This is a genomic window from Chryseobacterium sp. TB1-D10, from assembly GCF_059803555.1.
Map to the genome: position 1 here is coordinate 1 of NZ_JAPFHB010000003.1, position 230,686 is coordinate 230,686.

Here is a 230,686-nt window from a genome sequence, read left to right on the forward strand (position 1 = left end):
TGCGGTCATCAATTCGGGCAGACATTATGAAAAAAACTACCAAAATAATTTGGTTTGTCCATAGAAATCAAGTCGGGTTGCGGGTTCGGCAATGAATTTATGATTTTATCAATCAGGAAACTTTCCATAATTTTAGAATTTAAATTTTTCACAAATGGCAAAAAACAAAACCACCGAAAACAACCTTTCAGTAGAAGATTACATCAACAATATCACAGATGAAAAACGTCAGAAAGATGTTATAGAATTGGTGAAAATTTTCGAAGAAACAGCCGGATTTCCACCGAAAATGTGGGGCGAAGCCATCATCGGTTTTGGAAGTTATCATTACAAATACGAAAGCGGACACGAAGGCGATGCACCTTTAGCTGGACTTTCCAATCGTGTTGCTCAGATTTCGCTCTATGTTTATCAGGATATTGAAGACAAAGAAAATTTGTTTTTGCAATTGGGAAAAGTCAAAACGGCGAAAGCCTGTATTTACATCAAAAAACTGGAAGGTATTAATGTTGAAGTTTTGAAAAAAATCATCACAAATTCCATCAAAACCATTCAAAAAATCTACGGATAAATGGATTTTTCGAACCTGCTTTCTCCTGAAGTTCAAAGCTTCATCAATCAAAATATTGACAGTGACATCAATAAAATATTATTGAAAAAATCGCCGTTTCCAAATGTGACAATTCAGGAAATCGTTCAGCAGATCAAGGGCAAAAAAGTCGCGCAGAGAAAGTTTCCATTCTTATTGAATGAGAACATTATTTTTCCACCAAATCTCAATCTGGAACAAGCTTCTTCACAATCTACAGCAGAATATAAAGCAAAAGATTTGAAAGGAAAATCATTTCTCGATTTGACCTCAGGTTTTGGAATAGATGCTTATTTTTTATCTCAAAATTTCGAAGAAGTGACTTTGGTCGAACAGAATCTAGATTTGATAAAAATTGTTGAACACAATTGGAATACGCTTGGTAGAAAAGCAAATTTCATCAACCAAAACCTTGAAGATTTTCTTGAGAGTCTTCGAGAACCTCAGACTGACAGTTTTAGGAAGTTTAATGTCATTTATCTGGATCCGGCAAGACGAGATCAGAATAATAAAAAGAAATTTTTGCTCGAAGATCTTTCGCCAAATCTTTTGGAAATCGAAGAAAAACTCAATTTAATTTCTGATAAAATTATTGTAAAACTTTCTCCGTTGATCGATATTTCCTATCTGGTTTCGGAACTTAGAAATATTACTGAAATTAAAATCATCGCCGTAAGAAATGAAGTGAAGGAATTGGTTTTAATAATAAAGAATCAAGATACAAGAACTGCGATTCAAGAGGTGGCAATCACTTGCGTGAATCTGGAATCTGATGAACCAGAGTTTTCTTTTGATATTGATGAAGAAAAATCGGCAACTTCAGAATTCTCAGAAAGCCTGAATTTCATTTACATTCCGAATAATTCAATTCTGAAAGCTGGAGCTTTTAATATTATTTCAGAAAAATTCGGATTGAAGAAACTGCATCCAAATACACATTTTTATACATCAGAAAACAAAATAGAAAACTTTCCCGGAAGAGTTTTGCAAGTGGAAAAGATTGAAGGAAAAGAATTGAAAAAGAATGATCAGTTCAATATCATTTCTAAAAATTATCCTTTAAAACCAGACGAAATCAAGAAGAAATACAAGCTGAAAGATGGTGGAAACTCTTATTTGATTTTCACTCAAAGTATTAAAGGAAAAGAAATTCTGCGAAGTATTTAATTTCTGATTATCTCAGTTCTCAGAGATTTAGAATGAATAGAACTTTGCGGAAATGTTAATTAATGTGCCGATTTATAAAAGATTTCAAAATTCGTTCAAAAACCTGGTTAAAATTGTGAAAAAATCACTACATTTGCACGCGTAAAAATTTGGAATGCAAAATATTAGAAACATAGCGATTATCGCACACGTTGACCACGGAAAAACGACTTTGGTTGACAAAATTATCCACGCCACAAACATCTTCCGTGAAAATCAGGAGAGTGGTGATTTGATTATGGATAACAACGATCTTGAAAGAGAAAGAGGGATTACCATTTTGTCAAAAAATATCTCTGTAACTTATAAAGACGTGAAAATCAACGTTATCGATACGCCTGGTCACGCCGATTTTGGTGGTGAGGTAGAAAGAGTATTGAAAATGGCTGATGGTGTTGTTTTGTTGGTGGATGCCTTCGAAGGACCAATGCCACAAACAAGATTCGTACTTCAGAAAGCTTTGGAACTTGGATTGAGACCTTTGGTGGTTATCAATAAAGTGGATAAACCAAACTGTCGTCCGGACGAAGTTCACGATAAAGTATTTGATTTATTCTTTGCACTTGATGCTACGGAGGAGCAGTTGGATTTCCCAACTTTCTACGGTTCATCTAAACAAGGATGGTTCAACACTTCATTAGAACAAACTGAAAATATTTTCCCATTATTAGACGGGATTTTACAATACGTTCCTGCTCCTAAAGTTTCTGAAGGACCTTTGCAAATGCAAATCGTTTCTCTGGATTTCTCTTCTTTCTTAGGAAGAATTGCAATCGGAAAAGTAATCAGAGGGGAAATCAAAGAATCTCAATGGATCGGTTTGGCGCAAGCAGACGGAAAAATTGTGAAAGGAAAAGTAAAAGAACTTTATGTTTTCGAAGGTCTTGGAAAGAAAAAAGTAACCGAAGTAAAAGCCGGAGATATCTGTGCTGTAGTTGGTTTCGACGCTTTCCAGATTGGAGATTCTTTTGTAGATCTTGAAAATCCTGAACCATTGCCAAGAACTGCGATTGATGAACCAACGTTGAATATGACGTTCTCTATCAACAACTCGCCTTTCTTTGGAAAAGATGGTAAATATGTGACTTCCAATCACCTGAAAGAAAGATTGACCAAAGAATTAGAGAAAAACTTAGCGCTTAGAGTTGAACAGACTGAAGATGCAAATACATTCCTGGTTTTCGGTAGAGGTATTCTTCACTTGTCAGTTTTAATTGAAACAATGAGAAGAGAAGGTTACGAAATGACAATCGGACAGCCACAAGTAATCCTAAGAGAAATTGACGGAGAAAAATGTGAGCCTTACGAATCTTTGGTTGTTGACGTTCCGGAAGAATTTGCTTCAAGAGTTATCGATTTGGCAACTCAGAGAAAAGGGGATCTTCACATTATGGAAACCAAAGGTGAAATGCAGCATATGGAATTCGAGATTCCTTCAAGAGGTTTGATCGGATTGCGTTCTCAGATGTTGACTGCAACTGCTGGTGAAGCTATTATGGCACACCGTTTCACAGAATACAAGCCTTTCAAAGGTGCGATTCCTGGAAGAAGTAATGGTGTTTTGGTAAGCAAAACTCAAGGTCCAGCTACTGAATATTCTATTGCGAAACTACAAGATAGAGGTAAGTTCTATGTTGATCCGGGCGAAGAAATCTACGCAGGGATGATCATTGGTGAGCAAAACAAACCAGGTGATCTAGTTGTAAACATCGTTGAGGCAAAACAGTTGAACAATATGCGTGCTTCCGGAAAAGATAAAGATACAGGTGTTGCACCAAAAATCTTGTTCTCCCTGGAAGAATGTATGGAATATATCCAGTCAGATGAAGCCATTGAGGTGACTCCTAATTTCATCCGTATGAGAAAGAAAATTCTTGCAGAAGAAGAAAGAAAAAGAATGGAGAGAAACGCAAAAGCGTAATTTGATTCCAAATAAATATTTAAAGTCCTCAGAAATGAGGACTTTTTTATTATATTCGATTTTCAATTTGAAAAAGTCACTTTTAGATCTTTTTATGAATCACAAACGCCTGTTCCAATTTTTTTGGTTGATATTAATTTCGGTTTTAATATACAATTGTTCTCCTCAAAAGAAACAAATTACCAAAATCAAAACACCGCCATCGAAACCAGTTATAAAATCAGTTCCACAGGGAAAAGTTGAAGAAAATTTTCGAGTAGATTTACCGGCGATCAACAGAGAATTTCGTGGTGTTTGGATTGCATCGGTTGCAAATATTAATTGGCCTTCCAGAACTAATCTCACATCGGAACAACAGAAATCGGAAGCCATTGAAATGCTGGATATGCTTCAAAGTAACAACTTCAATGCGGTAATTTTACAAGTACGACCTTCCGGGGATGCTTTGTACAAAAGCTCTCACGAACCTTGGTCTTATTTCCTGACTGGCGAGATTGGAAAAGAACCATCTCCATATTATGATCCACTTGAATTCTGGATAGAAGAAGCACATAAACGAGGAATCGAATTGCACGTTTGGCTGAATCCTTACAGAGCGCATCATTCCAACGGTGGAAAAGTGACGTCGCAATCTTTGGCGAGTAAATTCACTGACGTGACCTACAGACTAAGAAACGGAATGTACTGGTTTGACCCTGCAAGTTCTGTTATCCAAGATCACGTTTCAAAGGTTGTGAATGAATTGGTAAAAAAGTACGATATAGATGCTGTTCACTTCGATGATTATTTTTATCCTTATGCTACTTACAACGGCGGTGCAGACTTCCCGGATTCTAAAACCTGGAATGCTTACAGGAATTCTGGAGGGAATCTTACAAGAGCCGATTGGAGAAGAGATAATGTAAACCGTTTCGTGGAAAGAATTTATAAAGAAATCAAAGCTGAAAAGAATTATGTGAAATTCGGAATCAGTCCGTTTGGAATCTGGAAACCGGATTATCCTGTTGGTATCAAAGGTTCTTCTCAGTATGACGAACTTTACGCTGATGCAAAACTCTGGTTGAACAAAGGTTGGGTGGATTATTTCGCGCCTCAGTTGTATTGGCCGATCAATTCCAGTGGACAGAGTTTCCCGAAACTTTTGGAATGGTGGAAAACGGAAAACAATTTCAACCGACACCTTTGGCCTGGACTCAATACAGTCGAGATCAAGTCGCCGGACAAATCACTGGAAATAGTAAATCAAGTGGAGTTGAGCAGACAAATCCTGAAAGAAAATATCGGCGAAATCCATTGGAGTATTGCAGGTTTGACCAAAAGTTTGAATATGCAAAATGCTTTGAAAACGAGAGTTTACCAAGACAAAGCTCTGATCCCGAGAAGTCCTTGGCTGAAAAATGATAATGAACTTTCTCAACCAAAATTGCATCTGAAAAATAATGGTAATAACATTTCTGCAAACTGGAATTTAACTAATCAGGAAAAATCTTTCCAATGGGTTTTGTACACAAAATATGGAGAGGAATGGAAAACTCACATTTTGAATGCTGACATTCAGAATATGGAAATTATAAAATTTTATAATGGCAAAACACTCAATACAGTTGCAATAAAGGCAATTGACAGATTAGGAAATGAAAGCGATTATAAAGCAGAGAAAGTGAAGTAATATTTTCATAACTTTAAGTCTTACAACAAAAACTAAATGATACATTTCACTTTCAAAATTACCTGTACAGACGAGAAAGGTCTGGTTTACAGAATCTCCGAAGTTCTACTGGAAAACGGTCTCAACATCATCAAAAATGATGAATTTGTGGACAGCGAAAAGTCCCTATTCTTTATGAGAACCGAAGTTGCTGGCATTGCTGATCCCCAAAAAGTAATTGTCCAGCTAAAAGATCAAATAGGGGATTGCGAAATAGAATTGAGTAGCAACAAACCAAAAGACGCTGTTGTTTTTGTGACCAAAGAACACCATTGTTTGTCAGATTTACTTATCAGAAATCAATTCAAGGATCTTAATTTTAATATTCTAGCTGTTGTTGGGAATTATGAAAATCTTAGAGATCTGACAGAGAAATTCGATATTCCCTTTCATTATATTTCCACAGAAAATATGACAAGAGACGAGCACGAAAATCTGATCAAAGAAACACTGAAAAACTACCAGTTCGATTATTTGGTTTTGGCCAAATTTATGAGAATTCTGTCTTCGGATTTTGTGGCAGATTTCAAAGGAAAGATTATCAATATTCACCATTCATTTTTGCCGGCTTTTATTGGCGCCAATCCTTACAAAAAGGCTTTTGAAAGAGGTGTGAAAATCATTGGTGCAACAGCGCATTTCGTAACCAATGATCTGGATGAAGGTCCTATTATTTATCAGGACATTATCAAAGTGACGCATTCCAAAACTGCAAAAGACCTTGCAAAATTAGGTAGAGATGTTGAGAAAAATGTTCTGGCGAATGCTTTGAAACTAGTGTTTGAAGACAAGGTTTTTATTGATGGGAATAAGACGATTATTTTTGAATGATGAGATGAACGTCAATTTTTAGAAGTTTAAATAATCAATTGTGTTAGTCAATTCTGACCATCTTGCAGATAAAAATTTAGCATAATTTTGTGACGATATTCCATAGCTTCCTAATGAATGTCCATCATTTACTTCAACTAAAACAGTTTTATTATTCTCATTGATTCCGAAATCTAGTGCATAAGATTTTGGCTGAGATTTAAAATCTGAAATTGCATTTTTTACGATTTCCAAATCTATTGTTTTGTCCCAATCGCCTTTGTATCTTCTTACATCCAATATTTCTTTGTAACGGATAAAGCATCTGAATTCTGTTTTGAAATTAACAATTTCAGCGCATAGAACTTGTGTTGGTTTGCTTTCATCAATCAATCCTATGAAATCCATTTCATTTTTGAAAACTTTGCCTGCAAATTTTTTAGTGTCGACGTCAGGTTTTATAAAAATATTGAATTGTTTCTGTTTTAAAACTTCTTCTAAAGTAGATTTCCAGATTTTTCGGTTTAAGTATTTTTCCAATTCAACAGGATAATCTATTTCAGGTTGCTTCCTTTCAATACCAAGTTCTTCAATTCTTTTTCTGATATTTCCGATTCCACCAACAACTATATCTTCAAGATTTTTATCCTTTATGTTTTTGACATCAAAATATTTTTCAATTTCAAATCCAAAATGCTTAAATCCTTCATAGGCAATAAAGGCGTTTACATTGTAGAATTCTTCATTTTTATCGGTTTGAATATATGCTTTCAATTTTGTAAAACTTCTAGTAAACATAACGAAAAATCTTCTAATTCCAACAGTTGAAGCAATTTCTCTTTTCTAATATATTATTTCCTGACGGATTCTAAGAAAATCATTATTTTTATGGAAAATAAATCAATATGTCTATCAACAGAAGAGACTGGCTGAAAACCGCTTTGTTGGGAAGCGCCGGACTCACGCTTTCTCCGCTTGAATTTTTAGCAAAAACGACCCCGAACTTTTCCGAACTGAAAAATGATGACAAAACCATCCGACTTTGTTTCAACGAGAATCCGTTCGGTGTTTCCCCGAAAGCTTTGGAAGCGATGCAGAAAAGCCTCAGTTTGTCTTCGATGTATAATTTCAAATTTGCGGATGTTTTGTCTGGAAAGTTGGCAGAAAGAAATCAGTTGAAGCAAGAAAATATCTTGGTTTCCGCAGGTTCGTCTTTTTTACTGGAATTGATTATCACATATGTTTCGCTGCACAAAGGTCATTTTATCATTCCGGATCCTTCTTTCACCATTTTTGAACCGATTGGCGAATTTCTTGGAATGTCAAAATCAGTAATTCCTCTGAATGCGCAAAAGCGAATTGATCTTGATAAAATGAAAAGCGCAATCAAAAAAGATACAAGCCTTATTTACATCTGCAATCCGAATAATCCAACCGGAGATTTGCTTTCGAGAACGGAAATTGAAAGTTTCATCAAGTCTGTTCCGGACAATATCACGATTTTGGTTGACGAAGCGTACATCGAATTTACCAATCAAAAATCATTGAGCGATTTGGTGAATACTTATAAAAATCTTATTGTAACAAGAACATTCTCCAAACTTTACGGATTTGCCGGCGCAAGATTAGGTTACGCAATCGGCCATCCGAAAATGATTGCAGAATTGAAAAAACTACAAAGCTGGAGTGGTGCCGAAATTAGCGTAACTACGATGGCTGGCGGAATTTCAGCGATGGAAGATCAGGAATTCATTTCCAAAGTCTTGGATAGCAATCAAAAAGTTAAAGATTTCGCAATGTCTGAGTTTGAAAAAAGAGGCATCAAAACGATTCCTTCCTCAGCGAATTTCATTTATTTTTCTTTAGAAAATTATAAGGACAATTATTTCAAAAAATTGAAAGATGCAAAGATTCTTGGTGGAAAAACTTATGAACAGAGCGGAAAATGGACGAGGATTAGTCTGGGGACAATGGAGGAGATGAAGGTTTATTTTGGGGCGATTTCTTAAGAATAATATTTATAAAGGATTTATTTATGAAGTTATTTTCATTTTTAATCAAGAAGATAAAAAAAAGGAATACAAATGTCCACGTTGCATAAAGGTTTATGACGATTTGCCACTTTGTTTTGGATCGGATATTCCTGATTATTATTTTTCTATTCCAATAGATGAAAGGGAAAATCGAATTGAACTTACAGAAAGTTTATGTGTTATAGATGAAAAACACTTTTTTCATCGAGGTAAATTGACAATTCCTATTCTTGATTATAGCGAAAATTTGATATTTAATGTTTGGACCTCCATTAGTGAGTAGAATTTCAGTAAGCGAATGGATTTGTGGGAAAGTCCTGAAAGAATTAAAGAAGAATCTTATTTTGGATGGTTACAAACTAATGTTCCAACTTATGGTGAAACATTAAACATTAAAGCGATCGCCATTGAACAAGGGATTGGATTAATTCCAGAAATCAAATCAATTGAAAAAGAACATTTGTTAACTAAAGACCAGGCTAATGGGATTACGTACAAAAGAGCAAGAGAAATTGTTGATGAAATAATGAAACATCAGCAAAATAAAAAGTGATCAAGCCATTATATTACTAAACTCCTTACGATACTGCGACGGACTTTTCTGCGTATGTTCTTTAAAAGTCTTGTTGAAATAACTGAAGTTGTTAAAACCGCTTTCAAAGCAAATATCTGTAATGCTCATCGGTTGTTCTGCCAGCAGTTTCAGTGAGTGTGTGATTCTATATTCATTCACAAATTGCGTGAAAGTTTTGTTAGTAATTTTCTTAAAATATCGGCAAAATGAAGGAACGGTCATTGTTGCCAAACCTGCAACTTCTTCCAGGCTGATTTGGTTTTTAAAATTATCTTTCACGTGATTAAAGATCAGATTGATCCTGTCATTATCCTCTTTCTGCGTCTGCAGATAGTATTCTCCGGCATTTAAGATTTTGAAATCACTGGTGTGAGAGAGTTCGTCCAAGATTTCAATCAATTTTAATAATTTCTCCAGATAAGAAGATTCAGACAAAGCCTTTATTTTACTTTGCATTTTCTTTTTCACCTTTTCACCAAACACAATTCCGCTTTTCGCAGTTTCCAACATGGTGATAATTTTGTGCATTTCCGGAGCGTTCCAGAATTCTGATCCCAGAAAATCCCGGGAAAATTGGATGACAACTTCATAATCGTTGTTGGTGTTTTCATTCGTCATTCCACAATGGGGTAAGTTGCTGCCAATCAGAATCAAATCGCCTTCTGTAAAATAAGAAATATTACTCCCGATCTGCCTTTTCCCCGAACCACCACAAACGAAAATCAATTCGATTTCCGGATGATAATGCCAGACGTGCGATTTCAGATTTTCATTTTTTAAAAAATGAAGACACGTGAAACTGCTGTCGATATTAGGTTTTATAGCTTCAAAGGCTGGATTATGATGTTTCATATTTGGATTCTTTTGTGAATGTGTAATCGTATTTTAATCAAAGACTTAACTTAAAATTTGATTGTCATCGATTTTACTTAAACAAAAATACAAAAACTAAATTATATGTTCAATATTATCTATCATTGTTGTGTTAATATTTAATTAATGTTAATATAGAACATATTTTTGAAAATAGTCTTGTATTATTTCATTTTTACCCGTGATACATTTGCATAGTAAAACAATTAAAAAGAATTATTATGAAAAGTTTGATAAAATTAAGTTTTGTGGTTGGATTATTATTAATCTCAATGAGCGCAGCAGCTAGAGAAATCGATTTTTCTCTTTCTTTCAACAATGTAAACAGCAAGAGTTTAAATTTTAATATTTCGAATTCGAAAAATGTATCGTTATATTTTTACGATGATACTAATAGTGAGCTTTTTTCTGAAGAGATTGCAAAAAGCACTTCTAAAGAGAAATCTTACAACCTGAATAATTTGGCAAACGGAAATTATTACCTGGTTGCTGAGTCCGATAGCAGAATCGAAAAATATAAGATCACTGTAAAAGACAATCAGGTAGACGTGGACAAATCTCCTGTCTCTGCCATTACAAAACCAGAATATACCATCAACAAAAATGTGGTAAAACTGAAAATGACAGACGTAGTTGGCGATGTGAAAGTTTCGATCTTCGATACTGCTAACAATACTTATTACAGCAAAAATAACGTTGCAAAAGGCGGAATAATCGATCTTACTTTTGATCTGAATCCTGCAAACCCTGAAACGTACATCATCAATGTTGAAAAAGACGGCGACAGTTTCAGCAGAATGATTTCTCTAAAATAGTTTCTTGAAACTAAGGTTATATATATTATTTTCTAAAAGCTTCACACCATGTGAAGCTTTTTTTATGACATAATGAAAAACAGAAAGCCCAATTCTGAATTGGGCTTTGTTATTTATTTTATAAAACTTCTTTGATATGTTTGTAATTGCTGGCAATCGTATCAGCCACTTCTTTGAAATTCCCATCCAGCATCATTCTTGTCATTGCCACGCCCATTCCTTTCATCTGGCCCCAGCCAACTTTTGGCGGCATTGCAAGTGCATTCGGATCTGTAAAGATATTTACCAAAACCGGACCTTTGGTTTGCAAGGCATCGTCAATCGCTTCTTCTACCTTTTCCGGATCTGTGACATTAATTCCTTTGATCCCGAATGCCTGAGCCAGCAATCCGAAGTCGGGATTGATCATATCGGTTTCATTATCCGGGATTCCGTTCACTTCCATTTCCAGTTTTACCATTCCCAAAGATCGATTGTTGAAAACAATAATTTTGATCGGAAGTTCATACTGTTTAATGGTTGCAATATCGCCCAATAGCATAGAAATGCCACCGTCTCCGCAAAGTGCAATGACTTGTCTTTCAGGACTGGATAATTGAGCGCCGATGGCCATCGGCATTGCATTCGCCATTGTTCCGTGGTTGAAGGACCCGAATAATTTTCTCTCGCCGGTCGCTTCCAGATATCTGGCGCCCCAGACACAGCACATTCCTGTATCCACAGTAAAAATAGTGTCTTTATTGGCTTTGGTGTTTAGAGTGTCGGCAACAAATTCCGGAGAGATGTGGTTTTCTTTTCCCTTGTCATCTACATACGTTTTAAGATTGTTTTTAACTTTCTGATAAAACTCTAATTGTCCGTGCAGGAATTTGCTGTCATTATTAATTTTAATCAAAGGCAAAAGATGAATCAGTGAATCTTTGATCTTCCCGGCAAAACCTCTGGTAAGCTGAGCACGTCTTCCCAAACGTTCCGGCTTGTCATCAATCTGGATAATTATTTTATCAACAGGCATAAATTTCACATAAGGAAAATCGGTTCCGAGTAATAAAATAATATCAGCCTCGTGCATCGCCTGGAAAGCGGAAGGCAATCCCAAAAGTCCTGTCATCCCGACTTCATATGGATTGTTGTACTGGATTCCCATTTTTCCGCGGAAAGAATATCCAATTGGTGCTTTCAGTTTTTCTGCCAAAGCAATTACTTCAAAATGCGCTTCGGAAGCACCGATTCCACAATAGATGGCAGTTTTTTTTCCTGAATTGAGGTGATTGGCAATCCAGTTCAGTTCTTCATCATCAGGAATAATTCTGGGGTTGGTTTTGAAAACAAGATCAGAACTGATATTCTTTACCGCTTTCTCTTCGAAAAGATCGCCAGGCATCCCAAGCACTGCTACGCCTTTTTGAGAAATTGCGTGTTGCAAAGCGGCCTGCAGCATTCGGGGAGCCTGTTCCGGTGTGTTGGCAATTTGATTGTAAACAGAACAGTCGTCAAATAACTTGATCGTATTGGTTTCCTGAAAATATGAAGTCCCGAATTCTGTACTTTCACAAGTTGATGCAATCGCTAAAACTGGTACATTGCCTCTATTGGCTTCATAAAGTCCGTTGATCAGATGCACGTGACCCGGCCCAGAACTTCCTGCGCAGACAGCCAGACCTTCCAGCTCAGCTTCGGCAGCAGCGGCAAATGCACCAACTTCCTCGTGTCTCACGTGGATCCATTTGATAGAACCTTCGCGTTTGATGGCATCATTTAAAAAATTCAGGCTGTCTCCGGTGACAGCATAGATCCGTTTTACACCTGTCTTTACAAGAATTTCAACAAATTGATCAGCGATATTTTTTGACATATTAATTACGATTTTAATGAATATTAAATTTCGCAATTAAAATTTATAGTGCAGAATAAAACTTTATAATTATTTGTTAATTAATGAAAATGTTTTGGGAAAGCTTCGTGTGGTGATTGATTCAGAACATTGAGGAGAAACCAGGATTTTAGAAATCCATAACCATAAGAAAACATCTGGATGTATGTGGAGATAACCGCCATAGATGCAATGCTGATATTCCTTGTGACGATCAAAGCGTGGAACAATACAAGAAACGTATAAAGTCCGTAAAGCGCGAGAATTAATCCATTTGTCCAAACGAAATAATGGATGATTCCAACTAAATATCCCAATAAAAATACACTTGGAAACCAGAAGGTGAGCTTGTTATATTTTGGATGTCTTTGATTCAGAATTGGTCTTGCACAACCGAATTGATAAACCTGTTTTGAGAATTTCCCAAAGTCGGTTCTACGTTTGTGATAAACACCAATATTATCATAAAACATCGTCGTGTAGCCATTTTCCCAAAGCGTCATCGATAGATCCGGATCTTCACCAATTCTCATTTTCGAGAAGCCACCAACTTTCAGGAAAATCTCTTTGTTCACGCCCATATTGAAACTTCTGGGCTGAAACTTCGTCACCGCGCTTTTCTTTCCACGAATTCCGCCAGTTGTGAAAACAGATGTCATAGAGTAGGAGATGGCTTTCTGCATCAGGTTGAAACCTTTGTGCGCTTTGTCTGCGCCACCAAATGCGTCACTAGGATTTTCGGTAAGATTTCTCTTAATATTTTTGATGTAATCAGTCTCGACAATCACGTCAGAATCTGCAAAAACCAGCCAATCGTTTTTCGCCCGTTTTGCACCATAGTTTCTGGAAAGTCCAGGACCGGAATTATCTTTTCGGAAGAATTTGATGTCTAATTGTTCTTCAAATAATTCTACGGTTGGAAGAAGTGCAATCTTAGAACCATCATCCACAATGATGACTTCAAAATCTTTGTCAGTTTGATGTGACAGAGAATTGAGAAGCTCGAACAATTCGTCTTTTCTGTTGAAGATGGCGATGATAATGGATATGGTTGGGTTCAAGTTGAAAGATTGATTAATGTTGTAAAACGAATCTCAAAAATATGGAAAAAGGTTTTAACTTCAAGAAAAACTGAGAGTGGATTTGAACATTAAACCTTCATTCCATTTATTACTTTAATTTAAGTTTGTATCTTCGTAAGGAAAATTTATTTAAAATGAATGCAATCCGACAGTTTGTAGATGTGAAAGATAACTCTTTCCAAATCACGCTTCCAGAAGATTTTACAGCAAAAAGAGTAGAAGTTATCATTCTGCCTTCTGAAAATGATTTTCAAATATCCTCAGAAACTAAAAATCTTATCAACGAAAGAAAATCAGATTATCATAAAAATCCAGATAATGCGACTGATTTTGATGAATTTTTAGATGAATTGGAAAGTGATTTATGAAGACATACAAAGTCGTAATTACAGACCTTGCAAAAGTAGACATCAAAAAAGCAAAAGAATATTATAGAAACATCAATGCAAATCTTGCAAAACAGTTTTTGCTTCGCATCAGAGAATCAAAATCGTTCATTTCTGAAAGTCCAAAAGCCAATAATGTAATTTATCAAGACGTTAGGATGCATTTAATAAAACAATTTCCTTATCATTTGCATTATTTTTATGATGAGATCGAGATGTAATTGCTATGATTGCAGTTGAATTTGCGAAAAGAGAAAATCTTGATTTTTCTGACAGAACTTAATAATATAAAAATCTAAATTTTATTCAAAAGAAAAATTGTAGTAAGAAGAGTCGAGCTAGAAATTATACTAAATACAAAACTCGACATCATCAAAGAATGAATTATTTTAAAATGATTAAGAAGTATTAGAAAAATCAATGATACTAAAATTGAACCTGTGAAACTCAACAAAATTGTTCTCAGTAAATTTTCAATTTCAAAAATTTCTGTTTTGAAAAGATAAATTAACAAAACAGAAATTAATATTAGTAATAAAGAAATTAAACTCAATTTTTTGTTGATTGGATCAATTTCAGCTTTATTCTCTTCCCCGTTTCCAGATAAACCAAGAGTCGACAAAGCATCAAATAAAAAATCAAGAAAACTCATCATTTATTCCTCCTCCTTATTCATATATTTCCCTTTCTTCGAGCCATCATACATTTCATATTGCAGAAATCTCGTTTCCAATTTTCCATTGAAAAGTTTGATTCTTCTGGAAGGTCTCAATCCAATTTTCTTCGGAGCATCAAGATCTGCAGAGATCAGCCAAGCCAAAGTGTTTGGATAATGTTGTTTGAAAGTGTCACCGATTTTTTTGTAGAAATCATCATCATTAATAGAGATTCTCTCATCATAAGGCGGATTGAAAACCATCAACAATGGGAACAAATCTTTTTCAGATTCGAAGAAATCTTTGTTTCTAAGCGTAATGATGTCTTCCATTTCGGCAGATTCTATGTTGATGTGCGCAATGTCTAAAGCCTCAGAATCAATATCATAGCCTACGATTTTTCCGGTGAATTCTTTCACACGGTTCAATCTCACATCTTTGATAGTTTTGAATAATTCAGAATCGTAGTTTTTCCAGTTCTGGAAACCGAAATATCTTCTGAAAGTTTGAGCCGGAAGATCCATTGCAATCATCGCCGCTTCTATCAATAATGTTCCGGAACCACACATCGGATCCAGGAAATTTCCTTTTCCGTCCCAACCTGCCAACTGCAACATTCCCGAAGCCAAAACTTCGTTGATTGGTGCAATAGTCTGCTCCTTTCTGTAACCACGTTTGAAAAGCGGATCACCGGAACTATCGATGGAAATTGTCACCAATTCTCTGTCAATGTGAAGATGGAATTTGATGTCAGGATTGTCCTTGTTCACGCTTGGTCTCATCTTGTGTTTGTCCTGAAAATAATCGACGATCGCGTCTTTCATCTTCAAAGTCATAAATTGAGAATGGTGGAATCTCTCAGAATTTACAGTCGCGTCTATCGCAAAAGTCTGGTTTTTGTCCAGGAACTCATCCCATTCAAACTTAAACAACTTATCGTAATATTTACTTTCATTGTAAGCCTTGAATTCCATAATCGGAATGATGATTTTAACGGCTGTTCTGCAAGAATAGTTGAGTTTGTAAAGAAATCCCAAATCGCCTTCGCAAGTGACTGCGCGGTTTTTGATTTCCACATTTTTACCTCCTAATTTCTTGATTTCTTCTGCCAAAATCTGTTCTAATCCGAAAAAAGTTTTGACCTGTATCTGTAGATTTTCTATATCCATTCTGCAAAAATAGAGTTTTTTGCTGGATGTTTGAGGTTGGAAGCAGGATGTTTTACAATCTTAAAATGAACTTCCATCATCAATCTTCTAACATCCATCCAAAAATTCCTTATTTTTGCAGAATGCAATGGTTTGAGGAATGGTTTGATACACCATATTATCATATTTTATACAACAACAGAGATTACAACGAAGCAGAAAATTTTCTGAATCTTTTAACCGATTTTCTGAATCTTGAGAAAAATTCAAAAATAATAGATTTGGCTTGCGGAAAAGGAAGACATTCTGTTTATCTGAATAAGTTGGGTTATGATGTTTTAGGTCTGGACTTGTCTGAGCAAAGTATCAGTTTTGATAAGCAATTCGAAACCAGAACTTTGAAGTTTCAGGTTCACGATATGAGAAATCCGATCAAAAGTGAACCTGTAGATGCTGTTTTTAATCTTTTTACGAGTTTTGGCTATTTCGAAACGGAAGAAGAAGACAAAAGTGTTTTCCGCTCTGTTTCTAACGTTTTGAAGGATGAAGGTTATTTTGTTCTTGATTTTCTGAATTCTGAATATGTGAAAAAAGTGATCGTTCCTCAAAGTTCCGTGGAGAAAGAGAATATCGTTTTCAATGTCAAAAAACATATTGAAAATGGATTTATTATTAAGGAAATTGATTTTACAGATCAAGGAAGAAAGTTTCATTTTTTTGAAAAAGTAAAACTGACTTCAGCTGAAAAAATTCAGGAATATGCAAAAGGATTCGGTTTTGAATTGGTAAAAAGATGGGGCGATTATCAACTGAATGATTTTGATGAAGGAAGTTCTCAGCGTTGTATCAATTTATTCAGAAAGAAATAGTTTTGAAATGAAGATTTCCAAATGCTAACCAATATTATATTTTTCATTCTTACATTATTCTCTATTATTTTGGGAATTCGGTTTGGATATTTGGACAGTCACACACCGCCACCACAATTTTTAATTTCAAGCTTGTTACTAATATTAGGTTTAATTTTAATAGCATTAAGAAAACTACTTTTTAAGAATAAATTATTTTTTAGAATCCATTTAGTTTTAATAGTAATTAATCTCATCATAATTCTATCTTGTTTCATATTACCAATTATTTAAAATGATTATAATATTACTACTCATATTAAGTGTCCTGATCGGTGTTTTTCTCGGAAAGTATTTTGGGAGCAAACAACAATTTGCCAAAAATCTTTTGATTCTGAGCGCAGGTTTCCTGATTACGATTTGCTTGAATGAAGTTTTTCCGGAGGTTTATGAAACTGGCGGACATGAAATTGGAATTTTCGTGATCCTTGGTGTTTTGATCCAAATGTTGTTGGAAAATCTAACCAAAGGTTTCGAACATGGCCACGTTCATCACGAATCAGATGATCATTCAATCATTCCGGTTGCGCTGATTGCGGGTTTATTTGTTCACGCTTTTATAGAAGGAATTCCTTTGTCTCACGAGAAAGAAACGCTTTCGCCTTATCTTTTGGGAATTCTATTTCATAATATTCCGATCTCTTTTGTTTTGGGAAGTTTCCTTGCACACAGTAAGAATTTCTCTACCAAATTTTGGGTCATTGTTTCTGTTTTCGCATTAGCTTCACCTCTGGGAATGTTGCTTGGAAGATATTTTGATGAGAACCTGAAAGTGTACTTCTTAGCCGTTGTTGGCGGGATTTTCCTGCATATCTCAAGTGTAATTATTTTTGAAAGCAATAAGAATCACAAGATGGACTGGCAAAAAATAGTTCTGGTAATCGTTGGGATTGCATTGGCTTTGACTGGTCATCTTTTTCATGATCATTAAATAAAAAATTTATCGTTTTTTGATGGAAAAATCTTATTTTTACTCAAATTAATTTGATGGGATTTTTAGACCAAATATTCGGAAAGAAAGAAGAGCAGGATCAAACCAAAAGTCTTTGGAAAAAGATTGAAACTATAAAAGATCTGGACCTTGCTGTTGAGAAATCATTTCAGCACAAGGTATTGATTTTCAAACATTCTACGCGTTGTTTCATCAGCAAAACTGTTTTGAAATCTTTCGAAAAACAAATGGAGAATTCCGGCAAAGATCAATCGTATTATTTTCTGGATTTGATTGCACATCGTGATATTTCAAATGAAATTGAAAGCCGTCTCGATGTCACGCATCAAAGTCCGCAATTGATTGCTTTGGAAAACGGAAAAGCTTTTTACAATGCTTCACACCAAAGTATTGATTTGGATAAAATTTAGTCACACTTATTTCTCATTAAACACAATTAACACAGATGGAATATCAAAATTTCCGCAATCACCTTTCCAAAATATTAGGCGTTCCGATTGATAGTCTTGAGGTTTGCTCTGCTTTTTATGAAATTAAGGAAGTGAAAAAAAATGAGATCATCCTGCGAGAAGGAGAGATCTCAGATTCTACTTTTTTTGTTGAAAAAGGATTATTGAGAATGTATTCTATAGACAAAGCTGGTAAAGAACACGTGATACAATTTGCGCCGGAAAACTGGATTATTTCTGATACCACAAGCCAGTTGCTGAATGAGAAATCCAGATTTTACATAGAAGCTATCGAAGAAAGTACAATTGTGATTACAAAGGAAGGATTCTTTGAAAATCTCTCAAAAATATATCCTGATGTTGCCGAGAAAAACCAAAGATTGATGTTCAATCATATCAAAAATCTGCAAAACAGAGTGAACGCTTTGATCAGCACAACTGCTGAAGAACGTTATATGGATTTTCTTAAAAAGTATCCTAATCTGATGCTTCGAGCGCCACAATGGATGGTCGCATCATACTTGGGAATCACACCAGAAAGTTTGAGCAGAGTAAGAAAAGAATTGGCTAAGAAGAAGTTTGAGATTTAATTTTCTCAATGAAGTATTTTCTTTTTCTGATATTATCTTCTGTTCAATTATTTGCTCAAACTCAAATTTATGAGAAGCTATCCAACAAAACGTTTTCTGCAAAAGTCATCAGAATAATGGATGGTGACACGATGGAAATTCTGTACAAAAATGTTCCGACAAAAATCCGTTTAGCGCACATAGATTGCCCGGAAAAGCGTGGGAAACAACCTTTTGGAAATAATGCTAAAGTGGCGTTGTCAAACCTTTGTTTTGGAAAAATGGTTACTGTCAAAGGAGAGAAATATGATCGATATAAAAGATTGATTGCAGTTGTCATTAATGATAAAAACCAAAACGTCAATCAGGAAATGGTAAAGCTTGGAATGGCCTGGCATTTTACAAAATACTCTACAGACCAGATTTACGCCAAATTGGAAAAGCAAGCCCGGAAAAGTAGAGTAGGACTTTGGCAAGAAAAGAATCCGATCGAACCTTGGCTTTGGCGAGAAAAAAAGAAAAAATGAACTACGAAATTTTAAAAGCAAATCTTTCCGATATTCCTGAATTGTCTCGAATGATGAAGGATTTCTATGCCATCGATTTTTATCCTTTTGATGAAAAAGTTACGACCGATAATCTTCAGAAATTCATTACTGAAGATAAATATGGTAGTTGTTTCAAAATTATTTTTGAAGGCAAAATCGCTGGCTATATTATTCTCGTAAAATATTTTAGCTTTGAGTTTGGTGGTGAGATTTTGTTTTTGGATGAGTTGTTCATCAAACCAGAATTTCAAGGGAAATCGCTTGGCAAAAAGGCTTTGGAATTTGTGAAGGATTATTCTACAGAAAATCAATTCAAAGTTGTTTTATTAGAAATCGAAAACCATAATGACAAAGCGAAAAAACTTTATGAACATTATGGTTTCCAAAATCATAAAAGAAGTTTAATGATTCTTAAGAATTGATACCAGTTGAAAATTAATCCTTGCTAATAAAAAATCCTGCAAATTAATTTACAGGATTTTTACTTTTATCAGATTGTTTTTAAAATTTCCAACCTAAAGTGACAAAGAAATTACTTCTATTGTTTTTGACTTTTGAAACAGCGTATGCATCGCTTAATAATTCTGTCCCGGAGGGATTATAATAACCAGAAGTTGTATAATAATTAGGATCAGTTACGACACCATACAACGAAGGACTAGTGTATTCTGATGAGATATTTTGGTAAGACGCATCGATATAAAATGCTCGGAAGTCATATCCAATACCAGCACCAATTGTATTTCTTTTTCCTACCAAAAGATTTGAAAATGATTGATCTGATTTTGATCCATTGTCATTAAAACCAGTCAAAGTTAAATTATCAAAACTGTTTCCCTGATAAGCATAACCGCCTCTTAATCTGAATGCTGCAATTCTATACTCTGCACCAACTCTTACTTCCGAAGAATTTTTATAAGAATCATTGAAAAAATCATTTATTTCCTGCTCTGCAATACCATATTCTTTATACTTTGGTTTTGTGATTCCTTGTATGAAATCAACATTCAAGGCAAAATTCTTACTTGGAACAAACGCGGCACTAAGAGTAGCTTTCATAGGTGTAGTCAACTGTCTGTCTTCTCGGTAAACATCGTAATAACTATCATCTTTATAATATTGATTATAAACTCTGTCGATATTCCACCAAGTAGGTGTTTCTAAAGCTGCTCCAATTCTGAATTGATTGCTCAACTTTGCAATGACACCAACATTAGCCGAGAAACCATCGGAGTTTTCCTGATGATTGGTATATTGCTTATCAAATGTTGTAATTGCATTAGTTGTATTATTCTGAAAATTAGCAATGTCATCCTGGCTTAAGAAGGAGTTATGGAAATTAAGTCCCGCTCCGAAATAAAGTCGATTATCATAATTGGCTCCTACAGTAAAATTCGTCTTAGAGATATCTCCAGTTCTACTATATGCGTGACCTTGAAATGAATAGTTCTCCGGTGTAGCTAAAATTGGATTGCTTGCGAGCTGAATATTAGAATTACCGGCAGACTCAACATAATTATCAAGAGACTGAGTATTGTAATTTACTCCAATATTTACAAATTTCCATTTAGAAGATGTGTTATCTCCCAAATTAATTGTCAGTACACCTCCAGAGTTATTAAGATCTGTGTTGTTTATCTTATAGCCTAATGATTTTCCTGCTAACGTACTCGTATTCTTATTGCTATTAACACCAAGCGTCAAGTTAAGATCATTTGTAATGAAAACCCCTATACCAGCAGGATTGACATTTGCTGATGAAATATCACCGCCTAATGCTCCAATGGATCCTGCCATCGAATTAAACTTTGCAGTTCCATTGATAGGATTTGTTGAGTAAACATTAAGTGTATTTGTAATTACCGATATGTCCTGTGCTTTCAAATAAACGAATGAAACAGGAATACTTAGCAGTAATAAAGTCTTTTTTAGCATTTTTTTATTAAATGTTTTTAAATTAAAAATTATCTTCTTCCACCGCCACCGCCGGATCTCATTCCGCCGCCGCCAGAAGAACCGCCGGATCTCATTCCACCTCCGGAATTGAATCCGCCAGAATTACCACCGGATCTTGTAGGTGCAGAATAGGTATCATTTCTGTATCCTCCATTGTTCTGAGTTCTTATTCCTCCATTGTTTGGATAGGTTTGAGTTCTTGTACCACCATTGTTTGGATATGTATTTCTGATACCACCATTATTAGGATATGGTCTAGTGCCGCCATTGTTTGGTCTTATTCCATTAGAATTTCGGATTCCGTTATCAGTAGTTCGGATTCCGCTATTCATAGTTCCAACCTCATTTCTGATATTTCTGTTAGGGCGAATTCCTGTAGAATTAATACCATTAAAACGACCAGAATTTCTATTACCAGCTCTATTTTGAGAAATCATTCCATTAAGTCTTCCGCCATTTACACCTGATCTGTTGTAATGAATAGGGTAGTATCCACCGCCATAGTAACCTCCCCAGCCACCATAACCGGCTCCCCAGAATGGATCGTAAAATCCACCTCCCCAGCCCCAAGGCGAGTAGAAGTAATTACCCCAGCCAAATCCCAGTCCCCAACCCCAAGAGTTGAAAGGGCTATTCCAGCCATACATTCCGTAGCCAGGATATCCCCAGCCGCCAAAACCTCCGTAGCCGAATCCCATTCCCCAGCCACCATAGCCCCAGTTATTAAAGCTTGTGTAGTTGGTTTCGGTTCCGGTGTAAGTTCCCCAATCAGAAGAACTGCTTGCTAAAGTATAACGGTTGTCCTGATCCTGAATGTTCTGTTGATTATTATCATAAATGCTCGGATAAGTATCTTGGTAGTTATAATAATTGTCAACCTGATTATTTCCATTGGTATATGAGCCTGCAGGCAAAGAATCCTTGTTCGGATCATAATAAACACCATCAGTTTCTGAATAACCGCCTGTGTAGATCACACAAGAAGTCAGAAGAGAACTGCTGGCAATCAAGATCACAGCTTTTGATTTGATCAGATTAAATAAGTGAGTATTGTTTATATTTTTCATTTTATGAGAAGTATTAAGTTTGCTATATTTGTATTCTTAAAATAAACCAAATTTTGTACCAGTAATTATTTACAAAGTAGTGTAAAATTAGGCTTTTTATTTAGATTACGAAAAGTTAAAAAAGTTAAAAAATAGTTTAAAAAAATATGGCAAAGTTAACATCAAGAGCAGAAGATTACAGCAAATGGTATAATGAATTGGTTGTTAAAGCAGATCTGGCAGAGAATTCCAGTGTTAGAGGATGTATGGTGATCAAACCTTATGGTTATGCAATCTGGGAAAAAATGCGTGACGAAATGGACAAAAAATTCAAAGAAACCGGACATCAAAATGCTTATTTCCCGCTCTTCGTTCCCAAAAGCTTATTCGAAGCTGAAGAAAAAAATGCAGAAGGTTTTGCCAAAGAATGTGCTGTGGTTACTCACTACAGATTAAAAACTGATCCAAATAATCCAGCAAAATTAATTGTTGATCCTGATGCTAAACTGGAAGAAGAATTAATTGTACGACCTACTTCCGAAGCAATTATCTGGAGTACTTATAAAAACTGGATCCAATCGTATAGAGATTTGCCGATTTTGATTAATCAATGGGCGAATGTTGTACGTTGGGAAATGAGAACCAGATTGTTCCTTAGAACTGCAGAATTTCTTTGGCAGGAAGGACATACAGCTCACGCTACAAAAGATGAAGCTGTAGAAGAAACTGAAAAAATGCTTGAGGTTTATGCGAAATTTGCTGAAGACTTTATGGCAATCCCGGTTTTCAGAGGTATTAAGACACCTTCTGAAAGATTTGCAGGAGCAGACGAAACTTATTGTATCGAAGCTTTGATGCAGGATGGAAAAGCGCTGCAAGCCGGAACTTCCCATTTCCTTGGACAAAGTTTTCCAAAAGCTTTTGATGTGAAATTTACCAACAAAGAAGGGAAACAGGAATATCCTTGGGCATCATCTTGGGGAACTTCTACAAGATTAATGGGAGCCTTAATTATGACACACTCAGATGATCTTGGTTTGGTTTTACCTCCATCTTTGGCGCCTATTCAGGTTGTAATCGTTCCGATTTTTAAAGGTGAAGAGCAATTGGCAGAAATCAGTGAAATAGCTTTGGAAATTCAAAATAAATTGAGAGCGAAAGGAATCTCAGTTAAATTTGATAATGACACGCAGAACAAACCGGGCTGGAAATTCGCTGAATATGAGTTGAAAGGTGTTCCGTTGAGAATCGCGCTTGGGCAGAGAGATCTTGAAAACAAAACCGTTGAATTGGCAAGAAGAGATAACCTGACGAAAGAAACTGTCTCTATAGAAGGTCTTGATGTTTATATTGAGGAATTATTGAAAACGATTCAAAGCGATATTTATAACAAAGCCTTGAAATTCAAAGAAGAAAATATCACGAAAGTTGATTCTTACGAAGAATTCAAAACTGTTCTTAACGATAAAGGTGGTTTCATCTTAGCACATTGGGACGGCACGGCTGAGGAAGAAGAGCAGATTAAACAGGAGACGAAAGCCACTATCAGATGTATTCCTCTGAATAACGAATTGGAAGATGGTGTTTCATTAATTTCCGGGAAACCTTCCAAGCAAAGAGTGGTGTTTGCGAAAGCTTATTAATAAATAATTCTCGAGAAAAATCCAAAACCGTCTGGTCATAAACTGGACGGTATTTTTATTTTAATGGAATATTGTAAAATATAAAGGTTAAATCATAAATAGTTAAAGTTTTACTAAAATTATTCACAATGAAAATTTGTGGATTAATATTTGGTAACATTACAAAACATCAAACATTAAAAAATAAACTATTATGTCAACTAATCTAATCGACCTGATCAAAGGTCAACTGGGACCAGCAACCGTTTCCCAAACCGCAACTCAACTTGGAGAAAGTGAGTCAGGAATTTCAAAAGCAATTTCTGCTCTGTTACCAGCCATAGTTGGTGGTTTTGCCAACAGCAACGCGCAATCTGAACTTTTCAACACCGTGAAAGAAGCAGCTTCTTCAGGTGTTTTATCAAATCTGTTAGGAAATCTTAATGGATCTGATTCTGTGATTTCAAAGATTTTAAGTTTAATTTTTGGAGATGGTGATAAGCTTGCGGCGATTACAAACTCAGTTTCATCTTATGCAGGCATCAAAACCGAATCTACCAATTCATTATTAAATATTGTAACCGGCGCAACGGCGGGAACTTTAGGAAAATATGCAGTTGATAATAATCTTGATGAATCGTCCTTCAAAAACTTATTAAGTGATCAAAAAGGAATCTTGTCTACATTATTACCTGCCGGATTTAGTTTTGCAGCATTAGGTTTAGGAAATTGGTTTGGATCAGTAGATGCAGAACCTGTGAATGTAGTTCCGGAACCTTTACAAGCGCCTATTGCAGATGTAAATCCTGTAACACCACTTACAGAAAATCCAATCGTAACAGAATCACCAAAACCTGTTGTAACAGAAACTCCTAAAGTTGACGTTACGAGAAGTGGAACTACACACGAAATTGTTTCTGATAATTCTGGTGGTGGAAGTATTTGGAAGTGGTTGTTGCCATTGCTTTTATTGTTACTTTTAGGTTGGTTCTTCTGGAAACAATGTGATAAAAAAGTGGAAGCGGTACCAGTTGCAACTGTAGATTCTACGGCTGTGGTTTCAGATTCTACCACTCCGGCTGGGGATTCGGTTGTTACAACAAGAGAAACAATGGTTGTGACCTTGCCAAGTGGTAAAACTTTACAAGCTTACAAAGGTGGAATCGAAGATCAAATGGTTACTTTCCTTAAATCTGATGAATATAAAAATTCAACAGAAGCGCAACTTAAAGACAAATGGTTCAATTTTGATAATCTGAATTTCGAATTCGGAACTACAAAATTAACTCCTGAATCTCAAGTTCAGTTGGATAATCTAAAAGCGATCCTGACAGAATTTCCGGATGCTAAAATTAAAATTGGTGCTTACACAGATAATAAAGGTGATGCAGCTACAAACTTAAAATTATCAGGAGACAGAGCATCAGCAATTAAATCTGCACTTCAAACTGCACAGGTTGTAGAAGCTGAAGGCTACGGATCTAAATTTGCAAAAGTTCCGGCTGAAGCGACTGACAAAGAAAGAGAGTCTGACAGAAAAACTTCCGTTAGGTTTACAAAATAAGATTACATCAAATAAGTAAAAACTGCCAAGCGATTGGCGGTTTTTTTGTTGTTAACTTGCGAGTTAAGAATAGTATAACTATTTTTGTTAGTCTAATCTAACAATGAGAATCATTGAATCAATCAAATCATAATACAGGCTGGAGAAAAGAAAAAACTTCCAATTCTCTTCACGAGGTTTTCGCCAGCGTCAATATTCCCAAAGATGGGAGTTTCAAAAAGAAATTGCTGGCCTATATGGGTCCGGGTCTTCTTGTAGCCGTAGGTTATATGGATCCCGGAAACTGGGCGACAGATATTGCTGGTGGAGCGCAGTTCGGATATACTTTACTTTCGGTCATTTTAATTTCAAATCTGTTCGCGATTCTTTTGCAGCATCTTTCTGTAAAATTAGGCGTTGTGGCAGAACGGGATTTGGCGCAGGCGTGCAAAGATCACTTTCATCCGGCCATAAATTTTGTGCTTTGGATTTTTTGCGAAATAGCCATTGCAGCCTGTGATCTGGCGGAAGTCATCGGATCAGCCATTGCACTTAATTTATTATTCGGAATTCCACTCAGTTGGGGCGTTGTCATTACAATTATAGATGTTTTTCTCATATTATTCCTTCAGGCAAAAGGATTCCGATATATAGAAAGTATTGTTGGGGGGTTAATTTTAATCATTTTCATTGCTTTCTTTTATGAAATTTTCCTTAGCAAACCGGATATTTTTCCGCTGCTGGAAGGCTTGATTCCGAAGAAAGAAATCATTACAAATCCATCAATGCTCTATATTGCAATTGGAATTTTGGGAGCAACAGTCATGCCTCACAATCTCTATCTGCACAGCAGTATCGTCCAGACCAGAAATTACCCAAGAACAACAGAAGGTAAAAAAGAAGCTTTGAAGTTTGCGAGTATAGACAGCAGTCTTTCTCTGATGTTAGCTTTCGTCATCAATGCAGCGATTTTAATTATTGCAGCAGCTACTTTTCACACCTCCGAGAATAAGGATGTGGCTGATATCAATGATGCCTATATGTTGTTGACACCGCTTCTGGGAACGACTTTGGCAAGTATCTTCTTTGGAATTGCTCTGTTGGCTTCAGGACAAAATTCTACTTTGACAGGAACTTTGGCCGGACAGATTGTAATGGAAGGTTTCCTTAATATAAGATTAAAACCGTGGGTGAGAAGATTAATCACAAGAACCATCGCAATTATCCCAGCCTTAATTATTTCTATTTTATATGGCGAAAAAGGAACGGCGGAATTGTTGGTTTTCAGTCAGGTGGTTTTATCGATGCAATTAAGTTTTGCTGTGGTTCCATTGGTAATGTTTACCAATAGTAAAGCGAAAATGGGAGAGTTTGCGAATAAAATGTGGCTCAAAGTTTTAGCATTTATCATCAGTGCAATTATTATAATTCTGAATCTTTACCTTCTCAAGGAAACATTTTTTCCCTTAACTAGTATAAACATTGGTATAAAATTAGAAACCGTCTCATAATAAAATGAAACGGTTTTTTTATGTTTGATATTAAACTCAAATTTCTTATCCTAATTTCTTAGAATCTGCAACAAACTGAGCCAATCCGGAATCTGTCAAAGGATGATTCAATAGATTAAGGATCGATGGAAGAGGTGAAGTGATGACATCTGCTCCAATCTTCGCACAATTGATGATATGCATTGGACTTCTGATAGACGCAGCAAGAATCTCTGTTTCGTAGTGATAATTATCAAAAATCAATCTGATTTCTTCAATCAAATTAAGACCATCAACAGAAATGTCATCCAATCTTCCTAAGAAAGGAGAAACATAATTTGCACCAGCTTTTGCTGCCAAAAGTGCTTGTCCTGCAGAGAAAATTAATGTACAATTGGTTTTGATGCCTTTGTCAGAAAAATATTTTAAAGCCTTGATACCGTCTTTGATCATTGGGATTTTTACCACAATTCTCTCGTGAAGTGCCGCTAATTCATCACCTTCTTTGATCATTTCTTCGTAGGTTGTAGAAAGAACTTCCGCAGAAACATCACCGTCAGAGATGTTGCAGATGTCAACATAATGTTTGTTGATCGCTTCTTTTCCGGAGATTCCTTCTTTTGCCATAAGCGAAGGATTGGTTGTAACGCCATCCAAAATTCCAAGATCTTGTGCTTCTTTGATCTGAGCTAAATTAGCTGTGTCAATAAAAAATTTCATATGTAGATTTTTATAAGTTTTTTGAAAAATGATTCACAAATATACATTTTTAGTTTGCTCCAAAAAAATGCAAAAAAAAGAAGCCCGAAGGCTTCCTGATATTATTTCAAGGCAGTTTCTTTTGCTTTGAATTCATTATACTTCGCAGTATTTTGTGTTGTTTGATACATTCCTTTCAGGAGACTTACGATCTCTTTATTGGTAGGATTTGCCTGATACATTTGCTCTGCATAAGGTAAAGCTTTTTGGAATCTTGCTCTTCTTTGTTCAAGAACTTTGTTGGCGGCATCTATTTTGCCAGCTTTTTTCAGGTCTCTGTATTCATTGATTGCAGCTTCATCTTCTCCAATAATTGCAAAAACAAGATTGTTAAGCGCATCAGGATATTTAGGATCAATTTCGATCAATTTTTTGAAGGTTGCTTCAGCCTCAGCATTTTTAGTTGGGTCTTTACCTAGCATTACACCAAGATTGTAAAGACTTTCTTTATCTGCAGGATTTTTAGCAATTTTAGCTTTCAGATTATTGACGAACTCGTCTGTTTTACCAGATTTGAAGTAAGAATTACTCTGAGTCTGAGCAAGAGATTTATTGTTAGGGAACTTTTTCAAACCTTCTTCTGCAAGTTTTCCTGCCTCATCATATCTCTTTTGATCAAATAATAATGATGCAGTTATATCATATAATTCTTCCTGTTTGCTTGCTGTAGTTTCAGTTTTGAAATCTGTATAGCCAGCACCGTCTGGTGTTTTCTTGTAAAGATCAAAAGCTGCTTTATCAAGCGTTTCTTTTTCTCCGGCTTTATTTTTTGCAGTGTAAATAGTTTCCACACCTGTATAACCATCTTTGATCAACGATTGTAAAATCTCAATGGCTTTAGGTTTATTCTCAGTAGTTTGAGCGTAAGCAACACCGGCATAATAAAGATAATTTTTATCATCTTGTCCTGCTGCTTTGAAAAGATAATAAGTTTCTGCAAATTTCTCTCCAGCTGCATCAAATTTCTTTTCGCTGTAATTTGTAGTTGCAGTTTTGCTTGCTTTTTGTAAAAGAGGATTAATAGATTCTCTTAATTTATCTCCCAAAGAAGGTGAGAATTTATCTTCTTTCAAAGATAATCCGGCACCTAATTTATCAGCAGCATCTTTCCCTACAAAATAAACTTTGTTTTTTTCTGCATCTTTTCCTGTGTAGATTTTTTCTTTACCAAGATTTGCAATTTTAGCAAGATATTCTGCGCCTTCTGTATTCTTTCCGGCTTTAAGTAATGAAAAGCCTTTTGCATAATAATACTGCTCAAGAACAGAAGGTTCCAATAAATAAGTTTTATCTCCAAAAATACCTTCTGCTTTTGATATTTCTGAATTGGCAGTTGCAAGATCACCTGAATCAACTGCTTTTACAGCGTTAGCGATTTCTTTTTTCTGCGCACTAACCAATGCTACAGACAAAACTGCTAAACTTAAAATTAATCTTTTCATATCAAACTTTTTAATTTTTTTTATTCGTTATCCTCGATTTCGTCGGCGCTATCCGCATTATCAGACGCTTCTTCATCTTCTATTTTCTTCAATTCTTCCTCATCGCCAATGTTGATCTGATTGTTCCCGGTTTGTGGTTTCAATTTGAATTCTGGATTGTTGCTGTCATTTTCTGCAGCTTCTCCGTCCTCTTCTTCAACAACTTCACTATCCATTTCTACTTTTGCAATAGCTGCAATTTCATCCTTGGTTTTCAGATTAATGACTTTCACGCCTTGTGTATTTCTACCCATCACGCGCATTTCGTTCATATTCATTCTAATCGCAACCCCGGACTTGTTGATGATCATCAATCCATCTTCGTCTGTCACACTTTGAATAGCGATAAGGTTTCCAGTTTTCTCGGTGATATTAAGAGTGATAACACCTTTTCCTCCTCTGTTTGTGATTCTGTAATCTTCAACGGCCGTTCTTTTTCCATAACCTCTCTCTGAGACAACCAAAACTGTATCATTTTCCAAATCATTAACAACAATCATTCCGATAACTTCATCCTTCTCTTCAAGCGAAATTCCTCTTACACCGATTGATCCTCTTCCGACAGCTCTCGCTTTTTCTTCAGGGAAACGGATACATTTTCCATTTTTGGTAGCGATCATAATTTGAGAATTTCCGTCCGTCAATCTTGCACCTAATAGAGCATCATTATCACGGATCTCGATGGCATTTACACCATTTGTTCTTGGTCTGGAGTAAGCTTCCAGAGATGTTTTCTTGATGGTCCCGTTCTTGGTGATCATCACAACATTCATTTGGTTGATATATTCCTGATTCTTAAGGTCTTTGGTTCTGATGTAAGCCTTGATCTTATCGTCCTGTTCAATATTAATTAAATTCTGAACCGCTCTTCCTTTCGCTGTTTTAGAACCTTCCGGAACTTCGAAGACCCTTAGCCAGAAACATTTTCCTTTTTCTGTGAAGAATAATAGATATTCGTGGTTGGTGGCTGTAACGATATATTCCAAGAAATCCTCATCTCTAGTCGTCGCCGCTCTGTTTCCAACACCACCTCTGGATTGTACCTTGTATTCTGAAAGAAGTGTTCTTTTGATGTAACCAGCGTGAGAGATGGTCAAAACAACTTTCTCATCCGGGATCATATCTTCGATAGAGAATTCTCCACCAGTATAATCGATCTCTGAACGTCTTTCGTCGCCGTATTTTTCTTTGATCTCCTGAAGTTCTTCTTTGATGATCTCATAACGTCTTGGCTCATTGGTTAAAATGTCTTCCAAGTCTTTTATTAAGGCCATGATCTCTTCGTACTCAGCACGGATCTTGTCCAATTCCATTCCCGTCAGACGAGCCAAACGAAGATCCAGAATGGCCTGAGCCTGAAGGTCAGAAAGTTCAAATTCTTCAATCAAGCCTTCTTTCGCTGCTGCAGGATTTGCACTGTGACGGATGATGGCAATCGCTCGGTCAAGAGAATCCTGAGTGCCGATCACTTTCATAAAGCCTTCAAGAATGTGCGCTCTTTCCTGTGCTTTTCTCAGTTCGTATTTTGTTCTTCTTACAATCACTTCGTGACGGTGATCTACAAAATGCAGGATCATATCTTTCACGTTCAGTTGTACTGGTCGTCCTTTTACCAAGGCGATATTGTTAACTGAAAAAGAAGTTTGTAGAGAAGTATATTTATATAATAGATTTAAGACAACATTTGGAATCGCGTCGTTCTTAAGTTCGTAAACGATACGCATACCATTTCTGTCGGACTCATCACGGATCTCATAGATTCCTGGAAGTTTGTCGTCTTTTACCAATTCAGCAGTTCTGGCGATCATCTCTGCTTTATTGACCTGATAAGGAATTTCCGTTACAATGATCGCATTTCTGTTCCCGATTTCTTCGAAGTTGATTTTCGCTCTCAAAACAATACGGCCTCTTCCTGTGTGGAAAGCATCACGAACGCCATCATAACCATAGATGATTCCACCTGTCGGGAAATCTGGCGCAATAATGTGCTTCATCAGCTCATCGATGGTAATTTCTTTATCATCAATGTAAGCGCAGATCGCATCAATACTTTCGGATAGGTTGTGAGGCGCCATATTTGTCGCCATACCAACTGCAATTCCGGAAGCTCCGTTCACCAAAAGACTTGGGATCCTTGTAGGAAGAACAGTAGGTTCTGTTAAGCTGTCATCAAAGTTATTTTGGAAATCAACAGTTTCTTTATCAAGATCGGCAAGGATCTCATCAGATATTTTTTTAAGTCTTGCTTCCGTATAACGCATTGCTGCAGGTGGATCTCCGTCCATAGAACCGAAGTTACCCTGACCGTCAACCATCTGATAACGCAAACTCCAAGGTTGCGCCATTCTTACCATTGCATCATAAACCGAGCTGTCTCCGTGCGGGTGATATTTACCTAAAACGTCTCCAACAATTCTCGCAGATTTCAAATGTTTTCTGTTAGAAAAGACATTAAGACCGTACATACCGTAAAGAACTCTTCTGTGAACGGGTTTCAGTCCGTCTCTCACATCTGGCAAAGCTCTTGATACGATTACTGACATCGAATAATCGATGTAAGAGGTTCTCATCTCGTCAACAATGTTGATCGGTATTAACCTTTCTCCTTCCTTATGCATAAATATTTTTTAATTTATTGTAAATCAGAACATTAAAATACATTCTGACCCTTTAAGTTTTTCTGTTTTTTATAACGGGCTAATTTACAAAAAAAATACGATTTTTGCATTCTGAATTTATCAACATTAATCATAAAAAAATATTAAAAATGAGCATCCTAAGTATTACATTTCATACAATCGAAAATAAAATTGAAGAATGGGACATCTATGTGGAAAGTGATCTGCATCAGATGGTAGAAAATCTTCTGGATGTGGAAAAATATATTCTTTCTGAAGTTCGGTCTGATATGTTGGGTGAAGGGAAAAACACCAATTTGCTTTTGGTTTTTGATAATGACGATATGAGAGATCAGTTTATGGAAAGTGAATTGGTGAATTTGGAAGAAAGAATCAATATGAAATTTGGAGAATATGTGATGGTCTTTCCAACTTTTCTTGATCCTAAGAAAAAGAGATTTTAATTAAATTTTAAAATCTTAAAATAAGCTCGCAGATTGTGATGATTTTACAGATTCTAATTTTAGATCTGCTTGATTTGCAAAATCTGCAAGATTTTTACTTTAAAGTTCTATCTTAATGTCAGTCGAAGCGGAATGATATACTTTCAAATGTCAGTCTGAGGTTCTCGAAGACTTTTTTTTATTAGTAGGAATAATTTTTGGAGTTAATTTGTAGCTCCTTTATTTTATAAATTATGTTCGATAAACAACAACGAAAACTTAAACGTTCTGCAAGATTGATCTCCGTTCTCAGCAAGTATGGCTTCAAAGATATGATTGCCAGAATAGGGAAAAAACCAGAAGAAAATTCTGTGAATTCTGATGAGATCATTTCCAAAGGAACTGTTTACGAGAGGATTCGATTGGTTTTGGAAGAATTGGGTCCGACCTTCGTGAAGCTTGGGCAGACGTTCAGCAATCGGGAAGATCTGCTTCCGCCAGAGTTGATTCAGGAATTGCAAAAACTTCAGGATAGGGTAGAGGTTGTCGATATGAATGTTGAGGAAATCTTGGAAAATGAATTCAATATTTCGGTCAAAGAACATTTCTCTGAAATTGTTTCCAAACCTTTGGCAACGGCTTCCATTGCGCAAGTTTACAGAGCAACTTTGATCACTGGAGAAGAAGTGATTTTAAAGATCAAAAAACCGGATGTTCTGAGGGTGATTGAGGATGACTTGCTATTAATAAAAGATTTAGTAAAATTAATTTCAACATATTCTGAAATTGCTTCAAAATTAAATTTAAAACAAGCCATTGCTACTTTTGAAAAGTCTTTGTTGGAAGAGGTTTCTTTGGTAAATGAACGGAATAACATCAAACAGTTTGCTTTAAATTTCAAAAATAATAAGGAAACCTACGTTCCAATTGTCTACGACGAATTTTCCAATAATAATGTCCTCTGTATGGAGTTTATTGATGGAATCAAGGTTACTGATAAAGCTGAACTTCTTAATAATAATATCAATCCAGTTGTCATTTCGGAAGTTGGTTTGAGGCTATTCGTTTCACAGATTTTAGATTACGGATTTTTTCACGCGGATCCACACGCTGGGAATATCTTGGTGAAGAAAGATGGGAGAGTAGTTTTTATTGATTTTGGTGCAGTCGGGAAAATTCAGCCAAATGATAAGGAGATTCTTGAAAGTTTGATTGTGGCTTTTGTCGCGAAAAATTCTAATAAGATTGTAAGGTCATTAAAGAAGATGGCGGTGAGTTACGAGATCCCAGATGACAGGAGATTTGAAAATGACGTGGAAGAAGTTCTGAATTTCGTTCACAGCACGTCATTGAAAAATATCGATCCGCACATTATCATTAATAAAATGAAAGATGTTCTGAAGGACAATCAGCTTTACATGCCGGATTATTTTTACCTTTTATTTAAAGGGATTGGTTTGATAGAAGGCGTTGGGAGAACCATCAATCCTGATTTGGATATTGTAAAAAGTCTGCATCCTTACACGAAGAAAATCTTGACGAGAAAAATCAGTCCAAAAAAACTTTTCAAAAGTGGAATGGACAAAATGATGAATTTCACAGATAATGTGGATGAAATTCCGAAAGAGTTGCGTTCTGTTCTGCAGAAATTGGATGATAATAAATTCACCATTTCCAGTGAAATCAAAAATATTGAGAAGACCAATCAACTTATCAAATCGAGTATTATTAATCTGATTTTGGCGATGGTTTTAGGTGCGAATATCATTGCAACGGCAATTGTTTTTGTTTTAGAATCCGGACCGAGAATTGGCGAGATGTCTTTGGTTGCGGTTTTAGGATTTTTGTTTTCGGTTATTCTTGTAATCATTCTTTTACTGAGAATTACAAGAAAATAGAATATTTATCTCGCTGATTTGGCAGATTAAGCAGATTTAATATTAAAAATATCTGCAAAATTAGTTTGATCTGCGAGTTTTCTTTTAAATATTCACTTTGGTCTTCTTGTTTCCAATACCTATTAATTATATTCAAATAAATAGCTTAAATTTGCACCACATTTTTAGACGAAATATAATTAATTAAAGCACTCAATACGGAGTGCAACACAAAACATTTTATGAGTATACCTCAAGCAATTACAGAAACGGTCATTCTTGCAGACGGCAGAGAGATCACAATTGAAACAGGGAAATTGGCAAAACAGGCTGATGGATCTGTAGTAGTAAAAATGGGTGGAACAATGCTTTTAGCAACTGTTGTAGCCAGCAAAGAAGCAAAAGATGGCGTAGATTTCTTGCCATTGACAGTAGATTACAGAGAAAAATTCTACGCAGGTGGAAAAATTCCCGGTAACTTTTTCAGAAGAGAGGCGAGACCATCCGATCAGGAGATCTTGACAATGCGTTTGGTGGACAGAGTTCTAAGACCATTATTCCCAGAGGATTTCCACGCGGAAGTACAGGTGATGATTTCATTGATCTCTTACGATGGACAATCGATTCCAGATGATCTTGCAGGTTTTGCAGCATCTGCAGCAATTGCGATCACAGATATTCCTTTCAACGGACCAATGTCTGAGGTGAGAGTTGTAAGAATTGACGGGAAACTTTCTGTTAATCCAAAATTAGAAGACCTTAAGATCGCTGACCTTGATATTATGGTTGGTGCAACGAAAGATTCTATCGTCATGGTAGAAGGAGAGATGAAGGAAATCTCTGAAGCAGAAATGCTTGAGGCTATCCAATTCGCTCACGTTGAGATCAAAAAACAAGTTGAAGCTCAGGAAAGATTGGCTGAAAAAGTTGGTAAATCATTCCCGAAAAGAGAATACAGCCACGAGAATCACGACGAAGCAATCCGTGAAAAAGTTTGGAAAGAAACTTACGATAAAGTCTATGAAGTAGCGAAATCTCCTTCCAGCAAAGAAGAAAGAAGCGATAAATTCAAAGCGGTGCGTGAAGAGTTCTTGGCTCAATATGTTGATAATGCTGAAGAATTGGAAAGAGTAACACCTTTCGTAAAAGTATATTACCACGATGTTGAGAAAGAAGCGATGCGTCAGATGATCTTGAATGATAAGATTCGTCTTGATGGTCGTGATCCTCAAACCATCCGTCCGATCTGGAGTGAGATCGATTATTTGCCAGGAGCACACGGTTCTGCTATCTTTACAAGAGGGGAAACTCAATCTTTGACAGCAGTAACTCTTGGTTCAGTGAAAGATGCGAATATGGTTGACAGCGTGATGATCAACTATGACGAGAGATTCTTCCTACACTATAACTTCCCGCCATTCTCAACTGGTGAAGCTCGTCCTTTGAGAGGAACTTCAAGAAGAGAAGTTGGTCACGGAAACCTGGCTCAGAGAGCTTTGGCGAATATGATCCCGGAAGAAAATCCTTACACCATCCGTATCGTTTCTGATATCTTGGAATCCAACGGTTCATCTTCTATGGCAACTGTTTGTGCAGGAACTTTAGCATTGATGGATGCAGGTGTTCAGATCAAGAAACCAGTTTCCGGAATCGCAATGGGATTGGTAACTGATGTAAAATCAGGGAAATTCACAGTGCTTTCTGATATCTTGGGTGATGAAGATCACCTGGGAGATATGGACTTCAAAGTAACCGGAACAGCAGACGGAATTACGGCTTGCCAGATGGATATCAAAATCCAGGGATTGTCTATGGATATTATGGAAAAAGCCCTTCTACAGGCTAGAGACGGAAGATTGCATATTCTTGATAAATTAAACGAAACCATCTCTGCACCAAGAGAAGACGTGAAACCTCACGCTCCGAAAATGGTAATGCTAGAGATCTCTAAAGATTTCATTGGTGCTGTAATCGGACCTGGTGGAAAAATTATTCAGCAGATGCAGAAAGATACGGATACGGTTATCGCTATCGAAGAAGTTGGAGAGATCGGAAGAATCGAGATTTCCGGTGTTAGCAGAGAGAAAATCAACGAGGCTATCGCGAAGATCAACGAAATTACTTTTGTACCGACTGTAGGTGAAATCTACCAAGGTAGAGTGGTGAAAGTAATGGACTTCGGAGCGTTTGTAGCGATTGCTAAGGGAACTGAAGGTCTTCTTCACATCTCTGAAATCGAGTGGGCGCGTCTTGATAAAGTGCCTTACAACGAAGGTGATCAGGTTGAGGTGAAATTTATGGGTTATGATGACCGTAAAAAAATGAAACTTTCCAGAAAAGTATTGTTGCCAAGACCAGAAAGACCGGCTCCTAAACCGAGACCGGAAAGTCAAGTGAACCCTGAAGGTAAAGACCAGCCAGGAGAACACAAACCTTTGAACGAAGCATAAGATCAGTTCTTATACATATTGAATCCCCCGAGTTTTCGGGGGATTTTTTTGTGGGGAATATTGGAGTGGTCCTTCGAGAGCCTCAGGATGACAGTTTGTGGCGTACCTACGGCACGCTAATTTATTCAGCTGTGGTTTCTACAAACATATTACTCCTACGGAGTATTGTTAATGGAAGAATATAGTTTCCGGATGCAAGAATATCATTTCAGGATGTAAGAATATCATTTCCGGATGTAAGAATATCATTTCCGGATGTAAGAATATAACTTCCGGATGCAAAAATATAATTTCCGGATACGAGAATATAACTTCCGCATGCAAGAATATAGATTCCGGAAGCAAGAATATTGTTTGTGGATGATAGAATATCTTTTTGGGAGGATATAATATAAAAACATCCCATCAGAATATTCTGACAGGATGTGGCATTAGAAAAATTAAACAGTGCAATATACTACTGATCTGTCTGTATATTATTTGGGTTCGGTAAACTTGATTGATGATACATTGGCATATTCTGTCGAGCTTGCTCCATAGATTGTTTTGACATATTTTTTGACGTTTTGAGCGATAGTGTAGAGTCCACTGCCTTCTGTGTATAGAATCTGATTTCTTTCTATTAGTCTGACGTTAAGCTCTGCCTCGGTCTGGTCTACGGGTTGGGTGGTGCTGACCAACGACTCGTGGTAGGTGTTGAGATTGTTTAACTTCAGATCTTCTTCGTTGGGTTTGTAGCCAGGAACGGTGGCGAGCAACTGCAATAGAATCCCGAAATTTTCTGCCTGCTGGGTGTAGGATTGGCGGGAAGTGGAAATCTGGTTGCTGGCTGATGGTTGTCCGTTGTCGGGATTTTCTGCAGGTGTTGTAGGTTTCTTTTTTGCGCCCTGGATGGATCTGTTTAGGGATTTTGCCTGATCTATTGTCCCCTCGGGTAATCCCATGATATCTAACAGATTGATGATTCTGGTGCAGGTTGGTTTCAGGTTTTCGAATGCGACCTGGCGCAGGGCAATAGCGTTTTTGTTGGCGGTTCGTGCGTCTTCCACTTCTGCCAATTTTGCTTTTGCGGTGTTGTGGAGTGTTTGAAGACTTGCGACCGAGATATTGGGAACAGGCGGATTGTAAAGAGTGTAAGCGGTTACCTGTTCTGTGAGTTTTTGTAGGTTGGCTACGTTTTTAGCGTGCCCTACTTCTGAGGTGCTTGACATAATATTTGTGTTTTTGAATTATTGATTCAAATATAAAAATTATTTTGAATTTGAGGAATTATGGGATAAATTATTTTGTGGATGGTGCTTTGTGTTGAATACGGGAATGGGAAAACCCCGGCTTGGGAGCTGGGGTTTTTTGGTTGTTTTGAAGTGCGAGCGGGATGTTTGCGCTAGCGGGGGTTATAGGCAAATGTTTTTTACTTATGTTCTCAGTCTTGGCTGGTTTCTTTGGTATTGGCCAAATATTTTGATTATTTTTAATCTTTTAAAAATGACAAAAAAATTATCCATCTTTTTAAGACGGATAATGGTTTTACTTTATAAGTTTATCTAATAGAAATTTCCAGCGGGGATTTTCTGGTTCCAATTGCTGAGCTTTTCTGAAACATTCGATTGCTTTTTTCTTGTTGTTATTTCTTTTATAAATTTCTCCAAGATTTTCGTAAGGTAATGTGGAATCTGGATATTCGGAAACATTTAGTTCGAAAATTTTAATTGCGTCATTTAGCTTGTTGGCTTTTCTTAATTCGTGACCGAGATAATTGAGTTGATTTTCATTGAAATATAAATCCGGTTCTTTCGAAATTTTCAACTTTTTATAAAGGTTAATTCCTTCATCTACGCCAGATTGATTAATAGTTGTTCGTAATGTGTCCAGTAATTTCCAAGGATACTTGTAAGGTGTTATCCTGGAACTCGAATCAATAATGTGATTGCCGATATCCGTAACACCATTATTGGAATTGGACAAAACAACAACTGCGAATCCATTCTTCTTATCAATCCCTAAAAACGTTCTGTAGCCAGGCATTCCGCCATCTTTGAAAATAATATTTTTCCCATCGTCGTTATATAAACTCCAGCCAAGTGTGACATAAACTCTGTTGCCATCCTTTTTGGCTTGCTGCAAATGCGTCAATTCCATTGCAGGATAAATATCAGACTTGAAAAATCCCAAATTAGCCGCCGCAAAAGTCAGCATATCATTGGCTGTGGAACGGAAACCGCCGCCGGCTTCAATCGCTCCCAAATCGATAAAATCTACAGGTTCTCCATATTCCGAGTGTCCAATTGCTGCTCTTTTTTTGATTTCAGGTGTGAAGGTAATCACTGTACTTTTCATCTGTAACGGTTTGCAAATGACATCTTCTACAAAGGTTTCGTAATTCTTTTGATGAGAAACCGAAGTCAGAATTTCGCCTAACACACCGTAAGCCACATTAGAATATTGCCATTTTGAATCGATGTCAAAACTTGGTTTGAAATCAGAAACGTATTCATATAATTGCTTCACACTGTAATCTGCATAAGGCTGGTCCAGATTTTTCGGGTCAACATTATAAGGAAAACGTGGGAAAGCTGACCGATGCGTAGATAGATTGGATAAGGTAATTTCTTTTCCGTTTCTTGTCGGGGTCTTTACATTTTTAGGAAGATATTTTGAGATTGGGTCATTTAGATTGACTTTGTGCTTCAAACTCATATCCGCCAATAGGAGAGAGGTGAAAACCTTTGTGATGGAACCGATTTCGTAAACTGTATTTCCATCTGGCAAAACGGGATTTTTATCACTCAAAACTCCTTCCGAATAGATTTGTCTTCCGTTTTTATCAATAATTCCAACAACAATGCTTTTGCTTCTTTTGTTGGCAACTTCCTGTTTGATAATCGCTTTTATACTATCCGTAGATAATTGTGCAAAAGTGACTTGTGATGCAAAAGTTAATAAAACTATCGGGATTGATTTCTTCATTTTTATATAATTGATATTCCAAATTAAAGACAACTCAAAGCTATGGATAATTACATTGGTAACTATGATTTGTTATTTTTACTTTTTCATTGAATACAAATAACACTATCGATTTTGATAGTGTTATTTGTAAAGTTGGTTTCTGATTTCGATTAGTGTTTTTTCGACTTTTCTTTTATTTGGAAAATCTGGTAAAGTAGAACTTTTCGCTAATAAATTCAATTCTTCAATTAATTGGTCAGCTAATAAAAGTAAGTCATCATAATTCCAATTTCCTGCTTTGATGCTCAAAAGTTCATCCCGATTTTTAACACGGATTTCAATCTTATTATTCTTGAAAATATTAACAGCTGACTGCAAAAGTCTAATTGTATGCATCATATTTTTGCTGTCGTAATTTTTGCCGTGCTTTTGATTGGTATTGTATCGGTCCTCATTTCTTTTTTCTACCCAATCCCAATATTCCTTATAACTTTTACAGTAAGTAGAATAGGCATCTTGATTGAAAAACAGATATGCTTCCGGCTTTTCATTTTTAGGAACAGAAGATAAACTGACTTCATTAGAATCTTCATTTTTGAAAATGCCGCTGTATTTTTTACCACCATTTTTATCATAAAACAATGCGAAAATTCCTTTTGAATTTGGCATTTTTACTAATCCACATTTATCTTGTGAGAAGTTCTTTTTTTTTAACCAATCTTTTACAGGAATGGAAGCCGAATCTTCCAGAATAACACAGAAATCAAGAATACCTTTTCGCTGTTTTTCGACTGGATTTACAATTTTTTTGTTGAGTCCTCTCGCTTTCTGGATTTGCGTTGAAGCATATCCACCAAAAGTTTCTTTGCATGATTTTGATAAAAAATCTTCCTGACGAAAACTTTCCATCAAAGGATTTTTATGCAAAATACAATCTTCCAGAGTTGCCAGAATTTCTAAAATATTGGGATTGTTTTTCAGCAAAAGTTCGGTAAATCTTCCGATTTCGTAATAAACAATATCATTGCTCTCATTGGAAACCTGCGGAATATAATCTAAACCAAAAAATAGATCTTTGGGCAGATAAAAAACACCTTTTATGTCCGTATCCGAGTTTTCCGTCGCCAATCCTAAAGAACGACTTCCGGAAATGGCTTCGAAAAGAATGAGGTTGTTTTGTTTTAAGAATTCTATGGTTAACATTGTTACGATTTTAATAATTCTACAAATACTTTTTCAGCTTCTGATTTTTCAAAATTTCCTGCTCTCAAAGTTTTTGCTTTTTCTGAAAGATTTTCTATTTCTGATTTAAGATAGTCGAAAAGTTCCCAATCTTGAGAATGGTAGTATTTCTCACCGTTTTCAGATTTTACATTTAATAAAAATTGAACTTTAGTTAAGATATTTTCTGGTAACAAATCCAACATTTCGTGGAAGATAAGTGGCGGAAAAGTTCCCTTTTCAACCACCCATTTTGAGGCTAAAGTCGTTCGCAGACAATAGAAGTAATCTTTCAGTTTCACTTCAGCTTTGTTGCAGGCTTCCAAATATTTTTTGCTCATACTCAAATAATGAAAAACCACTGCAACGGGCGAAAATGCTTGTTCAGCCAAAGGTTTCATCAATTCTAAAAACTTTTCGTTTTTCACATAAAATATATGAGAATACAAATGTTCCAAATTTGGAACATTCGATTTATTAAGTAAATGAAAAGCTTTCTTTAAATCCCAACCGGAACCGTCCAAATCATCTTCCGTCATAAATTCTATCGTGTCTTTCTTTTCCCAAGGCGAAAGATACCAATCTATGGGATGTTTGTAAATGAATCGTATGTCGTAATCGCTGTCCGGAGACGCAAATCCCCAGGAGCGACTTCCGGATTCTATCGCCAGAAGTATTTCTATGTTTTTCTCTTTTTCGAGAGCTTTTAATTTTTCTATTATTTTAGTTTTCATAGTTTTTAAATTTAATCATTTAAAATGAGTTTAAGATAATGACCGTCTGCTTAGAAGGCAGACGGTCAAAGAATATTACCTCTTCACAAACCCTTTCTTCTTCCTCTTCCAAGGCGCATTCCTCCCCACATCGCCTGCCATAATACAACCGTAAGGCATCACTTCGTCCAGCACTTCGCAAAGACCGTATTCCTCAATTTGCGCTCTTACGTTTTTCGCGCTTTTGTAGGCGCTTGGGAGTTCGGAGATGTCGATGTCGTTGGAGAAGAAACGGATGTCGAGACCTTGCGTTTCTTCGGCAAACACTTCGTCGATGGTTTTGTGGGCCAGGGATTTTTTGTGTTGCGTTCTGCTGAAATTTCTACCCGCACCGTGTGGCGCAAAACCCAGATTTCTGCCGTTGGTGGTTCCGGAGACAATCAACACAGGTTCTGCCATATTCAGAGGAATCAACCTCGGGCCTGTGATGTCGGGCAAAAATTTGTCGTCCAGTGGCGTTGCGCCCTTTGCGTGGTAGAATAGATCACCGTCTCTGAATACAAAATTATGTTCGTTCCAATATCGATCTTGCTTTTCGATGTTGAGTTTTTCTAAAACGGCATTGTGAATGGATTCGTGGTTTTCCTTCGTCCAATCTCTGATGAGTTGCAAAGCTTCCCAATAGGATTTTCCTTCCTCGGTTTCGTAGGGAATCCACGCATTTTCCTTCAAGGTTTCCGGCGAAATTTCCATTCGGAAACGGTTGGCGACCTTCATCCCTTTGTCGTACAACATTGCGCCTGGCGCTCTGGAACCGTGGTGCGTGACCAACATTGTGTTTCCCGTATTTTTGGAAATCCCGACGAACAAAAAGTGATTACCGTCGCCCTGCGTTCCCATATGCGAACGGGCGATGCTTATTAAGCGCTCATCATTCAAAAAGAAATTTTCACGGAAGGCATCCATCAATTCCTGCGAAATTGGCATTTGCGAACCTCGGTCTCTACCGCCGTAACCGAAGTGCGTGATGGAATGGGCGGTGTCCAAAACCGTTTTCGGATCTGCCTTTCCAAAATCGGTCAACATCACGGAACAGCAGATGTCTGCGGAATGAAATCCCGGATGGATGGCGTTTTTCGCTACCACCACACCGCCTACCGGGATGTGACCTTCGGGCCCTGTAGGGCAAGCGTCCGGCATAATGGCACCGCTGATCAGGGTTGGGGTTTTCATTAAGACCTTCATCGTGTTGATGACTTTTTCCACGTTGTCTGTTTCGCTGTCATTTTCCGCTTTGATATTGATGATGAAATCTGTTGGGTTTTCTTTCAAAGGAATTGGATCTGGTAAACGGAATTGTTCGAGATAATCCAACATTTCTGTTTCGTTCAATTGATTTTCATTGATGTGTTCCAAGGCTTCTGCAAACCATTTCTTTGGTGCGAATCCTAGCGCGATCAATTCGTTTCCTGTAATTGTAGTCATTGTTTTGTTCATTTGATGATGCAAAGTAATTGCGTAAGTGCGCAATGTTTTTGCGCAGGTCAAATTATTTTGGTTATTTTTGAGAAAATTTAAAATTATGTTATTCGAACAATTAGAAAAATCAGCGGGAGAAATTCAATTTAATGATGTTATTGCTTTTATAGATACGCATTATGATTTTACACCGGCAAAATTTACGAACGGAAATACAGTCAATGAAGCCGGTCAGAATAATGGTTCCTGCAAGGTTTTCAGTTTTGCAAAATTGAATGCGCTTTCAAAAGAGGAGACTTTGGCTTTGTTTGGTGACTTTTACAGAACTGATGTTTTGAAGAATCCTGAGGGTGATGATCATCAGAATATCAGGAATTTTATTGAGTTTGGTTGGGATGGGATTTTGTTTGAAGGGGAGGCTTTGAAGAGGAAATAGAATAGAGTGTTTTACCACCCCGTCAAAAATTCTGCGAATTTTAGTCGCCCCTCCGAGGGAGGGGAATTTTTCCTTAATTCAAGCTTATTTAGTTATGTCATCCAACAAAAACGCTCTTATCCGTTACAAAACTTTGGACAAATGTCTGAAGAACAAATACAAAAAATATACTTTGGAAGATCTGATGGAAGAGTGTTCCGAGGCGTTGTTTGAATTTGAAGGGAAAGAATCTTTTGTCAGCAAGCGAACTGTTCAGCTTGATCTTCAGAATATGCGAAGTGAAAAATTTGGTTATGAAGCGCCAATTGAAGTTTATGAAAGAAGATTTTACCGATACAGCGACCCGGATTACAGCATTCATCAGATTTCAGTGAATGAAAATGATCTGAAAGCGATGAATAATGCGGTGCAGATTCTGAAGCAATTCAAGGATTTTTCTATGTTCAAGGATATGAATGGTGTGATCCAGAAATTAGAAGATTCGATACAATCGACGAATCAGAAATCCATTATTCATCTTGATAAGAATGAACGTTTGAAAGGTCTGGAACATATCGATACGCTTTACGAAAGTATTCTAAATAAAAAGGTTTTGAATATCAAATATAAAAGTTTCAAAGCGAGAGAATCCAATCAATATACTGTTCATCCGCAATTGCTGAAGGAATATAACAACCGATGGTTTCTGATTTGTTTTCATAAAGCTAGTATTATGACGCTTGCTCTGGATAGAATAGAAGAAATTTCGGTGGAGGAGAAGATTGAATTTATTGATAAGGATTTCAATTCTGATCGTTATTTCGGAGAAGTGATTGGTGTTACTGTTTCTGAATCACAGCGTCCGCAGAATGTAATTTTCAAAGTGATTTCAAAACATGCGCCTTACGTGAAAACCAAACCTTTTCATCATTCTCAGGAGATTATGGAGGAAGATGAAACGGGAACGACTTTCAAGATCTGTGTTCAGCTTAATTTTGAACTGGAACGAATGATTCTTGGAATGGGGGAGTTTATCACCGTTCTGGTACCAAGAAAACTGAAACAAAGAATCTATAAAAGTCTGAAAGACGCTTGTCAAAATTATGTGACTGATCATTAAACTTGGCGCACTTCTTGCAATTTTGTTGAAAATTTAAAATTATGAACCCACGATTAATTAGAACCGTTTTGACTTACGCTGCACCTTTTATCATTGGATATGTCGTTAAGAAATTTGAAAAAAGACAAGCCAGAAAATCTCAGGAAAAAGCTGTTTCTAAAGCATAAGAAAGCCACCAGATAAGGTGGCTTTTTTGTGAAGGAAACCTCTTTATGAAATTTATAAAAATACGCCTTTATAAATGTATTTTACGTTTTGGCGCAGCATTTGAACTTCAATAACAAATTTTATTACTATGAAAAAATATATGAATTTCATTCCATTGTTTTTTTTAGCAGGAATGTTGACAAGCTGTGAGGCTGTCGAAACAATTTTCAAAGCCGGTATGTGGTGGGGAATCATCGTCGTAGTTGGTATAGTCGCTTTGGTATTATGGCTCTTATCAAGAGGTAAAAACTAAAAAACGTCCTGAAGAAATTTTCTTCGGGACGTTTTTATTTTATTGCTAGTTTGTGTTTACAGATTATCCAAAACTTCTTTCAGATCTACATATCCGCCACCGTTATAAACATCTGTCATTCCTTCTGACTTAAAATATTCTGTCGCTTTCCCTGATCTGTTCCCTGATCTGCAAAAGAAAATTTTTGTTCCATTCAGATTCGTAATTTCCTGTTTTCTGTCTTCTATTTCTCCCAATGGGATATTTTGAGCTTCTTCTATATGTCCGTCCATCTCAAGTTCTAGTGGTTCACGCACATCAATCAAGTGGTAATTTCCTGCTCTTAATACATCTTCTATTGCCATAATATTTTATTTTTTACATTTTAATGCTAACAAAATTACAATTTAAATCTTTAAAATATTGAATACTTTCAGATAAAAATATCAAAATTTAAAACATTAATTTTGTACCGTAAAAATGAATGTTAAAGAGAAATACAGTCAATTAATCAAATCCAAAGCTTTGGCTTGCGGGTTTCAATCCTGCGGTATTTCGAAAGCCGGTTTTTTGGAGGAAGAAGCGCCCCGACTGGAGCAATGGCTCAATAAAAATTTCCACGGTGAAATGCGTTATATGGAAAATCATTTTGATAAAAGATTGGATCCAAGACTGTTGGTAGAAGGTTCAAAATCTGTGATTTCACTTAGTTATAATTATTTCCCGGAAGAGATTCAAAATAATTCCGATTTCAAATTGGCAAAATACGCTTACGGCGAAGATTACCACGATGTGATCAAAAATAAACTGAGAACTTTGGTTGCTGAACTTCAGGAGGAAATAGGGGAGTTTGCTTTTCGGGTTTTTGTAGATTCAGCACCGGTATTGGAAAAAGCCTGGGCAAAGAAATCCGGAATAGGTTGGGTTGGGAAGAATTCTAATTTAATCACTAAGAAAAACGGTTCATTTTATTTCCTCGCAGAGATTATTTGCGATCTGGATTTGATTGAGGATTTTGAAGTAACCGATCATTGCGGAAGCTGCACCAAATGTATTGATGCCTGTCCGACTCAGGCCATTGTTTCTGATAAAATAATCGACGGCAGTAAATGCATTTCCTACGCCACTATAGAGTTGAAGGATCAGATCCCCGATTTTTTCAAGGATAAGATGGAAGACTGGATGTTTGGCTGCGATATTTGCCAGGATGTCTGTCCGTGGAACAGATTTTCTGCACCAACTTTGGAAGAGAAATTCCGAGCGAATTCTGAGATCAAAAATTTTACAAAACAAGATTGGAAGGACATCACCCAGGAAATATTTTCCTCGGTTTTCAAAAAGTCAGCGGTTAAGAGAACTAAGTTTTCAGGACTAAGAAGGAATCTTGATTTCTTGTCCGAATAAAACTCCTTCCAAAATCATTTTCTTTTCTGAACTCTTTTTGGGGCAACTTTTACTCTGATGGTTTTTCTTTTGTTTGATTGGCGATTTTTCGGCATATTTTGATGATTTTTCGCTATTAAATTTCAAAATAAAATCCGGAAAAACCAAGATTCATTAAATAAAATTAACATTTTGATTTTGCTTTGTAATTTTTATTATCTTTATAGTTCGCACGATTCGGGAAACAGACAAGATGAAAAAAACATTAATCTTAACTTTGAAAATAATCGGCTTCATATTAGGAGCCGTTTTTTTGTATATTATATTGGGGATTTTATTGCCATTAATTCCTGTCCACGCAGAAAAAACCGACGATCCAAAAGTCATTGAAGCCTATATTTTGACCAATGGCGTTCATACAGATCTGGTAGTTCCTGTCAAAACAGAATTCATAGACTGGAGTACAAAATTACCTTACAGCAATACGAAATCTAAACAGGAAAATTTCAAATTCATCTCATTTGGTTGGGGCGACAAGGGATTTTATCTCAATACCCCAACCTGGGCTGACCTCAAATTTACTACCGCCTTCAAAGCTGCATTCTGGCTCAGTGAATCTGCTATGCATTGTACTTATTACAATGAAATGAAAGAAGGAGAAGATTGCAAAAAAATAATGCTGACCGAGAAACAATATCAGGCTTTGATAAAATTCATTGATGATAAATTTGATAAAGATGCAAACGGAAATTACAAATTCGTGAAAACAGACGCCGTTTACGGAACCAGTGATGCTTTCTATGATGCAAAAGGCGCATACAATTTCACTTATACCTGTAACACTTGGGCAAATGACGGACTAAAAGTCGCTGGTCAAAAAGCTGCGTTTTGGACGCCCACGGATTTTGGGATTTTCAGGCATTATAAAGATTAGAAAAATGAAAAAGATTTTCTATGTTCCAGGTTTGATAAGCGCCGTTATCATTCCGATATTATTTTGGTTTTATGGAAATCATAAGTATCAAGAAATAAACGTAGGTATGATTGATATCGGTTTGCCTGCGAAAATTCATTCAACAAGTTCAAAGGAAGAAAAAAATCGCATTTATCAAAACTCTTTTGAACATTTAAGAAATTGGAATTACAAAGAAATTATTGTAAAACCTAATACTGCAAGGCAAAATTCTGATTTTTACATTTTTGAAATTAAAAAATTACAACAAAGAAATCAAAAAAATACAGGACTTGAATTTGTAATAAATGATGAAAATTCTTATGATGATTTTATTTCTATTTTGAATGATTGCCAGATCTCAAAACAAGAAATGTACGGTGTAGATATGGATAGAACAGGACATTTTTTTGTATTGGTAAATTATAAATACCCAAACAAAATTGAAAGAGGTTATGATATGGTTTATGGAAATGATAATATAATTTACACCTATAAAGAAAGTGATTATTTTGAAGGTTTTCAAAAATTCTCCTACCAAACCTCTCAACTTCCAAAAGAAGCTTTCTATTTAATTTTTGGATTTTTAATATTATTAAATATTTCAATGTTAAGTATCAAAGAATCTTTTCAAATTCATTAAATTTGCCAACCGCAAAAACAGAAAATAAAATTGCTAAAAGCTAAAAGCAAATTGCTGGAAGCTATTAGCCAAAAGCCCAAACTATGACTTCACAAGAAATAAGACAGCAATTTTTAGATTTTTTCAAAAGCAAAGAACATTTGATTGTTCCTTCTGCACCAATTGTTCTGAAAGATGACCCGACGCTGATGTTTTCCAACTCTGGAATGACACAGTTCAAGGATTATTTTTTAGGTTACAAAGAACCGAAATCTTTCAGAATTGCCGATACGCAAAAATGTCTTAGAGTTTCAGGAAAGCACAATGATTTGGACGATGTTGGTCGTGATACTTATCATCACACGATGTTTGAGATGTTGGGGAACTGGAGTTTTGGCGATTATTTCAAAAAAGAAGCGATTACCTGGGCTTGGGAATTACTGACAGAAGTTTATAAAATTCCAAAAGAAAATCTTTACGTGACCATCTTTGAAGGTGACGAAAAAGAAAACCTTGAACGTGATACTGAAGCTTACGATTTGTGGAAACAATTCATTTCCGAAGATAGAATTATCAATGGAAACAAGAAAGATAATTTTTGGGAAATGGGAGCGAGCGGACCTTGTGGACCTTGCTCAGAGATCCACGTTGACTTGAGAACTCCAGAAGAAAAAGCGAAAGTTTCAGGATTGGAATTGGTGAACAATGACCATCCTCAAGTTGTGGAGATCTGGAATCTCGTTTTTATGCAATTCAACAGAAAAGCAGACGGAAGTTTAGAAAATCTGCCTGCGAAACACATCGATACAGGAATGGGATTTGAACGTCTTTGTATGGCGCTTCAACAGAAAGAATCCAATTATGATACTGATGTTTTCACACCTTTAATTTCTAAGGTTGAAGAACTTTCCGGTAAAAAATATACAGGAATTTTAACCGACGAAAAAGACATCGCCATCCGCGTGGTTGTAGATCACATTCGTGCAGTTTCATTTGCGATTGCTGACGGACAATTACCTTCCAACGGTGGCGCTGGTTATGTGATCAGAAGAATTTTGAGAAGAGGAATTTCTTACGCTTACAGATTCTTGGATAGAAAAGAACCTTTCCTTTTCGAATTGGTTGCTGTGCTTCAGGATCAAATGGGCGCATTTTTCCCTGAACTTGAGAAGCAAGGAAATCTGGTTATAGAAGTGATAAAAAGTGAAGAAGAATCTTTCCTTAAAACAATTGAAAACGGATTAATTCGAGTTGAAAAATTAATTCAGCAAACCATTTCCGAAGGTAAAAAAGTGTTACCAAGTGAAGAAGTTTTTGAATTGTATGATACTTACGGTTTCCCGGATGATTTGACAAGAATTATTGCGGAAGAAAAAGGATTGACAATTGATGAAGCTGGTTTCGAAGCAGAAATGGCAAAGCAAAAACAACGTTCCAAAAAAGATTCGGCGGCAAAAGTTTACGATTGGGTTGTTTTGGAAGAAAAACCTGAATCCTTCATTGGTTACGATGTTTTGGAATCGGAAACTTACATTACAAGATACAGAAAAATAGAAAATAAAGACGGCGAATTTTATCAAATCGTCTTAAGCAATTCTCCTTTTTATCCGGAAGGCGGCGGACAAGTTGGCGACAAAGGCGTTCTCGAAAATGCAACCGAAAGCTTCGAAGTTCTGGAAACAAAAAAAGAAAACGGGTTGATTATTTCTTTAATCAATGGTCTTCCGAAAGATGCAGGCGCAATTTTCTATGCAAAAGTAAATGTTGCTGACAGAAAAAATTCTCAAGCCAATCACTCTGCGACGCACTTGCTACACGAAGCTTTGAGAGATGTCTTAGGAACACACGTGGAGCAGAAGGGGTCATACGTGGGTCCTGATTATCTACGTTTTGATTTTTCACATTTCAGTAAAATGACTGAAGAAGAATTGGCTTTGGTGGAGGAAAAAGTGAATGCGAAGATCAAAGAGAATTTAGCACTTCAAGAATTCAGAAATATTCCAATTCAGGAAGCTTTGGACAAAGGCGCAATGGCACTTTTTGGAGAGAAATATGGCGACAATGTGAGAATGATCCAGTTTGGAACTTCCAAAGAATTATGTGGCGGAACACACGTTAAAACTACAAGTGAAATTGGACATTTCAAATTGACTTCAGAAAGTTCAACGGCGGCAGGAATCAGAAGGATTGAAGCAATTTCCGGAGAAAAATCTGAAGAATATTTCAAGAATTTGGAAACTCAGGTTTCGGAGATTTCACAATTATTAAAATCAAAGGATCTAATCAAATCGATTGAAAAATTGCTGGAAGAAAATTCAGCTTTGAAATCTGAGATTGATTCATTCAAAAAAGAAAAAGCAAAAGGCGAAATCCAAAACTGGAAAAATGATTTTGAAGACAAAGACGGAAAGAAACTTTTGGTCAAGAAAACTTCACTTGATGCAGGTTCTGTGAAAGATATCGTTTTCCAGCTTAAAAAAGAAACTCCTAGTTCTGTCATCATTATCATTTCTGATGCAGGCGAAAAACCAATGATTACTGTTGGAGTTTCCTCAGATTTAGAAGCCACTTATCACGCAGGAAATATTATAAAAGATTTAGCTAAAGAGATCCAAGGCGGTGGCGGCGGAAATCCTGGTTTTGCTACGGCTGGAGGAAAAAATCTTGCGGGAATTGAGAATGCTTATCAAAAGGCTTTGGAAATTTAATTTTCAGATTTTATATAAAACGAAAAACGTCTCCAAAGTTCGAGACGTTTTTTATTTGTAATTTTTACTTTCTTTAAAAATTATTTAGCAAAATTCTTCGGCGAGTAAAAATATAAAAACTCCTTTTTGGCTGTTACAAAATCGCTCCAGTTATCGCAATCAATATGATAGCCTACAACGCCGGAAGTTGGAAGATTCACAATCTCATCTGTCAAAGAGTTGGCAAAATTGGAGATCCCATTGTTGTGGGAGAAAAGAATTACAGAATTTATTTTGTCATCCAATCCAAGAATCAGATTTTCAAAATTACGTTCTTTGGGATTGTATAATGTCGCATCGACTGAATATTCTTTTTCATAAACCTCCGAAAATAATTTGCAAGTTTCCAATGCACGCTTTGCAGGACTGGAAATGAAAGTGTCAATTTCTATAGATTTCTCCTTCAAAAGCCTAGCCATTTTCGGCGCATTGATGATTCCGACTTCATTCAAAGGACGGTCAAAATCTTCAACATCTACAGGCCAATCGCTCTTGGCATGTCTCACAAGTAAAAGTGTCTTCATTAACAATTGATTAATAATAAATTAAAATTAGTAAAAAAAAACCACGTGGTCATTTTTATAAAATATTTTTTAAATGTTATTTCTCATCATTGCTCATAGAAAAAGGTGCGTCTGAGTCTTCTGTTCCTCTTTTAAGATTGGGTTTATTTTTCATTTCGACATTTAATTTTGCACCTTTTAAAAGTTCAAAATGATCTATCCAGTTTTTTGAATGATCTTTTCCATTGAATTTCAGACGATCAATGTAGATATTTTGATCTGAATTCTCTGGTGCATTAATCAAAATCGATTTGCCATTTTCTAAATTAATTTTGACTGATTTGAAAAGTGGAGCACCCAAAACATATTGAGTACTCGCAGGCGTTACAGGATAAAAACCTAAAGCTGAGAAAACATACCACGCGGAAGTCTGCCCATTGTCCTCATCGCCGCAGTAACCGTCCGGAGTAGGTTTATATAACTTATTCATCGCCTGTCTTACCCAATATTGGGATTTCCAAGGTTGTCCGGCATAATTGTATAAATACAACATATGCTGAATCGGCTGATTTCCGTGGGCGTATTGTCCCATCCCAACGATCTGCATTTCGCGCATTTCGTGGATCACTTCTTTATAATAATTGGTATTGAAAGTGGGTGGCATCACAAAAACAGAATCCAACATTTTCGCAAAATTCTGTTTTCCGCCCATTAGTTCTTTAAGTCCGTTTATATCCTGAAAAACGCTCCAGGTGTAATGCCAGCTGTTGCCTTCTGTAAAAGCATTTCCCCATTCGAAAGGATCAAAATTATCCTGAAATTCGCCGTTTTTCTTCTTTCCGCGCATCAGATTATATTTCGGATCAAAAAGCTTTTTGTAATTCATTGCTCTTTCTTTGTAAGGCTGAAGTTCGGTTTCGGATTTTTTTAAAGCCTTACCGAATTCATAAATGGCATAATCATCGTAAGCGTATTCCAACGTTCTGGCGGCACTTTCATTTATTCCTGTATCTGTAGGAACGTAGCCGATTTTATTGTAATCCTCTACACCTTTTCTTCCGACAGCACTTATCGGACCTTCGTTATTTGCGCCGTGTTTCACAGCTTGCCAAAGCGTTTCCGCATCATAACCTCGCAAACCTTTGAGATAAGCTTCGGATACGACTGATGCAGAATTGTTCCCGATCATAATATCAGCATAGCCCGGGCTGCTCCATTCCGGAAGAAAACCGCCTTCCAGATAAGCAGAGATCAGACCTTTCTGCATTTCTACATTGATTGAAGGATAAACCAAATTCAGAAGCGGGTAGAGCGCCCGGAAAGTGTCCCAAAAGCCAGTTCCTCCGAACAAATAGCCAGGCATTACTTTTCCGTTGTAAGGACTGTAGTGCTGGATGTTTCCGTTTTTATCTTTCTCATAAAGTTTTTGCGGAAACAAAACACTGCGATACAGGCAACTGTAGAATGTTCTCGCCTGATCAATTGTTGCACCTTTGATTTCGATTTTATTCAAAGTCTTGTTCCAGATTTCTTTTCCTTCAGATTTTACCTGATCAAAACTTTTTTCTTTAACTTCATTGAGGTTAATTTCGGCTTGTTCGTGGCTGATGAAAGACGAAGCAACCTTTAATGTAATTTGTTCCCCTTTCTTTAACTGAGGAAATTTGACTAATGCGCCAACGTGATCTGCTTTGATTTCGGTATTTGATTTTAAAATTTCTTTATCATTCCAGACATTTTGGGCAATAAAATCTCTATCGAATTCCAGAACGAAATAATTTTTAAAATTCTCCATTTTTCCTCTCGCATATCTTGTAGAGTAACCGATGATTTTTCTTTCGGAAGGAATGATTTTCACATAAGAGCCTTTATCAAAAGCGTCCAAGAGAACCTGAGCCTGATCCGTTTCGGGAAAAGTAAAACGCATGATCGCTGCACGTTCCGTAGGTACAATTTCTGTCCAGACATCATAATCTGCCAGATAAACTTTGTAAAAATAAGGCGTTGCCTCTTCTGCTTTGTGAGAAAACCAGCTTGCCCTTTTTTCCTGATCTATTTTGGGTTTGCCAACGATCGGCAGAATTGAAAACTGACCATAATCATTCATCCACGGCGACGGTTGATGCGTCTGTTTGAAACCCTGAATTTTTTTTGCGTCATAAGTATATTGCCAGCCGTTTCCATTTTTGCCTGTTTGCGGCGTCCAGTAATTCATTCCCCAAGGTAAACCGATAATCGGGTAGGTGTTTCCGTTGGATAATTCATAAGAAGACTGTGTTCCCATCAATGGATTGACGTAATCTACAGGATTTTCGATCCAGTATTTGATTTCTTGAGATTTTATGCCGACAGAAATAATACAGCAGAATAGAAATAATATTAAGCCTTTCATTCAAGATTTATTTATATCAAAAATAGAGTTTTATGAATAACAATTTAAAAACAACTTGATATTTCTGCCAATTTTAAAGAAATAAAAGAATTCAGTTAGAAAGTGAAACAAATTGGCTCGAACTAATTTTACAGATGAGTTCCTTTTTTTAATTAATATTTAAAATGAATTTCACAAACTAAATATGAATTTTGAAAATTATATCTTTACTGCGTAATACACCCAAATGCAGATATCCTCCTTTAAAATTGCAACTTCCATAGGTGCAATTTGTTTTAGCTCCATCGTTTTTGCACAGCAAAATTACTCTGTGAGCGGTACAATTAAAGATCAAAGCAATGGCGAATTACTCATCGGCGTTGCGGTAAAAGTTGCCGAAGATCCCACGATTTCAATCACTGCTAACGAATATGGATTTTACTCGCTTTCCCTTCCGAAAGGTTCATATACATTGATGATTTCCAATCCGGGCTTTAAGGATTTTCAACAGATTATCAATGTTGAAGAGAATGTCAAACTCAATATTTCATTAAGTCAGGAAGATGAGGAAAAGATTTCCAACATTGATGAAGTCGTAATTTCTGCCGTGAAAAAAGACAAGAATCTTTCGACAGCACAAATGGGAACCGAAACTTTAAGCATCAAACAAATTGAAAAACTGCCTGTCCTTTTTGGGGAAAAAGATGTGATGAAAACGATTCAGCTTCTTCCCGGAATCAAAAGCAATGGGGAAGGAAGCAGTGGTTTCAGTGTAAGAGGTGGCGCGACAGATCAGAATTTGATTTTGCTTGATGAAGCCCCGGTTTATAATGCATCGCACTTACTCGGATTTTTCAGTACGTTTAATAGTGATGCTCTAAAGGATGCCAGTATCATCAAAGGAAACAGTCCGGCTCAATACGGTGGTAGATTGTCTTCTGTTTTGGATGTGAAAATGAAAGATGGAAACAACAAAGATTACAATGTGACAGGCGGAATCGGTTTGATCAGCAGCCGGTTGAGTGTTGAAGGTCCTATTCAGAAAGAAAAATCTTCATTCATCATTTCAGGAAGAAGAACTTATGCAGATGTATTTTTGAAAGCGACTGACGATTTCAAAGACAGCAAACTTTATTTTTATGATTTGAATTTAAAAGCCAATTATCAGATTAATGATAATAACCGATTATATTTATCAGGATATTTCGGGCGAGATGTTCTCGGTTTGGGCGATACTTTTTCAACAGATTGGGGAAACACGACTGCGACCTTGCGCTGGAACAGCATTATCAACAGCAAATTGTTTTCGAATATGTCGTTCATTTACAGCAACTACAATTATAATGTCAGTTTAAGTAGTAATGATAATACTTTCGGGCTTGATTCTCAAATTGAAGACTGGAATCTAAAACAGGATTTCACTTGGTTTGCAGGTAATAAACATTCGGTGCGGTTTGGATTACAGTCAATTTATCATACGATTACGCCAAGCAGTGCAAGCGGAACCAGCGTGAGTAGTTTTCCGAGAAACCCGAGATATTCGTGGGAAAATGCTTTGTATATGAATGATGATTTCAAAGCGACAGACAAGTTGACCATCAATTACGGACTGCGACTTTCGATGTTCAGCGTTTTGGGTGGCGACACTTTCAATACTTATGAAAACGGAAACATCATCAATTCTGAATTTCTGGAAAAAGGGAAATTCGGGAAAACGTATTTGAATCTGGAACCAAGAATTACAGCAAATTATAGAATTAATGAAGTCAGCAGTGTGAAAGGAGGATTTTCCAGAAACACACAAAACTTACATTTACTAAGCAACAGCGGAAGCGGAAATCCAACCGATCAATGGATTGGAAGCAGTTACACCGTGAAACCTGAGATTTCTGATCAGATAAGTGCAGGTTACAGCCGGAATTTCAACAACAATAATTATGAGGTAAATGCGGAGATTTATTACAAATCCATGCAAAATCAAATCGATTATAAAAATGGCGCACAAATTACTTTTGACACCGCAGCAGATGTAGAAAGTGAATTGTTGTTCGGGAAAGGAAGAGCTTACGGATTGGAACTGATTGCCAAAAAGAAAAGCGGAAAACTGACAGGTTGGATTTCTTACACTTTATCAAAAACGGAAAGAAAAATCAATGGAATCAATGATGACGAATGGTATAACGCAAGACAGGACAAAACCCACGATCTCTCTGTTGTAGCCACTTACGAGCTGAATCCGAAATGGTCGCTCTCGGGATTGTTCCTTTACAGCACAGGAAATGCAGTCACTTTCCCAACCGGAAAATATGAACTGAACGGACAAACCGTGTTCCAATACAGCAACAGAAATGCCGACAGAATGCCCGCTTACCATAGAATGGATCTAAGCGCAACTTACGAACCGGTTTCCAACAAACGTTTCAAAGGTTCTTGGTCATTTGGAATCTATAATGTTTACGGACGGGAAAACGCCTACACCATTAATTTTGAAGACAATCCGGACAAACCTGGAACGACGAGAGCAATGCAAACTTCATTGTTCCGCTGGGTTCCTAATATTACTTACAATTTTAAATTTTAATTATGAAAAATATACTATTCATCATACTATCATTCTTTCTGATTGTCTCTTGTGAAAAAGAAATCGATCCTGATTTGGAAGATCAGAGTGGAAAAATCGTAATTGAAGGAAATATCACAGACCAAGCCGGACCATATTTTGTGAGAATTACAAAGTCAGTCGCCTTCACCAATGGAAATGAATATCCAGCAATTAAAGATGCACAAGTTACTTTGAGCGACAATCTTGGTCAGTCGGAAGTTTTACAATATGCCGGAAACGGATACTATAAATCTTCAATTATTCAAGGACAATCTGGACGAACCTACACTTTGAAAATTCTCGCAGAAGGAACAGAATATGTTGCGCAATGCAAAATGCCTGAATCGGTCGACTTTGAAGGATTGGAACAGGATTCTTTTTTAGTAGCAGGCGAAACGAGTTACACACTTTTACCACTTTTTACAGATCCTCCAGCTCTGGGAAACCGTTATCTTTTCAGCTATTTTGTAAATGATCGTTCCAAGAAGAATTTCTTAGAGTTTTCTGATAATGTTAATAACGGATTACCAAACCAAAGACCGCTTTTACTTCCAAATGATGATGAGGATGGAAGTGTAAAAGTAAAAGTGGGCGATACAATTACCGTAGAGATGAACTGTATAGATGACAAAGTTTACACATTTTACTCAGCATTACTTCAGCTTTCCAGTGGCGGTGGACCTGGCGGTGGGATTACACCTGCCAATCCGCCAGGCAACATTAGCAATGGTGCTTTAGGGTATTTTTCTGCACATACGGTCCGTGTAAAAACTGTAGTGATAGAATAAAAACTGAAATTATCTGTAATTTTTTTGTCTATATCAATTTAAGTTCTATATCTTTGTCCCAAGAAAATATCAAAATGACTACAATACTTATGCATCATCATCACCATTTCCTCGCACAGACGGGAAGGTAGTGATATGTCATAACTTCTAAAAATATAAACCGTCTGAGTAATCAGTCGGTTTTTTTTATTCCAAAAATTCTCCTGTCGTTTACTCGGACTTATGTCAAAATCTAAAATGAGTAAACTGAAATTAGCCTTACAAAAAAGCGGTCGACTGAGCGAAAAGTCTCTGAAACTCCTCGAAGAATGCGGAATCAAAATCTCCAACGGCACCAGAAAACTGAAAGCTGTTTCGTCTAATTTTCCTCTGGAAATTCTATTTCTACGAGACGATGATATTCCGCAATACGTGGAACAAGGCGTTGCCGATATTGGAATCCTTGGACTGAATGAAGTTCTGGAGCAGAAAAAACAAATCGAAACAATTCAGAAATTGGGATTTGCACAATGCCGATTGTCTTTGGCAATTCCGAAAGAAGAAAGTTATAATGGAATTCAATATTTCGAAGGCAAAAAAATTGCGACGTCTTATCCTGAGATTCTTTCCAACTATTTCCAAGAAAAAAATATTAATGCACAAATCGAAAAGATTGGTGGAAGCGTAGAAATAGCGCCTGGAATTGGACTTTCCGATGCGATTTTCGACATCATCAGCACAGGTTCTACTCTACTCACAAACGGTCTGAAAGAAGTAGAAACTGTTGTGGAAAGCGAAGCTGTTTTGGTCTCCAACAATGATTTGTCCGAAGATAAAAAAGAAATTCTCCAAAAACTATTATTCCGAATCAACGCCGTCAAAGAAGCTTCCGAAAGCAAATATATTCTTCTGAATGTTCCCAATGAAAACTTGGAAAAAATCATCAATATTTTGCCCGGAATGAAATCTCCAACGATTCTTCCATTGGCGGAAAGCGGTTGGTCATCCATCCACTCGGTCATCAAAGAAGACCAATTTTGGGAAGTCATAGAGAAGTTGAAAAATGAAGGTGCGCAGGGAATTTTAGTTTTAGAAATCGAAAAAATGATATTATGATGAAGCAATATAAATATCCAAATATTTCTGAATGGAAATCACTTTGCGAAAGACCTTTACAAAATCAGGAAAACCTTTCTGAGCAAGTCAATTCTGTTTTTGATGAAGTGAAAATTAATGGCGATAAAGCATTGAAGCTCTTCACAGAAAAATTTGATAGCGTTGTTTTAAATGATTTAAAAGTTTCAGAGATAGAACTTGAAGAAGCTAAAAACTCTGTTTCTGATGAATTAAAATCAGCGATAAAAACAGCTTCAGAAAACATCAGAAAATTTCACGCATCTCAACAAGAAGAGAAGAAAATCATTGAAACGACGGAAGGTGTTTTTTGCTGGCGAGAAAGCCGGACGATTGAAAATATTGGAATCTATATTCCTGGAGGAACCGCACCTTTGTTCTCTACGGTTTTGATGTTGGGAATTCCTGCAAACATCGCAGGTTGCAAAAATATTGCGATTTGTTCGCCTCCAGATAAAGATGGAAAAATCAATCCTGCGATTTTGTTTACGGCTGATTTGGTTGGAATTAAAAAAGTTTTTAAAGTTGGTGGAAGTCAAGCGATTGCAGGTTTGACGTTTGGAACAGAAACCATTCCCAAAGTTGATAAAATCTTCGGACCAGGAAATCAATATGTGACTTTTGCGAAACAATTGGCGCTCAATTATAATGTCGCCATCGATATTCCGGCTGGTCCAAGTGAAGTTTTGGTGATTGCTGATGAAAGTTCGATTCCAGAATTTGTAGCGTCGGATTTATTGTCTCAAGCAGAACACGGAACCGATTCTCAAGTGATTTTGTTGAGTAATTCTGAAACAGTTATCAATGAAATTAATATCGAAATCGAAAAACAACTCAAAGAATTACCACGTAACGAAATCGCTAAAATCGCATTACAAAACAGCAAATCAATTTTGCTCAATTCCATTGACGAAGCTATTGATTTTTCTAATTTTTATGCGCCAGAACATTTGATTTTATCAATCGAAAACGCTGAAAATTTTACTAATAAAATCACAAATGCAGGTTCTGTTTTCTTAGGAAACTACAGTCCGGAAAGTGCAGGCGATTACGCTTCCGGAACCAATCATACTTTGCCAACAAACGGTTTTGCTAAAAATTACAGCGGTGTTTCTCTGGATAGTTTTGTGAAGAAAATCACTTTTCAAAATATCACAAAAAATGGAATTCAAAACATCGGAAAAACCATCGAATTAATGGCTGAAGCCGAAGAATTGATGGCTCACAAAAATGCAGTTTCTATCAGATTAAAATATTTAGAAAATGAAAATTGATATTCAAAAATTAGTCAGAAAAAATATTCTGAATCTCAAACCTTATTCTTCCGCAAGAGACGAATTCGAAGGTGAGAACGGTATTTTTCTGGACGCCAACGAAAATCCATTCGGGGAATTGAACCGTTATCCTGACCCTTATCAACGGAAAATCAAGCAAAAATTGAGTGCAATTAATCAGATTTCTGCAGACAATATTTTCCTTGGAAACGGAAGCGACGAAGTGATTGACTTAGCTTTTAGAATATTTTGTGAGCCTGGAAAAGATAAGGTTTTGACATTTTCTCCAACTTACGGAATGTATGAAGTTTCGGCTAGTATCAATAATGTAGAACTCATCAATCTGGAATTGAATAATGATTTTCAAATCGATTTGAAGACTTTAAAACCATATTTAAACGACGAAAATCTGAAAATTATTTTCATCTGCTCACCAAATAATCCAACAGGGAATTCTATTGAAAACATTAAATACATTCTAGATAATTTCAACGGAATTGTCTTTATTGATGAAGCTTATATCGATTTTAGTCCGGAAGAAAGTTTCAGAAATCAAATTAAAAGATATCCGAATCTTATTGTCAGTCAGACTTTCAGTAAAGCTTGGGGAATGGCTTCAGTTCGGGTTGGAATTGCTTATGCTTCTGACGAAATTATCAAATTTTACAATAAGACGAAACCGCCTTACAACATCAGTCAACTTAATCAAAATGCAGTTCTTGATGTTTTGAATGATGAAAATATTAGACTCGTCCAAGATAATATCAAACTAATTTTAAAGGAGAAAAAACTTTTGATTCAAAGTTTAAAAGAAATGAATTTGGTCAAAAAAATATTTCCTTCTGACGCCAATTTTATTTTAATCGAAGTAGAAAATGCAGACGAAATCTATCAAAAATTAGTAGATAAAAATGTCATTGTCCGAAACCGAAATTCAGTCATCAAAAATTGTTTGAGAATCACAATTGGTTCTCCAGAAGAAAATTTAAAATTGATAGAAACCTTAAAATCAATTAATTAAAATGAAAAAATTACTATTTATAGATAGAGATGGAACATTGATTCTCGAGCCGGAAGATTATCAGGTCGATTCTTTTCAAAAGCTTAAATTCTATCCGCAGGTTTTCACTTATCTTTCAAAAATCGTGAACGAATTGGATTACGAGTTGGTAATGGTGACCAATCAGGACGGTTTGGGAACAGATTCTCATCCCGAAGAAAGTTTTTGGACGATACAGAATTTTATCATTGAAACTTTTGAAAGTCAAGACATTATATTTAAAGATATTTTCATTGATAAAACCTTCGCAAAAGATAATGCGCCCACCAGAAAACCGAACACTGGACTTTTGACCAAATATTTTTATAAAGATAGTTACGATTTAGAAAATTCCTTTGTCATCGGCGACCGGATTACAGATGTGAAACTGGCTAAAAACCTAAATTCAAAAGCAATTTTTATTAACACTGATGAGAATCTTGGCTTAGAAGAGATCCTGGAAAATGATAATCTGGATGACACGATTGCTTTAAAATCTACTTCCTGGAAAGAAATCTACGAATTTCTAAAACTCGAAAACAGAACTGCAGAAATCATCAGAAATACGAACGAAACCAAAATTAAAATCAACCTAAACCTCGACGGAACCGGAAAATCCAACATCGAAACCGGAATTCCGTTTTTCAATCATATGCTAGACCAGATTGCAAAACACGGTCAGATGGATTTGGATATCAAGGTTGAAGGCGATTTGGAAGTGGACGAACACCATACGATTGAAGACACTGGAATTGCCCTCGGAGAAGCATTTTATCAAGCCTTAGGAAATAAATTAGGAATCGAGCGTTACGCTTTTGTTTTGCCGATGGACGATTGTCTGGCTCAGGTTGCGTTGGATTTTGGAGGACGAAATTGGATTGTTTGGGAAGCGGATTTCAAACGCGAAATGATTGGGAAAATGCCCACCGAAATGTTCTTTCATTTCTTCAAATCCTTCTCCGATTCGGCAAGAGCAAATCTCAATATCAAAGCGGATGGCGACAACGAGCACCACAAAATAGAATCGATTTTCAAAGCCTTCGCAAAATGTCTGAAATCTGCTGTAAAACGAGATTCGGACAAAATGATTTTACCATCAACAAAAGGAATGTTGTAGGAGACAATTAGATAATAGACGGATAGATGATAGACTTTGAATCTTGTATCTATAATCTTAAAATTAAAAATAATGAATACAGTTATCATAGATTACAAAGCCGGAAATGTTCAAAGTCTGCTGTTTGCCATAGAAAGACTTGGTTTTTCGGCGAAAATAACGAGCAATCCAGACGAGATTTCCAACGCCGACAAAGTCATTTTTCCAGGCGTTGGCGAAGCGTCTTTTGCGATGAATTCTTTGCGGGAAGCCCAGTTGGATTCGCTGATTCCGGAGCTCAAACAGCCACTTTTGGGAATTTGCCTAGGGATGCAATTGCTTTGCAAAGACTCGGAGGAGAGCAATACGAAAGCTCTCGGAATCTTCGACGTTTCGGTCAGGAAATTTCCGGATTCGGTTTTGGTTCCGCAGATTGGCTGGAACCAGATTTACGATTTGAGATCCGATTTGTTCAAAGAAATTCCGGAGCAGACATACACGTATCTCGTTCACAGTTACTACGTTGCGAAAAACGAAAATATGATTTCGACCACAGATTATTCCGAAGCATATAGCACGGCTTTGCAAAAAGACAACTTTTTCGGCGTTCAGTTTCATCCCGAGAAAAGTGGAATCTTGGGAAGCAAAATATTAGAAAACTTTTTAAAATTATAACTTGAATAAAAATGTTTTGGGCGCCTTCATCCGTCCTCCACTCCCGCTTTTTTGTGCCAAGGCTTTTCCAAGGCTTACAAAAAGAGCTCCGTTCAGGCCGGGGCGCGCTTCGCAAGTATCGAAGTTTTCCCTATCAATCGAACATTAAAGTAAAATAGAAAAATGAGAATCATCCCAGCAATAGACATCATCAACGGCGAATGTGTCCGGCTTTCCAAAGGCGATTACAATCAGAAAACAATTTATAATTCCAATGTTTTGGACGTTGCCAAAAACTTCGAAGACAACGGAATTCAGTTTCTGCATTTGGTAGATTTGGACGGCGCAAAACAAAACCAAATCATCAATTATAAAATCTTAGAACAGATATCAGCAGAAACGAATTTAATCATCGATTTCGGTGGCGGTTTGAAATCCCAAAAAGACATTGAAATCGCCTTTGAAAGTGGCGCCAATCAAGTCACGCTAGGAAGTGTTGCTGTGAAAAATCCAGAATTATTTCAAGTGAGTTTTGAAAAATATGGAGCCGAAAAAATTATTTTGGGCGCAGATGCAAAAAAGGAAAAAATTGCAGTTTCGGGTTGGCTGGAAGAAAGTGAAGCGAATATTTATGATTTCATCAAAGAAAAAACAGAATCTAGAATCAAATACGTCATCTCTACAGATATTGACAAAGACGGAATGTTGGAAGGTCCTTCTTTTGAATTATATCGAAAAATAATTTCGCAAAATCCTGAAATTAAATTGATTGCTTCTGGTGGAATTACCTTTGTAGAAGATTTGGAAAAGCTAATATCCATCGGTTGTGAAGGTGCAATCATCGGGAAAGCTTTGTATGAAAACAGGATTACGTTCAACGATTTAAAACCATTTCTCTAATGTTAGCAAAAAGAATCATTCCGTGTCTCGACATCAAGAACGGAGAAACGGTGAAAGGCGTCAATTTCTTAGATTTAAAAGAAGTTGGAAATCCTATAGAAATGGCCATCAAATATTCTGAACAAGGTGCTGACGAATTGGTTTTTCTGGATATTTCTGCAACTGACGAACGTAGGAAAACCTTAATTCCATTAGTTAAAGAAATCGCGAATAATATCAATATTCCGTTTACTGTTGGCGGTGGAATCAATGCTTTGGAAAATGTCGAGGAACTTTTGAAAAATGGCGCGGATAAAATTACAATCAATTCAGCATCGTTATCGAATCCAAATTTGATAACAGAAGTTGCCAAACGTTTTGGTTCGCAATGTATGGTTTTGGCGATTGATACAAAATTCGTTAGAAATCAAAATAAAGTTTTCAGCAACGGCGGAAAAATCGAGACTGGAAAAGAACTATTTTCCTGGGCAAAAGAAGTTGAAAATCTCGGAGCTGGCGAGATCTTATTAACCTCTATGAATACAGACGGAACGAAAGCTGGATTTGCGATTGACATTACCAAAACACTTTCAGAATTAATCAATATTCCAGTAATTGCTTCCGGAGGCGCAGGAACAATGAAACATTTTGAAGATGTTTTCAAGGAAACGAAAGCAACCGGAGCTTTGGCGGCGAGTATTTTTCACTTCAATGAAATCGGAATTCCGGAACTAAAAAATTATTTAAAATCTAAAAACTTACCCATACGATGACTATAAAATTTGATGAAAACACAGGCTTGATTCCCGTCATTATTCAGGATTATCTTAATCTGAAAGTCCTGATGCTGGGCTATATGAATCAGGAAGCATTTGATAAAACTTTACATGAAAAGAAAGTCACTTTTTTCTCCCGTTCCAAAAACAGACTTTGGACAAAAGGTGAAACTTCTGAAAACTTTCTTGAATTAGTTGATTGGAAAATCGATTGTGACCAAGATACGATTTTGATTAAAGCAAAACCACTTGGACCAACTTGTCACAAAGGCACAACGACTTGTTTTGCAGAAGAAACTGAGAAAGGATTTCTGTACGAATTACAACAAACGATTTCGGATAAAATTGATAGCGATGACGAAAGTTCTTACACGAATGAACTTTACAAAAGAGGCATCAACAAAGTCGCGCAAAAAGTGGGCGAAGAAGCTGTAGAACTCGTCATAGAAGCGAAGGATGACAACAATGATTTATTCCTAAATGAAGCCGCAGATTTGATGTATCACTATCTGATTTTGTTGAAAGCGAAAGGTTTTACTTTGGAAGTTGTTGAGAGAATTTTAAAATTGAGAAAACGCTAAAGCTTGGTCAGGCATTTATTTAATAATTGTATTATGAATGGCGATGGATTTTTGCTAGAAAGTGTTATGATTCAGGTCATATTGTAAGGTTTTTAGACGTGCTAACTTTAAACTTAATATTAATTGAAACAAATCATATCACTAATTATTAAAATTTATGAATTCTAAAACAAAAACAACACCTGCGACTAGCGCAGAAAAGAAAACGCCTGCAAAAAATGATGCAGCCAAAGAACTGAAAGATCTTTTCGAAGATAGCTTAAAAGACATTTATTGGGCAGAGAAAGCCTTGGTAAAAGCTTTGCCGAAATTACATAAAAATGCCACAGATGAATCGTTGAAAAAAGCGATAGAACAACATTTGGCTGAAACCAAAGAGCATGTCAGCAGATTAGAGGCAACGTTTGATTCTATTGGTGTGAAAGCGCAGGCAAAAAAATGTGATGCTATGCAGGGTTTGCTGGACGAAGCAGATAGTATCATAGAGGAAACAGAACCTGGAACTGCGCGCGACGCCGGAATCATTGCTGCTGCTCAAAAGGTGGAGCATTATGAGATTGCTACATATGGTACTTTGTCAGCATTTGCTAAAGTTCTGAAAGAAAAAGATGCTCTCAAAAACCTTCTTACGACGTTGGAAGAAGAAAAAAATTGTGATAGTCTTTTAACTCAGCTTGCAGATACCAATCTGAACAGTAAAGCCGATAAATAATCATCCACAGATCTCAGAAATAATTTTTTTACTTTTTTTTATATCAAGGAACTGCTATTGTATCTTACAATGGCAGTTTTTTTCTGAGACTTGCCGTGATGATTTGTCTTTGGATGAAGTAAGTTATTCCGAATAGCCTTTCAGCACTTGTCTGTAGCTCATAAGAATGGATGACTTAGAAATAAATCCTACAAAAATATTGTCTGATGTTACCACTGGCAGATTCCAAAAACCTGTATCGTCAAAGATCTGAAGGATTTCCAATGGTTTATCCTCCGGTTTTATCAACGCTGGAGGTGCTTTCATGATCTTGGTAATAGGCAGCGTTGCGTTATTATCCTGATTGAAAAGATAAGGTCTGATGTCATCCAGAGTAAGAACTCCCTTTAATTTCTTGAGATCATCAACCACCGCAAACAAGTTTTTGTTTCCATTTTTCACCAATTCAAAAAGATCTGTTATAGACGCTTTTTCGTTGATTGTCTGGGAATACTTATCAATGAAATCTTCTGTATGCAAAGAAAACAACAGATTCTTGTCGTGTTCGTTTGTAAATATTTTACCTTGGTCCGCAAGAGATTTTAATTCCGGAGATATTGGCGAAAACCATTTTGCAATGAGATAAGAAATCACAGAAACAATCATCAAGGGAATGAACAAATCATACCCAAAGCTGGATTCTGCAATCAGAAATATAGCTGTCAGCGGTGCGTAAAGTACGCCGCTCATTGCTCCTGCCATTCCTACCAAAACCAGATTTGTCACTGGTACATCCTTGAACCCAATCTGCTGACAAATCACTGCAAACAAAAAACCGACTGTCCCGCCTGCAAAAAGTGATGGCGCAAAATTACCGCCATTTCCGCCACTGAAAATTGTGAAAGATGTTGCAAAAGCCTTTAATAGGCAAATTAGAACCAAAAAAACAATAATTGTCCATTCTTTGAGTTCAAAATATCTGAAAAAACTGTTTTGAATAATAGCATTGGTATCACCATTTGTAAAAGCCTTTACCGTCTCGTATCCTTCCCCGAATAGAGGTGGAAAAAGAACACAGAGAATTGATAAAATAGTACCTCCCAACATTGCTTTTCGGATTCGGGAAATGTTGAGTTTTTTGAGAAAATGCTCTACTTTCTGAGAAATAATTAAGAAATATCTGGCATATAAACCAGTTACAATTCCCAATATAAAATAGTAGGGGAGATTCTTATAATTGAAAGCTTCTCTCGTGTAGAATCTAAACAGTACATCTTCCTGAAGTAAAATTCTGGACAGCAAGCTACCGCAGACTGCCGCGACTACCAGTGGGATGAAATCTGTAAAAACCACGCCGGTCAGGAGGATTTCAAAAGCAAACATTATCCCGGCAATCGGTGCATTGAAAGCAGATGCAATGCCGGCAGTAGCGCCAGCAGCCAAAAGCAATGTCCGTTCTTTATAATTCAGCCTGTATGTCTGTGCATAGTTTGATCCGATAGCGGCACCTGTGACAGCAATTGGACTTTCCAGTCCTGCAGATCCTCCAAGCCCAACAGTGATTGCGCTTTGGACAATTTGAGAATAAGTTTTGACAAAAGAAACGATGCTCGAGTTTTGGGCAATCTCATATAAAATTGCACCAATTCCCTTTCTGTCCTGCCCTTTGAATACGGTGAGAACAATACTCGTCGTGAGAACAATTCCCAGAAAAGGAAATATGAAATAAAAAAGAATCTGATATTCAAAATGGATCTTATTCGTAATAAAAAAATGAATATTGTGAACAATTGTTTTCAGTAAAACTCCCGCTAATCCAGCGGTACAACCTACGAGAATCCCGGAAAGCAAAAGGAACTGACTGCGGCTGAGTCTGTTGTTTAGCCAGTGAAGAATCAATTCATAACTGCGTGCTTTTTCAAGTCCATATTGCTGAAAGTCTCTTTTGAACTTCAGAAAACTTAGAAATCTTTTTTTATTATGAATTTTCACTTGATATAAATTGCTGGGAGGTCAAAATGGTTTTATAAAAGTCCATTTTTTATTTTGGATTGATGACAAATATACTGAAATGAAATGTTATGACCGGCGCAATTAATCAAGAAATCGTCATATTATCAACACGAACTAATCGGTATTGAAATTTTGAAGTTCTTTATTTTAAGTGAAGGAAATCTGCCTTAAGCTTGTATTTTAAAAGCAAATTAGAAAGAAATTAATTTCGATTTTTCAAAAGTATCCACCCTGTAATTGTTTTGTCTGGTAATATCATAACATACCAATAACTGGCCGTTGGTAAACTTCTTCCTTTGAATTTTCCATCCCATACGAAACTCTCGGTACTTGTTTCTTCATAAACCATAATTCCATTTAGGTCATATATCCTGATGGTTGACGGTACATTATTAAAAATATTCAGATTTCGGAATGTCCATTTATCATTTTTACCATCTTCATTCGGAGTTATCACATTAGTCACTTTCACGGCCAAACCATTTTTTGAGTCGCCTAAACATTCTGAATCTTCGAATCTTACATAGAAAGTGACAGGGCCAGGTGTCAGATTTTCGAAAATATTGGACTCTTGCCAGTTGATATTATCAATAGAATAAAGAATCTTCTTACTGCCAGTCGCTACAATGTGGTAAGAGTTTGCAGATAAGCCTATTAATTGTGTGATAATGGGAACTTCATACGCTTTGATGTCAAAATAATCAGTATGGCTGCAGCCCGTTGCACTGCGAATGGTTAGCGAGTATTTGCCTTCTGTCATTATGTCTTTGATGTATTTTTCTTTTGAAATAATTTCACCGGGAGGATTTTTCCAAATGTATTCTACAGGATCAAGATATAATAGATCCGGTTCTATTGTAATTCCCACGCCAGGGCAAAAATAGTAGGTGTCAAGATCATAAACTGGTGCTTTTTTTAGATTAATATTAATTTTCACTAATGCCGGACAAAATCCATTCTTTGAAACATTGACGAAAACTACAGGCGGATGATTAGTATTGTCATAAGCATAAGCAGAAATGTCTGTAATTCTGTTTGTATCATTATTAAGGTCTTGTAAAGTTGGATAGTAAAGGTAGCTTGCTCCGGTGGTGATTTGATTTTCAAATTGGCTGAGGTTAACAATTTCTTTACCGTCGTTTAAGTCGTCACATTTTTCTATTTCAAAATTATCATTAAGAATAGAAAGTCCGGTGCCGAGAGTAAAATCAATTGGTGCGGGCAAGGTAAAACACCCTGCAATATTTTCTACGAGAACATAAATTCTGCTAGGGAAAGGTTTTTGTGAAAAATTTTCGGGATTAGGAATCGGTTTGTTGGCCGCAACATCTGCGAGTGTGAGATAAAATCTAAAATTATTTTCCGGATCAGTCTCACTTACCATATTCTCTGTGAATTCCGGCAGAAGCAAATTAACTTCTGGATTGCCATCAAGATTTCTATCGCAAACCTGAATGGTGGAAGGAATAGCTTTGGGTGGAAAATAGGTTTTTAAAACAAGTGGAACCACGGAGAAACAATTTGAGTTTCTTGACTGGAATCTTGTCCAAAATGTTATTGTGTTATAATAGGTGGTTTGTAAATTATTAATTTTCGAACTACCAAGGTTTGCGTCTTCTCTTGTTGCATAATGACTTATTTCCATATCAGCCAATGAATCTGTATTCTCGCTCAGATACATTTGTTTTACAGCATCGTTCAAATCATAAGTTTCTCCATAATCGTAGCCTTTATCACATTTTGCAATAAATCCCGATTTTAAGATCACAGTTGGGAGAAAACTAAAAGTGATGCTAATTTTTGCAACAGAAAAACAAGATCCTTTCGACACTTTTGCGAAGACCTCAATGTTTTTATTTATCGGGTAAGCAGCCGGTGATGAGATGGCATTCGTAAATATTCCAGTTTCGGGATTGTAGTTTTCATAATAGGTATAAGTGAAATTTTGCGTTCCTGAATATATGTTTTTCTGATATTGTGTAAGATCAAATAACTCATAGCCGTCATTATTATTATCACACTTAGGACCGAGATCTGCAATGATATAATCTTTAGTAAGCACCGGACTGGATATCAGGGTAAGTGAAACAGGATAGACTCTGTAACAGTTACCATTATCTGCAACCATATCCAGACGGACATAGATGATGTTTGATGTATTAGAAATGTTAAGTTGATAAGTCGTCAACGCACCTGAGTTTGAATTTGCAGATGCAAAATCCGGAAAATAGCTGGCCGTCACCGGTTGGCCAGCGGTCACTAAAGCATTTAATTTGCTCAATGTGATAATCTCTGTTCCATCATTCTGGAAATCACAAATATTTTGATTAGGATCAGTAATGGGATTCCGAAGTTCTATTGTAATTCTCTTAACCGTGTAGCAGCCATCCGCATTTTCGAAACGTACAAAGAAAGTGTAAATGACCACATTCCCATCTTTTGTTAGAAGCTGATTTGGTGGCAGAGCTGTACTTTCATTCGGAGTGGTTGCATCAATTAACGTAGGATAAAAAGTAACTTTAGTAATTTGCGATTTGGGTGTTGTAAGCATTTCAGGATATAGCTTGTCAAGATCTACTGCAAAATCTTCTTTACCATCGAAACAGTACAGCTTTTTGATATCAGATGCTATAATTTTATCAAGGAATGTAATATCCATATTGACAATTCCAATAATATAACAATTGCTTGTGTTCGTAACTCTTGCGTAGACGGTATATTTTCCTCCTTTAATAGTACTTAAACCGGCGCCTCCCTGTTCTGCAGCAGCTCGGCTGCTGTAGTACCGTACATTCAAGGTTGTATCTGTTGTTATCAGAGGTGTGACCAGTGTATTCCAGTCAAAAGCTTCTGAATTATCTGCATTATTGTCACATAATGTGGTCTTATAAGTTACCGGACTGTTTATCACAGGAGCGCTCCCTCCTTGGTTGTATGTTATGTCGATGTCATCACTTATTTTGAAGCTGCTGTTACAAACAGTATAATCAAGCGTAACAGTGTATTTATCGGATTTTGTAGGACATGCGTTAATCGTTGCAGTTGTTCCAACGATTTGGTTGGATGAGTTCGTCCAACTTACTTGCGGTTGTACCTGGCTTCCTGTCGGGCTGTATTTCCAGCTTTCATTACTGGTTTGCCAGATACCTCCGTTTCTTCCTGTTGGCGACAATCCATCATCTCCTGCAGCATTCATTGTTCCAATGAGTGCTTCTTTGAATCGTGCGCTGGAACAGGCCAAAGGTTTATTTTCAACGATGATATCTATTTCGTTACTGAATTCAGAAAGTACAATTTGAGACGTTGAAGTTTCTGTACAGCCAGTAATTCTGGCCCTATAGAAATTGATGATAAATTTTCTGCAAGGTGCGCTTCCTGCCACACTATAATAGATTTCTGAATCTCCTGTTCGGGAAAATATTAAATCTTGCATGACACCAAAGATCGAATTTTGTGGCAACAGATCACTAGGATTACTCGCCAGTATATTAGGGTTACTGGCTAAGCCTGCTTGTTTGGTGTCGAAAGTAATAAAGCCATTCGTGCTTATTACCAATTTATTATATGTTCCTCCATAAAAGCAAAAATTGAAAGGAAGAGGAATAATTTCGGAAAATGTATCATCTGTACTTGCGTTAAGTGGCGTACCTTGATTGAAAGGTATGATTGGGGCATAAATTTGAGGCTCAACCTTATAAGATGTGGTTAGAAATGTGGTAGGAAAGGCTGTGGTTGTCAATTCTACACAGGCACCGGCTCCGCAACTCAATTGTACAGAAGTGTTACCAAAAATATCTGTCGCAGTGATGTTTGAGCAACTCTGGGAATAGAGAAATTGACTGGAAATCAATGCTATAATAAGTAATGTTAGCTTTCTCATATCCTTGATTTTAACAATAAGTAATAGAAATTGTTACGATAACTCAGAAAAAATAAAAATCTAATAATTTTGGATTGAATATGTATTGATATTAATATCCATTTATCATTATTGATATTTTTTTCATAATACATTATTCTACACATATCATACCATATTAGTAGCCAAAGTTTGTTTTCTGCTTATTTTTTTTCATCGTTTTCCTGTATTTTTATGTTTGGAATTAATTATTACATTGAAAAAATTAATAAGATCCTGAAAGTCAAGTGTGAGCAGGATATTTATAATGGAATTGATTCGCATATTTGCTTTTAACCGCTTTAATATTTACTGTTGCAGCGATGAATCCTTTACGTTTAAAAGCAGGAAAAAATAGAAAATAGAATTTCTGTTCATGATAGAATCATTATTAATGTACTTCTGGATAGAAGCCTAAAATGGTTTCTAACTTTAATTTTCTTTAGCGAATTCAGAAAGATATTGTAAGCCTAGAGTGCAGGATGCTGCTGTTAAACTTTCGTATTATTTTAGCCTTATATCAATCACATTAATATTATGAATTCTAAATATTTATCCCTATTACTTTTTGCTTTATGCTTTGGATTGTCTAACGCGCAGCGACTTGCATTTCCCGGAGCTGAGGGCTTTGGCCGCTTCGCGTCCGGAGGACGCGGCGGGACAGTTTATCATGTGACCAATCTTAACGATGCCGGAGCAGGCTCATTCAGAGATGCAGTGAGCCAGACGGGGAGAACAGTTGTTTTTGATGTGGCCGGTGTAATCAGGATTAAAGAAAAGATAGCTGTAGCCTCAGGGATTACCATCGCAGGACAGACTTCACCCGGAACCGGCATCACCGTTTACGGAAACAGTGTCTCTTTTAGCAGCAATACCATTGTGAGATATATGAGGTTCAGAGGAAGCATAAATATGTCTAAGGGCGCTTGTACTGTAGTAGCAGATGATCTGAAGGATATTATCTTCGACCACGTTTCTATAGAATGGGGCAGATGGGATAATCTTCATGTGAAAAACAGCACCAATATTACCTTTCAATACTGCCTGATAGGTGAAGGTATAGATCCGCAGCGTTTTGGAGCCTTGCTGGAAAATCCTGAAGATATTACGGTTCATCACAGCCTGTGGATAGGAAACCAAAGCCGAAGTCCCAAAGCAAAAGCAAAAATTGAATATATTAATAATGTCGTTTACAACTGGGGTAAAAGTGCTTTCATCGGAGGACATTCTGCTCAAAACCATTATCAGGACATTGTTGGTAATTACTTTATTGCAGGACCTAGTTCTACCGATGATTTCTTAAGCATATTTACTGCTACAGATCATGTTTATCATAAAGATAATTATGCAGACCTGAATAAAGATGGCAAAGTAAACGGACGTTTGGTTACTGATGAAGATTTTATCAAGCAAACTGCTACTTTAGTTTCAAATCCATCATCCATATCCAGAAGCAATGTTAAAATAGATGCCGCTGCTGATGCATGGAAAGTAGTAATGGCAGAAGCCGGTTCTTCTTTAAAACGTGATGATGTAGATAATCGGATCATCGGTTATTTTAAAAGTCTTGGTAAAAAAGGTCAGATTTTTAAAACTGAAGCAGATGCCGGCGGACAACCTGAAGTAAAACAAGAAAATTCAAAATTAAAAGATTCGGATTCAGATGGCGTACCTGACAAATGGGAAATTAAAAATATGATGAATGTTGATGATGCTTCGGATATAGCAGTTGTAACACCATCGGGATATACGAATTTGGAAAACTACATTAACAGTTTAGTGAAATAGGATGATTATTAACCAACTTTAATGGTTAGCCTTTTTAAATCTGCCAGGAGAGTTTTAAAATTTTATAATAAATTTTATAGTAATAAGATTTAGTTTGGGGAAATTTACTCACAGCTACGGGTAAAGTCAAAATCAGCATATCATTATAAAATCCAGCTATTCCGCGGGATAGCATTAATGTTTTCACTCGGTTTTGTACATAGTTTCTGGAAGTTTCTATAATGCATGGTAGCGGCAAGATAGTTGTAGTTCTCTAAAAACCCAAATACAAGATTTATGAATTCACAGGTTGAAACTGAGGTTTATACACAAACCGATTCAAAGGAAACTTTTCTTTCGGATGTTTTAGATGGTTTAAAAAGCAGTCCAAAACAATTATATTCAAAATATTTTTACGACAAAGCAGGCGACAGGCTTTTTCAGCAGATTATGACAATGCCCGAATATTATCTTACCGATTGTGAACTTGATATTTTCAAAAATAAAACGAAAAAAATTGCTGATGCTATAAATTTCCTTGATTCACCTTTTGACCTGATAGAACTGGGAGCAGGGGACGCAATGAAATCCAGTTTTCTTCTAAAATATTTGACAAAGGAAAATGTCGATTTTACTTATATGCCAATTGATATTTCAGGAAATATATTGTCTGTCCTTAATGAAAAACTCAATAACGAAATTCCCAAACTCGAAATCGTATCGTTAGAAGGCGAATATTTTGATATGCTGGACAAAGCAACTTCCATTTCCAAAAGACGGAAAGTCGTCCTGTTTTTAGGCGGAAACATCGGAAATATGGATTTGGAGGAATCTTACCATTTCTGCAGAGAAGTCAGAAGAAAGCTAAATCGTGGCGATATTCTCATTGGCGGTTTTGATTTGAAAAAAAATCCACACACAATACTCAATGCTTATAATGATGAAACCGGAATTACTTCATCTTTCAATTTGAATCTGCTTGTGAGAATAAATCGCGAACTGGAAGCCGATTTCGATGTTCTCAATTTCCAGCATTACCAGACTTACGACCCGATTTCCGGAGCTTGCAAAAGTTTTCTTGTAAGTCTCACTCAGCAAAATGTGCATATTGGAAAGGAAGTTTTTAACTTTGAGGAAAATGAACTCATCGATATGGAAATCTCCCAAAAATTTTCTCCGGAAGACATCAGCAAACTCGCCAGAGATTCCAAATTTCATATCATTGATGAGATTCACGACTCCAAAAACTGGTTTGTAGATTCTATTTGGCAGCTTGTATAATTTTTTAAATTAATTCCAATGAAAACAAATTCGACTTTTAATACTGAAGAAATTACTTTTACAAACTGGACAAAGCGCTACTCGGAGATCCGTCAGCATTCCGTAGACATTTGTGAACCTTTGGAAATCGAGGATTACGTAGTTCAGCCAATCGTGGATGTAAGTCCGCCGAAATGGCATTTGGGACATACGACTTGGTTCTTTGAAACGTTTATTCTGATGCCAAATGTTCCGGATTATCAGGTTCTTGATACACAGTATAATTTTGTGTTCAATAGTTATTACGAAACAGTAGGAGCAAGGGTAATCCGTACAGACAGAGGAAATCTGAGCCGTCCGTCGGTTGCTGATATTTATAAATACCGAAAATATGTCGATGAAAAAATGCAGGATTTTCTTCAAGGCAATTTGATGAATGAAAGTATTGAATCTTTATTGGAATTAGGTCTCAATCACGAGCAGCAGCATCAGGAATTATTGATGACTGATATTAAATATATTTTGGGACACAACCCACTTTTCCCTCTTTATAAAAAGGAAGTTACCCAGCAAAATGAGATTGAAAGTCATTCAGAAATGATCCAGTTTAATAAAGGTGTTTATGAAATTGGTTTTGAAGGCGAAGGTTTCTGTTTTGATAATGAATTGGGCAGACATAAAGTGTATCTGAATGATTTTGAAATTTCAAATCAGCTCATTACAAATGGAGAATATTTGGAATTTATGAAAACCGAAGGTTATTCAAATTTCAGACACTGGCACGCCGAAGGTTGGGATTGGGTAAAACAAAATGAAGCAAAATCGCCTTTATATTGGCACTTTGTCGATGAAAAATGGATGCATTACACCTTGAACGGTTTAAAGGAAATTAATCTCAACGAACCACTTTGCCACATCAATTTCTTCGAAGCTTCCGCTTTTGCGTCCTGGAAAGGAATGCGTTTGCCAACCGAAGAAGAATGGGAAGTTGCCTCCAACCATTTCGATTGGGGGAAACGTTGGGAATGGACCAATTCTGCTTATTTGCCATATCCGGGCTTTAAAAAAGAAGCCGGCGCAGTTGGAGAATATAATGGAAAATTTATGGTCAATCAAACTGTCCTTCGTGGTGCATCAGTTGCAACACCAAAAGGTCACAGCAGAAACACATATCGTAATTTTTTCCCGACAAACCTTCAGTGGCAGTTCACAGGAATCCGTTTGGCTAAATAATTTTTGATGATTAAAATAGAATCTGTTTCTAAAAGTTTTGTCGGAAAACCAGCGGTCGACAATATTTCCTTTCAGGCAAATGATAAGGAAATTTTGGTGCTTTTGGGAACCAGCGGTTGCGGAAAAACGACAACTCTGAAAATGATCAACCGCTTGATAGAAGCAGATTCCGGAAATATCTGGATTGATGGAAAAAATATCCGTGATCAAAAAGTTGAAATTCTAAGAATGGGAATTGGATTTGTAATGCAGAATTCCGGATTGTTTCCGCATTATACTATTAAAGAAAACATTGCAACGGTTCCAAAACTTCTGAAATGGGACAAAAAGAAAATAGAAGACCGAACTCACGAACTTTTAATTAAATTAAATCTTTCAACAGATATTCTTTCCCGTTTCCCCAATGAATTGAGTGGTGGTCAACAACAGCGGGTAGGAATTGCCAGAGCATTGATTGCGAATTCTCCAATCTTATTGATGGATGAACCTTTCGGAGCTCTGGATAATATTACGAAGGCCGATATTCATTCGGAATTCAAATCTTTGGAAGAATTGAAAAATAAAACGATCATTCTGGTCACGCACGATGTTCAGGAAGCTTTTGAGTTGGGACATCGGATTTGTCTTATGGACAAAGGAAAAATCATCCAAACCGGAACTCCGAAAGAAATGCTTTATCATCCGGAAAATGATTTTGTTAAAGAATTTTTTGCAACAAATAGACTTTTGCTAGAATATAAAGTTACAGTTTTAAAAGATTTAATTCCTTTCCTTTCTGATTTTCAAAACGACTTTCCAGAAAATTCTAATATCTGGAATATTTTACAAAAATTAAGTTCAGACCGGCAAAATACAGCTCATTACGAAACAATAATGAAGGCGTTCAACGATTACCGAAAATTACAGATTGTATGACACAGCAAAGTCTTTGGCAGTTTGTTTCCGAACAGCACGAAAAATTATTGACCCAAATCACACAACATTTGGGACTGACTTTTTTGTCACTACTTTTGGCAATCATCGTCGGTCTGCCATTGGGAATTCTCATCGCAAGAAAAAGGAAATTATCAGGCTCCGTTTTGGGTGTTGCAGGAATTTTGCAGACGATTCCGAGTATTGCCTTGTTAGGCTTTATGATTCCCGCTTTCGGGATTGGCGCAACTCCGGCAATTGTCGCCTTATTGATTTATGCACTTTTACCAATCATCAGAAATACTTATACGGGAATTACAGGGGTAAACCCGGCAGTTATAGAAGCAGCAAAAGCAATGGGAATGAACCGGAAACAGTTGCTTTTTAAAGTCGAACTTCCGTTGGCGATGCCTGTCATCATTGCAGGAATCAGGACTGCGGCGGTAATTAATGTTGGCGTTGCGACTTTAGCTTCATTCGTTGCAGCAGGAGGTTTGGGCGAATTTATTTTTGGCGGAATCTCTTTGAACAATACCAATATGATTCTCACCGGAGCAATTCCCGCAGCATTATTGGCTATTTTGCTAGATAAGCTGATTGCTATTTTTCAAAAAATTAAATATCAGAGACTCCGTAAATTATGGTATATTTTTCCTGCGATATTGGTAATTATTGGCGCAGGTTATTTATTTAATTCTAAATCTGATACCAAACTCAAAGCAGGTTTCACGCCTGAATTTATGGGGAGACAGGATGGAGATTTAGGTCTGCGCTCAGTTTATGGTTTGAATGTCAATCCGAAAGTTGTGAATGATGCGATTATGTACAAAGCGGCTTATGAAGGCGTGCTGGATCTCATCAGCGGATATTCTACAGACGGAAGGATCAAAGCTTTTGACTTATATGTTTTGGAAGACGATAAGAAAATATTTCCACCATATTTTGCAGCACCTATCATTAAAACAAAGACTTTGCAGAAATTTCCTGAGCTTGAAAAGACGCTGGATTTATTAGAAGGGAAATTTAATGATTCGATAATGACAGATCTTAATTATCAATCTGATTATCTGAATAAGACGCCTGAAAAAATTGCGAAGGATTTTTTAATTAAAAATAAATTATACCAAAATCCAAAAAATGGAAATGCCGTAACAGTTCGGATTGGTTCAAAAATATTCGGCGAGCAATACATTCTCACAGAAATCTATAAAATGCTCATCGAAGGCTACACCAATTATAAAGTGGAAACAAAAACTGGGTTAGGCGGAACAAAAATCTGCTTTGATGCATTAATGAATGATGCCATCGATTTTTACCCCGAATATACCGGAACCGGACTTTTGGTTTTATTAAAGCCTGATGAAAAAACACTTTCTAACGTTACAAAAAGTTCAGAAAGTACTTATAACTATGTCAATTCAGAATTTCAGAAACAATATGGAATTCAATGGCTGAAACCACTTGGATTTAATAATTCCTATGCATTGATGATGCGAAGAAAACAATCCGAAGAACTAAAAATAAAAACAATTTCTGACCTGAAACATTATCTTGACTCCAAGTAAAATGAAATATAATTTTGACGAAATCATACCACGCAAAAACACCAATTCTGTAAAATGGGATTTGGCAAAAGATGCCGAAGTTCTGCCAATGTGGGTTGCAGATATGGATTTTAAAACAGCTCCGGAAATTATAGAAACACTTTCAGAAAAAGTTTCGCACGGCGTTTTCGGTTACGGTTTTATTCCCGAAAATTTTCATCAGTCAATCATCGATTGGTGGCAAGATAATCATCAGTTTACCATCGAAAAAGAATGGCTTTTGCCGGTTCCGGGAATGATTCTTTCGCTTTCGGCGATTGTGAGAACGTTCTTAAAACCTGGTGAAAATATTATTCTGCAAAGTCCGGTTTACAATCATTTTTTCACGATTGTTGAAAGTTGTAGCTGCAATCTCCTTGAAAATAATCTTATTTACGAAAACGGAAATTATCAGATAGATTTTGACGATCTCGAAATCAAAGCTTCCGATTCTAAAACTAAAATGCTCTTAATTAGCAATCCACATAATCCTGTCGGAAGAGTCTGGACAAAATCTGAACTTGAAAAAATCGCTGAAATCTGCTCTAAACATCAAGTGATGGTGGTTTCAGACGAGATTCACGCCGATTTGGTTTTTGAAAATCATAAACACATTCCTTTTGCTTCGATTGCTGCTGATTATGATTTGAGTTCTGTGACCTGCGGTTCGCCCTGCAAGACTTTCAACCTCTCGGGTTTGTCGATTTCTTATCTTATTTCGCAGGATAAAAATATTTTAAAACAAATTCATAAAACATTAGAAATTCAAGAAACCAGTTACCCAAATCCAATGGCCGCGGATGCATTGATCGCTGCTTATAAAAAAGGAAAGGATTGGCTCGATGAACTGAAAATCTATCTCTGGGATAATTATCAGTTTCTATTAAAATTTTGCCAGGAAAATTTACCTGAAATCAAAGTCATTCCGTTACAGGCAACTTATCTTGTTTGGCTGGATGTTAGTTTTTTCAATAAAACATCGGACGAAATTTCAAAAATTTTATTTGATGAAGAAAAACTCTGGATTAATTCCGGAACGATGTACGGCAAAGCAGGAGAGGGATTTTTGAGAATTAATATCGCCTGTACAAGAGAAATTTTGATTGAAGGTCTGAAAAGACTGAAGCGTTTTTACCTTGCGAATATACATTCTTAAGAATTTTAAGAATGTCATCAAGAGTCAAGCTTTTAAGTATATTTTCTTATTTATTCTTTATTAGATTTTATTAAAATTATTGAATCTCTGGTTACTTTAAAATGGTCACAGTTTTGCTGTAAAAACAAAGTCACCTCGAAATTAGAAAATTGAAAAAATCAACATATGTTTCGATCCTTTCCTTTTTACCTATCTACAAAATAATTAAGCAGAAATATAACAATGGAAAATAAAAACTTGATTCAAAAAAGTATCGATACTGTAAGGATTCTCGCAGCTGATGCAGTACAAAAAGCAAATTCAGGACATCCAGGAACACCTATGGCTTTGGCACCACTTGGACATTTGCTCTGGTCAGAAGTTATGCATTACAATCCACAAAATCCACAATGGGCGAATCGTGATAGGTTTGTCCTTTCTTGTGGTCATGCCTGCATGCTGCAATACGGCTATTTATATTTGACAGGTTATAAAATTACATTGGACGACATCAAAAATTTTAGACAATTGCATAACATCACTGCTGGTCATCCTGAATATGGACTCACGCCAGGAATCGAAGTGACGACTGGTCCGCTCGGACAGGGATTTGCAAATGGAGTAGGGATGGCCATTGCTCAGCAGTATATGGCAGAACGTTACAATCGACCGGATTTCAATATTTTCGATTATAAAATTTATGCGATATGCAGTGACGGTGATATTATGGAAGGCGTTTCTGCAGAAGCCGCCTCGCTCGCAGGACATTTGGGACTGGGAAATATGATTTATTTCTATGATAGCAACCATATCACCATTGAAGGCGGTACTGATCTGGCTTTTGATGAAGACGTTGCTAAAAGATTTGAAGCTTATGGATGGCACGTACAGGATCTGCCGGATATCAATGATCTTGATGCATTATCAACTGCGATTAAAAATGCACAAAATGAAACCGCACGTCCTTCTTTAATAAAAGTCCGCAGCCATATCGGTTACGGAAGTCCAAATAAACATGATTCTGCAGGTGCACACGGATCTCCTTTGGGTAAAGATGAGGTTCGTTTGGTCAAAGAAAATTTCGGATTCGATCCGGAAAAAAACTTCGTTGTGCCTCATGATGTTTTAGATTTTTATCACAAAGCTGGAAATGAATCTTCTAAAAATGAAGACGAATGGAACAAATTATTCAAAAATTACAAGAAAAAATATCCAGATCTTGCCGAAGAATATGAGTTGATCTCTTCCGGAAAATTACCTCAAGGATGGGAAGAAAAATTGCCTGTATTTGAACCTGTTGAAGATGTTGCGACACGCAAGGCTTCAGGCAAAACACTGAATGCCATCGCAGAGTATTTACCTCAGTTAATCGGTGGTTCAGCGGATCTTTCTCCCTCTACAAATACAGTTCTTGAAGCTTATCAGTCATTTTCAGCAACACACCGTGACGGTCGTAATTTTCATTTCGGAATCCGTGAACATGCCATGGGTGCTATACTCAACGGAATGGCTCTCAGCAATTATTTGATTCCGTATGGCGCAACATTTTTAATATTTTCAGATTATATGCGCCCGCCGCTTAGGCTGGCTGCTATTATGAAAATACGTCAGATTATGGTTTTTACACACGACAGCATTGGACTTGGGGAAGACGGCACAACGCATCAGCCGGTTGAACAGCTGATTGGATTACGTTCAGTTCCGAATATGACAGTCATTCGTCCCGCGGATGCCAACGAAACAGCACAGGCCTGGCGCGTTGCCATCGAACACAGAGATGGACCAGTAGCCATTGCATTGACTAGACAGGAGATTCCGATCATCGATCAGAAGAAATATACGAACGCGAAAAACCTGGAGAAAGGTGCTTACATTCTTTCAGATTCGGAAGGTGAACCCGATATCATCCTTATTGCAAGTGGATCGGAGGTTCATTTAATTATAAAAGCACAGGAAGAATTGAAGAAAAATAATATCGACGCCCGTGTGGTAAGTATGCCTTCCTGGAATTTATTCGATAAACAAACTTCTGCCTACAAGGAAGAGGTCTTACCTAAAAAAATCCGCAAACGATTGGCCGTCGAAGCTGGCTCATCCATCGGCTGGATGAAATACACTACCGACGATGGTGATGTTATCGGAATCGACAAATTTGGTGAATCTGCTCCGGGAGAAGAAGTCCTGAAAGAATACGGATTCAGCGTTGAAAATGTGGTAAAAAAAGCAACTGCATTATTTTCGAAAAACATATAATTTTTTTCACGAACTTAGTATCTGTTATTTGAGGTTAATATCATTACTGAATTAAATAAAAATTAGAATGTCAGCATTCATAAAAATTGGAATCTGTGCAGATCACGGCGGTTTCGAACTTAAAGAAAAAATAAAATCTTTTTTATCTGAAAATCAGTTCGAAACGGTAGATTATGGTGCAATGGAACTTAATAATTCAGATGATTTTCCGGATTATGTAATTCCACTTGCGAAGGCCGTGGCTTCAAAAGAAGTTTTCCGCGGTATTGCGATTTGTGGAAGTGGTGTAGGAGCATGTGTTGCAGCCAACAAAATTCCCGGTATTCAGGCAGCATTGATTTCGGAATATTTCTCGGCACATCAGGGCGTTGAGGATGATGATATGAATTTAATTTGTCTTGGCGGACGTGTAACAGGTTATGCAATTGCGGAGGAGTTGGTTTTAGCTTTTCTCAACGCCAAATTTATCGGAGCTGAAAGACATTTGCGAAGGCTCGATAAAATTCATAATCTGGAAAACCGTTCTTAATAGCAAACGATTTTAAATATCAATGTTTAGAGCAAAAATTGATTCCATTAATCTCATTAATTAAATAACTTAACTAAGTATTAAAATATTACATTAAAGTAACAAAATGAAACAGGAAAATAACAATGCATTCGGGATGATAGGCTTGGGAACAATGGGTTCCAACCTCTTACAAAATATTGCAGACCACGGTTATAACTGCGCGGGATATGACAACAGTACCGAAAAGGTAAATACACTAAATGCTCTTAATAATGAAAATATTCAGGGATTTTCAAATCTGAAGGAATTTACAGATAGTCTTAAAAGTCCGAAAGTTGTAATGATGCTGGTGCCGGCAGGTGAAATTGTTGACAATGTAATCGATGAATTGCTGGCTGTTTTGGACAAGGGAGATATTATTATCGATGGAGGGAATTCACATTATACAGATACCGAACGACGCTATAAAGAACTGGAAGGTAAAGGTTTCCATTTTGTTGGAATGGGCGTTTCAGGTGGAGAAGAGGGCGCACGCAGAGGTCCAAGTATGATGCCTGGTGGCGATGAAGAAGCTTATGAAGTCTTAAAACCTATTCTTGAGAAAATCGCAGCTCATGTAGATGGTGAACCTACGGTTGCTTTTATGGGAAAAGGCTCTGCAGGTCATTTTGTGAAAATGGTCCATAATGGTATTGAGTACGCAATCATGCAGTTGATTTCTGAATCTTACGAGATCATGAAAAAAGGCCTGCAAATGGATAATAACGAAATCCATAAGGTTTATAAAAAATGGAATGAAGGAAGATTAAAATCTTACTTATTAGAGATCACCACTGATATTTTTGCGTATAAAAATGAAGGAGAAGAAAATCTTTTGCTGGATAATATCAGAGATGAGGCTAAAGCAAAAGGTACTGGTAAATGGACTTCCCAGGCCGCAATGGATCTGCATCTGCCAACACCGGTGATCGACATTGCTGTTTCTATGCGAGACCTGTCTTCATTAAAAAATCTGAGAGTTCAGGCTTCGAAAATATATCCTGATTTGACAGAAATGCATTATTCAAAAAGTGAAGGTGACTATTGTGACCAACTGGAGGAGGCCTTTTATTTTGCAATGGTTTCCGCTTATGCTCAGGGAATGCACTTGCTATATCAGGCGAATGAGGAATTCAAATATGATCTGAACTTAGATCTGATTGCTAAAATTTGGCGCGGCGGCTGTATTATTCGTTCAGAATTTTTAGAAGACATTTATGCAGCTTTTAATAAAAATCCAGATTTGCAGCATTTGCTTTTGGATGAAACTGTTGCGGGAAACCTTACTAAAAGCATTAAAAGTACCCGAACAGTCGTTTCAGATGCGGTATTACATGGTATTTCAACGCCCGCATTTTCTGCAGCATTGACCTATTTCGATGACTTCCGATCTGAAAATATGCCGACAAATCTTATCCAGGCACAGCGGGATTACTTCGGTTCTCATACTTATGAACTGAAAGCTAAAGAAGGTGTATTTCATACCAAATGGGTAATGGAAAATATTAAAAATTAAGCTGTTGTTTTAATCCAAATTTTAAAAAATTAAATAAGTAATGTCAAAAACATCAGATAAAAAAAATCCTACAGTTATAATTATTTTCGGTGGAAACGGAGATTTAACCAAACGGAAAATCATTCCTGCACTATATAACCTTTTTCTTGAAAATCGACTACCTGAAAAATTTTCTATCATAGGAACTTCAAGAACGGAATTCAGTGATGATAAGTATCGGGATTTACTATTGGATGGAATCAATCAATTTTCCAGAACTGGTAAAGCTAAAAAAGAAAAATGGGCAGAATTTTCCTCAAATATTTCTTATCAGGCAGCAAATATCAATGATGTAGCTTCTTATAATGAATTCTATGTGAAGGTAAGTCAATTAAAAGAAGAATGGAATGAGAACCCTTCGATACTTTATTATTGCGCTGTTTCGCCGGATTTGTTCTGCACCATCGCATCAAATATTTCGAAAAGCAAACTTGAGAATAATAAGGAAACTACTCGCATCATTATTGAGAAACCATTTGGACGAGATCTGGAATCTGCAAAAGCTTTAAACACCAACTTACTGACTATTTTTGATGAAAAGCAAATTTACAGAATAGACCATTATTTGGGTAAGGAAGTCGTCCAGAATGTGATGGCTTTCCGATTTGCCAATACGATTATGGAACCATTGTGGAACCGCACGCATATCGAACATGTGCAGATCTCGGTTACCGAACAAATAGGTGTGGAAGACAGGGGAAGTTATTTTGACAATGCAGGAATCTTGCGGGATATGATTCAAAATCATTTGCTGCAATTGCTATGTACTATTGCGATGGAACCGCCTATAAATTTCGATGCTGATCTTGTTCGCGATCGGAAGGTTGATGTTTTGAAGGCGATCCGGAAAATTGTTCCCGGGATGATCGATAATACCGCTATCAGAGGGCAATACGGTTCCGGTTGGGTAGAAGGAAAAGAAGTTGCAGGTTATCGTGAGGAGATTGATGTCGATCCGGATTCTAATACCGAAACATATGCTGCGATGAAATTTAATATAGATAACTGGCGCTGGCAAGGTGTTCCGTTTTATTTACGAACAGGTAAAAGGCTCTCTAAATCGGCTTCATACATTGTTATACAATTCCGGGAATTGCCACATAATATGTTCAATAATGACGAGCATGCGATTCCAAAACAGAACAGGCTAATTATCAGTATTCAGCCTGATATGGCAATCAGATTTCAGCTGGAAAGTAAAACACCGGGTCTTGAGATGATCCTGAATACGGTGGATATGGTATTTGACTATTCAGAAAAAACAAAAACAGATTCTCCTGAGGCATATGAGACACTTTTGCTGGATGTGATTTCGGGCGATCAGACCTTATTTATGCGCGCAGATCAGGTAGAAGCAGCTTGGGAAGTGGTAATGCCGGTTCTCGATCATTGGGAAAATAATAAAATGACGAGTTTTCCAAATTATCCTGCAAACTCATGGGGTCCTGAAAATGCAGATGCGCTCATTGCAAAAGATGGCTTTCACTGGATCAATTTACCTCAAAAAAAATAAGAATAACTGATGAACGATTTAAAGATATTAGATGATGTTAAAGAATTAATAAACGATTTGGCGGAAACCATTTGCGAAGCTTCAGAAAAAGCAATCAGGGATCATGGACAGTTTAATTTTGTGCTTTCCGGCGGAGGTTCACCTAAGAAATTGTATCAGCTTTTAGCATCCGAAAAGTTTAAAAATAAAATCGATTGGGAAAAAACCTATTTTTTCTTTGGTGATGAAAGATTTGTTCCTGCAGATGATCCCCAGAGAAATTCAGTGATGGCAAAAGAGGCTTTATTTGATCCTTTAAAAATTAATAAATCGAATATTTTTGAAGTCGATACTTCAGGAACACCGGAAGAATCAGCGCAAAACTATTGGGATTCTATTTCAAAACATTTTGCCAGAAAACCTGTTAAATTTGATTTTATTCTTTTGGGACTTGGTGATAATTCACATACCGCTTCGCTTTTCCCAAACACTTCGGTCTTATATGATGCTGAAGCTACGATCAGATCGGTATTTGTAGAAGAAGTGAATATGTTTCGCATTACGATGACAGCTCCTTTGATCAATAACTCGGAAAATATTGCATTTTTGGTCTTTGGAGAAGAAAAATCAGAAGCTGTATTTCATATTTTGGAGGATAAGTCGGGATCGATCCATCAATATCCGGCACGTTTAATTGAATCTCATGAAAAAAAAGTTCAATTGTTTCTGGATTCTTCCGCAGCCTCGAAATTGTGACAAAGTATTTCAAATGCAACTGCTTTTCTGCAAAATAAAAATAGCTCTTAAATTATTTAAGGGCTATTTTTAAGCAGTATCCTTTAAAATCGGATTGTATATTTAATTCACTATCAAACCATTGTATCAAAAAAAAGCTGACTTCATCTTCGAAGATTATTGTCCAATAAATAGTTATTATTTATTTTAAGATCATATTTTATGTTAGGTTCAATGGTTCAAATAACTTAGAAACCATCAAGAATATACTGTCGTTTTAGGATGCAAAATCCTATAATAAAAACGGCGCCATTTCTAATGAAGTGGCGCTTTTGGCTTTTGCTTACGAAGACGGGCGTATCTTCAAACACTCTATAGATTATTAGGTTCCTCTGAGCCGAATTAAAAAAAGTATTGGCAATTCCGAATTTAGAATTAATTTCTAATAGCTTTATATGTACAATGATTTATGAAAAATATAGCAGAATTTTGAGAGTTTCTAAGTGCTTTTTCTTCAAGGTTCAAAAAAAACCATTTACTTATATTTGCCTCGAAAAGCAAATTCAAATGTTCAAAAAAGTAATCATTATATTTATCCTTAGCTTCTATACAGTTTTTTGTTCGGCTCAACAGGTTCGACCTTCAAAATCATCTGAAATTTACCGTGAACTCAAAACCCTTAAACATTTACCAAAAGTTTTATACCTTGCTGCTCATCCTGATGATGAAAATACAGGGTTGCTTTCCTGGTTAATCAACGACCAAAATGTGGAAACTGGCTATCTTTCTTTAACCAGAGGTGATGGCGGTCAGAATTTATTGGGAACAGAGCAGGGAGCTGCATTAGGATTGATCAGAACGCACGAACTTTTAGAGGCAAGGAAGTTAGACGGCGCCCAACAGTTTTTTACCCGCGCAATTGATTTCGGGTTTTCTAAAAATACGACCGACACCTTTAAACAGTGGGATGAAAATAATATTACAGCTGATGTAGTCTGGGTGATCCGCAAATTCCGTCCTGATGTAATCATTTGTCGTTTTCCGCCTACTGCAGCGGCAGGTCACGGACAGCACGCAGCTTCGGCTGTGGTTGCGGAAAAAGCTTTTAAGCTGGCAGGTGATAAAAACGCTTTTCCAGATCAACTAAAATATGTCAATGTTTGGCAACCAAAACGCTTATTATGGAATACTTTCCGATTTGGTTCGGTGAATACGACAGCTGAAAATCAACTGAAAGTTACTGTTGGGCAATACGATCCTCAGCTGGGAATGGGCTATGGTGAACTGGCAGGATTAAGCAGAAGTTTACATAAAAGCCAGGGTGCAGGAACACAGTCTGTAGCCGGAATCAAAACTGAATATTTTTCTCACGTTGATGGCGAGCCTGCAAAAGCAACACTTTTTGACGGAATCAATAAAACCTGGACAAAAGAAGGAAATCCTGATATCGACCAATCTCTAGATAAAATTATTTCCTCTTACAATTTTAATCGACCTGATCTGAGTTTGCCTGAATTGCTTGTTTTAAGAAAAAAGGTAATGACATTAAAAGATTCAGACCTGAAAAAGGATAAAATTAAAGCTCTCGACAATATCATTTTAAGCTGTGCCGGATTTATGGGTGAGGTAGTGACCAATCAGGCTGAAGCTGTTGCAGGGAATAATTATAATTTCAGGCTTAATCTGATTTCAAGAACTGAAAATCCTGTCGTTGTAGAAAATGTAAAATGGTTGAATCAGTCTGAAAACTTCAACAGAAAACTCTCAAAAGATTCTTTAATTACCATTCAGCACGAAATTCAGATTCCTGCAGATGCTGCACTTACAGAGCCTTACTGGTTGGCAAAACCAGCCAAAGACGCCGCAACTTTCTCTGTTCCCAATGACACTTTAATCGGTTTGCCCGAGGCAGAATCACCATTAAATGTTTTGCTTAGTTTAAAAATCGGTTCGGAGAATTTTCAGGTTAAACTTCCTTTATCTTTCAAAAAATTAGATCCGGTGCGGGGTGATGTGGTCGAAGGCTTGCGCATTGTTCCTGCACTGGAACTGAAATTTACACAACCACTTTATTTAGTCAAGGAAAATGAAGATTTGAATGTAAGCTTAAACTTTAAGGTAAATTCTGAAAAGCAGTTCAATAATGGAAAAGTCAATCTAATTTTTAACGGAGAACGATTAGGCGGTGGTGATTTAAAATCAATAAATGGAAAAGATCTTACAGTTGATTACATTATTCCAAAAACGAAACTTGCCACCATAAACTCATCCCGTTTGCAATTGGATGCCAATTTTGTTTCAGATGGAATTACTTACAATAAAAAACAGATATTAATTCAGTATCCGCATTTACCTTCTTTACAATATTTTACGCCTGCAACTGCCATCGTAATGAAAGGCGATATTCAGGCGAAGGTGAAAAAAGTGGGTTACATAGAAGGTGCGGGCGATTTTATTCCTGAGTTCCTGCGGACTACTGGTATTCAGGTAGATGTTTTGAAAGACGAAGATTTTTATGGCAATTCGGATGGATCTGGTAGTCAAAACAAGTTGTCGCAATATGACGCAATTATATTGGGTGTTCGTGCCAATAACACAGAGAAAAAGTTAGGTCGCTGGATGCCTTTTTTATGGTCTTACGTAAAAGGCGGAGGTAATTTGGTGATGCAGTATAACACCAATCAGGATACAATCGTTGATAAACTGGGAATATACAATTTCAGTATTGCCAATAAACGTGTTACCGAAGAAAATGCTGAGGTTACATTTTTAAATCCAAATCATAAATTACTGAACTTCCCGAACAAAATTACTGCGGATGATTTCAATGGTTGGATACAGGAACGTGGTGCCTATTTCCCTGAGCAATGGGATGCAGCATATGAACCACTTTTTGAAATGCACGATACAGGTGAAGAACCTTTGCAGGGTTCAACTTTATATGCCAAATACGGAAAGGGTAATTTTATTTATACACCATTGTCATTTTTCAGACAGCTGCCTGCAGGAAATGTTGGCGCCGCACGTTTATTTTTAAACTTTTTATCTGCACAGAAAAACTGATGAAGAATCAACTTAAAAATTGGAACACTTGGTACATACTATTAGCAGTTGCTTTAGTAGTTCAGATCGCATTTTATTATTTCTTTACTAAATTCTGGAGATGAGCACGATAGATTGGGCAGTTCTTATTTGTACATTGGTTGCAGTGGTAGTTTACGGCGTATTCATTGGTCGTGGTCAAAAAAGCAACGAGTCATACCTGAAAGCAGACAATAAAATGCCTTGGTACATCGTGCTGATCGGTATTATGGCGACGCAGGCAAGTGCAATTACTTTTCTTTCAGCACCGGGACAGGCTTATGCAGACGGTATGCGTTTCGTTCAGTATTATTTTGGTTTGCCTTTGGCGATGATTGTGATCTGCATTACTTTCATTTCGATTTTTCAGCGTCTAAATGTTTACACGGCGTACGAATATTTAGAAAACCGTTTTGATAAAAAAACAAGGGTACTCACTTCAATGCTTTTTCTTTTTTCCAGAGGCTTGTCGACAGGGATCAGTATTTACGCTCCGAGTATCATCTTATCAAGCGTTTTAAACTGGGATATTTATTTGACAAATGTTTTGACGGGTGGAATTTTATTGATTTACACCTATATCGGCGGTGCAAAAGCGATCGCTCACACCCAAAAATTACAGTTTCTCATTATTCTGGGAACGATGGCTTTTGCAGGTTATTTACTTATCCAAAATATGCCGAATGGAATTGGTTTTAAGGATGCTCTTTATCTTGCAGGAAAATCAGGAAAGCTCAATGTCATCACCACAGAATTCGACTGGAAAGATAAATACAATATCTGGAGCGGACTGATTGGTGGTTTTTTTCTGGCACTTTCTTACTTTGGTACCGACCAGAGTCAGGTCGGGAGGTACATTACTGCGAAAGACAATACCAATGCAAAAATGGGTTTGCTGCTGAACGGATTGGTTAAAATTCCGATGCAGTTTGCTATTCTTTTGATCGGTGCTTTGCTTTTCGCTTTCTTTTCTTTAAAACCGGCTCCGATTTATTTTAACGAAAGATCTTATCAACATTTAAAGGAAACAAAGCCTGAACAGGCAATGGTATTTGAGAAAGAGCATCAGGATTTACAGACAAAATTCAATGCAGAATCAAAAGAAATTCTACAATTAAAAGAAACTCAATCTCCCCAACTTGAGACAAAAATTCAGGATTTTAAAAACACACAAACTCAGGTCAAAGACTTACACGGAAGGGTAGAGGAGGCTATCAATCAATCAAATTTTAATGCGGAGAAAACCGATACCAATTATATTTTCTTGTATTTCGTAAAAAATACGTTGCCTGTAGGAATGATAGGTTTATTGTTTGCCGTTATTTTTCTGGCCAGCTGGGGTTCCATTTCCGCAGCTCTCAATTCACTTGCCGCCTGTTCATTAAAAGATGTTCATTTGATATTCAAAAAAGAAATTCCCGATGATGCAACCGAATTGAAGTACAGTCGACTCCACACTTTGGCGTGGGGAATATTCTCCATCGGTGTAGCGATGTTTGCGACTCAAATGGGTTCTCTTATTGAAGCGGTTAATGTATTGGGTTCTCTTTTCTACGGCCCGATATTGGGGATTTTTCTTGTAGCTTTTTACTTTAAAAAAATCAATGGGGCGAATGTATTTATTTCTGCAATTTTATCAGAAATTACGGTGATTGCCATTTACAATTTCGATATCATTTCTTTCCTTTGGCTTAACGTCATTGGTGCAGTGGCAGTTATTATATTTTCTGCAATCGGGTTATTGTTTTATAAGACGAAAGCAGTAAATTCGTAAGCGAACAAAATAAACATAAAAACAAAAAATATTATGAAAACAATGATTAAAACTGTTGCGGTTGCTTTGGCTACAATGACAATTTCAGTGAATGCCTTTGCACAGGAAGCTAAAAAACCGGCGAGTCCTGCAATGACTACTACCGGAAAAATCAAAGATGCAAACATCACGATTGCCTACAGCAGTCCGTCTGTAAAAGACCGTAAAATCTGGGGTGATTTGGTTGCTTACGACAAAGTTTGGCGTGCAGGTGCCAATGATGCAACAACATTCGAAACCGATAAAGACATTACCGTTCAGGGTAAAAAACTGCCTGCGGGTAAATACAGCTTTTTCTTAATCCCTAAACAAAGTGGAACTTGGACTGCGATTTTTAATAAAGAATCAAAACAATGGGGCGCTTACAAATACGAAGAGTCTAAAGATGTTTTGCGTGTTGATGTCAAAACAAAAGCTTTACCAGCAACACAAGAAACTTTGGTTTATAAAGTAAACAATAATGGATTTACAGTGGATTGGGATAAAATCTCAGTCCCTGTAGAGATCAAATAAATTTTGATATAAAACATTAAAGTCCCGGTAATCCGGGATTTGTTTTGTTTAAAGTTTTAGGAAGTGTCTTAGATGACTACGGTAAAATTTAGTGATCTTTTTTTTCTGGTTGAACCAACAAGTCTAGATCTAGCGATCAGCAAAAACTGATATCTTAATAAACCAGTCTATATTTATAATACAGACTGGTTTTTTTTGTAAAGAATTACTACCGATTAGTTTAGTTAACAGTTTTTGAAAAATTCTGAACGATCTATTACCTATTATCTATTAATCTGCAATCAATTTTTTTGAACGATCTTTTTTGCCATTGATAATACCTCCAGAAAACATTAGTTCCTGACTTCCAAAATCATTGCTGTTTTAGCAGGAATATCAATCGTATTTTGAAAACTGAGATTTTTTCCGGAGATAATATCTTTCGCTTCGAATTTTAAAGGAATCATTTCCTTATATCGATTGAGATCCAGCGTTACCTTGTCACTGTTTTTGTTGAGTAAAACCATCACTTTCTGACTGTCGGTATATCGAAAGTAAACATAAACGTCATTATTTGTCGGCGCATAATGTTTGAATTTTCCATTGGCAACAGTTTCATTCGTTTTTCTCCAATTGAGCAAGTAGGTAAAATATTTCTTCGCTTCTTTTTCTTCATTGGTTAATCCTGCTTCTGTCACAGCATTTTTAGAATCACCTGTCCAGCCTCCGTAGAAATCGCTTCTTCTTTGTCCGTCGCTTCCGGCTTTGTCATTGGTCATCAGAACTTCAGTGCCATAGAAAAACTGTGGCGTTCCCCGCATCGTCATATACATCGCAATCCCGAGTTTCCAGTTTGCAAAATTTTTGTTGAGACGGGAATAGAATCTGTCCAGATCGTGATTGTCCGGGAAAATCAATTGATTCTCGGGATGAGGGAAAAGAAAATCATTTGCTACACTTTCGTAAACTTTTCTCCAGGAAGAAAACCAGCTACTTTTTTCATTGAGCGCAGAAACGATATTGTCATTAATAGAAAAATCCATCATCATCGGCATATAACTTTTATAACCATCGCTGTTTATCTTGTCGATTTGCCAGTAAGAAGTCTGAGCAATGTTTCTTGACATTTCTTCGGCAACGATGTTCATTTTAGGATATTCTTCAAGAATGGCTTTTGTCCAATTGACCAGAAAATTTTTGTCTGAATAAGAATATGTGTCAACACGCAATCCGGAAAGTCCAGCGTACTCAATCCACCAAATGATATTCTGGGTCAGATATTTTGCAAGCAAAGGATTTTTCTGGTTAAGGTCTGCCATATGACCATCGAACCAACCGTTGAGATATTCTTCCTTGTCAATTTTGGTCGCATAGAGGTCTGTGATTGTGGTTTTAAGATGATTGGTTCTGATTCTGTTCTCCGAATCAGGATAGTTAATCCAGCTTTGCTCAGGCAAGTCTTTGACGAAATAATACTCTGAACCACAATGATTAAGCACAACATCCCAAATCAAACCAATGTTTCTTTTCTTGGCTTCTGTGGATAGTTTTTTCAAATCTTCATTAGTTCCAAATCTTGGGTCAATCTTGTAAAAGTCGGTTGATGCATAGCCGTGATAAGAATAGGTGGGTTCATCATTTTCAATCAAAGGTGTGTTCCAGATTTGAGTGTAACCCAATGACTTTATGTAATCCAAATGATTGATAATCCCTTGGATATCACCGCCGTGTCTTGCATCTTCATTGTTTCTGTCAAGTTTTTGTTCCAAAGTTGTTTTTACGATGTCGTTCTTTTCTTCTCCGTTTGAAAACCTGTCCGGAACAATCAGAAGAATTGCATCTTTTGAACCATAACTTTCCCGATTGGCACTGTTGGATTCCCGAACATAAATTGGAAAATCTTTTGTCAGAACAACTTTTTTATTCTTTGAAAATTTGATTTTTACAGTTCCGGCTTTTGCTTCAGGATTGATTTGCAAGGTCAGGAACAGATAATTCTTGTTTTCAACCGTTTTATTTTCAGTAATTGTGACTCCGGAATAAGAAATTGCAGGCTGTAAATCTGAAATATCTTTGCCATAAATTAAGAGAGTGACCGAATTATTTTTCATTCCAATCCACCAATTGGCAGGTTCTATCCGTTCGATCTTTTGAGAAAGGATGAGATTGAAACTGATGAAAAGTAAAAATATTGCAAGTGATTTTTTCATTTTATAATTGAATTTGAGATTGTTATTTTTTCAGAAGAAATTCCAGTGGGATGGAAAATCGTTTGCTCCAGGCATTTTCGCTATGGTCAGCCGATTCAAATTTTTTGGTTGCCCAGTTATTTTTGTCAAAGCCTTTCTCCTTCATTATTTGGTCAACTTTGTTCTGATGTTTTTCGTAATGGCTGTCCAATCCTACGGTTCCAAAATCGAAATAGATTTTATGGGTTTTCGGGTTCGGAAGGTTTTGTCTGAGATAATTTTCGAAAGCAGTTGGGATTTCGTCATTCAAAAGGTCTGTGATTCCAATCCAATGCGTAGAAAGACAAGCCGAGCCACCGAAAATCTTAGGATATTCGCAAACCGCATACATCGATATCAGTCCGCCCATACTGGAACCGGCGATGTAAGTATTTTCCCTGTCTTTCAGGGTTGGATAATTTTTATCAATAAAAGGTTTCACTTCTTCTACAATGAATTTCAAATAGTTATCCGACTGAATTTTTCCTTGGAAGTATTTTTCAAGCGTTTGATTCTGCAATTCTTTAGATAAACTTTCAAACGGTTTTTGCGGAAAATACTCCGAATGTCGGGTTGCTCCGGTATTCCATAATCCGACAATGATGCAGTCTTTCAGTTTGATTTTTTTGCTCAGCTCTGTGTAATTTCCATCTACTTTCCATTCGGAATTATTCCAGTTGATTGACCCATCAAAAAGCATTTGCCCATCGTGCATATAAAGAACGGCGTATTTTTTATTCGGATTAAAATTCTCAGGCAACCAGATATCTACATTTCTCGGAACTACATATTTCGAAGGAAATTGATTGATTCTGACGATTTTGCCAGAACTCACAGCAGGAATCGAAGTCTGAATTACATCTCGGTAACGGTCTTTGATATTGACAGACTTCTTAATTTCTGTTTTGTATTCTTCCAAATTTTTAGGTTTTCTCCAATCTGGGTCCGGAAAATTATTTTCGATATAAGTCCAGTCTTTTCCTGTGAAAAAATCGTCATCGTAAGTGCAACCAGTCAAATCCTTGAAAGGTTTGAGGAAAATATAACCGTCAAAAAAGTTCTCCATTTTGAAATTAGAATGACAAAAACTGAAGAAACTATTGTCAGAAAGTTTACCAGCTGGCGTATTGATTAAATCGAATCCAATCTGCGGATAATTGAGTTTCTGAAGCGCATTCTCAAGTTCTCCATTCGCAGGAGAAACATAAGACGGATTGTACTGCGTTTTGGAAAACATCGGTGTGTGGAACATAATATTGAAAATCTTACCGGGCATTAATTTGTACAGACGATTTCCCACCATTCCTTCATCATAATCACAAAAATCATCGTTGTTCACTTTCAGTATTGGCATTTTGTATTTTGTGAAAACGTGAACGTGTCCCATATAAATCAAGGCTTTTTCATCTTTGTCAATGATTTCTCTTTTGATAATTTCTGTCCGGAATTGGTCAGGCGTTCCGAGATTGAAAACGGCTTTCATATTTTCGGGCGTTCTTGCGCCACCTTTGAAGTTTTCCCAACGGTATTGATAACTCAGATTGACAATTCGGAATTTTTTCGCATCAGGTTTTAAGGTTTTATTGAATTCCCAAACTGCTTTGTAGATGTCAAAATATTCTTTGTAAGCCCAACCGACATTGTAATAAAAGAACAAATTTTTTGCTTTTCTTTCATCAAATATTTCTGCATTCAGCAATTCATCCAGTTCTTTTTGCTTTTCGAAAGCTCCGAATTCCATACAGAGATTGTAAACACCAGCCCGATATAATTCCGGAATAAGACTTTTAACAAAATCAAGGTTTTCCTTCACAGCGTGGTCTTCTCCCAACAGAACAAGCGGATAACTTTTGAACTTGGAGACGAGATAGTATTTCGGGCTTTTTGGATGTTGCTTCAGATATTCTACAGCTTCAAGCGTCGCTTTATTTTCCTGACCGAATCCTAAAACCGGAAAGAGAAATGCTAAAAATAAAAGTGAAAATTGAATTGGAAGTTTCATTTTTTAGTTTGAATTTTGAACAAAAATATTTTTAGTTTCCTTTTACTACAAGGCTTTTGGATAAACGACAGGTTATTCTGTACAAAAAACAGACATTGAAATTACTGAAGGTTGTTTTAGAATAAATAATTACATTTGGAGAAGATTAAAAAATATGAACCAATCGTTTTTTGAACATTTCAAATCAAAGTTGTGGCTGAAACACGTTTTATATTGGACGGCGTTTGTTCTGTTTTTTGGATTTGTTTGGGGCGTGTCGGATAACAATTATTCACGGAATATTTTGATTCAGATTTTCTGTCTTCCTTCGCGGTTGTTGTTGGTTTATGTTACGCTTTTTTATCTATTCCCTAAGTTCTTCAATCAGAAAAAATATTTCAGTTTCTTTGTTTCGTATTGCGTTTTGGTTGCTTTGATAAGTGTTTTTATCCAGCGCCCGTTGTTTCTTTATTTCATTCAGCCGAATTTTCTCCCGGGATTCAAGAACTCCGGTTTTTTTATCATATCAGAAATAATGAATACGGCTTTGGACATCAATATCGCTGCGATGATTCCAATAGCTTACACTTATCTGACAACGATTGAAAACCTCCAGAAAAATAATTCGGAGTTGAATGAAGAAAATAAATTATTAAAGGAAGACTCTGTAATTCAAGATAATAACGGTGAGTCGTACATCAATCTGAAAATCGATAAAAGTGTTAGGAAAATCAAAATCAATGATATTGTTTTTGTGGAAAGTCTCCGGAATTACTGCAGAATCAAACTCATCGATTCGGAAATCACGGTTCTTAAAACGTTGACATCAATTCAGGAGCTATTACCCGAATCCAAATTTGTCAGAATTCATCGCTCGTTTTTGATTAATAAAGACAATATTACCTCGGTTTCTCCAAGCAAGATCGAGATCAATAATATGAGGATTCCTGTTGGGAGAAAGTATAAAGATGAGGTTAAAAGGATGATGTTGTCGATAGATTAATAGTCATTCTTTGAAAAGATGGGGTCAGAAATTAAAGAGCTTAAGTATCTTATAAAAAGTACCATCAAAGGTGTTTTAGCGGCCGTTGATTAGCAGGCGCTTGAGTTCGACGATCGATTAATCAAAAAAACGAAGCTTCTCAATTAAGATTAGCCTCGTTTCGGTTAAAAACACAATTATGATAAAATTTTATTTCTTGATCACTTTTGTCATTTCAATTTTACTTTCCACAACTGTTTTTACAAAATAAACACCTGATGCAAGTTTAGTAAGATTGATGACATTAGCATTATTAACTTCCTGGATAAGTTGTCCGCCAATATTGTAAACTGAGATGTTACTTACCTTTCTGTCAGAAGAAACCGTTAAAACATCATTTACCGGATTAGGATAAACCTGAATTTTTGGTTTATTGGCAATATCTCCAACTGCCATCGTAGCCACGGTAAATTCGTCTGCTCCAATATCAGGCGTTGTGGCACTTCTTGTTTCATTATCAATATCTATGGAAACATCAGCCAGAGAAACACCTTTGTTGTCAATGTCGGAATTATCAGATGTCTGAGAAATGTGAAGATCTGAATTGGATGCGAAAACAGGAAGTACTTGTAGAGAATTTGTATTACCGCCCAAGATGCTTTTCATACCTGTAAGATCTGTAAATGCTGGCGGACCGCCGGGCGTTTGTCCTAAAGCTGGACCAGAACTGTAATAGATATTGTTATCTATATTGGAATAAGTTGCAGACACTGGTGGAACTGAGATTGCATATGTCGGTATCGTCGCATCGGCGAGGTTTACCACAAAAATATTATTTCTGAGATCTATAGCGCCTGCTGTAGAAACACTGGAGCTAAATGCTATTGGAAGACCTTTGTTGGTTCCATTATTTTGAGTTTCTGTCAGATACACAGAATTGTTATAAACTTTGTAACCTGTTCCGGCATTAATCAAAATTCCGCCGGTATAATTTGCAGATGAAGTATTTGTAGCAAAACTTGATACTTTTGAGATGAAGTTATTGCTCACTAAAGTATTAGAAGCTGTGCCTGCAGACAATATGATAGCTTCAGCTCCATATCCGATAGTAGTAATTGTTCTGAGTCCTACAAGGTTGTTGATATCATTCTGGCTGATTACGGTTCCGACGGTAGAACCGCCTAAACTAATTCCTGTAACTGCACTATTAAATCCATTGGTTGATAAATTAGAAATTTTGTTTCTAAGAATTTTATTCGCTGAAGGAACATTTCCAGCTCCTGCGTTAGTAAAAATCTGAATTCCCGTTGCGCTTCCGCCACCGGCATTGTTTACAGTTATATTATCAATCGTATTATCCGAAACTGTAGTATTCATTGTGGAGACAGCAAGCCAGATTCCTCTCTTGCCTTCGTTTGTTGTATTTTCGAAATTCCCGATTTTGTTCTCAGAAACTGTAACACCATCCGTTCCTCCTAAATAAATTCCCAAAAATCTGTTGCAATTTTCGCCACTGGTAGAAAGATCATTTTTTGTAATTACAGATCCGGATCCATTCCCTACAGCAGAAACGGCAATCATATAAATCCCTTGATAAGATTTCTGAATGGAGTTGTTTTCCAATCTGATATTGTTAAAATATCCTGCTGTCTGTGCACCTGCAGTATTGCTTATGATGATGCCGCTTCCGGAAGTTTTCACGCCGTTGATAAGCGTAGTGTTTTTTACAGTCACATTTGTCAATGGATTGGCAACATCAGAAGAACCCATTGCAATCACCTGGCTACCTGCGACATTACCGTTTACAAAGCTTAAGTTTCTGCTATCTGTTCCGTTGTTACTACCATCAATCGTGACATTGCTTCCCAGGATTCTCAAAACAGGGCCAGCTGCAACACCTGTGATGGTTGCAGTTACATTTGCTGCCGGTTTCATGAATACGGATGTAAAGTTTGAAGTACCGGTGCTTCTGCTAAGAGCTGCCGTTGCAATCTCTGATGTGTTTGCAGTAATTGTAATATTGATTACACCTTGATGTGTTCCTGCGTTGATGGCATCGAAAGCGCCTTTTACCGTTGTATAAGTTGCTGTTTCTGTTCCGGAAGTTGCCGTTACATCAACTTGTGCAAAGACTGCAGTACCCAATAAAATGGATAGAATTGATAAAGATTTTTTCATATAAGCTAGTAGAATTAATAGTTAAAATTGGGCAATAAAAAACCGGCTACCGATAGGATAGATCTTGAACAATAGCCGGGAAATAATTATGATTTTTTTTTAGATTCTTACTTCTTGATTACTTTAGAAGTTTCTGTTTTTCCTTCTACATCAGTTTTCACAATATAAACACCAGCAGAAAGACTGCTCATATTAACAGTGTTTGCATTCTGAGAAGTTTTTACCAATTGTCCTGGTGTATTGTAAACAGAGATTGAATTGACTTTCTTGGTAGAAGAAACGGTTAAGATATCTTTCACAGGATTTGGATAGAACTGAACTTTGCTGAAAGAAGTTTCGCCAGTTGCCAAAGCTTCTTTTACATTCAATGTATAATCTTCTATTTGTCCATTACTATATGTTCCACAAGCTCCTGTTGGCCAAAACATTGCGAAAGTAGATGGGGAATTTACTTTAAGAATTCTCATTCTTGTGTTGCCTACGGCTGCATTTTCCGGAACTTTGATAGTAAGTTCGGCCGACATATCATCCATCCCAGTACTTCCTTTTACAAAACCAATTCTGTAGATCTCGTTTTCATTATCTAAAGTTCCGTTTTGATTCCAATCAATAAAAGCTGTGAATGTGCTCACTTTGTAAGACGCCATTGCATTTCCTTTTACAGTGATTTTATATTCTTTGTTTCTTTCAACATTTCCTACTTTGGAAAGGTAATTTTCATAAGAGCTACTCGCATTAGGATCAGAAGCATTAGAAATATCCGCAAATGTAACAGAAGTGATAGGCTCTGAAGCTGTTGCAGAAACATTGCAGTAAGATGTTGTACTGGGGTTATTAGGTAAAACTCTAATTTTTGTACTTCCTTTAAGCCCTTCTCCCGACCAGTCATTATAGCTCAATATCCAATTGCCTTCAACAGGTGTGACAGGAACTGTACCAGCAGGCGCAAAGATAGCAGAGTTCAGATTAAAACTTACCTCCAATTCTCCTTTATCATCAGCATACATCTCCTCAGTTTTGTTGAGTTCCCAGGCACCAGAAGCTGGATTTCCAACATTGATTTTCACCTGTCCATTAGGCACAAGATTCTTAACTTTCACGACAGTTCCGGTGATAAAATCACTCATTTTAAATTCTGCCGGTGTAGCAGTTCCAGTGATAACATGCTTTGGGTCTTTGATTACTGTATAATTTCCCGTTGCTGTTTTTCCGGAAGTATCTTCTGCTTTAAGTGTATAATATCCTAATGGAGAGGTATTTGTCCAGCCGTTGAACTGAAAAATAATATTCCCTGTAGCATCTGTTGTAGATGACAAAGACCTCAAAGCACCCTGAGGATCTACAGATGTAAATTTAATTGTAGAGTTGGCAGCAAAACCACTTCCTGTAACTTTGATCCCATAGGCCCAATACCAATATTCTAAGATACTGTTTTCCGGTGCAGGGTTACTTGGCACTGTTGTATCTATAGCAATAGTTTGTGCGGACAACATTCCCGATAGTAGCAGAGATGCAAAAAAAGCGTTTTTCAATTTCATATTCTTGATTTTAAATTATAATCAAATGTAACTATGAAATTTTTATAAAGAAAACTTTTACTGTTTGGAATCAGAGAATTTACACGAATTCAGACACCTTTTTACGCCTTCAAATAACTGAAAAACAAAACATTGCAAGAATTAAAAGAATATTGCTAATGTTTTACTGATTTCAGTACATTAATCTTTTTTATGATGTAAAATAAACTGATGATCGTGATTAAAATTGTCAAAATAACAATTAAATAGAATAATTTTTGATTATTATTAAATTCTATATTTTGTATTTCTATATTCTTTTTGAGCAAATCTGAGAAAGATTTTTTCTCTATATCATCATTCGTTAGCAGATTTTTTTCCAGCTTCCGGTTGTAGTAAAAGTATCGAGGCGCATTATTTTGGTTAAGATAATTTTGACTCAAAGCATCATAAACTTCTGTCAGGAGCCCTACATTTCCTGTATTTCCAAGTTTTTTTTCAGTATCCAATAATATCTGATTGGCTTTGATAAAATCTTTCTTGTTATCATAAGTTATCGCCAGACCGACTTTTGCATAATTGGAAACCTCATCCATTTTTAATCCATCAGATTCCTTTATCACATTCAGAAATAGGTTTTCAGCTTCATCAGCTTTCCCAATATCAATCAAAGAATATCCTTTCTGGATTTTAGTAATATTTCTGTTGAGAGAACCGCTTCTGTCATTATTTTTATTGTACTCGTTAATAGCCTTATCAAAATAGGTTATTGCAAATGCAGGATCCAGATTATCCTTATAAATCAATGCTTTAACAAAATAAATGTTGGCGCTCATCTGATTGAGAGACGGATCTTTAAGAAAATCAATAATCGTTTCCGCTCTGTTCAGATAATTAATAGCCTTTTTATTAAGTTTTAGAATATAATATTGATTACCAATGAATCCCAAAGTATTTACCATCATTAAAGAATCCTGAGAATTTTGGGAAATATCCAAAGCTTCAAATCCGGATTTCAATGCTGCGGATGATAAATGCTTTACAGAATATGCGCTGCCTTTTGCCAAGAGTAATTTACTCTGCAACTTATTGTTATCAATTTTCGTTTCCAGTTTTTTTACCATTACCAGAGCAGAATCTGGATCGACAAAGGCCATTCTGTCTACTTCTGTGATTTGTTTTTCCAGATTTTTTTCAGATTGTGAAAAGCTAAAGAGTGACAAGATCAAAAACAAGAGGTACAAAACTTTCTTCATATCAATTATTTTTAAGTTCATCAATAAACTGCGACGGGCTTTTTCCGGTCACATTCTTAAAAATCGTGGTGAAAGTTGTGCGAGATGCAAAACCAGCTACTTCTGCCAGATAGCTCGTTTTATATTGCAGATATTCAGGGTTTTGAGTTAATTTTTCAACAATGTAATTCACTCTCAATTCGTTCAGGTAATTATTGAAATTCTTGCCTTTGTGTTTATTGATGACCTCTGACAGGTACTTGGAATTCGTATTCATTCTTTTTGCCAAAACCGATAATGAAAGAGATGGATCTCGCACATCTTTGCTTTTTTCGAAAGTCTCAAGATTGGCAAGAATCAGATTTTCGGTCTTTTCCGGAATTGTAAACACGTGACTTGCCTGAAAATCTTTCAATTGATCACTTAGTCGCTGCTCATATTCTTTAGAAATATTTTCTTTTTCAATTTCTACGGTTGCGACATTTGCTCTACTTTTAATGATAAAATAACAAATAAGACTGATTATCAAAGACAAAGCTGCAATCACAACTAGCAGGAACAGAATTTTATTCTGAAAATTTTTCTGCTCGTGTATTTTAGAATTTTCTTTTTGATCGATAAGATTGATAATATTTACCCGAGCTTCCTGCTTGTCTGCTAAAGTTGATTTTAATAATTTGATATATTCTTTTCTTGTACCGAAACAATCTTCGGAATTACTTTCACAAGCCATTTGTGACCATTCTTTGTAAAGATCAATAAAGAAAATACCTTTGTTATATTGTGGGAATTTTTTCTTTAAATTATTGAAATCCTTTTCATTGAATGTTCCAGTCTTAATATTAGATTTCAAATTAATTAATTGTGACAGAAACTGAAAATATCGTTCGGACTTTCCAAAATCGCCTGCCGTTCTATCCTCTATATTTGACTTTATAATCTGTAATCTCGAATGGTATGTAGGATCAAGATCTGTTTTATCAGTGATATGAACCTGGATTTTAGCCAGGCTTTCTTTGGACTTTCCCTCAAGATAAAGTTTCAGAATCTGTAATTCATTTTTCCAGATTTCAACGCAGGCTTTTTCTTCTTCCTTTTTTAATGATTTTGAAAGTTCAGTAATATCATCTAATGCCTCACTGTATTCATCAAAAAAACCAAGTTCCAGATATAATTTCCCGATAAGATATTCATTTTTTGCTTTGAGGAAATCATCATCCACATTTTGTGAAATCCTGTCTGCGGAGATCAGTTTCACAACCGCATCATTGTATTCCATAAGATTCAAATAGATTTCGGATTGCAGAAGAAGTGCATTGTAAACATCCTCTGATGTTCCAAAGCTCTGGTTGGTAATAACATACTGCGCTGTTTTTAAAGCCTTGTCCGGTTCAGAATACATTAATGCTTTCACATCTTTTGTGAGATTCTGAGCATCGTTGATTTGAGCGTTTACACTCGCTGTAAACACAAAAAAAAAGAAAAAATGTAAAAAACTGATTCGCATTTGTTAGATAACGTCAAAGACAAGGTTAAAGATAAAAAATTCTTAGGCGATTTCAATTTAAAAGATTGAATATGATCAAAATTTTATCAGTTTTACAACGATGTTCTAATAATCTTTCTAAGAACTTTATTCCAAAATCTTTCAATATTGATTGGTACTCAACGTTCACAAAATCATATCATTTGAAAATCTATAATTTTCACGTTCAATTGCTGTATTTCTAATTGCTTTGTACTAGCTTTTATTTCTACGATATATTCTGAATTACCAAAATATTAAAATAAAGTTAAATATATGCGTAGTTGTGATCTCGCAGAATAATGTTTGTATTTTTATAAAAATGTTGTAGTAATCAAGTAGTATGAATTCTGTGCAAAATCCTAAAATAAAAGCTGTCTTTTTTGATGTAGATGGAACAATATTCAGTTTAAAAACAAAATCAATTCCGGAATCAACGAGGAAGGCAATAAAGAATCTGCGGGAAAAAGGAATCAAGGTCATCGTTGCCACCGGTCGTTCTATTAATGATCTCACTCATATTAAACATATTGATTTTGATGGTTTTCTGACCTTTAATGGGGGATATTGTATGACCGTTGATGGTCAGGTAATGTATAGAAAAGTAATTGATCCCAATGATATAAAAAATTTGATAGATTATTCCGAAAGATCTGATGTCAGTTTTTCATTGATGTATGAAGATAAAGTAAGAATCAGTCACGAAAGTCCAAAAGTGCTTGAATTATATCGTCACGTTGATATTGCAGTGCCACCTGTATGTAATAAGGAAAATCTTGATATTGAAAACGTTTTGCAAGTCAACGTTTTCATCGATCCTGAAATGGAAGAATCTTTTATGCAGGAAATTATGCCAAATTCATTGTCTTCAAGATGGACACCGTTATTTGCAGATGTAAACCCGGCAGGAGTAAGCAAACAAGGAGGTGTGGAATATTTTTGTAAATATTTTAATATTGATATATCCGAAACCATGGCTTTCGGGGATGGGGGAAATGATATTTCTATGCTGAAGTCTGTAAAAATAGGTGTTGCTATGGGAAATGCCGGAGATAATGTCAAAGAGATTGCCGATTTTATAACGGAAGATGTTGACCATCATGGAATCGAGACAGCTCTGGTACATTTCGGGCTTTTGGATAAAAATTCAAAAGGTGTAGTTGGATAATTATTCTTTTTACAATCGATTTGTTAAATTATAAATAGTTAAGGTGCAGTTATTTATTAACATCTAATTAAAGCTTTTTTTATAATTTACCAGTATTAAAATTTAAAGTAATTCCATTAAAATAATCTACTGAAAAATGGACGATGCCTATTCGAAATCGGAGAATTGTTTTAAATCGATTTGTCCTTATTTTTGAAAATAGGCTCAGATTTATAATCTGAGCCCTGACTTTGACCTTATTCACTTCGTGGAATAGTGTTTTTAGAAATATCAATCATCCGATTTCTGATAAATTGATTACGCATTGCAAATTCAATCAATAAGTTATTTCCTCAAATAAATATTTCCGTATCGGGATTCAAGATTGTATTGTGGTCCGTTACCGGGTGTTGCTGTGACCAATGTGTGGAAATCATTTTCATCTTTTCCGGTAAATTTGGCATCAAGATTAGAATAGATTTGTCCATAGTTGGTTTCAGCAGAAACTTTTCCGATGTTATTCTCCAGAACTGTAGCATCGATTCCTCCATAAGTGGCATTTACAGCAATCTCACCCCCGAAATTTTTCACCTCCACCAATCCATATTTGGCTTCTATTTGAGTTTTAAGAGATTTCGGAACTTTAATTTCTAATTCAATATTAATGTCAACGCCATTGGACATCGTGTTGAATGTAGCATTGTTGGTTTTACAATACTTTTGATATTCTTCTTTGGTTTTAAAAGTTAATTTCTCATTTCCCCTATGAACCGTTATTCTATGCGGAAGTTTGTCGATTTCAGAAACTTTTCCTTCGATAACAAGGGAATTTCCTTCTTTTGACTCTTTGATTTGAAAAGCTCCATTGTTTTCATTTTCATTGATGTTGACAATTCCCGAAATCTGTACTTCGTCTTTGTCCCAAGTGCTGATCTTAATTAATTGAGGATAGTCGAATTTCAAAGATATGTTTTGGTTTTTAATTGTGGAAAAGCTCTTGTTGATCTGTGTTTGCGCTGTAGTGATTCCGAAAGCGAAAGTCATTACAAAAAATATGATGCTTTTCATTTTGCTCTCAAATAAATTTTACTGTAATCTGAACGAACTTCTATGTCCGTTCCGCCACCATTTACTTTTCCCACAAGGTCATCACCGTGACGAATTAGGTCGTCCTCTGTTTTTTTGTCTTGCTCAATTTTAAAATCTGGGGAAATATAAATCTCTCCATACGAAGTTATCGCTTTAAGGTTTGCTTTTATCGATTTTGGGAGACTGACATCCGCGTGACCATACACCGAAATAATGGATAATGGACCTTTCACATTTTGGCTGAAAACCGCTTCCACATTTCCATGGATAGATTTTACAGTTGCCGGTCCGGTAATGTTTTCTAATTGGACATTGTTGTAAGTTGCGGCAATCTCAATCTCATTCTGCATATTTCTGAAAACAACATTTCCACCATATTGGGACTGATGTTTAAATGAAACAATCACATTCTCCGGAACTAATATTTTAATCGATGGAGATGAGATCTTTTTCAATGGATTAACTTCCAAAATACCATCTTTATCAGAAACATTAATTCCAATTCCGGTGTTGTCTATAAGTCCTAAAGCATTGATTGACTGGAGTCCTGCTGCACGTTTGTCCTCCGCAGGAGTTTTTTCTTCCAAAGAGAAAATAATCTCATTTCCTTTATAACCTTCTACCGTTACTTTTCCAAGATTTACAAGTAACTTTCCTTTGTTTTTATTGACTTTGTAGGTCTTCGGGTTTTCTTTTGTTGTAGTTGTTTGCTCTGTATTTTCCTGCGCATGGAAGGAAACTGTCATCAAAGCAAACATTATCAAATATATCTTATTCATATTGTTTAAATTGTTAATAATTAATGAGTTATTTATATAAAAGCTTTTAATATTTCATTAGAACAGCGTAGGCTTCGTCTTTCACAAAATCTACTGTTGTTGGGTCTTTAGCAAGTGCCAAAAGTTTTGTATTAACTTCTGGACTCAACTCTGATGATTGTTTTTCAGCCAAAAAGGAAATCAATTCTTTTTGTACCATCGGGTCATTTTGTTGAATAAAAATCTGTTGAATTCTCTCTGTTATCGCAGGATTTTGTTTCTGAATTTCTAAGGCTGAAACTGCAGACAATCTTACATTGGTATTTTCGTCTGAGATGGCTTTTTCAGAAAGCAAATCGATTATTTTTGAATCATAATCAGAAAAACTCTTTACCAAAGCAATTCCTTGTAATCTGGAACTTGCAGAAAATTCGTTATTAATCAATTCTATTGCGTTGACTTTATCATAATAATTTTCATCTTCAATATTATAATTAGGAATAGAATTTTGATTACCAATTGATTGTTTTGGAGAATCAGAACTGTTATTTGCAAGAACTTTTTCAGTGTTTTTTTGTATTGTATTTTCTATTAATGATGTTTCCAATCCATTCTTAGGAATTGTAGTTTCAACGAGATTTTCATCTTCTTTTTTCGGAGTTTGCTTTGTTGCAATAACAGTTTTATCGATTTCTTTTTCTTGCCATAAATTAAAGATTCCTAAACTTAAAATAACCACAATGGAAGACGCGATTGCCCAATTTTTCATTGGAAATATCGAACGTGTTTTCCCAACAGATGGAGTAGTGTTATCCAGCTTGGACATTATTTTGTCAAACATTTCATCAGGAACTTCGAGGTTATCGAATTCATCTCGATGGTCATTGATATATTTTTTAAGCGAATCTTTCATTGTAGTGTTTTGGGTTTAATTTTTCAAAAATTTTCTTTTTAGCGCGGTGGTAATAGCTTCTTACGGTTCCGTGCGGAATATTTAAAATTTTTGCTATTTCTTCCTGTGGCATTTCCTCAAACAAATAAAGATTGACAATCGTTCTGGTTTGCAAAGGAAATCCTGCAATAATATTTTGAAGTTCCTTTACACGAGATTCCATAACTAATTTTGCCTCCAATTCGTCATCTTCTATATCTAATATTTTATCATCTTCAATTTCTGAAAAATAGATTTTATTTTTTCGAAGATAATTAAGCGATTGATTGATAGCAATTCGCTTAATCCAACCTCCAAAACTTTCTACATTTTTCAGGGATTTAATTTCAGAAAATGCTTTTAAAAAAACCTCCTGAAGAATATCTTCGGCATCTTCTCTATCATTTACAATACGATAGATGGAATTGAAAACAGCTTTAGAATAACGATGATAGAGTAGAGAATATCCCGAATTGTCTCCGGAACTACATCGCTCCAGCAATTCTTTGTCACTTATATTTTCTGCTGTTGCTTTCAAAAAAGTTATTCGTTTTTTCCCGGTTCTATATAATAGACGCAAACCAATTGCAAATGTTGCAGTTTTTTATATTTTTTTTAAATTTTAAATTATTGTTCACACGATTTGGTTTCAATAGGAATTTTAAAAATATCAATTTTTTCCTTTTCGGTTTTATCGTACATCTCTTTAGCTTCTCTGCTGTCTACATTTATACCGTGATAGACGTAAGTAAAAGTAGCAGTAGGAGAATTAAGGTTGGCAAAGATCATCGATGGTTCCTGGCGATACTTCTTCCAAAATGTTTTCCATTGTTTTGGTGTGAGATTCACTTTGTCAGTATAGGCATTTCGTCCACTGATATTGCTGTTTTCTTTTGTAAGACCTTTTATCTCAAAAATAAAATTCTCTTCAGCATCAGATATTTTAAGAATCAGACCGGGTAAACCATAAAACTTATACGGACCATCACTTATGGGAACATCATTTGTGAACCATGCAATCCATTGTCGCCCGCCAAAATCTGTTTCAGCCCTCTGCACATTATAATTGAACAGTACACTTTTTTCCTTTTGGATCTTCCAGCTTGGCTTGCAAGTATAGGTGGTTAAATATACTTTGTCGAAAAAATTTTCTTCAGTAATTGTGGTTTGGGATTTTAAATCCTTAAAGATCAGAGGCTGTAATTTCCATTGCAGTTTTGGGCTTGGGAAACTTCTGCTTCCCTCATCCACAAGTTTGGTTTTAATTGAATCATATTTAAACTTCGCCAAAGATTCGAAATAAGAATTATCTTTATCTTTTAAAAGAACAGTTAATTCTGAACTGTAGTTGTTGGACTGTTCTTCAGCTCTCCACTTGAAGTCGTAGATGATCTTATATGATTGCGAAAATATCGAAATACAACTGATAAATGTGCTTAAGATGATAAATAATTTGAGTTTCATAGAATAGCTGTTTGGATTTACTAACTATTATAATGATGCAGAAATTTTATAAATGTTGCAATTTTTTCTGAATATTTTCGGGATTACATTACTACTAGATAATAATTGAAGAATATTACTGATATATTTATGTATCTATTACAACATCCTTTTAATAAATTCTTGGGCAAATAGTTCAAATTCAACTTCCAAGGTTCCATATGAGGCTAACTGATTTTCTACAGCAAATGTATTCTTTTGTCACTGCGGGAAAAACTTATTTCTTATTGTTTTCAAGGATTGATTGCAGTCTTCCTTATGTCTGCATTAATAGTTACCTGCATAGAAAAAGTCAGAAACCTCACAAGATGGAAACCCAGTTCATTGAAATTTTGATTCTTATTATAAATCATTTCATGAGACAATACGATAAAGTAAAAGATAGAAAGCCAAAATTTCTTCAATATTCAATCTACTGGGTTTACTGTAGTGTGGAAAAACAGTTCTCAGCCTTCCTAGAAGTAGAAAATATGAAATTTAGAATTAGAAAATAAAAAAACCGACAAAGAAGTGAAAAAACTTCAAATGTCGGTCTTGTGACCTCGACGAGCGTATCTTCAAACACTTTTATCGATGATTTGGTTCGATTAAATCAAATTACAAATCAATTACAAATCCAAATTTTATCAAGCACATTATTTTAGCTTATGTTAATGCAATTTAAGTTTCAAAACTTTTAGCAATCAGCATTGTAGTAGTAATTGGGATTACAATATTATTTTTTCTAATCAGCATCTCGATTCAGCTAAATATAAAAAACTATATTCCTATTATGTACCAACTGATTGAATGGATTATTCGGAATCTGTTGTAAATACTTTTAACTCATCAATCTGATAGTAATTGAAAAAAAAATATTTAAATTGTAAATATTATTTTTTCGATATTATGAATGCTTTTATTTACCTGGATTATAATGCAACGACACCAGTTGATCAGAGAGTAGTGGACGCAATGCTTCCTTATTTTAATTCATTGTATGCCAATTCCGGAAGTTCTCATTTGTTCGGGCTTACTGTGAAAGAGGCGATTGATGAAGCTGGAGAACAAATCGCAGAATTGATTTCTGCAATTCCAAAAGAAATCACTTATACATCTGGCGCAACGGAAGCCGTCAATCTGGCTTTAAAAGGGATTGAGAATGTGAATGGTAAGAATCACATCATCACAGTCAAAACCGAACACAAGGCAGTTTTGGACACTTGTCAAAATCTTGAACAGCAGGGATTTTCTGTTACTTATCTTGATGTAGGAAATGATGGATTGATCAACTTGGATGATTTGAAAAATGCGATCACTGATAAAACCTTACTGGTTTGTGTGATGTTTGTCAACAATGAAACAGGCGTCATCCAACCGATCAAAGAAATTACCAAAATCGCTCACGATAAAAATTGTCTTGTTTTCTGTGATGCGACGCAGGCTGTAGGGAAAATTCCGGTGAACGTCAAAGATCTTGGAATTGATATGATGGCTTTTTCGGCTCACAAATTTTATGGACCAAAGGGAATTGGTGCCTTGTACGTATCATCGCATCTTAAAAAAAATATAGTTGCACAGATCCACGGCGGCGCTCAGCAATTCAACTTACGAAGTGGTACTTTGAATGGTCCCGGAATCATAGGAATGGGAAAGGCGGCGGAAATAGCAATTGAAGAAATGGCAGAGGATTCACGAAAAATTAAAGAACTAAGAGATGAACTCGAAAATTCTTTATTAAAAATTCCCAAAACATTCATCAATGGTGATATAGACAATCGGATTTTTAACACGTCCAATATTTGCTTTTCTTATGTCAATTCTGAACAAATGATCTTGTCACTTGGCAATATCTGTGTATCAAGCGGTTCAGCTTGCAATGCGACGACATCCAAACCGTCTCACGTTTTGAAGGCAATGGGAATGAGTGATCTGGATGCGCTTTCTTCAATTAGATTTAGTTTAGGTAAGTTTACTACCAGACCAGAGATTGAAATGACGATAGAAAGAATCGAGAAAATAGTGCTTCAACTACGCAGAGAAAATTAATGATTATCTCCGTTCTTCACTGAAAAAACATGCAAAATCTGCGGGAACAAGGCTTGTAAATATTCCTTTACAGCACCTGCAGATCCAGGCAAGGTTAAAATCAACATATCATCAGAAAAACCAGCAATTCCTCTGGAAAGCATCGAGGTTTTCACTCGGTCTTGTCCATAATTTCTGGCAGTTTCCATAATACCTGGAATTTCTTTTGTGATGAATGACTGCACAGCTTCTGGCGTCACATCACGTTCTGACAAACCTGTGCCGCCTGTAAATAGGAGTAAATCACAGCCTTTGCTTTTATACAATTCGATTTGTTGGCGAATGGCTAGAATATTATCGGGGACAATAGAGTAGTCAATATTATTGATTCCTTGATTGTTAAGAGCTTCGACCAAGAATTTACCTGAAGTATCTTCTTTAATGCCTTGCGAAACAGAATCACTGCAAACCACGACTGCAGCTTTTAAATTTTCAGTTGCAATATTTTTCTGATTGCTTTTTCCACCCTGCTTTTCCAGAAGTTTGATGTTGGAGATTTCAACATTTTTATCGATTGGTTTCAACATATCGTAGATCACCAAAGCCGCTACAGATGCGCCGTGCATAGCTTCAACTTCAACGCCGGTTTTGTAAATGGTATGGACCTCGACAGTGATTTTGATATTCAGATCATTCATTTCATAATTGATGGAAGCAAATTCAACCGGCAAAGGATGACAATCGGGAATCACATCGCTCGTTTTTTTGATTGCCAATAAAGCGGAAGCCCTTGCAAATTCCAAAACATTGCCTTTCGGAACGGTACCGTTTTTTACAGCTTCAATTGTAGAAATATTCGAAGTTTTAATTGTCGCCGAAGCGATCGCTTTTCTAAGTGTGAAAGTTTTAAAAGTAATATCGACCATGGCTTATTAGTTTATTTTCCATTGATGTGTCTCGTCTTCGAATATTTCTCTGCCCCAGATCGGAAGTTCGTTCTTAATGCGTTCCACCACTTCATTACAGGCCAAAGTCGCCTCTTTTCTGTGCTTGGAAGAAGTGAAGACAAACAAACAAATATCGCCAGCATTCACAATACCAAGACTGTGATGAATGTGCATACAAGTGATGTTATATTTCGCAAAGATCTCTTCTCGGATCGCTGTCATTTGGTTCAATGCCAAATCTTCGTAGGCTGTATATTCAATGGCTTTTACAGTTTTGTTATCAATTTTATCAGCACGAATTTGTCCTAAAAAAATCTGATGTGCACCAATCTCAATCTTTGCAGAATGTTTTGTAATGCTTTCTGCGATGAACAACGGCGAAATGGGTGAGTGTTGAAATATGTTTTTGATTTTACTCATTGTTTTCTTTATTTAATTGCTTGATGCCACCTTCCAAATGGCTGATGTTATAGTCCGAGCCCAGAATCTCCTGTAAAACTTGCGCACCTGCAATACTTCTCTTACCTGACTGGCAAACAACAATGACATTCTTATGTTTTATTTGTGTCGAATTCTCTCTTAATTGAGATAAAGGTACTGATAAATAGGGAATCTCAAGCTTTGGATATTCATCGATTTCACGGACATCAATGATGATGGTCTCCGGAAGTTTTGAAATTGAATTAAATTCTGCAGGAGGAATATTTTTAATTCCAATCTGCTTTATTCCGCAGTGAACTTCATAATTCATATTCTCAAATTCCGTTATCGAAAAAGGAATATTTTTGTCGGCCAGATTCTCCGCAGGTATCTCAAAGATAGCAGTTTGATAATCCAGAACATTGATGGTCATTAATCTATTGATCAATGGTCCTCCGATTCCTGTGATCAGCTTAATCGCTTCGGTTGCTTGCAAAGTTCCGATAATTCCTGGCAAGACGCCAAGAACACCAGCATCATTACAATCAGGAACCTCTTCTGGTTTTGGCGGTTGAGGAAAAAGATCTCTGTAATTCGTTGAAGATCCTTTGTTATCTTCAACATTGAAAATAGCGACTTGACCTTCATACTGATAGATTGCTCCGAATATCAAGGGCTTTTTCAAGATTCTGCAAGCATCATCTAGCAAATAACGTGTCGGGAAATTATCCGTGCAATCAATTACAAAATCATAATCTGATAAAATTTGAATCGCATTTTTTGTACTAATTCTCTCTGAAATAACATTGATTTGAATTTCAGGATTCATTGAACCAAGCCTTTCAAATGCAGCTTCTGTCTTCAGCTTCCCGATGTCATTCGTAGTATAGAGAATCTGTCTGTGCAAATTGCTGAAAGAAACCCGATCATCATCTACAATACCAATATTTCCGATGCCTGCCGCGGTAAGATATTGGAGAACAGGACAGCCCAAACCACCAGCACCAATCACAAGAACCTTTGCTGATGCCAATTTTTCCTGAGCTTCGATCCCGAAACCTTGGAGTTTTATCTGTCTGTCGTATCGTTTCAAATTCAACATCATATTATCCGCCTGAATAGGGTGGCATCAAAGCTACCACGTCGTTATTTTTTAATTCGGTATTTTCTGAAATGATCGTTTGATTGACTGCGATCCTCAATTTTAAATCTTCCAGCTGAGGAAATTTTTCATTGAGCTGAGTCAATAATTCATCACTGTTTTCAGCTTCAAACTCAAAATCTGAACCTAAAATCTCTTTCAGTCTGCCAAAACTTATTATTTTGATCATCGTTATCAACCTTTTTTTATATGAATTATTTTTTGATTTAAATCGTGCTCGATATTAATTTATAAGAAGCCATCAAAAGTACGACTGCGAGGACATATTTCAATCCATTTTGATTTAGTTTTTTGGATGCCAAATAAGAACCTAACAATCCACCGGCAAAAGCACAGACAATATACATCCACATATCATTTGTAAAAGCAATTTCTTTGGTGAACATTCCGCCTAATCCTGCGACAGAATTGACAAAGATAAAAGCTGCGCTGATGGCTGCCGTTTGTTTTTGATTGGTCCATTTCAACAGAATAAGAACCGGAGAGAGTAAGATTCCGCCACCAATGCCTATCATTCCTGATAGTAAACCGATAATTCCTCCGAATATCAATGATAGATAGATTTGAGGATCCTTGAGTTCGCTGTCTTTCGGACTTTTGAAAAAGAAAAATCTGATGACAGGAAAAAGTAACAAAATACCTAAAATCCGTTTGTACAAATGGTCTTCAATATGGATCATCCCGCCAACAAAAGCCAATGGAATAGACGCAATAGCAATTGGGATAAAAGTTCGAAGTTTGAAATGTCCGCCTCTGTAATACTGTATGAAAGCAGTCAATGATACGAACAAATTCAAAACGAGAGCGGTTGGTTTCATCTCTTTTGGAGCTACGCCGTACAAAGCCATCAAAGCCAGATAGCCACTCGCACCACCGTGTCCCACTGCAGCATACAAAGCTGCGATGACAAATAGAATTAAATAAAATATTTCTAAATTCATTCCTCGATCTTTACCTTAATAAAATAATCTCTACCACCTCATCCTTGTCACAACCTTCTGAATTTTCCGGCAAAATAATCAGAGAATTGGCTTCTGCAAATGATTGCAGACGGTACGATTCCTGCGCGTGAAGTGGCGTGACTTTTCCGTCGGCATAGGTTGCTTTTAGAAAATGCGTCAGGCCAGCTTTTTTCTTGTAAAAAGAAGTTGTAGTTGCGTTGGTCTTTTCGGTGATTCTCGGACGTTTCATTATTTTAGAAAGCAACGGCGCGATGTACAAATAGAAACAAGTCAGTGCGGAAGATGGATTTCCCGGTAATCCAAAGACCAGTTTTTCATCTTTGGTTCCAAAGTAAAACGGTTTCCCAGGCTTTTGTCTGATCTTATGAAACTCCTGTTCAATTCCACATTTTTTTGTAGCATCAATGACGTAATCGTAATCGCCGACGCTCACGCCGCCAACCAAAATCACAATGTCTGTTTTTGAAATCGCCAAGTTCAAGGTTTTTTCAACTTCCAGAGGATCATCTTTTACCCAAAATTTTTCCATCGAATTAATGCCGCATTGCTTCAGGACACTTTCCAGCTGATAGGAATTGGATTCGAAAACCTGACCGAATTCCAGACCGTTTCCTGGTTGCACCAATTCATTCCCCGTTAAGATCAATGAAACTGAGGGCGGTGCATAAACTGTAACTTCCGTACATCCAATGCCAGCCAGATAACCGATCGCTGCTGCTGAAAGATAACTGTCTTTGCTAATTGCAATAGTATCTTTCTTTGCATCGCTGCCAGCATCTCTTACATTTAAACTTTTTTCGAGGTCAGAATCTTCAATAATCAGATAATCATTATTTTCTATTTTAATTTTTTCCTGCATTACGACCATATCTGCACCAATCGGAAGCGGCGCACCAGTGAAAATCCTGCAAGCTGTTCCTTTTTCAAGTTGAAACGGTTCTGTAGTTCCAGCAGACATTTCGCCTACAATTTTTAGCTTTAAATCTTTATCTTCAAAACGAATCGCATAGCCATCCATTGAAGACTGGGAAAAATTTGGAATATTATATTTTGAAAAGATATCTTCCGCCGTCGTATAACCAAATGTCTCTTTTAAAGGGAAGATCTGATGTTTTTCTTTCGGAATATTTTGATTGATGATGTCCTGAGCTTCCTGTACGCTGATCATTCTTTTGATTTTAAATTTTCGTAATCCACTTTCGTATCAATATCAATAGCGCCATTTTCAAATTCGAAGGTTTCGACATCTTCCATACTTCGCTGGATGATTTTCTTCGCACCTTGCTCACCCGAAACTTCAATCAAAACCTCAAAATATTTTTTAGAAAATAAGGCAGGAACACCTATTGTATTGGAATACCGAGCTGCGATGATTTCTTTGTTTGAATCCTCCTTAAGTTGGAACATCTCCGTAAAAATTTCGCTGGTCAGAAAAGGCTGATCGCAGACCGAGATAAAACAATTCTCCAGATCCTGAAACTGCTTTAGTAAGGCTTCGAGTCCCGCTTCTATTGAGGAAGCCATTCCTGATTGCCACTCATCATTAATGGAAATCTGTACGTTTTTATTCTCGATTTTTGAAGCTATCTCATTGTGATCGGCACCTAACACCAAGATGATGTGATCCCGGTCGAACACTTCTTTTGCTGTATCGATGGTTCTGTCAAGCAACGTTTTTCCTTGGTAGGAGAGTAGCTGTTTTGCAGTTCCCATTCTCGAAGAATTTCCTGCTGCCAATAATATAATTCCAGTATTTTTCATTTATCCACCGATTGTGATCATACTTCTGTTTTCGATGATGGAAGCATTGATTTTTTCAAATTGCTCATTCAATTGTCCGCCTTGTGTTTTTGCCTTAGACCAGATCGTACTTTCGATGATCGGTAAAATATCTTCACCGTTTCGCAAAGGCGTCAACAAATCGGTTTCTTGTTTTGAGAACAGGCAATTTTTCAATTTGCCGTCAGCCGTGAGTCTTATTCTGTTGCAGCCACTACAAAACGGCTCGCTCATCGTACTGATGATGGAAAAACTTCCTCTGTGACCTTTGATGCTGTAGCTTTTTGCGGTGTCATTAGGACCAATTGGTAATGGAAAGAAATCGTAGTTTTCATTAATAATATCCAGAATTTCCTTCTGCGTCATCACTTGGTTGCTGCTCCATTGATTCCCGCTGAACGGCATAAATTCGATAAACCGAATGTCCACAGGATTATTTTTTGTAAATGAAATAAAATCCGATATCTCATCATCATTGACACCTTTCATAGCTACCACATTGATCTTGGTCTTGATGTTATTCTGTAATAAAAGATCGATATTTCTAAAAACCCGGTCAAAATAATCCCGGCGTGTGATCTTCAGAAATTTATCTTTCTTTAAAGTGTCAAGGCTGATATTGATGCTGTGGAAATTGGCTTTTACGATTTCAGGAAGCATATCATCGATGCGAATTCCGTTTGTGGTGCAGGTCAGCTGAACCGGTAATTTTCCCAAATTACTGATGATCTTTGATGCATCTTTCCTTACGAAAGGTTCCCCACCAGTGAGTCTGATCTTATTGACGCCGTGCTGCACAAATAATTTAGCAATGGTATCGATCTCATCTACCTGCATCAGTTTTGAATTTGGTGTGAAATCATAATTCTCCTCTGGCATACAGTAGAAGCAGCGCAGGTTGCAATTATCGGTTAAAGATATCCGCAGGTAATTATGGGTTCGTCCAAATTGATCGGTCAGCATTATTTTTTTTATTTAATTACTGACAATATCAGTATGAATTTTTTCTTTTTTATCTCTCAAAGAAAGACCTTTTCGTTGATTTAAAACAGCTTGGATTTCCGCTACTATGGAAATGGCAATCTCTTCTGAAGTCTCTGCGCCAATATCCAAACCGACTGGCCCGAAAAGTTTATTTAGCTCTTCATTACCAATCACCATACCAGAACTGGTCATATCTTCGATCATTCTGTCAAGTCTCGTCTTCGGACCTAAGAGACCGATATATTTTAAAGGCTTATGAATGATCAGTTTTAGCAATGCCAGATCATAATTGTAATTGTGCGTCATCAAAACAAAAATGCTTGACCCGTCAATTTCGATTTTGTTAATGATCTCCTCGGGCGTGGCAAGTAGAACATCGTCCGCTTTTGGGAACCGCTTTTTTTGTGCGTGGGTAGATCTTCCATCGGCAAGAATTATTTTCCAACCAAGGATTGAAGCTGTCTCTACCAAAGGTTTAACGTCATTTCCTGCTCCTGCGATGACCAATGTGGTTTGCGGCGGAATATATTGGAATAGGATCTCATGGGATGAAGATTTTCTGACCACATTTTTTTTTGAGTAGAAAACTTGTGAAGAAAAGTTCAATAGTTCAGTTTCTGAAATGATATTAGGTTCTAATAATGTGACTTCTTGATTTATGACCGATGCAATGGTTCCAATCTGAGTATTTTTTTTCTCTAATGAAAATATCGTTGTAACAACGGCTTCATTCCGGCCTTCTGTTGTCTTTTCCAAAAGAGAAATTGGATTTTGAGACGCGTTTTCATCAATATATTCAAATAAAATATGGACGATTCCATTGCAGCCAAGCTGAACACCAAATTCTACATCATCAGGATTGCTGGTGTCGTAGGTAATTAGCTTGTTATTTTTTTGATGAATGGCCAATACTGCTTTTTTCAAGGCATCACCTTCCAGACATCCACCGCTGATCGCGCCTGTAAGTTGTCCATCTTCCGTTACCAGCATTCTTGCGCCGGGCTGACGGTAAGACGAACCTTCAACCTTCACGACCGTTGCCAAGACAGTCTTAAGACCATTGCCCTTTGCTTCTCGGTAAGCTTTTACAATATCATTGATCTCTTTCATTGGACATTGATGTTAATTACTTTCAAACCTAATTTAGAAATGTTCTATGGAAAAATATGCCTAAATTTATTTCTTTCTATTCAAATTTACATAAATAATACATTTTATAGGTCTAAGTTTTAAAAATCAGTAATAATGGTAGGCGAAACAGTGATCTGTATAACCTTGTTAGAATTTAATTACTAGATATTTGTAAGAATGATCAGAATTAATTTCGAGGCTTAAAGTTTGATGCAAAAGATCGGTAGAGAATTTAATTAGATACAACCAAGTATGGCACATAAAGAACAATACAGCAGGAGGAGTTTCCTCAAGATTTCAGGATTGTTGGCAGCATTTGCCGCCGTTCCCACATCGGTGAAAGCATTCTACCAGGATGTCAAACAATATTTGATCCCAAAGAAAAATGTATCGAGACTGACATTAAATATCAACAAAACGAGTCACACCTTATACGTTGATACACGCACAACCTTACTAGATCTCGTCCGTGAACAACTCAATCTCACAGGTTCAAAAAAAGGCTGTGACCACGGACAGTGTGGCGCTTGCACCGTTCACATCAATGGTGAAAGAGCGCTAAGTTGCCTGACGCTTGCCTCGATGGCTCAGGGCAAAGAAATTACAACAATCGAAGGCCTCGCCCATGGCAAAGAACTTCACCCGATGCAGAAAGCCTTCATCGAATGTGATGGATTCCAATGTGGTTATTGCACTCCTGGACAGATCATGTCTGCGGTCGCCTGCGTGAATGAAGGTCACACAGGTTCAGTAGAAGAGATCAAAGAATATATGAGCGGCAATCTTTGCAGATGTGGCGCATACAACGGTATTGTACAATCCATCCAAAAAGTAGCAGCACAATGAGACCATTTAATTTTGAAAAAGTAAATTCAGCTCCTGAGGCACTCGCGCTGAAATCGGCGAAGAGCAACTACATCGCTGGTGGGACAAACCTGGTGGATCTGATGAAGAAAAATATTGCCCAGCCCGAAACATTGATCGATGTCACGACAGCAATTTCCAACATTGTTGAGAATAAAAATTCTGTAGTCACCATCGGCTCAATGGCCAGTAATAATAAGGTGGCAACAGACAAAACTATTCTCAATAAGTTTCCTCTGATCTCCAAATCTATTTTGGCGGGAGCTTCTCCTCAGATCAGGAATATGGCAAGTTCTGCGGGAAACCTTCTGCAGCGTACAAGATGTCCTTACTTTTATGATATCACAACACCTTGCAACAAGAGAACACCAAACAGCGGTTGCAGTGCCATAGAAGGCGGAAACCGAATGAGTGCCATTGCAGGTTATAATGACCAATGTGTCGCTGTCCATCCTTCTGATTTATGTATTTCTTTAGCTGCTTTGGATGCCACTGTTACGGCAGTTACAGCGGAGCAAAAAGAGATTACCATTCCTTTCAAAGATTTTCACAAATTACCCGATTCAACGCCTTGGCTGGACAATAATCTACCTGCAAATGCGATCATCACAAAAATAGAGGTTGCAGAAAACAAATTCAATAAAAATTTCAGTTATCTGAAAGTTAGGGATCGTTCCTCTTATGCATTTGCTTTGGTTTCCGTGGCTGCAGCATTGGATCTGGATGGAAAGAGGATCAATGATGTTCGTCTTGCTTCCGGTGGTGTTGCGCACAAGCCATGGCGCTGGTACGATGCGGAGGAATTCCTGAAAGGTAAGCGTGCTACGGAAGATAATTTTGTAGAAGCAGCAAAACTGGCAACAAAGGATTTAAAGCCGCTGTCAGAAAACGCTTACAAAATACCAATGCTTCAAGGAGCGATCGTCACTGCTCTAAAAGATTGTTTGAATCAATAAATTTTATATTATACTAAAAATTAAGAAATTATGGGATTTATTGATATCATTACAAATAAATTTAAGAAACCTGAAGGTCGGGTAGAAGGCGTAGAAAAAGTGACCGGCAATGGAAAATTTGCCGCGGAATATCAAGTAAAAAACGTCTGCTATGCCGTTTTGGTCAACAGTACGGTTCCATCTGGCAAAATCAAATCAATTTTGGTTGATAAAGCCAAAGAGGTCGAAGGCGTGATCGATATTATCACACACGTTCACAAACCTTTGGTTCCCGGGATGGCAACTGAAGATAAGATCAAAGAATCAAAATTCGGCTTGCCTGTTTTCCATACAGATCAGATTTTCTTCAAAGGTCAGCCAATCGCGATGGTCATTGCGGAAACCCTGGAAGATGCCACATTTGCAGCATCATTGGTAGAAGCAGAATATCAGAAGGACGGTTTCGTTATCGAGTTTGAATCTGCGAAGGAATCAATTCCTTTGAAACCGGAAGGAAAAGAGAGAGGAAGTGAGGATGCATGGCAGAATTTACCATTCATTATCGATGAACAGTACAATATCAAAGCTGATATTCACAATCCGATGGAAATGCACGCCACGATTGCCCATTGGACAGGAAATGACACTTTAAGGCTTTATGACAAGAACCAAGGTGTGAACAATGTTCAGAAAATAATCGGTAAACTGTTTGAGCTTCCAGAAAAAAATATAGAAGTTTTCAGCGAGTTTGTAGGTGGTGGCTTTGGTTCCGGATTACGCGTTTGGCCTCACGTTCTAGCCTCAATAATGGCTGCAAAACAAGTGAACCGACCAGTCAAATTGATGTTGACAAGACCTCAAATGTTCGCAGGCACAGGATACAGACCAGCTTCGTGGCAACGATTGAAGATAGGCTCAGACAAAGATGGTAATCTCTTGGGCGTACTCCATCAGGCAAAGAACGGCACTTCGCTGTATGAAAATTTTAATGACGGCATCACCCGCGTTACCAGATTGATCTACAAACTTCCCAATTTGAAAACGGAAGCCGCCATTGTCCCTTTGAATCTCAGTACACCAACGTGGATGCGAGGACCAGGCGACTGTACCGGTGTTTTTGCATTGGAATCTGCGGTGGATGAATTAAGTTATAAACTGAAGATGGATCCGGTAGAATTAAGATTAAAGAATATCTCCTTAGAAAAACATCCTGATTCTGGCTTGCCTTGGTCCACTCATTTCCTAGATGAAGGCCTTAAGAGAGGTGCAAAAATGATAGGATGGGACGCCAGAAAATCCAAACCGGCAAGTATTATTGAAGGCGATTGGTACATTGGCTATGGAATGGCTGTTGGGATGTGGAACGCTGGACGACGTGAAGCAAAGGCTGCAATTATTTTCCATAAAGATGGCAGTATGAAAGTTCAGACGGCGATGACCGATATCGGAACCGGAACTGGAACCGGAATGCAGAATATCGCGCACGAGATCACAGGAGTCTCAAAAGACAAGATCAGCATTGAACTTGGAAACTCAGCGCTTCCTCCAGCTCCAAGTCAGGGTGGAAGTACGGGATTGTCATCCGTTAGTGGTGCTGTGTTTGAAGTGAGCAATCAATTAAAGTTAAAATTAGCTGAATATGCTTCGGCTATTAATTCTGGTTTTAAAAGTGTCCCTGCAGATCATATTATCCTTACCGAATCAAAAATTGCCTTAAAAAACAATGCTACCGTTTCTGTTTCCTACAGCGAACTATTCGAAAAGAATAATCTTGATGAGGTGAAAGTTGAGGTGTCATCCAAACCAGGTGATGAGCAAAAGAAATTTGCGTTCTGTTCGTCCTCAGCACATTTCTGCAAAGTTCGCGTGAATAAAAGAACAGGAAAAGTTAAAGTAGATAAGTTGGCGGTAGTAGGTGATGGTGGCAAGATAATCAATTCTCAGGCGGCAGCCAATCAAATGTCTGGAGCAGCAGTGGGCGGAATAGGAATGGCATTGATGGAAGAAAATCAAATCGATGCCAAACTAGGATCATTGATTGCCAACGACCTGGCTGGATATCACTTTGCCGTGAATGCAGATGCACCGATCATCGAAGTCGATTTCATAAACAAGCTTGACCCAAACATCAATCCATCCAGAGCGAAAGGTTTGGGAGAAGTGGGAATCATCGGAACCGCTCCGGCAATCGCCAATGCTATTTACAATGCTATCGGTTTGCGAATGAGAGATCTGCCAATTACGCCTGATAAAATATTAAAGGCATTGTCTAAACAGTAATTAAAAATCTTAATTAAATAAATTGTTTTTATTAAAGCAACTGAAACTATATTGTTTTATCTTAATTAATAATGATTCCAATTAACCGTTATGTTTGCATAACGGTTCTTTTTTTGTAATAAGTTCGATACACCAAATTACATCGTATGGACAAACATGGAAAACAATCAGTTAAACTTAAAGTGAATGGAGAGGATAATCATTTGGAAATATTACCTTGGGTCTCACTTTTGGATGCGATACGTGAGAGAATACATCTGACGGGTACTAAAAAAGGCTGTGACCACGGACAATGCGGCGCCTGTACAGTTCTGATAGATGGAAAACGAAAATTAAGCTGTCTTACGCTTGCCGTGATGCAAGAAGATACCGAGATTACTACGATTGAAGGAATTGCAACCGACGGAGAACTTCATCCGATCCAACAGGCTTTTATTGACCATGATGCATTCCAATGCGGCTATTGTACGCCTGGCCAGATCTGCAGTGCGATAGGTTTAATTAATGAAAATAAAGCAAAAACGCGTGAAGAAGTTCAGGATCTGATGAGCGGTAATCTTTGCCGATGTGGTGCGAACAGAGGAATTATTAATGCTGTAATGGCTGTAAAACAAGGGATATCTTATGAATAATTTTTTCTATCAAAAAGCCACAGACATCAATGATGCTATTTCCAACATCAATGAAAATACTCATAACAAGATCATTGCAGGAGGAACGAACATTATCGATCTGATGAAATATTTTGTGACACAAGCTGACACATTAATTGATATTAACAAAATTCAAAATATTAATGAACTTAATGAGCTTCCCAATGGAGTCATTCGTTTAGGAGCTTTGATGACTAATGCAGAAACAGCATATCATCCAGTGATCGAAGAAAGATATCCATTATTATCGAAAGCTATTTTGGCCGGAGCTTCTGCCCAGATCAGAAATATGGCGACCAATGGTGGTAATCTTCTGCAAAGGACAAGATGTTACTATTTCTATGATATCCACACACCTTGCAACAAACGGGAGCCAGGTTCTGGTTGTTCTGCAATCAATGGTTATAATCGGATTCATGCAATCTTGGGTCACAGCGATAATTGTATTGCCGTTTTTCCTTCCGATATGTGTGTAGCACTTGCTGCCATGGATGCGGTGGTCAATATCTCTGGTCCTGATGGAGATCGCACAATTGAATTTTCAGACTTTCACAGGCTTCCTGGAGATACACCTGAAATTGATAACAATCTTAAAACAGGAGAAATCATCACTGGAATTGATTTGCCCGAAAAAGGTTTTTACGAAAATTACTCCTATTTAAAATTAAGGGACAGAAGTTCCTATTCCTTTGCGCTGGTCTCTGTGGCTACAGGTTTAGAACTTGAAAATGGTACAATCAAAGAAGCCAGAATTGCCCTCGGAGGTGTTGCGCATAAACCTTGGCGTGTGAAAGAAGCAGAAGATTTTTTGAATGACAAAGAACCAATCTCAGAGAACTTTGTTGCGGCAGCTAATATCATCTTAAAAGGTGCAAAAGGCTTTGAACACAATAGTTTTAAAATTGAGCTCGCCAAAAAGGCGATTGTCAGAAATTGTATGATGGCGCTTGACCCAACCTCTCAACGTCCTGGCGCAAAACCTTCTTTATAAATTTTATTATTAATTAAATCAAAAGTATCCATGGAAAATACACCGTCAATTGGAAAACCCGTAAGTCGTCTGGAAGGTCATCTCAAAGTAACAGGAAGTGCAAAATATGCAGGAGAATATGAAGCAGATGATTTACTGTATGGCTATGTTGTAAACAGTAACATTACGAAAGGTAAAATAAAATCGATAGATACATCGGAAGTTAAAAAAATGGAAGGTATCATCGAGGTTTTTACGCACGACAACAGACCTTCCACAGCTTGGTTCGATTTCCAGTATGCTGATATGGATGCGCCGCCTGGAACAGTTTTCAAACCGTTAAAAGACAATGAAATCAAATATAATGGGCAGCCAATCGCTTTGGTTGTTGCTGAAACTTTTGAGATGGCACGTTTTGCAGCAACAAAACTTAAAATAGTCTATCAGGAAGAAGAATTTGAGACCGATTTGAAAACAAATCTGGACAAGGCACGTGATCCGAAAAAAGGTTTGGCATCTATGCTGAAACCGCCACCGCCAAAACCGACAGGGGATTTTGAGAAAGAATATGATGATTCATTTGTGAAAGTTGACAGCCATTTCAGCCACGGAACAGAGCATCACAATCCGATGGAGATGTATGCTTCAACCGTTATATATGAAGGAAAAGATAAATTAAAAATATACGATAAGACGCAGGGGACAATCAATTCCCAGATGTATGTTGCCAATGTTTTTGGTTTGAAAATGAAAAATGTGCAGGTTATTTCTCCGTTTGTTGGCGGCGGTTTTGGTTCAGGTCTTCGTCCGCAGCATCAGCTCTTTATGGCTGTAATGGCTTCGTTAGCATTAAAACGGAATGTCCGGGTGACTTTGGATCGCGCCCAAATGTATATGATTGGTCACAGACCACCGACTTTGCAGCATACCAGATTCGGAGCTGATGAGAATGGAAAAGTAAACGCTATCTATCATAAAGCGACCGGAGAAACTTCTATGTTTGAAGATTATGTGGAGATCGTTGTCAATTGGGCGAATATGCTTTATCCTGCAGAAAATACTTTGTTGGAGCACGAGATTGTGCCACTGGATGTTTACAGTCCTCTGGATATGAGAGCGCCAGGTGGAAGCACAGGAATGCACGCCATCGAGGTGACAATGGATGAAATTGCGTACAAATTAAATATCGATCCTCTGGAATTAAGATTAATAAATTATTCCGAGATTGATAAAAGCAGTGGTAAGGAATACTCCAGCAAAGAATTAAGAAACTGCTATCTGCAAGGTGCCGAAAAATTTGGTTGGAGCAAAAGAAATCCACAACCACGAAGTATGAAGCGGGGAAACAAATTAGTTGGCTATGGAATGGCTACCGGAATTTGGGATGCCAACCGGATATTTGGTCGTGCAGAAGCTCTTATGACAGCTGATGGAAAGGTAGAGATCAAAAGCGCAGTCACAGACATCGGAACCGGAACTTTGACCATTATGACGCAGATAGCAGCAGATAAGTTGGGTCTTCCTATTGAAGATATTACCTTTTCTTATGCCGACAGCAAAATGCCGTTTGCTCCGATTCAGGGTGGTTCTTTCACGACTGCGACAGTTGGACCGGCTGTTCAGAACGCTTGTCAGGCCTTGAAAAAGAAGCTTTTCAAAAAAGCAAAAGATTTAGAAATTTCTGTTTTGAGTAATCTTAAATTTAAAGATGTTATTTTTAAAAAAGGATTTATTATTTCTAAGGACAATCCAGATATCAACCTTGACATAAAAGAAATCTTCGCCGCAAATGGTGGAAAATCAATACAAACTACCAATTCCGCAATGCCAAATCCACTGACTTACGGCAAAAAAGCAAGAGCAGTTCACAGCGCCGTTTTTGTTGAGGTGGAAGTAGATGAAGAACTTGGAACAATTGAATTAAAAAGAGCGGTAACTGCAGTTGCGGCTGGAAAAATCATAAATCCAAAAACTGCTGAAAGCCAAATTCTGGGTGGAATGATTTGGGGAATTAGTAAAGCACTTCATGAGGAAACGATCATAGATCATAACCTGGGTCGCTACATGAATGCAAATTTAGCAGAGTATCACATTCCTGTTCATGCAGACATCCAAGATCTGAAGGTGGTCTTTGTTGAAGAAAATGATCAATTTGTCAACGACCTAGGTGTCAAAGGGGTAGGAGAGATTGGTGGCGTTGGAATGCCTCCTGCAATCACCAATGCGATTTTCCACGCCACTGGAAAAAGAATCTATGAGCTTCCGATTCATTTTGATAAGCTGTTTTAACTGGCAGAAGCCTATGTCAGTAAAGTTAGTAAACCCTGGAAATTCTTCTTTTGCCTCACAAATCTGGGCATATTGAGATCTTTCATGCCAAAGCCCAGCTCGAAATCAGTTCCAGAAGGAATACAGTCAAGATAAAAAGGTATCTCACTTTCCCGGTATATGGAACAACTACAAATTGCTGTTCATAGGTAATTCATAAAAATGATTTAGTGAAAACTCTTCAGGAGAACGGCACGTTAAATAACTTACATCTATGAAGGGAAGCTTATTTTAAATCGGCTGTAAAAATCTTGTCTGTAGTAATTTAAGATCTTCAAATAGTATTTTGTTGTTATCTCTGTAATTATTAAAGTTTTACAAAAGGTTTCTTTCTTTATTAAGGCATAATGATCACTTAAAACTAGAAATCCTACCCATTATGGTAGAGTAATACCTCATTTTGTTTTAATCAATAAATTCTTAATTTTCATCGAGACCACATCCATATCAAATGGTTTCGAAATAAAATCGTTTGCCCCGCTATTACTGGCGATTTCTTGACCATCTACAGAGGCAGATAGAATGATCACAGGAAGATCTTCTAATTCTTTTGTTGATCTTATAGTACGCAGAAGCTGGTCACCTGATAAAACAGGCATCCATAGATCCATTAAAAGTATGTCTGGAAGTGTATGATTGATACCTTTAATCAAGTTCGTACTGTTGCTCTCCGTAATAACAGTGTAGCCTTCAATTTCAAGCATCATCTCCAATACTTCCAATATACCGAGATCATCATCACAGATCATAATTTTTTTTCCCTCCATTATTCTAATTCTTTATGATTGGTAAGGTAAAATTGAATGTTGAACCTGCACCAATCTCACTTTCGACCCAGAGTGTACCCCCATGCTCTGCGATTATTTCGTGGGAAATATATAAACCAATGCCCATACCTGGAAATTTTTTTTGAATATCCCTCGCTCTGAAAAAGCGTTCAAATATCTTTGACTGATCCTGCTGACTAATTCCCATTCCGTAATCGGTTATTGAAACTTTGACAAAGCTGCCAACTTTATTACAATAAACATCTATGCGATCAGTCCCGGGAGAATATTTGATGGCGTTTGAAACCAGATTATTAATGACCTGTGAAATCTGAAGTTCATCGCCCAGTATTGTAGCATTGGTATCGCTTTTAATGGAAATTCTGTAATCAGGTGTTGCGATAGCAAGATTTTCTACAGTGTCGACGACTAATTTATCAATATTAAAGGGATCTTTATGAATTTCTATTTTGCCAGACTGAATTTTGGAAGTATCTAAAAGTTCAGAAATTAAATTATTTAGGCGGTCTACATAAACCGAAACTTTGCCGAGGGTTGTAATAAATTTTTCTGATGAATTGTCAGGAACCATTCTTTCGAGGAGCTGAACAAACCCTTTGATTGTAGTTAAAGGCGTTTTCAATTCGTGGCTTGCAATTGAAAGAAAATCATCTTTACGGCGGTCTATCTCTTTTTTATCAGTAATATCCTCAATTGCGATTAATATGCGGTCTTTATATTGCCCTTCAAATTCCACACGGTAGGCGTTGACAAGCATGACCTTATTCCCGATGTATGGAAAATCGTGCTCAACTTCAAAATCAATAACAGGATTATTAGTTGGTAATATTTTAGTTAAAAGTACTTTCAATGGCTCAATATCCCACTGGTGATTACCCAGTTCGAATAGAATTTTACCGATAGTGTCTTCCGGTGTAACTTTAAAGGAATTAAGAAAATGAGTATTGGCGCTTAATACCTTGTAGTCAGCATCTAAAACTAAAAGGCTTTCCCGGACTGTCTGAATAATACTTGAAAGAAATGCTTGATTCTCCTGAAGATCCCGTGTTCGTTCTTCAATTTTTTTTTCTACAGACAACTTTTGCTCCCTCAGCTCATTCTCATATTTTTTTCGTTCAGTTATATCATTTTGTACACCTATGAAATGAGTTACGTTGCCATTTTTATCCTTTACAGGAGAAATGATAAGTTCATTCCAAAAAAGATTCCCATTTTTTTTATAATTTCGGATTTCTATCTTACATTCAGAACCAGTTTTAACAGCATCTTTGATGATCTGTCTCTCTGGTTGCGATCTGTCCTTAGATTGGAGGAATCTGCAGTTATGACCAATGATTTCGTTGTGTGAATAACCTGTTATATTTTCGAATGCTTGATTGCAATAGATAATTGGATTGTCAGGTTGCCTGTTGTCAGTTATTATAATTCCTGACTTTGCTGAGTTGAGCGCTTGCAGATAAATGTTATTGCTTAAATCATTACTCAATGCATCGCTGTCAAATTGTGTTTCCAATACTGACTGGTATTAATAATATTTGAAAATTTTATATAATGTTTTCATTCTAAAACTTTCGTGGTTAATAAGCAAAAATAATAAAAATTATTTTGTGACAGAATTTATACTTCAATCATTTTCTAAGATAAATCAACTTGTTAAAGCAAAAGATGTTCCCCTACAATTTATTGAGTTTATTGACCAAATAGCATATTATTTCTGCAATTCTCTCGGCTGGTTGTGGAAAATCATTTTCCACCCAGTTTTTGATTACAGCAATGCTTCCTTTTTCACCAAATTGATAGGCCATTTCTACATAAGGTTGTGTTTCAGGTGTAAGCTCTATTTGATCTTCCACAGGAAAATGATTTCTGACGCTGGTTAGAATACGGGCCAGAATTCCGCTTCCATCTGCTTTTGTAAAAACAATCTTGCTCATCTCTTTGTCATTTTCCAAAATTTGGCAACTGAGAAATATGACCTGGTCCATATCGTGGCTCTTGCGCAACACTGCTGATAACTTTTCAAAAACCTCTTCTTCCAACTCAAACAATATATCCAGCGGAATTGTATAATGCCGATAAAATGAATTTCTGTTGACATCTGCCAGTTTGCACAATTCTGTTATAGAGACCTGGCTTAATTCTTTTTCTTTCAATAGATCCAATAAAGCCTCTCGAAATAGTTTTTTGGTGTACTGAACCCTTCGGTCTTTTCTTAAATCCATCTTAATTTTTTTTCATTACGCTACAATATCGATTGCATTTGTTCGCTATTGCACAGAATTCATCTTTTCTGAGATATTAAAACAATTTCTGTTTGTTAGTTTTACAAGTGATCATAAATAAACAAGAGGTTTGGTAACGAACAAATTGTTTAGCAAAGTTAAAATTTATTTGTGATTATTTCTAAATGTAAAAAAAATGAAAGAGGCAAATATTAAAAGAAAGAAAAGAATTCTTCTCACCGGTGCATCCGGAACGGTTGGCTTTGAAACTTTGCAGCATCTGATGAAAGATCCAAATTATGAAATCACTGTTTTTGATGTGAAAACTGCAAAATCCGTTAAAAAGTTATCCCTATTTCGGAACCGTGTGGAGATTGTTTATGGTGATATTGGTAATATTACAGACATTGAAAAAGTGAGTGCAAATAAAGATGCCGTCATACATTTGGCAGCAATAATTCCGCCGCTTGCAGATGCAAATCCCGAGTTGGCTTACCGTGTCAATGTGGACGGAACGAAAAATCTGATTGATGCTTTAGAAAAAAACGCCCCTCAATGTTATTTGCTTTTTAGTTCCAGTATTTCGGTATATGGCGATCGGGTGAACAATCCCAAGATTTTGGTGACTGATAAATTAAAACCAAGCTTTGGTGATCGATATGGTGAGACTAAAGTGTTGTGCGAAAATATGATCCGAAAGTCAAAATTATCATGGTCAATTTTTCGTTTGGCCGCAATTATGGGAAACCATAAGATCTCAAAGCTGATGTTCCATATGCCACTGGAAACGACAATGGAAATCTGTACGCCGCAGGATACAGGCCGGGCTTTTGCCAATGCGATTGGTTTCCAAACCCAACTTGAGAAAAGGATTTTCAACCTGGGCGGTGGCAACGAATGTGTTATTTCATACCGTTCCTTCCTTGAAAAAATGTTCGAGGCTTTTGGATTAGGACAGGTTAATTTTCCTGAAAAAGCATTTGCCGAGAGAAATTTTCATTGTGGAATAATGGAGGATGGCTATAAATTGGAGGAGATTCTTCGTTTCCGCCGGCAGGGCATGAATGACTACTTCGAAATGGTGGAGCAGGAGGTCAACATTTATCAGAAAAAAACAACCTTCATTTTTAAAAGTGTGATTAAGCGTTGGTTGCTTTTGCAATCAGAACCTTATCGAGCTTTTCAAAAAGGAAATGTATCAGAAATTGAACATTTTTTTAACGATAATAAAGTTAAATCTGTAAAAGTAGATGTTGAATTAATTTAGAAAAAATATACACTATGCTACAAAAAATAATAGGCATTATATTGTTGATCACTGTCAATACAAGTATTTTGGCTCAATCTCATTTTACGGTGGAAGTGACCGATCTGGTATTTGGTAAAGGTCATTTGTACCTTGGACTGTACGATAAGAAGAATGGATTCTTAAAGGAGAGTTCTGCCTTTGCAAACGGAAAGGTAAAAGTGACGGGAAACAAAATCTCTTATACTTTCAAGAATTTACCTATTGGAGAATATGCTGTTGCTGTTTATCAAGATGTGAACGACAATGGAAAATGCGACCGAAATCTCATTGGTTATCCTACTGAAGGATTTGGTTTTTCAAAGAATTACAAACCTAAGCTTTCTGCTCCTAATTTTGATGAGATAAAAATTGCTGTTCGACAATCTACTAAAGCCAGTATTTCCTTAATTGGAAATAAAAAAAACTTATAATTAGATTTATTAATGGCATAAAAAGATAAATGGTGTCATATTATTAATCCATGTTAAAAGGATAATACAGATTCAAAAAAAAGATCAGATCTTGATCTGCAAAAGTTTTGATTTTTTTAATATTTATACTTTATTCCTGTAAGAAAGATATTAACACAACAAGTAATTATAGGGATACTTTAAAAATAGATTCTTTCCTTAAGAGATCTCATCATAAAAGAATAAAAATAAATAAGAGAAGGAATTTTTTTATAGAGTAGATCATGTATCTTCTGACAGTTAACCTTTGTCAGCTTAGAATGTAAATTGTGTTATAGCACTAAAGCACTTAATTGACTGATATAATTTTTTCACCATTTTAAGACCAGCCAAATTATTGGCTGATCTTTTTTATTTGTAGATCACCAGATCACTATTGGTCTTAAATTAACGGCATATTTTTAAATAGAGGTCATTGTAGACACATATGATTATATCTCTATGTGCATAAAGCTCAGCAATTTTAAAAAATAACTGAAATTATGATCCCTTCATTTAACAATATTTGCCAGTTTTTTTAGTACGTCTAATCTTTCACGTTACAAATATGTTTCAGAAGGAAATAGATATATTTTTATTTTTAAACTTATAGAATTTGTTGTAAGCATTTCAATATTCAATCACAATTTTTCGATCGTTCTGCCGCTTTCCTGCATTTGATGTGCCGTTTTAAAGTTTTCTACCGCTGTACCAATAATTTCCAGCCCAATGAAATATGGTGAATATCCGTTGTGAATATAAAAGGGAAGTCGTTGTTATCTTAATAAATAGCTGAAAACATTTGACCAGCTATCCAAGGTAGTCAATCTTCGGACATATGAAAAAGGATTATTTGTAAGGAATTATTATTTCAAAAATGTTTTTAAATAATCGATACTTATTGTCCATACAATACTTTCATAACGATCATTTGCCAGGTCATTGTGCTGAGTTGTGAACATTGAGTACATATATTGTCCCTGCTGGAATTTTGCGTACAATTCATTTTCGCCACTTGGATCATCTTTTCTTTGTTTTTTGATATATTGTGCGAAATTTTCCAACGTTTCAATCTGATGTAATTTGAATTCCTGCCCCGTTATTTCTCTCACATCATCAAGGATCATATTTGGACTGATCTGAAAACTTGCGATCTGCAGATTTCTTGGTGCCGAGTCATCTAAAGCAGCTTCTGCCGTGAAGGATGCCGTATTATCCATGGTTGTGAAATCTAATTTCCAATCTGACTTCTCTCCCCAGTATCCAATACTTTTATCTTTTAGGTTAAGAATGGGTGTATTATATTTTAAAATATCTGCGAAACATCCATTAAAAATAGATGTAGCCCGAATAGGGGATTGGTCTATATATTTTTTAAAAATTCTTCTCAGATCAAAATTTCTATTTTCGCCTTCAGGTAAGTCATTATAATCAGTACAGAAATCGGAAGGGATAAATCTTGGCACACCGGCTTTGCTGGCTCCTTCTAAAATCTTCTTTTGCAGATCTATAATAACATCTCCTAATCCTGCAACTGCAGAAACGACACAGTCAGCATTGGCGCATTCGGCAGATATGGCATTCACATCATTTAAATCAATGATCTTAACTTCAACACCCAATTCTTTAAGTATTTCTATTTTATCTGCATCAGTTGATTCACGGACAATAGCTTTGACGAAAGCACCTCGTTGAATCAATTCTCTACAAATTCTGTTTCCTAAATTGCCTGTTGCACCTGCAACTAAAATATTTTTTTTCATATTTCTTTTTTTTTAAGATGCTAAAAAGGGAAGTACGATATTAAGAACTTCCTGTGGTTTTTCTTCAAATAAATAGTGTCCGCTGTCCATAATTCCGACAACCTGCAGATCAGCAGCAACAAAAGGCAATCCGTAGTTCATATAATTGTAGCTGATATAACTTCCAATTCCTAAAACAGGCATAGACAGTTTCTTATAGTGCTTTGCATCCTCTATATCCTGATGAAAAGTTTGATACCACGCGTTGGATGCTCTGATGCTTTCCTTGTCATTGTAAGCTCTTGCATAAACCGCTCTTTCAAGCGCTGTCATTTTGCTTTCGTCAATCATCACATATTTAAAAAGCCATTCCTGCAAGAGGTGGAATCGACCTTCTAGCAATTGTTCGGGTAGACCCTTGACCTGATTAAATCCCATCCACCATACATAGGGCATTTCGCTATCCATTTTTTCATTAAAAGTTCCCGGAGACGGTATGAGTGGCATTTGGTATAGTCCTTCGCTTGGATGTGATCCATCAAGAACGATCAGTTTTTCTGTAGATTCAGGGAAGTTAAATGCAAAGCTCATCGCAACCATTCCTCCAATGTCGTGACCAATTAAACTGACTTTGTCAAAACCTAACTGCAGAACAAGCTGATGGATATCTGTGGCCATTGTCTTTTTATCATAACCTGATTCAGGTTTTTCTGATGTTCCCATACCTCTCAAATCAATGATGATAACACGGTATTCTTTTGCCAGCTGCATCGCAACCGGATGTAACGAATACCAGGTCTGTGGCCAGCCTGGGAGGCAGACCAAGGGTTTTCCCTGACCACCTTCTACGTAGTGAAGTTTGACGCCGTTAACGTTAATGTATTTGTTTTCGAATCCTGGAAGATTCTTGATCAATTCATCATCCGAATATTTATTACCTATCAAATTTGAGTTTTCGTTCATGTTAATTTTACTATTGACACAAAGATAAATTGTCTTTTTACAGGCAAAACTACCATCTGGTAGTTAATGCTCATCGGATGTTTTTTCTTATTCTGCTCAAAGCATTTGGGGTGATGCCAAGAACACTTGCCAATTGCTTTACGGGAATTTTTTGAAGGATCTCCGGTGTATTGAGGAATTCCAGATATCTTTCTTCAGCCGTAAGTGTCTGGAATTTCAAAATCTGATCAATCATTCGTACTGTTGTTTCTTCCCATATTTTTCTGCCGAACTCATGCCACACAGGCACGTGACCGTACAAGAAATCCATGTCTTTTTTTTCAATGATTATAAGGTCTGTATCTTCTACTGCGATAATATTAAACCTAGTTGGTTTCTGCGGATTGAGACTTGAAATTTCTGTAAAAAATTCATTTTTAAAAACGACCCAGGTTGTATTTTCACTGGTTGATCCCTCATAAAAAAAACGTAAACCACCGAAAACAATATAAAAATACTGATTGGCGATCTGTCCTTTTTTAAGTACGAGTGTTCCTTTCGGAACCGACTTTTTTCGGCATCTTGAAAGAACGATATTCAATTCACTATCATCAATGCTGATCGTTTGTCTAATAAATTTGACGAAGTTTTCCATTTGCTTTTACAAAATTTTTACTATCAGATGTGATTTGCACATAACCATAAAGGATATCAAACTAACATCAAATGTAGCTAAGATACAAAACATCCCGTCAAATGGAGTTGAGAATCTGATATTGTTTGCACGCAATCAAATGAAAATATGATCAGAATTTTTACTCAAGTCCTCGGGCTTCGTTGCCCAATTTTGGAAAGTGAGGTAATACCATTTCAAAATATTTCATCTTATTTATCTGATCTTGTGATAATAAAAAATCAAAATTTAATATTGCATATGATGCTACCTGATTTTATATAGCAAATATATTCCGTTGTCACTGTGGAAAAAAATCTTTTTGTGTATCCGGGATCGGAGATTCCAGAACCTCCGCAAAAATATTTCAAACTTTCATCAATACTCTTTCTTATTGTTTTCAAAGTATTGATCGCAATTTTCCTTGTGCCTTCCTGAATGTTAATCTGCATAGAAAAAGTCAGAAACCTCACAAGATGCAGTTCATTGAAATTTTGATCCTTATCATTCTTTAGATATAAGTAAGCTTATATGATCTTATGAAAAGTATTTTTGATAAAATTTATTTATAGATCAGTTCTTCCGATGGAATGATAAAGTAACCGTAAAAGAAGCGGTATTTTATTGTCTCTTAATATTGAATCCTTGAGCGTCATTTTCTTTTATATGTATCAATATTAAATTCTTATGTCGTGAGTCTAGTGGACAAATATCATTATTTAAGGAAGTACCGCGTAAAAAAAATGTGCTGCAAGATGAATGACGCAGCACATTTTATTATATCTAAAAATCATTAACTATAAAAAATTGTATTGGTAAAGGCAAATAAATATTGACGACGTTTTGTCATTTAAAAAAAATTAATCCTAAGAGCCTGCGATATCTAAAACAATCCTCCCATCGATCTGCCCAGCTTTCATTTTGTCAAAAACGTCATTGATATCTTCTAATTTTGCAGAGGTGACAGTGGCTTTTACCAGACCTTCATTAGCGAAATCTAAAGCTTCCTGTAGATCCTTTCTGGTTCCAACAATAGATCCTCTCACCGTAATTCTTTTAAGAACAGTCTCAAAGATCGGTAACGGGAAAGATCCAGGAGGTAGACCATTTAGTGCGATCGTACCTTTTCTTCTCAGCACATCTATTCCTTGTTTAAAGGCAATTGGAGAAACGGCAGTGATCAATGCACCGTGCATTCCTCCAACTTCTTTGTGAAGATATTGTCCCGGGTCAGTTTCTTTTGCATTCACCACCAAATCAGCACCCAGTTTTTTAGCCAGTTCCAGTTTATCATCTGATACGTCAATAGCAGCCACATGCATTCCCATTGCTTTCGCATATTGTACTGCCACATGGCCCAAGCCCCCGATTCCTGAGATGGCGACCCATTCGCCAGGTTTTGTTTCTGTCTCTTTTAATCCTTTGTACACAGTAACACCTGCACAAAGGATAGGAGCAATTTCAAGGAAGTTTGCATTCGATTTCAAATGTCCTACATATCTGGAGTCTGCGATCACATATTCTGCAAATGCACCATCTACACTGTAACCGCCGTTCTGCTGTGCCTCACAGAGTGTTTCCCATCCTGTGATACAATAATCACAGCATCCACAAGCAGAATATAACCACGGAACACCCACTGCATCACCTTCTTTTACCATAGCTTCCGGTCCGCAGGCCACCACTATTCCTACACCTTCATGTCCAGGAATTAGTGGCATTTTGGGTTTCGCAGGCCAGTCACCATCGACAGCGTGAAGGTCTGTGTGGCAAACACCGCAGGCGATAACTTTTACCAATACTTCATATCGTCCGGGAACTTTTACAGGAACTTCCATAATTTTCAATGGCTCACCGTAACCCTGTACGACAGCCGCTTTCATTGTTTTTGGGATCATAATTTAATTTTTATTAGATTATTGATAGTTTTAGAAATACAAGTATGCTTGCAAGCCTTATGTGAAGCTAACCTATCTTAGGTTATTTATATAAGATAATGATAGTTAAATTTTTAATGGAGCTAAATTAGAATGATAGCAGCCTATCTTATAGCACGATTGTCCAAAAAAATAGTAGTATCATACTTAATGTACTGATTCTAAAATTGTTTATGAAAAATTAAAAAAAATACTATCAATCTTTTCTTTAAAGAAAATTAAAATATTAATGACGACTTAAATCCTTGAAGATCATGACTGTTCTTTAAAATGTTTAGCTGCAGAAATGATGGCTCCATAAAAAGATCTTCGTAGTAAGCGATCCCGTTCAGGAGATTCTGTCGGAATGTGTCCCATTTTTTCTGATTGGAGACTGTCATATCTGTAAGAGATTCTGACATACCCGTTTTAAAAAAATCAACGTACATCTTAAGTTCATTGATAAACATGTTTGGCCGGTAAATATTTGATAGCATATTGATATATCCATAAATATGTTTCACCATTTGTGATAACGAGATTTCCCTGTCGAAATACGCAAGATTTGGTCCCGGACAAATAATGACACCCTGATCTTCTCCTTTGACTTCTATTTTGTTTTCAATATAAGCTGAGTTGGCCAACCCCACGCACAAGCAAGCTTTTTCGACGATCACATTTTCTTTTGTTCTTGATTGGGAAGAACCCAATGCCGCTGTATCCTTGTTTAATTGTTCAAATTTTAAAGTCTGGTATTTTGCAGATGCCGTACAAAGGCCGTCAGAAGAAAACTCTTTGTTCAATGCCAAAAACTTTTTAGGGCAAGAGCTTCCGGAGCGCTTATCGGCTGGCTTTGATTTCCTGATTATTTCATTGGAAGTTCCTTTGATGGTATTGAATAGCGTACCCAATGGTGATAGGTTGCTCAAATAAAAATCCGGTTCTTTAGATCCTGCGAGCAATTGTCTTGTTTCCGGATCTAAGGATGTCGCTTCGGGAACCAGCAAGAAAGGTGATCCCCACCCAACACTGTCTATACCATAACGATTTATCAGAAACTGATGTTCCTCCGATGTTCCAACGCCGCCCTGAACAGTGATCCTAATTTCACATGGTTTTGGTGGAACAGTTCTCGACTTTTTGTTTAAGGCAGCTATCATAAGATTATGGGCACTTTCTGTTAATTCATTTTTTCTTTCTTTGAATTCTTCTAAGATCGGTCCCAAAAGATATCCTTCTGTGGCAAATGCATGTCCTCCACAATTTAAACCGGATTCGATTCTATATTCCGAAACCCAAAGCCCTTTTTTCGCCAAAAACTGACCTTGGATCATAGCAGAGCGAAAGTCGCTGACCTTTAGAATAATCTTCTTCTTAAGTTTATTTTCAGAATCAGGATAGAAATCTTCAAACTGCTCGATGTAACTGTATAATCTGGGATTCATACCTGCAGAAAGTACGACGGAGGAGGATAGTTTACTTTGTGCAAAACCGCGCAGAGATGCATGGGCATCGTTGTAGATGATAGGTAATTGTTCCTTATTCCTATAATTATCTTTATCAACTTTGGTCATAATATTGACATCAATGTTCCCCGGCGAAAGATGGCGGTCAAGATAATCTGACAAACTTAATTCTGTATTCTGTTTGGCAGAAAGAAATTTCTTCAGTTCGGTTCTGAGCTTTGAAGTATTGGGAAGCATGTCTGTAAAATCAATCAATGACTGCTTCTGATTAACCAGTTCTTCCTTGAATGATTTAAATTTTTGCGAGACGATATCATCTACCATATTCAGATATGCCGTGATTCTTTTTGCGCGATGATCCTCAGCTTTGATTGAGATTTCCGTAAAGCTCAAACTGAACTTCTTGCTGTAAAATCTCCGCATTTTTTCAGTGATCTCGTCATCGATGATGGATATGACGGAGGAAATTCCAAACTGCGCCACACGTATAGGAGTGTCAATTGTAAAAGCGATACCCATCACCGGGATATGAAAATTGTGTAAAGATTTATTGTTCATTCTATTAGAATTATCTGGATCAAAGTTATTATGGATTACTGCTGCCAATTTGCTATCTCACCCTGAGGTGCAGCACCACCTTGCGCCTCCGTGATGGTTGCTTTTTCCTGATTGATATGATAAATGTAGGCTGCTACTTTCTCTGCTTCTCTGCCGGAAATTGTGCCTTCCTTAATAAACGGGCGCATAGCGGGATTGTTTGGAGATCCGTTTTCCAACATCCAGAAAACGTTTTTAAAAAGTGTTTTTTGTTTGATGTTGATCCACTGCTTATCTGTCAGATTCGGACCGATTCCGCCCTTTCCAGATTCAGAATGGCATGAGACGCAGTTTGTTTTAAAGATCTGCTCACCTTCTGCTATGTTTTCAGAATTGTAGGCAGCTGTTTCCAGATCTATCGGTGGTGCGGTCTTTTCATAATCCTTAATTGATGCTAATTGCATTCTGCTTTCGTCCTCATATTCCGCCTCAGGATGGGCATAATCGGTAAAAGCGAAGGCAATCAGATACAGCGCACAGGAACCGATCGTGAAATAAAACAATCCGAGCCACCATTTCGGCAAAGCGTTGTCCAGTTCCGTGATGCCATCAAAACCATGGTCTATCAGCAGCTGCTTTTCCTCGGTCGGTGACTGTTTTCTGAAAGCGGAATTCCACAATTTCTGGAAATACGGAATGGCTTTGTCATTTAAATAAGACTGTTTCTCCTCGGCAGACAAGAGTTTGAAATTAGCATTTTCCACTAAGTCTCCGATGGAATCCATAATGAGCAGAAGAAGGCAGACGACTACAAGCAGTCCCCAGAAAAATGGGGTTTTAAAGTAGCTTTCATCAGCGAACATCTGGAAGCTGGCAAACATTAATACCACAGTAAGGGCAATGTAAATTGAAATCGGTGTTCTCGTTTTCATTTCTGTTGAGATTTCAAGGTTAATTATTTGATGGAAGCAGTTTTAAATTCTGTCGTTCTGATGTCTGTACCAAGTCTTTGCAGATAGGCGATCAAAGCAATGATCTCCCTTTGCTCAAGTGGAACAAAAGCATTTCCTTTTAAGCCTTTTTCTTTTTCCATTTGATCTTTCAGGTCTGCTGCTTCAGAATAAATCCTTTTAACAATGGCTTTTGATTGATTGTTTGCCCACTGATCAGCAGAATCAATTTCTGCTTTTGTATAAGGCACATCAAAGGTATTTTTCATCAACTTGACCTTTGCAACCATTTGACTGCGATTCAATGTGTTTGCTATTAACCAAGGAAAACGGGGCATGATGGATCCTGCTGAAGTGATCCTTGGGTTGTACATATGTTTGAAGTGCCAGGAATCAGGATTTTTTTGGCCTTCCCGCTGAAGATCAGGTCCGGTTCTTTTTGAACCCCAAAGGAAAGGTCGGTCGTATATAAATTCCCCTGCTTTCGAATATTGCCCATTCTTACCGTCAAACCTCATAACTTCATCCCGGAAAGGCCGTATCATCTGTGAATGGCAGGAATTACAGCCCTCACGTATATAGAGGTCCCTGCCTTCCAGCTCAAGCGGCGAATAAGGTTTCACAGATGCCAGCTGTGTTACATTGCTTTTTATGGTCAATGTAGGAACAATCTCCACCAATCCGCCGATTGCTATTGCAACAAATGCAAGGAAAGATAAAAGGTGTGGTGTTCTTTCCAGCCAAATATGCCATCCTTCTCCTTGTTTTCTGGAGTTCCCGACGTTTGCTAAAGCCACGGCCTCGGCAGGAACATCTTTTTGAAAAGAACCGGCCTTGATCGTTTTATAAATGTTGACTACCATAATTATGGCACCACCAAGATAGAATAGTCCCCCTAAGAAACGCATTTTGAAGTAGGGTAGAATAGCGGTAACCGTATCCAGCCAGTTTTTGTAGACCAATGTTCCATCCGGGTTGAACTGCTTCCACATCAGTCCTTGGGTAAAGCCTGCAATGTACATCGGTAAGGCATAAAATATAATCCCAATAGTTCCCAACCAAAAGTGCCAGTTTGCCAGTTTGGTGGACCATATTTTTGTTCTCCACATCACAGGAACCAAGTAGTAAATAACTCCAAATGCCATGAAACCATTCCATCCCAATGCCCCCAGATGAACGTGGCCGATCACCCAGTCGGTGTAATGGCCAATCTTGTTCAGCGATTTTGTGGCGAGCAGAGGACCTTCAAAAGTTGCCATACCATAACAGGTAACAGCAACAACAAAGAATTTAAGGATGGGATCTTCCCGCACTTTATCCCAGGCACCTCTCAATGTCAGTAGGCCATTCAGCATGCCACCCCAAGACGGAGCGATCAGCATAATAGAAAATCCCGTTCCCACTGCCTGCGCCCACGCTGGCAATGCCGTATATTGCAGGTGATGAGGTCCTGCCCATAGATAGACAAAGATCAAAGACCAAAAATGGATAATGGATAATTTGTAGGAAAAGACAGGGCGATTCGCTGCTTTTGGTAAGAAATAGTACATTAGTCCAAGAACAGGTGTTGTAAGAACAAAGGCAACTGCATTATGACCGTACCACCATTGCACGAGGGCATCTTTGACACCTGAATAAACAGAATATGATTTCCAGCCGGTGAAGGAAAGCGGAACTTCCAGATTATTGAAAATATGAAGCATTGCTACAGCGATCCAGGTCGCAATGTAAAACCAAATGGCAACATACAGATGTCTTACACGCCGTTTCATAATCGTTCCGAACATATTGATCCCGAAGATAACCCACGAAATAGTAATTAGAATGTCGATCGGCCATTCGTGTTCAGCATATTCTTTTGAAGTATTGATACCCATAAGAAATGTTATTACCACAGCGATGATCATCAATTGCCAGCTCCAGAAATGAATCCAGGATAGCGTGTCGCTGTACATTCTGGTTTTCAGCAGCCTCTGCATGCTGTAGTACGCACCACAGAAAAAAGAATTGCATACAAATGCAAAGATCACAGCACTTGTGTGGAGCATCCTGATCCTGCCGAATCCCATAGCTCCCTGCGAGTTGATTAATCCTTGTATATTGCCGCTTCTTAAACTTTGAATGGTAGTGTCATCCGTTCCGAACAAAAATTCAGGTAATTCCGGATAGAAGAGCATCAGAGCAGCGGTAAGCCCCAAGATAAAACCAATGATCCCAAATGTAACGGTCGCATAGAGAAATGCCCTGACAATTTGATTGTCGTAATTAAATTTTTGTGTCTCCATAATTCCTTTTTAAACTGGAAAAATGATATCTTCTCAATGGAATACACTAAATTAAAGGTTTCCATAGTATATTAAATATCATAGTCCGGGTTCTATGTTTTGACAAAGGTATTTGGTAACTTTGTCTGATACTATTAGATAAAGTTCTAAAGTATACTGAAAACTACTAAAACGCATATAATGAACTCATGTGGCAAAAGCATCAGGAAAATTAGAAGGGAAAAGGATTTTACCCAGGAATATATGGCTTTTGAAATGGGGATCTCCCAGAAAGCGTATTCGGATATAGAAAATGCAAAGGTCAAGATCAACCTTGATATTTTGAATAAGATTTCAACCATATTGGGAATCAAGCCATCGGATGTCTGTAGTATAAGTGGCCAATGCGGTGGCGGTCATTATGAGACCAAGTACAATGAACTCGTAGAGTTTTTGAAGAAGAATAAGATATCGATTCCTGATAAATTTTTGTAGTTTCTTTTTCACTGGGTTTTCAAGCTTTTATCAATGTTCTATTCTTATTGCTTTTAAGGTTTTGATTGCAGCTTTATTTTTAATTGCCTAATGGTATTAGTACAAAGAATAAGTGAGAATGCTCACAAAATGCAATTCCAGGTGATTGACATTTGATCCTTATTATTTTGTTGGTAAAGATCATCTTCAAAATCGCTTTTTCAATAAAGATAATAAATCCTAGAAATCCTTCCTTTTGCCTCACAAATCTGGGCATATTGAGATCTTTCATGCCAAAGCACAGTTCGAAATCAGTTCCAGAAGCAATACAGTCAACATAAAAAGGTATATCACTTTCCCGGTATATGGAACAACTACAAATTGCTGTTCATAGGTAATTCATAAAAATGATTTAGTTAAAGCTCTTCAGGAGAACGTTCTATACAGATAGCAGATGGTTTAGTCTTATTGATAAACGCTCTGATTGCTGCCGGCTGATGGTTATAAGTGATTAGTTGTGTATAGTGTCTGACTACTAGAATGACAGCACTTGGTTTCTGTCCAGACGTTGGCATTATTGCTGTGACGAGGCTACATAAATGTTATTTAGACAACATTAATACATTTGCTTTAATGTGGTTGACCAGAAAGCAGAATCATTGAAATATAAAATAATCCGAGATTATCGAGAATCTTTATTTAAATCGATAATTAATAATGAACTGAAATTTCGTAAGTATAATTGTTTGCTCACGCTTTTCTTATATATAAAATGCTAATCTGGTCTTTTTTACTATAGCATTATTGTAAGTTTTAAATTACAGATTATGATATATTCCTTTAAATTCATGGCAGGAATCTTTGATCTTTTTAAGTTGTTCAGCAACAATTTCAGCGCTCTCAAGATCCAGATCTTTACTGTCTAGTGCTTTCTGATAGGCCTGTATTGCGGCGTTTTCCCCAAATATAGCATTTTGCAGCGTAGACTCTTCTAAGTGTCCTACAATAAATGAATTTTTTAAATCTATCCACACACGGTGCAGACTTCCAGATAAGGAAGCTGAATCAGCGGCGTTACCCCCTCGGTGAGTTATCAAATCAATAATCTCATTTTTCATAATTTTTGTTTGGGACGTAATATGCTCATATTGATCCTGAAGTTTATGGTTTTTTTCCCAGACTTTGCCTTCAACCTTTTCAAAGCCTTCCAGTCGGTCATTGATAATATGAAGCAGGTCATTTAAAACTGAAATTGTTTTTGAATTTTCCATTGTAACTTAATTATTTAAAGGAGGGATTAACAATTTTAATGCCTAATAGTCTGAACTTTTTAAATTTTAAATGTTGATTTTTTAAATTTCAAACCAATTATTATTTTGAAAGATTGCTATTAGTTGGCTCAATTATGGTGTTTTATAGTTTAGCAACTTTAAATAATTTTCAAATGTACAGTGAAAACAATATCATTATTATAGGAGGTGGATTTGCCGGAGTGGAACTGGCAGAGCGTTTATTGAAATCCAATATTGAAGCACATGTTACATTGGTCGATAAGAATAATTATAATTTTTTTCCACCATTGTTATATCAGGTAGCTACAGGTTTTTTGGATGTCTCAAATATCAGCTATCCATTCAGAAAACATTTCAGGGGACATTCTAATTTCACATTTCGTATGGGCGAGCTTAGAGAAATAAAAGCACGCGAGAACAAAGTCATTTTGAATAATGGGGAACTTACATATTCTGAATTAATAATAGCAACGGGAACAATCTCAAACTATTTCGGAAATGAAAATATCAGGAAAAACGCTCTTCCGATGAAAACTATTTCAGATGCAATAAACCTCAAGAATATACTTTTGGAGAGACTTGAAACGGCATCAAGAGCATCAAGTATTGAAGAAAAAAAGAAACTGACTACATTCGTCGTGGCAGGTGGCGGACCCACTGGTGTTGAAGTAGCAGGAATGCTGAGTGAACTTAGAAAAAATATACTATTCAAAGATTATCCCGAATTGAAAAATGAATTGTTTGAAATCTATCTAATAGACGGACTTCCTACCATTCTAGCTCCTATGAGCAAAGAATCCCAGAAATATGCGACCGAATCCTTGAAAGCTATAGGTGTGATCATAAAATTGGGTCAGGTGGTCAGGGATTACACCGATGGTATGGTACAACTTGCAGATGGTACAACCATAGAAACCTCAAATCTTATCTGGACCGCAGGTGTGACAGCTGAGGTATTTTTAGGTCTTCCAGAAAATTCTTACGGAAAGGGAAAGCGGCTTATTGTAGATGAGTTTAACAAAGTTAAGGGTCAGAATAATATATACGCAATTGGAGATACTTGCATAATGACAACAGATCCAGCATTTCCGCAAGGACATCCACAGCTGGCGCAGGTTGCGATCCAGCAGGCAAGACTTCTTGCATCCAATATAATATCTGAAGAAAAAAATCAGAGACGGAAATCATTCTTATACAATGATAAAGGGTCTATGGCCATAATTAGAAGGAATCGTGCTGTTGCAGACCTAAAAGGACCGATTAAGCATTTCAATGGATTTATTGCTTGGCTGATATGGGTCTTTATTCATTTGATGTCATTAATGAATGTAAGGAACAAGATTACCACATTTTTAAACTGGCTTAATTCTTATACAACTAAAGATCAGCCACTACGGATGATCATTGATCCTTCAGAAAAGAATACATAAAACAAAAAAAGTCATCTATTTAAGATGGCTTTTTAATGTTAATTTATGGTAGACCACCTCCACCAGCTGAACCGTAGATCTGTCACGGCGCAAAACTTCCTTTATTATCTGCAAACTGCACAAAGATCGAAGCCAATTCATCTGGTTGTCCAGGTCTTCCCAATGGCGTGTCACCACCACATAATCCAATGGCATAATTAACAGCATTACCGGATTATTTGAAAAGTATTCAGATACAGGGGGCCTTTCGCTTTTCAGGTTCCATTTACGCATTACGAAATAGCTATTTGATGGGAATTTGTGTAGAAAGCACTATAAGGACCGTCAAAGCAATGGAAAGGAACATTGTCAAGATTAGGAATTGAAAAATCCTTTACTAGGATAGTATATTCAAATTTTAACTTCATCCTTTTCAATATGACGGAGGTCATAATTTATCGAAACTAAAAATAATAATTTTGATTATAATCCCCATAGGGTGATCCATTAAGGCTATGAAAAACTTTTCCTTACAGTGAAATAGACTTGACTCGGGTAATAAGCAAAAGCATCATTTGTCTATAAGGATTTGCAATATATGTGATAACAATTTAGTAAAGTTAAGTATTATTAATCAGCGTGGTAAAAAAAGGTTAATGATGTTAAGTTTGTTTTGACAGAAATTTTGGACAGTTGCGACTATACACATAAAAGGGAGAGATCCGGCTGTTGTTGCATTTCAATAAAATAGCAATGAAATCTTTATTGTTAAAAACTTATTTGTCAATGTCAAAGTAACAAATCAAAATTATAATTCATGAAATTTTCAGAAATACTTCTACAAAAGATCAGCTATTATTTGAGAGATAGAAATGAGAAAATTTCTATTGCCGAAAGTGTTACCTCAGGATGTCTTCAGCTTGCTTTTTCGGAAATGCCCAGTGCGGAACAATTTTTTGAAGGAGGATTGACAGTCTACACTATTGATCAGAAAGTCAAACAACTAAATATTGACTATGATGAGGCAAAAGCTGTAAATTGTGTTTCCAAAAATGTGACGGAGGTTATGGCGCTTAATGTCGCAAAACTGTATGGAACTGAATGGTCTATTGCCACTACGGGATATTCAACACCGACACCGGAATCCGGAAACGAAATTTTTGCCTTTTATGCAGTAAGTTACAAGGGAGAAGTTATAGTATCGGATCGCATCGATCTGCAACCGCTTACAAAACCAATGGATGCTCAGAATTATTTTGCCGAGTGTGCTTTGAGCTGCCTGACCAGCGAAATTAAAAGATACTTACCAAAAGCACATTAACAAACAAAAATATTAAATATAAATTGAGGATATGGTATTTTAAAACCGCTGCGAATATAAACTTGATTTAAAACAAACTATAATACATAAAGTAATGTCTAAAACTACACTACTTCTAATACTGCTTAGTTCATTTTCATACAGCCAAAGCTTTAGCAAGCTTATGAGCTATTCTAGCTTTTACAATAAAAAGATAGATTCATTCATTAACTATATGAAGAATCCACCTGCTGTCAGTTCCTCAAATGCTGGCATTCAGCAAATGGTTTACGAGATGGACGGTTTTCATATTGGTATTGAAGAACATCCATCCAACAATGGCATCATCGGCGAAATGTTCATATTTCAGATTGAGGCACAAGATGCGCATTCCGACTGGCTGAAAGTTCACGAACAAATCAGCAATGACAGATCTTTCAAATTTATCAAAGGAATGTATGATGACAATTACATAAAACACAATGAACTTGAATTGGATCGTTTACTACTACTTTTGGAAAAAAACGATAAAAAACCTGATGTAAGATATGCGGTCAGATACAAAAAAGATCTTGCGTATTATACATTATCAGTCATCGACAGTAATATGGTGTTAACAATTGATGGGAAAAACCACTGACTCGTTTCCATTTACGATAAATCGTCTTTCAGAAACAATAATGCTCTTGTACGCAGACTCGCCATTTTAAGACAATCTTCTTATACTAATCTCCTGCTTGATCTTTCTATAACTCTATCATTAAATGACCAATCTATATCAGTTGTTAGATATTGTTTTACGAATCAACGCGGAAGACTATAGTAAGTTTAATCATTAATATAAAAAAAGAAATGGCATATACTGAACAGTATTACGGTCAACATCTTTTATTCATTGAGAACACCATTCGGTTCTTTCTAAAATATCTTTTGATCACTTTTTATTTTTCATAATGTGTAATTTTTACCCTCATTGATTTTAAAGGTTCTTGTATTTGTTAAACTAGTTTAATGCATAAGGTTTTTCCTTCGACTAAATTTGTACTATCAAATCATACAAAATCAAACAAAATGGAAAATAGAATTTTAGGATTGCACCACATCACAGCAATCGCCAACAACGCAAAAAGAAATTTGGATTTTTACACGCAGGTTTTAGGCTTAAGACTTGTAAAGAAAACGGTTAACTTTGATGATCCGGGAACATATCATTTTTATTTTGGAAATGAAACCGGAGCAGCCGGAACTATTTTAACATTCTTTCCTTGGGAAGGAATCGGGCAAGGGACAAATGGTTCTGGTCTGGCAACACATATTGGATATTCAGTCGCAAAAGGAAGTCTTGCATTCTGGAAAAACAGACTTCAACAGTTTAATGTAGCTTTTGAGGAAGGAGAAATATTTGATGAAGAGCTGATTTCTCTAAAAGATCCAGATGGACTTCAATTACAATTTATTGAAACGTCTACACCAGATGAAAGAAAAATTTGGACAACAGATGACATCAAAGATGAAAATGGATTGAAAGGTTTTCATAATGTCACTTTGACTTTAAAAAAAGCAGAGCCAACGATCAAAGTTCTAACAGACATTCTTGGTTATAAACTTCAGAAACAGGAAGGCGAAAGATACCGTCTTGCAACTGATGCAATTGAAACGGCAAACCTTATTGATATTATTGAAAATGATAAACTTGCTGCAGGTAAAAATGCTGCCGGAACCAATCACCACATCGCTTTCCGTGTAGAAAATGATAATATTTTGATGGAATTCCGTGAAAAAGTAATGTCTGCCGGATTAAATATCACGCCGAAAATCGACAGAGATTATTTCTACTCGTTATACTTCCGCGAACCAGGCGGCGTTCTATTCGAAATAGCAACAGACAATCCCGGCTTCACTGTGGATGAACCTTTGAATGAGTTAGGAAAAAACCTAAAACTTCCAAAACAATATGAATCAATGCGTCATCAAATAGAGGAAGCATTACCGAAGTTATCATAGATCATCATCCGTCATTACAATAAATTTTAATTTTGTAGTAATAAAAAGCTAATAGTCAACAACTTTCAACTTTAAATTAATAAAATTATGGCACTTATCACAGGACTTCACCATGTAACCGCCGTTACAGGCGATGCACAGGAAAATATAGATTTTTATACAGGTGTTTTAGGACTTAGACTAATAAAGAAAACCATCAACTTCGATGTTTCTGATGTTTACCACTTCTATTTCGGGGACGAGTTTGGAACACCGGGAACAATTATGACCACTTTCCCTTATGGAAAAGGTTTGGCAAGTGGAAGACACGGCAAAGGAATGCTGAATACGACCGCTTTTTCACTGTCAATGGACGCTTTGGATTATTGGCTGGAACGTTTGGATCAATTTAATATTCCTTACAAACAGCCGCAACAAAGGTTTTCAGGTGAGGTTTTTATTTATCTGGAAGATTTTGACGGACTAGGTTTGGAGTTGGTTTTCAATGTAAAAGATGATAGAGTAGGTTACGGCAATGGCTATGTACCTGTAGATTTTGCAATTAAAGGTTTTCATCATGTGGAACTTTGGGTAGATGCTTATGAAAAAACAGCTGCACTTTTGACAACGCAGATGGATCATCAATTAATAGCAGAAAGTTCTGACAGATTCAGATACGGAACAGAAGACAAGCCCGGAAAATATGTCGATCTGCTTTGCACGCCAAATGTTTTGAAAGGACTAGCAGGAAGAGGAACCATCCACCACGTCGCGTTTGCTACACCCGATAAACAATCCCAATTGCAACTTATTGACAATTTAAAAGCGTACGGGATGCAACTTACAGAAGTGAGGGATCGTAAATATTTTTCCTCGATTTATTTTAAAGAACCAGGCGGGGTTTTATTTGAAATTGCAACTTCAGGTCCCGGTTTCGACGTTGATGAGGAGTTGGCATCTTTGGGCGAGGATCTGATGCTGCCTGAACAATTCGAAGAAAAACGAGAACATCTGATAGATGTGCTTTCAAAAATTACTTATCCAACAGAAAAATTCAGATAAAATGAACCACACTTTAGATATAAAAACATCAGGCAAACCTCTTAATCAGGCAGAAAAGGCATTGATAATGATTCACGGAAGGGGCGGAAGTGCTCCGGATATTCTGAGCTTATCACAACATTTGAATGTTGAAGATTATGCTTTACTGGCACCGCAGGCCACCAATGGAAGCTGGTATCCTTTATCTTTCATTGCTCCTGTTGAAGAAAATGAACCTTGGCTGTCATCAGCCATTGAAACGATTGGTAAAACGGTGAAAACTGCTTTGGATAAAGGAATCAAGGCTGAGAATATTTATTTTTTCGGATTTTCGCAGGGAGCTTGTCTTACATTGGAATTTTTAGCTCGAAATGCTCAGAAATTCGGTGGAGCAGTGGCTATAATCGGTGGTGTAATTGGAGATAAAATCAATCGCGAAAATTACGGAGGTGATTTTGCACAAACGCCGGTATTCCTTGGAACAAGCAATCCGGATTTCCACGTTCCTGTAGAAAGAGTGTATGCAACAGCAAATATTTTAAAAGAAATGAATGCTTATGTGACCGAGAAAGTTTACCCAAACTTCGGTCATTCCATCAATCAGGAAGAAATTGAACTGGCAAATTCTATAATTTTCAAATAATCTCAATCAAAACAAAAATGAAAATTACAAGAATATTCAGTGACAAAAATGGCGATTCATATTTCGAAGACATTGAAATTCCATTAATTGATCAAGGAGAAATTGGCTTTCTGTCTGAAAACATTAATGTTAAAACATTACAGTTCAGAACCGTTTCTGCCGATTACGATTATGATTTTCACTGTGCGCCGCAACGACAATACATTGTTCTTCTGGATGGCGGTGTGGAAATAGAAACTTCATTGGGAAAAATAAGACAGTTTCAAACCGGAGAAATCCTTTTGGTAGAAGATACTTTCGGTAAAGGTCATAAAACCAAGAATCTGGTTAAGAAGAAGCGCACATCATTATTCATTCATCTATAAAATGGTGGATAGCGCTAACTGAAATAAATAGTAAAAAAATTTCATTGATAGAAATGTAGTGATTTTTCAGATTGAAAAAGAGTTTGATCAATTTTACTGATGCTAAAATGGATAGTTGTTTATCATAGTATAAACACTTTTTCATAATTTGCATCTATAAAATTTCTCTATGTTCGAAAATATCATCAAGAATGTAACACGATTCATCAGCTTAACAAAAGAGGAAGAAAAATTTTTCATAGATCTATTGGTCTTTGAGTCAATCCCAAAGAAAACTATTTTGTTACGGGAAGGCGAAATTTGCCATTTTGAGGGTTTTATACAGAAAGGATGCGTCCGTACATATTATTTAGATGATAATGGTTTCGAAGTCACTATTTTGTTCGCTATTGAGGATTGGTGGATCAGTGACATTGCGTCATTTCAGGATCAAAAACCTTCCAATTTATATATTGAAACCATTGAGGATTCAGAGATTTTCATGCTTACGCCTTTGACCAAAGAAAAACTGCTGCAGGAAATTCCAAAGTTTGAAAGGGTCTTTAGGATGTTAGTTCAAAGAAATCTTTATACACTTCAAAATCGGTTGGTCAATACAATTTCTAAAAGTGCCTCAGATCGATATTTAGAATTTATAAAAGTATACCCTACAATTCCTCAAAGAGTTGCACAATATTACATTGCCTCCTACCTTGGTGTTTCAAAAGAATTTGTAAGTACAATCAGAAAACGCTTGGTTTCCAAAGAAAGATGATTGTCTGAAATATAAACAAAATTAGCTGAGGTTCTGTAATTAATTATTGGTTTTCGATCTGACTTTAATGCTTAAACAGAGATTTATTGCTGTGCAGTTTTCTTGATGAACGGATCGAAAGACAGACCAACGTTCACATAAAATGTTGTTTGTGGTTTTGCCTGGAAAATATATGAACCGAAAGATTCAGATTTCTCAAATAAACGCCCTTCCACAATATTTTTCGCACCGCCCTTCAATGTTGCAACAAAAGAATTTCCAAGATAATGTTCATACATCAGTCCCGAATTAATCTCTATCTGCCGGAATTCGTATTTTTTATCCGTACTGTCGATATTATAAAGATACAATGATGTTCCATCCAATTCACTCCCAATCGAGAGCCTGCCATTCTCAGCAATTCTTTTTCTGAGGTACACGCTTTTGGGTAAAAGAATGTCGGCGATAAGACCATTATTAAATTTATGCTCATAAGTGAATGTCGGAATGACCGGTGTCTGAACGGAAGGATCTATGGCAACCAAAAGTCCCACGGTCATTTTGGTATTTGCATTGGCTCTCAAAACCATCGTCGCCGTCGCTATTCCGCGCAGTCTTTCAAAATGTTGTTCACTCCCGTCCACTGAGGCGCTGGCCGAATAGATCATCATCCTGTTGAACAGTTTTGCAAAATAAGTAAGACTCAAACTCTCGGAATGATAGTGATAATCTTCTTTGCTTCTGAAAAATAGGTTACCAGCAGGATCATTTATTGCCGTATTTGCTGAAACGTAGCGGTAATTAAGGTTAGTGCCCAATACCCATTTCTGTTTTTTGATCAAATTGATATTGGCACTCATTTTTGCACGGTAGAAATTTTTCACTTTTGCCTCTGCCAATTCCCGACCTCTCAATGTAGAAGAAAAAGTGTAAGGTGTCAACAGATTATATTCTATATTCAGTGCACGGGTAATCGGAAATTTCTCCGCGATGTACGCCATTGTTTTTGTGGACGTACTGTCCTTAACCTGTGAGAAGTAGAGTGTGCCGGTTATAACTGTTGCTAATAAAGAGAATTTTGCTTTCAAAATGTAAATGTTTTTATTTTATGGTTTCGACCCGGGATTGTAAGAAGTCAAGAGTGAATATTTTATCGTAGATCTTATCAAGCGATTTATCTGTCGACAATTTTTTGAATGATCCCGGATCATTGTATGTACAACTGCCGATGACGACGAGCCATAACTCTTTTAGACCCTCTCGTTTTTTAAAGTCCATTAATCTGGCATTGGAATAGTATTCACTTGCCGAAGACTCCTTTGTATTATCGAAAAAGATTACCCCGGTATGTACGCCGGAGTATCTGATGATACTGAACTTACATCGCATCCAATGAATGATCTCAATAGATGGATCGTATGATTGTATAAAACGGCTCAGATCTGCAACCTTCGTGATCATCTCTTCCTGTTGTTCGGCAGAGAGACAGGAATGCTCTATCTCTTTCACAATTTTTAGAAAACTTTCAACCTCCATAGATCAGATTTAGGAAGCAAAAGAAAGGATTTTAGATCTTGGTTTTTATTTTTTTATACCAAACACCCCTGAACTTCTACCAAATCCCATAATTTTTTTGGTAGTCGAAAACAGCTGTTTTGTATAAATTTATAAATGTACTATGGCAAATGATCTATTTTTGTAATGAATTAATATATTATGGAAGTCTATAACCACAATAAGAACAGTGGTATTATCAACTTTTTAGTGGATGCACGGTATCGCTTTTTTAGACACAGTTTGCTATTGCTGTGGTTGTTTTCGCTATTGGCCAATGTCAACTTTATTTCTGAGTTCACGGAAAATTCAAGGTACCTTCTTTTCCTTGCAGTGTTTATGACCTTTGTACTGATGATTTACATCAATATGTATGTGATTGTCCCCTTATTTTTTTTCAAAGGAAAGTATTTCGCATATCTTTTGGCTATACTGATGCTGTGTATCACAGGTCTCACGTTTCTCATTTTTATCATTGGAGATCTTTTCAATAATTATCATATTAATAATCAGCATCGGCAATTCCGGATCAATGAATATTTTGAGAGTGGGAATTTCGTTATGCTTTTTATCTTATTGACTACGACTATAAAACTGCTTCAAAGATGGATCGTAGACAGTACCAGAATGACGGAATTAAAGACCCTGACCATGAATCTCGAACTGAATGAGCTGAAAAATCAGATCACCCCGCATTTTCTGTTCAATATGCTCAACAATATAAAGGCACTGATCAGAAACAATCCTTTGAAAGCAACGGACATCATTGTGAGATTATCAGACCTGTTGAGATACCAGCTGTATGAGAGCAGCAATGAAAAGGTTAGGCTGACTTCCGAAATTAAGTTCATAACCAATTTTCTAAGTCTTGAAAAAATCAGAAGGGATCACTTTGATTTTTCGATCCAGATAAATGATGAATTGCCGGATCTGAGAACAATCGAAATACCTCCTAACCTTTTTATACCATTCGTAGAAAACGCAGTCAAACACAGCACGGAGAGCATAGAAAATGGAAACAGCATCAATATTACTTTTTTCATCACCAAAAAGGAAATATTTTTTTCGTGCAGTAATTCCATACCTATACAAAAAGAGCAGCATCAAAATCTCTATCGAGGTCTGGGATTGAAAAATATTACCCGAAGGTTACAGCTTTTATTTAATGAGGATGAATATAATTTAGAAATCTCATCGACAGTCAACCAGTATACCGTTAACTTAAAAATCCCAATATGAACTGTATCATTATAGATGACGAGCCATTGGCAAGAGAGGAATTACATTCGATGCTTGAAGAAATCTCAGGACCCACGGTCGTGGGAAGTTTTTCAAATGCGTTGGCCGCGGAAAAATTCCTATCAGGAAATGACGTAAACCTGGTATTTCTTGATATACAAATGCCTAAAATGACCGGATTGCAGTTTATTGAAAAAATGCCAAAAAGCAGTCTGGTCATTTTCACAACGGCGTATCCTCAATATGCGTTGGAAAGCTATGAGCTGGATGCCATAGATTACCTTCTAAAGCCTTTTGACAATGAGCGGCTGCGAAAAGGAGTTGAAAAAGCCCAACATTATAGCAATCTATTATCAGCCAATAAAGAAAACAGCCTTGAAAAAAGCACTTCAGAGTTTCTGATCATAAGATCTGAGAAAAAATTTTATAAGGTCAATTTTACAGACATCAAATACATTGAAGGTTTAAAAGATTATGTTTTGATCCATACCACGTCGCAGAAGATCATAGCCTCCATGAATCTTAAGACTATCCATCAAAAAATTCCTTTGCAAAACTTCATCAGAGTAAGCAAGTCTTATGTGATCAACAGTGAGCATATCACTTCATTTGACAGCTATTCGATCAATTTCGATGACAGGGAAGTTCCGATCGGTGAGATCTATAAAGAAAATTTCATCAAAATATTTACAAATGGATTGTTATAAGTTTTTAAATTCGCATTAGAACCTGTTTTAACCAACATCAACTTTAACTGTTTCTGAGATTGCCTTTAGTTTAGTATTTGAATGCCCTCAATCTTTCAATAAACTATTCAAAAATAAAACTGAAATGTCACCGCTGGAATTCCGCGAGGCGTTTAATTAGGGATGATTTTTACGGCCTCTTTTCTATGTTTTTTTGATTGTATTGGTGATTTTATGTTTCGTTTTAAATATGACGATGGTTGTCGGGTATTAGTTCTTTTGTGTCCTTGTCAGATATTACATTCAACGAAGAACATATTTTCGTACACTGATTGTTTAAATGCAATAGATTAGGATTTTTTTGACTACATCAACAGTCGTTTTGGATAAATCCAACATCTAATGTTGTCCCATCTTTGTATCAACAAAATAAATAAAAAATGGAAAACAATATTAAAAATTGGACAGCTGCAAATATTCCTCAAAGAAAAGACGGTTTAGCCGTAATCACAGGTAGTACAGAAGGTATTGGTTACGAAGATGCTTTGGCATTATCTTCTGCCGGTTGGAACGTGATTGTAATGGGACGAAACGCTCAAAAAGGAGCTGATGCAATTGCTAAAATCCAACAAATTAATCCCAAGGCAAAAGTGAGTTTTGAAAAAATAGACCTTGCGGACTTATCTTCCATCAAATCCTTTGCTTCGAGAATGATTGAAAGATGCGAAGCTATTGACTTATTGATAAATAATGCTGGCGTAATGACACCACCCAATAGGTTGGAAACTGCCGATGGTTTTGAGTTACAATTCGGTACCAATCATATTGGTCATTTTGCATTGACAGCCCAATTGCTCCCATTGCTTCGTGAAGCACCTAACGCTCGTGTGATTACCGTTTCAAGCGTAGCCAATCGTAACGGGCAAATTAATTTTGATGACCTTCAATCAACAGCTTTATATGTTCCAGGGAAAGCATATAGCCAGGCAAAAATTGCGAATTTAATGTTTGCTTTAGAATTGCAACGCCAAAGCGAAAAGCACGGTTGGGGCATTACAAGTATTGCTTCACATCCGGGTGTTTCCCGAACCAATTTATTGATCACTGGTGCCGGGAAATGGAGTATTCCAGGAATGATGCGAAGATTTTTTCCGTTTTTATTTCAGCCACAATCACAAGGAGCATTACCCACTTTATTTGCAGCCACTTCGCCAGAAGCTAAGGGCGGATTGTATTACGGACCTAACAAAATGAGTGAAACCCGTGGCTTTCCATCTATCGCAAAAATCCCTGAACAAGCAAATGATAAAGAAGTTGCTCAAAGATTATGGAATGTATCACAAAAGTTAGCAAAGGTTGAGTTTTAATATTTCGATGAAATTAAAAGAATTCAATAAATTAGTAACATAAGTTTTTAAAAACAAAACGATGGTAAAAAGTATAATTTCTTTGGTGTTGTTGGCAGTGTCGGTTTTTCTGGCATTCAAACACGGTTGGGACACATTTAATTACAAAAAACATCCCGAAGCGATGAAAATGATGGGCGAACTGGGCATTACCGAAACAATGATACCCGTTTTCGGTGGGGTTACATTATTAGTTGGTGCATTATTGCTTATCCCCAAAACATTTTTCTTAGGCAATGTGCTCAATGCTATTTCCATATTAATAATAATGGCATTGGCGATGAGGATTGGAAATTTCAAAATGGTATTGATGGAAATTCCGTTTTTGATGATGCCTTTGGTGCTGATTTGGCTGAAATATCCGTTTTTAAAAAATTAATCAAATCTGAATGATGGAAAAACCGATCCGAATAAAAACCATTTCAGAATTACACAAATTAATGGGTTTGCCTAAACCGCATCATCCATTGATTGAAATCATTGATTTATCCAAACAAAAAAAGGATACAGGAATTTTTGCTGTGATATTTGATTTGTACGTGATTACTTTAAAAAGAGGTTGCAATAAATTGTTTTACGGACAACAACAATATGATTTTGATGAGGGCGTAATGGCATTCTTATCACCCGGCCAAATTTTACGTGGAGAGAGTGACAACATTCCCGAAAATATAGATGGCTGGATGTTGTTTATCCATCCCGATTTTTTATGGAATACTTCTTTGGCTAAAAAAATAAAACAATACGATTTTTTTGGCTATACCACCAATGAAGCCTTGTTTTTATCGGATAAGGAAGAAACAATGATAAATGGTATTGTTGAAAACATCAAAAACGAATATCAGACAAACATCGACCGGTTTAGCCAAGATATCATCATTTCACATTTAGAAACTTTGTTGAATTATTCGGAACGGTTTTACCAAAGACAATTCATTACCCGTAAGAAAACAAATCATCAAATCCTCGACCGGTTGGAAGTATTACTTTCAGATTATTTCAACAGTGATGATTTGGTTTCAAAAGGATTGCCAACCGTTCAATACATTTCAGACCATTTAAATGTTTCGCCAACCTATCTGCGTAGTTTACTCAAAACATTGACAGGTCTGAATACGCAACAGCACATTCACGAAAAACTGATTGAAAAAGCAAAGGAAAAATTATCAACAACTGATTTAACGGTAAGTGAAATTGCTTATGAATTAGGTTTTGAGCATATGCAATCGTTCAGCAAACTGTTTAAAGAAAAAACCTCTCAAAGTCCGCTGGAGTTTAGGGCTGGTTTTAATTAGATAACATCATCCAATCTTTACTAAACTAAAAACACATTCAACGATTTTGTTATAAGAAACCTCAGTTGGGTTACAAACAACATTTTAGATAGACTGACCTTTGTTCTTCAAACATTTAAAATTAAAAGAAATGAAAAAGGCATTAATTACAGGAGCGAACAAAGGCATTGGTTTGGAGGTAGCAAAACAATTGTTACAAAAAGGGTATTATGTTTATCTGGGTAGCAGAGATTTAAAAAATGGTAAAGAAGCCGTCGAAAAATTAAAAAATGAAGGGCTCAAAAATGTTGAATTGTTAGAAATAGACGTTACGAATCAAGATTCGGTAACCAATGCCCGGATTGAATTGGGCAGGAAAACACAGGTACTGGACGTACTGATCAATAATGCCGGTATCAATGGAATAGAATTTATAGATGGTAAACCTTTAATGCATACCGCAACAGAAACGGATGTAGATGTTTACAAGAAAGTTTATGAGGTAAATGTTTACGGTGTGATAAGAGTTACGCAAGCGTTCCTAGATTTATTGCGAAATTCATCAGCACCGAGAATTGTCAATGTAAGTTCAAGCCAGGGCTCGCTCACTTTACACAGCGATCCAAATTTTATTCACTACAACTTCAAAGGCTCGGTATATCAATCTTCAAAATCAGCCTTAAATATGTACACCATTGTGCTGGCGTATGAACTAAAGGACTTGCCCTTTAAAGTAAATGCCGTTAGCCCAGGTTCTACAAAGACAGATTTTAACCATAATTTGGGGCAAGGTTCTGTTGTTGATGCCGGCAACCGAATTGTAAAATACGCCATCATTGGCGAAGACGGGCCGACAGGTAAATTTTTCTCGGAAGATATGAATACGGTTACCGGCGAAATTCCGTGGTAGAAAATCACTAAATTTATGAGATGAAAAAGGACAAAAATATTCCTTACAATTACAATTCACTTACAGAATTGCATCGGATGCTTGGATTGCCTAAACCCTTGCACCCGTTGATTAGTTTTTTTGATAATACCAATAGAAAGATAGATTACAGCAACATAGCCGACCTTCGAACTTCAGCATTTTACAAGATCTCTTATAAGTCGAATCTTAGCGGGCAGTTAAAATACGGCCAACATTATTATGACTTTGATGAAGGCGGATTGTTTTTTGTATCGCCCAATCAGGTTACTGCAAACAGCGATAATAACGGCGACCAATCTGGTTATACTTTACTGATTCATCCCGACTTTTTATTGACTTATCCTTTAGCAAATAAGATAAAGCAATATGGCTTTTTCGGCTATTCTGCCGATGAAGCATTGCATCTTTCAGATAAGGAAAAAGACACCATTATTTCAATTTTCAAAAATATTGATGAAGAATTGCAAAGCAGAATTGATGATTTCAGTCAAGATGTAATGATCTCACAAATAGAAACTTTACTCAATTACAGCAATCGATTTTACAAGAGACAATTTATAACCCGAAAACAAGTAAATAACGACCTTTTACAAAAAATGGAGAAAATTTTGGAAGAAGCTTTTAAAGATGAAAATCTGGCAATTCAAGGAATTCCGACAGTTCAGCATCTTTCAGAAAGCCTCCATCTTTCGCCAAGCTATTTGAGTGATATGTTACGTTCTTTAACAGGGCAAAACGCACAACAGCACATTCAAAACAAAATCATTGAAAAAGCAAAAGAAAAATTATCTACTTCTGATTTATCAATTTCAGAAATAGCCTATGAATTAGGATTTGAATATTCGCAATCTTTCAGTCGCTTATTTAAAGCTAAAACCAGTCAAAGCCCGCTGGAGTTTAGGTCTAGTTTTAATTAGAAACATCATCTACTTTTAATAACTAAAAACCATCCGAGATTTTGTTATAAAACCAACCTGAGTCACTTTTTACCAAATGGTAATTCTTTAATTAAAATCGCTTCCTAACTTTACAACAATGGAAAAATTAATTGAATATATACTGCATTTTGGCAATTTGGACCAACAGCAAATCGACTTTATCAAAAGCAAGGCAACGGAACTGGAACTGAAAAAAGATGATTATTTTTCCGAAGCAGGAAAAATTCCAAAGTACATTGGTTTTGTTTTGGAAGGCGTTTTTCGTTTTTGCTATTACAATAATAAGGGCGAAGAAATCACTTATTATTTTATTAGCGAAAACAGTTTTGTTTCAGACCAGCAAAAATTTGATGCACAAGCAGCAGCAACTGAATATATCCAAGCTGTTACCGATTGTAAAATGCTGGTGTTCTCTAAAAAAGATTGGGACGAAATTTTAAATACAATTCTGGATTGGGATAAGATTGCCGCTAAAATAACGCACAAATGTTTAACCGAAGCGATGGACAGAAGAAGTCCGTTGGTTTCGGAAGACGGAACTACCCGTTATCTGTCATTCCTCGAAAAATATCCAATGCTGATCAACCGTTTTCCGCTTTCATTGGTCGCTTCGTACCTGGGTGTTACCCAACAATCGTTGAGCAGAATCAGAAAAAACATCCGCTAAAAATCTCTTTTTACCAAATGGTAAATGTTTTCATTTTTAAAGTTCGGAAATTTGTATCATTAATTTAAAACAAAATATAATGAGCAAAAAAGTTGTATTAATAACAGGAACAAATAGCGGATTTGGTTGGCTTACCGCAAAAAGTGTTGCAGCCTTGGGACACCAGGTTTATGCAACAATGAGAGATACAAACGGTAAAAATTCAGATAAAGCAAAAGCCCTTTCAGAGGTAGAAAACATCACAGTTTTGGATGTTGCACTTACGGACGAAAATAGTGTGCAAAACGCCATAGATACCATCATTGCAAAAGAAGGAACAATAGATGTTTTGGTAAACAATGCGGGTTTTAGCAGAAACGGTGTGGCCGAAAGTTTTACCACCGCCGATGTGCAAGAAATATTCGATATCAATGTCATCGCACCTTGGCGATTGATGAAATTGGTGCTGCCATTTATGCGTAAACAATCCGAAGGTCTCATCATCAACATCACCAGCGGATTTGGCACAGTTTCTTTTCCTTTTGCAACAATGTACAGTGCTTCAAAATTTGGTTTGGAAGGTATCAGCGAAGGTTTGCATTACGAAGTACGACCTTTGGGTATTGACGTTGCCATCCTGCAGCCTGGTGCTTTCCCGACAGAGATGTCACAAAAATTCAACCCTGGTTCCGATGCTTCGGTTAACGATGGTTATGAAGTCATAGCAGATTATCCTAATAAAATGGGTGCGGCTGTTACGAAGGCATTCGAAACCTTAAAACCTAATCCGCAAGATGTTGCAGATGCCGTAGTAAATTTAATCGGCTTACCAAAAGGTAAACGCCCGATAAGAACCAATGTTGACCCGTTCACAGGACAATACCTCAAGGCAGCAAATGATGCCGTACAAGTTGAATATGATAAAGCGCTAACTGCCTTTGGAATGGGAGATTTGTTGAAGTAAAATATTGAAACCATCTAATCTTTATCGCATTCACTAAATTTAAAACCTTCTAAAAATAGAGGGTTTTATTTTTTTGGTGACTGGGCTTTTATTATTTGTTAATTTCTTTTTCTTTTTTTTCATCTTATTGGCAAAATCTTGTTCTTCATAACCTGCATCATTCCTATGCACTACTATTGATACCCTATTCGCCTAACTGTTTTTTAAAAGACTGCTCATCACTAGTTGATTTCAGGACAATGCTAATCGCAGCTTTAATGGTTAGCTTTGTTGGATGGTCTTTCAAAGCTTCCTTGCTTTTTGCAAAAATGCAATTGCTAAGTTGGTAGCCCTATGTTCTTTCCGAATAAGGAAGTCTGGCAAATGACTAACGACAGCAGCTATCTGACTTTTCACATCACGACCTGGTAATTTACCGGACTGAAAATCTTATTATCCCGTTGATTTTTTTACCGGTTACGAATATAAGACTAAATTCTTTTCCAGTTCCCGACAGACTTTCATAGAGCAAACCTTTTCAAATTGATCAGAGATCTTTTCTCCTTCTTCATCAACACATACTGAAACAATATGGATATGGCTGCGGTCGACCACTACAAACAATTCACCTCCGACATATATTCGAAAAGGGGTACATATCAAAAGAGATCAATGAGCTTAATGAAAAAGTTGCTAATGCAAAAGATAAATATCTTGCGGACAAATTAGATGAAAATCGAATTTGACGCAAAATTTTCAAATATCTAAAATAAGTATTGTTGCCCAATGTATCTAAGTATAACAACGGATTAGGAAATAAAAAAAAACCGACATAAGAGAGTGAAAACTTCAAATGTCGGTCTTGTGAACTCGACAGGATTCAAACCTGTAACCTTCTGAGCCGTAATCAGATGCGCTATTCAGTTGCGCCACGAGTCCGTTTTATTGGTTTGCAAATATAGTACTTTTTTGCTTTCTTTGGAAGATGAAACGCATTTTTTTACTCTTAATTTTATTTCTTTTTTCAATTTCCTGCAAAAAAGAAATCAGTCAGAAAACAAACAGTAATATAACCATCTCATCACGAGTGAATTATATTGAGAATTCTGACAACCTGACTTTAACCTCAGGAAAATTCAAAAATGTAATACCGACTAAAAATCTGCCGTTCAAAAAAGCAATGTTACTCAATTCTAGCTTGATTGGCTTCTTTTCTGAACTTAATATAGAAAATAAAATCACCGGCGTCTCCAGTCCGGAATATATTTTCTCGGAAAAAATCCACCAGCTAATCAACGAAAACAAAATCCTCAACATCGGAAACGAACAAAAATACGACATCGAAAAAATCCTTTCCAACAAACCCGATGTCATCTTCACCAATTACGTTCCCAACTTCGCCAACACGTATGAAGTCTTGAAAAATAACGGCATCGAACTCATTTTCCTCGACGATTTTATGGAACAGAATCCATTAGAAAAATCAAAATACCTTTTGCTCTTCGGAAAGTTATTCGGCAAAGAAAGAGAAGCGGAAAAAGCCTATCAAAACATCGAACACAATTATAAGAAAATCCAAGCCTTAAGCAAAAATTCAAAATCAAATTCCTTGGTTCTCTGCAACGAAATGTACGGTAGCCAATGGTTTCTACCAGGCGGAAATTCCTTCGTAGCCAAACTCATCAACGATGCTGGCGGAAATTATATCCTGAAAGACAACAAAGAATCCACCTCAGTTCCACTAAGTTTCGAGGAAGTTTTCATCAAATCAAAACAAGCCAATTTTTGGATTAACATCAGTCCGCACAAAAACAAAAAAGAACTCCTAACGCTCAATCCAAATTATTCCAAAATGGACGTTTTCAATTCCGGCAAATTATATATGATAAACAACCGCGAAAAAGACCAGGCCAACGACTATTTCGAAAGTGGCGTTGTCCGTTGCGACGTGGTTTTGAGAGATTATTTCAAAATTTTTCATCCAGAAGACGTAACTTTCCAGTCAGAACCGTTGGTCTATATCAAAGAACTTAAATAAATGCAGGAACAAAATTACAAAGTCGATTTTTTCATCGGAATCATCCTCGTGGTCGGGCTTTTCATCGGGCAATCATTCGCGTACGCCATTGGTTTGGGTCTGTCGGCGTTATTCAACCAGGACATCAGCGAATCCGGCGGTTTCAACATCTTTATGTACTGCGCAACGATGCTCACGCCCGTTTTATTCTTCGACCTTCTAGTCGTTAGAAAAGAAAAAAAGAGACTCAATTTCGACTTTTCCACCAAACCATTTCGCGTCTATTTATTGATATTCCCAATGATGTTCGGAATGATGCTCGTCGCCGATTACACCACGCAACTCATCCCAACAGAAGGCGGAATCCTCGGTCCGATTTACGAACTCTACACCAAAGAATTCGCAAAACTCCTCAGAGACCCGGTCGCACTGGTCATTATGACCGTCATCCTCGCACCAATCCTGGAAGAAATCCTTTTCCGAGGCGTCATAATGAAAGGAATGATAAACAACAAAGTCGCTCCAGTCACCGCGATTATCGTCTCCGCCTTGATTTTCGGCGCTGTCCATTTCAATCCGTGGCAATTTGCCGGCGCATTTTTGCTCGGTTTGGTATTAGGTTTGGTGTACTACAAAACGAAATCTCTGCTGATGCCGATATTGTTGCACGCCTTCAATAACTTACTGTCCGCATTGATGATGATGTACTCGGATTCAGAAACTTTTTCCGGATTATTTAATGTAAACAAAGAACTTCTTCTTGTCGCCGGCGTGGTAATTTTCGCAATTCCATTTTATTTTTTCGCCATCCACAAGAATATTATTTATAAAGATTAAAATTATGGCAACTTATCCGCCCTCCGTTCCCGCTATTTTTTGCCAGGGCTTTTCCAACAGCAAAAAAATGAGCTCCACTCAGGTCGGGTTGCGCTTCGCAAGGTTCAACATTTGCCATCCAATCAAGTTTCGTCAAAGCATCGAACTTTCAAAAATTAAATCATAATCATTTATCACTTATCAACTATCATTTACAACAACATATGGAAATTCTAATTGCCACACATAACCTACACAAAAAAGAAGAAATACAACAAATCCTAGGACCAGAATTCATCGTGACAACGCTTACAGATTACGACCTGAACGACGAAATCATCGAGGACGGAAACACCTTCCAGGAAAATGCTCTCATCAAAGCAAAATACTGCTTCGAGAAAACCGGAAAGGGGAGTGTTGGCGACGACAGCGGATTGGTTGTGGAAGCCTTAGACGGACGACCTGGGATTTACTCCGCACGTTACGCCGGAAATCACAACTTCAAAAAGAACATCGAGAAAGTTTTAGAAGAACTGAAGGATGAACCAAACCGACGCGCCTATTTCATCACCGTTCTATGTTTCAAAGACAACGACGGCGAACATTACTTCGAAGGCAGAGTTTACGGAAACATTACGACAGAAGTTTTCGGCGAAGACGGTTTCGGTTACGACCCGATTTTCATTCCGGACGACCATAATATGACTTTCGCTCAAATGTTGCCAGAAGAAAAAAATAAAATCAGCCACAGAAGTGAAGCTTTGAAAAAATTCTTAGAATTCCTCAATTCTAAAGGGGGTCTTTTGTAATTTTTATGATGTTTTCGTATATTTACCCTTTTAATTTTCAATACAACCAAGAAAATTGAGTACATATCTTACCATTTTGGGATTCAACTCCGCAATTCCAACCATCAATTCCTCTCCAACGTCTCAGTTTTTGGAAATGGAAGAACGTCATTTCCTCATTGATTGTGGCGAAGGAACTCAGGTTCAAATGCGAAAAGCAAAAGTGCGGTTTTCCAAAATCAATCATATTTTCATTTCCCATCTTCACGGCGACCATTGTTTTGGTTTGCCGGGATTGGTTGCCTCTTTCCGACTTCTGGGAAGAAAAACCCCACTGAATATCTACGGCCCAAAAGGTATCAAAAAAATGATGGACACGATTTTCGAAATCACAGAAACATACAAAGGTTTTGAGGTCATCTATCACGAATTGGAAGGCAAGGAATCCGTGAAAATCTACGAAGACAAAAGGGTAGAGGTCTTTACCATTCCGCTCAATCACAGAATTTATTGCAACGGTTATCTCTTCAAAGAAAAACCAAAAGAGCGCCACCTGAATATGAAGGAAATCTCAAAACACAAAGAAATTGAGATTTGCGATTTCCAGAATCTGCGTTTAGGAAAAGACTTTGTTTCGGAAGATGGAAACGTCATCGATAATGCCTCATTGACGACTGACCCGCAACCTTCCGTTTCTTACGCATTTTGTAGTGACACCAAATACAAAGAAGACATCATCCCAATCATAGAAAACGTCGATGTCCTTTACCACGAATCCACTTTCTTGAATAACCTGAAAGAAATGGCAGATTACACCGGACATTCCACAGCTTTGGAAGCCGCAACGATTGCCAAAAAAGCACTAGTTGGAAAATTGATTTTAGGACATTTCTCAAACCGTTACAGCGACTTAAGCGTAATGACAGACGAAGCAAGACAGATATTCCCGAATAGTTTCCTCCCAAAAGCTTTAGAAACTGTAAAAATTGGATAAAAAAAGCTGCCTTTAATAGAAAAGACAGCTTAAGGTTAGAAAAAATTGTGATTATAGTTTAATTGTGTTTAGAGTTTGTATGCTTCCATTTTCCATAATCAATGAAATTACATAATTCCCTGCTTTCAAATTTGAGAGATTAATCTCTGTGTTTGGAGCTAGTGTTTTAATTTGTCTGCCCGACATATCTGTAACAGATATGGATTTTACACCGGTGATATCAGAAATCTTTAGAATATCTTTTACGGGATTTGGGTAAACTTTTATTTTCGAATTGGAATTAACATCAGATACTGCCAGGTTTTCTTTTTTAACCAAAAGACTATTTACTAAGACAGATGTCTGCATAGCATTTGGAGCTGTATTGTAAACCTTGATGCCAATGTAATAATTACCAGTCGTAGGAGGTGTGAACACAAATGCACTTGTCTCCTTTGTAGTAGTAATGCTTGCGTCTGTTCCAAAAATTGTCATTCCTGCATCTGTTGGTGATGTACCATATCCTACGCTTATAACGCGATTGTTGGTGCTGTTTGTGGCCCACGATGTGTATGCACCAGAATAAGGTTCACCTCCTGTCATAGCGAATGCTTGTGTAAAGATCCATGCAGAACCTACTGCTCCTGCTGGTAAATTATTGTTTAAAATTTTGTCACCGGCGGTAGTTCCATTGTTACCGTCTCCTGTGTAAGTGTTCCAGTTGTTGCCATTTCCACTGCTTGCAACTGTCCAGCATGCGGGTATTGCAGGTGTTGTCACATCTTCAAAATCATAACTTTTAGGAAATGTGGTGATAGGATCGCACTGTGCATTGGCATAGATCCCTAGAGCTAAAAAGCTAGAAAGTAGAATCTTTTTCATAGTCGTAAATTGTTTTAGAATTAAACATTGATTTTTTTGTTTGACTAAGATAGATCAAAAAGCAAGTGAAATTCACGCATCCTGTTTTGTAATAATTTATATTTAGATATTATACAATAAGAACCTTTTATAAGTTATAAATATTTAACAATAATTAGTTATTTTTAGTTTAATTGATATTTTTTTATCAATTATTTTAAGATTTAATTGGTGATTTGTTAGAATGAATTCCGAAATTATTCATTTGCAAGAGAATGTGTATTTAATAATTTTGCCCAAAAATCATTTTATTTTTTTTAAAACAATAACAATATTGCTATTAAGATGATCTTTATTTTGTTAATAAGTGCATAATAACAAAAACTGACTTTTATGTTAAGTTATTGTAAGTCAATATTTTAAAATTTTCATCAAAAACCTCTGATATTTCTTTAAAGTAAAAAATATGACCTAAAATTTATTCTAATAATAATGAATTGAAATATTTAAATATCAATTAAGTATCTGCTTAATATATATTGTTAGAAAAATTGATAAAAATACCTTCTCAATAAGAGGAAGAAATAAAAAGGTGATCATTTTTTCTAAATGATTAAAGATGGAATTTTGTCTAGTCTACTACATCAATACTGACAATACATACAGCAAGTAATATAAATAGGAGAGCAATAAAAAAAAGAATGTCTGCTGAGTTTTCTAAAATATGCGATCGTTTTGGCTGTTTAGATTTGATAGCGAGGAAAGATAAAGTACAGCTCAAAGTCAGACAAAAAATAGCTCCAACAGTAAACTCATCAAGATAGGAAGAGTGTTTGAATTTAGAAATTTTCAAAGAGGTAATAATTACTAAACAGAATCCAAGCAGATTGGTGGAAGCGTTTAGAATATGTGGTGCAGTTTTTTTCATTTATTAAATTTTCTTGATTCAAAAATATCCAATAAATCATTGTAAAATAGATATTTATTAAATTTTAATATTATATAGAATTATCTTTTTTTTCACAAAATATGAAATTAATAAAAATTTCATTAAAAAAATTTATATTTGTCAAAATTCTAAATTATGCAAACAACCTATATAGAAACTCAGCAAATCTCATTTCAGGACTTTAAAAACAGTATTTTGGAAGACTATCGTTTGGGAAGAATCTCACGCGAGATGTCTTATTTGGGAAGACGAGAAGTTCTCACGGGTAAAGCAAAATTCGGAATTTTCGGTGACGGAAAAGAATTACCGCAGTTGGCAATGGCAAAAGTCTTCAAAAATGGAGATTTCCGTTCCGGTTATTACCGCGATCAAACCTTTGCTTTGGCAATTGATGCAGTTTCTGTGGAAAGTTTCTTTGCTCAATTATATGCAGATACCAGTGTGGAGAGAGAACCAGCGTCTGCCGGAAGACAAATGAATGGGCATTATGCCACAAGAAGTTTGAACGCTGACGGAAGTTGGAAGGATTTAACCGGCCAAAAAAATATTTCATCTGATATTTCTCCTACAGCAGGACAGATGCCGAGATTATTGGGATTGGCTCAGGCTTCAAAAATTTATAAATCAGTTAAATTTGAAGGTTCTGAGAAATTTTCAAAGGAAGGAAATGAAGTAGCTTTTGGAACTATTGGTGATGCTTCAACAGCTGAAGGTCATTTTTGGGAAACTTTAAACGCTGCTTGTGCTTTGCAGGTTCCAATGATTATTTCGATTTGGGATGATGGCTACGGGATTTCGGTTCCTACGCAAAATCAAAGAGCTAAAGCTGATATTTCTGAAATGCTTTCCGGTTTCCAGAGAAAAGCTGACGAAAAACAGGGTTGTGAAATCATTCAGGTGAAGGCCTGGGATTATCCGGCTCTGATGGAAGCTTACGCAAAAGCAGAGCATTTCGCAAGGTACGAAAGCGTTCCTGTAGTAATTCATGTTACGGAAGTTACTCAGCCTCAAGGTCATTCGACTTCCGGATCACACGAGCGATACAAAAATCAAGATCGACTGTTATGGGAAACAGAATTTGACGGAATGGTGAAATTCCGAGAATGGATTTTAGATTACAGCATAGAAATCGAAGGAAATGATGAGTATTTAGCTTCGGTTGAAGAATTGGATACAATCGATTCTGAAGCCAAAAAATTGGTAAAAGATGGTCAGAGAAAAGCTTGGGAATCGTATCAAAAAACTATTTCAGATTTGAAAAATGAAGTTTTACCATTTATAGAATCTGTTAAAAATCAAAATGTTGAAGTTGCTCAATTAATTGAAAACTTTAATAAAATAATTTCTATAAGCAAAAGAGATATTTTCCATTTGGTGAGACAATCATTATTAATTACAAGATCGCAAAATTCGCCCGAAAGAAACGCTTTAAAATCAAAATACGAAGAAATCTATAAAATCGAGAAAGACAATTATTCGTCCCATTTATATTCTCAATCCGAATGGAAAGCGACTAACGTCAAAGAAATCAAACCAATCTATTCTGAAGCTTCGGAAGAAGTAGACGGTAGAGTTGTGGTGAGAAATAACTTTGATAAGATTTTTGAAAAATATCCGCAAGCTTTGGTTTTTGGTGAAGATGCAGGAAATATTGGTGATGTCAATCAAGGATTAGAAGGACTTCAGGAGAAATATGGTGAAGTCAGAATTGCTGATACTGGAATCCGAGAAGCCACTATTCTTGGACAAGGAATCGGGATGGCGATGCGAGGTTTGAAACCAATTGCTGAGATTCAATATCTGGATTATATTTTGTACTGCCTTCAAGGAATGAGTGATGATCTGGCAACTGTACAATACAGAACCAAAGGTGGACAAAAAGCGCCCGTAATCATCAGAACTCGTGGGCATAGGCTGGAAGGCGTTTGGCATTCTGGATCGCCAATGGCTGGAATTCTGAATCTATCAAAAGGAATCAATATTCTGGTTCCAAGAAATCTGACAAAAGCGGCAGGTTTTTACAATACAATGCTACAAAGCGACGAGCCAGCTGTGATTGTAGAATGTTTGAATGGCTATAGACTGAAAGAAAAGCAACCGGATAATTTAGGTGAATTCACACTCCCAATTGGAAAAATTGAAGTGACCAAAGAAGGGAAAGATGTGACCCTGGTTACTTACGGATCTACTTGGCGAATAGTTACAGAAGCTGCAAATGAACTGGAAAAATTAAGAATCTCTGCAGAAGTGATTGATGTTCAATCATTAATTCCGTTTGATTTAACTAATGAAATTGCAGAAAGTGTGAAGAAAACAAATCGCTTAGTCGTAATTGACGAAGATGTTGAAGGCGGAACTTCAGCATTTATTCTGCAGCAGATTTTGGAAAAACAGAAAGCTTTCAAATATCTGGATTCCGAACCATTGACGATTTCGGCAGAAAATCACAGACCGGCGTATGCAAGTGACGGCGACTACTTCAGTAAACCATCTTCTGATGATATGATTGAAAGAGTGTATGCAATGTTTAATGAAATCAACCCGCAGAAATATCCACCGATTTATTAATATATAATATTTAAAATATACCAAAAAAGCCTTTTGAAGATTCAATTTTCAAAAGGTTATTTTTTTGCAGATCTTCTATAAAAAGGTCTTCGTTTTCATGACGGATTTCCATTTTTTCAAAAGTCCTTTTTCGATAAGCATAACCTTCCATAAAGTCCTTATTATCTTTCCATTGCTGCAGATCCATTTTTCTCATCCAACTAATAAATTGAAAATGAGAATCTGTTCTAAAACTCTTGTTCCGTTTTATTAAAGTGTATTTCATGTGTTAATTTTGAGCAAATTTATTAATTATAATGAATTATTGTTATTAAATATCAATTAAATTAAATATTTGTATGAATACTGGTTTTTTCAACTATTAAATTCAGATTAATTCCATCCTTTGACTGATGATAATTTATCCAAATGTGTAATTATTATTAAAATTAATTTATATTCTTATCTTAAATTCAAGCCTAATCTGAAATGAAATATAAATTAAAACAATCACAGCTTCCAATAATATCACTATCAGTTTATATATTTTACTTTCAATAATTATTGAAAATTCGAAAATATTAATTACATTTGTACAAAGAATCAATCTTTACAAAATGAAACGTTGAAAACTTAACATTTGACAATAAAAATAGTAGAAAATTACAAAATGAAACTCGACGAAGCCAAAGAAAAATACATCCAAACCTGGGGAACATTTGCCACCAGCTGGGGAATCAACAGAACAATGGCGCAGGTTCACGCTTTGCTTTTAGCAACTGGAAAACCTTTATCTACAGATGAAGTGATGGAACAGTTGGAAATTTCCAGAGGAAATGCGAATATGAATCTTCGAAGTTTGATGGATTGGGGAATTGTAAAAAAAGAATTTGTGAAAGGAGATAGAAAGGAATATTTCTTTGCAGAAAAAGATGTCTGGTTTCTTTTCAAACAAATTACAAAAGAACGCAGAAAACGAGAAATAGAACCAGTTGTAGCATTTTTAGAAGAACTGAAAAATGTGGATGATGATTCAGAAGAAGCAAAAGAATTCATCAAGTTGATGGATGATTTTGGAAATGTGACCAACAAAATCAACAATATTATGGATTTAGCGATAAAAAGCGACGACCATTGGCTGGTTGGCAAAATCACCAACTTGTTAAAATAGAAAGGAAATTATTTTCCTTTTTTATTTCAGATTAAGTTTCAAAAATTACTGAAAATATAAAAATATTAATAATTATGAAGAATCTAATATTTAAAATCATAATGTTCTTTCTTTTCAGAAATAATAAAAGAACAAAAGCTGATTTTCTGAATTTATAATTAAGTCCAAAACCCAACATAATGAAAACACTGCAAAACCACATTCTCATTTACGACAACGATTATCCAATATGTAATGTCTATTCCAAAGGATTTATAAAAAGCGGAATGCTTGATGAGAATGGAAGAGAGTCCTTCTCAGAAATCTCTCCCGAAATCAAAAATAAGATTGATTTTAATCGTTCAAAAAATGAGATTGCTTTGATTAATACTAAAGAAAATAAAGTTATTTATGGATTAGAAAGTCTTTTAACTATTATAGGAAATTCTTTCCCGACGTTGGAAAAAATTGCCAGAACAAAACCTTTGTATTGGTTTTTCCAGAGACTTTACAAATTCGTTTCTTACAACAGAAAACAAATTATTCCTGCAGCAAAAGATTTGACAAAGGACAATTGCGTTCCGGATTTCAATCTCAAATACAGACTTTTCTATCTTGCATTTGTTTTAATGTTTTCCGCTTATGTTTTGGGATTTTATAATCAAAGATTATTTCCTGATTTTAAGAATAATTTTGGTTTGGAGTTTTTTATTTGTTGTATGCAAATTATTTGGCAGAGCTTATTTATGGGAATTTATTTCAAAGACAGAATCTGGGATTATCTTGGGAATATGATGACAGTTTCTTTGATTGGAACATTACTTTTAATTCCAACTTTATTCTTTCATTTTAATCAGATTTTCTATTTCATTTACTTCGGAATTGTAGTGTTCATTATGTTTTTGGAACATTTGAGACGATGCAGAATGTTGAAATTCGGAATTGTTCCAACGATTTCCTGGATGATTTTCAGAATCACTTTCGGAGCAGTTCTCTTATATATAGTTTCGAATATTTAAGTGATTTGGGCGCCTTTATCCGTCCTCCATTCCCGCTATTTTTTTGCCAATGCTTATCCAGCCACAAAAAAATGAGCTCCATTCAGGCCGGGGCGCGCTTCGCAAAAATTAAACGTTCTCTATTGAAATTAATCATAAAACAAAAACAATGAAAATAATCATCGCAGCCGGAACTGGATTCTTAGGCAAAAACTTAGAACAATATTTCCTCAATAAAAATTACGAAATCAAAATCCTGACCCGAAACCCGAAACGTGAAAACGAAATATTTTGGGATGCAAAAACAATTGGAGATTGGAAAAATGAATTAGAAAATGCTGATGTTCTGATAAATCTTACAGGAAAATCCGTGGATTGCAGATACTACGAAAAGAATAAAAAAGAAATCTTTGATTCCAGAATCTATTCCACAAAAGTTCTCCAACAAGCAATCGATGAATGTCAAAATCCTCCAAAATTATGGCTTAATGCAAGTTCTGCAACTATTTACACACATTCAGAAAAGCATCTCAATACAGAGAAAAACGGAATCATCGGCGACGATTTCTCAATGAATATCTGTAAATCCTGGGAAAAAGAATTCTTCAAAACTAAAAATCAAAATATCAGAAAAGTTGCACTTAGAACTTCCATTGTTTTAGGAAAAAATGGTGGTGCATTTCCAAAATTTAAACAAATCTCAAAACTTGGTTTAGGAGGAAAACAGGGTCGAGGAAACCAAATGATGAGCTGGATTCACATCGATGATTTTTGTGAAGCCGTCAATTTTGTTATTGAAAATGAAAATCTAGAAGGTGCAATCAACATCACAGCGCCAAAACCTTTATCCAACGAAGAAATGATGAAGCAACTCCGTGAAAAGATTAAAATCTCTTTTGGAATTCCAAGTCCCGTTTGGTTGCTGGAAATTGCATCAATCTTCATCAAAACAGAAACTGAACTGATGTTGAAAAGCCGAAATGTTTATCCGGAAATTTTACTGGAAAATGGATTTAAATTTCAATATGATAACTTCGAAAAAGCATTAGAAAAGCTATAATAATAAATCAATTAAACACTTCGACTCCGCTCAGTGTGACAAACTAAACGTTGTAATTTATCAATGTTAGTCTGAGTGGAGTCGAAGACTTTTAATTAAATAACTAATTTCAAAACTTTGGAAGCTGACTTTCAAAGTTTTTTCATAAATTTTCAAATTAATTCCAACCTTTTTTAAACTATTGCATCTTTCCTTATAAACGCCGGAATATGGAACACGAATTATACATAAGATGCAAAAATAAAGACCGCAACGCACAGCGGAAACTTTATGAAGAATACGCAGGACGGTTCTTTGCAACCTGCAAACGTTACCTGAAAAATGACGAAGATGCGGAAGAAGTTTTAGCCGACTCCTTCTACATTATTTTCACAAAGCTTGAGCAATTGAAAGAATTCCAGGTTTTTGATGCTTGGGCCAAGAAAATTGTGGTGAATCAATGTCTCCAGAAACTGCGCAAGAAACAGCCGTTTTCGATTTCGATTGAAGAAAATTTCGTGGATTTGGCCGAAGCTGAACCGGAAAATATTGTTGAAGAAAGAGGCATTTTGTCACTTCTCAATTTCCTTCCGGAAGGCTGTCGCACGATTTTCAATCTGTTTGCGATGGAAGGTTATCCACACAAAAAGATTGCGCAAATGCTATCTATTTCGGAAGGCACGTCCAAATCTCAGGTGAATTTTGCCCGCAAAAAATTGCAGGAACTGGTGAAACTTCAAACAATTAATTCTTAAAGTTTAAAAAAATGGAAAATCAAGATATCGATAAAATGTTCAATGATGCCGGGAAATCGGCGGAAGAAAATCCAACATTTCCTTCTTTTGAAAAGGTTTGGGAAAAAGTTGAAGAAAGATTGGAAAAGAAAGAACAAAAGAAAAGAATCATTCCTATTTGGTTGCCTTATGGTTTGGTTGCTGGATTGGCTTTGACGTTTGGCGTTTTATATTTCACGAAAGATGATAAGGTAAAAATTGAACCCCAAATTGCATCGAACGATTACGGTAAACCAATCAACCCAAATCAAATAGAAACTCCAAAAAAAGTTGAGGAACTCAATAAAACTTTTAGAGAGAATTTGTCGAAAAGCCCAGTCAGACCATCGGAAGCAAAAGATATAATAGCATATCAAGAGGTTCCAAATTCGACTGTAGTTTCTCCACCAATGATTTTTCATAATGCTTCTCCTGAGGCTGAAGCAATTGCTCCGAAAGTTCAGTACGAGGTAAATGAAGTGAAGGATGAAGTTTTAATGGATACTTCGGCTAAAGGCAATTATGTTTACACTGAAAAGGCAAAAGATATTGAACCTGTTGTTGTAAATGCGATGGGAATTAAAAGGGAGCAAAAAAGTTTGGGTTATGCAACTACCGATGTCAATTCTACTTTGATGGGAAAAGTTGCTGGTTTACATGTTTCTTCAAATCAAGATAGTCCGGGAAGTTCCCCAAATATTGTGATTCGTGGCATCACATCTTTAAATCAGAATAATCAACCTTTGTATGTGATTGACGGAATACCTTATGAGAAAACCAATTTGGAAAATATCGATCCCAATAAAATAAAGGATGTCCAAGTTTTAAAAGATGCTTCTGCAACTTCACTTTATGGAACACGAGGAAACAATGGCGTTATTATCATCAAAACAAAAGGTCTTTCCAAAAACGAAATCTATCTTCTGAATAATCCAAAAACTGTCCAAAATCAAGAATCTTATGACGAGTGGAAAGAAAATAAATTCGAGTTGGCGAAGGCAGAACCTCTTTCTACTTTTTCAATTGATGTGGACAAAGCATCTTATTCAAACGTTAGAAGAATGATAAACAATGGCGAGTCTGTGGATAAAAATGCGGTGAGAATCGAAGAAATGATTAATTATTTTAATTACGATTATCCTCAGCCAAGAAACAATGAGCCATTTTCAATTAATACCGAATATAACGACTGTGCCTGGAATCCCAAACATAAAATCCTGAAAATAGGTTTACAAGGTAAAACTTTGAATGATAAAGAATTACCAGCTTCTAATTTGGTTTTTTTAATTGATGTTTCAGGCTCTATGAATGAGCAAAATAAATTGCCGTTGTTGAAAACCTCGTTTAAGATTCTTTTGGATAAACTTCGTCTGCAAGACAAAGTGGCTTTGGTAACTTATGCCGGAAGTGCAGGTGTAGTTTTGGAACCGACTTCGGCAAAATATAAAGAGAAAATCCTGACAGCTTTGGAAAATCTCAGCGCTGGTGGAAGTACGGCTGGAGGGGAAGGGATTGAGTTGGCTTATAAACTAGCTCAGGAAAATTTGGTTAAAAATGGAAATAATAGAGTTATTCTGGCAACCGATGGCGATTTCAATGTTGGAATTTCTGATAATTCCGAACTTCAAAAATTGATTGAGCAAAAAAGACAATCCGGAATTTTCCTAACCTGTCTTGGGTTTGGAATGGGAAATTATAAGGATAATCGTTTAGAAATGTTAGCTGACAAAGGCAACGGAAACTACGCCTACATTGATAATATGCAGGAATCCAATAAGTTTCTTGGAAAAGAATTTGCCGGAAGTATGTATGCGATTGCGAAAGATGTAAAGATTCAAATTGAGTTTAATTCAAAGTTTGTAAAGTATTATCGATTAATTGGTTATGAAAACAGAAAACTAAATAATGAAGATTTTAAAAATGATAAAATAGATGCCGGAGAATTGGGAATTGGTCATACGGTAACAGCGATCTACGAAATCATTCCTGCAGGTTCAGATTCAGAATTTATTCCTCAAGATGTTGATTTGAAACATTCTAAAAACGATTCTCAGAATGAATTTGGAGACGAACTTGCAACTGTGAAATTCCGTTATAAAAATCCGGATGAAGATGTAAGCAAAGAATTAATTCAGACCATCAAAGATTCTAAAAATCACATTAATAATGCTTCTTCAGATTTCAAATTTGCTTCGTCTGTTGCTTGGTTTGGATTGGTTTTGAGACAATCGGAATTCATCAAAGATAAAGACCTTAACAAAATCATAGAACTTGCAAAACAGGGAAAATCAAATGACGAAGACGGCTATCGTTCAGAATTTGTAAGACTGATTGAAAGCTATAGGCAATTAAAGTAATCTTCTAATATTAAATTTTTGAAAAGCAACTCCAAGAGTTGCTTTTTGTCATATTATGCTTTCAATAATTTTCCGTAAATTCGCTAAAATTTTTTAATCACAATGAACTACGATATTATTGTTATTGGAAGCGGACCTGGCGGTTATGTGACTGCAATCAGAGCTGCTCAATTGGGTTTCAAAACAGCCATCATCGAAAAAGAAAATCTTGGCGGAATCTGCCTTAACTGGGGTTGTATCCCAACTAAAGCGTTATTGAAATCTGCTCACGTTTTCAATTATCTGAAACACGCTGAAGATTATGGTCTTAATAAAGTTGAAAATCCAGGATTCGATTTCACAAAAGTAATCCAGAGAAGTAGAGGTGTAGCTTCTAAAATGAGTAGTGGTATTGCTTTTTTGATGAGAAAAAATAAAGTGGATGTCATTATGGGAACGGCTACTGTGAAAGCTGGCAAAAAGGTTTCTGTAACAGATTCTGAAGGAGTTGTAAAAGATTATGAAGGTAAAAATATCATCATCGCAACCGGAGCTCGTTCCAGAGAATTGCCAAATCTTCCTCAGGATGGCAAAAAAGTAATTGGATACAGACAGGCATTGTCTCTTCCTGAGCAACCAAAATCTATGATTGTTGTAGGTTCTGGTGCTATCGGAATTGAGTTTGCTGATTTTTATAATTCAATGGGAACTAAGGTAACTGTTGTAGAATTTTTACCGAACATCGTTCCTTTGGAGGATGAAGAAGTTTCAAAACACGTGGAGAAATCTCTAAAAAAATCAGGGATTGAAATCATGACCAACGCTTCCGTAGAATCTGTTGATACTTCAGGAAATGGCGTAAAAGCCAGCGTGAAAACGGCTACCGGAAATATTACTCTGGAAGCTGACATCTTGCTTTCTGCTGTCGGAATTGCTTCAAACGTTGAAGGAATCGGACTTGAGGCGGTTGGAATCAAAACTGAAAAAGGAAAAGTCCTAGTCAACGAATGGTACGAAACTTCTGTTCCAGGATATTACGCCATTGGTGACATCATCCCAACTCAGGCTTTGGCTCACGTGGCTTCTGCGGAAGGAATCACTTGTGTTGAGAAAATCAAAGGTCTTCACGTAGAGGCTATCGATTACGGAAATATCCCAGGTTGTACTTACTGTCATCCAGAAATTGCTTCTGTTGGTTTGACTGAAAAACAAGCTAAAGAAAAAGGTTACGAAATCAAAGTTGGTAAATTCCCATTCTCAGCGTCCGGAAAAGCTACGGCTAACGGCGATGTAGACGGATTTATCAAAGTGATTTTTGATGCTAAATACGGCGAGTGGCTTGGTTGTCATATGGTTGGTGACGGTGTTACCGATATGATTGCTGAGGCAGTTGTTGCAAGAAGACTGGAAACAACTGGTCACGATATCATCAAATCTATCCACCCGCACCCAACATTGTCAGAATCTATTATGGAAGCTGCTGCTGCTGCGTATGGAGAGGTGATTCATATCTAAGATTAACAAAATATTAATAAAGTAAAACCGCAGATTCTTCTGCGGTTTTTTTATTTTTACTTAATGGAAAATTCGAAAATAGGATTGGTTTTATCTGGAGGTGGAACGCGTGGGTTGGCTCACGCAGGCGTTTTGAAGTTTCTTAAGGAAAAGAATATCGAACCTGATATTCTATCTTGCTGCAGCGCAGGATCTATTGTTGGATCTTTATATGCTGTTGGAAAATCTCCGGAAGACATATTGGATTTTTTTCAATCTATTTATTTCTTTCATTGGAAACACTTTACTTTCAATCAGCCGGGATTTGTTTCTTCCATTATTTTTCTCAATTATCTGAAGCCTATTTTTCAGGATATGACGATTGGGGATTTGGATAAAGATGTCAGAATTGTTGCGACAGAACTGATTACGGGTCAGCAAAAAGTCTTTGAAAAACATTACAAAGTTGTAGACGCAATTATTGCTTCGTCCTGCATTCCTGGGATTTCCACACCTTATTTTATCGGAAAGGAAATGTATAGTGACGGTGGTGTTCTTAATAATTTTCCGGCAGATGTCATTAATAATGAATGTGATAAGATGATTGGTGTTTACGTGACACCACCTCAGGATGTGGAGGAACAGGATCTTCGGTCGATAAAGGCTGTAACCACTAGAGCTTATGAGCTTTTATCTCATAGAACAGAGATTTATAAATTTGCTTATTGTGATTGGTTTATTACTTCCAAAAAATTATCCAGATATGGTATTTTCGAAAGGAAACCACAAAGTATGCTGGAGATATTTAACATAGGATATGAAGAAGCTAAACGGTCTTTTACAGATAATGAAGAAGAGTTTACTGCAATGTTTTTAAAAAAGGAATAATGGCCTGCCAGTTTTCTTCCGCATCATCATAAAATGCAGAAAGAGCAATGGTTCCGTGGTGACCTTTTGTTTTGGAAGGTAGATAGAAACGTTTCTTGGATTTTACCGAATTGTAAATTGGCTTCCAGGAAGATTCTTCATTTCTTGCCGAAGAAGTGTAAACTGGAATTGTCACATTCTTTGCAAATTCAGAAATATTTTTATTCTCGATTTTAAAATATTCTCCCGGGGAATAAGCGATAAGAGCTTTGTAGTCTTTCGGGTATTTTGCTGCCATGTAAAATCCTAATGATGCTGAATAAGAACTTCCCCAATAAATTATTTTTCTGGATTTAATTTTATTTTTAGCATAATCAAAAGACGCTTCCAAATCAGGAATTACATCTTCAAAAGCTGTGGATTTTCCTTGTTTTAAGGCTTCTTTTTGAGTAAGATTTATTACTTGATTTAGCATGTCGCCGGAACGAAGGTCAACCGCTAAAACATTGAATCCCAAATCTACCAATCGTGGAGCAATACTTCTAAATTCGCCTCTGCTGAAACCCGCCTGATGATAAAGAATAATGAGCGGTCCTCTTATGCTGTTGGTGGAGTACAAGTCAGCATAAACTTTCAATCCATCTGATGTTTCAAAGTTTACAGTTTTGTAAGTGTGATGTTTGACATCTAATATATTTGGAATAGGGTTCGAAATTGATGCTGCAGATGAGCAGTTGAATAAACAATTTACAAGAATAATCCAAAATATGAAATTAAAATTTTTCATAACACCTTGTTTAAATTATTTTATGCCTGTAATTATATATTATTTTCTATTCACCAAATATAACTCATTATTTTTAATAATTTCTATGATAATATTAATTTAACTTTAATTATTTTGAAATTTATTTTTATTCTTATTAAATAATTTTCTCGCCACAAATTTTGCAAAAACGTGCATTCTCGTCATTGTCTTCGTTTCCGCATCTATTACACTGAAAATTGTTTTTCTTTTGCTTTCGGAATTCTGATGTGACGATTCCTGTCGGAACAGCAATAATGCTATATCCGCAAAGCATTACAATTATGGATAATATTTTCCCAATGGGCGTTGCCGGAGAGATGTCGCCATATCCAACCGTTGTAATGGTTACAACCGCCCAATAAATACTTTGTGGAATGCTGCTAAATCCGTTTTCGCCATTTTCAATCAGGTACATCAGTGAACCTATAATGATGATGAAAATAGCCATAAACAGGAGAAAAATATAAATTTTTCTGGAACTGTGCTTTAATGCTGAAACGATGAATTTGCCATCCTGCATATAGTCTGCGAGATTGAAAATCCTGAATATTCTCAGCATCCGTAGCATTCTAATGATTGCAACAAAATGCCAAATCGGAAAGAATAAACTGATATAAAATGGAATTATGGACAGGAAATCGATAATTCCTAGCGGGCTGAGTATGTATTCTTCCCTGTCCTTTATACAGATAATTCTCAAAATATATTCTATCGTAAAAATTATTGTAATAAAAAACTCTGCGTAATAAAATGCTTTGTAATATTCTAATTGGAAAATTGGAATTGTTTCTATCATCAGCAAGGCAGTGCTGATGAGAATCAGAATAAGTAAACAAATGTCAAATATTTTTCCGGCCTTTGTGTCTGATAAATAAACTATTTCATATATTTTCTTTCGCCATCCATCTTCCGGGATGAGATCGAACTCGGGTTTTATTTTCATTTTTTTAAATTTAAATGGAAGGTAATAAAAATAAATATGTAAAGTAAATAAAAAATTAGACAAAAGTCTTTTTTGTATAGACAAAAGTCGTATATTTGTGGGAGGAAAATATTAGAAAATGAAAAAATACAAAACAACAGATACGACAAATACTATTGCAGAACCAGTAGCTGTTTACGGTTATCATAATTTTGATGACGGCGGTATTTTCAGAATGATCGAAATCGCCGAACGTGGTATTTCTTTTAAACTTTTTGATAACCTAGTAAAAAAGTTTCCGTTTAGTTTTCAGGAGTGGGCTGGTTTTCTTCATATCTCTGGAAAAACTTTGTCTCGTTATCAGAAAGAGGAAAAAACTTTTGATACATTACAATCGGAGAAGATATTACAAATAGAAATGCTTTACAAAAGGGGAGAAGAAGTTTTTGGTTCATCAGATTATTTTTTGATTTGGCTGCAGGCAGAAAACTTGGCTTTGGGCAAGACAAAACCGCAAGACCTGATCGGTAGCAATTTTGGGATCTCTCTTCTGATGGATGAGCTTACCAGACTAGAACACGGTATTTTAGCATAATATCGATGATTGTTTACAGGCTTTCAAAAGAAATTTATGCTAATGATCTTTCCGGAAAAGGCGCAGAAATAGCTGGCGGAAGGTGGAACAGTAAAGGAAATGCAGCTTTGTACACAGGACAATCTATTGCACTTTGTGTTACAGAAATTGCCGTTCATATTCCGCTTGGGATCATCCCGAAAGATTTTAGATTAATTCATATTGAAATTCCCGATATTGAAGTTTTTGAACCGAAAAGATTTCCTAAAGATTGGAACACTTTTCCACATCTGGACAGCACTCAGAAAATTGGGGATAAATTTCTTAAGGAAAATAAATTTCTGGCAATGAAGGTTCCGTCTGCGGCGGTTCAAGGAGAATTTAATTATATTATCAATCCTCGGAATATTGATTTTAAAAATGTCAAAATCAAGAAGATGGAGAAATTTACTTTTGATGACCGACTGTTTATCAAATAAATATTTAATTAATGAAAATCAATGAATTTATAAAGGAGTTCGAAAAACTGATTCCGATAAGACAAGCGGAAGATTTTGACAATGTCGGTTTGCTTTGCGGAAATCCAGAAAGAGAAATTTCCGGAATTTTGGTAGCTCACGATGCTTTGGAATCGGTTATTGACGAAGCTATTGAAAAGAGCTACAATCTTGTGGTTTGTTTTCATCCGATTATTTTTTCTGGATTAAAATCAATCACTGGAAAGAATTATGTTGAGAAAGCAGTTTTAAAAGCTTTGGAAAATAAAATTGCAATCTATGCGATTCACACAGCTTTTGACAATGATTATTTTGGTGTCAATTATAAAATCTGTGAAGTTCTGGGATTGAAGAATCAGAAAATATTGATGCCGAAACAAAACCAGTTGAAGAAATTGGAGGTTTATGTTCCGGTTGATTCGGCTGAGAATTTAAAAAATGCTTTGTTCCAAGCTGGTGCTGGAAATATCGGTTTTTATGATGAATGCAGTTTTTCTATTAATGGAAACGGAACTTTTCGTCCATTGGAAGGTTCGAATCCTGTCACTGGAAATCATAACGAAAGAGAAAATGCGGACGAAGTTTTGGTTTCTGTGATTTTCGAAGATTTTAAGAAAGACCAAATCCTTTCTGCGATGAAACAAAATCATCATTATGAAGAAGTCGCTTATCAATTAATTTCTCTGGATAACGAAAATCATTACACAGGTTTGGGAAGATTCGGAGATTTGGAAACTGAAATGGATGAAGAAGATTTCTTACAGTTTGTAAAGGAAAAATTTGACCTTAAAGTGATTAAACACAGTTCTTTAATTAATAAAAAAATTAAAAAAATTGGCGTTTTAGGTGGAAGTGGAGCAAGCGGAATAAAGTCTGCATTATCTTCAAAATGTGATGTTTACCTCACTGGCGATGTGAAATATCATGACTTTTTTGCGGCGGAAGACAAAATGTTGATTTGCGATATCGGACATTTTGAATCGGAACAATTTGTAACTCAACAATTATTTGAAATATTGTCCGAAAAATTCACTATATTTGCCATCGCAAAAACGACTAAGAAAACAAATCCTGTTAATTATTTTATATAGATATGGCTGATAAAAAAGTAAACGAAATTTCTGTTGAAGAAAAACTAAGAGCACTTTACGATTTGCAGATCATTGATTCCCGTCTGGATGAGATCCGCAACACAAGAGGCGAATTGCCAATTGAAGTAGAAGATCTTGAGATAGAAATTGAAGGTCTTAACAAAAGAGCCCAAAAATTCGAATCTGAAATTGCTGAGCAAAATGCAGAGATCAATGAGAAAAAAGATCTTATGAAAAGCGCTCAAGTATTGATTGACAAATATAAAACGCAACAAGATAACGTTAGAAACAACAAAGAATTCGAAACTTTAGCAAAAGAGGTTGAATATCAGGAATTGGAAATTCAACTGGCTGAAAAGAGAATCAAAGAATTTGGAGGTAAAATAGATCACAAAAAGGAAACTTTAGCTGACCTGACGTCTAAAATTAATGAGCTTAAAAACCACTTGGTTCACAAGAAAAACGAGTTGGAAAACTTGGTTTCTGAAACTCAAAAAGAAGAAGATTACCTATTAGAAAAATCTAAAGAATTTGCTGAGAAAATCGATCAGAGATTGTTGGTTTCTTACCAAAGAATCCGTCAGGGTTCATCAACTGGTCTTGCAGTTGTAGGATTGGAAAGAGGAGCACCAAAAGGATCTTTCTTCACAATTCCACCACAAAAACAAATGGAAATTGCTCAGAGAAAGAAAATTATTATCGATGAACATTCCGGTAAAATCTTGGTGGATGACGAGTTAGTTAACGAAGAAACTGCAAAGATGGAAAGCATTATCAAATTCAACTAATTGAATTGATTTAAATATAAAAAAAAGACCTCGAATTTTCGAGGTCTTTTTTTTTGATAATATAGTCAGGTTGATGCTACTTGGTGGTAATCCTTGTATATGAATATTCATGTCTGTTTATCCATTTGTCATCGCCTGTAAATTGTACATCTTTTCGCTTTTTTAATATTTTATCACCAAAAATATAAGTATGTTTTATAGTTGCAGGTTTATTGTCATTACCATCCTTTCCTATAGTTTCCGTTACTATTTCAATGTCGCCGTTCGGAAGTTTCAATCTTGATTTTACCAATTCCCTGTCAATGTATTTTCCATCTGTAGAAACAACTAATGTATCCGTAGAATTTGCACTCGTTTCATTTGGATAGATATTGGAAAATATGAAATTATTAGTTTTATCAATTCTTTTGATATTTACTTCAGCAGGCATAGAATAAGGTTTCCCGGATGAGTAATCCAGATAAGTCAAAGAACCTTTCCAGCTGCCCGAAACTTTTTGGAGGTCATTCAATAAATTGTTGGACTTAGCTTGCGCACTAAAACTAGCGGAAAATATTGCCAGACTAAGACTTAGATAAATTTTTAATATTCGCATTTATTTTTGATATTTTATAATGTTAGGCCTGTCAAACAAATTACTGAATCGATACAGATCCGGAACTGCTTTCGTTTTTGGTAACTTCATTCAAACTCCCTCTTTTAATTATATGAATATCTCCGCTGGAAGATGCGCTTGCAGTCACGCTTTTGCTTACGCCAATTGTAATATCAGCAGATGAAGACGTAGCCAAAACAGCACTTTCCGTTGTGAAGTTTTCTGCATCCACATCGCCTGAAGATGATGCCTGGATATTCACGCTTTCAGATTTCCCTTTGATATCGATTCCTCCTGAGGAAGAACTTTGCATATTGAGACTTTTTGCATTCACTTCTCCTTCATAGTTTCCGCTGCTGGAGGCTTGGATATTGATATTTCCGCCGATAATATTACCTTTTATGGTTCCCGAGCTTGAAACTTTTACATCAAGATCAGAAAAACTGAAGTTGTCTTTCAAATAAATACTTCCACTGGAATTTGCTGCCAAATGATCAAAATCCTTAGCATAAACCTTAACTTTGATTCGGTCAGTAGAAATACTTTTCATATTTTTTGTTTCGATTTTCACCTGCACTTTTCCACCATTTTGTTTTACAACCACATATTGCATAAGATCGGAAGGCGCATAGACTACGATTCTTTCCTTATCCGATTTAAAAACTTCTGCGTTCAAAGAAGTAGAAATTTCCAATTCATCAAAGTTGATGTCATAAGATTTTTCAATTACATCTCCCTTTCCGGAGTCAGAAATCAGATGAGAGAACATCACATCGTTACCATTTGAACCGTCTCCTTTGGATTGTACACAAGAAAAATTCCCGATAGAGACCAAAAGAATCATTGATAATAGTTTAATTTTCATAAGAATATATTTTATTTGTTTTTAAGTTTAGATACATCACAAAAAACCTATTACTATCAGCAAATTTTTCTCTTAAAGAATTTACAATAATCGATTTTATAATAATAAGACAACTTCAGTACAGATTTCATTACATCTAAATTAATTTTTTTTACAATTAATTAATTTTCTAAATTTACAGCATTAAAAAATAAATTAACAATTATGAAAAATATATTATTTGCATTCGTATTGATCGGTTTATCAGTTTCTGCATTTGCACAATCTGGTCCGCCAGCCGGTGATGCCAAAGTGGGGGAATTCTATGGTAAGGAAGTTTCTGCAAAAGCCGTTAAAAAAGCCATCTCTACAGACGAGCTCAATAAAGAATTAAAATCAAATCCAAAAATTGCCAAAACTTCTGTGAAAGGAAAAGTAACTGGTGTTTGCCCTAAGAAAGGATGCTGGGTAAGCCTGGCAACAGATTCCGGAGAGACATTCTTTGTGAAGATGAAAGATTACGCATTCTTCGTTCCAACCGCGTTGGAGGGTAAAACCGTTGTTTTGGAAGGCAGCGCAGAAAGCAAAACAACGTCTGTAAAAGAGTTACAGCATTACGCAGAAGATGCTAAAAAAACTCAGGCAGAAATAGACGCTATCACAGAACCAAAAACTGAAACCAGATTTTTGGCAAGCGCGATAAAAGTTGTAGAATAATTATTTTCAAAATATAATTCAAAATAAAGCTGATCAAAGAATCAGCTTTATTTTTTTATAAATTTTAGACTTGCTTTTTTGTTATTAGAATACATTTCTACAACATAGACTCCAGCTTTTAATGCAGAAATATTGATGTTATTAGAATTGATTTTCTGATTCAGAACCAACTTTCCTTGAAAATCAAACACTTTTACTGCTTCAATATTTTGATTGAAGGACAAATAATCAGAAGCTGGATTTGGATGTATTTTTACATTGGATATAAAGTTGTTTTCTTGGGTTGCAAGCATACAATCTGCTGTAACGTTTGGTACTCCTTTATTAATGAAAAAGCTTTTTTCATCTTCGTCGCAGCAAACAAAATTTAATTTTGGGCAACTATTATAACTTTCAGAAAAATTTTGTTTTTTATTATTTTTAATATATAAAGATTCCAAATTATCCAAATAATCAAACCAAAAAATTTCTAAATTCGGATTGAGCCTTATATCCAAAGATTTGACGGAGGGTTGCTTAAAGATCATTAAAAATTTCAAATTTTTGTTGTTGGAAAAGTCAATATTTTCTAGTAAATTTTCATTTAATCTCATTTCTATTAAAGAAAATTGTTTACTTAAATCAAGATTTGAGATTTTGCAGCCAGACAAATCAATTTTTTCTAAATAAGAAATTTCCGGTAATTTTATAGATGTTAGGCTACCTCCATATATTTTCAGGTCTTTTAACTTTGAATTATTGCTGAAATTAGCGTCCATCATTTTTATCTCGGAAAGATATAAAGTTTCAATCTCTGTATTACTACTGAAATCTATCGCATTTATGTTGTTTTTAAAAATTGTTAATTTTTTTAATCTAGTATTCTTACTTATATCAAGAATAGACAAATCTTGCGAAGAAAGAAAAAGATCCTCTAAAGCTGTGTTTTTAGAAATGTCTATAGCGTTTAATTTTCCATTCCAATAAATAGTCTTCAAATTAATATTGTCCGAAAAATCTATAGCTTTGAGATAACTATTGTAATTACCGTTAATATCAACTTTTTGCAAATTATCAAGATTTTTTAAATTCAAAAAAGATAAGGATAGACAGTTTGTTATATTGATAGAACGAAGGTTCTTTACGAGAGATAAATCTAAACTCAACATAACATTAGAAGTAATAGAAAAACTATCCAGGTTTTTAAAAGCTTCTAGTCCAAGAATATTTTTAACAAGCAAATTATTACAATATAATGATTTAATATTTTGAGCTTCAGTTATTTGGATTTCTCCATCACCATTTAAATCGATTTTCGTGTAGTTTCCAGCTAAATCAATTGCCTGATATTTTTCTGGACTTGTGTTAATGAGAAAAAATTTGAATTCTGCATCAGGAATGTCTACATTCTGAGAAAAAGAAAATGCGAAAAAGTAAAGTAAAATAAAAGAGAATAATTGTTTTGCCATAATGGTTAAAGTTTTGTCAAATATAATCATTTATGGTTTCTCTTTTGCGCATTTATTTTAATGCCCGAATTCATTGTTAAAGCCGTCAATTCTGCTTATATTTACACTCTAAATTTTCAAAAAATGGCAGACTGGAAAATCGTCAAAGAATACGAAGATATTACCTATAAAAAATCAAATGGCGTTGCAAGAATCGCCATCAACAGACCAGAAGTCAGAAACGCTTTCCGACCAAAAACAACCTCAGAACTTTACGACGCATTCTACGACGCTTACGAAGATTCTTCAATCGGAGTTGTATTATTGACAGGCGAAGGGCCAAGTCCAAAAGACGGCGGTCACGCATTTTGCAGCGGTGGCGACCAGAAAGCTCGTGGACATCAAGGTTACGTGGGAGAAGATGGAAGACATCGCCTTAATATTTTGGAAGTTCAGCGTTTGATTCGTTTTATGCCAAAAGCGGTAATTGCTGTGGTAAACGGTTGGGCAGTCGGTGGCGGACATTCGCTTCACGTGGTTTGTGATTTGACTTTGGCGAGCGAAGAACACGCGATTTTCAAACAAACAGATGCAGACGTTACAAGTTTCGACGGTGGTTATGGTTCTGCTTATTTGGCTAAAATGGTCGGTCAGAAAAAAGCAAGAGAAATTTTCTTTTTAGGAAGAAATTACTCCGCAAAAGAAGCCGAAGAAATGGGAATGGTAAACGCCGTAATTCCTCACGCAGAATTGGAAGACACCGCTTACGAATGGGCGCAGGAAATCCTTGCAAAATCTCCAACTTCGATCAGAATGCTGAAATTCGCTATGAATCTGACAGATGACGGAATGGTCGGTCAGCAGATTTTCGCTGGTGAAGCAACTCGTTTGGCCTACATGACAGAAGAAGCAAAAGAGGGTAGAAATGCGTTTTTAGAAAAGCGTAAACCTAATTTTGGTGACGATCAATGGATTTCTTAAATATAATTAATCTAAATATTTATCGACATCTGCTTTATGCCAAACAAAAACATCAAACTGGAAACAGGATTCGAATTTCTGAAACTATTAAACAGAAATAATAACCGTGTCTGGTTTTCTGAGCATAAAAAAGAATATGATGCTATTGCAAAGGAAAATAAGAAATTTATAGACGAGATTTATTCTGAACTGGAATTACACGACAGTTTGGGGCAAATTCATATTTTAAGAATCAATAGAGATATTCGTTTTTCTAAAGATAAAACACCTTACAAAACTAATTTCGGAGCTGGAATATCTCGAAAAAAACCAATGCTTAGAGGTGGTTATTACATGCATTTGGAGCCTGATAATACTTATGTAGGAGGCGGTTTTTGGGGACCGAATAATGAAGATTTATTGAGAATCCGAAAAGAATTTGAAATTGATGATTCTCAGATTAAAAAAATAACCTCAGATAAAACTTTTATAAAATATTTTGGAGAACTAAAAGGCGAGGATGCTGTAAAGACTGCGCCTAAAGGTTTCGATAAAAATCATTCCGCAATTGATTTGATAAAGAAAAAACAATATGTGGTGATGAGGAAATTTTCTGACAAGGAAGTTTTTTCAGACAGTTTTCAGAAAGAGATTATCTCCACTTTTTTGGCAATGCGTCCTTTTTTCGATTATATGAGTGAAGTTCTGACAACTAATTTAAATGGTGAATCTGTATTTAAAGATTAAAATAATAAAATGACCGATTGGATAAAAGCAGCACGTCTGCGAACTTTACCACTTTCTATGAGTGGAATTATTATGGGCGCTTTCATTGCAAAATGGAGGATTTCTCAGGAAGGCGGATTTTGGGACTGGCGAATTTTTGCATTGGCACTTCTCGTTACATTATTATATCAAATACTTTCCAACTTTGCCAACGATTATGGCGATGGCGTAAAAGGAACCGACAAAAATAGGATAGGAGAAGCGGAACAAAGAGCAGTAGCTTCCGGAAAAATCACAGCAACTCAAATGAGAAATGCAGTGATTCTACTTTCAATTTTATCTTTTGTAGCTACTGTTGCCTTATTGTATGTCGCTTTTTATCCTGCTTACAACAGAGAATTCTGGATTTTTATCGGACTGGGAGTTGCCTCGATTTTAGCGGCAATTGGATATACAATTGGGAAAAAACCTTATGGCTATTTAGGTTTGGGCGATATTTTCGTGTTTATCTTTTTCGGATTGGTTTCGGTTTGCGGGAGTTATTTTCTTTTTACGAAGTCCTTCAGTTGGGATGTTTTATTTCCTTCAATTTCAGTCGGAATGTTGAGTATGGCCGTTCTTAATCTGAACAATATGAGAGATATCGTTAACGATGAATTATCAGGTAAAAAAACGTTTGCATTGAAGCTAGGTTACAAAAACGCAATGATTTATGAAATCATCTTATTACAATTACCAATTCTTTTAATGCTGGCTTTTCTGATGTATAACGGATTTCAGACACAAGGGAAATATTATCCTTTCATCGTGATGATTTTGATTTTCCCATTCATCAAATTAAGGAGAAGCATAATGGCTGTGAACGAACCAAAATTACTTGACCCTTTCTTAAAACAAGTCGGAATCTTAACTTTCCTAATGGCGGTTTTGACGGCGTTCGGACTTAATTATTTTAATTAATAAATCTAAAAAAATGAAAATAAAATGAAAATAAAATTCTTAGGACAAAACTGTTTTTTGTTCACATATAACGGAAAAACTATTCTTGCAGACCCTTTCTACAATTATCAGAAAGATAAATCAGGTTTTGATATCACAGCTCAGAAAATCGATTATGTGTTGATTACGCACGCGCACGGCGACCACATTTCTGACGTGAAGGAAGTGCTTGAAAACCATCCTGATGCCACCGTAATTGGACAGCCGGAAATTTGTGGTTATTTCAAACACACCAATAATATAGATATCAATTTCGGAGGTTCAGCGAAAATTGAAGATTTGAAGATTTCAATGGTTCCGGCATTGCACACGAGCTCTTTTCCGGACGGTTCTTACGGTGGATTGGCTTCTGGGTACATTTTTAGATTTGCCGACGGAAGAAACCTCTATTTAGCTGGAGACACGGGAGTGACAGCTGAGATGAGTTTGTTTCCACAGGTTTTCGGGAAATTGGATTTGTCGATTTTACCAGTTGGAAAACATTACACGATGTGTCCTAGAAAAGCGGCTTTCGCAGCATCAGAATTATTGAAAACGCCAAAAGTGATTGGTTGTCATTTTGATACTTTCTCACCAATCGAAATCAATCACGAGGAAGCTAAGAAGCATTTTTCTGATAAGAATATCGAATTTACATTACCGGAATTAGGACAGGAATTTGAGTTCTAAACAAAAAAATTAAGAGATTAAGTAATTTCAAAATTTTGAATATCGCTTAATCTCTTAACTTAAAAAAAATAAAAAATGGCAAGCTACCTAAATCACACCGCTACGACCAATTACCTTTGCTGCGTTCCCACCCTGGAGGGTTCTCAGGAGCTGGTTGTTTAGGACTTGCCGGTGCAAAGATAGAAAAATTAAGAAAAAAGAAAAAGGAAAAGAGAGAAAAGAAATGATGAAGGCTCTAGATTGTTGATAGTCAGTTTGAAATATTTATCTCTTTTATCAAAAATTAAAAAATTATGACAAAAAACCCTGTAACAATAGGTTTTATTTTATACGCTCTCACAATGTTGGCATTCTTCGTTGTGTATTATTTCTTCGCAAACGCCAACTATTTTGAGACCACAATGCAGGTCAATGCCTTTGGGATGACGTTCCTATATGTCTTGGCTGGTTTTGCTTCAACCTATTGGTTAAGAGTTGGTACATTAATAACTTATCCTCAAGCATTTAAACAAACTTTTCTAACGCTTTTTACAGGCGGCGTTTTATCAATGTTCTCAATTTTTGCATTCCTGAATTATGTAGATACAGACGCCCGGGATTTGCTAAATCACCAATATATCCAGACAGAACTTGACAATCTGGACGAATCTTACGCTAAATTGAAAGTCGAGGCAGCGAATCAAAAAGACCGTACAAAGGTCAAAGAGTTAGAGGAAAATTACAATGGAGCGAAGCAGGCGAGGGAAATAGCATTGAAAGAGAATAGAAATTACTTTTCTTTCAAATTTATGTCCGCTGTTTTTGGTGGTTTTTTACTATTTTATCTACTTTTGTCTATTATCATCGCAGGTTTTTTAAAGAACAAAAAACGCTATGAGTAGAAAGTTTTCAGTTTTTCGAAAAATCATTTATCAAATTATAATTCATCATCAATAATTAATACGTATCTTTACTAAAACAACACGTAATGACAACCAAACTTACTTTGACTGTTGAAAAATCAGTTATCGAAAAGGCAAAAAAATACGCCAAAGGTACGCAGAGAAGTCTGTCTGAGATGGTTCAAAAATATTTGGAATCGCTAGGTGAACCAGAAATCATCAATGAACCAACCCCGAAAATGAAAAAACTTCTTGAAAAAATTCCAAATAATATCCCTCAATACACGGATGAAGAGTTGGATAGCTTCAGAAGAGAATATTTAGAAAAAAAATATTCATAAAATGCTTTTCTTTTTAGATACCAATATCATCGTGGACTTGCTTCAGAAAAGAGACCCACATTTTGATTTAGCCTCAGAAATTTTTAATTTTTCTACTAAAGAAAATCTTGAACTTTATGCCTCTTCACATAGTATTGCGACCGTGCATTATATTTGTAAAAAAAATATTAAAGAAGCAGAATTAAGGGAGTTGATAGATGAAGTTTTGAATTTTCTAAAAATTATCCCCGTTGACGAAGAAATTCTGAGAAAATCAATCAAATCGAATCATAAAGATTTTGAAGATTCAATTCAGATTTTCTGTGCTCATCAAATCAAGAATTTAACCGGAATAATTACACGAAATATAAAGGATTTTTCCACTTCAGAAATTCCTGTTTTTGCACCAGACGAAGCTTTAAATCTCATTCAAAAGAAATATCTTTGACCTTTTAAAATCTATCCTTTATATCAATGAATCTCTCAATAATCATCCCATTACTCAACGAGCAGGACTCTCTGGAAGAGCTGTTCAACAGGATTGACAACGTTTGTCAGGCCAACAAGCTGTCTTACGAAGTTTGGTTCATAGATGACGGAAGTACCGACCTTTCCTGGTCCATCATCGAAAATCTAAAAATCCAGCATCCGCAAATCCACGGGATTAAATTCTCCAAAAACTACGGAAAATCGCAGGCACTTCACGCTGCATTCGAAAAGGTGAATGGTGATGTCATTATTACGATGGATGCTGATTTACAAGATTTTCCGGAAGAGATTCCCGAACTATATGAAATGGTAAAAGTAGGAAATTACGACATCGTTTCTGGTTGGAAAAAGAAACGTTTTGATAATGTAATGACCAAAAATATCCCATCAAAATTATTTAATTCTGCGGCTAGAAAAGTGTCCGGCGTTTCGCTTCATGATTTCAACTGCGGACTGAAGGCTTATAAAAAACAAGTTGTAAAATCCATCGATGTTTACGGCGATATGCACCGATATATTCCAGTTTTGGCAGCGAATGCAGGATTCAGAAATATTACGGAAAAACCAGTGCAACATCAGGCAAGACCTTACGGAACTTCGAAGTTTGGGACGGAAAGATTTGTTCGTGGATTCTTGGATTTGGTGACGCTTTGGTTCATTAGCAGATTCGGCGGAAGACCGATGCATTTCTTTGGTGCAGCGGGAACTTTGATGTTCATCATCGGATTTTTGTCGGCCATTTGGTTGGGACTTTCAAAACTGATTGATGTTTATATCTTCAAAGTTTACGGAAATTTTATTGCGAATAATCCGTGGTTCTTCATTGCTTTGACAATGATGATTATGGGAAGTTTGCTTTTCGTCGCTGGATTCTTAGGCGAACTCATCATCCGAACAAACCGTGAACATAAGAATTATCATATTGAGGAATTGATTTAAACGAGATAATTTTTCTAATTTGGTAAATCAATAAACTTATGAAAAATCTATTTTATTTAATTCTAATTTTAACAGTGGTTTCCTGCGGAAAAGTAACTCCGAAAGGCGAGATTAAATCGAAAGATGTGGAATTGGCCGAGTTTTCAAAACTTGATATGAAAGGGAAATTCCGCGTGTTTTATATCCAAAGTCCACACAACTTCGTGAATGTGGAAACTTATCCAAATGTTTTCGACAATTTGAATATCGAAGTTAAAGACAAAAACTTATCGATTACTGAGAAAAGTGCAACGGATAAAGTTGATTTTTATAATATTACCATCTACGGAAAAAATCCTTTTGATGATATTAAAATAGCTGATTCAGTGGAACTTAATATCTCAAGCCAGATGAAAGTAGAAAATTTTTCTCTTCATTTGAAAGATAATGCTAAATTTATCGGTTCAGTGATTTCAGAAAAGTCGACTATCGAAATGCTGAATAAAAGCCGCGCTAATCTGTTGGGGAAAACAACGTTAGCAAAACTTAGCATCAAAGATACAGCGAGTATTATTTCGCCTTATTGGTACATCAAAGATTTGGAAATCGAGTCTCAGAACGGAAATTACGCAGAGCTGAATGTGGATGAGGAAATCAAAGGAAAAATAGGAAATACCTCAAAATTGGTATATTACGGAAATCCTTCGAAAAAACTGAAAGTCACTGACAAAGCGACAATTGAAAACAAGAAATTAATTAAGTAAACTACAAACTATAAAATAAATGTCAGATACAACATCAACTTTAGATAAAGCAAAACTTTGGCTTTCCGAAACATTTGACGAAGAAACCAGAAGCAAAGTTCAGGAATTAATCGATACAGAATCTGCCGATTTAGAAGATTCTTTTTACAGAGAATTAGAATTCGGAACAGGCGGAATGCGTGGAATAATGGGCGTTGGTACCAATCGTCTTAACAAATATACTTTAGGTCAGGCAACTCAGGGATTGGCAAATTATCTTCATCAGCAATTTTCCGGCGAGGAAATCAAAGTAGCGATTGCTTATGATGTGAGACATAATTCCAAAGAATTCGGAAAAGTGGTGGCTGATGTTTTGACAGCGAATGGAATCAAGGTTCTGTTGTTCAAAAATCACCGTCCAACGCCAGAATTATCTTTCACTGTTCGTGATAAAAAATGTAATGCCGGAATCGTTTTGACGGCTTCTCATAATCCACCGGAATATAATGGTTATAAGGTTTATTGGAATGACGGTGCTCAAATTGTTCCACCAGATGACGAGAATATCATCAGAGAAGTTTATTCTACAAAATTTGAAAATATAAAATTTGATGGAAATGATGATTTGATAGAGTGGATTGGTGATGAACAGGATGATGTTTATGTTGATGCTTGTATAGAAAATTCTCTGTATCAGAATATTGGCAGAGATAATCTGAATATTGTTTTTACTTCCATCCACGGGACAACTTATGCGACTGTTCCAAAAGCGCTTAAAAAATCTGGATTCACAAAATTGGATCTTGTTCAGGAGCAAATGATCCCAAGCGGAAATTTCCCAACCGTACTTTCTCCAAATCCGGAAGAGCCGGCAGCACTTTCTATGGCGATGGATCTGGCAGAAATCACAAATGCTGATATCGTAATTGGAACAGATCCGGACGGTGACAGATTGGGAATTGCAGTGAGAAACCTTGAAGGTAAAATACAACTTCTTAACGGAAATCAATGCAATACAGTTCTTACTTATTATATTCTTGATCAATGGAAAAAAGCCGGGAAAATTACCGGAAAAGAGTTCATTGGTTCTACCATTGTGACCTCTGATATTTTCTTTGATGTTGCGGAGAAATTCGGTGTTGACTGCAAAGTTGGATTGACAGGTTTCAAATGGATCGGGAAAATGATCCGTGATTTTGAAGGTCAGGAAAAATTCATTTGCGGAGGCGAAGAGAGTTTCGGATTTATGACAGGAGATTTCGTGAGAGACAAAGATTCTTGCGGTTCTATTTTGACGGCTTGCGAACTTGCAGCTTGGTGTAAAGCTAACGGAACAACCGTTTATCAATATATGATTGACATCTACAAAGAGGTTGGGTTGTATTATGAAGGCTTGATTAATGTTGTAAGAAAGGGTAGAACTGGTGCTGAGGAAATCCAAAATATGATGAAGAACTTCCGTGAGAATCCACCAAAAGAGATTGCTGGTTCATTGGTAGAAGAAGTGAAAGATTTCAAAGAGCAGACTTGTTTTGTCGTTTCCAAAAACGAGAAAAAAGTGATGGACGATATTCCGAAATCAAACGTTTTGATCTATTACACTCAAGACGGAACCAAGGTTTGCGTACGTCCTTCAGGAACTGAACCTAAGATTAAATTCTATGTTTCTGTGAAAGATTCAATTTCTTCTGAGCAAGATTTTGTTGAAAAACTGCCTGAATTGGAGGAAAAAATTCAGAACGTAAAGAAAGATCTGAATCTGTAATTGACAATTTTATTTGAATTAAATATTATCTAAAATATTTTTAACATAAAGTTCTCAATTATTAAAGCAATTTAATTTTGGGAACTTTTTTTTGATGTAATTTGAAATAATCAATTACAATCAGGATATTTGTAAATCATAAAAAGTAAATCAGATTTAATTTCTCGACAATCGAATCTGAAAATTATTAAAAATCAAAAAAGTGAAAGTATCAAAACTCGCATCAAACCTCGTTGGTTCAGAAATCATTAAAATCGGAAATGAAGTAAATGACCTGAAGGCGAAAGGTGCACAAATCTCAAACCTTACAATTGGCGACCTTAACTCCAACATCTATCCGATTCCTCAGGAATTAAAAGACGGAATTCAGAAAGCTTATACCAATAATCTTACAAACTATCCACCAGCAAATGGCTTGCAGTCTCTTAGGACCTCTGTTAGCAATGATTTAAAAAAGCGTTGGAATCTTGATTATTCGGCAAATGATATTTTGATAACTGCTGGTTCCAGACCTTTGATTTATGCAATTTTCAAAACAATTGTTGATGAAGGCGACAAAGTGATTTATCCGATTCCTTCCTGGAATAACAATCATTATTCTTATCTGACAACTGCAAATGCGGTTGAAGTTCAGACTCGGGAATCCAATAATTTCTTGCCAACAACAGATGATTTAAGACCACATTTGGAAGGTGCCGTTTTGCTTTGCCTTTGTTCTCCGTTAAATCCAACCGGAACAATGTTCTCAAAAGAACAGCTTTCTGACATTTGCGAATTGGTTTTGGAAGAAAATAAAAAGAGAGGAGCAGATGAGAAACCGCTTTATTTGATGTACGATCAGATCTATGCGATGTTGACTTTCGGATCAGAACATTACAATCCAGTAAGCCTTTTCCCGGAAATGAAAGATTATACAATCTATGTTGACGGAACTTCTAAATGTTTTGCAGCAACTGGAGTTAGGGTTGGTTGGGGATTTGGGCCAAGTTTGGTTATTGACAAAATGAAAGCTCTTTTAACCCACGTTGGCGCCTGGGCACCAAAACCCGAGCAGGAAGCAGTTGCCGAGTTTTTAGCTGATGATTCAGCGGTTGATATATTCTTAACGGATTATAAAGGGAAACTTAATAACAGTTTGAAAGAGCTTCACGCAGGAATTCAGGATTTGAAAGCTAAAGGTCTTTCCGTGGAAAGTATTTCGCCAATGGGCGCACTTTATCTGACCATCAAATTGGATTATCTTGGAAAAACAGCACTGGACGGAAAAGTGATTGAAAATTCTACAGATCTTGTTTTTTATCTGATTAATAATGCTGGAATGGCTTTGGTTCCTTTCTCAGCCTTTGGAAATGATAAATCTGTACCTTGGTTCAGAGCGTCTGTTGGAGGTTGTTCGCTTGATGATATTAAGGATTGTCTTCCGAAATTAGAAAAAGCATTAGGAGATTTGAAATAAATTGAAAAAATTCTATTTTATAATGGAAAAAATTCTATCTTTGTGTTAAAGAAAACGAAGATGGAAAATTATAAACAAAAAGGAAATCAACAGAAATCAAAAGTAGAAGAGCCAATAGTTGCTAATGGAGCAAGACCTTCTATCTTCAATCGATTTTCAATCCAAGACGATTATAAACTCCTGAAAAAAGCAAGAGAAGGCGTGAAGACTGATGTATTCTATTCACTTGCTGATGCCATCAAGATGCCAGAGAAAACTTTGGCATCCGTGATCAATCTTTCTCCAAGGACAATTAGCAATTACAGAGATCAAGAAAAAGGATTGGATCCTATTTACAGTGAGCATCTATTAAAATTGATTAATCTCTATAGTTTTGGAAAGGAGATCTTTGGAAATCTGGAAGAGTTTAGCCTTTGGATGAATCGCCCTTTTTGGAATTCCAATGATAAGCCGATAGATTTTATTTCCACTTCCGGTGGCGTAGATTTGATTTATGAAGAAATAGAAAAACTAGCACAAGGTTACCCTGTATAATGCTGGTTTACAGAATTGTACACAAACGATATTCGGACTCTCTCTTTGCGAGTGGTTTGGAAGGAAGATGGAACTCCGAAGGGAAAAAAGTACTTTACACTGCAGAAAGTATTTCTCTTGCCTATCTGGAAACACTGGCGCATCGAAAAGGATTGGGATTTAATAAAGACTTTAAAATTATGGTCATCAAAATTCCTAGCAATACTGAAATTCAAACGGTTGAATCCTCCGAATTGTCAAAAAGTTGGCGGGATTTTAGGAATTATTCGGATTGTCAAAAAATTGGAAATGCTTGGTTTGATGCTGACGAAAAGCTGTGTTTAAAAGTTCCTTCCGCAGTTGTTCCTGAAAATTGGAATGTTGTCATCAATACATTTCATAAAGATTTCAAAAAAGTAAAATTAATAGACGTTCTCGATTTTGAGCCTGACGATAGATTGGAACAAATTATAAAACAATATAAGTAATGAAAGTCATCGCAGTCATTCCTGCCCGTTATAATTCTACAAGATTCCCTGGAAAACTTATGGAAGTTCTTGGTAATAAAACAGTTATTACAACCACTTATCAGAATGTTGTGGAAACAGGTTTGTTTGATGAAGTTTTTGTGGCTACAGATTCCGAAATTATCTTTGATGAAATCTCAAAAAATGGAGGAAAAGCTGTAATGACGGGCCAACACGAAACTGGAAGCGACAGAATTGCTGAAGCTGTACAAAATCTCGACTGTGATATTGTCATCAATGTTCAGGGTGATGAACCTTTCCTGAAAAAAGAGCCTTTGAAACAACTGATTGAAGTCTTCTCAAAGGATGATAAAAAGGAAATATCTCTGGCTTCATTGAAAATTCTATTGAAAGAATCTGAAGAAATCCAAAATCCAAATAACGTAAAAGCGATTACTGACAATAATGGATTTGCATTGTATTTCAGTCGTTCGGTAATTCCTTTTCAACGTGAGTTATCTTATGATGTGAAGTATTACAAACACATTGGTGTTTACGCTTTCAGAAAAGAAGCCTTGATTAAATTCTCTTCTTTGGAAATGACACCTATGGAAATTTCGGAAAAATTAGAGCAATTGCGCTATTTGGAAAATGGGATGAAAATTAAACTGGTAGAAACGGATTTTGTTGGAATTGGAATTGATACACCGGAAGATCTGGAAAAAGCAAAGAAATTAATCTAAATAATTAATGCTTTTTTAGCACTTTTTAAGACTTATCCGGAATCGATAACTTAATAAAAATCCTATCTTTGAGATCTCAAAATTTTTGAATGAAAAGAATCATCGTCCTTTTTACTATTATATTTTCTCTTTTTCTTAATGCCCAGACAGCCAAAGAAATTATCGATAAAAACATCGAAAATTCTGGAGGTCTAACCAACTGGAAACTTTTGAACACTGTTCAAATACAAGGAAGAGTTACACTTGGCATTAATGATGAATACCCAATAAAAATCTATCAGCAACGCCCGAATCTCAGCAAAACTGCAATGGTTGTTGGTGGAAAGGAAACGCCTGTGGAAGGTTATGATGGTAAGAATGGTTATGCCATGAATTATGCTCAGAACAAGCTTCAGCAATACAATGATTATATTCCTGAGAATTTTGATAACGATTTTATCGATTGGGAAAATAAAGGTTTTGAAGCTAAATTTGTTGGCAAAGAGAAAATAGGAGAACAATATTATTTCAAAGTTGAACTGACGAAGAACGTCAATAAAACGATTTATTTCTTCGATACAAAAAACTATATGCTTTTCCGTGAAATCAAGAAAGACGAAATATTGACTTATTCTGATTATAGAAAAGTTGGAAATCTACTAATGTCTTACAGAATCGAATCGTCTTCGCCGAAAAAAGACAGCGATTACTTAATGACTATCAATAGGATAGAAATCAATAAAGAATTGCCTAAGAATACTTTTAAATTCTAATTTTCTATGGAAGTAGAAGAGATCCGTGAATATTGTTTAAACAAGAAAGCTGTAACAGAAGCTTTTCCCTTCGATCAGGAAACGTTGGTCTTCAAGATTGGTGGGAAAATATTTGTTTTTCTACCGATTGAAACACATCCTGCAACATTTTCCGCAAAAGCCGATCCAGAATGGAGTGAAGAATTACGCGAAAAATATCATCAGATCAACGGCGCTTTTCATCTTAACAAAACCCATTGGAATTCAGTTATTTGTGAAGGATTGAAACAAGATTTGATTTTTAAATTGATCGATCATTCTTACGATTTGGTTTTCAAATCTTTGACTAAGAAAATAAAAGAAGAAATCAATAATTCTTAAAACTGAAATTCTTCAGTCAATCTTTTATCCAGATCCAACTTTTCAATCAGTTTTTCCAAACCTTCGAATTCGATCTCGTCGTGAAGATAATCCCTGAATTTTACAGTGATTTCTTTATCATAAATATCTTGGTCGAAATCCAAAATATAAACTTCTGTATGTAAAGTTTGACTTTCGTTATCGACTGTTGGATTTGTTCCGATGCTCAACATTCCTTTATAGAACTGATTATTAATCCAAACTTCTACAATATAAGCACCGCTTTTCGGAAGTAGTTTATTGATGGGAACATCAATATTTGCTGTTGGATAACCAATTGTTCTGCCAAGCTTTTTCCCGTGAATCACTTTTCCGGTCAAAGGATAATTATAACCCAACATTTCGTTAGCACCCTTGATTCTGCCTTCTGACAAAGCCATTCTGATCTTTGTAGAACTAATGTTCAAATCATTCTGTTGAACTGCTTCCAATTGATTCACTTTGAAATCTAATTCAGTTGAAAGTGATTTTAATAATTCGAAATTTCCACTTTTATTTTTACCAAAAGTATGGTCGTGACCAATGATAATATGTTTTACATTAAGTTTATCAACCAAAACCTGTTCACAAAATTCAATTCCTGTCAGATTTCTGAATTCTTCATCAAAAGTTTTAAGGAAAATATTCTGAATTCCGCTTTTTTCAAGCAATTCCAGCTTTTCTTCCAGTGTATTCAACATTTTTACATTGTCATCCGGATTAAGAAATTTTCTTGGATGCGGCCAGAAACTTAGAATTGCAGATTCCAGATTTTCCTTTTCTGCAATTTCATTTAAAGTATTAATGATTGATAAATGCCCAAGATGAACGCCGTCAAACATTCCTAATGATAATGCCAGTGGGGTTTTGGAGTGATATTCTTTAAAATCGCTGATGATTTTCAATTGCTGAAATTTTTTGACAAAAATTGGTGCGTTTTGTCCGGCTAAAATTACACCTAAATATGGTGTCTGAAATTGTCATGCAAATATGATAAAAATCTTTTTTTCTGACAATGCAGTTCTACAAAGTTTTATTATCTTTGCGCACAAGTAAAAATTTAGTAATGGCAAACCAAATTAAAGGAAAAATTTCACAAATTATTGGACCAGTTATCGATGTGGTCTTTAATGAAGTTGAACAATTACCAAACATATATGACGCTCTGGAAATCATCAAAAGCAACGGCGAAAAAGTTGTTTTGGAGGTTGAGCAGCACATTGGCGAGGACGTTGTAAGATGTATCGCGATGGATGCTACAGACGGTCTTCAAAGAGGACAGGAAGTTCTTGGAACAGGTCAGCAGATCACAATGCCAGTTGGAGAAGGCGTAAACGGACGTCTATTCAACGTTGTTGGTGATGCTATCGATGGTCTTCCGAACTTGTCAAGAGAAGGAGGTTTGCCAATCCACAGAGAAGCACCAAAATTTGACCAGTTGACGACTTCAGCAGAAGTTCTTTTCACTGGTATCAAAGTAATCGATTTGATTGAGCCTTATGCAAAAGGAGGTAAAATTGGATTGTTTGGTGGAGCAGGTGTTGGAAAAACAGTATTGATTCAGGAATTAATCAACAATATTGCAAAAGGTCACGGTGGTCTTTCCGTATTCGCAGGAGTAGGAGAAAGAACAAGAGAAGGAAACGACCTTTTGAGAGAGATGCTGGAATCAGGCATTATCAAATACGGAGACGAGTTTATGCACTCTATGGAAAATGGAGGTTGGGATCTTTCCAAAGTTGATCTGGAAGAAATGAAAGATTCAAAAGCAGCTTTCGTTTTCGGACAGATGAACGAACCGCCAGGAGCAAGAGCTAGAGTAGCACTTTCTGGTTTGACATTGGCAGAATATTACAGAGACGGTGGCGAAAGCGGACAAGGTAGAGATGTATTGTTCTTTGTGGATAACATTTTCCGTTTTACACAGGCTGGTTCTGAGGTGTCTGCACTTCTTGGTCGTATGCCTTCAGCGGTAGGTTATCAGCCGACATTGGCATCTGAAATGGGTGCGATGCAGGAGAGAATTACTTCTACAAAAAATGGTTCAATTACTTCAGTACAAGCGGTTTACGTACCTGCGGATGATTTAACGGATCCGGCTCCGGCTACAACGTTTGCTCACTTGGATGCAACAACTGTATTGGACAGAAAAATTGCTTCATTAGGTATTTACCCGGCGGTAGATCCATTGGCTTCTACGTCAAGAATCTTGGCTCCGGAAATCATTGGAGATGAACATTATGATTGTGCACAAAGAGTAAAAGAAATTCTTCAGAGATACAAAGCATTGCAGGATATTATTGCGATTCTTGGTATGGAAGAACTTTCTGAGGAAGATAAACTGGTAGTTTACAGAGCTAGAAAAGTTCAGAGATTCTTGTCTCAGCCTTTCCACGTTGCTGAGCAGTTTACAGGTCTTAAAGGATCATTGGTAGATATCAAAGATACCATCAAAGGTTTCAATATGATCATCGATGGAGAGTTGGATCAGTATCCGGAATCAGCTTTCAACTTGAAAGGAACTATCGAAGAAGCTATCGCAGCAGGACAAAAATTGTTAGCTGAGAACGCTTAAGAAATTTTAAATGTTAAATTTTAGATTTTAGACTGAATTGGAATAATTTATAATTTAAAATCTACAATCTATAATTTCATAAAAATGAATATAAAAATTTTAACTCCGGAATTTGTAATCTTTGATGGCGAGGTTGAATCCGTTCTTCTTCCAGGAAAAAGCGGGCAATTCCAAATATTTAAAAATCACGCAGCGATTGTCTCTGCTTTGGTTGGTGGAAAAGTGAAGATCTACACTGATAAAGTTGGTTCTTCCTACCAAAAATACCTTACCAAAGAAACAGAAGCTAAAAGCGCTTACTCTTACCAGATCAAAAGTGGTGTTTTAGAATTCAACAATGATAAAGGAATTATTCTTTGCGAGTAAATTTCTAATTCATATAAATCAAAATCCCGAGAAGTAATTTTCGGGATTTTTTGTTTTATAAGTTTGTGAATATTGATTTGGGCAGCTTTTTCCGCCTTCCGTTCCCAATTTTTTTGCCTTCGCTTTTCCAGCTACAAAAAAGGATTTCCACTCAAGTCGGGCTGCAGCTTCGCAAAGTTGAACATTTGTCTTTAAATTCAACTATTTATTATTTATTTAAATTTCCAGGTCAATAAAAACAAAATTTTGTCATTCCGTAGGAAACCTAACGAAGTGGTTCGACGAAGTCAATCTCGACAGTTTAGAATCCTGCGGAATGACAAATAAAACGTTATCTTTATTTTATATTATAAACTCAAAATAACCCCATTTTCCTTCAACTGCTGAATAGGTTTCGAAAACCAGAACAATTCAAAATCTTCAAAGTTATTTTCAAAATCAGTTTTAAGTTGCAGCAAACTCAATTTTTTTCCATTTTCGATGGAATTTTCATTTAGAATTCTAATCAGCCAATGCGCTTGTTCTTTATCCAATTCTATTTTCAAAATATTGGTTTTCAAATGAAAAGTTAATTGTGATAATTCCCAGGAGTTTCCTTTTTTAGTTTTAACAAAATCTTCAGCAATCACATTTTTCTCCAGGAAAACAACTTTGGAATTCGGTTTAAAATTAAAATTTTCATCTTCCAAAAGTGAGTCGTGGATATAATCAGGGTGAATCGTAGTTCTCGGAATTTTAAAATCAAACCAACTTTGCAACGGCATTTCAAAATTGATTCCGTGCATATAATTGAACAACGATTTCTTCAATCCAAAACTGAATTTGCTATGGTCAATTCCTGTTTTGTCAGTAAAATCAATATCATTATTTGCAAATAAAATCTCTTGTTTCACTGGAACCACGCCATATTCTTCAGGATTAATGCCAACAGGTGAGTGCGCTGTCATCGCAAACTGATGCCAAAATCCACTTTGTAAAATTCCCATTTCAAATAGCTGCCGTACCATTTCCAAAGAATCAACCGTTTCCTGAACTGTCTGAGTCGGATAGCCATACATCAAATAAGCGTGAACCATAATTCCGGATTCGGTAAAATTTCTTGTCACTCTCGCAACCTGATCTATGGAAACACCTTTGTCAATTAACTTTAATAATCGGTCACTCGCAACTTCCAATCCACCAGAAACAGCAACGCAACCCGATATTTTTAAAATGAAACAAAGATCCTGAGTGAAACTTTTTTCAAATCTAATATTGGTCCACCAAGTCACAACTAGATTTCTTCTTAGAATTTCCAAAGCCACTTCGCGCATCAAAGCTGGAGGCGCGGCTTCATCCACAAAATGGAATCCGGTTTCGCCAGTTGTTGCAATCAGTTCTTCCATTCGATCAACCAGAATTTTTGCGGAAACTGGCTCGTAAAGTCTGATGTAATCCAGGGAAATATCGCAGAAAGTACATTTTCCCCAATAGCAACCGTGCGCCATTGTGAGCTTGTTCCATCTGCCATCGCTCCATAAACTGTGCATTGGATTGGCAATTTCAATGACGGAAATATATTTATCTAATTGCAGGTCAGAATAATCCGGTGTTCCAACTTGTGCTTGTTTGTAATCGTGTTTTGTGGAATTATTTTTATAAATGACTTCCTCGTTTTCAATTAAGAAAGTTCTTTTTAATTCTGAATTTTCAGTTTTGTTATGGACACTTTTATAGACCAATTCCAAAGGTAATTCGCCGTCATCCAAAGTAATAAAATCAATGAACTCGAAAACCCTTTTGTCTTTGACTTCTCTTAGTTCCGTATTTGGAAAACCGCCGCCCATCGCAGTTTTGATGTGTAGATAATTTTCTTTGATAAATTTAGCACATCTAAAAGCAGAATATAGATTCCCGGGAAAAGGAACTGAAAAACAAACCAATTTTGGCTGTACTAATTCTAGTTTTTCGCGAAGAATATTCAAAGTGAAATCATCTATAAAAGTCTGATTATCATTCAATTTAAAATATAATTCATCAAAGGAATTTGCACTTTTCCCCAAGCGTTCTGCATATCTGCTGAAACCAAAATCCGAATCTACATTTTCAACAATATAATCAGAAAGATCTTCGAGATATAGAGTTGCCAAATGTTTTGCTTTATCCTGCAAACCCATATTTCCAAAAGCGAATTCCATATCATCCAATTGGTTGAACCGGGAAGCTTCCGGAAGAAAATTCATTGAACAAATTTGTCGCGCTAAAGTTGGATTTTTATTTTGAAGAAAGAGAATAACCTGATCTATAGTTTTAATATATTCATCTCGTAAAGCGAAGATTCGTTGCGAGTTTTCAGAAATATTTGTAAGATCGATGTCTTTGGAAAAAACCTTTTGAATGCCTTTTTTTGAAAACAACTGCAAAATCACTTCAATCCCCAAATCGATCTGATAGCATAATATATTTTTGGTATTCAAAAAACCTTTGATATAAGCCGTCGCGGGATAAGGCGTGTTGAGTTGCGTGAAAGGAGGCGTGATAAGAAGAATATCTTTCAAAAGAGATTTTTTGCAAAGATAAGATTTATAAAGTTTGAATATTGGTGACCTTACCAAGAATCGAACTTGGATCTAAAGTTTAGGAAACTTCTATTCTATCCGTTGAACTATAAGGCCAATATTGGATTTAAAAATAATTAATTTTCGTAAGTCTCAAAAGTGCCGTCTTTATAAAAAAATACAATTCTTTTGATGTTTTTATTTTTTGTATCCGGTTTTTGAGCTGTTTTTTCTAATGGCTGAGAATTGGATAAAATATTTTTTTCTGGGATTGGTTCGGAAATATTTGATTCTCGCAGTTTTGATTTTTCTACTTTATCTTCACTTTCTGTGAATCCGAAATTCTCATCATTAATTAAAGAAAATAAATCGGGTAAAGATGTTTTTTTCTTTTCAACGATTTCAGTTTTTTCTTCGGCCGGCTCTGGAACTTTATCTGAGATTAGCATTTCACCTTCGCCATTGATAAGCCAATCCCACTCGAATTTTGGGAAAGCAGTTTTTATTTTCGTGATAAAATCAAGAGAAGGTTTGTTCCGGCCAGAAATAATATGAGAAATACTAGAACGTTGCACGCCAATTTCCTCAGCAAATTCTGCAGGTGTCATTTCTGAATATTCGATTACTTTTGTAATTCTATTGGTAAATTCCATATTACAAATGTAATAATATTATAATTAATTAAGATTACATCTGTAATAATTGTAATTTACTTTTGTAAAATAATTATTTATATTTTAATTAACTGTTAATCAATATCTTATAATATCTTAAATGATCAATTGTGGAAAACTTTGAAATTGATTATCACAACTGTGGAAAACTTATAATCTCTCTTTTACAAACTTTTTGTTGTGGATATCTTCTCAAAAGCGGCAAATGGGAGGGTGCTAGTTATTAAATTAGTAAGCCATTTTAAATCTGAAATAGTATTCGATTTTCCTTTTTTGGACGAATAATTATTAAGAATTACCATTAAATTCAATGATATTATAAACTCCATTTTGAAATTTTTTCCACTTGTAAGTGCAGATTTCCCCAAACTCACAGGTGCTTTTCGCAATTACATTTTGATAATATGTTTATTGATGATATAAGCGACGATGAGCGTTTTCAGTTATATTTCTCGATGTTAAGATTCTGTTTGAACTTCCTTTTCCGGAAATATTAGGGACATAACGATACTTAAAAACAATATCGATACAATCACAATAAGAGAATGTGAAGTTGTAAATCCAAGATAATCCAGGTAATGATGAAAGATCATCTTGAGACCGATAAATGTAAGTAACGCGGCTAAACCAATTTTTAGAAATCTGAATTTACTCACAATGCCAGCCAGCAAAAAGAACATGGATCGAAGTCCGATAATAGCGAAAATATTTGAGAAAAATACGATGTAGGGATCTTTTGTAATTGAGAAAATAGCTGGTATACTGTCAACAGCGAATATTAAATCTGTAAATTCTACAATAATCAAAACCAAAAATAATGGTGTGATCTTTCTGATTCCATCAATGACTACAAAGAATTTACTGCCCACAAACTGGTTGTGTACCTTGAAATGTTTCTGAGCAAATTTCACAACAGGATGATGCTGCGGATCGATTTCATCATCTTTATTTCTCTCTATATACATTTTGATGCCTGTATATATCAGGAAGGCGCCAAAAACATACATAATCCATTCAAACTTCTGGATCAAAGCAGCTCCTATAAAGATAAAAAGGAATCTCATTACAATTGCTCCAAAAATTCCCCAGAACAAAACCCGATGATAATTTCTAGGTGCAACACCGAATCCACTGAAGACTAAAAGAATTACAAAAATATTATCTATTGAAAGTGCATATTCCACAACATATCCGGTAAGAAACTCAAGTCCCAGATTCTTATCATAAAGCTTGATGCTGTGTTCCAAGTCTCCAGGAATTATTTTAACCGGGTGTTTATGTTTGATGATAATTTCCTGTAGTTTTTCTATACTATCTATTCCGTGGATTAGATGACCATAATGGGTAAGCAATATATAAAACCCCAAGGACAGTAGAATTATAAAGACACTCATAAATCCCGCTTGTTTCAAAGAAACTGCTGCGTCTTTTTTGTTGAAAATTCCCAGATCGAGTAGGAGTAGTGTGACAATAAAGATTAAAAATCCTGACAGGAATAAGATCTCGTTGTTCATTTGTTAGTAATTGTAACAAAAATAGGGAATTAATTAAGAAATAAGCATTTATACATTTGTAAAATAAATAAAAATTCGTCAAAAAAATGTTTAATAATTTGACGAACAAATGGCCTCAATACCTAAAATCAGCTATTAAAGTAAATTTAAAAATTAGCTTCAATTAAATTATATAAAATACTGATATTAGATACTTTACAATATAAAAATATCGATAATGCAATCCACAAAAAAATCAACAGACAAATTGACATTTGAGATTGTTTGAACATTTTACAAATGTAACGGTGGTTAATTAGGATTAAATGTTATTTTTGTGACAAATCAAACCAAATAGAAATGACTAATAGTTTTCCTTATTCTCAAAATGCTGATTTCCCTAATCGCTATATTTCCCCTGAAAAATTATTTTCTTACTTACAGGACAATTACAGCAATCTTATCCAAGAGATAGGAAAGTCTAGTTTGGGTAAACCTATTTATATGTTGACCTTAGGAAATGGGAATATCAAAGTTGCAGCCTGGTCCCAGATGCATGGAAATGAATCGACTGCTACGCTGGCAATGCTTGACTTACTTTCAATATTTGATAAACAACCGGAACTCAGTGAAAAGCTATTAGGACTGATTCAATTGGATTTTATATTTATGCTGAATCCTGATGGTTCCGAATCCTGGACCAGACGAAATGCTTATGATATAGATATCAACAGAGATTTTATCCGAGATTCAAGCAATGAAATGCGTGTTCTGAAATCTGTCATTTTGAATGGTAATTATAGTTACTTGCTAAATCTCCACGATCAGCGGACAATCTTTACGACTGACGGAATTCATCCGGCAACCTTGTCATTTTTATCGCCATCAGAAAATATTGAAAGAGACCTGACTGAAAACCGAAAAAAAAGTATGGCGGTAATTGCGGCAGTTTATATGCAGATGAAACATATTTTGCCGAACAGGATTGCCAAATATACAGACGAATTCTATCCGACATCCAGCGGTGACAACTTTATGAAATCCGGGATTCCGTCTATTTTATTTGAAGGTGGATTTTACGAAGATGATCTTGATAGAAAAAAAACCAGAGAATATTACACACAAGCTTTGTATTTTGCTTTGAAGGCAATTTCTGTCCTAAAAGGTGATACATTGAGCTATGAAACTTATTTTGATATTCCTCAGAATAAAGAAACTCATTTTGATCTTATTTACAGAAATGTAAAGCTTAATACAGAATTCGAATGCATTATGGACATCGCCGTACAATACAGGGAAATGCTGGATGAAAATAAAAATCTGACTTATCAGCCATATGTTATTGAAGTTGGCGATCTGAATCACAAGAAAGGCTGGGAAGAAATCGACTGTACTGGAAGAAAATTTGTTTCTATCAAGAAATTTCCAAAACTGGATTCTTTGGTAGATTTTAAAATTGAATAATTTCGGCATAACAACCAAGAACAGTTTTTTTTGTATTTTTAAATAACTGTAAATCAATATTTTAAATGTTATATTTAACATAATATAAATTATAGGACTTTTTTGAAATATCATTTACAAGTGTTTTATAGCCTTCATATTCCTTTATAAATCAATATGGTATAATATTTTCTAAGCATTCTTTATATCAATATAATAATTATGAAAAACTCTTTTTTAATTCTTTCCACAGTTTTGCTTGTGATCTGCTCGTGCGAAAAAAATGACGGCAAACAGATGAATGTCGAAAACAGAAAACCCGATACACTGGCAGTTTCCGAAGACCCAAATCAAATTGCTGAAAATGAAGATGTTGATTATTGCTACATGAATGTCATTGGGAAAGATTCCATGTTTCTGTCTTATAAGATCACAAATGGAAATGTTTCAGGAAAGTTAAAATATAAAAACTTTGAAAAAGATTCCAATTCCGGTGATATTACAGGAAAAGTTGCTGGTGATACTTTGAGAGTCAATTATAAATTTACGTCTGAAGGCACTGTAAGCGAAAGAGAAATTTATTTCTTACAGGACAGCGGCGTTTTACTGGAAGGTATCGGCGAGTACGCAGATCCAAGTGCTGCGAAATTGGTTTATTCTTCTCCAAATGCCATCAATTATTCTAAAGGACAAATACTTACTCCGGCAGATTGCAAAATGATCACAGCTAAATTAAAATAAATTTTTTTCACTCTTACAGACACAAAATAAAACAGCAGCTAAAAAATTTAGCTGCTGTTCCTTTGAAAATAATATATAACTATAAAACTATAGTCTGAATAGAATGTGCCGGCGCAGAAAGTTTTGAAGATTTTCCTTCAATCCAAAGATTGAAATCTGTGTCCGCATCGCTTTCGTTCATCACCACCACTACCAGTTCCCCACTCTCGTTCAGAAAGCTGGTCGATAACAAAAAGTCTTTATTGGTAGAAGTTCCAACGCGCTGTGCATTTGGTTTTACATATTTTGAAATATGTCCGATGTAATAATATTCATAAGTGTAATGCAGTTCTTTCGTTTTTGTATCATATATAATTGGTGCAAAACAAAAATTCCCAACGTGGTTTGGGCCACCTTTTTCGTCCAAAAGGATGTTCCAGTCTGTCCACGCAGATGTTCCTTTGTTGAAATCGTTGATCATATTTCGGCCGTATAATTCTCCTAAACTTACATCATAAATCTTTGAAAAATCAAATTGTTCTTTGCATCCTTCTGTAAAAATCAGGAATTTATCTGGAAAAGCTCTGTGCGTTTCTGCGAGATTATCAAAGAGTTGTGATTTATTATTCCAGGTTTCATACCAATGGTAACCTATTCCGGAAGCATATTTTGAAGTTTCCGGATCTTGCAAAGTAGTCGTAGCTCTCTGGTACATCAAATCTCTGTTGTGATCCCAAATAATGACTTTTTTGTCCTTATAATTGTTTTTCCAAAGTGTTGGACCCAGGTTTTCTTTCAGGAATTTTGCCTCGTCATCAGCTGTGTATAAACAAGATTCCCAAGTCTGAACGGCCATTGGTTCATTTTGGATCGTCAGTCCCCAAACCGGAATGTTTCTCTTTTCATATTCCTGAATGAACTTAACATAATAATTTGCCCAAACCTGATAATATTTGTCTAATAATTTTCCGCCTTTCAGCATATCTTTATTCGTCTTCATCCAGGCTGGCGGACTCCACGGACTGAAATAAAATCTGAAATCTTTTGGATTAATGGCTTTTTGTGCGAGTTTTATTACTGGAATTTTGTACTGTTCATCGTGCTTTACATCAAATGAATTCAGAGATTCGTCATTGTCTTTTACATAAGTGTAAGAATCGCTGGAGAAATCGCAGGAGTTCATATTTGTCCTTACAATATTATACCCTATCCCCGATTTTCCGTAGTAAGCTTCGATAAATTCCTTCTGCTTTTCTTTCGGAATTTTTGCAAAAACCTCTGCGGAAGCATCTGTAATGGCACCACCAATTCCTATCAGTTTTTGATATTTGAAATCCGGATCTACGAAAACACAAACGTCTGTTTCTTTTGGCTGAGGAAAATCTGTAAAAATAGCGTTGGCTTTCTTGGCAAATTTCTCGTTATTTTTCTGTGAAGTAATAATCACTTTTCCCTGCTTCATTCCTTTTTTCCAGTAATTCTGCGCATTTATATTTGCTGAAAGTGACAAAGCAGCAAATAAAATAATTGTCTTTTTCATTTTGTTTTTTTAATATTTGACATCAAATTTCCTACATCATTTATTTCGTTATTTCTTATAAATTCTGACATAATCTATCAGAAACATTTGCGGATATATTTTTTCATCCACACCTTCCTTTCCGCCCCAGTTCCCTCCTACTGCCTGATTCAGAATCAAATAAAATGGCTGATCAAACGGCCAGGCTTCATATTCTTTTTCAGTTTTGATGTAGGTGAAATATTTTTTGTCATCTACATACATTTCGATTTTCTCAGGTGTCCAGTCGGCTCTGTAAACGTGAAAGTTTTCGGTTGCGTCTTTGATGATAATTGTATCCGTCTTTTGAGTATTGATGATGTGATTATATTTTTTGGTATGAACCGAGCCGTGAACAAAACCTTCGTTGTAACCAACGTGTTCCATAATATCAATCTCACCATCATCCGGCCATTCTTTAAGATTTTTACTCAGCATCCAGATGGCAGGCCACGTGCCTTTTCCTTTGGGTAATTTTGCCCTGACTTCAATTGTTCCGTATTGAAAAGGAAAAGTATTTTTAGTAATTAATTTAGCTGAAGTATAATCGTTCTTCTCCCACTTTTCCTTTTTAGCTTCTATGATGAGATGGCCATTTTCTACTCTGGCATTTTCGGTTCTGTCTTTTGTATAAAACTGAAGTTCATTATTTCCGAAACCGTCGCCACCCACTTCAAATTCCCATTTCGTTGAGTTCGGCAAACCTTTATCACTGAATTCATCCTGAAATACGAGTTTACCTTTGGCGGAATTTTTATGACTGGAACAAGAGATATTCATCACTGAAATCAATGATAAAACCGATATGATTATAATTTTATTGAAATTCATTTTAGATTAATTTTAAATCTATCATTAAAAAACAAAAGTAGCGACGGCTCTTGCTGGTAGAGATGTTGCAGCGGATTTCCCATTCATTTTGATATTGAAATTCTCTGTCGCATTTCCTTCATTCAGAACAATCAATGTTGTTTTTCCGTCAGGTCTTATAAAAGCAACTGAACTAAGATTTCCCGGTTGTGTAGAAGCAATTCTCTGAGAATTCTGAGGAACAAATTTGGAAGCGTGTGCGATGATGTAATAAGCCACATTTTTTGTAAAAGCTTCACTGGTGTTGACTGTAACTGCACCTTTACACTGTGTACAGCCGCCATCTGTATGAGGATTGAATCCCGGATCATTAGCAAGATTCCATTCCAAAGCCACTTTGCTCCAGTTTCTCATAGAACCGATGATTACGTTTTTAGAATGCCACATCAAATCATCCGAAAAAGACGATGTAGAACCTGTCCATTGTTCTGTAAAATATAGATTCTTGGCAGGATAAGCCAGATGAACATTACTCAAAACAGAAATATTTCCGGCGTAAAGATGGAAAGCCGAACCGTCAACATACTTCGCTGCTTCTGCGTCTGCCAAGATTTCCATTGGATATTCCGGTTTGTCGCAATTGTGATCGTAAAGAACAATCTTCGTTGTGATATTTGCCGCCTTAAAAGCTGGCCCAAGACTATTCTTAATAAAAGCTGCCTGTTGAGAAGCTGTCATTAGCAAACTTGGATTGTTCCCCGGATGCAAAGGCTCATTCTGAGGTGTAATGGCGTCAACCGTAATTCCCTGCGCTTTCATTGCCTGAATATATTTTACGAAATATTGGGCATAAACATTATAATACTGCGGCTGAAGACTTCCGCCTATTGAACTTCCGTTGTCCTTCATCCAAACTGGTGGCGACCAAGGTGTTGCCATAATTTTGATATTTGGATTGATGGTCAAAATCTTCTTCAGCATATCAATCAAAGCCTGATCTTTTGCTAAAGAAAAATTGGCAAGTGCAACATCCGTTTGTCCAGCCGGCATATCGTCATAAGAAAAAAAGGTACTGTTAAGATCCGATGCGCCAATGCTTAATCTAATGTAATTTACTGCGATAGCATTCTCTTTATCAGAAAAAAGGTCTTGCAAAAGTTCCTCTTTCTTGGTTGCTGATAATTGATTGATTACTTGAACACTTCCACCAGTTAACGTGTAACCGAAGCCATCAATCATTTGATATTTTTGAGTTGCATCTACATCCAGAGTTTGATAATTATTAGCTGCATTATTAAAAAAAATATCATTTTGCTTTTGAAGCTTTGTGGATTCGTCTGCTTTGGTGAGCCAAAAACTCGCCGATGCATAATTACCATTGTTACCTCCGTCTGTTGGTGGATTGGTAGTTGTCTGCTCATCAACTGTGCTGCTTTGACAGAACAGAAGCGAAAAAATTGTGATCCCGAAGAAAAACATTTTATTTGGGAATACGTTTGATTTTGTAAACATTTTCATAAAATTTGTGATCATCCTTACTATTCATTTTAAGAAAAATTGTCCTGAAATTGTGTTTCCATTACAGCTTTTCCTTTTTTGAAAAATTGTGTGAAGATCTTTGTTAATATTAATAAAAATGAAAGAGGTTGTTGAGAACCTCTTTCACCTAAGAAAATATGATAAGAAAAAATTAGTTAATTCCGCGGAATTCTATATTGGTAATAGAAATACCGTCTTTCATGTCATTACCACCGGATCTGATGGCAAAATAAGCTACACCAGTCTGAGTTGCTACGAAAGTTCCGGTAGGATTATTAGAATTGGTAGAACCAACACTAGATATTTTTCCGTTGAATGCAGAAGTACCACTGCCAGCCCATGTATTAATACCTCTCAGCCATGTAGAATCATTTCCGTCTCCTGTGTAATCAGTATTTGCAGTTGGTTTTGTATATCCGACGTAGATTTCAAACCACGAATCTGCAACACCTTTTGAGCTTACAACAGCATCAGCTTTGTACTTACGCCCTGCTACTACATTTACTGCTTGGTACATTACATTTCTTTCCCAACCTTTTGCAACAAAGGTGGCTTTTCCATCTGCGAAAGTCCAAAGAGCCGTTCCTGAAGGATTAGGAAAAGCAAGACTCCATTTTGCTACATCGGCAGCATCCATAAATTTGCCGCCCTGAATCATATTACCTGCAGCAGGATCGGATTTATCAACTTTCACAGTTTGGCTGGCTGTTCCAGCAACAATTCCTCCTTGACCTACGATCTGATGTTGGATATTGTAAGTTCCTTCATCTGGAATAAACACGTCATAAGTATTTGGACCTGTACCAAATCCGCCTCCATCACCTAGATCCCATTTTGATGAGATATAATTATTATTAGAAGAAGAAAGTCTATAATGATTTTCCGAAGTTTTTGTTACTGTAAAAGAAGCGTCTGTACTTGTTGGTGTAAGACCGTTGCCATCTCCGTCAACTGTATCGGGAACGCAGGAAAACGCTAATGCCGATAACCCAAAAAGTATTGAATATTTAAAATAGTTTTTCATAATTAGTTATTGTAATTAGGATTTTGTTTTAAAATTGTACCAGTTAATTCTGTAAGCGGGATTGGCATTATCTCATTTTTTCCAGCTACGAAACCTTTGCTGGAAAGTTTGCTTGCAGCCTCGCCCCATCTTACCAAATCAAAGAATCTGTGACCTTCGCCAACAAGCTCTCTTCTTCTTTCATCTTTTACTGCCTGCAACGAAACTGGAACTGGAGAAAGTCCAACTCTTGCTCTCACAGCATCCAACAATGCTTGAGCTCTGCTGCCTGTACCGCCTAAAGCTTCTGCTTCCATCAAATAGGTGTCAGCAAGTCTAATGAGAATATAATTTTGACGGTAGTTCAATTCCTGAGAACCTGGTAAATTAGTTAGCATATACGTTCTAGGCATATATTTGTATAGGAAATAACCAGTGTCCATATAAGCTGGTGAGTAATCTGCTTTATTTTCTAGCTTTAATTGAGCCATATTCAAGATGGTTGCATCTCTTCTCGGATCATTTTGCATAAAATTATAAAGGTCAGTAGTAATGGTATTGAAAGCCCAACCTGAAACAAGATCAGGTGCATCACTTGTTTTCTTGTTATACGATCTAGGTGCGGTCATGATACAGATAGAATTTCCTTCATCGTTACCTTGTCCCCAGAAACTCCAGTCAGAATTCGCTTTGTTGGTATGCATCACTTCTATAATAGATTCGGAGCTGAACTTGTATGGGTCTGTAGCTTCAGTTACTGGCGCAGATTTGAATAGATCAGCAAAATTGGCTACCAATTTGTACCCGTACTGACTGGTTCCACCAGGTGTTCCATTGACGTCAGCAAGTTGTGCAGCAGCTTCTGCTTTTTTATTTTCATAAAGAAAAACCTTACCGAGTAATGCTTTCGCCGCTCCTTGTGTTAGACGGCCTTTCTGATCACTCGTTACTGTCATCGGCAAATCAGGAATTGCTTGAGTCAGATCCGCCTCAATTTGAGCATAAATAGCTGATGGAGCAACTTGAGGTACATTAAAAAGATCATCAGTAGCTGAAAATGGTTTTAATATTAAAGGAATATTTCCGAAAATACGTACCAAATCAAAATAATATAAAGCACGAAGCGTCTTTGCTTCTGCAATAAATCTGCTTTTTGTAGCCTCGTTCATTACTGCAGCAGGAGCTCTAAGGACTAGAGTATTGGCTCTATTAATTCCCTGATAGTAGTCTCTCCAATAGCTAGCTGGCATTGTATTTTGATTGATTTGAAAACTGGAAGCACCTTGAATTCCCGCTCCGTCTGTTGCGCTACCTCCTCCTGCATAAAAATCATCTGATGCCGCATTGTAGAATGTCACTAAGTTTTCAAATCCTCCAGCATATTTTCTCATGGGATCGTAGGTTCCAACAAGAGCAAAAAATACCTCTTGCTCATTTCGGAAAAAGTTATCAGATAAGAACGTACCTGGATTATCTTTTTCTTCCAGATCAGCATCAGTACAAGACACATTCATTGCAGATAAACCTACAAGTAAGGATGCTGCAAATGTTATTTTTAAGAATTTATTTTTCATTTTATTTATTTTAGAAAGTTACATTAGCACCAAACATAAATGTTTTTGCTTGTGGATAAAAAGCTCTGTCAATTCCAAATGAATCTCCCGCTGCAATTTCTGGATCATAACCAGTATATTTTGTGAATGTGAAAAGATTTTCACCAGTCACAAAAAGTCTAAGCTTGCTCACACCGAAATTCTGAGTCATATCTTGTGGAAGTGTATATCCAATTTGCACAAGTTTAATACGGAAGTAATCTCCTTTCTGCAAATACCAATCGGACATTCTTGAGTAGTTTTTATTAGGATCATCTCTAGTTACTCTCGGATTAACATTCGTTGAGCCTTCCCCGGTCCATCTATCCAAAATCTTGGTTTGGTAGTTCGCATCCAACATATCTAGTCTTCTCAAACCTTGAAATATTTTATGACCTGCAGCACCTTGTCCAAATACCATTAAATCCCAATTTTTGTAGCCAAAATTTAAAGTAGCTCCAAAATTAAATTTAGGTATTGAACTTCCAAGATTTACTTTATCATTATCATCGATTACACCATCTCCATTTGAATCTTGCCATATAAAGTCACCTGGTTTTGCATTTCCTTGGTACAGTTGTCCGTTTCCATTAACATAAGCATTGATTTGTTCTTGGTTCTGGAATACGCCTAATGTTTTGAAACCATAGAACGATTTGTAAGGATCTCCGACAATTGTTCTTTGTGTAGGTCCCATGGACTGGTATCCGCTTTCATCTAAATACTTAGTTCCTGTTTCAAGGGAAAGTACCTCATTTTCATTATATGCAAAATTTGTATTCAATGAAAATGTAAAATCACTCCAGTTTTTCTTATATCCTAATTCTACTTCCACACCACGGTTCTCCATATCACCAACGTTCGCAATGTATGGTGCAGAAACACCAACATAACCAGGAATAGCGATAGGTCTTAAAATGTCAACTGTTTTTTTCTTGTAAAAATCTACTGATAAATTAACGTTACTGAACAATTTCAAATCAGCAGCAATGTTCAACTGTCTTGTAGTTTCCCATTTAAGGTCTGGATTTGCCAACGAACCTGGTGCATAACCAGTCATAACGGTATTGTTGCCATTTGTGTAATTGAATCCACCTTGAAAGAAACTTGAAAATCTGAATGCTCCAATTCCGTCATTACCTAAACTTCCGAAACCTCCTCTGAATTTCAAACTATTAACAATATTATTTTGAGGCCAGAAACTTTCATTGTTAACATTCCATCCTAATGAGAAAGATGGGAAAACACCCCAGTGATGGTTGGCACCGAAAAGTGAAGATCCATCGTAACGCAAAGTTCCAGTGAAAAGATATCTGTTATCATAATCATAAATCAAACGTCCAAAATATGAGGCCTTATTCCATTCTACATTATCCCAAGCACCAGATGTTCTGTTTTCTGCAGGCAATGTAAAGTTGAATGAAGCATCTTGATAACTACTGATTGGAAGGTTTGTATGCGTAATTGTTTGACCATTTCCGATATTGTAGTCATAATACCCAGTTCCTATCAAAGCATTAATACTGTGTTGACCAAATTTGTTTTGATAGTTTAAAGTATTCTCCATACTCCATTCAAATTTGTTTTGAGAAGTACGGCTTAAACTGTTATTCACAAGATTACTGTAGGTGGGACTTAAGTAGAATAAAGGAGTAAATCCTTGATTGCCCCAATATGCCTTTTTACCATTCAGAGACGATTTGAAGGTAAAATGATTTAAGAATTTTATTTCTGCAAAAACACTTGCAATAAAATTATCAGACCAGTTAAAGTTTCCAAGTTGAGTGTATCTGAAAGCTTTTGGATTAGACATCTCCTGATTCACGTACGGAGAAATTCCGTATGGATTTCCATTTTCATCTCTAATGATATTTGCATTAGAGTACATATTCGCATCTACAGTTGATAAATCCGTAACAACTACAGGAGTTGTTGGATCAAGATTAACTGCAGAACTGATTGGTCCCCCAAATTCTCCATTAGCATTAATACCCTGATCTTTTTGATGTGTGTATGCAAATGTTTGTCCCAAAGTTAACCAATCAGTTACCTTATGAGTTGAATTAAGTCTGGCAGTAAGTCTTTTGTAATAAGAAATATCGCTCATCACAATACCAGTTTGGTCGTAGTATCCAAATGATCCAAAGAATGTAGATTTCTCGCTACCTCCCTGAATGCTAATTTCTTGATTTTGGCGTTCTCCGGTGCTAAAAATCTGTTTCTGCCAATCTGTACCGACACCTAAAGATGAGGGGTTTTGGAATCTAATAGCTTTTCCATCATTAGCAAAGCCCTCATTAATTATTGTTGCATACTGAGTAGCGTTTAACAAATCTAGTTTTCTTGCAGCATTACTAAATCCATAAAATCCGTTATAAGATAAAGTTAGACTACCCTTTTTTCCCTTTTTAGTAGTAACCAATATTACACCTCTAGCTGCAGAAACACCATAGATTGCAGAAGAAGCACCATCTTTAAGAACTTCAATACTTTCTATATCAGATTGATTTAGCCACCCTATTCCATCAACCACAATCCCATCAACTACCCATAAAGGATCGTTATTTGATGAATAACTGGTAACACCTCTTACACGAATGGTTGCGTTAGAACCAGGCTGTCCTGAATTTGAAATAACATTTACACCTGCAGCCCTACCTTGTAAAACTTGCTCCGGTCTTCCTGCAGGAATGTTTTCAATATCAGAAGCTTTGATACTTGCAATTGCTCCGGTCACGTTACTTTTTTTCTGAGTTCCGTAACCAATGACAACAACTTCTTCGATGGTTTTCTCCTTAGAAGCTGTGTCACTTACCTGCTGCGCGGAGTAGTTGGCCGTAAAGTAAAGAACAGCTGCTAATCCGAGACATTTTGAATACTTTAAGTTCATATTTTAATTAATTTTTTGTTAATCTCAAACTGAGACAATAAAAGTAATTTTTTTTTTCACACAACAAAATAAATTTTCATTTTTTTTATTTTCCCTTTATTGATGGTAATTTCCGATTGTACCTTATCATCATTTCCATTATTTTTTGTACTTTTGGAATCACTGAAAATACCAGTCAATGTTAAAAAAAGTTAAGGCATCATTAAATGAATGTTAATAAAAACAAGATCATACTGCCTCTCATGTTCAGTTTTTTGATCTTCTCTATGCTATTGAATAGTATGGGCGTCATCATCCTTCAATTGTCAGCGAAAGTGTCATATAAGGGGTTAGGTGTTTTGGAGTCTTTTAAAGATATTCCGATGGCGATTGTATCTCTGATTTGCGTGAATCTCATTGCTAAAACAGGCAACAAAAATGCACTCATATTTTCACTGGTTTTTATTCTCGCAAGCTGCATTGCTTTGCCTCTTGTAGATACTTTTTGGTTTTTCAAAATCTGGCTTAGTATTGTAGGCGTCAGTTTCGCTTTGGCAAAGATTTCGGTTTTCAGTATTATCAAGAACAATTTTAAAGATCAGCAGCTATCCAGCGCTATCAGTAGTGTGGACGCGTCTTTTATGATCGGAATTTTTTTCGTTAATATAGGGTTCGGAACTTTGCTGACAAGTGACTATGCAGAATACTGGAAGTTTGGATTTTGGATCATTGCATTATTAAGCATCATAACTTTACTAATGTTGAGATCGGCACAAATTGACGAAGAACCCAATTCAGAAACCGAGAAAAAACCTGGAGAATGGAAATTTTTTCTGACCCCGAAGATCATTTATTTCTTTGTTATCGTGTTTTTTATGGTTTCTGTGGAGCAAAGTTTTAACTCGTGGCTTCCCAGTTTTTTTAAAAATAATTTGAAGATCAATTCCTATTTTGCACTTCAGGCTTCCGCATTTTTAGCCTTATTTTCATTTTTTGGAAGATTAGCAACAAGCCGACTGATATTGAGATTTCATTGGTTTCCGTTTGTATTGATCTGCTTGGGAATTGTATTTTCAATCCTGATCATTTGCCAAATCCTGATCTCTTATTTTTATACTGACTATAAATTCTTATTGATCTTTATAATGCCGATGATTGGATTATTTTTAGCACCACTTTTTCCACTTTATAATTCGGAGATACTGAATAAAGTTCCGAAAGAAAAAACACATCTTCTGGTATCGATAGTTGTCATTTGCTCTTCTCTGGGAAGTTCTGTCGGATCTCTCTACATGGCGGTTATTTTTCATAAAGATGTGAGTAATTTTTATCCTTTATTTATTTTATTGCCATTATTAATTATATTTGGTCTCACATTTTTCCTCAACAAAACACCAATAAACTATGACCGAAAACCACAAGAATAAACAGAATCTAAAAGAACTCATAGACACCAATGATTTTGTAGAACACGTCTCGGTAGATTGCGTGATATTTGGCTTTCACAAGGATACGCTCAAAGTACTTTTACTCAAATATCATGATCTGGATCTTTGGTCTGTGCCAGGTGGTTTTATCTTCAATGATGAGAATCTGAATGACGCAGCTGCAAGAACTCTACACGAGCGAACACACCTTTCTGACGTATTTTTGGAACAATTTTACACATTTGGTGACATCAAACGTACCGAAAATAACGTCCACCAGAAACTTCTGGAAAACAAAAATATAGATGTGGACAAAAATCACTGGATCTATCAGCGTTTCATATCTGTAGGTTACTGCGCGTTGATAGATTATACTTTGACTTACACTTTCCCGGATTCTTTCAATGAAGTTTGCCAGTGGTTTAATGTGAATGAATTACCAAACATGGCTTTTGACCATCAGGAAATGATCGAAAAAGGACTGCTCTATCTCAGAAAAAATATTGATTATCAAGTGATGGGCAGCAATCTTCTTCCGGATAAATTTACAATGAAAGAACTGCAGAATCTTTACGAATCTATTCTTGGAGAACCACTGAGACGCAACAATTTTCAAAGAAAAATATTAAGTATGAATATCTTGGAAAGATTGGAAAAACATTATAGCGGTTCTGCCAACAAAGCGCCATATCTGTACCGATTTCTGGAAGGGTCGGGAAGCATTACAAAATCTGATTTTGATTAATAAAATTTAAACTTAAGCATGAAAAAAGACGACAAATTCTGTCGTCTTTTATATAATTGTAGCTTTAAAAATATAATTTAATCTAAAATCTAAATTCTACTACCTAAAACCTATCTGTTATTCTTCCCATCAACCTTGATTCTTTCCGGTCTGTTTGCTAATTCCCAAGCCGTTGCAAAAACCAATTGAGTCCTTTTTTGCAATAGTGGATAATCTATTTTATCAGCATCATCCGTCGATTTGTGATAATCTTCGTGGATACCATCAAAGAAAAACGCTACTGGAATATTGTGTTTTGCAAAGTTGTAATGGTCTGATCTGTAATACAATCTTTCTGTATCTTTCGGATCGTCATATTTATAATTAAGTTCCAGTTTCACTGTTTTATCATTCGCTGCAACATTAATTTTCTTAAGTTCAGAACTCAACATTTCAGAACCGATGACATAGACATATTGCTTGCCTCTGTTTTCCGGATCATCACGCCCAATCATATCGATATTAAGATCTGCAACAGTATTTGCCAATGGGAAAACCGGATGATCGGAATAATATTCGGAACCGAAAAGTCCGTGTTCCTCGCCCGTTACATGAAGGAAAAGAATTGATCTCTTCGGACCATACCCTTTTTTCTTAGCTTCCTGAAAGGCTTGTGCAATTTCCATTACCGCCACCGTTCCGCTCCCGTCGTCATCTGCACCATTGAAAACCACACCATTTTTAGTTCCCACATGGTCGTAATGCGCAGAAACTACAATCACTTCATTTGGTTTTTCACTTCCTTCGATGTAGGCCATAATGTTTTCAGAATCTGGCAACGTTTCACCATATTTTTTCATTGCTTCTGACGGAACTTTCTGATAATATGAGCCCAAAGCTGCCGGAAAACCGATTCCGTTTTTCTTGTACTGCTCTATCATATAAACGCCGGCTTTTTTCTGACCTGCGCTTCCGGTATCTCTACCCTGCATATCATCTGCAGCTATGACGTATAAATTGGTTTTTAGTTCTTCCAGACTGATGCTATTGTAGGCATCTTTGAAACCTTTGCCTTCGTAAGTGAAGTTTTTAGCCGTAGAGCAGCTTTGCAAAAGTGCAAACCCGGCAAGAAAGCCATATAGTTTTATATTTTTCATAAATTTAATTTAATTATTAAGTCGGTGTGATGAAAAGATTGTTACAAGATTTTTCCAAATTTCTTTACGATATCGGATTCAGTTTTAATATAAACAAAGATGACCATTAGAACTGATACTGTCAAACCAATACCATTCCTGGCATTTCGAAGGGAAGGGAAAATAAGTCCCACGATTCCTAGTATCAGAATTGTAATTCCTGTAATTATTAATCGTTTTGAAGATAATTTTTGGGCGAAATTCCAACGTTCAATATTTTCCATAGAATTACTAGTTCTATAACCATAAAGCCTGTTGATCTTTTTTGGTGGGAAAAAGAATGGAATTATTCCCATAGTTAAGAAAATTGATCCTACTATATTTGATGTAGATGTAATATTCTCTAACATAATTGATTATTAAAGTTAATTCTTCTCCCCGAAAGTCAACAAAGTTCCGCTTGGATCTATTAAGGAAAACTCTTTCATTCCCCAAGGTTTCGTTTCCAGTTTTCCGTTTGGATGGATTTCAATTCCTTGATTCTGAAAGTTTTGATAAAAATTTTCAATATCATTATCTATTCTCAGATAAATCATAAAATCAGATTTTTCCGGAATAAAAGTTTCAAAACTAAAAAAATGAATTTCCAAATCTTTATACTGTGTAATCAGATAATCGCCATGATCTGCAACCAGTTCGAAACCTAATTTCTGATAATAATTAATCGTCTTCTCTTTATAGATAAAAGGAAGTTTGGGAATGACAAGTGAAATCATAATTTAAAAATTTTAAGCTAATTCGTCATTCCATTCTCTGATGGTCACTTTTGCAATCAAACCTTCCTGTACAAAAGGATCTCCATTTACGAACTCCTCCGCAGCTTCCTTGTTGATAAAAATGGCCATTGCACCTTCTCCCGGATTAGCAAAAGCGCCTGTTCCCAAAACTTTTCCAGACTTTAAAAATTCTGCTTCAAAAGTTTCGTGACGTGGAAAAACCGCCATAAATTCGTCCATTGTTTTCTCTGTGTTGTGCTCGTAAAATACTACTGCTTTCATATTTGTTTGTTTTTTAATTTTATTATATTAATTAATGCGCTTCCAACCAATTATTCCCAACACCAACTTCCACCAAAAGTGGAACAGTCGTCACAAAAGCAGATTCCATTTCTTTTTTAATTAATGACATCGCAACGTCAACTTCATCAATCGGTGCTTCGAAAAGCAATTCATCATGAACCTGTAGAAGCATTTTAGTTTGAAGGTTTTGATTTTCTAGTTCTTCATCAATTTTTATCATTGCCAATTTGATAATATCAGCGGCACTTCCTTGGATTGGTGCATTCACAGCGTTTCTTTCTGCGTGAGCTTTCACTACAAAGTTGCTGGAATTAATATCTTTCAAATGGCGTTTTCTGCCAAGAATCGTCTGGACATAACCTAGATCCTGCGCTTTCTTGACTTGTTCTGCCATATATTCTTTCAGACGCGGATAAGATTCGTAATAAGAATCAATCATTTTTTTCGCCTCAGTTCTGGAAAGTCCGGTTTGTTCGGCTAAAGCAAAAGCGCCCTGCCCATAAATGATCCCAAAATTCACCGTTTTCGCCTGACCTCTTTGGGTTTTCGTCACTTCTTCCAATGGAATATCAAACAACTTCGCCGCTGTTGAAACGTGAATATCTTCATCATTTTGAAAAGCATTTATCATATTTTGCTCGCCGGAAATTTCTGCAATCAGTCTTAATTCGATTTGAGAATAATCTGCTGAGATGATTTTTTTTCCTTCATCCGAAACAAAGGCACCTCGGATTTGTTGTCCTCTTAATGTTCGGATCGGGATATTTTGAAGATTCGGATTGACACTTGCCAAACGACCTGTTGCTGCGACTGTTTGCGCAAATGTGGTATGAACCCGATTGTCTTTTACATCAATCTGACTTGGTAAAGCATCAACATAAGTTGATTTTAGTTTCTGCAACGTTCTGTATTCCAGAATCGAAGCGATAATTTCGTGCTTGGAAGATAATTTTTGAAGCACATCTTCCGAAGTTGCGTATTGTCCGGTCTTGGTTTTTTTCGCTTTTGGATCCAACTGCATTTTATCAAAAAGAATTTCGCCCAATTGTTTCGGCGAATTCATATTGAAATTTTCTCCGGACAATTCAAAGATTTTTGCCTCTAAAATTCTCAAATCATTTTCCAAATCGATACTTTCCTGCGCAAGCCAATTGTTATCCAGTTTTACACCTGTCAATTCGATCTTCGCAAGAACTCTCATCAACGGCATTTCAACATTATAGAACAATTTTTCGAGATTTTCTTTGCCCAATTGAGGTGCAAATAATTCGTACAATTGGAAAGTCACATCCGCATCTTCCGATGCATAAGCGGTTTGCGTTTCGATATCAACTTCACGCAAAGTCAATTGGTTTTTTCCTTTTTTTCCGATCAGAGATTCTATGGAAACAGGTTTATAATCTAAATACATTTCCGATAAATAATCCATTCCGTGTCGTCCGTCGGGATTCAGAAGGTAATGTGCGATCATTGTGTCAAAGATTTTACCTTTGATGTCAATGTTGTAATTCTGAAGAACTTTAGCATCGTATTTTAGATTGTGAGCAATTTTCAGAATATTTTCAGCTTCGAAAAATGGTCGAAAAAGTTCAATAGTTTGTTGCGCTTCTTCCTGATTTTCAGAGATTGGAATATAGTAAGCTAAACCTTTTTTATAAGAGAAACTCATCCCTATCAATTCAGCTTCCAGTTCATTCAGCGAAGTCGTTTCTGTATCAAAACAAACTGCTTTTTGTTTTAGTAAATTATCTAAAAGAATCCTCTGAGCTTTTGGAGTATCGATATATTGATAAAGATGATCGTTTCCTTCGATATTTGATTTTGTAGTGGTTGACTGATCCAACTGTTCGAAAGTGGCAAACATATCCATCATCCCGTTTTTGTTAGGAGAATTGGAAGTTTGAACTTTTCCATCGGTCGGATTTTCAACTTCCATTAATTCTTCAACATATTCTTTATTGGAAAATGCGCGGTAAAGATTTTCATAAAGTCTTCGGAATTCCAGTTCGTCAAAAATTTCTTTAACTTTTTCGAAATCAGGCATATCCAAATCATATTGTTCTTCCAAAAACTCGATAGGAGCATCGCAAAGAATCGTTGCCAATTTTTTGGAAAGAAGTCCCATTTCTGCACTGGCTTCCACTTTCTCCTTCATTTTTCCTTTCAGCGTGTGCGTATTCGCCAGAAGGTTTTCCATCGATCCAAATTCCTGAATGAATTTTCTCGCAGTTTTATCACCAACACCATCTAATCCCGGAATATTATCAACGGCATCTCCCATCATTCCAAGATAATCGATGATCTGTTTTGGGTCGTTGATTTCGTATTTGGCTTTAATCTCTTCAACACCAAGGATCTCAATATCACTGCCTTTCATACTTGGTTTGTAGATCTTGATTTTATCCGTTACCAATTGTGCAAAATCCTTGTCCGGCGTTACCATAAAAACATCATAACCTTGTTTTTCAGCTTTGCAGGCAATCGTTCCAATGACATCGTCAGCCTCGTAACCTTCAACTCCTAAAATTGGAATATGCATCGCTTCTAAAATGCTATTAATATAAGGTTTAGCAAGCAAAATTGGTTCAGGAGTTTCCAGGCGATTGGCTTTGTATTCTGCATAATCATCGTGACGGACATTGGTTCTGCCAACATCAAAAACCACAGCCAAATGCGTGGGACGATCTCTTTTTATTAATTCGATCAAAGAATTGGTAAAGCCAAAAATGGCAGAAGTATTGATACCTTTTGTAGTGATTCTGGGGTTTTTGATGAATGCAAAATAACCACGGAAAATCATCGCGTAAGCATCTATGAGATATAATCTTTTGTCTGTTGAAGTCATAGAAACAAAAGTAATAAAAATGTGATGATTATGTGATGAAAGGTCTAAAAATAGACCAATTTTAATTTGTTAAAAAAATCTTAAAATTTTCATTGAATTGTTGAAATTTCATTGTAATTTTGCACCAAGCAAATGAAAACACATCTATCTTCTCTTTTTCTAACTTTCTATGTATCAACTCTCCTGATTTCCTGTGCAAATTATGGAGACACTTTGGTTTATAAGAATAAAGACTTCAAAATTTCGAAAGTAAAAACCGTTCTTTATTTCAATCCGGAGATCTTTCCTGATATTACAGAAATTAAAGAACCTACTTACTCTGCATTTTATACTGCTACTTCTGACAAAATGAAATCTCTTGGAAATATTAAATATCTGCAAGTTGATACACCGATTTCCTTTGATGAAGTTGATACAAAAATGGTGAAAGAGATTTGCCAAAACAACAATGCGGATGCAGCTATCGTTCCGAAAGTGAAATATTTTAAAGTTGGTTTTGGGAAGTATGTTTTTTCAAATCAGGTGATTGTGAGTATGAAACTATATGATTCCAAAGGACATTTCATCATGGAAACTTCGTATGATACTTACAAAGGAAACGGCAGATTGCTTGGCTCGGCTTCCAATTCTGTGATCATCGGGACAAAAGGTGCGATCAGAAAAATTCATAAAGAACTGATCAACTAATTTTAATTCACATTATATTAATCTATTTCTAAAGGAATTCTTTCAGATTTTAATACTTTTGCAATGCAAAATTCTAAACAATCGAGAATCCGGAAATCATATTAAATCCAGCTGACGTAGCAGAATCACTGAGCAAATTGCCAGTGAAAGAACGTCTTTTGCAATTTCTGAAATTACCGAAATCTGAAAAAGCAGATGTTTTTTCTCACTTAGACCCTGATTTCCAGGAAGAAACGATCAGAAGCATTGCAAGCCACGAAGTTTCTGACATTCTAAACGAAATGTCCCCTGATGACAGAACTCAGCTTTTCGAGGATTTTCCAGATGAATTAATAAAGTCTTCTATCAACCTTCTAAATCCGCAGGAACGCCGCGTTGCTTTGAAGCTTTTAGGTTATGAAGCCGATTCTATCGCGCGTTTGATGACACCTTATTACGTTCAGATCAGAAAAGAATGGACTGTAAAAAGATGTCTGCAGCAAATCAAAAAAGTGGGAAAGAAAGTGGAAACGCTTAACTTTCTTTATGTTGTAGATGAAAAAAATATTTTGATCGATGATATTACCATTGGCTCTCTCCTATTGGCAGATGAAGATCAATTGATTTCTGAGCTTACCGATGATCATTTTGTAGCCATCAAAACCACAACTTCCAAAGAAGATGCAGTTCCCTATTTTGAAAAATATGACCGAAGTGCATTGCCGATCATAACAGAAAATGGCGTTTTGGTTGGAATCGTAACCATCGATGATATCTTAGATCAAATCGAATCTCAGAATACTGAAGATATCCAGAAGTTTGGAGGTTTGGATGCGTTGGATATGCCTTACACGCAGACTTCTATTTTCGAAATGGTTAAGAAACGTGGATTCTGGCTGATTGTGCTTTTCTTTTCAGAAATGCTGACGGCTTCTGCAATGGGTTATTTTGAAGATGAAATTCAGAAAGCGGTTGTTCTGGCGCTATTTGTTCCATTAATTATTTCAAGTGGTGGAAACACCGGTTCACAGGCTGCTACCTTGATTATCCGTGCAATGGCGCTTCAGGAAATTGGTTTGAAAGACTGGTGGTATGTGATGAAAAAGGAAATCTTTACCGGAATATTTCTTGGAAGTATCTTAGGAATTATTGGATTTATGAGGATTGCATTCTGGCAGAAAGTCGGACTCTTCGATTATGGAGAACATTGGGCTTTTGTTGGACTGAGTATCGGGATTTCTCTAATGCTGATCGTACTTTGGGGAACAATTTCCGGATCTATGGTTCCGTTTGTTCTTAAAAAACTAAAACTGGATCCAGCGACTTCTTCTGCGCCATTTGTGGCAACACTAGTGGATGTTACCGGATTGATCATTTATTTCTCTGTTGCCGGATTATTTCTTACCGGGAAACTTCTTTAATTATCTTCATAAAGCATTTCGACTCCGCTCGGTTTGACACCTCTAATATCAGCTTTAGAAGAAATTGCTTTTTATTTTTAAATTCAAATTATTGACAAATCTTCAATCTTGGCGAAGCGCGCCCCGGCTTGAGTGGAAATCCTTTTTGTGGCTGGAAAAAGCGAGGCAAAAAGATTGGGAACGGAAGACGGATAAAGGCGCCCAAATAATTAAAATAAAAATGCCATCTTTGAAAAGATGGCATTTGGTATTTTGAATCTAATTCTTATTTCAATTTGTCAACGAAATTGTCTGTGTAATCTTTTTGTGATGCTACGACAACTTTTTTTGCTTGGTCTGCGCCGTAAATCAAATCGATTTTTACTTTTGCGGGCTCAGTTGGTAAGTTTTTATAGCTTAAGAAGTAATGCAAAAGACGGTTAACTTCTGCCGCCGGTAATTCAGAAATGTCTCTGATGTGGCCATAAACCTGATCCTCCACCAAAACTGCGATGATCTTGTCATCTGCTTCTCCTTTGTCAATCATTTGGAAACCACCGATTGGAATTGCCTGCAAAAGAATGTTACCGGAGGTGAAATTGTGAGAACTCAAAACGCAGATGTCCAAAGGATCGTGATCGCCTTCTGTAACGTCTGTTGCGCCGGTTGCAACGGCAAGATTTTTCACTTCTTCTTCGCAATATGTTCTTGGAACGAAACCGTACATTGCCGGGATGATGTTGGAGAATTTCTGAGGACGATCTACTTTCAGATAGCCGCTTTCTTTGTCAACTTCATATTTGATAGTGTCTGTAGGGACGATCTCTACGAAAACGTTTACAACTTCCGGAGCGTTGTCTCCAGCTGAAATCCCGTGCCACGGATGGGCTTTAAAATTTGGAATCATGTATCTTTTAGTGTTTATATTATTTTGTTAAGTTCTTTTCTGAGATTTTCAATCGTGTCGGAAATATAGTCTTCGGAATCCAGGTAACTCATCAGGAAAACGGTTTTGAAATCTTCCAGTTTTGAGTTTTCATTCAAGTCTTCATAGGTTTTGCGAAGGCTTTGTAAAATATTATTTTTGCTGGTGATGATGTCCTGCCAGGAGGATTTTGAAATGTACAATTGCTGAGAGGCATTATATTCAAATTCCTCGGTGATATTTTTCTCAGTCAGGAAAACAAACTCGTGTGGCTGAAGGTTTTTATCAAATTTCATCACGAGATTTGATGGTTTTAATCTTTCCAAAAACAAAGTCATCCTTTCCAGAGCCTGAAGTTTGATCTCGCTGTTGGTTTTGGTGGCAAGGAAATTAATCTCCTGCTTTTTAAGTTTCATAAAACCGTGAACAAACTGGCGGGCAAATACCAAAAAAGGCAAAGCAATGATCATCGCAGCAGCGTAGGGAAAATATTCTGAATCAAACATATCTGAAATCGGACTGCAAAATTAATACATTTTGATTAAAAAAAGAGATTTTTAATCAATGTTAAAAAGAATTATTTATTAAGTTTTTATTTAAGGAAAAATATTGTTTTAAGAATCTCTTTTACAACTTCAACTTTGCTATTCTGAATGCAGGAATAAGGTCTTAATTCTGGTCTGAAACCTCTGAAAAACTCTTCTACCGCAGGTACTTCGCTGCCTTCGAAATCAAATATTTTGGTTTCTATATTTTCAGAAATTACTTTATCAATAAGAAAAGATGAACCGCTCAGCTTCACAAATTCCCTTTCGTTATAAGTTCCTAAAAGTGCCAAAGAATACTTTTCTCCGTAGATTGCAATAAGATTGATGAGTTTGTTATGGTAAAAAAAACCGTAAAAATCCAGCTTGTCATTGTTATGAAAATCTGAGAGAAGATTGATGAAATCCTGTAAATCTTTATCTTCAGCACCAAGTCCTGTTTTCTGAATGAAATTTTTGACGACTTCCAAATCAGGATTTTTAATAACTTCAGAATTATCAATAACTTCCTTATCCAACCGCAGTTTTCTCTTTCTTTTAGGAGAATATTTTTGTTTGACAGTTTCGTATTTATCAGGAAATATTAAAAAATTATTTCTCTGTTTTAAAGCTTTTGAGAATGTATTGGAATCATTGAAAGCGTAATACCAAACAATATAATTTTTATTCAGAAATTGATAGAAAAGATCATTAATTTCCTTTGATTCAACTTTCGAAAATATACCTAATTGCTGACAAAGTTTAGGATTGATAACAATTTTGAAACCTAATTTTCTAATAAAAGGAATTGGCATTACAGCTTCATAATCATTATAAACCAGTATTTCCCAATTCTCTTTTGTGCTGATGTCAAGAAATATTTTTTCTGCATAAAATTTTTTCTGAACAGAATTTTCTATGCATATGCTATATTTTTCAAAATCAATATCTTGATACTTTATTCGTTTTATCATTACAAAATCCCTTCGTCTTTAAAACTATAATATTTATTCTGCGTCAGAATCAAATGGTCCAACAAATCGATGTCTAATAATTTCCCGGCTTCCTTTATTTTTTGTGTGATGTTGATATCTTCTTTGCTAGGTTTGAGACTTCCTGCCGGATGATTGTGAGCTACGATAATTTGTGTTGAGAAATGCTCCAAAGCCGTTTTGAAAATCACACGAACATCCGCAACAGAACTCGCAATTCCACCTCGGAAAAGGCAGGTTTTGTACAATATTTTGTTTTGATGATTGAGGAAAATCGCCCAAAATTCTTCCGTCGAAAGATCAGATAAATGCGGTTGTAAAATATCGAAAGCGTCTTTGCTGCTGGTGATCTGTTGTCTTTCGATTACTTCCTGCTGTGATCTTCGATTTCCAATTTCCAAAGCAGTTGCAATAGAAATGGCTTTTGCCTCGCCCACTCCTTTGAATTTCATTAAATCCTGTAAAGAAAGCTGGCTGAGCCTATGCCAATTGTTTTCGACTGAATTCAAAATCCGTCTTGCCAATTCCACAGCAGATTCATCCCGATTCCCGCTTCCCATAATGATGGCCAACAGCTCCGAATCCGAAACTGCCGATTTCCCTTTCAATAGGAATTTTTCTCTTGGGCGGTCGTCTTCCGCAAGGGATTTTAGGTTCATTAATTATAAGCGTAAAGAATTATTTTTTTATTCGATTTATCGATATGTTGCTCCAGAATTTTGAAAAAATCATCAGAAACCATTGGACAACCGAAACTTAAACAAATCTCATCCTTCTGCTCCACATCCGGAACGCAACTTAATCTGTGCAAAACGATAGCTCTGCTTCTTGCATTGCTGTTGGTTTCATCAAGTCCGGTCAACCGGTAAGACATCCCGAATTTTCCTATGTATTTTTCCCCGATGACATATTTTCCCAAAGAGGAACAATGCGAACCATCAATATTACTGAATTTCAAAACGCCATTAATTTTTCCGTCTTCCGAACCGTCACCGTGAGCAACTAATCCCTTCTGGATAATTTTTCCGGTCTTTAAATCAACCACAAAAAATCTGAATTTGGAAGAAGAGATTGAGAAATCAATCAGAAAAGCTTTATCTGAATTGTAATTTGACTCTTTCAAAAACGCTTTTAAATCAGCTATTTTCTGAGAGATTTTCGCTTCGGGACTTGCGTATTGAATGGATTGCTTTTCCTGAGATTTTACTTCGCAGGAAATTAAAATAAATGAAAAAAATAAAAGTAGAAATTGTTTCATTTGTGTTTTTACATATTAATTAATTTATTTCTTTAAAACTTCAATTTTGATATATCTGAAAACCTTTCCTTTTTCAGCTCCCTTGTTTAGATGTTGTCCTGTGAAGTGTTCTGGATAATCGTTTTCACGGATTAAATTCCCTGTGACTTTTACAATCAATGGCAGGTTTGTACCATTCCATAGTTTATTAGCTTCTATTAAATTTTTATTTATTGGCTCTAAATAAAAATATTCATTTTCTCCCCTTTTATTTTTGTAACCCCATTGTGCACAAGTACAACCAATTGCATTATAATTTAAAATTTTAACTACTTCTGTCTGTTTTGAATCGACTAAAATTTCAGTAATCTTGTTTCTTGGAATAAATATATTTACCAACTCAGATTTATCAATTTTATTATTTTTAATATGATTTAAAAAAGCTGTTGCATAAACTTTATTCTTATCGAAAATTCTGATTTGAAATTTTGAAATCTGTAAAGTTTTATCCTCTGATATTAATGATTGTCTTGCAAACCAATTGTTATGGCCATCGTCATTTCTAACCACTGTAAACTTAATTAATTTATGATTGATTTTTAACTCTATTTTGTCGATTTTCTTCCCTAAAAAAGAACGATTATAAAAATCAAAATGCACAAATTTTCCGATTAAACTTTCATTTAATTCAGATGATTTTAAATAACGAATATCAGAACCATCGTGCGAATATGTTATATTCGGGATT

Annotated in this window: 211 protein-coding genes, 2 tRNA genes, 1 other RNA gene and 1 pseudogene (1 of these 215 cut by a window edge); 126 read left to right on the forward strand and 89 right to left on the reverse strand. The window is 36.2% G+C overall.

Features of this window, described 5'->3' with window-relative positions; all coding sequences use genetic code 11:
- The first annotated feature begins 154 nt into the window (after nucleotides 1-154).
- From OPU68_RS04500 to purU, 5 genes are all read left to right on the forward strand, one after another.
- Nucleotides 155-571, forward strand: a complete 417-nt coding sequence (locus tag OPU68_RS04500; protein WP_498472809.1) for a DUF1801 domain-containing protein — start codon at nucleotides 155-157, stop codon at nucleotides 569-571.
- The gene (locus OPU68_RS04505) at nucleotides 572-1,756 is read left to right on the forward strand and encodes a THUMP-like domain-containing protein (RefSeq protein ID WP_498472810.1); all 1,185 of its coding nucleotides are present in this window, start codon (nucleotides 572-574) and stop codon (nucleotides 1,754-1,756) included.
- Between the two features lie 154 nt (nucleotides 1,757-1,910).
- Complete coding sequence (gene typA, locus OPU68_RS04510) at nucleotides 1,911-3,716, forward strand: translational GTPase TypA (protein WP_498472811.1); 1,806 nt, start codon at nucleotides 1,911-1,913, stop codon at nucleotides 3,714-3,716.
- A gap of 94 nt (nucleotides 3,717-3,810) precedes the next feature.
- The gene (locus tag OPU68_RS04515) at nucleotides 3,811-5,385 is read left to right on the forward strand and encodes a glycoside hydrolase family 10-like protein (protein WP_498472812.1); all 1,575 of its coding nucleotides are present in this window, start codon (nucleotides 3,811-3,813) and stop codon (nucleotides 5,383-5,385) included.
- Between the two features lie 36 nt (nucleotides 5,386-5,421).
- The gene (gene purU / locus OPU68_RS04520; RefSeq protein WP_498472813.1) at nucleotides 5,422-6,255 is read left to right on the forward strand and encodes a formyltetrahydrofolate deformylase; all 834 of its coding nucleotides are present in this window, start codon (nucleotides 5,422-5,424) and stop codon (nucleotides 6,253-6,255) included.
- Nucleotides 6,256-6,273: 18 nt separating this feature from the next.
- Here the strand turns inward: purU and OPU68_RS04525 are convergent, their stop codons facing one another.
- Nucleotides 6,274-7,008, reverse strand: a complete 735-nt coding sequence (locus OPU68_RS04525; RefSeq protein WP_498472814.1) for an ATP-grasp domain-containing protein — start codon at nucleotides 7,006-7,008, stop codon at nucleotides 6,274-6,276.
- A 131-nt stretch (nucleotides 7,009-7,139) separates the two neighbouring features.
- On the opposite strand from OPU68_RS04525, the gene OPU68_RS04530 reads away from it, so the two are divergent.
- A complete protein-coding gene (locus OPU68_RS04530; protein WP_498472815.1) occupies nucleotides 7,140-8,243 on the forward strand; it encodes a pyridoxal phosphate-dependent aminotransferase in 1,104 nt (367 codons plus the stop codon).
- Nucleotides 8,227-8,820 (forward strand): annotated as a pseudogene (locus OPU68_RS04535) (DUF2199 domain-containing protein). The gene OPU68_RS04530 and the pseudogene OPU68_RS04535 overlap by 17 nt, the downstream one beginning before the upstream one ends.
- Here the strand turns inward: OPU68_RS04535 and OPU68_RS04540 are convergent.
- Entirely contained in the window at nucleotides 8,821-9,693 is an 873-nt protein-coding gene (locus OPU68_RS04540) for an AraC family transcriptional regulator (protein ID WP_498472816.1), read from the reverse strand.
- 242 nt (nucleotides 9,694-9,935) lie between these two features.
- On the opposite strand from OPU68_RS04540, the gene OPU68_RS04545 reads away from it, so the two are divergent.
- The gene (locus OPU68_RS04545) at nucleotides 9,936-10,529 is read left to right on the forward strand and encodes a hypothetical protein (RefSeq protein ID WP_498472817.1); all 594 of its coding nucleotides are present in this window, start codon (nucleotides 9,936-9,938) and stop codon (nucleotides 10,527-10,529) included.
- A gap of 118 nt (nucleotides 10,530-10,647) precedes the next feature.
- Here OPU68_RS04545 and OPU68_RS04550 read toward each other — a convergent pair whose 3' ends face one another.
- A complete protein-coding gene (locus OPU68_RS04550; protein WP_498472818.1) occupies nucleotides 10,648-12,384 on the reverse strand; it encodes a thiamine pyrophosphate-dependent enzyme in 1,737 nt (578 codons plus the stop codon).
- Between the two features lie 80 nt (nucleotides 12,385-12,464).
- Nucleotides 12,465-13,463, reverse strand: coding sequence for a glycosyltransferase family 2 protein (locus OPU68_RS04555; protein ID WP_498472819.1), 999 nt, complete (start codon nucleotides 13,461-13,463; stop codon nucleotides 12,465-12,467).
- Nucleotides 13,464-13,618: 155 nt separating this feature from the next.
- On the opposite strand from OPU68_RS04555, the gene OPU68_RS04560 reads away from it, so the two are divergent.
- On the forward strand, nucleotides 13,619-13,852 hold the full coding sequence (locus tag OPU68_RS04560) for a hypothetical protein (protein ID WP_498472820.1): 234 nt from the start codon (nucleotides 13,619-13,621) through the stop codon (nucleotides 13,850-13,852).
- Nucleotides 13,849-14,091, forward strand: a complete 243-nt coding sequence (locus OPU68_RS04565) for a type II toxin-antitoxin system RelE/ParE family toxin (protein WP_498472821.1) — start codon at nucleotides 13,849-13,851, stop codon at nucleotides 14,089-14,091. Before OPU68_RS04560 ends, OPU68_RS04565 begins: the two co-directional genes overlap by 4 nt.
- A 434-nt stretch (nucleotides 14,092-14,525) precedes the next feature.
- On the opposite strand, the gene OPU68_RS04570 is transcribed toward OPU68_RS04565, so the two are convergent.
- Nucleotides 14,526-15,695, reverse strand: a complete 1,170-nt coding sequence (locus tag OPU68_RS04570) for a THUMP domain-containing class I SAM-dependent RNA methyltransferase (protein WP_498472822.1) — start codon at nucleotides 15,693-15,695, stop codon at nucleotides 14,526-14,528.
- A gap of 65 nt (nucleotides 15,696-15,760) precedes the next feature.
- Between OPU68_RS04570 and OPU68_RS04575 the strand changes: the two genes are divergently transcribed.
- On the forward strand, nucleotides 15,761-16,543 hold the full coding sequence (locus OPU68_RS04575) for a class I SAM-dependent methyltransferase (RefSeq protein WP_498472823.1): 783 nt from the start codon (nucleotides 15,761-15,763) through the stop codon (nucleotides 16,541-16,543).
- 98 nt (nucleotides 16,544-16,641) lie between these two features.
- Here OPU68_RS04575 and OPU68_RS04580 read toward each other — a convergent pair whose 3' ends face one another.
- On the reverse strand, nucleotides 16,642-16,800 hold the full coding sequence (locus OPU68_RS04580; RefSeq protein WP_498472824.1) for a hypothetical protein: 159 nt from the start codon (nucleotides 16,798-16,800) through the stop codon (nucleotides 16,642-16,644).
- Nucleotides 16,801-16,820: 20 nt separating this feature from the next.
- Between OPU68_RS04580 and OPU68_RS04585 the strand changes: the two genes are divergently transcribed.
- The 5 genes from OPU68_RS04585 to OPU68_RS04605 are packed head-to-tail and all read left to right on the forward strand — an operon-like array spanning nucleotide 16,821 to nucleotide 19,522.
- Nucleotides 16,821-17,513 carry a ZIP family metal transporter gene (locus OPU68_RS04585; protein ID WP_498473182.1) on the forward strand — a complete coding sequence of 231 codons (693 nt, stop codon included), beginning with the start codon at nucleotides 16,821-16,823 and terminating at the stop codon, nucleotides 17,511-17,513.
- A 56-nt stretch (nucleotides 17,514-17,569) separates the two neighbouring features.
- Complete coding sequence (gene ytxJ / locus OPU68_RS04590; RefSeq protein WP_498472825.1) at nucleotides 17,570-17,944, forward strand: bacillithiol system redox-active protein YtxJ; 375 nt, start codon at nucleotides 17,570-17,572, stop codon at nucleotides 17,942-17,944.
- A 35-nt stretch (nucleotides 17,945-17,979) separates the two neighbouring features.
- Nucleotides 17,980-18,573, forward strand: coding sequence for a Crp/Fnr family transcriptional regulator (locus OPU68_RS04595; protein WP_498472826.1), 594 nt, complete (start codon nucleotides 17,980-17,982; stop codon nucleotides 18,571-18,573).
- A gap of 8 nt (nucleotides 18,574-18,581) precedes the next feature.
- Complete coding sequence (locus OPU68_RS04600; RefSeq protein WP_498472827.1) at nucleotides 18,582-19,079, forward strand: thermonuclease family protein; 498 nt, start codon at nucleotides 18,582-18,584, stop codon at nucleotides 19,077-19,079.
- Entirely contained in the window at nucleotides 19,076-19,522 is a 447-nt protein-coding gene (locus OPU68_RS04605) for a GNAT family N-acetyltransferase (RefSeq protein WP_498472828.1), read from the forward strand. Before OPU68_RS04600 ends, OPU68_RS04605 begins: the two co-directional genes overlap by 4 nt.
- Nucleotides 19,523-19,601: 79 nt before the next feature.
- Here the strand turns inward: OPU68_RS04605 and OPU68_RS04610 are convergent, their stop codons facing one another.
- Together OPU68_RS04610 and OPU68_RS04615 are read right to left on the reverse strand one after the other, a co-directional pair.
- The gene (locus tag OPU68_RS04610; RefSeq protein ID WP_498472829.1) at nucleotides 19,602-21,035 is read right to left on the reverse strand and encodes an OmpP1/FadL family transporter; all 1,434 of its coding nucleotides are present in this window, start codon (nucleotides 21,033-21,035) and stop codon (nucleotides 19,602-19,604) included.
- A 29-nt stretch (nucleotides 21,036-21,064) separates the two neighbouring features.
- The gene (locus OPU68_RS04615) at nucleotides 21,065-22,123 is read right to left on the reverse strand and encodes a prolyl-tRNA synthetase (RefSeq protein WP_498472830.1); all 1,059 of its coding nucleotides are present in this window, start codon (nucleotides 22,121-22,123) and stop codon (nucleotides 21,065-21,067) included.
- Nucleotides 22,124-22,269: 146 nt separating this feature from the next.
- Between OPU68_RS04615 and proS the strand changes: the two genes are divergently transcribed.
- The 3 genes from proS (at nucleotide 22,270) to OPU68_RS04630 (ending at nucleotide 26,778) form a co-directional block, all read left to right on the forward strand.
- Complete coding sequence (gene proS / locus OPU68_RS04620; protein ID WP_498472831.1) at nucleotides 22,270-23,745, forward strand: proline--tRNA ligase; 1,476 nt, start codon at nucleotides 22,270-22,272, stop codon at nucleotides 23,743-23,745.
- Between the two features lie 193 nt (nucleotides 23,746-23,938).
- Nucleotides 23,939-25,288 carry a DUF937 domain-containing protein gene (locus OPU68_RS04625; protein WP_498472832.1) on the forward strand — a complete coding sequence of 450 codons (1,350 nt, stop codon included), beginning with the start codon at nucleotides 23,939-23,941 and terminating at the stop codon, nucleotides 25,286-25,288.
- A gap of 113 nt (nucleotides 25,289-25,401) precedes the next feature.
- On the forward strand, nucleotides 25,402-26,778 hold the full coding sequence (locus OPU68_RS04630; RefSeq protein WP_498472833.1) for an Nramp family divalent metal transporter: 1,377 nt from the start codon (nucleotides 25,402-25,404) through the stop codon (nucleotides 26,776-26,778).
- A 45-nt stretch (nucleotides 26,779-26,823) separates the two neighbouring features.
- Here OPU68_RS04630 and fsa read toward each other — a convergent pair whose 3' ends face one another.
- From fsa to gyrA, 3 genes are all read right to left on the reverse strand, one after another.
- Nucleotides 26,824-27,477: a fructose-6-phosphate aldolase gene (fsa, locus tag OPU68_RS04635; protein ID WP_498472834.1), complete on the reverse strand. Its 654-nt coding sequence runs from the start codon at nucleotides 27,475-27,477 to the stop codon at nucleotides 26,824-26,826.
- A gap of 101 nt (nucleotides 27,478-27,578) precedes the next feature.
- On the reverse strand, nucleotides 27,579-28,958 hold the full coding sequence (locus tag OPU68_RS04640; RefSeq protein WP_498472835.1) for a hypothetical protein: 1,380 nt from the start codon (nucleotides 28,956-28,958) through the stop codon (nucleotides 27,579-27,581).
- Nucleotides 28,959-28,978: 20 nt separating this feature from the next.
- Nucleotides 28,979-31,615, reverse strand: a complete 2,637-nt coding sequence (gene gyrA, locus OPU68_RS04645; RefSeq protein ID WP_498472836.1) for a DNA gyrase subunit A — start codon at nucleotides 31,613-31,615, stop codon at nucleotides 28,979-28,981.
- Between the two features lie 149 nt (nucleotides 31,616-31,764).
- Between gyrA and OPU68_RS04650 the strand changes: the two genes are divergently transcribed.
- The 4 genes from OPU68_RS04650 (at nucleotide 31,765) to OPU68_RS04665 (ending at nucleotide 36,749) form a co-directional block, all read left to right on the forward strand.
- On the forward strand, nucleotides 31,765-32,079 hold the full coding sequence (locus OPU68_RS04650; protein ID WP_498472837.1) for a DUF4286 family protein: 315 nt from the start codon (nucleotides 31,765-31,767) through the stop codon (nucleotides 32,077-32,079).
- A 233-nt stretch (nucleotides 32,080-32,312) separates the two neighbouring features.
- A complete protein-coding gene (locus tag OPU68_RS04655) occupies nucleotides 32,313-33,956 on the forward strand; it encodes an ABC1 kinase family protein (protein ID WP_498472838.1) in 1,644 nt (547 codons plus the stop codon).
- Nucleotides 33,957-34,177: 221 nt separating this feature from the next.
- A complete protein-coding gene (locus OPU68_RS04660) occupies nucleotides 34,178-36,385 on the forward strand; it encodes a polyribonucleotide nucleotidyltransferase (RefSeq protein ID WP_498472839.1) in 2,208 nt (735 codons plus the stop codon).
- Nucleotides 36,386-36,611: 226 nt separating this feature from the next.
- Entirely contained in the window at nucleotides 36,612-36,749 is a 138-nt protein-coding gene (locus OPU68_RS04665) for a hypothetical protein (protein ID WP_498473183.1), read from the forward strand.
- A 112-nt stretch (nucleotides 36,750-36,861) separates the two neighbouring features.
- On the opposite strand, the gene OPU68_RS04670 is transcribed toward OPU68_RS04665, so the two are convergent.
- From OPU68_RS04670 to OPU68_RS04690, 5 genes are all read right to left on the reverse strand, one after another.
- On the reverse strand, nucleotides 36,862-37,596 hold the full coding sequence (locus OPU68_RS04670) for a hypothetical protein (protein ID WP_498472840.1): 735 nt from the start codon (nucleotides 37,594-37,596) through the stop codon (nucleotides 36,862-36,864).
- Between the two features lie 316 nt (nucleotides 37,597-37,912).
- Nucleotides 37,913-39,352 carry a serine hydrolase gene (locus OPU68_RS04675; RefSeq protein WP_498472841.1) on the reverse strand — a complete coding sequence of 480 codons (1,440 nt, stop codon included), beginning with the start codon at nucleotides 39,350-39,352 and terminating at the stop codon, nucleotides 37,913-37,915.
- Nucleotides 39,353-39,475: 123 nt separating this feature from the next.
- Nucleotides 39,476-40,537: a nucleotidyltransferase domain-containing protein gene (locus OPU68_RS04680; protein ID WP_498472842.1), complete on the reverse strand. Its 1,062-nt coding sequence runs from the start codon at nucleotides 40,535-40,537 to the stop codon at nucleotides 39,476-39,478.
- Nucleotides 40,538-40,539: 2 nt separating this feature from the next.
- Complete coding sequence (locus tag OPU68_RS04685; protein WP_498472843.1) at nucleotides 40,540-41,289, reverse strand: nucleotidyltransferase domain-containing protein; 750 nt, start codon at nucleotides 41,287-41,289, stop codon at nucleotides 40,540-40,542.
- Nucleotides 41,290-41,364: 75 nt separating this feature from the next.
- Nucleotides 41,365-42,753 (reverse strand): RtcB family protein, encoded by a 1,389-nt coding sequence (locus OPU68_RS04690; protein WP_498472844.1) that lies wholly within the window; start codon nucleotides 42,751-42,753, stop codon nucleotides 41,365-41,367.
- A gap of 97 nt (nucleotides 42,754-42,850) precedes the next feature.
- Between OPU68_RS04690 and OPU68_RS04695 the strand changes: the two genes are divergently transcribed.
- The 4 genes from OPU68_RS04695 (at nucleotide 42,851) to OPU68_RS04710 (ending at nucleotide 44,742) form a co-directional block, all read left to right on the forward strand.
- Nucleotides 42,851-43,183 (forward strand): HopJ type III effector protein, encoded by a 333-nt coding sequence (locus tag OPU68_RS04695; RefSeq protein ID WP_498472845.1) that lies wholly within the window; start codon nucleotides 42,851-42,853, stop codon nucleotides 43,181-43,183.
- Between the two features lie 94 nt (nucleotides 43,184-43,277).
- On the forward strand, nucleotides 43,278-44,282 hold the full coding sequence (locus tag OPU68_RS04700; RefSeq protein WP_498472846.1) for a helix-turn-helix transcriptional regulator: 1,005 nt from the start codon (nucleotides 43,278-43,280) through the stop codon (nucleotides 44,280-44,282).
- 41 nt (nucleotides 44,283-44,323) lie between these two features.
- Nucleotides 44,324-44,449 carry a hypothetical protein gene (locus tag OPU68_RS04705; RefSeq protein ID WP_498472847.1) on the forward strand — a complete coding sequence of 42 codons (126 nt, stop codon included), beginning with the start codon at nucleotides 44,324-44,326 and terminating at the stop codon, nucleotides 44,447-44,449.
- Nucleotides 44,450-44,589: 140 nt separating this feature from the next.
- Nucleotides 44,590-44,742: a phosphatidate cytidylyltransferase gene (locus OPU68_RS04710; RefSeq protein ID WP_498472848.1), complete on the forward strand. Its 153-nt coding sequence runs from the start codon at nucleotides 44,590-44,592 to the stop codon at nucleotides 44,740-44,742.
- Between the two features lie 56 nt (nucleotides 44,743-44,798).
- Here the strand turns inward: OPU68_RS04710 and OPU68_RS04715 are convergent, their stop codons facing one another.
- Nucleotides 44,799-45,086 carry a rhodanese-like domain-containing protein gene (locus OPU68_RS04715; protein WP_498472849.1) on the reverse strand — a complete coding sequence of 96 codons (288 nt, stop codon included), beginning with the start codon at nucleotides 45,084-45,086 and terminating at the stop codon, nucleotides 44,799-44,801.
- Between the two features lie 115 nt (nucleotides 45,087-45,201).
- Here OPU68_RS04715 and queG point away from each other — a divergent pair, with 115 nt between their 5' ends.
- From queG to alaS, 4 genes are all read left to right on the forward strand, one after another.
- Nucleotides 45,202-46,125 (forward strand): tRNA epoxyqueuosine(34) reductase QueG, encoded by a 924-nt coding sequence (gene queG / locus OPU68_RS04720; RefSeq protein ID WP_498472850.1) that lies wholly within the window; start codon nucleotides 45,202-45,204, stop codon nucleotides 46,123-46,125.
- 232 nt (nucleotides 46,126-46,357) lie between these two features.
- Complete coding sequence (locus OPU68_RS04725; protein WP_498472851.1) at nucleotides 46,358-47,038, forward strand: TIGR02117 family protein; 681 nt, start codon at nucleotides 46,358-46,360, stop codon at nucleotides 47,036-47,038.
- A gap of 4 nt (nucleotides 47,039-47,042) precedes the next feature.
- Nucleotides 47,043-47,699 (forward strand): hypothetical protein, encoded by a 657-nt coding sequence (locus OPU68_RS04730; RefSeq protein WP_498472852.1) that lies wholly within the window; start codon nucleotides 47,043-47,045, stop codon nucleotides 47,697-47,699.
- An 83-nt stretch (nucleotides 47,700-47,782) separates the two neighbouring features.
- Nucleotides 47,783-50,386 (forward strand): alanine--tRNA ligase, encoded by a 2,604-nt coding sequence (alaS, locus tag OPU68_RS04735; RefSeq protein WP_498472853.1) that lies wholly within the window; start codon nucleotides 47,783-47,785, stop codon nucleotides 50,384-50,386.
- Nucleotides 50,387-50,466: 80 nt separating this feature from the next.
- Here alaS and OPU68_RS04740 read toward each other — a convergent pair whose 3' ends face one another.
- Both OPU68_RS04740 and OPU68_RS04745 read right to left on the reverse strand, forming a co-directional pair.
- Nucleotides 50,467-50,949 (reverse strand): SixA phosphatase family protein, encoded by a 483-nt coding sequence (locus tag OPU68_RS04740; RefSeq protein ID WP_498472854.1) that lies wholly within the window; start codon nucleotides 50,947-50,949, stop codon nucleotides 50,467-50,469.
- A gap of 76 nt (nucleotides 50,950-51,025) precedes the next feature.
- Nucleotides 51,026-53,320, reverse strand: a complete 2,295-nt coding sequence (locus OPU68_RS04745) for a GH92 family glycosyl hydrolase (protein ID WP_498472855.1) — start codon at nucleotides 53,318-53,320, stop codon at nucleotides 51,026-51,028.
- A 226-nt stretch (nucleotides 53,321-53,546) separates the two neighbouring features.
- On the opposite strand from OPU68_RS04745, the gene OPU68_RS04750 reads away from it, so the two are divergent.
- The 11 genes from OPU68_RS04750 (at nucleotide 53,547) to OPU68_RS04800 (ending at nucleotide 64,813) form a co-directional block, all read left to right on the forward strand.
- The gene (locus tag OPU68_RS04750; RefSeq protein ID WP_498472856.1) at nucleotides 53,547-55,880 is read left to right on the forward strand and encodes a TonB-dependent receptor; all 2,334 of its coding nucleotides are present in this window, start codon (nucleotides 53,547-53,549) and stop codon (nucleotides 55,878-55,880) included.
- 2 nt (nucleotides 55,881-55,882) lie between these two features.
- Nucleotides 55,883-56,689 carry a DUF4249 domain-containing protein gene (locus OPU68_RS04755; RefSeq protein WP_498472857.1) on the forward strand — a complete coding sequence of 269 codons (807 nt, stop codon included), beginning with the start codon at nucleotides 55,883-55,885 and terminating at the stop codon, nucleotides 56,687-56,689.
- A gap of 237 nt (nucleotides 56,690-56,926) precedes the next feature.
- A complete protein-coding gene (hisG, locus tag OPU68_RS04760; RefSeq protein WP_498472858.1) occupies nucleotides 56,927-57,784 on the forward strand; it encodes an ATP phosphoribosyltransferase in 858 nt (285 codons plus the stop codon).
- Nucleotides 57,784-59,076: a histidinol dehydrogenase gene (hisD, locus tag OPU68_RS04765; protein ID WP_498473184.1), complete on the forward strand. Its 1,293-nt coding sequence runs from the start codon at nucleotides 57,784-57,786 to the stop codon at nucleotides 59,074-59,076. Before hisG ends, hisD begins: the two co-directional genes overlap by 1 nt.
- Nucleotides 59,066-60,097 (forward strand): histidinol-phosphate transaminase, encoded by a 1,032-nt coding sequence (gene hisC, locus OPU68_RS04770; protein ID WP_498472859.1) that lies wholly within the window; start codon nucleotides 59,066-59,068, stop codon nucleotides 60,095-60,097. Before hisD ends, hisC begins: the two co-directional genes overlap by 11 nt.
- A gap of 1 nt (nucleotide 60,098) precedes the next feature.
- Nucleotides 60,099-61,232 carry a bifunctional histidinol-phosphatase/imidazoleglycerol-phosphate dehydratase HisB gene (gene hisB / locus OPU68_RS04775; protein WP_498472860.1) on the forward strand — a complete coding sequence of 378 codons (1,134 nt, stop codon included), beginning with the start codon at nucleotides 60,099-60,101 and terminating at the stop codon, nucleotides 61,230-61,232.
- Nucleotides 61,233-61,304: 72 nt separating this feature from the next.
- On the forward strand, nucleotides 61,305-61,886 hold the full coding sequence (hisH, locus tag OPU68_RS04780) for an imidazole glycerol phosphate synthase subunit HisH (RefSeq protein ID WP_498472861.1): 582 nt from the start codon (nucleotides 61,305-61,307) through the stop codon (nucleotides 61,884-61,886).
- A 162-nt stretch (nucleotides 61,887-62,048) separates the two neighbouring features.
- Nucleotides 62,049-62,765 carry a 1-(5-phosphoribosyl)-5-[(5-phosphoribosylamino)methylideneamino]imidazole-4-carboxamide isomerase gene (gene hisA, locus OPU68_RS04785; RefSeq protein WP_498472862.1) on the forward strand — a complete coding sequence of 239 codons (717 nt, stop codon included), beginning with the start codon at nucleotides 62,049-62,051 and terminating at the stop codon, nucleotides 62,763-62,765.
- Nucleotides 62,765-63,517, forward strand: a complete 753-nt coding sequence (hisF, locus tag OPU68_RS04790; RefSeq protein WP_498472863.1) for an imidazole glycerol phosphate synthase subunit HisF — start codon at nucleotides 62,765-62,767, stop codon at nucleotides 63,515-63,517. The genes hisA and hisF overlap by 1 nt, the downstream gene beginning before the upstream one ends.
- Complete coding sequence (hisIE, locus tag OPU68_RS04795) at nucleotides 63,514-64,101, forward strand: bifunctional phosphoribosyl-AMP cyclohydrolase/phosphoribosyl-ATP diphosphatase HisIE (RefSeq protein ID WP_498472864.1); 588 nt, start codon at nucleotides 63,514-63,516, stop codon at nucleotides 64,099-64,101. Before hisF ends, hisIE begins: the two co-directional genes overlap by 4 nt.
- Before the next feature lie 157 nt (nucleotides 64,102-64,258).
- Nucleotides 64,259-64,813 carry a YciE/YciF ferroxidase family protein gene (locus OPU68_RS04800; RefSeq protein WP_498472865.1) on the forward strand — a complete coding sequence of 185 codons (555 nt, stop codon included), beginning with the start codon at nucleotides 64,259-64,261 and terminating at the stop codon, nucleotides 64,811-64,813.
- Between the two features lie 123 nt (nucleotides 64,814-64,936).
- Here OPU68_RS04800 and OPU68_RS04805 read toward each other — a convergent pair whose 3' ends face one another.
- Nucleotides 64,937-66,784, reverse strand: coding sequence for a chloride channel protein (locus OPU68_RS04805; RefSeq protein ID WP_498472866.1), 1,848 nt, complete (start codon nucleotides 66,782-66,784; stop codon nucleotides 64,937-64,939).
- Between the two features lie 223 nt (nucleotides 66,785-67,007).
- Nucleotides 67,008-70,685 (reverse strand): FIDD domain-containing protein, encoded by a 3,678-nt coding sequence (locus tag OPU68_RS04810; protein ID WP_498472867.1) that lies wholly within the window; start codon nucleotides 70,683-70,685, stop codon nucleotides 67,008-67,010.
- Nucleotides 70,686-71,240: 555 nt separating this feature from the next.
- On the opposite strand from OPU68_RS04810, the gene OPU68_RS04815 reads away from it, so the two are divergent.
- From OPU68_RS04815 to OPU68_RS04880, 14 genes are all read left to right on the forward strand, one after another.
- A complete protein-coding gene (locus OPU68_RS04815; protein WP_498472868.1) occupies nucleotides 71,241-72,491 on the forward strand; it encodes a pectate lyase family protein in 1,251 nt (416 codons plus the stop codon).
- Between the two features lie 276 nt (nucleotides 72,492-72,767).
- A complete protein-coding gene (locus OPU68_RS04820; RefSeq protein WP_498472869.1) occupies nucleotides 72,768-73,751 on the forward strand; it encodes an L-histidine N(alpha)-methyltransferase in 984 nt (327 codons plus the stop codon).
- 18 nt (nucleotides 73,752-73,769) lie between these two features.
- Entirely contained in the window at nucleotides 73,770-74,963 is a 1,194-nt protein-coding gene (gene egtB, locus OPU68_RS04825; protein WP_498472870.1) for an ergothioneine biosynthesis protein EgtB, read from the forward strand.
- Nucleotides 74,964-74,969: 6 nt separating this feature from the next.
- Nucleotides 74,970-75,878 (forward strand): ABC transporter ATP-binding protein, encoded by a 909-nt coding sequence (locus tag OPU68_RS04830; RefSeq protein WP_498472871.1) that lies wholly within the window; start codon nucleotides 74,970-74,972, stop codon nucleotides 75,876-75,878.
- Nucleotides 75,875-77,440, forward strand: coding sequence for an ABC transporter permease/substrate-binding protein (locus OPU68_RS04835; RefSeq protein ID WP_498472872.1), 1,566 nt, complete (start codon nucleotides 75,875-75,877; stop codon nucleotides 77,438-77,440). The genes OPU68_RS04830 and OPU68_RS04835 overlap by 4 nt, the downstream gene beginning before the upstream one ends.
- 1 nt (nucleotide 77,441) lies before the next feature.
- On the forward strand, nucleotides 77,442-78,614 hold the full coding sequence (locus OPU68_RS04840) for a MalY/PatB family protein (RefSeq protein WP_498472873.1): 1,173 nt from the start codon (nucleotides 77,442-77,444) through the stop codon (nucleotides 78,612-78,614).
- A gap of 222 nt (nucleotides 78,615-78,836) precedes the next feature.
- Complete coding sequence (gene tkt / locus OPU68_RS04845; protein WP_498472874.1) at nucleotides 78,837-80,846, forward strand: transketolase; 2,010 nt, start codon at nucleotides 78,837-78,839, stop codon at nucleotides 80,844-80,846.
- Nucleotides 80,847-80,913: 67 nt separating this feature from the next.
- A complete protein-coding gene (locus OPU68_RS04850; protein WP_498472875.1) occupies nucleotides 80,914-81,375 on the forward strand; it encodes an RpiB/LacA/LacB family sugar-phosphate isomerase in 462 nt (153 codons plus the stop codon).
- 106 nt (nucleotides 81,376-81,481) lie between these two features.
- Nucleotides 81,482-82,912: an NADP-dependent phosphogluconate dehydrogenase gene (gene gnd / locus OPU68_RS04855; protein ID WP_498472876.1), complete on the forward strand. Its 1,431-nt coding sequence runs from the start codon at nucleotides 81,482-81,484 to the stop codon at nucleotides 82,910-82,912.
- Nucleotides 82,913-82,952: 40 nt separating this feature from the next.
- Entirely contained in the window at nucleotides 82,953-84,464 is a 1,512-nt protein-coding gene (gene zwf, locus OPU68_RS04860) for a glucose-6-phosphate dehydrogenase (protein WP_498472877.1), read from the forward strand.
- Between the two features lie 9 nt (nucleotides 84,465-84,473).
- A complete protein-coding gene (pgl, locus tag OPU68_RS04865; protein WP_498472878.1) occupies nucleotides 84,474-85,199 on the forward strand; it encodes a 6-phosphogluconolactonase in 726 nt (241 codons plus the stop codon).
- Between the two features lie 546 nt (nucleotides 85,200-85,745).
- Nucleotides 85,746-88,241, forward strand: a complete 2,496-nt coding sequence (locus OPU68_RS04870; protein WP_498472879.1) for a PIG-L family deacetylase — start codon at nucleotides 85,746-85,748, stop codon at nucleotides 88,239-88,241.
- Between the two features lie 100 nt (nucleotides 88,242-88,341).
- On the forward strand, nucleotides 88,342-90,033 hold the full coding sequence (locus tag OPU68_RS04875; protein ID WP_498472880.1) for a sodium:solute symporter family protein: 1,692 nt from the start codon (nucleotides 88,342-88,344) through the stop codon (nucleotides 90,031-90,033).
- A gap of 33 nt (nucleotides 90,034-90,066) precedes the next feature.
- The gene (locus OPU68_RS04880) at nucleotides 90,067-90,585 is read left to right on the forward strand and encodes a DUF2911 domain-containing protein (protein WP_498472881.1); all 519 of its coding nucleotides are present in this window, start codon (nucleotides 90,067-90,069) and stop codon (nucleotides 90,583-90,585) included.
- A gap of 332 nt (nucleotides 90,586-90,917) precedes the next feature.
- Here OPU68_RS04880 and OPU68_RS04885 read toward each other — a convergent pair whose 3' ends face one another.
- On the reverse strand, nucleotides 90,918-92,774 hold the full coding sequence (locus OPU68_RS04885) for a glycoside hydrolase family 13 protein (RefSeq protein ID WP_498472882.1): 1,857 nt from the start codon (nucleotides 92,772-92,774) through the stop codon (nucleotides 90,918-90,920).
- A gap of 22 nt (nucleotides 92,775-92,796) precedes the next feature.
- Nucleotides 92,797-94,794, reverse strand: a complete 1,998-nt coding sequence (locus OPU68_RS04890) for an alpha/beta hydrolase (protein ID WP_498472883.1) — start codon at nucleotides 94,792-94,794, stop codon at nucleotides 92,797-92,799.
- Between the two features lie 154 nt (nucleotides 94,795-94,948).
- Here OPU68_RS04890 and OPU68_RS04895 point away from each other — a divergent pair, with 154 nt between their 5' ends.
- A complete protein-coding gene (locus OPU68_RS04895) occupies nucleotides 94,949-95,776 on the forward strand; it encodes a LytR/AlgR family response regulator transcription factor (RefSeq protein ID WP_498472884.1) in 828 nt (275 codons plus the stop codon).
- A 189-nt stretch (nucleotides 95,777-95,965) separates the two neighbouring features.
- On the opposite strand, the gene OPU68_RS04900 is transcribed toward OPU68_RS04895, so the two are convergent.
- From OPU68_RS04900 to OPU68_RS04915, 4 genes are all read right to left on the reverse strand, one after another.
- Nucleotides 95,966-97,933: a beta strand repeat-containing protein gene (locus OPU68_RS04900; RefSeq protein WP_498472885.1), complete on the reverse strand. Its 1,968-nt coding sequence runs from the start codon at nucleotides 97,931-97,933 to the stop codon at nucleotides 95,966-95,968.
- Nucleotides 97,934-98,040: 107 nt separating this feature from the next.
- Nucleotides 98,041-99,471 carry a T9SS type A sorting domain-containing protein gene (locus tag OPU68_RS04905; protein ID WP_498472886.1) on the reverse strand — a complete coding sequence of 477 codons (1,431 nt, stop codon included), beginning with the start codon at nucleotides 99,469-99,471 and terminating at the stop codon, nucleotides 98,041-98,043.
- 155 nt (nucleotides 99,472-99,626) lie between these two features.
- Nucleotides 99,627-100,706: a tetratricopeptide repeat protein gene (locus tag OPU68_RS04910; RefSeq protein WP_498472887.1), complete on the reverse strand. Its 1,080-nt coding sequence runs from the start codon at nucleotides 100,704-100,706 to the stop codon at nucleotides 99,627-99,629.
- Nucleotide 100,707: 1 nt separating this feature from the next.
- Nucleotides 100,708-102,156, reverse strand: a complete 1,449-nt coding sequence (locus tag OPU68_RS04915; protein ID WP_498472888.1) for a helix-turn-helix domain-containing protein — start codon at nucleotides 102,154-102,156, stop codon at nucleotides 100,708-100,710.
- A 397-nt stretch (nucleotides 102,157-102,553) separates the two neighbouring features.
- Between OPU68_RS04915 and OPU68_RS04920 the strand changes: the two genes are divergently transcribed.
- Complete coding sequence (locus OPU68_RS04920; RefSeq protein ID WP_498472889.1) at nucleotides 102,554-103,378, forward strand: Cof-type HAD-IIB family hydrolase; 825 nt, start codon at nucleotides 102,554-102,556, stop codon at nucleotides 103,376-103,378.
- 324 nt (nucleotides 103,379-103,702) lie between these two features.
- On the opposite strand, the gene OPU68_RS04925 is transcribed toward OPU68_RS04920, so the two are convergent.
- The 5 genes from OPU68_RS04925 to OPU68_RS04945 all read right to left on the reverse strand — a co-directional run bounded on the left by OPU68_RS04925 (nucleotide 103,703) and on the right by OPU68_RS04945 (nucleotide 107,599).
- Nucleotides 103,703-104,425 (reverse strand): DUF4097 family beta strand repeat-containing protein, encoded by a 723-nt coding sequence (locus tag OPU68_RS04925; protein ID WP_498472890.1) that lies wholly within the window; start codon nucleotides 104,423-104,425, stop codon nucleotides 103,703-103,705.
- Nucleotides 104,422-105,225, reverse strand: a complete 804-nt coding sequence (locus OPU68_RS04930; RefSeq protein ID WP_498472891.1) for a DUF4097 family beta strand repeat-containing protein — start codon at nucleotides 105,223-105,225, stop codon at nucleotides 104,422-104,424. Before OPU68_RS04930 ends, OPU68_RS04925 begins: the two co-directional genes overlap by 4 nt.
- A gap of 46 nt (nucleotides 105,226-105,271) precedes the next feature.
- Nucleotides 105,272-106,117 (reverse strand): HEAT repeat domain-containing protein, encoded by an 846-nt coding sequence (locus OPU68_RS04935; protein ID WP_498472892.1) that lies wholly within the window; start codon nucleotides 106,115-106,117, stop codon nucleotides 105,272-105,274.
- Nucleotides 106,101-106,673, reverse strand: a complete 573-nt coding sequence (locus OPU68_RS04940) for an RNA polymerase sigma factor (RefSeq protein WP_498472893.1) — start codon at nucleotides 106,671-106,673, stop codon at nucleotides 106,101-106,103. Before OPU68_RS04940 ends, OPU68_RS04935 begins: the two co-directional genes overlap by 17 nt.
- 89 nt (nucleotides 106,674-106,762) lie before the next feature.
- Nucleotides 106,763-107,599: a GLPGLI family protein gene (locus tag OPU68_RS04945; RefSeq protein ID WP_498472894.1), complete on the reverse strand. Its 837-nt coding sequence runs from the start codon at nucleotides 107,597-107,599 to the stop codon at nucleotides 106,763-106,765.
- Nucleotides 107,600-108,526: 927 nt separating this feature from the next.
- Here OPU68_RS04945 and OPU68_RS04950 point away from each other — a divergent pair.
- Nucleotides 108,527-109,666 carry a cysteine desulfurase family protein gene (locus OPU68_RS04950; protein ID WP_498472895.1) on the forward strand — a complete coding sequence of 380 codons (1,140 nt, stop codon included), beginning with the start codon at nucleotides 108,527-108,529 and terminating at the stop codon, nucleotides 109,664-109,666.
- Here the strand turns inward: OPU68_RS04950 and moaCB are convergent.
- Genes moaCB through OPU68_RS04995 form a run of 9 tightly spaced genes read right to left on the reverse strand, consistent with a single transcriptional unit; the run spans nucleotide 109,663 to nucleotide 117,009 of the window.
- The gene (gene moaCB, locus OPU68_RS04955; RefSeq protein WP_498472896.1) at nucleotides 109,663-110,571 is read right to left on the reverse strand and encodes a bifunctional molybdenum cofactor biosynthesis protein MoaC/MoaB; all 909 of its coding nucleotides are present in this window, start codon (nucleotides 110,569-110,571) and stop codon (nucleotides 109,663-109,665) included. The two genes, OPU68_RS04950 and moaCB, sit on opposite strands and share 4 nt — an antisense overlap.
- Nucleotides 110,572-110,577: 6 nt before the next feature.
- Nucleotides 110,578-111,012 carry a molybdenum cofactor biosynthesis protein MoaE gene (locus tag OPU68_RS04960; RefSeq protein WP_498472897.1) on the reverse strand — a complete coding sequence of 145 codons (435 nt, stop codon included), beginning with the start codon at nucleotides 111,010-111,012 and terminating at the stop codon, nucleotides 110,578-110,580.
- The gene (moeB, locus tag OPU68_RS04965; RefSeq protein ID WP_498472898.1) at nucleotides 111,005-112,117 is read right to left on the reverse strand and encodes a molybdopterin-synthase adenylyltransferase MoeB; all 1,113 of its coding nucleotides are present in this window, start codon (nucleotides 112,115-112,117) and stop codon (nucleotides 111,005-111,007) included. The genes OPU68_RS04960 and moeB overlap by 8 nt, the downstream gene beginning before the upstream one ends.
- Nucleotide 112,118: 1 nt before the next feature.
- Entirely contained in the window at nucleotides 112,119-112,343 is a 225-nt protein-coding gene (locus OPU68_RS04970) for a MoaD/ThiS family protein (RefSeq protein WP_498472899.1), read from the reverse strand.
- Nucleotides 112,344-112,380: 37 nt separating this feature from the next.
- Nucleotides 112,381-113,115: a sulfite exporter TauE/SafE family protein gene (locus OPU68_RS04975; RefSeq protein ID WP_498472900.1), complete on the reverse strand. Its 735-nt coding sequence runs from the start codon at nucleotides 113,113-113,115 to the stop codon at nucleotides 112,381-112,383.
- Nucleotides 113,116-113,125: 10 nt separating this feature from the next.
- Entirely contained in the window at nucleotides 113,126-114,304 is a 1,179-nt protein-coding gene (locus OPU68_RS04980) for a molybdopterin molybdotransferase MoeA (protein ID WP_498472901.1), read from the reverse strand.
- Nucleotides 114,301-114,897 carry a nucleotidyltransferase family protein gene (locus OPU68_RS04985; RefSeq protein WP_498472902.1) on the reverse strand — a complete coding sequence of 199 codons (597 nt, stop codon included), beginning with the start codon at nucleotides 114,895-114,897 and terminating at the stop codon, nucleotides 114,301-114,303. The genes OPU68_RS04980 and OPU68_RS04985 overlap by 4 nt, the downstream gene beginning before the upstream one ends.
- On the reverse strand, nucleotides 114,898-115,878 hold the full coding sequence (gene moaA, locus OPU68_RS04990) for a GTP 3',8-cyclase MoaA (protein WP_498472903.1): 981 nt from the start codon (nucleotides 115,876-115,878) through the stop codon (nucleotides 114,898-114,900).
- A gap of 12 nt (nucleotides 115,879-115,890) precedes the next feature.
- Nucleotides 115,891-117,009 (reverse strand): XdhC family protein, encoded by a 1,119-nt coding sequence (locus OPU68_RS04995; RefSeq protein WP_498472904.1) that lies wholly within the window; start codon nucleotides 117,007-117,009, stop codon nucleotides 115,891-115,893.
- A gap of 273 nt (nucleotides 117,010-117,282) precedes the next feature.
- Between OPU68_RS04995 and OPU68_RS05000 the strand changes: the two genes are divergently transcribed.
- The 6 genes from OPU68_RS05000 (at nucleotide 117,283) to OPU68_RS05025 (ending at nucleotide 125,021) form a co-directional block, all read left to right on the forward strand.
- Nucleotides 117,283-117,876: a (2Fe-2S)-binding protein gene (locus tag OPU68_RS05000; protein WP_498472905.1), complete on the forward strand. Its 594-nt coding sequence runs from the start codon at nucleotides 117,283-117,285 to the stop codon at nucleotides 117,874-117,876.
- A complete protein-coding gene (locus OPU68_RS05005) occupies nucleotides 117,873-118,850 on the forward strand; it encodes an FAD binding domain-containing protein (protein ID WP_498472906.1) in 978 nt (325 codons plus the stop codon). Before OPU68_RS05000 ends, OPU68_RS05005 begins: the two co-directional genes overlap by 4 nt.
- 30 nt (nucleotides 118,851-118,880) lie before the next feature.
- Nucleotides 118,881-121,109, forward strand: coding sequence for a xanthine dehydrogenase family protein molybdopterin-binding subunit (locus OPU68_RS05010; protein WP_498472907.1), 2,229 nt, complete (start codon nucleotides 118,881-118,883; stop codon nucleotides 121,107-121,109).
- A gap of 146 nt (nucleotides 121,110-121,255) precedes the next feature.
- Nucleotides 121,256-121,741: a (2Fe-2S)-binding protein gene (locus OPU68_RS05015; RefSeq protein ID WP_498472908.1), complete on the forward strand. Its 486-nt coding sequence runs from the start codon at nucleotides 121,256-121,258 to the stop codon at nucleotides 121,739-121,741.
- On the forward strand, nucleotides 121,734-122,753 hold the full coding sequence (locus OPU68_RS05020) for an FAD binding domain-containing protein (RefSeq protein ID WP_498472909.1): 1,020 nt from the start codon (nucleotides 121,734-121,736) through the stop codon (nucleotides 122,751-122,753). Before OPU68_RS05015 ends, OPU68_RS05020 begins: the two co-directional genes overlap by 8 nt.
- Before the next feature lie 30 nt (nucleotides 122,754-122,783).
- Complete coding sequence (locus tag OPU68_RS05025; RefSeq protein WP_498472910.1) at nucleotides 122,784-125,021, forward strand: xanthine dehydrogenase family protein molybdopterin-binding subunit; 2,238 nt, start codon at nucleotides 122,784-122,786, stop codon at nucleotides 125,019-125,021.
- Nucleotides 125,022-125,455: 434 nt separating this feature from the next.
- On the opposite strand, the gene OPU68_RS05030 is transcribed toward OPU68_RS05025, so the two are convergent.
- The 3 genes from OPU68_RS05030 to OPU68_RS05040 all read right to left on the reverse strand — a co-directional run bounded on the left by OPU68_RS05030 (nucleotide 125,456) and on the right by OPU68_RS05040 (nucleotide 128,070).
- A complete protein-coding gene (locus OPU68_RS05030) occupies nucleotides 125,456-125,827 on the reverse strand; it encodes a response regulator (RefSeq protein WP_498472911.1) in 372 nt (123 codons plus the stop codon).
- Between the two features lie 4 nt (nucleotides 125,828-125,831).
- Complete coding sequence (locus tag OPU68_RS05035; RefSeq protein ID WP_498472912.1) at nucleotides 125,832-127,361, reverse strand: PAS domain-containing sensor histidine kinase; 1,530 nt, start codon at nucleotides 127,359-127,361, stop codon at nucleotides 125,832-125,834.
- 160 nt (nucleotides 127,362-127,521) lie between these two features.
- Nucleotides 127,522-128,070, reverse strand: coding sequence for a TetR-like C-terminal domain-containing protein (locus tag OPU68_RS05040; RefSeq protein ID WP_498472913.1), 549 nt, complete (start codon nucleotides 128,068-128,070; stop codon nucleotides 127,522-127,524).
- Nucleotides 128,071-128,266: 196 nt separating this feature from the next.
- On the opposite strand from OPU68_RS05040, the gene OPU68_RS05045 reads away from it, so the two are divergent.
- Nucleotides 128,267-129,337 carry an NAD-dependent epimerase/dehydratase family protein gene (locus tag OPU68_RS05045; protein ID WP_498472914.1) on the forward strand — a complete coding sequence of 357 codons (1,071 nt, stop codon included), beginning with the start codon at nucleotides 128,267-128,269 and terminating at the stop codon, nucleotides 129,335-129,337.
- Between the two features lie 14 nt (nucleotides 129,338-129,351).
- Nucleotides 129,352-129,789, forward strand: coding sequence for a DUF2141 domain-containing protein (locus tag OPU68_RS05050; protein ID WP_498472915.1), 438 nt, complete (start codon nucleotides 129,352-129,354; stop codon nucleotides 129,787-129,789).
- An 884-nt stretch (nucleotides 129,790-130,673) separates the two neighbouring features.
- Here OPU68_RS05050 and OPU68_RS05055 read toward each other — a convergent pair.
- The 7 genes from OPU68_RS05055 to ccoN all read right to left on the reverse strand — a co-directional run bounded on the left by OPU68_RS05055 (nucleotide 130,674) and on the right by ccoN (nucleotide 140,318).
- Nucleotides 130,674-131,570, reverse strand: a complete 897-nt coding sequence (locus OPU68_RS05055; protein WP_498472916.1) for an NmrA family NAD(P)-binding protein — start codon at nucleotides 131,568-131,570, stop codon at nucleotides 130,674-130,676.
- 12 nt (nucleotides 131,571-131,582) lie between these two features.
- Nucleotides 131,583-132,512, reverse strand: a complete 930-nt coding sequence (locus OPU68_RS05060; RefSeq protein ID WP_498472917.1) for an alpha/beta fold hydrolase — start codon at nucleotides 132,510-132,512, stop codon at nucleotides 131,583-131,585.
- Between the two features lie 70 nt (nucleotides 132,513-132,582).
- Nucleotides 132,583-133,146, reverse strand: a complete 564-nt coding sequence (locus OPU68_RS05065) for a Crp/Fnr family transcriptional regulator (RefSeq protein ID WP_498472918.1) — start codon at nucleotides 133,144-133,146, stop codon at nucleotides 132,583-132,585.
- An 884-nt stretch (nucleotides 133,147-134,030) separates the two neighbouring features.
- Nucleotides 134,031-135,062, reverse strand: coding sequence for an alcohol dehydrogenase AdhP (gene adhP, locus OPU68_RS05070; RefSeq protein ID WP_498472919.1), 1,032 nt, complete (start codon nucleotides 135,060-135,062; stop codon nucleotides 134,031-134,033).
- 257 nt (nucleotides 135,063-135,319) lie between these two features.
- A complete protein-coding gene (locus OPU68_RS05075) occupies nucleotides 135,320-137,104 on the reverse strand; it encodes a hypothetical protein (RefSeq protein ID WP_498472920.1) in 1,785 nt (594 codons plus the stop codon).
- Nucleotides 137,105-137,139: 35 nt separating this feature from the next.
- Nucleotides 137,140-138,015, reverse strand: a complete 876-nt coding sequence (locus OPU68_RS05080) for a cbb3-type cytochrome c oxidase N-terminal domain-containing protein (protein WP_498472921.1) — start codon at nucleotides 138,013-138,015, stop codon at nucleotides 137,140-137,142.
- A 23-nt stretch (nucleotides 138,016-138,038) separates the two neighbouring features.
- Nucleotides 138,039-140,318, reverse strand: a complete 2,280-nt coding sequence (ccoN, locus tag OPU68_RS05085) for a cytochrome-c oxidase, cbb3-type subunit I (RefSeq protein ID WP_498472922.1) — start codon at nucleotides 140,316-140,318, stop codon at nucleotides 138,039-138,041.
- A gap of 180 nt (nucleotides 140,319-140,498) precedes the next feature.
- Between ccoN and OPU68_RS05090 the strand changes: the two genes are divergently transcribed.
- Nucleotides 140,499-140,792 (forward strand): helix-turn-helix domain-containing protein, encoded by a 294-nt coding sequence (locus OPU68_RS05090; RefSeq protein ID WP_498472923.1) that lies wholly within the window; start codon nucleotides 140,499-140,501, stop codon nucleotides 140,790-140,792.
- Between the two features lie 395 nt (nucleotides 140,793-141,187).
- Here OPU68_RS05090 and OPU68_RS05095 read toward each other — a convergent pair whose 3' ends face one another.
- Both OPU68_RS05095 and OPU68_RS05100 read right to left on the reverse strand, forming a co-directional pair.
- The gene (locus OPU68_RS05095; RefSeq protein ID WP_498472924.1) at nucleotides 141,188-141,346 is read right to left on the reverse strand and encodes a hypothetical protein; all 159 of its coding nucleotides are present in this window, start codon (nucleotides 141,344-141,346) and stop codon (nucleotides 141,188-141,190) included.
- 243 nt (nucleotides 141,347-141,589) lie between these two features.
- Nucleotides 141,590-142,042, reverse strand: a complete 453-nt coding sequence (locus tag OPU68_RS05100; RefSeq protein WP_498472925.1) for a PA2169 family four-helix-bundle protein — start codon at nucleotides 142,040-142,042, stop codon at nucleotides 141,590-141,592.
- 173 nt (nucleotides 142,043-142,215) lie between these two features.
- Between OPU68_RS05100 and OPU68_RS05105 the strand changes: the two genes are divergently transcribed.
- The 8 genes from OPU68_RS05105 to OPU68_RS05140 all read left to right on the forward strand — a co-directional run bounded on the left by OPU68_RS05105 (nucleotide 142,216) and on the right by OPU68_RS05140 (nucleotide 149,558).
- Complete coding sequence (locus tag OPU68_RS05105; RefSeq protein ID WP_498472926.1) at nucleotides 142,216-143,493, forward strand: NAD(P)/FAD-dependent oxidoreductase; 1,278 nt, start codon at nucleotides 142,216-142,218, stop codon at nucleotides 143,491-143,493.
- A gap of 796 nt (nucleotides 143,494-144,289) precedes the next feature.
- Nucleotides 144,290-144,793 carry a CinA family protein gene (locus tag OPU68_RS05110; protein WP_498472927.1) on the forward strand — a complete coding sequence of 168 codons (504 nt, stop codon included), beginning with the start codon at nucleotides 144,290-144,292 and terminating at the stop codon, nucleotides 144,791-144,793.
- Nucleotides 144,794-144,956: 163 nt separating this feature from the next.
- Nucleotides 144,957-145,412 (forward strand): hypothetical protein, encoded by a 456-nt coding sequence (locus tag OPU68_RS05115; RefSeq protein ID WP_498472928.1) that lies wholly within the window; start codon nucleotides 144,957-144,959, stop codon nucleotides 145,410-145,412.
- A 431-nt stretch (nucleotides 145,413-145,843) separates the two neighbouring features.
- Nucleotides 145,844-146,776, forward strand: coding sequence for a ring-cleaving dioxygenase (locus OPU68_RS05120; protein WP_498472929.1), 933 nt, complete (start codon nucleotides 145,844-145,846; stop codon nucleotides 146,774-146,776).
- Nucleotides 146,777-146,863: 87 nt separating this feature from the next.
- Nucleotides 146,864-147,817, forward strand: a complete 954-nt coding sequence (locus tag OPU68_RS05125) for a VOC family protein (protein ID WP_498472930.1) — start codon at nucleotides 146,864-146,866, stop codon at nucleotides 147,815-147,817.
- Nucleotide 147,818: 1 nt separating this feature from the next.
- Entirely contained in the window at nucleotides 147,819-148,439 is a 621-nt protein-coding gene (locus tag OPU68_RS05130) for an alpha/beta hydrolase (protein ID WP_498472931.1), read from the forward strand.
- 17 nt (nucleotides 148,440-148,456) lie between these two features.
- Nucleotides 148,457-148,804, forward strand: coding sequence for a cupin domain-containing protein (locus OPU68_RS05135; protein ID WP_498472932.1), 348 nt, complete (start codon nucleotides 148,457-148,459; stop codon nucleotides 148,802-148,804).
- A gap of 169 nt (nucleotides 148,805-148,973) precedes the next feature.
- The gene (locus OPU68_RS05140) at nucleotides 148,974-149,558 is read left to right on the forward strand and encodes a Crp/Fnr family transcriptional regulator (RefSeq protein ID WP_498472933.1); all 585 of its coding nucleotides are present in this window, start codon (nucleotides 148,974-148,976) and stop codon (nucleotides 149,556-149,558) included.
- Nucleotides 149,559-149,641: 83 nt separating this feature from the next.
- Here the strand turns inward: OPU68_RS05140 and OPU68_RS05145 are convergent, their stop codons facing one another.
- Nucleotides 149,642-150,625: a DUF6268 family outer membrane beta-barrel protein gene (locus OPU68_RS05145; protein ID WP_498472934.1), complete on the reverse strand. Its 984-nt coding sequence runs from the start codon at nucleotides 150,623-150,625 to the stop codon at nucleotides 149,642-149,644.
- A gap of 13 nt (nucleotides 150,626-150,638) precedes the next feature.
- The gene (locus OPU68_RS05150; RefSeq protein ID WP_498472935.1) at nucleotides 150,639-150,998 is read right to left on the reverse strand and encodes a hypothetical protein; all 360 of its coding nucleotides are present in this window, start codon (nucleotides 150,996-150,998) and stop codon (nucleotides 150,639-150,641) included.
- A 528-nt stretch (nucleotides 150,999-151,526) separates the two neighbouring features.
- Between OPU68_RS05150 and OPU68_RS05155 the strand changes: the two genes are divergently transcribed.
- From OPU68_RS05155 to OPU68_RS05195, 9 genes are all read left to right on the forward strand, one after another.
- The gene (locus OPU68_RS05155) at nucleotides 151,527-152,330 is read left to right on the forward strand and encodes a sensor histidine kinase (RefSeq protein WP_498472936.1); all 804 of its coding nucleotides are present in this window, start codon (nucleotides 151,527-151,529) and stop codon (nucleotides 152,328-152,330) included.
- Nucleotides 152,327-153,037: a LytR/AlgR family response regulator transcription factor gene (locus tag OPU68_RS05160; protein WP_498472937.1), complete on the forward strand. Its 711-nt coding sequence runs from the start codon at nucleotides 152,327-152,329 to the stop codon at nucleotides 153,035-153,037. Before OPU68_RS05155 ends, OPU68_RS05160 begins: the two co-directional genes overlap by 4 nt.
- Nucleotides 153,038-153,456: 419 nt before the next feature.
- Nucleotides 153,457-154,383, forward strand: coding sequence for an SDR family oxidoreductase (locus OPU68_RS05165; RefSeq protein ID WP_498472938.1), 927 nt, complete (start codon nucleotides 153,457-153,459; stop codon nucleotides 154,381-154,383).
- Nucleotides 154,384-154,444: 61 nt separating this feature from the next.
- Nucleotides 154,445-154,801 (forward strand): hypothetical protein, encoded by a 357-nt coding sequence (locus tag OPU68_RS05170; protein WP_498472939.1) that lies wholly within the window; start codon nucleotides 154,445-154,447, stop codon nucleotides 154,799-154,801.
- A 13-nt stretch (nucleotides 154,802-154,814) separates the two neighbouring features.
- Nucleotides 154,815-155,717, forward strand: coding sequence for a helix-turn-helix domain-containing protein (locus OPU68_RS05175; protein ID WP_498473185.1), 903 nt, complete (start codon nucleotides 154,815-154,817; stop codon nucleotides 155,715-155,717).
- Between the two features lie 130 nt (nucleotides 155,718-155,847).
- Complete coding sequence (locus OPU68_RS05180; protein ID WP_498472940.1) at nucleotides 155,848-156,606, forward strand: SDR family oxidoreductase; 759 nt, start codon at nucleotides 155,848-155,850, stop codon at nucleotides 156,604-156,606.
- Between the two features lie 20 nt (nucleotides 156,607-156,626).
- Entirely contained in the window at nucleotides 156,627-157,544 is a 918-nt protein-coding gene (locus OPU68_RS05185) for a helix-turn-helix domain-containing protein (protein ID WP_498472941.1), read from the forward strand.
- Between the two features lie 118 nt (nucleotides 157,545-157,662).
- On the forward strand, nucleotides 157,663-158,232 hold the full coding sequence (locus tag OPU68_RS05190; protein ID WP_498472942.1) for a Crp/Fnr family transcriptional regulator: 570 nt from the start codon (nucleotides 157,663-157,665) through the stop codon (nucleotides 158,230-158,232).
- Between the two features lie 79 nt (nucleotides 158,233-158,311).
- Nucleotides 158,312-159,175 (forward strand): SDR family oxidoreductase, encoded by an 864-nt coding sequence (locus OPU68_RS05195; protein ID WP_498472943.1) that lies wholly within the window; start codon nucleotides 158,312-158,314, stop codon nucleotides 159,173-159,175.
- Nucleotides 159,176-159,631: 456 nt separating this feature from the next.
- Here the strand turns inward: OPU68_RS05195 and OPU68_RS05200 are convergent, their stop codons facing one another.
- On the reverse strand, nucleotides 159,632-159,769 hold the full coding sequence (locus OPU68_RS05200; RefSeq protein ID WP_498472944.1) for a relaxase/mobilization nuclease domain-containing protein: 138 nt from the start codon (nucleotides 159,767-159,769) through the stop codon (nucleotides 159,632-159,634).
- Nucleotides 159,770-160,019: 250 nt separating this feature from the next.
- A tRNA-Arg gene (locus OPU68_RS05205) sits at nucleotides 160,020-160,093 on the reverse strand.
- Nucleotides 160,094-160,139: 46 nt separating this feature from the next.
- On the opposite strand from OPU68_RS05205, the gene OPU68_RS05210 reads away from it, so the two are divergent.
- From OPU68_RS05210 to OPU68_RS05225, 4 genes are all read left to right on the forward strand, one after another.
- On the forward strand, nucleotides 160,140-161,192 hold the full coding sequence (locus OPU68_RS05210; RefSeq protein WP_498472945.1) for an ABC transporter substrate-binding protein: 1,053 nt from the start codon (nucleotides 160,140-160,142) through the stop codon (nucleotides 161,190-161,192).
- Nucleotides 161,193-162,008 (forward strand): CPBP family intramembrane glutamic endopeptidase, encoded by an 816-nt coding sequence (locus tag OPU68_RS05215; protein WP_498472946.1) that lies wholly within the window; start codon nucleotides 161,193-161,195, stop codon nucleotides 162,006-162,008.
- Nucleotides 162,009-162,211: 203 nt separating this feature from the next.
- The gene (rdgB, locus tag OPU68_RS05220; RefSeq protein ID WP_498472947.1) at nucleotides 162,212-162,796 is read left to right on the forward strand and encodes an RdgB/HAM1 family non-canonical purine NTP pyrophosphatase; all 585 of its coding nucleotides are present in this window, start codon (nucleotides 162,212-162,214) and stop codon (nucleotides 162,794-162,796) included.
- Between the two features lie 55 nt (nucleotides 162,797-162,851).
- Nucleotides 162,852-163,769, forward strand: coding sequence for a ribonuclease Z (locus tag OPU68_RS05225; protein WP_498472948.1), 918 nt, complete (start codon nucleotides 162,852-162,854; stop codon nucleotides 163,767-163,769).
- Between the two features lie 51 nt (nucleotides 163,770-163,820).
- Here OPU68_RS05225 and OPU68_RS05230 read toward each other — a convergent pair whose 3' ends face one another.
- Complete coding sequence (locus OPU68_RS05230) at nucleotides 163,821-164,630, reverse strand: T9SS type A sorting domain-containing protein (RefSeq protein ID WP_498472949.1); 810 nt, start codon at nucleotides 164,628-164,630, stop codon at nucleotides 163,821-163,823.
- Nucleotides 164,631-165,240: 610 nt separating this feature from the next.
- Nucleotides 165,241-165,537, reverse strand: a complete 297-nt coding sequence (locus tag OPU68_RS05235) for a hypothetical protein (protein WP_498472950.1) — start codon at nucleotides 165,535-165,537, stop codon at nucleotides 165,241-165,243.
- Nucleotides 165,538-165,693: 156 nt separating this feature from the next.
- On the opposite strand from OPU68_RS05235, the gene OPU68_RS05240 reads away from it, so the two are divergent.
- Nucleotides 165,694-168,126: an alpha-ketoacid dehydrogenase subunit alpha/beta gene (locus tag OPU68_RS05240; protein ID WP_498472951.1), complete on the forward strand. Its 2,433-nt coding sequence runs from the start codon at nucleotides 165,694-165,696 to the stop codon at nucleotides 168,124-168,126.
- A gap of 10 nt (nucleotides 168,127-168,136) precedes the next feature.
- Here the strand turns inward: OPU68_RS05240 and OPU68_RS05245 are convergent, their stop codons facing one another.
- On the reverse strand, nucleotides 168,137-168,391 hold the full coding sequence (locus OPU68_RS05245) for a hypothetical protein (protein WP_498472952.1): 255 nt from the start codon (nucleotides 168,389-168,391) through the stop codon (nucleotides 168,137-168,139).
- A 384-nt stretch (nucleotides 168,392-168,775) separates the two neighbouring features.
- Here OPU68_RS05245 and OPU68_RS05250 point away from each other — a divergent pair, with 384 nt between their 5' ends.
- The 7 genes from OPU68_RS05250 (at nucleotide 168,776) to OPU68_RS05280 (ending at nucleotide 176,783) form a co-directional block, all read left to right on the forward strand.
- Nucleotides 168,776-169,276, forward strand: a complete 501-nt coding sequence (locus OPU68_RS05250; RefSeq protein ID WP_498472953.1) for a GbsR/MarR family transcriptional regulator — start codon at nucleotides 168,776-168,778, stop codon at nucleotides 169,274-169,276.
- 179 nt (nucleotides 169,277-169,455) lie between these two features.
- Nucleotides 169,456-170,274: a hypothetical protein gene (locus OPU68_RS05255; protein ID WP_498472954.1), complete on the forward strand. Its 819-nt coding sequence runs from the start codon at nucleotides 169,456-169,458 to the stop codon at nucleotides 170,272-170,274.
- A 148-nt stretch (nucleotides 170,275-170,422) separates the two neighbouring features.
- Nucleotides 170,423-171,313 (forward strand): TIGR01777 family oxidoreductase, encoded by an 891-nt coding sequence (locus tag OPU68_RS05260; RefSeq protein WP_498472955.1) that lies wholly within the window; start codon nucleotides 170,423-170,425, stop codon nucleotides 171,311-171,313.
- A gap of 209 nt (nucleotides 171,314-171,522) precedes the next feature.
- Nucleotides 171,523-172,047, forward strand: coding sequence for an RNA polymerase sigma factor (locus OPU68_RS05265; RefSeq protein WP_498472956.1), 525 nt, complete (start codon nucleotides 171,523-171,525; stop codon nucleotides 172,045-172,047).
- Nucleotides 172,048-172,058: 11 nt separating this feature from the next.
- Entirely contained in the window at nucleotides 172,059-174,422 is a 2,364-nt protein-coding gene (locus OPU68_RS05270) for a vWA domain-containing protein (RefSeq protein WP_498472957.1), read from the forward strand.
- 102 nt (nucleotides 174,423-174,524) lie between these two features.
- Nucleotides 174,525-175,916 (forward strand): dihydrolipoyl dehydrogenase, encoded by a 1,392-nt coding sequence (gene lpdA / locus OPU68_RS05275; protein WP_498472958.1) that lies wholly within the window; start codon nucleotides 174,525-174,527, stop codon nucleotides 175,914-175,916.
- A gap of 63 nt (nucleotides 175,917-175,979) precedes the next feature.
- A complete protein-coding gene (locus tag OPU68_RS05280) occupies nucleotides 175,980-176,783 on the forward strand; it encodes a patatin-like phospholipase family protein (protein WP_498472959.1) in 804 nt (267 codons plus the stop codon).
- On the opposite strand, the gene OPU68_RS05285 is transcribed toward OPU68_RS05280, so the two are convergent.
- Together OPU68_RS05285 and OPU68_RS05290 are read right to left on the reverse strand one after the other, a co-directional pair.
- The gene (locus OPU68_RS05285) at nucleotides 176,755-177,549 is read right to left on the reverse strand and encodes an alpha/beta hydrolase family protein (RefSeq protein WP_498472960.1); all 795 of its coding nucleotides are present in this window, start codon (nucleotides 177,547-177,549) and stop codon (nucleotides 176,755-176,757) included. The genes OPU68_RS05280 and OPU68_RS05285 overlap by 29 nt on opposite strands.
- Nucleotides 177,550-177,685: 136 nt before the next feature.
- The gene (locus tag OPU68_RS05290) at nucleotides 177,686-178,513 is read right to left on the reverse strand and encodes an ion transporter (protein WP_498472961.1); all 828 of its coding nucleotides are present in this window, start codon (nucleotides 178,511-178,513) and stop codon (nucleotides 177,686-177,688) included.
- 118 nt (nucleotides 178,514-178,631) lie between these two features.
- Here OPU68_RS05290 and OPU68_RS05295 point away from each other — a divergent pair, with 118 nt between their 5' ends.
- From OPU68_RS05295 to OPU68_RS05310, 4 genes are read left to right on the forward strand one after another with little or no spacing between them, the layout of a single operon-like run.
- Complete coding sequence (locus OPU68_RS05295) at nucleotides 178,632-179,087, forward strand: Xre family toxin-antitoxin system antitoxin (protein ID WP_498472962.1); 456 nt, start codon at nucleotides 178,632-178,634, stop codon at nucleotides 179,085-179,087.
- A gap of 5 nt (nucleotides 179,088-179,092) precedes the next feature.
- Nucleotides 179,093-179,545, forward strand: a complete 453-nt coding sequence (locus tag OPU68_RS05300; protein ID WP_498472963.1) for an RES family NAD+ phosphorylase — start codon at nucleotides 179,093-179,095, stop codon at nucleotides 179,543-179,545.
- Between the two features lie 11 nt (nucleotides 179,546-179,556).
- On the forward strand, nucleotides 179,557-180,654 hold the full coding sequence (locus tag OPU68_RS05305) for a Nif3-like dinuclear metal center hexameric protein (RefSeq protein ID WP_498472964.1): 1,098 nt from the start codon (nucleotides 179,557-179,559) through the stop codon (nucleotides 180,652-180,654).
- A 2-nt stretch (nucleotides 180,655-180,656) separates the two neighbouring features.
- The gene (locus OPU68_RS05310) at nucleotides 180,657-181,442 is read left to right on the forward strand and encodes a zinc ribbon domain-containing protein (RefSeq protein WP_498472965.1); all 786 of its coding nucleotides are present in this window, start codon (nucleotides 180,657-180,659) and stop codon (nucleotides 181,440-181,442) included.
- Between the two features lie 76 nt (nucleotides 181,443-181,518).
- On the opposite strand, the gene OPU68_RS05315 is transcribed toward OPU68_RS05310, so the two are convergent.
- Complete coding sequence (locus OPU68_RS05315; protein WP_498472966.1) at nucleotides 181,519-182,037, reverse strand: hypothetical protein; 519 nt, start codon at nucleotides 182,035-182,037, stop codon at nucleotides 181,519-181,521.
- Nucleotides 182,038-182,077: 40 nt separating this feature from the next.
- Nucleotides 182,078-182,902: a head GIN domain-containing protein gene (locus OPU68_RS05320; protein ID WP_498472967.1), complete on the reverse strand. Its 825-nt coding sequence runs from the start codon at nucleotides 182,900-182,902 to the stop codon at nucleotides 182,078-182,080.
- 204 nt (nucleotides 182,903-183,106) lie between these two features.
- Between OPU68_RS05320 and OPU68_RS05325 the strand changes: the two genes are divergently transcribed.
- Nucleotides 183,107-183,598 (forward strand): DUF4920 domain-containing protein, encoded by a 492-nt coding sequence (locus tag OPU68_RS05325; protein WP_498472968.1) that lies wholly within the window; start codon nucleotides 183,107-183,109, stop codon nucleotides 183,596-183,598.
- Nucleotides 183,599-183,645: 47 nt separating this feature from the next.
- Here OPU68_RS05325 and OPU68_RS05330 read toward each other — a convergent pair whose 3' ends face one another.
- The gene (locus OPU68_RS05330) at nucleotides 183,646-185,046 is read right to left on the reverse strand and encodes a T9SS type A sorting domain-containing protein (RefSeq protein WP_498472969.1); all 1,401 of its coding nucleotides are present in this window, start codon (nucleotides 185,044-185,046) and stop codon (nucleotides 183,646-183,648) included.
- Nucleotides 185,047-185,169: 123 nt separating this feature from the next.
- On the opposite strand from OPU68_RS05330, the gene OPU68_RS05335 reads away from it, so the two are divergent.
- Genes OPU68_RS05335 through OPU68_RS05350 form a run of 4 tightly spaced genes read left to right on the forward strand, consistent with a single transcriptional unit; the run spans nucleotide 185,170 to nucleotide 188,379 of the window.
- Entirely contained in the window at nucleotides 185,170-186,006 is an 837-nt protein-coding gene (locus tag OPU68_RS05335) for a 1,4-dihydroxy-2-naphthoyl-CoA synthase (protein WP_034979240.1), read from the forward strand.
- Between the two features lie 36 nt (nucleotides 186,007-186,042).
- The gene (locus OPU68_RS05340) at nucleotides 186,043-186,732 is read left to right on the forward strand and encodes a DUF2461 domain-containing protein (RefSeq protein WP_498472970.1); all 690 of its coding nucleotides are present in this window, start codon (nucleotides 186,043-186,045) and stop codon (nucleotides 186,730-186,732) included.
- 9 nt (nucleotides 186,733-186,741) lie between these two features.
- Nucleotides 186,742-187,671 carry a 1,4-dihydroxy-2-naphthoate octaprenyltransferase gene (gene menA / locus OPU68_RS05345; RefSeq protein ID WP_498472971.1) on the forward strand — a complete coding sequence of 310 codons (930 nt, stop codon included), beginning with the start codon at nucleotides 186,742-186,744 and terminating at the stop codon, nucleotides 187,669-187,671.
- A gap of 24 nt (nucleotides 187,672-187,695) precedes the next feature.
- On the forward strand, nucleotides 187,696-188,379 hold the full coding sequence (locus tag OPU68_RS05350) for a metal-dependent hydrolase (RefSeq protein WP_498472972.1): 684 nt from the start codon (nucleotides 187,696-187,698) through the stop codon (nucleotides 188,377-188,379).
- A gap of 73 nt (nucleotides 188,380-188,452) precedes the next feature.
- On the opposite strand, the gene ffs is transcribed toward OPU68_RS05350, so the two are convergent.
- Nucleotides 188,453-188,550, reverse strand: an RNA gene (ffs, locus tag OPU68_RS05355) — signal recognition particle sRNA small type.
- Nucleotides 188,551-188,672: 122 nt separating this feature from the next.
- Here ffs and OPU68_RS05360 point away from each other — a divergent pair.
- From OPU68_RS05360 to OPU68_RS05415, 12 genes are all read left to right on the forward strand, one after another.
- The gene (locus OPU68_RS05360; protein ID WP_498472973.1) at nucleotides 188,673-189,260 is read left to right on the forward strand and encodes a DUF4199 family protein; all 588 of its coding nucleotides are present in this window, start codon (nucleotides 188,673-188,675) and stop codon (nucleotides 189,258-189,260) included.
- A gap of 86 nt (nucleotides 189,261-189,346) precedes the next feature.
- Complete coding sequence (locus OPU68_RS05365; protein ID WP_498472974.1) at nucleotides 189,347-189,601, forward strand: DUF6364 family protein; 255 nt, start codon at nucleotides 189,347-189,349, stop codon at nucleotides 189,599-189,601.
- Nucleotide 189,602: 1 nt separating this feature from the next.
- The gene (locus OPU68_RS05370; protein ID WP_498472975.1) at nucleotides 189,603-190,028 is read left to right on the forward strand and encodes a type II toxin-antitoxin system VapC family toxin; all 426 of its coding nucleotides are present in this window, start codon (nucleotides 189,603-189,605) and stop codon (nucleotides 190,026-190,028) included.
- A 26-nt stretch (nucleotides 190,029-190,054) separates the two neighbouring features.
- On the forward strand, nucleotides 190,055-191,008 hold the full coding sequence (locus OPU68_RS05375; protein WP_498472976.1) for a glycosyltransferase family 2 protein: 954 nt from the start codon (nucleotides 190,055-190,057) through the stop codon (nucleotides 191,006-191,008).
- Between the two features lie 38 nt (nucleotides 191,009-191,046).
- A complete protein-coding gene (locus tag OPU68_RS05380; protein ID WP_498472977.1) occupies nucleotides 191,047-191,751 on the forward strand; it encodes a GIN domain-containing protein in 705 nt (234 codons plus the stop codon).
- 19 nt (nucleotides 191,752-191,770) lie between these two features.
- A complete protein-coding gene (locus OPU68_RS05385) occupies nucleotides 191,771-193,495 on the forward strand; it encodes a phospho-sugar mutase (RefSeq protein ID WP_498472978.1) in 1,725 nt (574 codons plus the stop codon).
- A gap of 202 nt (nucleotides 193,496-193,697) precedes the next feature.
- The gene (locus tag OPU68_RS05390) at nucleotides 193,698-194,951 is read left to right on the forward strand and encodes a pyridoxal phosphate-dependent aminotransferase (RefSeq protein WP_498472979.1); all 1,254 of its coding nucleotides are present in this window, start codon (nucleotides 193,698-193,700) and stop codon (nucleotides 194,949-194,951) included.
- 60 nt (nucleotides 194,952-195,011) lie between these two features.
- On the forward strand, nucleotides 195,012-195,485 hold the full coding sequence (locus tag OPU68_RS05395; RefSeq protein ID WP_498472980.1) for an Xre family toxin-antitoxin system antitoxin: 474 nt from the start codon (nucleotides 195,012-195,014) through the stop codon (nucleotides 195,483-195,485).
- Entirely contained in the window at nucleotides 195,485-195,952 is a 468-nt protein-coding gene (locus OPU68_RS05400) for an RES family NAD+ phosphorylase (RefSeq protein ID WP_498472981.1), read from the forward strand. Before OPU68_RS05395 ends, OPU68_RS05400 begins: the two co-directional genes overlap by 1 nt.
- Nucleotides 195,952-196,674 (forward strand): 3-deoxy-manno-octulosonate cytidylyltransferase, encoded by a 723-nt coding sequence (kdsB, locus tag OPU68_RS05405; RefSeq protein ID WP_498472982.1) that lies wholly within the window; start codon nucleotides 195,952-195,954, stop codon nucleotides 196,672-196,674. Before OPU68_RS05400 ends, kdsB begins: the two co-directional genes overlap by 1 nt.
- Nucleotides 196,675-196,763: 89 nt before the next feature.
- Nucleotides 196,764-197,426, forward strand: a complete 663-nt coding sequence (locus OPU68_RS05410; RefSeq protein ID WP_498472983.1) for a LolA-like protein — start codon at nucleotides 196,764-196,766, stop codon at nucleotides 197,424-197,426.
- 6 nt (nucleotides 197,427-197,432) lie between these two features.
- On the forward strand, nucleotides 197,433-197,786 hold the full coding sequence (locus tag OPU68_RS05415; RefSeq protein ID WP_498472984.1) for an MmcQ/YjbR family DNA-binding protein: 354 nt from the start codon (nucleotides 197,433-197,435) through the stop codon (nucleotides 197,784-197,786).
- Here OPU68_RS05415 and OPU68_RS05420 read toward each other — a convergent pair.
- Nucleotides 197,783-198,709, reverse strand: a complete 927-nt coding sequence (locus tag OPU68_RS05420) for a bifunctional riboflavin kinase/FAD synthetase (RefSeq protein WP_498472985.1) — start codon at nucleotides 198,707-198,709, stop codon at nucleotides 197,783-197,785. The two genes, OPU68_RS05415 and OPU68_RS05420, sit on opposite strands and share 4 nt — an antisense overlap.
- 161 nt (nucleotides 198,710-198,870) lie before the next feature.
- Between OPU68_RS05420 and atpD the strand changes: the two genes are divergently transcribed.
- Both atpD and OPU68_RS05430 read left to right on the forward strand, forming a co-directional pair.
- The gene (gene atpD / locus OPU68_RS05425) at nucleotides 198,871-200,379 is read left to right on the forward strand and encodes a F0F1 ATP synthase subunit beta (RefSeq protein ID WP_498472986.1); all 1,509 of its coding nucleotides are present in this window, start codon (nucleotides 198,871-198,873) and stop codon (nucleotides 200,377-200,379) included.
- A gap of 84 nt (nucleotides 200,380-200,463) precedes the next feature.
- Nucleotides 200,464-200,745, forward strand: a complete 282-nt coding sequence (locus OPU68_RS05430; RefSeq protein ID WP_498472987.1) for a FoF1 ATP synthase subunit delta/epsilon — start codon at nucleotides 200,464-200,466, stop codon at nucleotides 200,743-200,745.
- An 18-nt stretch (nucleotides 200,746-200,763) separates the two neighbouring features.
- Here the strand turns inward: OPU68_RS05430 and OPU68_RS05435 are convergent, their stop codons facing one another.
- The 5 genes from OPU68_RS05435 to OPU68_RS05455 form a co-directional block, all read right to left on the reverse strand.
- Entirely contained in the window at nucleotides 200,764-200,946 is a 183-nt protein-coding gene (locus tag OPU68_RS05435) for a hypothetical protein (RefSeq protein ID WP_498472988.1), read from the reverse strand.
- 146 nt (nucleotides 200,947-201,092) lie between these two features.
- A complete protein-coding gene (locus tag OPU68_RS05440; protein ID WP_498472989.1) occupies nucleotides 201,093-203,282 on the reverse strand; it encodes a B12-binding domain-containing radical SAM protein in 2,190 nt (729 codons plus the stop codon).
- A 42-nt stretch (nucleotides 203,283-203,324) separates the two neighbouring features.
- Nucleotides 203,325-203,399 (reverse strand) — tRNA-Arg (locus tag OPU68_RS05445).
- A 20-nt stretch (nucleotides 203,400-203,419) separates the two neighbouring features.
- Complete coding sequence (locus tag OPU68_RS05450) at nucleotides 203,420-203,935, reverse strand: helix-turn-helix domain-containing protein (protein WP_498472990.1); 516 nt, start codon at nucleotides 203,933-203,935, stop codon at nucleotides 203,420-203,422.
- A 479-nt stretch (nucleotides 203,936-204,414) separates the two neighbouring features.
- Nucleotides 204,415-205,470 (reverse strand): TerC/Alx family metal homeostasis membrane protein, encoded by a 1,056-nt coding sequence (locus OPU68_RS05455; protein ID WP_498472991.1) that lies wholly within the window; start codon nucleotides 205,468-205,470, stop codon nucleotides 204,415-204,417.
- 339 nt (nucleotides 205,471-205,809) lie between these two features.
- Here OPU68_RS05455 and OPU68_RS05460 point away from each other — a divergent pair, with 339 nt between their 5' ends.
- Nucleotides 205,810-206,913 carry a M14 family zinc carboxypeptidase gene (locus OPU68_RS05460; protein WP_498472992.1) on the forward strand — a complete coding sequence of 368 codons (1,104 nt, stop codon included), beginning with the start codon at nucleotides 205,810-205,812 and terminating at the stop codon, nucleotides 206,911-206,913.
- Between the two features lie 201 nt (nucleotides 206,914-207,114).
- Nucleotides 207,115-207,633 carry a hypothetical protein gene (locus tag OPU68_RS05465; RefSeq protein ID WP_498472993.1) on the forward strand — a complete coding sequence of 173 codons (519 nt, stop codon included), beginning with the start codon at nucleotides 207,115-207,117 and terminating at the stop codon, nucleotides 207,631-207,633.
- Between the two features lie 79 nt (nucleotides 207,634-207,712).
- Here the strand turns inward: OPU68_RS05465 and OPU68_RS05470 are convergent, their stop codons facing one another.
- The 6 genes from OPU68_RS05470 to OPU68_RS05495 all read right to left on the reverse strand — a co-directional run bounded on the left by OPU68_RS05470 (nucleotide 207,713) and on the right by OPU68_RS05495 (nucleotide 217,004).
- A complete protein-coding gene (locus tag OPU68_RS05470) occupies nucleotides 207,713-209,152 on the reverse strand; it encodes a glycoside hydrolase family 30 protein (protein WP_498472994.1) in 1,440 nt (479 codons plus the stop codon).
- Between the two features lie 48 nt (nucleotides 209,153-209,200).
- Entirely contained in the window at nucleotides 209,201-210,001 is an 801-nt protein-coding gene (locus OPU68_RS05475) for a glycoside hydrolase family 16 protein (RefSeq protein ID WP_498472995.1), read from the reverse strand.
- A gap of 24 nt (nucleotides 210,002-210,025) precedes the next feature.
- Complete coding sequence (locus OPU68_RS05480; RefSeq protein WP_498472996.1) at nucleotides 210,026-211,492, reverse strand: glycoside hydrolase family 30 protein; 1,467 nt, start codon at nucleotides 211,490-211,492, stop codon at nucleotides 210,026-210,028.
- 178 nt (nucleotides 211,493-211,670) lie between these two features.
- Complete coding sequence (locus tag OPU68_RS05485; protein WP_498472997.1) at nucleotides 211,671-212,543, reverse strand: hypothetical protein; 873 nt, start codon at nucleotides 212,541-212,543, stop codon at nucleotides 211,671-211,673.
- A gap of 2 nt (nucleotides 212,544-212,545) precedes the next feature.
- Complete coding sequence (locus tag OPU68_RS05490; protein ID WP_498472998.1) at nucleotides 212,546-214,096, reverse strand: RagB/SusD family nutrient uptake outer membrane protein; 1,551 nt, start codon at nucleotides 214,094-214,096, stop codon at nucleotides 212,546-212,548.
- Nucleotides 214,097-214,106: 10 nt separating this feature from the next.
- Nucleotides 214,107-217,004: a SusC/RagA family TonB-linked outer membrane protein gene (locus OPU68_RS05495; RefSeq protein WP_498472999.1), complete on the reverse strand. Its 2,898-nt coding sequence runs from the start codon at nucleotides 217,002-217,004 to the stop codon at nucleotides 214,107-214,109.
- A 206-nt stretch (nucleotides 217,005-217,210) separates the two neighbouring features.
- Between OPU68_RS05495 and OPU68_RS05500 the strand changes: the two genes are divergently transcribed.
- Nucleotides 217,211-218,410: an MFS transporter gene (locus tag OPU68_RS05500; protein WP_498473000.1), complete on the forward strand. Its 1,200-nt coding sequence runs from the start codon at nucleotides 217,211-217,213 to the stop codon at nucleotides 218,408-218,410.
- Nucleotides 218,388-219,155 (forward strand): NUDIX hydrolase, encoded by a 768-nt coding sequence (locus OPU68_RS05505; protein ID WP_498473001.1) that lies wholly within the window; start codon nucleotides 218,388-218,390, stop codon nucleotides 219,153-219,155. Before OPU68_RS05500 ends, OPU68_RS05505 begins: the two co-directional genes overlap by 23 nt.
- Before the next feature lie 110 nt (nucleotides 219,156-219,265).
- On the opposite strand, the gene OPU68_RS05510 is transcribed toward OPU68_RS05505, so the two are convergent.
- From OPU68_RS05510 to polA, 5 genes are read right to left on the reverse strand one after another with little or no spacing between them, the layout of a single operon-like run.
- Nucleotides 219,266-220,291 (reverse strand): M28 family metallopeptidase, encoded by a 1,026-nt coding sequence (locus OPU68_RS05510; protein WP_498473002.1) that lies wholly within the window; start codon nucleotides 220,289-220,291, stop codon nucleotides 219,266-219,268.
- A gap of 41 nt (nucleotides 220,292-220,332) precedes the next feature.
- Nucleotides 220,333-220,680, reverse strand: coding sequence for an SdpI family protein (locus OPU68_RS05515; protein WP_498473003.1), 348 nt, complete (start codon nucleotides 220,678-220,680; stop codon nucleotides 220,333-220,335).
- Nucleotides 220,681-220,695: 15 nt separating this feature from the next.
- Nucleotides 220,696-221,046: a bleomycin resistance protein gene (locus OPU68_RS05520; RefSeq protein WP_498473004.1), complete on the reverse strand. Its 351-nt coding sequence runs from the start codon at nucleotides 221,044-221,046 to the stop codon at nucleotides 220,696-220,698.
- 12 nt (nucleotides 221,047-221,058) lie between these two features.
- Nucleotides 221,059-221,328: a YciI family protein gene (locus OPU68_RS05525; RefSeq protein WP_498473005.1), complete on the reverse strand. Its 270-nt coding sequence runs from the start codon at nucleotides 221,326-221,328 to the stop codon at nucleotides 221,059-221,061.
- A 31-nt stretch (nucleotides 221,329-221,359) separates the two neighbouring features.
- Nucleotides 221,360-224,194 carry a DNA polymerase I gene (gene polA / locus OPU68_RS05530; protein WP_498473006.1) on the reverse strand — a complete coding sequence of 945 codons (2,835 nt, stop codon included), beginning with the start codon at nucleotides 224,192-224,194 and terminating at the stop codon, nucleotides 221,360-221,362.
- 132 nt (nucleotides 224,195-224,326) lie between these two features.
- Here polA and OPU68_RS05535 point away from each other — a divergent pair, with 132 nt between their 5' ends.
- Entirely contained in the window at nucleotides 224,327-224,881 is a 555-nt protein-coding gene (locus tag OPU68_RS05535; protein ID WP_498473007.1) for a pyruvate decarboxylase, read from the forward strand.
- Between the two features lie 80 nt (nucleotides 224,882-224,961).
- Nucleotides 224,962-226,281 (forward strand): magnesium transporter, encoded by a 1,320-nt coding sequence (mgtE, locus tag OPU68_RS05540; protein WP_498473186.1) that lies wholly within the window; start codon nucleotides 224,962-224,964, stop codon nucleotides 226,279-226,281.
- 265 nt (nucleotides 226,282-226,546) lie between these two features.
- Here the strand turns inward: mgtE and OPU68_RS05545 are convergent, their stop codons facing one another.
- The 6 genes from OPU68_RS05545 to OPU68_RS05570 all read right to left on the reverse strand — a co-directional run.
- A complete protein-coding gene (locus tag OPU68_RS05545; RefSeq protein ID WP_498473008.1) occupies nucleotides 226,547-227,167 on the reverse strand; it encodes an inorganic pyrophosphatase in 621 nt (206 codons plus the stop codon).
- 14 nt (nucleotides 227,168-227,181) lie between these two features.
- Nucleotides 227,182-227,691, reverse strand: a complete 510-nt coding sequence (locus OPU68_RS05550; protein WP_498473009.1) for a DUF7935 family protein — start codon at nucleotides 227,689-227,691, stop codon at nucleotides 227,182-227,184.
- Between the two features lie 86 nt (nucleotides 227,692-227,777).
- Nucleotides 227,778-228,683 (reverse strand): hypothetical protein, encoded by a 906-nt coding sequence (locus OPU68_RS05555; protein WP_498473010.1) that lies wholly within the window; start codon nucleotides 228,681-228,683, stop codon nucleotides 227,778-227,780.
- Nucleotides 228,683-229,360 (reverse strand): RadC family protein, encoded by a 678-nt coding sequence (radC, locus tag OPU68_RS05560; RefSeq protein WP_498473011.1) that lies wholly within the window; start codon nucleotides 229,358-229,360, stop codon nucleotides 228,683-228,685. Before radC ends, OPU68_RS05555 begins: the two co-directional genes overlap by 1 nt.
- A complete protein-coding gene (locus OPU68_RS05565; protein WP_498473012.1) occupies nucleotides 229,360-229,959 on the reverse strand; it encodes a murein L,D-transpeptidase catalytic domain-containing protein in 600 nt (199 codons plus the stop codon). Before OPU68_RS05565 ends, radC begins: the two co-directional genes overlap by 1 nt.
- Nucleotides 229,960-229,983: 24 nt before the next feature.
- Nucleotides 229,984-230,686, reverse strand: partial view of a hypothetical protein gene (locus OPU68_RS05570; protein WP_498473013.1) — the 3' portion only. 38 nt of this gene lie beyond the right edge of the window; only the last 703 of its 741 coding nucleotides appear in the window; its start codon lies beyond the right edge, outside the window; it ends in the stop codon at nucleotides 229,984-229,986.

Coding starts and splice junctions, on each gene's coding strand:
- OPU68_RS04910 (WP_498472887.1), bottom strand. CDS start 100,706: ATGAAGAAAGTTTTGTACCTCTTGTTTTTGATCTTGTCACTCTTTAGC.
- typA (WP_498472811.1), top strand. CDS start 1,911: ATGCAAAATATTAGAAACATAGCGATTATCGCACACGTTGACCACGGA.
- OPU68_RS05020 (WP_498472909.1), top strand. CDS start 121,734: ATGAATAATTTTTTCTATCAAAAAGCCACAGACATCAATGATGCTATT.
- OPU68_RS05265 (WP_498472956.1), top strand. CDS start 171,523: ATGGAACACGAATTATACATAAGATGCAAAAATAAAGACCGCAACGCA.
- OPU68_RS05510 (WP_498473002.1), bottom strand. CDS start 220,291: ATGAAAAATATAAAACTATATGGCTTTCTTGCCGGGTTTGCACTTTTG.
- lpdA (WP_498472958.1), top strand. CDS start 174,525: ATGAACTACGATATTATTGTTATTGGAAGCGGACCTGGCGGTTATGTG.
- OPU68_RS04515 (WP_498472812.1), top strand. CDS start 3,811: ATGAATCACAAACGCCTGTTCCAATTTTTTTGGTTGATATTAATTTCG.
- OPU68_RS05190 (WP_498472942.1), top strand. CDS start 157,663: ATGGAAAAATTAATTGAATATATACTGCATTTTGGCAATTTGGACCAA.
- OPU68_RS04660 (WP_498472839.1), top strand. CDS start 34,178: ATGAGTATACCTCAAGCAATTACAGAAACGGTCATTCTTGCAGACGGC.
- OPU68_RS05400 (WP_498472981.1), top strand. CDS start 195,485: ATGCTGGTTTACAGAATTGTACACAAACGATATTCGGACTCTCTCTTT.
- OPU68_RS05185 (WP_498472941.1), top strand. CDS start 156,627: ATGAAAAAGGACAAAAATATTCCTTACAATTACAATTCACTTACAGAA.
- OPU68_RS05380 (WP_498472977.1), top strand. CDS start 191,047: ATGAAAAATCTATTTTATTTAATTCTAATTTTAACAGTGGTTTCCTGC.
- OPU68_RS05030 (WP_498472911.1), bottom strand. CDS start 125,827: ATGGAGGGAAAAAAAATTATGATCTGTGATGATGATCTCGGTATATTG.
- hisA (WP_498472862.1), top strand. CDS start 62,049: ATGAGAATCATCCCAGCAATAGACATCATCAACGGCGAATGTGTCCGG.
- OPU68_RS04655 (WP_498472838.1), top strand. CDS start 32,313: ATGTTCGATAAACAACAACGAAAACTTAAACGTTCTGCAAGATTGATC.
- OPU68_RS04995 (WP_498472904.1), bottom strand. CDS start 117,009: ATGAAAGAGATCAATGATATTGTAAAAGCTTACCGAGAAGCAAAGGGC.
- OPU68_RS04900 (WP_498472885.1), bottom strand. CDS start 97,933: ATGAAAAAATCTTTATCAATTCTATCCATTTTATTGGGTACTGCAGTC.
- OPU68_RS05260 (WP_498472955.1), top strand. CDS start 170,423: ATGAAAATAATCATCGCAGCCGGAACTGGATTCTTAGGCAAAAACTTA.
- OPU68_RS04530 (WP_498472815.1), top strand. CDS start 7,140: ATGTCTATCAACAGAAGAGACTGGCTGAAAACCGCTTTGTTGGGAAGC.
- OPU68_RS04920 (WP_498472889.1), top strand. CDS start 102,554: ATGAATTCTGTGCAAAATCCTAAAATAAAAGCTGTCTTTTTTGATGTA.
- OPU68_RS05545 (WP_498473008.1), bottom strand. CDS start 227,167: ATGATTCCAAATTTTAAAGCCCATCCGTGGCACGGGATTTCAGCTGGA.
- OPU68_RS05555 (WP_498473010.1), bottom strand. CDS start 228,683: ATGATAAAACGAATAAAGTATCAAGATATTGATTTTGAAAAATATAGC.
- OPU68_RS04725 (WP_498472851.1), top strand. CDS start 46,358: ATGAAAAAAACATTAATCTTAACTTTGAAAATAATCGGCTTCATATTA.
- OPU68_RS05215 (WP_498472946.1), top strand. CDS start 161,193: ATGCAGGAACAAAATTACAAAGTCGATTTTTTCATCGGAATCATCCTC.
- OPU68_RS05315 (WP_498472966.1), bottom strand. CDS start 182,037: ATGCGAATATTAAAAATTTATCTAAGTCTTAGTCTGGCAATATTTTCC.
- OPU68_RS04695 (WP_498472845.1), top strand. CDS start 42,851: ATGTTATTCGAACAATTAGAAAAATCAGCGGGAGAAATTCAATTTAAT.
- rdgB (WP_498472947.1), top strand. CDS start 162,212: ATGGAAATTCTAATTGCCACACATAACCTACACAAAAAAGAAGAAATA.
- OPU68_RS05495 (WP_498472999.1), bottom strand. CDS start 217,004: ATGAACTTAAAGTATTCAAAATGTCTCGGATTAGCAGCTGTTCTTTAC.
- OPU68_RS04950 (WP_498472895.1), top strand. CDS start 108,527: ATGAATGCTTTTATTTACCTGGATTATAATGCAACGACACCAGTTGAT.
- OPU68_RS05525 (WP_498473005.1), bottom strand. CDS start 221,328: ATGAAAGCAGTAGTATTTTACGAGCACAACACAGAGAAAACAATGGAC.
- OPU68_RS05350 (WP_498472972.1), top strand. CDS start 187,696: ATGAAAATAAAATTCTTAGGACAAAACTGTTTTTTGTTCACATATAAC.
- OPU68_RS05320 (WP_498472967.1), bottom strand. CDS start 182,902: ATGAAAATTAAACTATTATCAATGATTCTTTTGGTCTCTATCGGGAAT.
- OPU68_RS05280 (WP_498472959.1), top strand. CDS start 175,980: ATGGAAAATTCGAAAATAGGATTGGTTTTATCTGGAGGTGGAACGCGT.
- OPU68_RS05335 (WP_034979240.1), top strand. CDS start 185,170: ATGGCAGACTGGAAAATCGTCAAAGAATACGAAGATATTACCTATAAA.
- OPU68_RS05430 (WP_498472987.1), top strand. CDS start 200,464: ATGAATATAAAAATTTTAACTCCGGAATTTGTAATCTTTGATGGCGAG.
- OPU68_RS04710 (WP_498472848.1), top strand. CDS start 44,590: ATGAATTTCATTCCATTGTTTTTTTTAGCAGGAATGTTGACAAGCTGT.
- moaA (WP_498472903.1), bottom strand. CDS start 115,878: ATGCTGACCGATCAATTTGGACGAACCCATAATTACCTGCGGATATCT.
- OPU68_RS05090 (WP_498472923.1), top strand. CDS start 140,499: ATGAACTCATGTGGCAAAAGCATCAGGAAAATTAGAAGGGAAAAGGAT.
- OPU68_RS05140 (WP_498472933.1), top strand. CDS start 148,974: ATGTTCGAAAATATCATCAAGAATGTAACACGATTCATCAGCTTAACA.
- hisIE (WP_498472864.1), top strand. CDS start 63,514: ATGACTATAAAATTTGATGAAAACACAGGCTTGATTCCCGTCATTATT.
- OPU68_RS05520 (WP_498473004.1), bottom strand. CDS start 221,046: ATGATTTCACTTGTCATTCCCAAACTTCCTTTTATCTATAAAGAGAAG.
- OPU68_RS05250 (WP_498472953.1), top strand. CDS start 168,776: ATGAAACTCGACGAAGCCAAAGAAAAATACATCCAAACCTGGGGAACA.
- OPU68_RS05245 (WP_498472952.1), bottom strand. CDS start 168,391: ATGAAATACACTTTAATAAAACGGAACAAGAGTTTTAGAACAGATTCT.
- OPU68_RS05160 (WP_498472937.1), top strand. CDS start 152,327: ATGAACTGTATCATTATAGATGACGAGCCATTGGCAAGAGAGGAATTA.
- OPU68_RS04650 (WP_498472837.1), top strand. CDS start 31,765: ATGAGCATCCTAAGTATTACATTTCATACAATCGAAAATAAAATTGAA.
- OPU68_RS05110 (WP_498472927.1), top strand. CDS start 144,290: ATGAAATTTTCAGAAATACTTCTACAAAAGATCAGCTATTATTTGAGA.
- OPU68_RS04595 (WP_498472826.1), top strand. CDS start 17,980: ATGGAATATCAAAATTTCCGCAATCACCTTTCCAAAATATTAGGCGTT.
- egtB (WP_498472870.1), top strand. CDS start 73,770: ATGAAAACAAATTCGACTTTTAATACTGAAGAAATTACTTTTACAAAC.
- OPU68_RS04960 (WP_498472897.1), bottom strand. CDS start 111,012: ATGAGTAAAATCAAAAACATATTTCAACACTCACCCATTTCGCCGTTG.
- OPU68_RS05395 (WP_498472980.1), top strand. CDS start 195,012: ATGGAAAATTATAAACAAAAAGGAAATCAACAGAAATCAAAAGTAGAA.
- OPU68_RS04755 (WP_498472857.1), top strand. CDS start 55,883: ATGAAAAATATACTATTCATCATACTATCATTCTTTCTGATTGTCTCT.
- OPU68_RS04670 (WP_498472840.1), bottom strand. CDS start 37,596: ATGTCAAGCACCTCAGAAGTAGGGCACGCTAAAAACGTAGCCAACCTA.
- OPU68_RS04640 (WP_498472835.1), bottom strand. CDS start 28,958: ATGAAAAGATTAATTTTAAGTTTAGCAGTTTTGTCTGTAGCATTGGTT.
- OPU68_RS04985 (WP_498472902.1), bottom strand. CDS start 114,897: ATGAAAAATACTGGAATTATATTATTGGCAGCAGGAAATTCTTCGAGA.
- adhP (WP_498472919.1), bottom strand. CDS start 135,062: ATGATCCCAAAAACAATGAAAGCGGCTGTCGTACAGGGTTACGGTGAG.
- OPU68_RS04890 (WP_498472883.1), bottom strand. CDS start 94,794: ATGAAACTTCCAATTCAATTTTCACTTTTATTTTTAGCATTTCTCTTT.
- OPU68_RS04685 (WP_498472843.1), bottom strand. CDS start 41,289: ATGAAAACTAAAATAATAGAAAAATTAAAAGCTCTCGAAAAAGAGAAA.
- hisF (WP_498472863.1), top strand. CDS start 62,765: ATGTTAGCAAAAAGAATCATTCCGTGTCTCGACATCAAGAACGGAGAA.
- OPU68_RS05375 (WP_498472976.1), top strand. CDS start 190,055: ATGAATCTCTCAATAATCATCCCATTACTCAACGAGCAGGACTCTCTG.
- OPU68_RS05365 (WP_498472974.1), top strand. CDS start 189,347: ATGACAACCAAACTTACTTTGACTGTTGAAAAATCAGTTATCGAAAAG.
- OPU68_RS05410 (WP_498472983.1), top strand. CDS start 196,764: ATGAAAAGAATCATCGTCCTTTTTACTATTATATTTTCTCTTTTTCTT.
- OPU68_RS05155 (WP_498472936.1), top strand. CDS start 151,527: ATGCTGTGTATCACAGGTCTCACGTTTCTCATTTTTATCATTGGAGAT.
- OPU68_RS05170 (WP_498472939.1), top strand. CDS start 154,445: ATGGTAAAAAGTATAATTTCTTTGGTGTTGTTGGCAGTGTCGGTTTTT.
- hisH (WP_498472861.1), top strand. CDS start 61,305: ATGAATACAGTTATCATAGATTACAAAGCCGGAAATGTTCAAAGTCTG.
- OPU68_RS05515 (WP_498473003.1), bottom strand. CDS start 220,680: ATGTTAGAGAATATTACATCTACATCAAATATAGTAGGATCAATTTTC.
- OPU68_RS04895 (WP_498472884.1), top strand. CDS start 94,949: ATGAACCAATCGTTTTTTGAACATTTCAAATCAAAGTTGTGGCTGAAA.
- OPU68_RS05290 (WP_498472961.1), bottom strand. CDS start 178,513: ATGAAAATAAAACCCGAGTTCGATCTCATCCCGGAAGATGGATGGCGA.
- OPU68_RS04730 (WP_498472852.1), top strand. CDS start 47,043: ATGAAAAAGATTTTCTATGTTCCAGGTTTGATAAGCGCCGTTATCATT.
- OPU68_RS04575 (WP_498472823.1), top strand. CDS start 15,761: ATGAACTTCCATCATCAATCTTCTAACATCCATCCAAAAATTCCTTAT.
- OPU68_RS04605 (WP_498472828.1), top strand. CDS start 19,076: ATGAACTACGAAATTTTAAAAGCAAATCTTTCCGATATTCCTGAATTG.
- OPU68_RS04820 (WP_498472869.1), top strand. CDS start 72,768: ATGAATTCACAGGTTGAAACTGAGGTTTATACACAAACCGATTCAAAG.
- tkt (WP_498472874.1), top strand. CDS start 78,837: ATGGAAAATAAAAACTTGATTCAAAAAAGTATCGATACTGTAAGGATT.
- OPU68_RS05115 (WP_498472928.1), top strand. CDS start 144,957: ATGAGCTATTCTAGCTTTTACAATAAAAAGATAGATTCATTCATTAAC.
- OPU68_RS05045 (WP_498472914.1), top strand. CDS start 128,267: ATGAAAGAGGCAAATATTAAAAGAAAGAAAAGAATTCTTCTCACCGGT.
- pgl (WP_498472878.1), top strand. CDS start 84,474: ATGAACGATTTAAAGATATTAGATGATGTTAAAGAATTAATAAACGAT.
- OPU68_RS05025 (WP_498472910.1), top strand. CDS start 122,784: ATGGAAAATACACCGTCAATTGGAAAACCCGTAAGTCGTCTGGAAGGT.
- atpD (WP_498472986.1), top strand. CDS start 198,871: ATGGCAAACCAAATTAAAGGAAAAATTTCACAAATTATTGGACCAGTT.
- OPU68_RS04840 (WP_498472873.1), top strand. CDS start 77,442: ATGAAATATAATTTTGACGAAATCATACCACGCAAAAACACCAATTCT.
- OPU68_RS04905 (WP_498472886.1), bottom strand. CDS start 99,471: ATGAAATTGAAAAACGCTTTTTTTGCATCTCTGCTACTATCGGGAATG.
- OPU68_RS04625 (WP_498472832.1), top strand. CDS start 23,939: ATGTCAACTAATCTAATCGACCTGATCAAAGGTCAACTGGGACCAGCA.
- gyrA (WP_498472836.1), bottom strand. CDS start 31,615: ATGCATAAGGAAGGAGAAAGGTTAATACCGATCAACATTGTTGACGAG.
- OPU68_RS05100 (WP_498472925.1), bottom strand. CDS start 142,042: ATGGAAAATTCAAAAACAATTTCAGTTTTAAATGACCTGCTTCATATT.
- OPU68_RS04560 (WP_498472820.1), top strand. CDS start 13,619: ATGAATGCAATCCGACAGTTTGTAGATGTGAAAGATAACTCTTTCCAA.
- menA (WP_498472971.1), top strand. CDS start 186,742: ATGACCGATTGGATAAAAGCAGCACGTCTGCGAACTTTACCACTTTCT.
- OPU68_RS05130 (WP_498472931.1), top strand. CDS start 147,819: ATGAACCACACTTTAGATATAAAAACATCAGGCAAACCTCTTAATCAG.
- OPU68_RS05480 (WP_498472996.1), bottom strand. CDS start 211,492: ATGTTTACAAAATCAAACGTATTCCCAAATAAAATGTTTTTCTTCGGG.
- OPU68_RS04615 (WP_498472830.1), bottom strand. CDS start 22,123: ATGAAAAATATAAACAATACTCACTTATTTAATCTGATCAAATCAAAA.
- OPU68_RS04750 (WP_498472856.1), top strand. CDS start 53,547: ATGCAGATATCCTCCTTTAAAATTGCAACTTCCATAGGTGCAATTTGT.
- OPU68_RS05360 (WP_498472973.1), top strand. CDS start 188,673: ATGACAAAAAACCCTGTAACAATAGGTTTTATTTTATACGCTCTCACA.
- OPU68_RS05505 (WP_498473001.1), top strand. CDS start 218,388: ATGACCGAAAACCACAAGAATAAACAGAATCTAAAAGAACTCATAGAC.
- purU (WP_498472813.1), top strand. CDS start 5,422: ATGATACATTTCACTTTCAAAATTACCTGTACAGACGAGAAAGGTCTG.
- OPU68_RS05060 (WP_498472917.1), bottom strand. CDS start 132,512: ATGAACGAAAACTCAAATTTGATAGGTAATAAATATTCGGATGATGAA.
- OPU68_RS05310 (WP_498472965.1), top strand. CDS start 180,657: ATGGCTGATAAAAAAGTAAACGAAATTTCTGTTGAAGAAAAACTAAGA.
- OPU68_RS05180 (WP_498472940.1), top strand. CDS start 155,848: ATGAAAAAGGCATTAATTACAGGAGCGAACAAAGGCATTGGTTTGGAG.
- OPU68_RS05105 (WP_498472926.1), top strand. CDS start 142,216: ATGTACAGTGAAAACAATATCATTATTATAGGAGGTGGATTTGCCGGA.
- OPU68_RS05175 (WP_498473185.1), top strand. CDS start 154,815: ATGGAAAAACCGATCCGAATAAAAACCATTTCAGAATTACACAAATTA.
- OPU68_RS05550 (WP_498473009.1), bottom strand. CDS start 227,691: ATGTTTGATTCAGAATATTTTCCCTACGCTGCTGCGATGATCATTGCT.
- OPU68_RS04945 (WP_498472894.1), bottom strand. CDS start 107,599: ATGAAACTCAAATTATTTATCATCTTAAGCACATTTATCAGTTGTATT.
- OPU68_RS04540 (WP_498472816.1), bottom strand. CDS start 9,693: ATGAAACATCATAATCCAGCCTTTGAAGCTATAAAACCTAATATCGAC.
- OPU68_RS05565 (WP_498473012.1), bottom strand. CDS start 229,959: ATGAAACAATTTCTACTTTTATTTTTTTCATTTATTTTAATTTCCTGC.
- hisB (WP_498472860.1), top strand. CDS start 60,099: ATGAAAAAATTACTATTTATAGATAGAGATGGAACATTGATTCTCGAG.
- proS (WP_498472831.1), top strand. CDS start 22,270: ATGGCAAAGTTAACATCAAGAGCAGAAGATTACAGCAAATGGTATAAT.
- OPU68_RS05010 (WP_498472907.1), top strand. CDS start 118,881: ATGGGATTTATTGATATCATTACAAATAAATTTAAGAAACCTGAAGGT.
- moeB (WP_498472898.1), bottom strand. CDS start 112,117: ATGATGTTGAATTTGAAACGATACGACAGACAGATAAAACTCCAAGGT.
- OPU68_RS05240 (WP_498472951.1), top strand. CDS start 165,694: ATGCAAACAACCTATATAGAAACTCAGCAAATCTCATTTCAGGACTTT.
- zwf (WP_498472877.1), top strand. CDS start 82,953: ATGTCAAAAACATCAGATAAAAAAAATCCTACAGTTATAATTATTTTC.
- OPU68_RS04935 (WP_498472892.1), bottom strand. CDS start 106,117: ATGAAAGATTCGCTTAAAAAATATATCAATGACCATCGAGATGAATTC.
- OPU68_RS05500 (WP_498473000.1), top strand. CDS start 217,211: ATGAATGTTAATAAAAACAAGATCATACTGCCTCTCATGTTCAGTTTT.
- OPU68_RS04830 (WP_498472871.1), top strand. CDS start 74,970: ATGATTAAAATAGAATCTGTTTCTAAAAGTTTTGTCGGAAAACCAGCG.
- OPU68_RS04505 (WP_498472810.1), top strand. CDS start 572: ATGGATTTTTCGAACCTGCTTTCTCCTGAAGTTCAAAGCTTCATCAAT.
- OPU68_RS04600 (WP_498472827.1), top strand. CDS start 18,582: ATGAAGTATTTTCTTTTTCTGATATTATCTTCTGTTCAATTATTTGCT.
- OPU68_RS04745 (WP_498472855.1), bottom strand. CDS start 53,320: ATGAAAGGCTTAATATTATTTCTATTCTGCTGTATTATTTCTGTCGGC.
- OPU68_RS04925 (WP_498472890.1), bottom strand. CDS start 104,425: ATGAAAAGCATCATATTTTTTGTAATGACTTTCGCTTTCGGAATCACT.
- OPU68_RS05230 (WP_498472949.1), bottom strand. CDS start 164,630: ATGAAAAAGATTCTACTTTCTAGCTTTTTAGCTCTAGGGATCTATGCC.
- kdsB (WP_498472982.1), top strand. CDS start 195,952: ATGAAAGTCATCGCAGTCATTCCTGCCCGTTATAATTCTACAAGATTC.
- fsa (WP_498472834.1), bottom strand. CDS start 27,477: ATGAAATTTTTTATTGACACAGCTAATTTAGCTCAGATCAAAGAAGCA.
- OPU68_RS04500 (WP_498472809.1), top strand. CDS start 155: ATGGCAAAAAACAAAACCACCGAAAACAACCTTTCAGTAGAAGATTAC.
- OPU68_RS05370 (WP_498472975.1), top strand. CDS start 189,603: ATGCTTTTCTTTTTAGATACCAATATCATCGTGGACTTGCTTCAGAAA.
- OPU68_RS04740 (WP_498472854.1), bottom strand. CDS start 50,949: ATGAAGACACTTTTACTTGTGAGACATGCCAAGAGCGATTGGCCTGTA.
- OPU68_RS05000 (WP_498472905.1), top strand. CDS start 117,283: ATGGCACATAAAGAACAATACAGCAGGAGGAGTTTCCTCAAGATTTCA.
- OPU68_RS05465 (WP_498472993.1), top strand. CDS start 207,115: ATGAAAAACTCTTTTTTAATTCTTTCCACAGTTTTGCTTGTGATCTGC.
- OPU68_RS05005 (WP_498472906.1), top strand. CDS start 117,873: ATGAGACCATTTAATTTTGAAAAAGTAAATTCAGCTCCTGAGGCACTC.
- OPU68_RS05490 (WP_498472998.1), bottom strand. CDS start 214,096: ATGAAAAATAAATTCTTAAAAATAACATTTGCAGCATCCTTACTTGTA.
- OPU68_RS05485 (WP_498472997.1), bottom strand. CDS start 212,543: ATGAAAAACTATTTTAAATATTCAATACTTTTTGGGTTATCGGCATTA.
- OPU68_RS04700 (WP_498472846.1), top strand. CDS start 43,278: ATGTCATCCAACAAAAACGCTCTTATCCGTTACAAAACTTTGGACAAA.
- OPU68_RS05340 (WP_498472970.1), top strand. CDS start 186,043: ATGCCAAACAAAAACATCAAACTGGAAACAGGATTCGAATTTCTGAAA.
- OPU68_RS05325 (WP_498472968.1), top strand. CDS start 183,107: ATGAAAAATATATTATTTGCATTCGTATTGATCGGTTTATCAGTTTCT.
- OPU68_RS05210 (WP_498472945.1), top strand. CDS start 160,140: ATGAAACGCATTTTTTTACTCTTAATTTTATTTCTTTTTTCAATTTCC.
- queG (WP_498472850.1), top strand. CDS start 45,202: ATGAATGTTAAAGAGAAATACAGTCAATTAATCAAATCCAAAGCTTTG.
- OPU68_RS05535 (WP_498473007.1), top strand. CDS start 224,327: ATGAAAACACATCTATCTTCTCTTTTTCTAACTTTCTATGTATCAACT.
- OPU68_RS04715 (WP_498472849.1), bottom strand. CDS start 45,086: ATGGCAATAGAAGATGTATTAAGAGCAGGAAATTACCACTTGATTGAT.
- OPU68_RS04705 (WP_498472847.1), top strand. CDS start 44,324: ATGAACCCACGATTAATTAGAACCGTTTTGACTTACGCTGCACCTTTT.
- OPU68_RS04570 (WP_498472822.1), bottom strand. CDS start 15,695: ATGGATATAGAAAATCTACAGATACAGGTCAAAACTTTTTTCGGATTA.
- OPU68_RS04690 (WP_498472844.1), bottom strand. CDS start 42,753: ATGACTACAATTACAGGAAACGAATTGATCGCGCTAGGATTCGCACCA.
- OPU68_RS05150 (WP_498472935.1), bottom strand. CDS start 150,998: ATGATCACGAAGGTTGCAGATCTGAGCCGTTTTATACAATCATACGAT.
- OPU68_RS05305 (WP_498472964.1), top strand. CDS start 179,557: ATGAAAATCAATGAATTTATAAAGGAGTTCGAAAAACTGATTCCGATA.
- OPU68_RS04975 (WP_498472900.1), bottom strand. CDS start 113,115: ATGAATTTAGAAATATTTTATTTAATTCTATTTGTCATCGCAGCTTTG.
- OPU68_RS05300 (WP_498472963.1), top strand. CDS start 179,093: ATGATTGTTTACAGGCTTTCAAAAGAAATTTATGCTAATGATCTTTCC.
- moaCB (WP_498472896.1), bottom strand. CDS start 110,571: ATGGTCGATATTACTTTTAAAACTTTCACACTTAGAAAAGCGATCGCT.
- ytxJ (WP_498472825.1), top strand. CDS start 17,570: ATGGGATTTTTAGACCAAATATTCGGAAAGAAAGAAGAGCAGGATCAA.
- OPU68_RS04550 (WP_498472818.1), bottom strand. CDS start 12,384: ATGTCAAAAAATATCGCTGATCAATTTGTTGAAATTCTTGTAAAGACA.
- OPU68_RS05235 (WP_498472950.1), bottom strand. CDS start 165,537: ATGAAAAAAACTGCACCACATATTCTAAACGCTTCCACCAATCTGCTT.
- OPU68_RS05040 (WP_498472913.1), bottom strand. CDS start 128,070: ATGGATTTAAGAAAAGACCGAAGGGTTCAGTACACCAAAAAACTATTT.
- OPU68_RS05475 (WP_498472995.1), bottom strand. CDS start 210,001: ATGAATTTCAATAAAATTATAATCATATCGGTTTTATCATTGATTTCA.
- OPU68_RS04545 (WP_498472817.1), top strand. CDS start 9,936: ATGAAAAGTTTGATAAAATTAAGTTTTGTGGTTGGATTATTATTAATC.
- OPU68_RS05075 (WP_498472920.1), bottom strand. CDS start 137,104: ATGAACAATAAATCTTTACACAATTTTCATATCCCGGTGATGGGTATC.
- OPU68_RS04980 (WP_498472901.1), bottom strand. CDS start 114,304: ATGATCAGCGTACAGGAAGCTCAGGACATCATCAATCAAAATATTCCG.
- OPU68_RS05255 (WP_498472954.1), top strand. CDS start 169,456: ATGAAAACACTGCAAAACCACATTCTCATTTACGACAACGATTATCCA.
- polA (WP_498473006.1), bottom strand. CDS start 224,194: ATGACTTCAACAGACAAAAGATTATATCTCATAGATGCTTACGCGATG.
- OPU68_RS05455 (WP_498472991.1), bottom strand. CDS start 205,470: ATGAACAACGAGATCTTATTCCTGTCAGGATTTTTAATCTTTATTGTC.
- OPU68_RS05120 (WP_498472929.1), top strand. CDS start 145,844: ATGGAAAATAGAATTTTAGGATTGCACCACATCACAGCAATCGCCAAC.
- OPU68_RS05295 (WP_498472962.1), top strand. CDS start 178,632: ATGAAAAAATACAAAACAACAGATACGACAAATACTATTGCAGAACCA.
- OPU68_RS05270 (WP_498472957.1), top strand. CDS start 172,059: ATGGAAAATCAAGATATCGATAAAATGTTCAATGATGCCGGGAAATCG.
- OPU68_RS05450 (WP_498472990.1), bottom strand. CDS start 203,935: ATGGAATTTACCAATAGAATTACAAAAGTAATCGAATATTCAGAAATG.
- OPU68_RS05415 (WP_498472984.1), top strand. CDS start 197,433: ATGGAAGTAGAAGAGATCCGTGAATATTGTTTAAACAAGAAAGCTGTA.
- hisG (WP_498472858.1), top strand. CDS start 56,927: ATGAGTAAACTGAAATTAGCCTTACAAAAAAGCGGTCGACTGAGCGAA.
- gnd (WP_498472876.1), top strand. CDS start 81,482: ATGAAACAGGAAAATAACAATGCATTCGGGATGATAGGCTTGGGAACA.
- OPU68_RS05330 (WP_498472969.1), bottom strand. CDS start 185,046: ATGGCAAAACAATTATTCTCTTTTATTTTACTTTACTTTTTCGCATTT.
- OPU68_RS05470 (WP_498472994.1), bottom strand. CDS start 209,152: ATGAAAAAGACAATTATTTTATTTGCTGCTTTGTCACTTTCAGCAAAT.
- OPU68_RS04875 (WP_498472880.1), top strand. CDS start 88,342: ATGAGCACGATAGATTGGGCAGTTCTTATTTGTACATTGGTTGCAGTG.
- OPU68_RS05095 (WP_498472924.1), bottom strand. CDS start 141,346: ATGCCAACGTCTGGACAGAAACCAAGTGCTGTCATTCTAGTAGTCAGA.
- OPU68_RS04850 (WP_498472875.1), top strand. CDS start 80,914: ATGTCAGCATTCATAAAAATTGGAATCTGTGCAGATCACGGCGGTTTC.
- OPU68_RS04800 (WP_498472865.1), top strand. CDS start 64,259: ATGAATTCTAAAACAAAAACAACACCTGCGACTAGCGCAGAAAAGAAA.
- ccoN (WP_498472922.1), bottom strand. CDS start 140,318: ATGGAGACACAAAAATTTAATTACGACAATCAAATTGTCAGGGCATTT.
- OPU68_RS05385 (WP_498472978.1), top strand. CDS start 191,771: ATGTCAGATACAACATCAACTTTAGATAAAGCAAAACTTTGGCTTTCC.
- OPU68_RS04885 (WP_498472882.1), bottom strand. CDS start 92,774: ATGAAAAAATCACTTGCAATATTTTTACTTTTCATCAGTTTCAATCTC.
- OPU68_RS04810 (WP_498472867.1), bottom strand. CDS start 70,685: ATGAGAAAGCTAACATTACTTATTATAGCATTGATTTCCAGTCAATTT.
- hisC (WP_498472859.1), top strand. CDS start 59,066: ATGAAAATTGATATTCAAAAATTAGTCAGAAAAAATATTCTGAATCTC.
- OPU68_RS05285 (WP_498472960.1), bottom strand. CDS start 177,549: ATGAAAAATTTTAATTTCATATTTTGGATTATTCTTGTAAATTGTTTA.
- OPU68_RS05065 (WP_498472918.1), bottom strand. CDS start 133,146: ATGGAAAACTTCGTCAAATTTATTAGACAAACGATCAGCATTGATGAT.
- OPU68_RS04565 (WP_498472821.1), top strand. CDS start 13,849: ATGAAGACATACAAAGTCGTAATTACAGACCTTGCAAAAGTAGACATC.
- OPU68_RS04610 (WP_498472829.1), bottom strand. CDS start 21,035: ATGCTAAAAAAGACTTTATTACTGCTAAGTATTCCTGTTTCATTCGTT.
- OPU68_RS05125 (WP_498472930.1), top strand. CDS start 146,864: ATGGCACTTATCACAGGACTTCACCATGTAACCGCCGTTACAGGCGAT.
- OPU68_RS04680 (WP_498472842.1), bottom strand. CDS start 40,537: ATGTTAACCATAGAATTCTTAAAACAAAACAACCTCATTCTTTTCGAA.
- alaS (WP_498472853.1), top strand. CDS start 47,783: ATGACTTCACAAGAAATAAGACAGCAATTTTTAGATTTTTTCAAAAGC.
- OPU68_RS05460 (WP_498472992.1), top strand. CDS start 205,810: ATGACTAATAGTTTTCCTTATTCTCAAAATGCTGATTTCCCTAATCGC.
- OPU68_RS05055 (WP_498472916.1), bottom strand. CDS start 131,570: ATGAAAAAAAATATTTTAGTTGCAGGTGCAACAGGCAATTTAGGAAAC.
- OPU68_RS05080 (WP_498472921.1), bottom strand. CDS start 138,015: ATGAAAACGAGAACACCGATTTCAATTTACATTGCCCTTACTGTGGTA.
- OPU68_RS04675 (WP_498472841.1), bottom strand. CDS start 39,352: ATGAAGAAATCAATCCCGATAGTTTTATTAACTTTTGCATCACAAGTC.
- radC (WP_498473011.1), bottom strand. CDS start 229,360: ATGAACCTAAAATCCCTTGCGGAAGACGACCGCCCAAGAGAAAAATTC.
- hisD (WP_498473184.1), top strand. CDS start 57,784: ATGAAGCAATATAAATATCCAAATATTTCTGAATGGAAATCACTTTGC.
- OPU68_RS04970 (WP_498472899.1), bottom strand. CDS start 112,343: ATGATCAAAATAATAAGTTTTGGCAGACTGAAAGAGATTTTAGGTTCA.
- OPU68_RS05195 (WP_498472943.1), top strand. CDS start 158,312: ATGAGCAAAAAAGTTGTATTAATAACAGGAACAAATAGCGGATTTGGT.
- OPU68_RS04870 (WP_498472879.1), top strand. CDS start 85,746: ATGTTCAAAAAAGTAATCATTATATTTATCCTTAGCTTCTATACAGTT.
- OPU68_RS05050 (WP_498472915.1), top strand. CDS start 129,352: ATGCTACAAAAAATAATAGGCATTATATTGTTGATCACTGTCAATACA.
- OPU68_RS04930 (WP_498472891.1), bottom strand. CDS start 105,225: ATGAATAAGATATATTTGATAATGTTTGCTTTGATGACAGTTTCCTTC.
- OPU68_RS04835 (WP_498472872.1), top strand. CDS start 75,875: ATGACACAGCAAAGTCTTTGGCAGTTTGTTTCCGAACAGCACGAAAAA.
- OPU68_RS04815 (WP_498472868.1), top strand. CDS start 71,241: ATGAATTCTAAATATTTATCCCTATTACTTTTTGCTTTATGCTTTGGA.
- OPU68_RS05015 (WP_498472908.1), top strand. CDS start 121,256: ATGGACAAACATGGAAAACAATCAGTTAAACTTAAAGTGAATGGAGAG.
- OPU68_RS04580 (WP_498472824.1), bottom strand. CDS start 16,800: ATGAAACAAGATAGAATTATGATGAGATTAATTACTATTAAAACTAAA.
- OPU68_RS05165 (WP_498472938.1), top strand. CDS start 153,457: ATGGAAAACAATATTAAAAATTGGACAGCTGCAAATATTCCTCAAAGA.
- OPU68_RS05135 (WP_498472932.1), top strand. CDS start 148,457: ATGAAAATTACAAGAATATTCAGTGACAAAAATGGCGATTCATATTTC.
- OPU68_RS04880 (WP_498472881.1), top strand. CDS start 90,067: ATGAAAACAATGATTAAAACTGTTGCGGTTGCTTTGGCTACAATGACA.